Annotated in this window: 177 protein-coding genes, 5 pseudogenes and 6 other annotated features; of the genes and pseudogenes, 49 read left to right on the top strand and 133 right to left on the bottom strand. The window is 36.3% G+C overall.

All coding sequences use genetic code 11. The annotated features are described in order from the left end of the window. Positions 1 to 108 precede the first annotated feature (108 nt). Together motB and motA are read right to left on the bottom strand one after the other, a co-directional pair. Positions 109 to 894 (bottom strand): flagellar motor protein MotB, encoded by a 786-nt coding sequence (gene motB, locus DPQ31_RS23285; RefSeq protein WP_001256738.1) that lies wholly within the window; start codon positions 892 to 894, stop codon positions 109 to 111. After that, a complete protein-coding gene (gene motA / locus DPQ31_RS23280; RefSeq protein ID WP_000344856.1) occupies positions 884 to 1,678 on the bottom strand; it encodes a flagellar motor stator protein MotA in 795 nt (264 codons plus the stop codon). Before motA ends, motB begins: the two co-directional genes overlap by 11 nt. Positions 1,679 to 1,942: 264 nt before the next feature. Between motA and DPQ31_RS23275 the strand changes: the two genes are divergently transcribed. Further along, positions 1,943 to 2,722, top strand: a complete 780-nt coding sequence (locus tag DPQ31_RS23275) for a M15 family metallopeptidase (protein WP_208731069.1) — start codon at positions 1,943 to 1,945, stop codon at positions 2,720 to 2,722. Positions 2,723 to 2,760: 38 nt separating this feature from the next. On the opposite strand, the gene DPQ31_RS23270 is transcribed toward DPQ31_RS23275, so the two are convergent. From DPQ31_RS23270 to sdhC, 4 genes are all read right to left on the bottom strand, one after another. Next, a complete protein-coding gene (locus DPQ31_RS23270; RefSeq protein WP_000822754.1) occupies positions 2,761 to 3,207 on the bottom strand; it encodes an acyl-CoA thioesterase in 447 nt (148 codons plus the stop codon). Positions 3,208 to 3,297: 90 nt separating this feature from the next. Then, positions 3,298 to 4,059: a succinate dehydrogenase iron-sulfur subunit gene (sdhB, locus tag DPQ31_RS23265; protein ID WP_001291830.1), complete on the bottom strand. Its 762-nt coding sequence runs from the start codon at positions 4,057 to 4,059 to the stop codon at positions 3,298 to 3,300. Continuing rightward, positions 4,052 to 5,845 (bottom strand): succinate dehydrogenase flavoprotein subunit, encoded by a 1,794-nt coding sequence (gene sdhA / locus DPQ31_RS23260; RefSeq protein ID WP_000676745.1) that lies wholly within the window; start codon positions 5,843 to 5,845, stop codon positions 4,052 to 4,054. Before sdhA ends, sdhB begins: the two co-directional genes overlap by 8 nt. Before the next feature lie 13 nt (positions 5,846 to 5,858). Continuing rightward, positions 5,859 to 6,485: a succinate dehydrogenase cytochrome B558 gene (sdhC, locus tag DPQ31_RS23255; protein ID WP_000678354.1), complete on the bottom strand. Its 627-nt coding sequence runs from the start codon at positions 6,483 to 6,485 to the stop codon at positions 5,859 to 5,861. A 299-nt stretch (positions 6,486 to 6,784) separates the two neighbouring features. On the opposite strand from sdhC, the gene DPQ31_RS23250 reads away from it, so the two are divergent. After that, entirely contained in the window at positions 6,785 to 7,234 is a 450-nt protein-coding gene (locus DPQ31_RS23250) for a YslB family protein (protein ID WP_000042215.1), read from the top strand. A gap of 114 nt (positions 7,235 to 7,348) precedes the next feature. Here the strand turns inward: DPQ31_RS23250 and uvrC are convergent, their stop codons facing one another. From uvrC to DPQ31_RS23210, 8 genes are all read right to left on the bottom strand, one after another. Then, positions 7,349 to 9,133, bottom strand: a complete 1,785-nt coding sequence (gene uvrC, locus DPQ31_RS23245) for an excinuclease ABC subunit C (protein WP_000544286.1) — start codon at positions 9,131 to 9,133, stop codon at positions 7,349 to 7,351. Between the two features lie 148 nt (positions 9,134 to 9,281). Next, positions 9,282 to 9,596 (bottom strand): thioredoxin, encoded by a 315-nt coding sequence (gene trxA, locus DPQ31_RS23240; RefSeq protein ID WP_000974757.1) that lies wholly within the window; start codon positions 9,594 to 9,596, stop codon positions 9,282 to 9,284. 211 nt (positions 9,597 to 9,807) lie between these two features. Then, positions 9,808 to 10,785, bottom strand: a complete 978-nt coding sequence (gene etfA, locus DPQ31_RS23235; protein WP_000101960.1) for an electron transfer flavoprotein subunit alpha — start codon at positions 10,783 to 10,785, stop codon at positions 9,808 to 9,810. Between the two features lie 36 nt (positions 10,786 to 10,821). Next, the gene (etfB, locus tag DPQ31_RS23230; RefSeq protein WP_001029031.1) at positions 10,822 to 11,595 is read right to left on the bottom strand and encodes an electron transfer flavoprotein subunit beta; all 774 of its coding nucleotides are present in this window, start codon (positions 11,593 to 11,595) and stop codon (positions 10,822 to 10,824) included. Between the two features lie 79 nt (positions 11,596 to 11,674). Continuing rightward, complete coding sequence (locus DPQ31_RS23225; RefSeq protein WP_000911298.1) at positions 11,675 to 12,451, bottom strand: enoyl-CoA hydratase; 777 nt, start codon at positions 12,449 to 12,451, stop codon at positions 11,675 to 11,677. Between the two features lie 11 nt (positions 12,452 to 12,462). Continuing rightward, complete coding sequence (locus DPQ31_RS23220) at positions 12,463 to 13,095, bottom strand: fatty acid metabolism transcriptional regulator FadR (RefSeq protein WP_002039688.1); 633 nt, start codon at positions 13,093 to 13,095, stop codon at positions 12,463 to 12,465. Positions 13,096 to 13,156: 61 nt separating this feature from the next. Further along, positions 13,157 to 14,842: a long-chain-fatty-acid--CoA ligase gene (locus DPQ31_RS23215; protein WP_208731067.1), complete on the bottom strand. Its 1,686-nt coding sequence runs from the start codon at positions 14,840 to 14,842 to the stop codon at positions 13,157 to 13,159. 189 nt (positions 14,843 to 15,031) lie between these two features. Further along, positions 15,032 to 16,168: a collagen-like protein gene (locus DPQ31_RS23210; protein WP_208731065.1), complete on the bottom strand. Its 1,137-nt coding sequence runs from the start codon at positions 16,166 to 16,168 to the stop codon at positions 15,032 to 15,034. 356 nt (positions 16,169 to 16,524) lie between these two features. On the opposite strand from DPQ31_RS23210, the gene DPQ31_RS23205 reads away from it, so the two are divergent. Both DPQ31_RS23205 and fhuB read left to right on the top strand, forming a co-directional pair. Beyond that, a complete protein-coding gene (locus DPQ31_RS23205) occupies positions 16,525 to 17,499 on the top strand; it encodes an ABC transporter substrate-binding protein (RefSeq protein ID WP_000722817.1) in 975 nt (324 codons plus the stop codon). A 7-nt stretch (positions 17,500 to 17,506) separates the two neighbouring features. Next, positions 17,507 to 19,543 carry a Fe(3+)-hydroxamate ABC transporter permease FhuB gene (gene fhuB / locus DPQ31_RS23200; RefSeq protein ID WP_001087100.1) on the top strand — a complete coding sequence of 679 codons (2,037 nt, stop codon included), beginning with the start codon at positions 17,507 to 17,509 and terminating at the stop codon, positions 19,541 to 19,543. A gap of 36 nt (positions 19,544 to 19,579) precedes the next feature. Here the strand turns inward: fhuB and DPQ31_RS23195 are convergent. Continuing rightward, positions 19,580 to 20,240, bottom strand: a pseudogene (locus DPQ31_RS23195) (septation ring formation regulator EzrA). Then, entirely contained in the window at positions 20,233 to 20,787 is a 555-nt protein-coding gene (locus DPQ31_RS23190) for a sigma-70 family RNA polymerase sigma factor (protein WP_097959273.1), read from the bottom strand. Before DPQ31_RS23190 ends, DPQ31_RS23195 begins: the two are co-directional and overlap by 8 nt. A gap of 185 nt (positions 20,788 to 20,972) precedes the next feature. Between DPQ31_RS23190 and DPQ31_RS23185 the strand changes: the two genes are divergently transcribed. Both DPQ31_RS23185 and DPQ31_RS23180 read left to right on the top strand, forming a co-directional pair. Then, positions 20,973 to 21,476, top strand: a complete 504-nt coding sequence (locus DPQ31_RS23185; protein ID WP_208731064.1) for a DinB family protein — start codon at positions 20,973 to 20,975, stop codon at positions 21,474 to 21,476. Positions 21,477 to 21,613: 137 nt separating this feature from the next. Beyond that, positions 21,614 to 21,946, top strand: a complete 333-nt coding sequence (locus tag DPQ31_RS23180) for a YfjL-like protein (protein WP_208731063.1) — start codon at positions 21,614 to 21,616, stop codon at positions 21,944 to 21,946. 63 nt (positions 21,947 to 22,009) lie between these two features. Here DPQ31_RS23180 and DPQ31_RS23175 read toward each other — a convergent pair whose 3' ends face one another. The 7 genes from DPQ31_RS23175 to DPQ31_RS23145 form a co-directional block, all read right to left on the bottom strand. After that, positions 22,010 to 22,708: an ABC transporter permease gene (locus DPQ31_RS23175; RefSeq protein ID WP_000902927.1), complete on the bottom strand. Its 699-nt coding sequence runs from the start codon at positions 22,706 to 22,708 to the stop codon at positions 22,010 to 22,012. A gap of 26 nt (positions 22,709 to 22,734) precedes the next feature. Further along, entirely contained in the window at positions 22,735 to 23,604 is an 870-nt protein-coding gene (locus DPQ31_RS23170; protein ID WP_052943418.1) for a DUF4097 family beta strand repeat-containing protein, read from the bottom strand. Between the two features lie 37 nt (positions 23,605 to 23,641). Beyond that, positions 23,642 to 24,346, bottom strand: a complete 705-nt coding sequence (locus DPQ31_RS23165; RefSeq protein WP_208731062.1) for an ABC transporter permease — start codon at positions 24,344 to 24,346, stop codon at positions 23,642 to 23,644. A gap of 34 nt (positions 24,347 to 24,380) precedes the next feature. After that, positions 24,381 to 24,542 (bottom strand): hypothetical protein, encoded by a 162-nt coding sequence (locus DPQ31_RS23160; protein ID WP_000931273.1) that lies wholly within the window; start codon positions 24,540 to 24,542, stop codon positions 24,381 to 24,383. Further along, positions 24,535 to 25,458: an ABC transporter ATP-binding protein gene (locus tag DPQ31_RS23155; protein ID WP_000221101.1), complete on the bottom strand. Its 924-nt coding sequence runs from the start codon at positions 25,456 to 25,458 to the stop codon at positions 24,535 to 24,537. The genes DPQ31_RS23160 and DPQ31_RS23155 overlap by 8 nt, the downstream gene beginning before the upstream one ends. A gap of 126 nt (positions 25,459 to 25,584) precedes the next feature. Beyond that, positions 25,585 to 26,520, bottom strand: a complete 936-nt coding sequence (locus DPQ31_RS23150; RefSeq protein ID WP_052943419.1) for a HAMP domain-containing histidine kinase — start codon at positions 26,518 to 26,520, stop codon at positions 25,585 to 25,587. A gap of 1 nt (position 26,521) precedes the next feature. Then, the gene (locus DPQ31_RS23145; RefSeq protein ID WP_000018031.1) at positions 26,522 to 27,214 is read right to left on the bottom strand and encodes a response regulator transcription factor; all 693 of its coding nucleotides are present in this window, start codon (positions 27,212 to 27,214) and stop codon (positions 26,522 to 26,524) included. A 168-nt stretch (positions 27,215 to 27,382) separates the two neighbouring features. Between DPQ31_RS23145 and DPQ31_RS23140 the strand changes: the two genes are divergently transcribed. Continuing rightward, positions 27,383 to 27,556 carry a hypothetical protein gene (locus DPQ31_RS23140; RefSeq protein ID WP_001293579.1) on the top strand — a complete coding sequence of 58 codons (174 nt, stop codon included), beginning with the start codon at positions 27,383 to 27,385 and terminating at the stop codon, positions 27,554 to 27,556. Beyond that, positions 27,557 to 27,751 (top strand): YwbE family protein, encoded by a 195-nt coding sequence (locus tag DPQ31_RS23135; RefSeq protein WP_075396087.1) that lies wholly within the window; start codon positions 27,557 to 27,559, stop codon positions 27,749 to 27,751. It abuts the gene before it with no gap. Positions 27,752 to 27,791: 40 nt separating this feature from the next. On the opposite strand, the gene DPQ31_RS23130 is transcribed toward DPQ31_RS23135, so the two are convergent. Further along, positions 27,792 to 28,991, bottom strand: a complete 1,200-nt coding sequence (locus DPQ31_RS23130; protein ID WP_001255942.1) for a class I SAM-dependent rRNA methyltransferase — start codon at positions 28,989 to 28,991, stop codon at positions 27,792 to 27,794. Positions 28,992 to 29,277: 286 nt separating this feature from the next. Between DPQ31_RS23130 and isdG the strand changes: the two genes are divergently transcribed. Next, positions 29,278 to 29,601 carry a heme oxygenase gene (gene isdG / locus DPQ31_RS23125; protein WP_000587821.1) on the top strand — a complete coding sequence of 108 codons (324 nt, stop codon included), beginning with the start codon at positions 29,278 to 29,280 and terminating at the stop codon, positions 29,599 to 29,601. Positions 29,602 to 29,667: 66 nt separating this feature from the next. Here isdG and srtB read toward each other — a convergent pair whose 3' ends face one another. The 13 genes from srtB to zapA form a co-directional block, all read right to left on the bottom strand. Next, positions 29,668 to 30,432, bottom strand: a complete 765-nt coding sequence (srtB, locus tag DPQ31_RS23120; protein WP_052943420.1) for a class B sortase — start codon at positions 30,430 to 30,432, stop codon at positions 29,668 to 29,670. Between the two features lie 32 nt (positions 30,433 to 30,464). After that, on the bottom strand, positions 30,465 to 31,235 hold the full coding sequence (locus DPQ31_RS23115; RefSeq protein ID WP_052943421.1) for an ABC transporter ATP-binding protein: 771 nt from the start codon (positions 31,233 to 31,235) through the stop codon (positions 30,465 to 30,467). Further along, positions 31,225 to 32,208: a FecCD family ABC transporter permease gene (locus DPQ31_RS23110; RefSeq protein ID WP_052943422.1), complete on the bottom strand. Its 984-nt coding sequence runs from the start codon at positions 32,206 to 32,208 to the stop codon at positions 31,225 to 31,227. The genes DPQ31_RS23115 and DPQ31_RS23110 overlap by 11 nt, the downstream gene beginning before the upstream one ends. 27 nt (positions 32,209 to 32,235) lie before the next feature. After that, entirely contained in the window at positions 32,236 to 33,117 is an 882-nt protein-coding gene (gene isdE / locus DPQ31_RS23105) for a heme ABC transporter substrate-binding protein IsdE (protein WP_002156521.1), read from the bottom strand. Between the two features lie 69 nt (positions 33,118 to 33,186). Continuing rightward, positions 33,187 to 35,940, bottom strand: a complete 2,754-nt coding sequence (locus DPQ31_RS23100) for an NEAT domain-containing protein (RefSeq protein WP_208731061.1) — start codon at positions 35,938 to 35,940, stop codon at positions 33,187 to 33,189. Between the two features lie 29 nt (positions 35,941 to 35,969). Then, positions 35,970 to 36,428, bottom strand: coding sequence for an NEAT domain-containing protein (locus tag DPQ31_RS23095; RefSeq protein ID WP_052943359.1), 459 nt, complete (start codon positions 36,426 to 36,428; stop codon positions 35,970 to 35,972). A 23-nt stretch (positions 36,429 to 36,451) separates the two neighbouring features. Next, positions 36,452 to 37,150: a heme uptake protein IsdC gene (gene isdC, locus DPQ31_RS23090; protein ID WP_000714740.1), complete on the bottom strand. Its 699-nt coding sequence runs from the start codon at positions 37,148 to 37,150 to the stop codon at positions 36,452 to 36,454. 487 nt (positions 37,151 to 37,637) lie between these two features. Further along, positions 37,638 to 38,963 carry a branched-chain amino acid transport system II carrier protein BrnQ6 gene (gene brnQ6, locus DPQ31_RS23085; protein WP_000842655.1) on the bottom strand — a complete coding sequence of 442 codons (1,326 nt, stop codon included), beginning with the start codon at positions 38,961 to 38,963 and terminating at the stop codon, positions 37,638 to 37,640. 114 nt (positions 38,964 to 39,077) lie between these two features. After that, positions 39,078 to 39,333: a binding site (T-box leader), on the bottom strand. A 108-nt stretch (positions 39,334 to 39,441) separates the two neighbouring features. Next, positions 39,442 to 40,131: a 23S rRNA pseudouridine(2604) synthase RluF gene (locus DPQ31_RS23080; RefSeq protein ID WP_000700727.1), complete on the bottom strand. Its 690-nt coding sequence runs from the start codon at positions 40,129 to 40,131 to the stop codon at positions 39,442 to 39,444. Between the two features lie 193 nt (positions 40,132 to 40,324). Continuing rightward, complete coding sequence (locus tag DPQ31_RS23075; RefSeq protein ID WP_000893740.1) at positions 40,325 to 42,685, bottom strand: endonuclease MutS2; 2,361 nt, start codon at positions 42,683 to 42,685, stop codon at positions 40,325 to 40,327. A 19-nt stretch (positions 42,686 to 42,704) separates the two neighbouring features. Next, complete coding sequence (gene polX / locus DPQ31_RS23070; RefSeq protein ID WP_098911619.1) at positions 42,705 to 44,423, bottom strand: DNA polymerase/3'-5' exonuclease PolX; 1,719 nt, start codon at positions 44,421 to 44,423, stop codon at positions 42,705 to 42,707. Positions 44,424 to 44,478: 55 nt separating this feature from the next. Then, positions 44,479 to 45,018 carry a CvpA family protein gene (locus tag DPQ31_RS23065; protein ID WP_000565405.1) on the bottom strand — a complete coding sequence of 180 codons (540 nt, stop codon included), beginning with the start codon at positions 45,016 to 45,018 and terminating at the stop codon, positions 44,479 to 44,481. 2 nt (positions 45,019 to 45,020) lie between these two features. Then, positions 45,021 to 45,290 carry a cell division protein ZapA gene (gene zapA / locus DPQ31_RS23060; RefSeq protein ID WP_000082703.1) on the bottom strand — a complete coding sequence of 90 codons (270 nt, stop codon included), beginning with the start codon at positions 45,288 to 45,290 and terminating at the stop codon, positions 45,021 to 45,023. Positions 45,291 to 45,413: 123 nt separating this feature from the next. On the opposite strand from zapA, the gene rnhC reads away from it, so the two are divergent. Further along, positions 45,414 to 46,349: a ribonuclease HIII gene (rnhC, locus tag DPQ31_RS23055; protein ID WP_208731060.1), complete on the top strand. Its 936-nt coding sequence runs from the start codon at positions 45,414 to 45,416 to the stop codon at positions 46,347 to 46,349. A gap of 168 nt (positions 46,350 to 46,517) precedes the next feature. On the opposite strand, the gene DPQ31_RS23050 is transcribed toward rnhC, so the two are convergent. The 6 genes from DPQ31_RS23050 to DPQ31_RS23025 form a co-directional block, all read right to left on the bottom strand. Continuing rightward, positions 46,518 to 46,652, bottom strand: coding sequence for a YuzL family protein (locus DPQ31_RS23050; protein WP_000039591.1), 135 nt, complete (start codon positions 46,650 to 46,652; stop codon positions 46,518 to 46,520). An 82-nt stretch (positions 46,653 to 46,734) separates the two neighbouring features. Further along, entirely contained in the window at positions 46,735 to 47,637 is a 903-nt protein-coding gene (locus DPQ31_RS23045; protein WP_098911620.1) for an SDR family NAD(P)-dependent oxidoreductase, read from the bottom strand. Between the two features lie 176 nt (positions 47,638 to 47,813). Then, positions 47,814 to 49,205, bottom strand: a complete 1,392-nt coding sequence (gene asnS, locus DPQ31_RS23040; RefSeq protein ID WP_000432185.1) for an asparagine--tRNA ligase — start codon at positions 49,203 to 49,205, stop codon at positions 47,814 to 47,816. A 52-nt stretch (positions 49,206 to 49,257) separates the two neighbouring features. Then, positions 49,258 to 49,509 (bottom strand) — a binding site (T-box leader). Positions 49,510 to 49,685: 176 nt separating this feature from the next. After that, positions 49,686 to 52,106 (bottom strand): phenylalanine--tRNA ligase subunit beta, encoded by a 2,421-nt coding sequence (pheT, locus tag DPQ31_RS23035; protein ID WP_052943357.1) that lies wholly within the window; start codon positions 52,104 to 52,106, stop codon positions 49,686 to 49,688. Between the two features lie 18 nt (positions 52,107 to 52,124). Then, positions 52,125 to 53,159, bottom strand: coding sequence for a phenylalanine--tRNA ligase subunit alpha (pheS, locus tag DPQ31_RS23030; protein ID WP_000388217.1), 1,035 nt, complete (start codon positions 53,157 to 53,159; stop codon positions 52,125 to 52,127). Positions 53,160 to 53,202: 43 nt separating this feature from the next. After that, positions 53,203 to 53,431: a binding site (T-box leader), on the bottom strand. A gap of 48 nt (positions 53,432 to 53,479) precedes the next feature. Continuing rightward, a complete protein-coding gene (locus DPQ31_RS23025; protein WP_141555941.1) occupies positions 53,480 to 54,277 on the bottom strand; it encodes a TrmH family RNA methyltransferase in 798 nt (265 codons plus the stop codon). Between the two features lie 82 nt (positions 54,278 to 54,359). Between DPQ31_RS23025 and sspI the strand changes: the two genes are divergently transcribed. The 3 genes from sspI to DPQ31_RS23010 all read left to right on the top strand — a co-directional run bounded on the left by sspI (position 54,360) and on the right by DPQ31_RS23010 (position 56,154). After that, positions 54,360 to 54,569 carry a small acid-soluble spore protein SspI gene (gene sspI, locus DPQ31_RS23020; RefSeq protein ID WP_000009509.1) on the top strand — a complete coding sequence of 70 codons (210 nt, stop codon included), beginning with the start codon at positions 54,360 to 54,362 and terminating at the stop codon, positions 54,567 to 54,569. A gap of 176 nt (positions 54,570 to 54,745) precedes the next feature. Next, positions 54,746 to 55,303 carry an HD domain-containing protein gene (locus DPQ31_RS23015; protein WP_001189003.1) on the top strand — a complete coding sequence of 186 codons (558 nt, stop codon included), beginning with the start codon at positions 54,746 to 54,748 and terminating at the stop codon, positions 55,301 to 55,303. A 137-nt stretch (positions 55,304 to 55,440) separates the two neighbouring features. Further along, complete coding sequence (locus DPQ31_RS23010) at positions 55,441 to 56,154, top strand: CPBP family intramembrane glutamic endopeptidase (RefSeq protein ID WP_016109172.1); 714 nt, start codon at positions 55,441 to 55,443, stop codon at positions 56,152 to 56,154. Positions 56,155 to 56,180: 26 nt separating this feature from the next. Here the strand turns inward: DPQ31_RS23010 and DPQ31_RS29735 are convergent. Continuing rightward, positions 56,181 to 56,345: pseudogene (locus tag DPQ31_RS29735) on the bottom strand (DUF4179 domain-containing protein); the annotation flags it as partial. 62 nt (positions 56,346 to 56,407) lie between these two features. On the opposite strand from DPQ31_RS29735, the pseudogene DPQ31_RS23005 reads away from it, so the two are divergent. Together DPQ31_RS23005 and DPQ31_RS23000 are read left to right on the top strand one after the other, a co-directional pair. Next, positions 56,408 to 56,768: pseudogene (locus DPQ31_RS23005) on the top strand (ammonia permease). Between the two features lie 13 nt (positions 56,769 to 56,781). After that, complete coding sequence (locus tag DPQ31_RS23000) at positions 56,782 to 57,144, top strand: hypothetical protein (RefSeq protein ID WP_052943355.1); 363 nt, start codon at positions 56,782 to 56,784, stop codon at positions 57,142 to 57,144. 22 nt (positions 57,145 to 57,166) lie between these two features. Here DPQ31_RS23000 and DPQ31_RS22995 read toward each other — a convergent pair whose 3' ends face one another. Both DPQ31_RS22995 and DPQ31_RS22990 read right to left on the bottom strand, forming a co-directional pair. Beyond that, positions 57,167 to 58,966 (bottom strand): DHA2 family efflux MFS transporter permease subunit, encoded by a 1,800-nt coding sequence (locus tag DPQ31_RS22995; RefSeq protein WP_208731058.1) that lies wholly within the window; start codon positions 58,964 to 58,966, stop codon positions 57,167 to 57,169. A gap of 12 nt (positions 58,967 to 58,978) precedes the next feature. After that, positions 58,979 to 59,632: an HlyD family secretion protein gene (locus DPQ31_RS22990; protein ID WP_208731056.1), complete on the bottom strand. Its 654-nt coding sequence runs from the start codon at positions 59,630 to 59,632 to the stop codon at positions 58,979 to 58,981. Positions 59,633 to 59,928: 296 nt separating this feature from the next. On the opposite strand from DPQ31_RS22990, the gene DPQ31_RS22985 reads away from it, so the two are divergent. Then, positions 59,929 to 60,546, top strand: a complete 618-nt coding sequence (locus tag DPQ31_RS22985; RefSeq protein ID WP_000023657.1) for a TetR/AcrR family transcriptional regulator — start codon at positions 59,929 to 59,931, stop codon at positions 60,544 to 60,546. Positions 60,547 to 60,587: 41 nt separating this feature from the next. Here the strand turns inward: DPQ31_RS22985 and DPQ31_RS22980 are convergent, their stop codons facing one another. The 19 genes from DPQ31_RS22980 to DPQ31_RS22890 all read right to left on the bottom strand — a co-directional run bounded on the left by DPQ31_RS22980 (position 60,588) and on the right by DPQ31_RS22890 (position 80,911). Then, on the bottom strand, positions 60,588 to 61,673 hold the full coding sequence (locus tag DPQ31_RS22980) for a M42 family metallopeptidase (protein ID WP_000163548.1): 1,086 nt from the start codon (positions 61,671 to 61,673) through the stop codon (positions 60,588 to 60,590). A 69-nt stretch (positions 61,674 to 61,742) separates the two neighbouring features. After that, complete coding sequence (locus DPQ31_RS22975) at positions 61,743 to 62,234, bottom strand: dUTP diphosphatase (protein ID WP_000365050.1); 492 nt, start codon at positions 62,232 to 62,234, stop codon at positions 61,743 to 61,745. Between the two features lie 441 nt (positions 62,235 to 62,675). Next, complete coding sequence (gene rplT / locus DPQ31_RS22970) at positions 62,676 to 63,032, bottom strand: 50S ribosomal protein L20 (protein WP_001138362.1); 357 nt, start codon at positions 63,030 to 63,032, stop codon at positions 62,676 to 62,678. Between the two features lie 37 nt (positions 63,033 to 63,069). Further along, on the bottom strand, positions 63,070 to 63,270 hold the full coding sequence (gene rpmI / locus DPQ31_RS22965; protein ID WP_001125945.1) for a 50S ribosomal protein L35: 201 nt from the start codon (positions 63,268 to 63,270) through the stop codon (positions 63,070 to 63,072). 21 nt (positions 63,271 to 63,291) lie between these two features. Beyond that, complete coding sequence (infC, locus tag DPQ31_RS22960; RefSeq protein WP_000973214.1) at positions 63,292 to 63,795, bottom strand: translation initiation factor IF-3; 504 nt, start codon at positions 63,793 to 63,795, stop codon at positions 63,292 to 63,294. 62 nt (positions 63,796 to 63,857) lie between these two features. Continuing rightward, positions 63,858 to 63,978 (bottom strand) — a sequence feature (ribosomal protein L20 leader region). 210 nt (positions 63,979 to 64,188) lie between these two features. Further along, a complete protein-coding gene (gene thrS / locus DPQ31_RS22955) occupies positions 64,189 to 66,126 on the bottom strand; it encodes a threonine--tRNA ligase (RefSeq protein WP_000786073.1) in 1,938 nt (645 codons plus the stop codon). A gap of 47 nt (positions 66,127 to 66,173) precedes the next feature. Continuing rightward, positions 66,174 to 66,402: a binding site (T-box leader), on the bottom strand. 31 nt (positions 66,403 to 66,433) lie between these two features. Then, entirely contained in the window at positions 66,434 to 67,315 is an 882-nt protein-coding gene (gene ytxC / locus DPQ31_RS22950; RefSeq protein ID WP_000569632.1) for a putative sporulation protein YtxC, read from the bottom strand. A gap of 277 nt (positions 67,316 to 67,592) precedes the next feature. Beyond that, complete coding sequence (gene dnaI / locus DPQ31_RS22945; RefSeq protein ID WP_000400118.1) at positions 67,593 to 68,531, bottom strand: primosomal protein DnaI; 939 nt, start codon at positions 68,529 to 68,531, stop codon at positions 67,593 to 67,595. A gap of 33 nt (positions 68,532 to 68,564) precedes the next feature. Continuing rightward, positions 68,565 to 69,965: a replication initiation and membrane attachment family protein gene (locus DPQ31_RS22940; RefSeq protein WP_001171837.1), complete on the bottom strand. Its 1,401-nt coding sequence runs from the start codon at positions 69,963 to 69,965 to the stop codon at positions 68,565 to 68,567. 292 nt (positions 69,966 to 70,257) lie between these two features. After that, positions 70,258 to 70,719, bottom strand: a complete 462-nt coding sequence (gene nrdR, locus DPQ31_RS22935; protein WP_001203687.1) for a transcriptional regulator NrdR — start codon at positions 70,717 to 70,719, stop codon at positions 70,258 to 70,260. 287 nt (positions 70,720 to 71,006) lie between these two features. Further along, on the bottom strand, positions 71,007 to 71,390 hold the full coding sequence (gene speD, locus DPQ31_RS22930; protein ID WP_002003660.1) for an adenosylmethionine decarboxylase: 384 nt from the start codon (positions 71,388 to 71,390) through the stop codon (positions 71,007 to 71,009). A 388-nt stretch (positions 71,391 to 71,778) separates the two neighbouring features. Beyond that, entirely contained in the window at positions 71,779 to 72,807 is a 1,029-nt protein-coding gene (locus tag DPQ31_RS22925) for a glyceraldehyde-3-phosphate dehydrogenase (protein WP_000198973.1), read from the bottom strand. A gap of 109 nt (positions 72,808 to 72,916) precedes the next feature. Continuing rightward, positions 72,917 to 73,519 (bottom strand): dephospho-CoA kinase, encoded by a 603-nt coding sequence (gene coaE, locus DPQ31_RS22920; protein WP_098911622.1) that lies wholly within the window; start codon positions 73,517 to 73,519, stop codon positions 72,917 to 72,919. A gap of 54 nt (positions 73,520 to 73,573) precedes the next feature. After that, positions 73,574 to 74,206: a sporulation membrane protein YtaF gene (ytaF, locus tag DPQ31_RS22915; protein WP_000281731.1), complete on the bottom strand. Its 633-nt coding sequence runs from the start codon at positions 74,204 to 74,206 to the stop codon at positions 73,574 to 73,576. 72 nt (positions 74,207 to 74,278) lie between these two features. After that, positions 74,279 to 75,109 carry a DNA-formamidopyrimidine glycosylase gene (gene mutM / locus DPQ31_RS22910; RefSeq protein WP_001114492.1) on the bottom strand — a complete coding sequence of 277 codons (831 nt, stop codon included), beginning with the start codon at positions 75,107 to 75,109 and terminating at the stop codon, positions 74,279 to 74,281. 12 nt (positions 75,110 to 75,121) lie between these two features. After that, the gene (gene polA, locus DPQ31_RS22905) at positions 75,122 to 77,755 is read right to left on the bottom strand and encodes a DNA polymerase I (RefSeq protein WP_208731054.1); all 2,634 of its coding nucleotides are present in this window, start codon (positions 77,753 to 77,755) and stop codon (positions 75,122 to 75,124) included. Between the two features lie 284 nt (positions 77,756 to 78,039). Further along, positions 78,040 to 79,803 carry a sensory box histidine kinase PhoR gene (gene phoR, locus DPQ31_RS22900; protein ID WP_001032136.1) on the bottom strand — a complete coding sequence of 588 codons (1,764 nt, stop codon included), beginning with the start codon at positions 79,801 to 79,803 and terminating at the stop codon, positions 78,040 to 78,042. Further along, positions 79,796 to 80,515, bottom strand: a complete 720-nt coding sequence (gene phoP / locus DPQ31_RS22895) for a two-component system response regulator PhoP (protein ID WP_001065218.1) — start codon at positions 80,513 to 80,515, stop codon at positions 79,796 to 79,798. The genes phoR and phoP overlap by 8 nt, the downstream gene beginning before the upstream one ends. Positions 80,516 to 80,674: 159 nt before the next feature. After that, positions 80,675 to 80,911 carry a hypothetical protein gene (locus tag DPQ31_RS22890; protein WP_001267376.1) on the bottom strand — a complete coding sequence of 79 codons (237 nt, stop codon included), beginning with the start codon at positions 80,909 to 80,911 and terminating at the stop codon, positions 80,675 to 80,677. Positions 80,912 to 81,011: 100 nt separating this feature from the next. On the opposite strand from DPQ31_RS22890, the gene DPQ31_RS29425 reads away from it, so the two are divergent. Beyond that, on the top strand, positions 81,012 to 81,143 hold the full coding sequence (locus tag DPQ31_RS29425; protein ID WP_001241585.1) for a hypothetical protein: 132 nt from the start codon (positions 81,012 to 81,014) through the stop codon (positions 81,141 to 81,143). A 56-nt stretch (positions 81,144 to 81,199) separates the two neighbouring features. Here DPQ31_RS29425 and DPQ31_RS22885 read toward each other — a convergent pair whose 3' ends face one another. From DPQ31_RS22885 to DPQ31_RS22865, 5 genes are all read right to left on the bottom strand, one after another. Then, positions 81,200 to 81,673 carry a MaoC family dehydratase gene (locus DPQ31_RS22885; protein ID WP_000914174.1) on the bottom strand — a complete coding sequence of 158 codons (474 nt, stop codon included), beginning with the start codon at positions 81,671 to 81,673 and terminating at the stop codon, positions 81,200 to 81,202. A gap of 216 nt (positions 81,674 to 81,889) precedes the next feature. After that, positions 81,890 to 82,828 carry a malate dehydrogenase gene (gene mdh / locus DPQ31_RS22880; protein WP_000153235.1) on the bottom strand — a complete coding sequence of 313 codons (939 nt, stop codon included), beginning with the start codon at positions 82,826 to 82,828 and terminating at the stop codon, positions 81,890 to 81,892. Between the two features lie 19 nt (positions 82,829 to 82,847). Further along, positions 82,848 to 84,140, bottom strand: a complete 1,293-nt coding sequence (icd, locus tag DPQ31_RS22875) for an NADP-dependent isocitrate dehydrogenase (protein ID WP_000206907.1) — start codon at positions 84,138 to 84,140, stop codon at positions 82,848 to 82,850. A 160-nt stretch (positions 84,141 to 84,300) separates the two neighbouring features. Continuing rightward, positions 84,301 to 85,416, bottom strand: a complete 1,116-nt coding sequence (citZ, locus tag DPQ31_RS22870) for a citrate synthase (RefSeq protein WP_000216095.1) — start codon at positions 85,414 to 85,416, stop codon at positions 84,301 to 84,303. A gap of 421 nt (positions 85,417 to 85,837) precedes the next feature. Beyond that, the gene (locus DPQ31_RS22865; protein ID WP_208731052.1) at positions 85,838 to 86,299 is read right to left on the bottom strand and encodes a DUF441 domain-containing protein; all 462 of its coding nucleotides are present in this window, start codon (positions 86,297 to 86,299) and stop codon (positions 85,838 to 85,840) included. A 433-nt stretch (positions 86,300 to 86,732) separates the two neighbouring features. Between DPQ31_RS22865 and ytvI the strand changes: the two genes are divergently transcribed. Continuing rightward, entirely contained in the window at positions 86,733 to 87,857 is a 1,125-nt protein-coding gene (gene ytvI / locus DPQ31_RS22860) for a sporulation integral membrane protein YtvI (RefSeq protein WP_001081386.1), read from the top strand. Positions 87,858 to 88,390: 533 nt separating this feature from the next. Here the strand turns inward: ytvI and DPQ31_RS22855 are convergent. The 8 genes from DPQ31_RS22855 to dnaE form a co-directional block, all read right to left on the bottom strand. Further along, complete coding sequence (locus tag DPQ31_RS22855; protein WP_000871649.1) at positions 88,391 to 88,780, bottom strand: FxsA family protein; 390 nt, start codon at positions 88,778 to 88,780, stop codon at positions 88,391 to 88,393. A 198-nt stretch (positions 88,781 to 88,978) separates the two neighbouring features. Further along, on the bottom strand, positions 88,979 to 90,736 hold the full coding sequence (gene pyk, locus DPQ31_RS22850; RefSeq protein WP_001232682.1) for a pyruvate kinase: 1,758 nt from the start codon (positions 90,734 to 90,736) through the stop codon (positions 88,979 to 88,981). Between the two features lie 53 nt (positions 90,737 to 90,789). Next, on the bottom strand, positions 90,790 to 91,749 hold the full coding sequence (gene pfkA / locus DPQ31_RS22845) for a 6-phosphofructokinase (protein WP_000821156.1): 960 nt from the start codon (positions 91,747 to 91,749) through the stop codon (positions 90,790 to 90,792). A 128-nt stretch (positions 91,750 to 91,877) separates the two neighbouring features. Continuing rightward, on the bottom strand, positions 91,878 to 92,852 hold the full coding sequence (gene accA, locus DPQ31_RS22840; protein WP_000818790.1) for an acetyl-CoA carboxylase carboxyl transferase subunit alpha: 975 nt from the start codon (positions 92,850 to 92,852) through the stop codon (positions 91,878 to 91,880). Next, a complete protein-coding gene (gene accD, locus DPQ31_RS22835) occupies positions 92,840 to 93,709 on the bottom strand; it encodes an acetyl-CoA carboxylase, carboxyltransferase subunit beta (protein ID WP_000942864.1) in 870 nt (289 codons plus the stop codon). The genes accA and accD overlap by 13 nt, the downstream gene beginning before the upstream one ends. Before the next feature lie 185 nt (positions 93,710 to 93,894). Then, positions 93,895 to 94,539: a FadR/GntR family transcriptional regulator gene (locus DPQ31_RS22830; RefSeq protein ID WP_000204451.1), complete on the bottom strand. Its 645-nt coding sequence runs from the start codon at positions 94,537 to 94,539 to the stop codon at positions 93,895 to 93,897. A gap of 14 nt (positions 94,540 to 94,553) precedes the next feature. After that, positions 94,554 to 95,762, bottom strand: coding sequence for an NADP-dependent malic enzyme (locus tag DPQ31_RS22825; RefSeq protein WP_162148121.1), 1,209 nt, complete (start codon positions 95,760 to 95,762; stop codon positions 94,554 to 94,556). Between the two features lie 133 nt (positions 95,763 to 95,895). Further along, positions 95,896 to 99,222 carry a DNA polymerase III subunit alpha gene (dnaE, locus tag DPQ31_RS22820; protein ID WP_208731050.1) on the bottom strand — a complete coding sequence of 1,109 codons (3,327 nt, stop codon included), beginning with the start codon at positions 99,220 to 99,222 and terminating at the stop codon, positions 95,896 to 95,898. A 42-nt stretch (positions 99,223 to 99,264) separates the two neighbouring features. Here dnaE and DPQ31_RS22815 point away from each other — a divergent pair, with 42 nt between their 5' ends. Both DPQ31_RS22815 and ytrI read left to right on the top strand, forming a co-directional pair. Then, positions 99,265 to 99,678 (top strand): YtrH family sporulation protein, encoded by a 414-nt coding sequence (locus DPQ31_RS22815; RefSeq protein WP_002034291.1) that lies wholly within the window; start codon positions 99,265 to 99,267, stop codon positions 99,676 to 99,678. Continuing rightward, complete coding sequence (gene ytrI, locus DPQ31_RS22810; protein WP_001265738.1) at positions 99,675 to 100,178, top strand: sporulation membrane protein YtrI; 504 nt, start codon at positions 99,675 to 99,677, stop codon at positions 100,176 to 100,178. Before DPQ31_RS22815 ends, ytrI begins: the two co-directional genes overlap by 4 nt. Before the next feature lie 51 nt (positions 100,179 to 100,229). Here ytrI and DPQ31_RS22805 read toward each other — a convergent pair whose 3' ends face one another. After that, the gene (locus tag DPQ31_RS22805) at positions 100,230 to 101,162 is read right to left on the bottom strand and encodes a DHH family phosphoesterase (RefSeq protein WP_000545153.1); all 933 of its coding nucleotides are present in this window, start codon (positions 101,160 to 101,162) and stop codon (positions 100,230 to 100,232) included. Between the two features lie 159 nt (positions 101,163 to 101,321). Between DPQ31_RS22805 and DPQ31_RS22800 the strand changes: the two genes are divergently transcribed. Next, positions 101,322 to 101,627 (top strand): YtpI family protein, encoded by a 306-nt coding sequence (locus DPQ31_RS22800; protein WP_001144779.1) that lies wholly within the window; start codon positions 101,322 to 101,324, stop codon positions 101,625 to 101,627. Positions 101,628 to 101,637: 10 nt separating this feature from the next. On the opposite strand, the gene DPQ31_RS22795 is transcribed toward DPQ31_RS22800, so the two are convergent. Both DPQ31_RS22795 and DPQ31_RS22790 read right to left on the bottom strand, forming a co-directional pair. Next, positions 101,638 to 101,898: a DUF3949 domain-containing protein gene (locus tag DPQ31_RS22795; protein ID WP_087970571.1), complete on the bottom strand. Its 261-nt coding sequence runs from the start codon at positions 101,896 to 101,898 to the stop codon at positions 101,638 to 101,640. A 154-nt stretch (positions 101,899 to 102,052) separates the two neighbouring features. Then, complete coding sequence (locus DPQ31_RS22790; RefSeq protein ID WP_000201581.1) at positions 102,053 to 103,366, bottom strand: DRTGG domain-containing protein; 1,314 nt, start codon at positions 103,364 to 103,366, stop codon at positions 102,053 to 102,055. 244 nt (positions 103,367 to 103,610) lie between these two features. On the opposite strand from DPQ31_RS22790, the gene DPQ31_RS22785 reads away from it, so the two are divergent. Then, entirely contained in the window at positions 103,611 to 103,772 is a 162-nt protein-coding gene (locus tag DPQ31_RS22785) for a hypothetical protein (RefSeq protein WP_000976100.1), read from the top strand. A gap of 40 nt (positions 103,773 to 103,812) precedes the next feature. Here DPQ31_RS22785 and DPQ31_RS22780 read toward each other — a convergent pair whose 3' ends face one another. Then, positions 103,813 to 104,496 carry a metal-dependent hydrolase gene (locus DPQ31_RS22780; protein ID WP_208731048.1) on the bottom strand — a complete coding sequence of 228 codons (684 nt, stop codon included), beginning with the start codon at positions 104,494 to 104,496 and terminating at the stop codon, positions 103,813 to 103,815. Between the two features lie 149 nt (positions 104,497 to 104,645). On the opposite strand from DPQ31_RS22780, the gene pepQ reads away from it, so the two are divergent. After that, the gene (pepQ, locus tag DPQ31_RS22775) at positions 104,646 to 105,743 is read left to right on the top strand and encodes a Xaa-Pro dipeptidase (protein ID WP_000994035.1); all 1,098 of its coding nucleotides are present in this window, start codon (positions 104,646 to 104,648) and stop codon (positions 105,741 to 105,743) included. A 29-nt stretch (positions 105,744 to 105,772) separates the two neighbouring features. Here pepQ and DPQ31_RS22770 read toward each other — a convergent pair whose 3' ends face one another. Further along, entirely contained in the window at positions 105,773 to 106,135 is a 363-nt protein-coding gene (locus tag DPQ31_RS22770) for a DUF3221 domain-containing protein (protein ID WP_016109182.1), read from the bottom strand. A 23-nt stretch (positions 106,136 to 106,158) separates the two neighbouring features. Next, a complete protein-coding gene (locus DPQ31_RS22765) occupies positions 106,159 to 106,533 on the bottom strand; it encodes a hypothetical protein (protein ID WP_208731046.1) in 375 nt (124 codons plus the stop codon). 191 nt (positions 106,534 to 106,724) lie between these two features. Here DPQ31_RS22765 and DPQ31_RS22760 point away from each other — a divergent pair, with 191 nt between their 5' ends. Then, positions 106,725 to 107,552 (top strand): DUF2785 domain-containing protein, encoded by an 828-nt coding sequence (locus tag DPQ31_RS22760; RefSeq protein WP_000941467.1) that lies wholly within the window; start codon positions 106,725 to 106,727, stop codon positions 107,550 to 107,552. Between the two features lie 13 nt (positions 107,553 to 107,565). Here DPQ31_RS22760 and DPQ31_RS22755 read toward each other — a convergent pair whose 3' ends face one another. From DPQ31_RS22755 to DPQ31_RS22720, 7 genes are all read right to left on the bottom strand, one after another. Continuing rightward, the gene (locus tag DPQ31_RS22755; protein WP_001248905.1) at positions 107,566 to 107,772 is read right to left on the bottom strand and encodes a hypothetical protein; all 207 of its coding nucleotides are present in this window, start codon (positions 107,770 to 107,772) and stop codon (positions 107,566 to 107,568) included. Positions 107,773 to 108,095: 323 nt separating this feature from the next. Beyond that, positions 108,096 to 108,440 (bottom strand): DUF6176 family protein, encoded by a 345-nt coding sequence (locus tag DPQ31_RS22745; RefSeq protein WP_052943344.1) that lies wholly within the window; start codon positions 108,438 to 108,440, stop codon positions 108,096 to 108,098. After that, on the bottom strand, positions 108,415 to 109,227 hold the full coding sequence (locus tag DPQ31_RS22740) for a GNAT family N-acetyltransferase (RefSeq protein ID WP_208731044.1): 813 nt from the start codon (positions 109,225 to 109,227) through the stop codon (positions 108,415 to 108,417). The genes DPQ31_RS22745 and DPQ31_RS22740 overlap by 26 nt, the downstream gene beginning before the upstream one ends. Further along, the gene (locus DPQ31_RS22735; protein WP_052943342.1) at positions 109,224 to 109,556 is read right to left on the bottom strand and encodes a cupin domain-containing protein; all 333 of its coding nucleotides are present in this window, start codon (positions 109,554 to 109,556) and stop codon (positions 109,224 to 109,226) included. The genes DPQ31_RS22740 and DPQ31_RS22735 overlap by 4 nt, the downstream gene beginning before the upstream one ends. 44 nt (positions 109,557 to 109,600) lie before the next feature. Further along, positions 109,601 to 110,023, bottom strand: coding sequence for a hypothetical protein (locus DPQ31_RS22730; protein ID WP_052943341.1), 423 nt, complete (start codon positions 110,021 to 110,023; stop codon positions 109,601 to 109,603). 137 nt (positions 110,024 to 110,160) lie between these two features. Further along, the gene (ald, locus tag DPQ31_RS22725; RefSeq protein WP_001219395.1) at positions 110,161 to 111,294 is read right to left on the bottom strand and encodes an alanine dehydrogenase; all 1,134 of its coding nucleotides are present in this window, start codon (positions 111,292 to 111,294) and stop codon (positions 110,161 to 110,163) included. A gap of 214 nt (positions 111,295 to 111,508) precedes the next feature. After that, positions 111,509 to 112,300 (bottom strand): SDR family oxidoreductase, encoded by a 792-nt coding sequence (locus DPQ31_RS22720; protein ID WP_016109188.1) that lies wholly within the window; start codon positions 112,298 to 112,300, stop codon positions 111,509 to 111,511. 147 nt (positions 112,301 to 112,447) lie between these two features. Between DPQ31_RS22720 and DPQ31_RS22715 the strand changes: the two genes are divergently transcribed. Continuing rightward, the gene (locus DPQ31_RS22715; protein ID WP_001066672.1) at positions 112,448 to 112,906 is read left to right on the top strand and encodes a universal stress protein; all 459 of its coding nucleotides are present in this window, start codon (positions 112,448 to 112,450) and stop codon (positions 112,904 to 112,906) included. Positions 112,907 to 112,947: 41 nt separating this feature from the next. Here the strand turns inward: DPQ31_RS22715 and DPQ31_RS22710 are convergent, their stop codons facing one another. Continuing rightward, positions 112,948 to 113,643 carry a hypothetical protein gene (locus tag DPQ31_RS22710; RefSeq protein WP_199632135.1) on the bottom strand — a complete coding sequence of 232 codons (696 nt, stop codon included), beginning with the start codon at positions 113,641 to 113,643 and terminating at the stop codon, positions 112,948 to 112,950. 95 nt (positions 113,644 to 113,738) lie between these two features. On the opposite strand from DPQ31_RS22710, the gene DPQ31_RS22705 reads away from it, so the two are divergent. Then, the gene (locus tag DPQ31_RS22705) at positions 113,739 to 113,918 is read left to right on the top strand and encodes a hypothetical protein (protein ID WP_052943339.1); all 180 of its coding nucleotides are present in this window, start codon (positions 113,739 to 113,741) and stop codon (positions 113,916 to 113,918) included. 95 nt (positions 113,919 to 114,013) lie between these two features. Next, the gene (locus DPQ31_RS22700) at positions 114,014 to 114,544 is read left to right on the top strand and encodes a DinB family protein (protein ID WP_208731042.1); all 531 of its coding nucleotides are present in this window, start codon (positions 114,014 to 114,016) and stop codon (positions 114,542 to 114,544) included. A 78-nt stretch (positions 114,545 to 114,622) separates the two neighbouring features. On the opposite strand, the gene argH is transcribed toward DPQ31_RS22700, so the two are convergent. Together argH and DPQ31_RS22690 are read right to left on the bottom strand one after the other, a co-directional pair. Beyond that, positions 114,623 to 116,014 carry an argininosuccinate lyase gene (gene argH / locus DPQ31_RS22695; RefSeq protein ID WP_208731040.1) on the bottom strand — a complete coding sequence of 464 codons (1,392 nt, stop codon included), beginning with the start codon at positions 116,012 to 116,014 and terminating at the stop codon, positions 114,623 to 114,625. Further along, entirely contained in the window at positions 116,011 to 117,216 is a 1,206-nt protein-coding gene (locus DPQ31_RS22690; RefSeq protein WP_087970565.1) for an argininosuccinate synthase, read from the bottom strand. The genes argH and DPQ31_RS22690 overlap by 4 nt, the downstream gene beginning before the upstream one ends. Positions 117,217 to 117,383: 167 nt before the next feature. On the opposite strand from DPQ31_RS22690, the gene DPQ31_RS22685 reads away from it, so the two are divergent. Beyond that, positions 117,384 to 117,701 carry a radical SAM protein gene (locus DPQ31_RS22685; protein WP_208731039.1) on the top strand — a complete coding sequence of 106 codons (318 nt, stop codon included), beginning with the start codon at positions 117,384 to 117,386 and terminating at the stop codon, positions 117,699 to 117,701. A gap of 28 nt (positions 117,702 to 117,729) precedes the next feature. Here DPQ31_RS22685 and DPQ31_RS22680 read toward each other — a convergent pair whose 3' ends face one another. Next, positions 117,730 to 117,924 (bottom strand): hypothetical protein, encoded by a 195-nt coding sequence (locus tag DPQ31_RS22680; protein ID WP_208731038.1) that lies wholly within the window; start codon positions 117,922 to 117,924, stop codon positions 117,730 to 117,732. An 843-nt stretch (positions 117,925 to 118,767) separates the two neighbouring features. Here DPQ31_RS22680 and DPQ31_RS22675 point away from each other — a divergent pair. Further along, on the top strand, positions 118,768 to 119,430 hold the full coding sequence (locus DPQ31_RS22675; protein WP_001244520.1) for a YitT family protein: 663 nt from the start codon (positions 118,768 to 118,770) through the stop codon (positions 119,428 to 119,430). Between the two features lie 31 nt (positions 119,431 to 119,461). Here the strand turns inward: DPQ31_RS22675 and DPQ31_RS22670 are convergent, their stop codons facing one another. Then, positions 119,462 to 120,295: an EcsC family protein gene (locus DPQ31_RS22670; protein WP_208731037.1), complete on the bottom strand. Its 834-nt coding sequence runs from the start codon at positions 120,293 to 120,295 to the stop codon at positions 119,462 to 119,464. A 137-nt stretch (positions 120,296 to 120,432) separates the two neighbouring features. Between DPQ31_RS22670 and DPQ31_RS22665 the strand changes: the two genes are divergently transcribed. Both DPQ31_RS22665 and DPQ31_RS22660 read left to right on the top strand, forming a co-directional pair. Further along, on the top strand, positions 120,433 to 121,068 hold the full coding sequence (locus tag DPQ31_RS22665; protein WP_098911631.1) for a DUF1796 family putative cysteine peptidase: 636 nt from the start codon (positions 120,433 to 120,435) through the stop codon (positions 121,066 to 121,068). A gap of 73 nt (positions 121,069 to 121,141) precedes the next feature. Then, positions 121,142 to 121,576 carry an NUDIX hydrolase gene (locus DPQ31_RS22660; RefSeq protein ID WP_000283516.1) on the top strand — a complete coding sequence of 145 codons (435 nt, stop codon included), beginning with the start codon at positions 121,142 to 121,144 and terminating at the stop codon, positions 121,574 to 121,576. 23 nt (positions 121,577 to 121,599) lie between these two features. Here DPQ31_RS22660 and ackA read toward each other — a convergent pair whose 3' ends face one another. From ackA to DPQ31_RS22635, 5 genes are all read right to left on the bottom strand, one after another. After that, on the bottom strand, positions 121,600 to 122,793 hold the full coding sequence (gene ackA, locus DPQ31_RS22655; RefSeq protein WP_000034585.1) for an acetate kinase: 1,194 nt from the start codon (positions 122,791 to 122,793) through the stop codon (positions 121,600 to 121,602). A 299-nt stretch (positions 122,794 to 123,092) separates the two neighbouring features. Beyond that, positions 123,093 to 124,079 (bottom strand): class I SAM-dependent methyltransferase, encoded by a 987-nt coding sequence (locus tag DPQ31_RS22650; RefSeq protein WP_141555940.1) that lies wholly within the window; start codon positions 124,077 to 124,079, stop codon positions 123,093 to 123,095. A 198-nt stretch (positions 124,080 to 124,277) separates the two neighbouring features. Continuing rightward, positions 124,278 to 124,778: a thiol peroxidase gene (gene tpx, locus DPQ31_RS22645; RefSeq protein ID WP_097959240.1), complete on the bottom strand. Its 501-nt coding sequence runs from the start codon at positions 124,776 to 124,778 to the stop codon at positions 124,278 to 124,280. A gap of 135 nt (positions 124,779 to 124,913) precedes the next feature. Then, positions 124,914 to 125,309: a GerW family sporulation protein gene (ytfJ, locus tag DPQ31_RS22640; protein ID WP_000350003.1), complete on the bottom strand. Its 396-nt coding sequence runs from the start codon at positions 125,307 to 125,309 to the stop codon at positions 124,914 to 124,916. A gap of 12 nt (positions 125,310 to 125,321) precedes the next feature. Next, a complete protein-coding gene (locus DPQ31_RS22635) occupies positions 125,322 to 125,960 on the bottom strand; it encodes a DUF2953 domain-containing protein (RefSeq protein WP_087951022.1) in 639 nt (212 codons plus the stop codon). Positions 125,961 to 126,165: 205 nt separating this feature from the next. Here DPQ31_RS22635 and DPQ31_RS22630 point away from each other — a divergent pair, with 205 nt between their 5' ends. Further along, positions 126,166 to 126,969 carry an NAD kinase gene (locus tag DPQ31_RS22630; RefSeq protein WP_208731036.1) on the top strand — a complete coding sequence of 268 codons (804 nt, stop codon included), beginning with the start codon at positions 126,166 to 126,168 and terminating at the stop codon, positions 126,967 to 126,969. Positions 126,970 to 127,203: 234 nt separating this feature from the next. Here the strand turns inward: DPQ31_RS22630 and DPQ31_RS22625 are convergent, their stop codons facing one another. From DPQ31_RS22625 to DPQ31_RS22590, 8 genes are all read right to left on the bottom strand, one after another. Continuing rightward, complete coding sequence (locus tag DPQ31_RS22625; protein ID WP_208731035.1) at positions 127,204 to 128,775, bottom strand: amidohydrolase; 1,572 nt, start codon at positions 128,773 to 128,775, stop codon at positions 127,204 to 127,206. Positions 128,776 to 128,862: 87 nt separating this feature from the next. Then, on the bottom strand, positions 128,863 to 129,294 hold the full coding sequence (locus tag DPQ31_RS22620; protein WP_000600354.1) for a VOC family protein: 432 nt from the start codon (positions 129,292 to 129,294) through the stop codon (positions 128,863 to 128,865). 102 nt (positions 129,295 to 129,396) lie between these two features. Then, positions 129,397 to 130,983, bottom strand: coding sequence for an acyl-CoA synthetase MbcS (mbcS, locus tag DPQ31_RS22615; protein ID WP_208731034.1), 1,587 nt, complete (start codon positions 130,981 to 130,983; stop codon positions 129,397 to 129,399). 176 nt (positions 130,984 to 131,159) lie between these two features. After that, complete coding sequence (locus tag DPQ31_RS22610; protein ID WP_000124490.1) at positions 131,160 to 131,357, bottom strand: alpha/beta-type small acid-soluble spore protein; 198 nt, start codon at positions 131,355 to 131,357, stop codon at positions 131,160 to 131,162. An 80-nt stretch (positions 131,358 to 131,437) separates the two neighbouring features. Next, positions 131,438 to 132,652, bottom strand: a complete 1,215-nt coding sequence (gene thiI / locus DPQ31_RS22605; RefSeq protein ID WP_000989269.1) for a tRNA uracil 4-sulfurtransferase ThiI — start codon at positions 132,650 to 132,652, stop codon at positions 131,438 to 131,440. Between the two features lie 6 nt (positions 132,653 to 132,658). Continuing rightward, positions 132,659 to 133,801: a cysteine desulfurase family protein gene (locus DPQ31_RS22600; RefSeq protein ID WP_208731032.1), complete on the bottom strand. Its 1,143-nt coding sequence runs from the start codon at positions 133,799 to 133,801 to the stop codon at positions 132,659 to 132,661. Between the two features lie 228 nt (positions 133,802 to 134,029). Continuing rightward, positions 134,030 to 135,742 carry a septation ring formation regulator EzrA gene (gene ezrA / locus DPQ31_RS22595; protein WP_000377321.1) on the bottom strand — a complete coding sequence of 571 codons (1,713 nt, stop codon included), beginning with the start codon at positions 135,740 to 135,742 and terminating at the stop codon, positions 134,030 to 134,032. Positions 135,743 to 135,952: 210 nt separating this feature from the next. After that, positions 135,953 to 136,792, bottom strand: coding sequence for a LysR family transcriptional regulator (locus DPQ31_RS22590; protein WP_199632454.1), 840 nt, complete (start codon positions 136,790 to 136,792; stop codon positions 135,953 to 135,955). Positions 136,793 to 136,916: 124 nt separating this feature from the next. On the opposite strand from DPQ31_RS22590, the gene DPQ31_RS22585 reads away from it, so the two are divergent. Continuing rightward, positions 136,917 to 137,861: a DMT family transporter gene (locus DPQ31_RS22585; RefSeq protein ID WP_208731030.1), complete on the top strand. Its 945-nt coding sequence runs from the start codon at positions 136,917 to 136,919 to the stop codon at positions 137,859 to 137,861. 11 nt (positions 137,862 to 137,872) lie between these two features. On the opposite strand, the gene refZ is transcribed toward DPQ31_RS22585, so the two are convergent. Continuing rightward, positions 137,873 to 138,511: a forespore capture DNA-binding protein RefZ gene (refZ, locus tag DPQ31_RS22580; protein ID WP_000814925.1), complete on the bottom strand. Its 639-nt coding sequence runs from the start codon at positions 138,509 to 138,511 to the stop codon at positions 137,873 to 137,875. A gap of 147 nt (positions 138,512 to 138,658) precedes the next feature. Between refZ and DPQ31_RS22575 the strand changes: the two genes are divergently transcribed. Continuing rightward, entirely contained in the window at positions 138,659 to 139,138 is a 480-nt protein-coding gene (locus DPQ31_RS22575) for a GAF domain-containing protein (RefSeq protein ID WP_000494323.1), read from the top strand. A gap of 59 nt (positions 139,139 to 139,197) precedes the next feature. Here the strand turns inward: DPQ31_RS22575 and megL are convergent, their stop codons facing one another. Further along, entirely contained in the window at positions 139,198 to 140,376 is a 1,179-nt protein-coding gene (megL, locus tag DPQ31_RS22570; RefSeq protein WP_000726604.1) for a methionine gamma-lyase, read from the bottom strand. A gap of 399 nt (positions 140,377 to 140,775) precedes the next feature. Between megL and rpsD the strand changes: the two genes are divergently transcribed. The 4 genes and pseudogenes from rpsD to DPQ31_RS22560 all read left to right on the top strand — a co-directional run bounded on the left by rpsD (position 140,776) and on the right by DPQ31_RS22560 (position 142,770). Next, positions 140,776 to 141,378, top strand: coding sequence for a 30S ribosomal protein S4 (gene rpsD / locus DPQ31_RS22565; RefSeq protein ID WP_000135316.1), 603 nt, complete (start codon positions 140,776 to 140,778; stop codon positions 141,376 to 141,378). A gap of 243 nt (positions 141,379 to 141,621) precedes the next feature. Next, positions 141,622 to 141,780: a hypothetical protein gene (locus tag DPQ31_RS29730; protein WP_315969873.1), complete on the top strand. Its 159-nt coding sequence runs from the start codon at positions 141,622 to 141,624 to the stop codon at positions 141,778 to 141,780. Next, a pseudogene (locus tag DPQ31_RS29725) lies at positions 141,781 to 141,939 on the top strand (type I restriction endonuclease); the annotation flags it as partial. 63 nt (positions 141,940 to 142,002) lie between these two features. Continuing rightward, the gene (locus DPQ31_RS22560) at positions 142,003 to 142,770 is read left to right on the top strand and encodes a hypothetical protein (protein ID WP_000343665.1); all 768 of its coding nucleotides are present in this window, start codon (positions 142,003 to 142,005) and stop codon (positions 142,768 to 142,770) included. Positions 142,771 to 142,858: 88 nt separating this feature from the next. Here the strand turns inward: DPQ31_RS22560 and DPQ31_RS22555 are convergent, their stop codons facing one another. Then, a complete protein-coding gene (locus DPQ31_RS22555; protein WP_000050940.1) occupies positions 142,859 to 142,987 on the bottom strand; it encodes a hypothetical protein in 129 nt (42 codons plus the stop codon). Positions 142,988 to 143,137: 150 nt separating this feature from the next. Here DPQ31_RS22555 and DPQ31_RS22550 point away from each other — a divergent pair, with 150 nt between their 5' ends. After that, complete coding sequence (locus tag DPQ31_RS22550; RefSeq protein WP_098911637.1) at positions 143,138 to 143,440, top strand: YjdJ family protein; 303 nt, start codon at positions 143,138 to 143,140, stop codon at positions 143,438 to 143,440. 78 nt (positions 143,441 to 143,518) lie between these two features. Here the strand turns inward: DPQ31_RS22550 and tyrS are convergent, their stop codons facing one another. The 3 genes from tyrS to acsA all read right to left on the bottom strand — a co-directional run bounded on the left by tyrS (position 143,519) and on the right by acsA (position 147,614). Then, entirely contained in the window at positions 143,519 to 144,775 is a 1,257-nt protein-coding gene (gene tyrS / locus DPQ31_RS22545) for a tyrosine--tRNA ligase (protein ID WP_000512094.1), read from the bottom strand. 70 nt (positions 144,776 to 144,845) lie between these two features. After that, positions 144,846 to 145,074, bottom strand: a binding site (T-box leader). A 176-nt stretch (positions 145,075 to 145,250) separates the two neighbouring features. Then, on the bottom strand, positions 145,251 to 145,811 hold the full coding sequence (locus DPQ31_RS22540) for a maltose acetyltransferase domain-containing protein (RefSeq protein WP_315969872.1): 561 nt from the start codon (positions 145,809 to 145,811) through the stop codon (positions 145,251 to 145,253). An 84-nt stretch (positions 145,812 to 145,895) separates the two neighbouring features. Continuing rightward, a complete protein-coding gene (gene acsA / locus DPQ31_RS22535) occupies positions 145,896 to 147,614 on the bottom strand; it encodes an acetate--CoA ligase (protein WP_000862062.1) in 1,719 nt (572 codons plus the stop codon). A 176-nt stretch (positions 147,615 to 147,790) separates the two neighbouring features. Here acsA and acuA point away from each other — a divergent pair, with 176 nt between their 5' ends. From acuA to DPQ31_RS22515, 4 genes are all read left to right on the top strand, one after another. Further along, positions 147,791 to 148,423 carry an acetoin utilization protein acetyltransferase AcuA gene (gene acuA / locus DPQ31_RS22530; RefSeq protein ID WP_208731026.1) on the top strand — a complete coding sequence of 211 codons (633 nt, stop codon included), beginning with the start codon at positions 147,791 to 147,793 and terminating at the stop codon, positions 148,421 to 148,423. Between the two features lie 17 nt (positions 148,424 to 148,440). Beyond that, positions 148,441 to 149,085, top strand: a complete 645-nt coding sequence (locus DPQ31_RS22525) for an acetoin utilization AcuB family protein (protein ID WP_002123078.1) — start codon at positions 148,441 to 148,443, stop codon at positions 149,083 to 149,085. Next, the gene (gene acuC, locus DPQ31_RS22520; RefSeq protein WP_208731024.1) at positions 149,082 to 150,248 is read left to right on the top strand and encodes an acetoin utilization protein AcuC; all 1,167 of its coding nucleotides are present in this window, start codon (positions 149,082 to 149,084) and stop codon (positions 150,246 to 150,248) included. The genes DPQ31_RS22525 and acuC overlap by 4 nt, the downstream gene beginning before the upstream one ends. Positions 150,249 to 150,450: 202 nt before the next feature. Then, complete coding sequence (locus DPQ31_RS22515) at positions 150,451 to 151,308, top strand: alpha/beta fold hydrolase (RefSeq protein WP_208731022.1); 858 nt, start codon at positions 150,451 to 150,453, stop codon at positions 151,306 to 151,308. A gap of 122 nt (positions 151,309 to 151,430) precedes the next feature. On the opposite strand, the gene DPQ31_RS22510 is transcribed toward DPQ31_RS22515, so the two are convergent. The 3 genes from DPQ31_RS22510 to DPQ31_RS22500 all read right to left on the bottom strand — a co-directional run bounded on the left by DPQ31_RS22510 (position 151,431) and on the right by DPQ31_RS22500 (position 154,011). Further along, complete coding sequence (locus DPQ31_RS22510; RefSeq protein ID WP_033665756.1) at positions 151,431 to 151,697, bottom strand: hypothetical protein; 267 nt, start codon at positions 151,695 to 151,697, stop codon at positions 151,431 to 151,433. 168 nt (positions 151,698 to 151,865) lie between these two features. Beyond that, entirely contained in the window at positions 151,866 to 152,555 is a 690-nt protein-coding gene (locus DPQ31_RS22505) for a response regulator transcription factor (protein WP_002039721.1), read from the bottom strand. 1 nt (position 152,556) lies between these two features. Then, positions 152,557 to 154,011: a sensor histidine kinase gene (locus DPQ31_RS22500; protein WP_033665776.1), complete on the bottom strand. Its 1,455-nt coding sequence runs from the start codon at positions 154,009 to 154,011 to the stop codon at positions 152,557 to 152,559. A 243-nt stretch (positions 154,012 to 154,254) separates the two neighbouring features. On the opposite strand from DPQ31_RS22500, the gene DPQ31_RS22495 reads away from it, so the two are divergent. From DPQ31_RS22495 to mscL, 3 genes are all read left to right on the top strand, one after another. Further along, positions 154,255 to 154,935: an ankyrin repeat domain-containing protein gene (locus tag DPQ31_RS22495; RefSeq protein ID WP_087951003.1), complete on the top strand. Its 681-nt coding sequence runs from the start codon at positions 154,255 to 154,257 to the stop codon at positions 154,933 to 154,935. 79 nt (positions 154,936 to 155,014) lie between these two features. Continuing rightward, positions 155,015 to 155,941, top strand: coding sequence for a Gfo/Idh/MocA family protein (locus tag DPQ31_RS22490; RefSeq protein ID WP_098711739.1), 927 nt, complete (start codon positions 155,015 to 155,017; stop codon positions 155,939 to 155,941). 128 nt (positions 155,942 to 156,069) lie between these two features. After that, complete coding sequence (gene mscL, locus DPQ31_RS22485; protein WP_199632449.1) at positions 156,070 to 156,468, top strand: large-conductance mechanosensitive channel protein MscL; 399 nt, start codon at positions 156,070 to 156,072, stop codon at positions 156,466 to 156,468. Between the two features lie 50 nt (positions 156,469 to 156,518). Here mscL and DPQ31_RS22480 read toward each other — a convergent pair whose 3' ends face one another. Beyond that, the gene (locus DPQ31_RS22480) at positions 156,519 to 156,791 is read right to left on the bottom strand and encodes a DUF3917 domain-containing protein (protein WP_000585028.1); all 273 of its coding nucleotides are present in this window, start codon (positions 156,789 to 156,791) and stop codon (positions 156,519 to 156,521) included. A gap of 224 nt (positions 156,792 to 157,015) precedes the next feature. On the opposite strand from DPQ31_RS22480, the gene DPQ31_RS22475 reads away from it, so the two are divergent. Together DPQ31_RS22475 and DPQ31_RS22470 are read left to right on the top strand one after the other, a co-directional pair. After that, complete coding sequence (locus DPQ31_RS22475) at positions 157,016 to 157,252, top strand: DUF3949 domain-containing protein (protein WP_098055571.1); 237 nt, start codon at positions 157,016 to 157,018, stop codon at positions 157,250 to 157,252. Between the two features lie 13 nt (positions 157,253 to 157,265). Beyond that, positions 157,266 to 157,628, top strand: coding sequence for a DUF4288 domain-containing protein (locus DPQ31_RS22470; RefSeq protein WP_000271414.1), 363 nt, complete (start codon positions 157,266 to 157,268; stop codon positions 157,626 to 157,628). Between the two features lie 34 nt (positions 157,629 to 157,662). Here the strand turns inward: DPQ31_RS22470 and ccpA are convergent, their stop codons facing one another. From ccpA to DPQ31_RS22445, 5 genes and pseudogenes are all read right to left on the bottom strand, one after another. Continuing rightward, complete coding sequence (gene ccpA, locus DPQ31_RS22465) at positions 157,663 to 158,661, bottom strand: catabolite control protein A (protein WP_001103299.1); 999 nt, start codon at positions 158,659 to 158,661, stop codon at positions 157,663 to 157,665. Between the two features lie 553 nt (positions 158,662 to 159,214). After that, positions 159,215 to 159,409, bottom strand: a pseudogene (locus DPQ31_RS22460) (chorismate mutase); the annotation flags it as partial. Between the two features lie 121 nt (positions 159,410 to 159,530). Continuing rightward, positions 159,531 to 160,547: a CamS family sex pheromone protein gene (locus tag DPQ31_RS22455; RefSeq protein ID WP_000738035.1), complete on the bottom strand. Its 1,017-nt coding sequence runs from the start codon at positions 160,545 to 160,547 to the stop codon at positions 159,531 to 159,533. Between the two features lie 117 nt (positions 160,548 to 160,664). Next, the gene (ytxJ, locus tag DPQ31_RS22450) at positions 160,665 to 160,991 is read right to left on the bottom strand and encodes a bacillithiol system redox-active protein YtxJ (RefSeq protein ID WP_001057464.1); all 327 of its coding nucleotides are present in this window, start codon (positions 160,989 to 160,991) and stop codon (positions 160,665 to 160,667) included. Further along, positions 160,991 to 161,503, bottom strand: coding sequence for a DUF948 domain-containing protein (locus DPQ31_RS22445; protein ID WP_033657337.1), 513 nt, complete (start codon positions 161,501 to 161,503; stop codon positions 160,991 to 160,993). The genes ytxJ and DPQ31_RS22445 overlap by 1 nt, the downstream gene beginning before the upstream one ends. 188 nt (positions 161,504 to 161,691) lie before the next feature. On the opposite strand from DPQ31_RS22445, the gene DPQ31_RS22440 reads away from it, so the two are divergent. Next, positions 161,692 to 162,807, top strand: coding sequence for an aminopeptidase (locus tag DPQ31_RS22440; RefSeq protein ID WP_000654730.1), 1,116 nt, complete (start codon positions 161,692 to 161,694; stop codon positions 162,805 to 162,807). A 47-nt stretch (positions 162,808 to 162,854) separates the two neighbouring features. On the opposite strand, the gene DPQ31_RS22435 is transcribed toward DPQ31_RS22440, so the two are convergent. The 9 genes from DPQ31_RS22435 to DPQ31_RS29420 all read right to left on the bottom strand — a co-directional run. Beyond that, positions 162,855 to 163,037, bottom strand: a complete 183-nt coding sequence (locus tag DPQ31_RS22435) for a hypothetical protein (RefSeq protein ID WP_081339638.1) — start codon at positions 163,035 to 163,037, stop codon at positions 162,855 to 162,857. Then, positions 163,034 to 163,438 carry a PH domain-containing protein gene (locus DPQ31_RS22430; protein WP_001025038.1) on the bottom strand — a complete coding sequence of 135 codons (405 nt, stop codon included), beginning with the start codon at positions 163,436 to 163,438 and terminating at the stop codon, positions 163,034 to 163,036. Before DPQ31_RS22430 ends, DPQ31_RS22435 begins: the two co-directional genes overlap by 4 nt. Before the next feature lie 65 nt (positions 163,439 to 163,503). Then, entirely contained in the window at positions 163,504 to 164,007 is a 504-nt protein-coding gene (locus DPQ31_RS22425; RefSeq protein ID WP_098911640.1) for a GNAT family N-acetyltransferase, read from the bottom strand. Next, positions 164,004 to 164,552 carry a GNAT family N-acetyltransferase gene (locus DPQ31_RS22420; RefSeq protein ID WP_000494651.1) on the bottom strand — a complete coding sequence of 183 codons (549 nt, stop codon included), beginning with the start codon at positions 164,550 to 164,552 and terminating at the stop codon, positions 164,004 to 164,006. The genes DPQ31_RS22425 and DPQ31_RS22420 overlap by 4 nt, the downstream gene beginning before the upstream one ends. A gap of 58 nt (positions 164,553 to 164,610) precedes the next feature. Then, positions 164,611 to 165,516, bottom strand: a complete 906-nt coding sequence (locus tag DPQ31_RS22415) for a DMT family transporter (protein WP_097959323.1) — start codon at positions 165,514 to 165,516, stop codon at positions 164,611 to 164,613. Then, complete coding sequence (locus DPQ31_RS22410) at positions 165,506 to 165,919, bottom strand: MerR family transcriptional regulator (RefSeq protein WP_000276596.1); 414 nt, start codon at positions 165,917 to 165,919, stop codon at positions 165,506 to 165,508. The genes DPQ31_RS22415 and DPQ31_RS22410 overlap by 11 nt, the downstream gene beginning before the upstream one ends. A gap of 170 nt (positions 165,920 to 166,089) precedes the next feature. Further along, on the bottom strand, positions 166,090 to 167,400 hold the full coding sequence (gene murC, locus DPQ31_RS22405; protein ID WP_000219460.1) for a UDP-N-acetylmuramate--L-alanine ligase: 1,311 nt from the start codon (positions 167,398 to 167,400) through the stop codon (positions 166,090 to 166,092). Between the two features lie 251 nt (positions 167,401 to 167,651). After that, complete coding sequence (locus tag DPQ31_RS22400; protein ID WP_000658377.1) at positions 167,652 to 168,770, bottom strand: nicotinate phosphoribosyltransferase; 1,119 nt, start codon at positions 168,768 to 168,770, stop codon at positions 167,652 to 167,654. Between the two features lie 61 nt (positions 168,771 to 168,831). Next, positions 168,832 to 171,037: DNA translocase FtsK (locus DPQ31_RS29420; RefSeq protein ID WP_261797464.1), on the bottom strand; the 2,206-nt coding region annotated here is incomplete at its 5' end.

The raw sequence follows: 171,037 nt of genomic DNA, 5'->3' as shown, positions 1-171,037 counted from the left end.
TTTATATTGTTTTCATTTACTAAAATTAAAAAGGATTGCAGAATGTTGGGAACCCTAAAGGGTTTCCCAACACTCTGAAAAGAGGATGGCATTTGCCATCCTCTTTCTTTATTGCATATTTCTCGTTAAAGGTAAAATAAACACTTCTACACGTCTATTTTTTGCTTTTCCTTCCGGTGTATCATTTGGTGCAATCGAACGGTATTCTCCGTAACCAATTGCACTAAATTTTCCTGGTTGCAAATCTTTATTTTGAAGTAATACCTGCATAAAATTAACGGCACGCTGTGTACTTAACTCCCAGTTTGATGCAAACTGAGCATTTGCGATAGGAACAGTATCTGTATGACCAGATACTGTAATCTCACGAGGTGATGCGGAAACAAGCAGGTTAGACATCTCTTTTGCAATCCCTAACGATTCTAATTTCACATCTGCTTTCCCCGAGTCGAATAGTACATTTTCTAATATTGTTACCATTAATCCTTTTTCAGTTAAATCGGTTTTAAAAGAAGACGATAATTGCTTTTCCTCAATATATTTATCAATACCTTTTTGTACCGCTTTTAATTCATTCATTTCTTGCTGCTTTACTTCAGCCTCAGCATTCTTTTTAATCTGCTCAGATTCTAAACTATTTGCTGACAACTCTTTCTCTTCATTCGGCTTCTGGTCACTTAAAAACTCTTTATTTCCTGTTCCACCTGCTAGTTCACTCCGAAAAGCTACTGCCATCTGTTTAAACTTCGCAGCATCTATACTACTCATTGCGAATAATACGATGAATAATGCAAATAACAACGTTAACATATCAGAATACGGAATTAACCACGTTTCATCGATATGTTCATCATGTTTTTTCTTTTTACCTCTTCTATTTTTTTTACTCCGCATTTTTTTCTGCTCCTATTTCTAGCTTTTTACGCTCAGTTGCAGAAAGTGCACCTAAAATACGGTTCTTCATAATAAACGGATATGTACCTTCTTGTAACATTAATAAACAATCAATAATTAAACGTTTTTTCTCGATTTCAGCTGCAGATTTTTGCTTTAACTTATTTGCAAATGGATGCCATAGTACATAACCTGAAAAAATACCAAAAATCGTTGCAATAAACGCACCTGAAATAGCATGTCCTAACTTGTCAATATCAGTTAAATTACCAAGCGCAGCTACAAGACCAATAACAGCACCTAAAACCCCTAATGTCGGTGCATACGTACCAGCTTGTGAAAAAATCGCCGCTCCTTTTGCATGCCTTTCTTCAATTGCTTCTAATTCAGCTTCTAAAATCTGCTCTAAATCTTCTGCGGATACGCCATCAATCACAAATTTCATACCACGTAAAAGAAATTCATCTTGAATTTTGTCTAATTGTTGCTCTAAAGACAAAATACCGTATTTTCTACTTTCAGATGTCCAATGAACAAATAATTCTAGCAACTGTTCGTAACTTAAATCCTTTTTATTTGAACCAAAAAGAACTTTAAATAATTTTGGAACCCTTTTTAGTTGATTCATCGGAAATGCAATACAAACTGCGGCAAATGTACCGATGAAAATAATTAATGCTGCGGCAGGATTCAATAAGGCTGTTACGTCAGCGCCCTTGACGACCATCCCTACTACTACCGCTACAAATCCTAAAATGAGTCCAATAATTGTTGCAAAATCCATTCCCATTCACTCCTAGTCTATACAAGAAGTTCTTTATTCTCGATAATCGCTACATCTTCTTATGTATATATATTACATAAAAAATTCAATTCATGAAAGATAAGAAATGAATTATATGAAAAAATACTACAATTTCACACATTTTCTGACATTTTCTTTGCATTTTCATTACGTTACGGCTCTTATATTTCTTTTTCAACAAACTAAACTTATAATAAAAACAATACATATTTTATTAAGAAAGGACTGTGATTACAAGGCATCATGAAAAAAATAATAATTATTTCTGCCGCTACTATTGTAATCGGTATCACATCTTTCGCTTATTTCAGTTCTGAATCACCATTACAAAATGGGGCGAAAGCTGTCGAAAGTCAAAAACATAGTAATCATCCAAAAGAAGAGATTCCTGCTTTTCCAAAAGCTAATCATAATGAAAAAAAACTAGATGATAATTTTTCCGTTGTAACAAATCCAGATTCTGCTCTTGTATTAGTCAATAAACATCGTAAATTACCAGATGGGTATATTCCAGAAGATTTAAAGAAACCGAACGTACCATTTACTAGTCCAAAAGATAAAGAGAAAACATTACTTCGTAAAGATGCTGCAGATGCGCTTGAGAAAATGTTCCAAGCAGCGAAAAACGAGGGGATAGAACTTACAGCAGTTTCAGGTTACCGTTCTTACAAACGTCAACAGTCATTACATAATACCTATATTAAGCGCCAAGGAAAAACTGAGGCTAATTCGGTAAGTGCAATTCCAGGAACAAGTGAGCATCAAACTGGTCTAGCAATGGATATTAGCTCAAAATCTGCTAAATTCCAATTAGAACCAATCTTTGGCGAGACAACAGAAGGGAAATGGGTTGCAAAACACGCCCATGAGTTTGGATTTGTCATTCGTTATTTAGAAGATAAAACAGAAACAACAGAGTACGCATACGAACCATGGCACTTACGCTACGTTGGTAATCCATATGCCACATACATATATAAACACCATCTAACATTAGAAGAGGCAATGAAGGATAAAAAATAAGAGAGCGATTCGCTCTCTTATTTTTGTATTCTCTTCTATTATTTTAGTAATTTCATCTTCCATTCTTCAGGCCACGGCTCGCCTCTTCCTGTTTTTTTCGATGCTTGTACCATCATACCGCGTCCAACTAAACAAACTTCCCCTTCTGCATTTTTGACCATATAGTGCAAATCTAAAGAAGAATTCCCAACTGTTCCTGCCTTTACATATACTTTCAACTGCTCATCAAAATATATTTGTTTGATGAAATTACATTGTAAATCTGCAACAACGATCATCGTTTCTGATGATTCATTTGTCCATTCTTGCATAAATCCAAGTTCTTTAAACAATGCGATACGTGCTTCTTCAAAATATGTAAAAGCAATGACATTATTTACATGTCCAAACATATCTACTTCACCGAAACGAACTTTTACAGGATTGTAAAACGAAAAACCACTTTCCCATTGCTTAAAGTCTTCAATATAAGAAATTCTCTTCATCGTTTTCTCTCCTTTTCAACTACCAATATACAGAATAAACTGAAAAATAACCTTATAAATATTGCCCCTTCAAATGAAGAGGCATATTTATTAATAGTTATTATCGCTACCAAAGAAATCTTTGAACGATTGAATTGTTGTATCACGATTTAATGCTGCGATTGAAGTTGTTAATGGAATACCTTTCGGACATGATTGCACACAGTTTTGAGAGTTACCACAGTTTGCAAGCCCTCCATCTCCCATAATTGCACGTAAGCGATCTGCTTTGTGCATTTCACCTGTTGGATGCGAGTTGAATAAACGAGCTTGTGATAACGGTGCTGGTCCAATAAAGTCAGATTTACTGTTTACGTTTGGACATGATTCTAAGCAAACACCACATGTCATACATTTTGAAAGCTCATAAGCCCATTGACGTTTCTTCTCCGGCATTCTTGGTCCTGGACCTAGGTCATACGTACCATCGATTGGAATCCAAGCCTTAACGCGTTTTAATGCGTTAAACATACGACTACGGTCAACTTGTAAATCACGTACAACCGGGAATGTCTTCATCGGTTTTAAGCGAATTGGCTGTTCTAATTGATCAATAAGCGCTGTACATGATTGACGTGGTTTTCCGTTAATAACCATCGAGCAAGCGCCACATACTTCCTCTAAACAGTTCATATCCCATGCAATCGGAGTTGTTTGGTTCCCTTTTGAATCAACAGGATTACGGCGAATTTCCATAAGTGCCGAAATAATATTCATATTTGGACGATATGGAATTTCAAACTCTTGGTCAAACTCTTGTGCATCTGGTCCATCTTGTCTCGTAATGATGAGGCGGATTGTTTTCTCAGACATGTTGCTTATCCCCCTTCTCTTCACCCTTAGCAGCTACATCATGTTTTGAAGAATAGTCACGTTTACGTGGTTTAATTAATGAAACATCCACTTCTTCGTAATGGAATGCTGGTGCATTTCCTTCTCCCTCAAATTTTGCCATTGTAGTTTTTAAGAAGTTTGCATCATCACGATTTGGGAATTCCGGTTTGTAATGCGCTCCACGGCTTTCATTACGGTTATATGCCCCAATTGTAATAACACGAGCTAGCTCAAACATATTTGCAAGTTGACGTGTAAATGAAGCACCCTGGTTACTCCATCTCGCTGTATCGTTAATGTTAATGCGTTTGTAACGCGCCATTAACTCTTCAATTTTTGCATCTGTTTCTAATAACTTTTTATTTTCACGAACTACTGTAACGTTATCTGTCATCCATTCTCCCAGCTCTTTGTGAAGAACATATGCATTTTCGTTACCATCAAGCGTTAAAATATTGTTAAATTTCTCTGTTTCGATTAATTCATTTTGCTCATATACACTAGATGAAACAGCATCAGATGATTTAGAAAGACCTTTCATATACTCAATTGCGTTCGGTCCTGCTACCATACCACCGTAAATTGCTGATAATAGTGAGTTCGCACCAAGGCGGTTACCACCGTGCATAGAATAATCGCACTCACCTGCTGCAAATAAACCTGGAATGCTTGTCATTTGCTTATAATCAACCCATAGCCCGCCCATTGAATAGTGAACCGCTGGGAAGATTTTCATTGGTAGTTTACGAGGATCATCTCCTGTAAACTTCTCATAGATTTCAATAATTCCACCAAGTTTAATATCTAGTTCTTTCGGATCTTTATGAGAAAGATCTAGGTACACCATGTTTTCACCGTTAATACCTAGTTTTTGCTCTACGCAAACATCAAAGATTTCACGCGTTGCAATATCACGAGGTACAAGGTTTCCGTAAGCAGGATATTTCTCTTCTAAGAAGTACCATGGCTTACCATCTTTATATGTCCAAACACGCCCACCTTCACCACGTGCAGATTCACTCATAAGACGTAACTTATCGTCTCCAGGAATTGCCGTTGGATGGATTTGAATAAACTCACCGTTCGCATAATATGCACCTTGTTGATATACAGCAGACGCTGCTGTACCTGTATTGATAATAGAGTTAGTTGATTTTCCAAAGATGATACCAGGGCCCCCTGTTGCCATAATCACGGCATCAGCTTGGAAACTTTTAATCTCCATAGTTTGTAAGTCTTGTGCAACGATTCCTCGGCACACACCTTCATCATCAACAACAGCTCGTAAGAAATCCCAACCTTCATATTTCGTTACAAGTCCTGCTACTTCGTGACGACGTACTTGCTCATCTAATGCGTATAGTAATTGCTGTCCAGTTGTTGCACCAGCAAATGCTGTACGGTGATGTTGTGTTCCACCAAAACGACGGAAATCAAGAAGTCCTTCTTCCGTACGGTTGAACATAACACCCATACGGTCCATTAAATGAATAATACCAGGTGCTGCTTCACACATTGCTTTAACTGGTGGTTGGTTCGCTAAGAAATCCCCACCATAAATTGTATCGTCAAAGTGGATCCATGGAGAATCCCCTTCACCTTTCGTATTTACGGCACCGTTAATTCCGCCCTGAGCACATACAGAATGTGAACGTTTTACTGGTACTAATGAAAACAGTTCAACATTTACTCCTGCTTCTGCCGCTTTAATCGTTGCCATTAAGCCAGCCAAGCCACCGCCGACTACTATAAGTTTCCCTTTCATGCTCTCCCACTCCTTACTGGTTTGCTAGCTGTGGATCGATGAACGCTAATAATGCACTCACACCTACATAAGATAGACCTAAGAAAATAGCTAATGTTACATAAGTAGAGATTCTTTGTGAACGTGGAGACACTGTAATTCCCCAGCTAATGCAGAATGTCCATAGTCCATTTGCAAAGTGGAAAATTGTTGAAACAACACCAACTAAATAGAATGCAAACATAGCTGGATTGTTTAAAATATCTGCCATCATATCGTAGTTTACCTCTTTACCTAACATTGCTTGAATACGAGTTTCCCAGACATGCCAAGAAATGAAGATCAGCGTAACGATACCTGAAATTCGTTGGAAGACGAACATCCAGTTACGGAAATAACCGTAAGATACCGCATTGTTCTTAGCTGTAAATGCAATATATAAGCCATATATAGCATGGTACAGTATAGGTAAAAAGATGATGAAAATTTCTAGCGCATACCGGAATGGAAGGAGCTCCATAAAGCCTGCAGCTTTGTTAAAAGCCTCTGCTCCTCTTGTTGCAAAGTTGTTTACAATTAGATGTTGCGTCAAAAAGACACCAACCGGGATGACCCCCATTAATGAGTGCCACTTACGAAACGTATACTCGCGGCCTTTCATGTCCCCATTACCCCCTTGAATGTTTGACTGCTGTTTTCAGATTAATTTACAACAATAATGTTTTTTCACTATTGGCATAAGAAAAACTGAAAAAATTATTCGAAATATTTCAGCATAATTTGATACCAAGTTCATTTTACTCCTATTTTTGTCGAAGCGTCAAGAAAACGTATACATAATTTGCATATAATTTGCCAATTCTTTTTTTCTTCTTATATATTCAGATTTTCCTAAAGAAAAATCTGTTTTTATAAATGAGAAATGTTATATAATAAGCCCTATAGAAAGAGGGGAATATTGTGAGCAAAAATACAATCGATATAACATCTTTAGAAGATGTTTCATTGAACGCCTTCGCTTATGAATTGCTACGTGAAGAATTACTACCTGATTTAATTGGTAACGATTTAGATGGTATTTTATACTGGTCCGGTAGAAACCTTGCAAGAAAATATCCGCTAGAAACAATTGAAGAAGTCATTCAGTTCTTTGAAAAAGCTGGTTGGGGCACTTTAAGTATTATTGAGCATAAACGTCGTGAAATGCAGTTCCAACTTAAAGGCACTCTCATTGCTGAACGTCAAAAACAAAACAGACATTCTTCTTATCAATTAGAAGCTGGATTCATTGCTGAGCAAATTCAGAAGCAACGAAACGTCGTAGCAGAGTCATACGAAGAAAAGAAAAAACGTTCAGACTCTATTACATTTCTTGTGAAATGGGATATAAAAGATCTCATTGAAGTGTAGCCTTACCTACAGTCAACTAGACATATAAGTTTAGTTGACTTTTTTGTATTTTCATTCAGATGCGTTTATTTTAAATCTTCAGAAATTATACCAAAAAACAGAAGACGTTGTAAACTACAACGTCTTCTTATCTGTTAAATACGTATAAATTGTTTCTGCGACATTTTTCGGCATACCCGCTTCGACAAATTCTGCTACAGAAGCTTCTTTCATCTTCTTTAACGAACCAAAATGTTTTAACAATACCTTTTTCCGTTTATCACCGATTCCTGGAATATCGTCCAGTGCTGATTGAATGACAGATTTCCCGTGTAATTGACGATGGAATGTAATCGCAAATCGATGCACTTCATCTTGAATGCGCTGCAATAAATAAAATTCTTGGCTATTCCTCTCAAGTATCACCGGTTCAGGTGGATCCCCAATAATTAAATGGGATGTTTTATGTTTGTCATCTTTTACAAGGCCTGCCATCGGAATATATAACCCAAGCTCATTTTCTAGAACATCACTTACAGCTGCCAGATGACCTTTTCCCCCGTCAATAATGATTAAATCTGGTAATGGTAAATTCTCTTTAAGCGCCCTTGTATAACGGCGCCTCACAACTTCTCTCATAGACTCATAATCATCTGGTCCTTGAACCGTTTTAATTTTATATTTCCTGTACTCTTTCTTCGCTGGTTTCCCATCGATAAAAGCAATCATTGCAGAAACGGGATTTGTTCCTTGAATATTTGAGTTATCAAACGCTTCAATACGATACGGTGTTTCAATCCCGAGCTGCTTTCCTAACTGATCTACAGCTTTAATCGTTCGCTCTTCATCACGTTCAATTAAGTAGAATTTCTCTTCAAGTGCAATTTTCGCATTTTTATTTGCTAATTCTACAAGATCTTTTTTCTTACCACGTTTCGGCTGCGTCGCTTCAACTTCTAAAAAGCGCTCTACTAATTCTGAGTCTATACTTCCTGGAACAACAATTTCTTTCGGTTTAAAATGACTGCTGTTTTCATAAAATTGACCGATAAACGTTAAAAATCCCTCTTCTGGTTCATCATAGATTGGAAACATAGAAACATCACGTTCAATTAGCTTTCCTTTTCGAACGAAGAAAACTTGAACGCACATCCATCCTTTATCAACTGCATATCCAAATACATCACGGTCCACTAAGTCACTCATAATCATCTTTTGTTTTTCCATAATTGCATCTATATGAGCAATTTGATCTCGTAATTCTTTCGCACGTTCAAATTCTAGTTTCTCTGAAGCCTCATACATCTTTGTTTCTAATTCTGAACGAATTTCTTTATGTCCACCATTTAAAAACTTAATAATTTCATCCACAATTTCTTTATTTTGTTCTTCCGTCACTTCTTTCACACAAGGTGCTAAACATTGGCCCATATGATAATATAAACACACTTTATCGGGCATGTTTGAGCATTTGCGAAGCGGATACATGCGATCTAATAGTTTTTTCGTTTCATGAGCTGATTGTGCATTCGGATAAGGGCCAAAATACTTTCCTTTATCCTTTTTTACGTTACGCGTAATGAGTAAGCGCGGCTGTTTTTCAGCGGTAATTTTAATAAAAGGATATGTTTTATCATCTTTTAATTGAATATTATATTTTGGATCATACTTTTTTATTAAATTTAACTCTAAAATAAGAGCCTCCAAATTTGAAGAGGTTACGATATATTCAAAATCTACAATTTCTCCTACAAGCCGAAGTGTTTTCCCATCATGCGAACCAGTAAAGTACGAGCGCACACGATTTTTTAACACTTTTGCCTTCCCGACATATATAACCGTTCCTTGCTTATCTTTCATTAAATAACAACCAGGTTGATCTGGTAAAATAGCCAATTTCTCTTTCAAATGTTCGTGCACTCGCCTACCTCCATTTCTACATGCTTATCATTGCAAATTCAAAATAAAAACATACAATGACAAAACACCCAACATACGTTCTTTTATTGTAACGGAAAGGTTTAAAAAAGGAAAATAAAAAAAGCTACCAAATGGTAGCTTCTTTCTTTTAGAAGTGTTTAGAAACTAATTCTACTAACGCTTCTTTCGGTTTGTAACCTAACGCTTGATCAACTACTTTACCGTCTTTTAATACGAAAAGAGCTGGAATGCTCATTACTTCAAATTGACGAGCAGTTTCTTGGTTTTCATCAACGTCTACTTTTACTACTTTTACTTTTTCACCTAGTTCTGAATCGATTTCCTCTAATACAGGAGCGATCATTTTACAAGGTCCACACCAAGGTGCCCAGAAATCTAATAATACAACACCTTCGCTAGTTTCAGCTGCGAAGCTTTGGTCATTTGCGTTTATAATTGCCATTTTATTTCCTCCTTCAAGTATATTCTACCAAGAGTATATCATTAACTTATATACGTGGCGAATAATATGTATCGTTATGTATTGTAACAAAAAAATGTTCCTTTATACTATATAAAAATATGGATGAAACACTAAAAAGGTGAGGGACAGGGGATCCCTCACCTTTTTCTATATATAGGGGTACTTCACTTGGAACTCAAGGGTACTCAAATCATGAATGTACTTTTAACTTTTTAAACTCTTCTGTTAAAAGAGGTAAAACTTCGAATAAGTCACCAACAATACCATAGTCAGCTACTTTGAAAATACTTGCTTCTGGATCTTTATTAATTGCAACGATTATTTTTGAGTTAGACATACCAGCTAAATGCTGAATCGCACCTGAAATACCGCATGCAATGTATAGATCTGGCGTAACGACTTTACCCGTTTGACCAATTTGTAATGAGTAATCGCAATACTCAGCGTCACAAGCACCACGAGATGCTCCAACAGCGCCGCCTAGTACATCAGCTAACTCTTTTAATGGCTTAAATCCATCTTCACTCTTCACACCACGTCCGCCAGCGATAATAACTTTCGCTTCTGAAAGATCAACGCCTTCTGCAGTTTTACGGACAACATCTTGAATAATTGTACGTAAATCTTTCACATCTACTGTAATAGAAGACACGTCACCTGTGCGAGACTCGTCTTTTTCAAGAGTTGCAATGTTATTTGGACGCACTGTCGCAAATAAGATACCATCTGTTACAATCTTCTTCTCAAACGCTTTACCAGAGTAAATCGGACGAGTGAAGATAACATTTCCACCTTCAACTTCTAAAGCAGTTACATCAGAAATTAGACCAGCTTCAAGTTTCGCTGCTAATTTTGGTGATAAATCTTTACCAAGTGCTGTATGTCCAAATACGATACCTTCTGGCTTTTCTTCAGCATATACAGCTAAAAACGCTTGTGCGTAACCATCAGATGTATATGATTTTAATTTATCATTTTCAACTGTCACAACGCGATCTGCACCGTAATGAATCAATTCATTTGCAAAAGAGGCAACGCTGTCTCCAACTAGAAGACCTACCACTTCACCGCCTTCTGCAATTGTTTTTGCTGCTGCTACCGCTTCAAACGAAACGTTACGTAGCGATCCGTCACGAACTTCACCCATTACTAATACTTTACGAGCCATAGATTTTCCCTCCTGCATATATAATTTCGTATTTTATTAGATTACTTTCGCTTCTGTATGGAGCAACGATACAAGTTCTTTTACTTGATCTTGCAGCTCGCCTTGTAACACTTTTCCTGCATCTTTCTTAGGAGGCAAATAGATTTCAATTGTTTTTGTCTTTGCTTCCACATCATCTTCTTCTAAATCTAAATCATCTAATTCTACTTCTTCCAGTGGCTTTTTCTTCGCTTTCATAATACCTGGAAGCGATGGATAACGCGGTTCGTTTAAACCTTGTTGTGCTGTTACTAAAACTGGTAATGACGTTTCAATAACTTCTGTATCACCTTCAACGTCACGCTCAATCTTCACGTTTGTACCATCAATCTCAAGTTTTGTAATTGTCGTTACGTACGGAATATTTAGCGCTTCAGCTACGCGTGGACCAACTTGTCCAGATGCACCGTCAATCGCAACGTTTCCGCCTAAAATTAAATCTGCATCTTTATCTTTTAAATATTCAGCAAGTACTTTTGCTGTTGTAAACTGATCGCCATTTTCAACATCATCTTCAATATTAATTAATACCGCTTTATCACAGCCCATCGCTAATGCTGTACGAAGTTCTTTCTCACTATCTTCGCCACCAACTGTTACGACAGTAACTTCTCCACCTTGTGCGTCTCTTACTTGAATTGCTTCTTCAATCGCATATTCATCGTAAGGGTTGATGATGAATTCCGCTTCGCCATCGTAAATTGCACCGTTTTTAATTACGATTTTTTCTTCTGTATCAAATGTTCGTTTCATGAGTACGTAGATGTTCATTCCATTTACCCCCTTATTTTTTCAGAAAGATTCTATCAATTTTAAAATTCTGTTAATTTATATTAAAAAAATAATTGAACTACCTACCACTAAACGAAGGCTTACGTTTTTCTAAAAACGCTGCTACACCTTCTCTTCCATCTTCACTCGTAAATACTTCACCGAAGATTTGAGCTTCGCGCTGTACACCTTCGTAATAATGAGACGATTTTGTCGTTTGCAATAACTCTAACACAGCACGAGTTGTTGCTAGACTTTTTCCAGCAATTTGTTTTGCAACTTTAAGTGTATCGTCTAAAAGTGTTTCTTCAGAAAACACTCCGTTAACAAGTCCCCATTTTAATGCTTCTGCACCAGTAATTGGTGTACTCGTTAACATCATTTCACAAGCTTTCGCTTTCCCAACATAACGTGGTAAGCGCTGTGTACCTGCAAAACCAGGAATTAATCCAAGTGTTAATTCAGGTAAACCAAGTTTTGCACTTTCAGTTACAAAGCGCATGTGGCAAGACATAGCAAACTCAAGGCCGCCGCCAAGTGCCGCTCCATGAATTGCCGCGATAACTGGTTTTGAACATTTTTCAACACGCTCAAATGTAACTTGTCCAAGCTGTGCTAATTCTGTCGCTTGCTTCGCTTCAGTAACAGATGTAAATTCTTTAATATCTGCTCCAGCTGAGAAGAAGCGCCCTTCACCGTGAATAACAACAACACGAATGTTATCATCCTTCTCCACTTGATCAATTAACTCAGTAACGTCATGCATAACTTGTGAAGACATCGCATTCGCTGGCCCGTGATTTAACGTCGCCACCGCAATATGGTCTTCAACTCTTACAGATAGGAATTTCAACATGATCCCTCCCATTATTGACGATAACCACAAGCCGCAATAAGTAGCCCATGTACCGTTTTTGAAAGTGCGACCAGATCATACTTATGATCGCTCATTACCCAATTGGTCACAACTTCATCTACTGTTCCAAAGATCATTTGTCTTGCCACACGAACATTTAAGTCCGCCTGAAACTCACCTTGCTTTATACCTGTCTCTAAAATTTCATCCATAACTTGTAAGTAGCCTTTTAATACTTCATTTATTTTAAGGCGCAAGTCTTGATTGGACTGTCTTAGCTCTAATTGCGTAACGATAGCAAGAGGATCATTTTGTGATAACAGCAAGAAGTGCGTTTCTACCAACATGAATAACTTCGCTACAGCGCTTTCAATTCCTGCTGTTTTTTGACGAATTGTTTCAACAAATTCTCCCATCTTCTCTTGGAATAAGGATATTAATATATCTTCTTTATTTTTAAAATATAAATAAATCGTGCCATCAGCTACCCCAGCTTGCTTTGCAATTTTAGAAACTTGCGCTTGATGGTATCCATTCTCTGCAATCACAATGACTGCCGCATCAATAATTTGATTGTATTTCGGTCTATTTTTCTTCACTTTACTGTCCCCTTCAAGAAGATGACTGAATGAATAGTCATTCATATTCTTATAATACTGACTATTTAGAAAAGTGTCAATCCTATTTTTTCAAAAAGAAAGGGCCTTAGCCCGTTTGCTCATCCTCATTCTTCCTCTTCTCTTCATCTATTAGGACGCGGCGCAAAATTTTCCCTACTGTCGTTTTCGGCAATTCATTTCTAAACTCGTATACTTTCGGTACTTTATAAGCCGCTAAATATTTACGTGCAAACTGATCTAATTCCTCTTCAGAACATTCAGCGCCTTCTTTCAAAACAACAAATGCTTTTACAGTTTCCCCTCTGTACGGATCAGGAACACCGATCGTCACTACTTCTTGCACCTTTTCGTGTTCATATAACACTTCTTCTACTTCACGAGGATATACGTTAAAACCGCTAGCAACAATCATATCTTTCTTACGATCTTTCACATAGAAAAAGCCATCCTCATCCATGTATCCTACATCACCTGTATGAAGCCAGCCATCTTGCAATACAGCCGCCGTTTCTTCTGGCTTATTCCAATACCCTTTCATAATTTGTGGGCCTTTAACAACTATTTCACCGATTTCACCTGGAGGTAATGCCTCTCCTGTTTCAAGTGACATGATGATTGACTCCGTATCTGGCCACGGTACCCCAATACTTCCTGGCACACGTTTTTCCCACAAGAAATTCCCATGTGTAACGGGTGATGACTCCGTTAATCCGTAACCTTCTACCAGTTTACCACCTGTAACGCTCTCAAACTCCTCCTGTACTTCTACAGGAAGCGGTGCAGAGCCACTAATACAAGCCTGAATAGAAGAAATATCATATTCTTTTAAAAGAGGGCTATTTAATAGAGCAATATAAATGGTCGGCGCTCCTGGAAATAGTGTAACTTTATGTTTTTTAATTGCTTCAAAAACCATTTTCATATCAAACTTCGGAATAAGCACCATTTTATACCCTTGCATAATACTTAAATTCATTACAGCTGTCATTCCGTATACATGAAAAAACGGAAGGACACCAAGGATCACTTCTTCTCCCTCTTTACAATTATATAACCAATGTGCTCCCATTAAAGTGTTCGAAACGAGGTTTTTATGCGTCAGCATAACCCCTTTTGGAAATCCTGTCGTTCCCCCCGTATACTGCAAAAGAGCTAGATCATTTTCAGGATCACAGGGAACCTCAACATCAGCAGTACTTTCCCTTTCTACTGATTTCCATAGATGAATCGTTTCGCTTTCCGACACATTCACAACAAGATTCGCCTGCTTTTTTTGTACAAATGGATAAAGTAAATTTTTAGGGAATGGTAAGAAATCTGCAATACGAGTTACGATAATGTGCTCCAGCTTTGTGGCATTTTGAACATTAGTAACTCTCGGAAACACTAAATCAAGGCAAAGAATGACTTTTGCCCCAGAGTCATGAAGTTGGTACTCAAGCTCTCTTTCTGTATAAAGAGGATTCGTTTGTACGACAATCCCCCCCGCAAGCAAAGTACCATAATAACCGATTACAGATTGCGGACAATTCGGCAACATAATCGCAACTCTATCTCCCTTTTCAACACCAAGCCTTTGCAGATAATTCGCAAACTTCTTTACCTTGTCATGGAAATCTGAAAATGTAACGTCTTTACCTAAAAAATGAAGCGCTTTCTTTTCTGGATAACGAGAAGCTATTTTCTCTAAATATCCATGAAGTGGCTGAATATCATAAGAAATAGTACTAGGAATTTCCTCTGGATAACTTTTCAACCAAGGTTTTTCCACCTTCATTCCCCCTTCAAATACATAAAAAATAAATGAATGTTCATTCATGATGGTTGTTTTCATTATATTATAGTCATAACAACGTTACAATCATAATATTCTGACTTTTATATAACTATGCTTTACCTCATTAACTTCTTATTATATGTACAAACTCTCTTACTCTTAAAAGAGTAAGAGAGTTATTATTTAACTTAGTCTTATAATTGTTAACACCGCTCCTGGAGTAGTCGTTGATAACGTCGCAACAGCTAACAAGCCAAATAATTGCAAACTAATTGCACTCCCCGCCGCAAGAGTCGTAATAATTGTTGCACTAAACGATGTGGTTGCTACTGCAGGGGAATTGATCGTCCCAGCAAGCGGTGCCCCATTAATTGTAATTCGCGAACTGACTAATAATGAAGCCGTTATATTAATCGAATATGAAATATAATAATTCCCTGCATTTGCAGCCGTAAATACTGTGTTCCCCCCAGACACTGTAATACCTGGACCGATATTCTGATTGTTTGGAAGCGGGACATTTGTTCCACCAAGTAATACCGATATTGCTGTACCCGACGTATTATTTGCAAATGCGTATGTTGCCGTTATACTTGTGCCGGTTGCTCCTGTTGGGCCTGTATCACCGGTTGCCCCCGTTGGACCTGTTGCTCCTGTTATCCCTGTCGCTCCCGTTGCTCCTGTTGAGCCTGTATCACCGGTTGCTCCCGTCGGACCCGTTGCTCCTGTATCACCGGTTGCTCCCGTCGCTCCTGTTATTCCTGTCGCTCCTGTTGAACCTGTTGAACCTGTTACTCCCGTCGGACCCGTTGCTCCTGTTGAACCTGTTACCCCCGTCGCTCCCGTTGCTCCTGTTGGGCCTGTATCACCGGTTGCCCCCGTTGGACCTGTTGCTCCTGTTATTCCTGTCGCTCCTGTTGAACCTGTTACTCCCGTCGGACCCGTTGCTCCTGTTGCTCCTGTTATTCCTGTCGCTCCTGTTGAACCTGTTACTCCCGTCGCTCCCGTTGCTCCTGTTGAACCTGTTACTCCCGTCGCTCCCGTTGCTCCTGTTGCTCCTGTTGGGCCTGTATCACCGGTTGCCCCCGTTGGACCTGTTGCTCCTGTTATTCCTGTCGCTCCTGTTGGACCTGTTGCTCCCGTTGCTCCTGTTATTCCTGTTGCTCCCGTTGGGCCTGTATCACCGGTTGCCCCCGTTGGACCTGTTGGACCAAGCTTAGGTACTGTCCCATCGCAACTAAAACAACATGAATCAACATGTACACCATTTTGATTATTACACCCACAATATCCATTTGTATTATTGAGCCATGAAGACATGTTGATCCCTTCCTTCAAATTCAATCTTTTCAGTACAAACAACGAATTATAAAACAACTATCCAATAATAAAGAAATACTTTATTCTGTACATTCTAATAATTATTACATGCGACACCCTTCCCTTTTGCTTGTACATTCGCCTTCCTGCTTAAACGAAATTCCTTTTCTGCATTTTCATATACATATAGATTTCAACCTCATATATTGAAATCTGTATAATTCGTTATTTTTCGTCAAAATTTTAAAAATATATTGACACTTAAAATATCATCATAGTATGATTTGGATGTTGTAATTGATAACGATTTTCAATATCGTACATTGCAAATTAAATAATTTATTTGGGGGCAGAAGATGAAGAAAATTCTCAGTATTTTCATAGTAATTCTTCTATTCGCTGTTGGATGCGGACAGCAAAAAGAGGAGAAAAAGGAAACAAAAGCGGACAATAAAAATCAAACTATAACAATTAAACACGCTGAAGGGGAAACGAAGTTAGATAAACCAGCGAAAAAAGTTGTTGTACTTGAGTGGGTATATTCAGAAGACTTATTAGCACTTGGTGTTCAGCCAGTAGGGATGGCAGACATTAAGAATTATAATAAATGGGTAAATACAAAAACAAAACCGAGTAAAGATGTTGTAGATGTAGGGACACGTCAACAACCAAACTTAGAAGAAATTAGCCGTCTAAAACCAGATTTAATTATCACAGCATCATTCCGTGGTAAAGCAATTAAAAACGAATTAGAGCAAATTGCTCCTACAGTTATGTTTGATCCATCAACTAGCAACAACGATCACTTTGCTGAAATGACAGAAACATTTAAACAAATTGCAAAAGCTGTTGGAAAAGAAGAACAAGGTAAAAAAGTATTAGCTGATATGGATAAAACATTTGCTGATGCAAAAGCAAAAATTGACAAAGCAGGCTTAAAAGATAAAAACATTGCAATGGCACAAGCATTTACTGCTAAAAACGTGCCAACATTCCGCATCTTAACTGACAATTCTACAGCTTTACAAGTTACAAAAAAATTAGGTTTAACAAACACTTTTGAAGCGGGTAAATCAGAGGCAGATGGTTTCAAACAAACAACTGTAGAATCATTACAAAGTGTACAAGATTCAAACTTCATTTACATTGTAGCGGATGAAGATAACATTTTTGACACTCAACTAAAAGGCAATCCTGCTTGGGAAGAATTAAAGTTCAAAAAAGAAAACAAAATGTATAAATTAAAAGGCGACACTTGGATTTTCGGTGGTCCTGAGTCTGCAAAATCTTTAGCAACACAAGTAGCAGATGTAATGACAGCGAAGAAGTGATTACACGATGAATAGCTTACAACATACACTTCGAGCAAGTCTTGTATTCGGAGGAGGAGCAGCTCTCTTGCTCCTCCTTTTCTTTATTCATATCGGACAAGGGCAAGCAAATATTTCCTATAGTATGATTATCGATGCTCTTATCTCACCGAACCAATCACTAGAGCACCAAACTTTAATCATGCTTCGATTACCTAGAGCCGTAATTGCTATTTTAGCTGGAGGTGCTCTTGCTGCATCTGGGGTCATTTTGCAAACATTAACAAAAAACCCACTTGCTGAATCAAGTACAATGGGAATTCACTCTGGCGCATATTTCTTTCTAGTAGCGGCTACAATTTTCTTACCGAAAGGTCTGCAAATTAACTCACTTCTTTTCACATTTATCGGTGGTGCTATTACTGCTTTATTTGTATACCGTATTTCTGGTGGGAAAAAGGGAACCCCACTTAGAATGGCACTAGCTGGGATGGTCGTTACATTAATGCTTTCTGCTTTTACTGGAACGATGCAGCTTTTCTATGAAAATGAAACGGCTGGTTTATTTTTATGGGGAGCTGGCTCTCTTATCCAAAATAACTGGGATGGCGTTCAATTTGCTTTTCCATTTATCATTATTTCTTTCCTAGTTTTACTATTTATGTCTCGTAAACTCAACATCCTCTTACTTGGTGACGATGTTGCTGTTTCTCTTGGTGAAAAAACAGCAGTAACACGTCTTATCGCCTTCATTGCTGCAATCTTTTTAACAGCAGTAATTGTCACTGTCGTTGGACCGATTGGGTTTGTTGGCTTAGTTGCACCACACTTAATGCGCCTTATTGGTTACCGGCAACACTTTACTCTTCTTCTTTCCTCATTCTTATGGGGAGCAGTATTATTACTTGGGGCAGATGTCGTCGGTAGATTAATAGATCCAACTGGTGCAGAACTTCCTGTTGGAGCAGTCACAGCAATGATTGGTTCACCTTGGCTTATTTATTTAGTGTATCGTATGATGAAGTCGAAACAATATATGAATGATAACGGTGCGAATGCAGCTGGAGCTAGTTCCCGCTATTACTCTTATAAAAAGGTAATCATCATATCTATCACGCTTTGTATTGTGACGATTGCTCTTGGTGTTACAATCGGTAGTAATGCTTATATCGAAAGCATTACAAATGTTATAACAGGGCAATTAACGCAATTTGATAAAAATATGATGATGAACCTTCGTTTACCAAGAATGCTCGTTGCCGCTATTGCTGGCGCATGCCTTGCAATAAGTGGGCTTGTCTTCCAAGGAATATTACGAAACCCACTTGCCGACCCTTCGATTATTGGTATTTCGTCTGGAGCAGGTGTCGGTGCTTTAACTATTATGTATGTTTTCCCTGCACTTCCAGGTTTCTTCCTACCAATTGGTGCATTTATCGGCGGACTACTTGCAGTTGGAATTGTCCTCTTCTTCTCATGGAAAGCAGGATTTAGTCCAACAGCTCTTGCTTTAATAGGGATTGGTATTTCGGCTCTCGGCTCAGCAATTATTCAAATCTTTATCGTTAGAGCGAATTTGAATGTTGCTGCTGCTTTAACATGGCTATCAGGCAGTACGTATGCAAGAGGATGGAATCACTTAGAAAATATCATTCTATATCCATCACTTATTCTTATACCAATTATCTTTTTCTTAATGAAACAACTTGATGTCCTTGTACTTGGAGACGATTTAGCAACTGGACTCGGACAGCCTGTAAATAAAACGCGTCTTGCTCTAATTGTACTAGCGACACTTCTTGCATCTATAAATATCGCAGCTGTCGGTACAATCGCCTTTTTAGGCCTTGTCGCTCCTCACTTAGCAAGAATTGTTGTTGGTATGAATCATCAAAGATTATTCGTTTGTTCCGCTCTGTTTGGAGCAATCCTTCTTTCTGTTGCTGACTTACTTGGACGTACAATCGCATATCCGAAAGAAATTCCCTCTGGCCTTGTCGTTGCTGTACTTGGGGCACCTTATTTCTTATGGTTGATGAGGAAGAGTGGGAAGAAAGTTAATTAAAAGACGGCTTCATATATATGAAGCCGTCTTTTCCTATTATGGCATAAAATTAATATAAGCTTTGTACAGAATATATATAACAAGTGCATACATGATTATATTGAATACACTTCGTTTTAAAGTTAACTTTCTCTTTAATTTCTTATCCTGTAATTTTAGTTCTATTCCATTTGCTACTTTCAGTCTACCTACCATTTTAAATAACTCTCTGTAATCATCAGCATTTCCCAATAATACGTACTCCTTATCATTTTTATACTTTATATGTAGAAATTCACTCCCACCTTTACGGTCTAATATTGTTCTCATAGAAGCTATTTCATTTAATACACATACTTTTATATCAACTTCATTATAATAACGATCCACAAAAAATACATACAACCGTTTATTTGTAACGATTAGCACATTATTAATACCGAAGTTCATCGCAAGAACGCCTACCCCTAATGTCATGGCTGTGCCTGTCTGCCAATTTTTCACACGAGGATTTTCGACAAGCATACTATATAAAATCTCTTCGCTTCCCTGTAACTCTTCTTGTACAACCTCATAACAACGTTTCATTAAAATTGTTTTTGTTACAACTTCTTTTGTACGATTTATTTTCTTTTTTCTCATCATTTCTATAATCATCTACAAAATTATCGCTATACTGCAAGTTATTTAATTCCTGAAGTAACTTTTCTTTATTCATTTCTTTCCCCCCCCAACAGCTTCTTCAATTTCTTTCTCCCTCTTGAAAGCCTGCTATATACCGTATCTCGTGTCATACCGAATTCAAGCGCTATTTCTTGTACGCTATATTCATCTAAATACCTTTTTATAAAAATTTTCTTATCTTCTTCATTCAATTCTTTAATTAAAACGTAAAAATTATAATCTCGCTCTTCTTTTGTTAAATTGACATTTTTTCTATCTTCATATATTTCTTGCTGAAGCTCTTGTAATTGATAAGCCTTATTACTTTTTCGTTTATAATCAATAGCTTTAAACTTAGCGACAAATATGAGCCAGTTTCTAAACTTCCCACGATTTTCATCATAACTACTAATGTTGTACCAAACGATTAATAAAATATCGTCAACACATTCGTCCACTAATACCTTGCTCTGTGCCGTATCTAAAACACTATGAACCACCTTATAAATTAAATCCCCATATCGATCAATTGCTGTATGTAATGCTAACATGTCTTGTTTTCGAAGACCTTCTACTATTTCTATATCCTTCACCCTTATCACCACTCTTTATCCCCTTCTTTATTCATTATATATACGAATGAACACATTCGTTTCCTGACACTTTTACAAATATTTTCTAATTGTTTTCATATTGTAGCAAATACTTAATTAATTATTTCTTGTGGAACAGGGATTATATTATCTCTCACGAATTTAATCTATGAACAAAAATAGGAGGGATAACAATGTACCAAACAATTGAAGGCTTCTTTCAATCATGGACTTACGAAGCAGAGTCTACTCAGAAAATGCTTAATTCATTAACCGATGCATCTTTATCACAAGAAATTGCGCCTGGGCATTGGACATTAGGAAGAGTTGCTTGGCATATCGTAACGGCAATTCCTGTTATACTATCTGGCACAGGCCTAAAGTTTGAAGGAGAAACGAAAGATTATCCTGTTCAAACTTCTGCAAAAAAAATTGCAGATGAATACCATAAAGTGAATGCAGCTTTCGTTGAAGCACTTCAAAGCGAATGGACTGATAAAGATTTAGCAACTATTAATGACTTCTTTGGTCGTCCTATGCCGAATTCTATATTTTTAATGACACTTATTAATCATCAAAATCACCATCGCGGACAAATGACAGTTTTAATGCGACAAGCTGGCTTAACAGTCCCTGGCGTATATGGTCCTGCAAAAGAAGAATGGGCTGCGACTGGAATGGAAGTTCCTAAAATGTAACAACAAAAAAAGACAAGGTGTTTACACATCTTGTCTTTTTCTGTAACTTGTTTCATGTGAAACTATTTTTACTAAATGGTTGTTTTATGGAAAAGATAGGTTAAAATGAATACATATTATGAAGAGGAGTAACCAAGTTGAATACAAAAAATAAAAAAATAGTTATGGGAACTATTTTACTAACTTCTATTATTGGAGTTATTAGCGTATCTCTATATTTCACAAGTTATGGTACCCCTTGGGGAAAACAAGCAGCAATTGCGGAATCAAAGAATTATATTACAAAATACTTTAATTTAGATGCAGAAGTCAAAAATACTTCTTACAATGCTAAAACGAATAGCTATGCCATCTCCTTTGAAACAAGTACCGACGGAGAGTTTACTATCGAATATAAAAGTCCTAATAACTTTAACATTTCTTCAGGAGTTCAGGAATATTTGAGCAAACACTCCAAATTTACAGAGTAGTAACGAAGCATACATACGTAAAAAAGAGTTGGTGTAATGCCAACTCTTTTTTACGTATTCTTGTCATACTGTTATATCTTCCTTCTCTATATTTTTAATTCCGTAATATGCAATTACAACTCCAATTGCTGCAAGTGCTAGTTGAAGAGGAAGAAAAGTTGCTGTAGAAAACGCTGGGTTGCCATTATTCATTGCAATTGTGACAACGATAAGAGATGAAACAATTGTAGTTGGCACGGAACGTTTACGCATTCCAAAATATAATGGGATTAAACTCATTCCCGCAGTTGCAATGGCTAAAGGAACTAGTTTTATTCCTTCTTGCATCAATTGATCTACTGTGAATGAATTAGGAAGAATTGAAAAATAACTATCTATCCCAAAGAAAATTCCTACTACTAAAATGTTAGATACAATAACTGTTATAAATGTTACTGTCGCTGTAATAGCCAACTTACTAGCCATCATCTTCTTTCGGTTAATGGGATAAGAAAACATGAGTAGTATTGTTTTATTTTTATATTCACCAATTATTAGCCTTGCGATTAATACACTACCAAAAACAATAAACGTTGCTCTTACTATTGTGCTAGCCATTAACAATATCGTCTCTGGATTCCTTATTTCTGCATCACCTTCTACTTGAGCGATGATGCTCACAAAGATCATTAATGCCAGTATAACAATATTTGCAATAATTGCTCTCTTCACGTACCAACCAAGCTTAAACTTTTTCAATTCTAGCTTCATTAAATGTAGCATGATAGTGTCCTCCTTCCTCCTAAGATTTAATCAATATAAATGACTCCTGTTTCACTTAAAATCTTCGCTTCATTTTTTGCATCACCAATCGTTCCTACTTTTATTTTTTCTGTATTTTTATCTTTCTTAAGTCCTTTTAAATCCACTATTACGTCAGCTGAATTACTTTTAGCCATAAGCTTCAATGATGCTGGGACACCTTTATACCGTACGCCAATATCCCCTGATTTTGTTTCTACAAATAATGATTTTCCTTCTGTCATATCTTTCAGTAATACTTCCCCAGATGTTGAAGTGATGTTCACATTTTCGTTTTTTACATTTTTCACATAATTATCGCCAGTAGTAGAAGTTATATTTACTTCTTGTAATGAACTATCTTTTAACATCAAATCCCCACTTTCGGATATGAACTCACCCTTCTCTGCCAATAGTCCTGTAATCATTCCATCTCCAGATTTTCCTTTCGTCACGATACTTTTTACTACTATATCTCTTATTTTCACATCACCCGATTTATTATTTACTACAATTTTGTCTATTTCTTTCCTCGGAATAGCTATACATATACTATTTTTCTTCCTAAACGTAAAACCATTAAAAAATTTGGTCACCTTTTGTTTTTGCTTAATCACAATTTTATTTTCGTCATTTTCTATTTTGACGGGATCTATTTCTTTATCTACTTGTTGACCTTGAGCAGAAATTACTATTTTATTAGCGTCTGTACTTTTAAATTCAATATTCCAGTTTTCATTGTCTACTTCTATTTCTTTTATATTATTTATCTCAAAAGACTTTTCTTGCTTAAAATCTTTCACCTGAAATATCTTAAAACCAAAAACCACACTAGCAATTGTAATGAATAATATTGCAATTACTATTATTTTTTTCACCAGTCATACCCCAGTTCGTTTTTGTTTTAAGCTTGCTTCACGCCACATCAATCTTGTCGATTTTTCGATACGATAGATAACTAATGAAAATTCCTAATAAACAGAGCACGATTGGGATAGCTATAAACTCAAACATACTTACTTGACCGTTTCCAGGACCAACGTTACCATTAATCAGCATACCAATTATTACTGCTGAAGTAATCGTTGTCGGTGTCGATTTCTTTCTCATTCCAAAAAATAAAGGAATTAAGCTTATACCAGATATCATAAATGCACTTATAATAGTAGTTGGAACGGTAGCTATTATTTCCCCCATCGTAACAGGCGTTTCAAGTATTCCTATTATTGGATTCATACAGAGTATGAGCAAACTAATAATAAATGTTGCGATTATCGTGCTCACAAAGCAAAAACTAAAAACAATTGCTAATTTCGCTTTCATTAGCATTTTCCTTTGCAGTGGGTACATAAATAGTAGCTGTATTGTTTTGTTCTTGTATTCATCAATCACTAAACGTGATAAAATAACCGATGCAAAAATAATAAATGTAATTCTAATAAAAATATTTGCTAAAGACATGTATTCCATATAGTTAGAGAACATCAACTCATCCTCTACTTTAGATGCCCATGCCATAAGACTTACCGCAGCAAAAATTGCTATAATACCAATCGCTGCTCCTTTAAAATAACTAGATAATTTATGTTTTTTCCATTCGAGTTTCATTAATTTAAACATATAAACCACGCCTCCATTCTTTATATACCTGTCTCTACACTGCTAACATTCTAATTCCAGCAGTAACTACGCTTAACATTCCTATCACTAGTAGAATTAACAACCATTTCCGCTCTGGTTTCCTATAATATAAAATTCCACTTATAAACATTACGATTAATCCACTTACCAGGTTCAGCCACAATTCATTAAGCATGAATGCCCTCTCCATCCATTACATTTAAGAAATATTCCTCTAAGGAACTATGTTTCTTATTAATACTTTCAATTTCCACATCATTCATAATAAGTGCTTTTGAAATGGCTTGCTGAGACACTGCCGTATCATACACACGAATCATATTTCCGCTCATTATTTTATAATTTTTTATACCAAGTTTATCTTCTAAAACATAAGCTGCACGCTTCACATCAGGAACAGTAATTTCAATGTACTCTGTTTGTTTTCCGTTAATACTCTTCATTGAAACTTCTTTTATTAGTTTTCCATTTTGAATTACACCAATTGTATCCGCCATTAATTCCATCTCACCTAAAATATGACTAGAAACTAATAATGTAATGCCATATTCTTTGCAGAGCATTTTAAATAAGTCTCGTAACTCTTTAATACCAATTGGATCTAAACCGTTTATGGGTTCGTCTAAAATGAGCAATTCTGGCTTTGTCACGATTGCCCTTGCAATACCAAGTCGTTGTTTCATTCCCAATGAAAAATCTTTTACTTTTTTATTATCTATCCCTTGCAGTTTCACTAAATGTAATGCATGGTCAATTGCGTTTTTATCGTAATAGCCCATATATTCACAATGTAATTCTAAATTTTCTTTCGCCGTTAATTTATCATAAAAGATTGGGTATTCAATAATTGTCCCCATTCTTTTTAATACTTCATAAGATGTGTCTGTTAACTTCTCACCTAAAATTTCAATCTCACCGCTCGTCGGTTTTATTAAATTTGTAATCATTTTCATAATCGTTGTTTTACCAGCACCATTCGGTCCTAAGAAACCGTATATCTCTCCTTTTTTCACATGCATGTTAACGCTAGAAATAACTTCTTTCCCTTTAAACACTTTCGTTAACTGATTCGTTTTTAATATATAGGTCATGTCACTTTCCCCTTTCGCACTACTTTATATTTTTATAATAGACAACGGAAATCTCTTTTTTCTTACCCGTTTCTTACAAATTCCTTACGCTGAAAAAAAAGCTTGTAGAATCTACTTCTCTACAAGCTAAAACTGCATCTTTTTTAATGCAACTGTAAAAATTGTTTTTTCATACGGCTTACTAGAAAGATGAATTTTTCCATCCATCGCTTCCACCAGTCTTTTCGTAATCGTTAACCCTAAACCGCTTCCTTGGTACAATCTATTTCTCGAATCTTCAAGTGTGTACATACGCTCAAACACTTTATCAATATGAGATTCATCAATCCCTTTTCCTTTATCCCATACGTCTATATACACATTCGTTTCATCATCTCTTAACGTCATACCCAGTATCTTTCCATCGTCTCCATATGTAATTGCATTTGATATTAAATTGTTCAATACCCTACCTAATACTTCTACATTTCCAAGTGCATATATATTTCTTTCTGGTATATCAATATGAACATGAAAACCTTTCGACGTCACTAAATCATAAAAAGATAAAATCTTCTCACGACAAACTTCATTCATATTCACTTTTGTCATCTCGATTGCTTTGTCACCAGATTCTAATTTTGCTAAGTCAAAAAACTTATGAATTAGTTCCATTACTTCTAGTGTTTTCACATGCACCTTTTCAAGTAATATTTGTTGTTCTTCTTTATTCATTGTTTTATCCTTATTTAACATTTCTGTATATCCAAGAATAACTGTTAGCGGTGTTTTCAAGTCATGTGAAATATTTGAAAGCATTTTTCTCATCGAAATTTCTACTTTCGCATGATCTGCATTTGTTTTCTGTTTTGCATCTAATAATTGATTAATTGCCACTAATAATTTTTGCAATTCTCGATCATCTGTCATAACGAGTAACTTCTCGCCTGTTTGTACATTTACAATACTTTCTAACTTTTCATATGTGTATCGCAAATTTTTACTACTATTTTTTCTCATTTTATATTGTATGTAAATGACACATAACAATATAAAAATAATACCTATTAACAAATTGACCATATTACATCACTTCCAACTTATAGCCGATGCCCCATAACGTTTTAATATATTCTGGATTAGATGGATCACTTTCGATTTTCTCACGCAATCTCCTCATATGAACATTAATAACGTTATCATCTCCATAATACTCTTCGTTCCAAACTAACGTATATATTTGCGCTTTTGTAAATACACGATTTTGATTCTTTACGAACAGTTTTAGAATCTCAAATTCTTTTAAAGTAAGTTTGAGAGGCTTCCCGTCTTTTTCCACAGTAAAATTAATGGGATCAATCGTTAAATCACCAATTTGAATCATCTTTTCTGGTGTTTCTGTAGCCGAATATTTCGTAGATCTCCGAATACCGGCTTTTACACGTGCAGCCAATTCAATCATAGAAAATGGCTTACAAATGTAATCATCTGCTCCAAGTCCTAATCCAACAGCTTTATCAACATCTGTATCTTTTGCTGACATCATTAAAATCGGAACGGCACTTTTTTCACGAATAATACGCACAACCTCTAAGCCATCTAGCTTTGGCATCATAATGTCGAGGATAATCAAATCAAATGAACCTTTTAAATATGTGTTCACGCCTTCTTCTCCATCAGATGCGATTGTAACTTGAAAGCCCTCTTTTATTAAATACTTTTCCACCATCTCTTGAATTGAAATATCGTCTTCAACTAATAAAATATGATGTGACATATGTCTATCCCCTTTTTACAAACGTTAACAACTCAATTGTATCGTAACTACTACAGGCTGGAAACAATTATATGAATTTTCAAACCAACTTCCCTTCCTCCCCTAACAATGATATGATAAAATTCACTACGATTGTTCATAATTAACTTTATATAAAGGAGACTTATCATGTCAGAAAACAAAAAAGTAAGCTTAGCTGATTTAATGCGCGAACAACTTGCTAAGAAAAAGCAAGGAAATGGAAATGGCCAAAATGCAAAAAGTCAAAGCCAAGAAACGAAAAAATTACAAAACCAACAAACGAAAAAAACAAACAACCAACGTAGACGTACAGGTGTATAAATGAACGGACAAAAACGTTCTAATATCGCACCCGGTCTTGAAGTTGATATTATATTAAAACAAGATCAACGAACAGGCAAATTAACACGTGGAATTGTAAAAGATATTTTAACAAACTCTCCTTCCCATCCGCATGGCATTAAAGTGCGATTGCAGGACGGGCAAGTCGGTAGAGTACAAAATATCGTTCAATAAGAAAAGGAGCTCAAGTAAACCCGAGCTCCTTTTTTCTTTATTAGCCTTTAATTTTTTCGATGAAAACTACTTTTAAGTAGTCTCCCTCTTTAAATTGATCAATTGTACGAAAATCTTCTGGTAAAGAATGTTCTTCTAATATTTTGTATTTACCGTTCATTTCTTTAAATGCAGTATCGATAAAGCCTTTAAACTTTTTCATATCAAATGCGCTACAATTTGTAGAAGCAACGATAATACCGTTATTTTCTGTAATTGCGATCGTTTCTTTTAATAAGTTTTTATAATCTTTCGCTGCGCTAAATGTATACTTTTTAGAACGCGCAAAGCTTGGAGGATCTAATACAACCATATCGAACTTCATTTTTTTCTTCGCAGCATATTTAAAGTAAAGGAATACATCTTCTACAATAATATCTTGTGCTTCGTAATCAATTTCGTTGACACTAAATTGTTCAATCGTTTTACTTAAACTACGATTTGCAAGGTCCACACTCGTTGTTTTAGTCGCTCCACCAAGTGCTGCAAATACAGAGAAAGCACCTGTATAAGAGAACATATTTAACACAGTTCTTCCTTGTGCATATGTATCACGAATTTGTTTTCGAACGTTACGCTGATCTAAAAATACACCAACCATTGCTCCGTCATTTAAATAAACCGCAAAGTTCACACCATTCTCTTTTACGATAAGTGGGAACTCACCGCGCTCTCCTGCTACGAAATCATCGCCTTCAATGTATTTCCCTTTCGTATCAAAACGCTTTTTCTCATAAATACCTTTAAAGTTTGCTACTTTTTGAAGCGCCGCTATGATTTCATCTCTAAAAGTATAAATCCCTTCACTATACCAGCTCACTACGTAATAACCGTCATAATAATCGATGATTAAGCCGCCAAGACCATCACCTTCACCATTTAGGACACGGAATGCTGTCGTATCATTTGATTTGTAAAACTGTTTTCGTTTATGTAAGGCAGATTTGATTTTACTTTCAAAGAAAGATTGATTAATTTGTTCACTCTCTTTTCTCGTTAAAATCCAGCCGTATCCTTTATTTTGTTTTCCATAATAGCCTTTTCCGATAAATTGGTTCTTCTCATCTACTACTTTGATGATTGTCCCTTCTTCACGAATATCGTTTAAATTTTGAATCGCATCTTTTAAAATAAGCGGATATCCACTTTTAATTTCTTTTATAAATTTCGGTTTTATTTTTATAGTTACTTCAGATCGCATGTAATGTCTTCCTTTCCATTTGAATGCTTTCTATTAGTAGGAAGCATGTAAAAAACGAGGCCGAAAAACAGCCTCGTTTCACTATACCATATTATCGCTTTGCTAGTACAACCCGCTCAGCCTTACACCTAATCGCAATATATTTACTAACTTATGAAATAAACATCATACTTTCAAAAAAAATTTATATATTTCATTATTGTCATTGACAATGATAATGATTTTCATTATCATTTAATGTATATGAGTTCTTGAAAATATATATACATTTATAGGAGGAATACACATGATTATTGTTACAAATACAGCTAAAATTACAAAGGGAAATGGACATAAATTAATTGAGCGTTTTAATAAAGTAGGTAAAGTTGAAACGATGCCAGGATTTTTAGGATTAGAAGTTCTTTTAACGCAAAATACAGTTGATTATGATGAAGTAACAATTAGCACTCGCTGGAATGCAAAAGAAGATTTCCAAGGTTGGACAAAGAGCTCAGCATTTAAAGATGCTCACTCACATCAAGGCGGAATGCCAGAATATATTCTTGATAATAAAATTGCTTACTATGATGTAAAAGTTGTACGTATGCCAATGGCTGCAGCACAGTAAAAACAGTTATTTTTTAAGTATAGAATATGAGGAGTGCTATCACTTCTCATATTCTATACTTTTTCTTTAATTTCTTTTCACTAATTTTGCATGTACAACTAGCCTTCCAGCCTCTGGATCAAGCGCATAGTCACATGTAGAAAGTGTTACAATTTGATTATTAGCCGTCAATTCCGTATCCGTTTTGTACAGTGATTTTTCTTGAATTTTCTTTAAGAACGATGTATATGCTGCATCATTTTCAAAATCCGTTTCAATGTAATAAAAGTCCGTTGTTGTCGTATATACTGAAAAAACTTCAACATCGTATCCTTCAAATAATGTATCGTAATATAATTTACGATGGGACATGAAGAATTCTTCATCCAACATTTTTTTTAAACTCCCAAACATAGAACCGTCCTTCATACGATGACCATATAAAATAGTATTTCGGTTTTGAGATTTCACATCATTACGGTGGTCCATAAAAATACTTCCTGCTCTCATATCTTCACCTTTGTAATTACGAAATAAATAGTAATCATTATCCTTCGCTTGAACGATTGGATAATTAATTTGTGTATCATCCATCGTAATCCATCCAACTATCTCTGGATTAATTTTTTGGAGAGCTTGAAACTGCTTACGTACTTCCCCATCCTCTGATTTTTCTTCCATTGGACTTCTCTTATAAATATGTTGCGCTTCAGCCATTACTTTACGATTTTCATAATAATCCATGAAAATCCCACCCAATTCATACATTGAATAGAAAAAGATTCCTAAAAACACAATGGTAAGTATGCGTTGAAAAAATGAATTCTTTTTCCGTTCTTTCTTACTATTCAAATTATCACCTCAAAACGGATTATGCTCAGCCTTTAGATTCCCATTGGTACCATGTATAGTCCTGTATCTTCATCCTGCTTTACAACGACATCTACACCATATATTGCTTTAACCATTTCTTCTGTTATTACATCATTAGGATTACCTTTCGTAACAATCTCTCCATCTTTCATAACGATAATATGATCACTGTAACGAATGGCTTGATTAATATCATGTAATACCATTACAATCGTTAGTCCATACACTTCATTTAACTCTTTCACTAACTCTAATATTTCTATCTGATAATAAATATCTAAATATGTTGTCGGCTCATCTAAGAAAAGCATTGGTGTATTTTGAGCTAATGTCATTGCAATCCAAACTCGCTGTCTCTCTCCGCCTGATAAAGCATAAATTGGCTTATCACGCTTACTTTGTAAATTCGTACATACTAGTGCACGCTCAATCGCTTCTCTATCTTCATCTGTTTGCGGAGAAAAAATTTTTTTATATGGCATACGCCCAAAGCTTATTAGCTTTTCCACTGTAATATCTGCTGGAGCCTCATTTTGTTGATGGACAACCGCTAGCTTTCTAGCAAACTCTTTCGGTTTATATTCACTAATCGCTTTCCCATCAAGTATTACTTCTCCACTGCTAGGAGCGTGATTTCTAGACATGACACTAAGTAATGTTGATTTCCCACATCCATTCGGGCCAATAATTGTTGTAATTTTCCCAATTTCTATTTCACTACTAACAGACTTTAAACGATTTGTTACGTTATCGTATGAAAAGGTTACATTTTTAATTTCCATGAACTTTATCACTCTTTCTAAGCAAGAATATTAAGAATGGACCACCAATAACTGCCATAATTGTTGCTGCTGGAATTTCATTAGGTGGCACAATTAACCTTCCAATTGTATCTGCCGTCAAAATTAATAACGCCCCTGCAAGAGCAGAAAATGGAATTAATACTTTATGGTCTGAACCGACTAATTGTCTTGAAATATGCGGAACGAGTAATCCTACAAAAGCAATAACACCTGCAATCGCTGTTGATACTGCCGCTAAGAGTACTGCAATGGCAGAAATAACAAGACGAACTCTCGTCACGTGCAAGCCTAAGTTTTTCGCAGTCTTATCTTGTAGCGATAATAAGTTACACCAAGCTCCTACGAACAGAGCAAGAATAAGACCAATCGTTCCATAAGTCACCATTATTTCTACATCGCCCCACGTCTTCATTGTTATGTTAGAAGTCGTCGTTTGCTTAATACTCTTAATAAAATATCCACAAATCGTAACGAATGATTCATTTAATCCAGTAAACATTGCATTAATAGCAATACCAATTAAAATAATGCGGAGTGGACTTAATCCAGACTTCCATGAAAAAGAGTAAACGAGATAACACGCAAGCGCACCGCCTAAAAATGCGAATACTGGTGTCCAGAAAAAGAATTGCGGAAACAACGTAATAATAACGAGTGTCATAAAACTTGCTCCAGAAGATATCCCGATTACACCAGCATCAGCAAGTGGATTTTTCATAACAGCTTGAAAAAGCACACCTGAAACAGCCAGAGCTGCTCCAGTAAATAGTGCAATAATAATACGTGGGAAACGTAAATCTTTAATCACTTCAACATCTTCATTTCCCCCTGTAAATATCCCTTGTACAAGCTCAACAATACCTACTTCTAAACTCCCTTTCATCGCTGACAATGATGTCATAACAATAAGCAATGCAGTAACAATGAGGAAACTCCAAGTTTTTTTATTCATTCCACTCTTCCTTTATATTAAAATGCATCACGGATACATCATTTTTTTCAATTCATCTAACGCTTCAATTGCTGCTAAATTGCCTGTCGTTCCAAATAAACGCTCTTCTAAATCGTAAACACGGTTATTTTTAACTGCAGCGAAGTGCTTCCAAATGTCATTCGTTTTAAATTCTTTATCGAACATTTTTACAACTTCATCAGGCATACCATGAGCTGCTCGTAAAATAATATCTGGATCAGCTTTCTTTAAGTACTCTGTATTAGAAGCTAAATACTCTACTCGTTCACCTTGTACAATGTTTTTACCACCTAGTTGTTTCACTAAATCTCCAATATAAGAATGCTCTGTTGCTACTAAATAACTTCCTGGCACACCTAACAAAATAAGTACTGTCGGTTCTTTCTTTCCTTTTACTTCTTTTTGAATGCTAGCAACCTTTTTATCTAACTTAGTTACAACTTCTTCAGCCTGCTTTTCACGTCCATATTTCTTACCTAAATCGCTAATAGAATTTTGCATATTTTTCAAGCTTGTTAAATCTAAAAAGTTTGCTTTCATACCCACACCATCAAAAACTGGCTTTAATTCATATTCAAGTGTTGTCACAGATAATACTTCTGACGGCTTTAATGATTTTACCTTTTCCATATCTGGACTCATTGGATTCCCAACTTCAGGTAAACCTTTATATCGCTTTGGTAAAGTTTTAGAACTTGTTGGAACGCCGACTAAATCTACTTCTAACGCATCCATAATTTCAGTAACAGCCACTGTTGTTGCAACAATGCGCTCTTTACTCTCACTCTTTACCTGCTTTGCTGTTTCTTTTTTGGGTGATGAGCACCCGGCTATACTCATTAACAAAATGATAGCCATTAGTACACTTGTAATTTTCTTCACTCTCAATCACCACTCCTTTCCATACAATATGAAACAAGTCTTGATGCACGCGAACATGCATCAAGACTCCAAAAATTACAATCTACCCGCTCTATATTTACGAACTAGTAAAGCAAGTGAACCTAGCAGTAACACCATGTATAAACCAAGTTGTGCTGTATCTGCAGTTTTTGAGTTTTTCTCTTTTTTTGCATCATTATCTGTAGCATTGTTTTTCTTCTTATCATCTGCATTTCGATTAAAATCAGGATTACCTACTGTTTTTACATTATCTACTTTCGGTGTAGTCACTGGATTTTTTGGTTCATTTTTTGGATCCTCTTTAATAGTTCCTAACGCACCGATATTATTTGTATCAAATTGAATTTGTACATCGTAGAAATGATGGTAGTTCATCTCATCGATGTCTACCTTTACTTTTGCGTTTAATTTTTTAAATATATCTTCTACTTCAAACTGTACTACTCGCGTATTTGCATTTTTATCTTCGCTTATTACTTTCGCATCAGCGAATAGCTCATTGTTTTCCGTTTGGAATTTCGTAATCCACACGCTATTTTTCAGCGTCATCTCAATGTATTTTTTACCATCTTTTACGATTAATTTCGCTGGATTTACAACATAGTCATGCATCTTTGAAATCTCATCTGTTTTATCTTTTAATACTTTAAATGTAATATCATATTGACCGTCTACTAAATTTTTCGGATCAACTATTACTTTCGGTTTATTATTTCCACCTTGGTTATCATTTCCACCTTGGTTATCATTTCCACCTTGGTTATTGTTTCCGCCTTGGTTGTCGTTTCCACCTTGATTGTTGTTTCCGCCTTGGTTGTCGTTTCCACCTTGATTCCCTAAAGCTTTAATACTATCTTGATCAAATACAAATTGAACATCGTAGACATGGTGATAATTCATTGAATCAATATCTACTTTTACTTTTGCATTTAATTTTTTAGACAAATCGTTTACTTCTACTTCTACTACTCTTGTATTTTGTTCTTTATTTTCACTTAACACTTTTGTATTAACGAAAGAACCATTCTTCTCAAATTCAAATTTCGTAATCCATGTACTATTTGTTAATGTAAACGATACATATTTCTTACCATCTTTTACTTTTAATACACCTGGACTTTTTGTGTATGTGTTCATCATTGAGATTTCATCTGTTTGATTTTTTAACACTTTAAAGCCAATGCTGTATTCACCATCTTTAAGAGCTTTTGGATCAATTGTTGTGTTATTATCTTGGTTGTTGTTTCCGCCTTGGTTGTCGTTTCCACCTTGGTTATTGTTTCCGCCTTGCTTGTCGTTTCCGCCTTGCTTGTCGTTTCCGCCTTGCTTGTCGTTTCCGCCTTGGTTATTTAACGGCTTAATGCTACCTTTATCAAATGCAAATTGAATATCGTAAAAATGGTGATAATTCATTGAATCGATATCTACTTTTACTTTTGCATTTAACTTTTCCGATAAATCCGGTACTTCTACTTCCACTACGCGTGTATCAGCTTTTTTATCTTCACTTATTACATTTGCATCAACAAACGAACTATTTTTCTCAAATTCAAACTTTGTAATCCAAGCACTATTCGTTAACGTAAAGGATACATACTTCTTACCATCTTTTACTTTTAACACACCTGGACTTTTTGTATATGTGTTCATCATTGAAATTTCTTCTGTTTGATCTTTTAATGTTTTAAAATTGATGCTGTATTCACCATCTTTAATTGTTTCAGCATCTGGATTTTTATTATCGTCTGGTTTTTCTACTTCTGGTTTTTCTACTTCTGGTTTTTCTACTTCTGGTTTTCCTACTTCTGGTTTTTCTACTTCCGGTTTTTCTACTTCTGGTTTTTTCTCTTCATTTTTAATTTTTTCAAGTTTATCTTGTTCAAATAAAAGTTGTACATCATGCGTTTGCTTATAATTTCTTGATGCCATTTCGATAAATACTTTTGTATTTAGTCTTTTAGATAAATCGTTTACTTCAAACTCTACTACTCTTGTATCTTTTTCCTTATCCTCACTCACTACTTTTGCATCAACAAATGCACCATCTTTTTCCGTTTGGAAATTTTTAATTAATGAGCTACTTTTTAGTGTTATAACGGCTTTTTTCTTACCATTTTCTACTTTTAATACTCCTGGATTTACCATGTAACTATTCATCTTGGATTCTTCATCTGTTTGATCTTTGAACACTTTAAATGGAATGCTGTACTCACCATCTGTAATTGTGTTAGAATTTGGTTGTTGATCTAGGTCAGGCTTTTGGTCGGGCTTCTGACTCGGATCAGGTTTTTCATTTGGATCTGGCTGATTAGCTGGGTCCTCTTTTTCATTTGGCTTTTCTACATGAACGGGTTTAATACTATTTTGATCAAAGACAATGCGCACATCATAGTCATGATGATAATTTAAAAAATCAATATCTACTTTTACTTTTGCATTTAATACCTTCTCTTCATCTTCCACATCAAATTCTACTACTCTTGTATCTTTTTCTTTATCTTCACTAATTACATTTGTCTCAACAAGTTGGCCTGCTTTTTCTGTTTCAAACTTCGTAATCCATGAACTATTCGTTAATGTAAAGGATACTTTCTTTTTCCCATCCTTCACTTTTAAAGTTCCCGGGCTTACTGAATATTGATTCATCATCGATTCTTCATCTGATGTATCTTTTAAAACTTTGAAGCCAATTGAATATTCACCGTCAGCTAACTTGGTAGCTGCTTGAACTGCAAGTGGTTGTAATGTTGATACGAATGTAAATATCATTAAACACATTGCAACAACAATCTTAAGATACTTGTTCAATGAAATAACGCTCCTTTATAAAAAATTAATTATTTAACACCGTTCCCATCAAATACAAAGCGAATATCATATGAAGTATTGTATTTAATAATTGGGATATTAATTTTCACCTTGCCGTTTAGTTTTTTTGACAAGTCAGCAACTTCAAACTCTACAACTCTAGTATTATCTGTTTTGTTTTCACTTAACACGGTTGTTTCTATAAATTGACCATCTTTTTCTACTTGGAAACTTTTAATAGAAGAACTATCTTTCACTTTAAATGAAACATATTGTTTTCCATTTTTAACTGTTAATGTTGCTGGGCTTTCAAAATAACTATTCATTCTAGATGATTCATCTTTATCGCCTTTCCATACAGTAAAAGCAATATTATATTTCCCATCAGCTAGTTTTGTAGCAGCCTTTGCATCTTGTGAACCTAGTGTTGCGATAAACGTAAATAAAACAGCAAATACGGCAATAATCATTTTAAATTGTTTAAACATATATTCATCACCCTTTGAAATATTTATTTGTTTAGCTTCACTTTACGAATTAAGAAAACACCTGAAACAAGAAGTAACGCTGCAAATAATCCGATACGTGCTTCGTCTCCTGTTTTTGGATTATCTGTTTTCTCAGCTTTTCCACTCTCATTTGTTTCTTTATTCGCTTCTTTATTCTCTACTTTCGTTTTTTCTTCTTTTACTTGTGTGTCTGTTTTCGCTTGATCATTATTTTTTGTTGCAGCAACTACACCGTTATCGCCACCTACAGCTTTTACATTTGCATCAAACGCAAAACGAATTGTATAGTGGTGGTCATAGTTTGCACTTGGTACAACAACATGAATTTTTACTCCCAACGGCTTTGATAGATCATCAACTTTAAATTCAACCGTTCTTTTATCAGCCGCTTCGTCCTTACTCACTACTTTTGCATCAACAAAATTTCCATTCTCCGGTGCTTTAAATTCTGTAATCCAAGCACTATGGTTCATTGGAACTTGAACTTTCATCTCACCATTTTTTACAACTAACTTAGCTGGCTTTTCAAAATAATCATTTGCCATTGAAGCTGACTCGTTTTCCGCTTTTTGTATTACGTAGTTAATATCATACGTACCGTCAGCTAATTTTGCTGAAGCTTGTCCGAACGGCACTACAAGAAAAGCTAGCATACATACAAATGTCATAATAAAAGCGGGTAATACAGAAAACTTTTTCATTTTTCTTGTTTCCTCCTTGTTTATCTTGCATTTCATTTTTCGAAAATGATAATTATTCTCAATTTATAAGAAAAAAATAACCTTTTCCACCTATATTTAATTAGCATTCTTTTATGTAACATAAGTATTATTGATTATCATTCTCATTGAATATTAAAAATAATATCTCACCCTATTCCTTATACGAAGGCATAGAAACTGAGAAAAAATTATAAAACTTATTAATTGATTATCATTCTCAATATAAATCAAAAAAAATAAACTATCCCTTTTCCTCTTCTTTCACCTCTTCCCATAACAACACTATAGTTATAGAAACCCCTTTCCTTCACTTCCCTTCCAATATTTCCACAACTAAGTCAATCTTAGCCTACTCATAAATTTTTTGTCAACTATATTACGTATAAATTTTTTAATATCTAAATTTCCCTATGTACAACTTTTTCTATAAAAAAAGAGACTTTCTATTATAGAAAGCCTCTTTTCTTTATTTTTCTACAGCAATTTCCTGCTTTTGAAACTTAGAAACTATATAACCAAATCCTATACCGATTATGCCTGGAACTAACCAACCAATTCCTACACTATATAATGGAATCTTATTTAGAATAGGTGCTAATGCTGCAATTTGAAGATTTGCATTGTGTAATCCATCAAAGAAACTAATTGCGAACGCTCCTACAATACCACCCACATACATCGCTAATGGAAGACGAGCATAGTTTTCAACAAGTGATAATACGATAAGAACGATTCCAATTGGATAAATGGCGATTAAGATTGGTAATGCTAATGCGTTTAACTGCGTTAAACCAAGATTGGCTACCATAAATGCTAGTACACAGAAAATGAAAACGACTTTTTGATATGAAAGCTTTGGTAATAAGGAAGAGAAATATTCTCCACAAGCTGCAACAATACCTACAGAAGTTGTTAAACATGCTGCTGTAATTGCGATACCTAGTAATAATGTTCCGTAACTACCAAATAAATGATTTACAACGTTTGTTAAAATAATGCCTCCGTTTGCGCCCATTCCAAGCGATACACTAGAAGCTCCAAGATACGCAAGCGCTAAATACACAAGTAGTAAACCAAGTGCTGCAATAAATCCTGCAAAGATTGTTACTTTCGCAATGCTATTCTTATTTGTAACACCTTTTGCTTTTAAAGCATTAATGACAACATTTCCGAAAACAAGTGCTGCCAGTCCATCTAAAGTTAAATATCCGTCAATAAAACCTTTGAAAAGAGGAGCACTATACGCTTCTGTCGGTGAACCAAATTCTCCAATTGGTGTAATAAGTGCTTTACCTACAATAATTGCAATAACAGCTAATAAAATTGGAGTTAACACTTTACCGATGCGTCCCACTAATTTTGAAGGATTTAAAGCTAAATAGAAAGTTACCGCAAAGAAAATAAATGTAAAGATAACAAGTGGATAGGATTGGCTAGCTATCTCACTTGGTAAAAATGGTGCAACACTCATTTCATAAGCAACTGTCCCTGTACGCGGAACGCTTACGAATACGCCTAAGCATAAATAAATTGCAGTGATAAAAACAAGTGCGAAGATAGGATGCACACGTCCTGCTAGCTCATTAATATCTCCCTTTAGAGCTATAACGATTACCCCTAATAAAGGCAATCCAACACCTGTTACGATAAAACCAAATAACGCGATCCATACATCTGTTCCAGCACCTTGTCCTAACGCTGGTGGAAAAATCATATTACCTGCACCGAAAAATAGTGCAAATAACATTAAACTTATTGCAAACATCTCAGAAAATTTTAAAGATGATTTCATTTCTACTAACCTCCTAAATAATTAATTGACAAAATATTCTGAATTAAAATCCGTCACATCTCCTCTTTCAAGCATACTTCCCCGTAAAAGAACGCAAAAAACACCCGTCCCTAACAAAGGGACGAGTGTTGAAATCGTGGTTCCACCCTTATTCTAATAAAATGAATTTATAACGAAATAAGCTCATTTTATAGCTCGTGTAAATTGATAACGGTTTTATCCGCCAAGAATTACAATGCATCATGCATGCAGTTCACTCTTGAAGTTTAGAGGTGGTAAGATTGTCTTTTCGTATTAGGAAGCTCACAGCCTAAGGCTTCCCTCTCTGAGAATCGTAGAAAACAACTCATGTCCTCATCATTACTTTTATAAAATATCTTGTCGAAACTTGTTGTTTTTTATTATATGGGCTATTTTTTAAAAAATCAATAGTTTTATTTTTTCTGACAAAAAAATATAGGGAGAAAATTTTTCCTCCCTATAACTGCCCTATTAAAATTTCTAACTCTTCAGCTGTAACGCTCCGCCACTTTCCCACTTCAAGCTCATGTAATTCTATATTCATAATGCGCACTCGCTTTAGCTTTGTTACAGTAAACCCGAAAGCACGGCTCATTCTACGAATTTGCCTGTTCATTCCTTGTGTTAAAACGATGCGAAATGTAGATTGGCCAACTCTCGTCACTTTGCATGGCTTCGTCATTCCATCTTTAATCTTTACACCGCTGGACATCTCATCAATAAACCAATCTGTAAAAGGTTTATCTACCGTCACAACGTATTCTTTCTCATGCTCGTGATCTCCGTGTAAAATTTGATTCGCAATCGCGCCATCATTCGTTAATAAAATAAGTCCTTCCGATGCTTTATCTAATCGTCCAACGGGAAAGATTCGCTCTGGGTAATTGATATAATCAATAATATTATCTTCAATATGATCGGCCGCTGTACAAGTAATTCCAACTGGTTTATGAAAAGCGATATACACCTTTTCTTTCTCTTCTTTTGCAATAACCTGCCCATCAATCGTTACAACATCATCATCGCTCACGAGAGCACCGTGCGTACAAATTTCGCCGTTAATAGCCACGCGTCCAGCTTTAATAAGACGATCTGTTTCGCGTCTTGAGCAGGATTTTGCTTCGCTTATGTATTGGTTGATTTTCATATTTTGTTCCTTTTCGTATATTAAAAGCGTCAATCTATGGCAATATCATTATGCCACGATTGACGCTCCTTCACTTCGCAAAAACAACTAAATAAATAACCCCAATCACCAAAAATATTCCACAACAAGCTAACAATGCTTTTGCAAGTTTGTCCATAAACATATAATGGTTTCCCCTTTGTTTCGTTGTGTGCTATTTTAATTCGACAACTGTTACGCCTAGGCCTCCCTCGCCCATGTCACCGTAACGGTAGTTTTTCACGCCGCGATGTTTTTTCAAGTAATCTTGTACACCTTGGCGAAGCGCTCCTGTTCCTTTACCGTGAATGATTGACACACGAGGATAGCTTGCAAGCTGTGCATCGTCTAAATATTTTTCAACGCGCATCATTGCATCTTCATAACGCTCACCGCGAAGGTCAAGCTCTAACGACACATGATAATCTCTACCCTTCACACTTGCGACTGCTTTTTTCTCTGTTTGCTTCGGTGTATTAATGTATTCCATATTGGATTCTTTCACTTTCATCTTCAAAATACCAATTTGTACGCTCCACTCTGTATCACTTACTTTTTCAAGTAATTGACCTTTTTGACCGAACGTTAATACTTTTACTTCATCGCCTGCACGTAATTGTTGTTTTGGCGCTGTGTTTTTCACATTCACTTTTTGTTTCTTCACAAGCTCTGGCGCTGCACCTTCTAGACGGCTCTTCGCTTCAATAAGCTCGTGATCTTTCACGTTTACAAGCTGCGCTTTGCGCAATTGACGAAGTTCGTGAATAATGCCCTCTGCTTCTTTCTTCGCAGCTTCGACTTTTTCTTCCCCTTCTTTTTGCGCTTTTAACAATTTTTCATCACGCTCTTCGTTAAATTCAATAATTTGACGCTGTAATTCGCGATGAAGTTTTTCAGATTGCTTACGAAGCGCTTCTGCTTCGTTCCAGTCACGCTCTGCGTTCTTTTGACTTTCTTCTAACTTCGCAATCATATTTTCAATTTTATTTGTATCCGTACTAATATGGTTACGCGCTTGATCAATAACGCGATCAGATAATCCAAGGCGCTTCGAAATTTCAAAGGCGTTACTACGTCCTGGTACACCGATTAATAATTTATACGTTGGGCTTAATGTGTTCACATCGAACTCAACACTCGCATTAATAACTTGCTCACGGTTATATCCGTATGCTTTTAATTCCGGGTAATGCGTCGTTGCAACAACGCGAGCACCACGATTACATACTTCATCTAAAATTGAAATTGCTAGTGCAGCCCCTTCTTGCGGGTCTGTTCCAGCACCTAATTCATCGAATAAAACTAAGCTTTCAAAATCAGCTTTTTCTAAAATATCTACAATGTTCACCATATGTGAGGAGAACGTACTTAAACTTTGTTCAATCGATTGCTCATCACCGATATCAGCGAAAATATTTTTAAATACACAAATCTCTGACTCATCCATTACTGGAATATGAAGACCAGATTGCGCCATTAATACACAAATACCAACCGTTTTCAGCGTAACTGTTTTACCACCTGTATTCGGTCCTGTAATTACAATTGTTGTGAAATCTTTACCGAGCATAATGTTATTTGGCACAATAATTTCCGGATCAATAAGCGGATGACGCGCTTGTCTTAAATCCATGTAGCGCTCGTTATTTACGATTGGCTTCGTTGCTTTAATTCGCTTCGCATAAAAAGCTTTTGCAAAAATGAAGTCAAGATTTGCAACTACTTCTACGTTAGACAAAACAATGTCAGCTTCTACTGCTACTTCTTCTGTTAACATTAATAAGATGCGTTCGATTTCTTGTTTTTCTTTCACACGTGCTTCTTGAAGTGCGTTATTTAATTCTACAATTACTTGTGGTTCAATAAATAACGTTTGTCCAGAAGCAGATTGATCGTGAACAATACCACCATATACACCGCGGTATTCTTGTTTTACCGGGATTACGTAACGTTCGTTACGGATCGTTACAATCGCATCAGATAACATCTTTTGTGCGTTTGAAGAACGCGTCATATTCTCTAACTTTTCACGAATACGGCTTTCCGCAGTACGAATTTGGTTACGAATACCACGTAGTTTATCACTTGCGCTATCGACTACTTCACCGCCATCACCGATACAATTTGTAATTTTCTTTTCTAAGTCATATAAAGATACAATTTGAGCGACGTGAGTTTCTAAAATCGGAAGCTCGACACCATTATCAACCATATCTTCGATAAAACGTTTCATATTGCGACTACCATACATCGTATTTGCAATATCAAGTAGTTCATTTGGGCTTAACATACTTCCGATTTTTGCACGCTTCACATTTGAGCGAACATCAGTAATACCACCTAATGGCGCACTCCCTTTTAAACGAATGACTTTCGCCGCTTCATCCGTCGTATCTTGTAGTTCTACAATTTCTTCAAAATCAGTGCTCGGTACTAAATTCTTCACTTTGTCACGACCAAGTGAAGAGGCTGTATGTTCAAGTAATTGTTCTTTTACTTTATTGTATTCTAATACACGCAACGTTCTTTCTAACATGTTGCAGGTCCCCCTTGTGTTACTTATTACGTTTAATATAGTCTAATAAACGTTCAATATCCCACGTGTTAATCACGTTATCTTTTTGAACCCAACCTTTACGTGCTGCTGCTACACCTGTTTCCATGTCTTCTAACATTTCAAGTGTATGAGCATCCGTATTAATCGCTACTTTTACACCAGCATCTTGTGCTTGTTTTAATAATTTCGCGCTTAAATCTAGACGGTTTGGATTTGCATTTAATTCTAAAACTGTATTTGTTTCTTTTGCGAGTTCAATTAATAAATCTGTGTCTACATCGTAACCCTCGCGACGTCCAAGAAGGCGTCCTGTCGGGTGAGCAATCATTGTAACATGTTTATTCTCAAGTGCAGCGCGAAGACGCTTCATAATCGTTTCACGGTCTTGTGAGAAGCTAGAGTGGATAGCTCCAATAACATAATCTAATTCTGCTAATACTTCATCATCAAAATCAAGTGATGCATCCGGTAAAATGTCCATTTCAATTCCGCGTAAAATTGTAATGTCTGGATACTTTTCATTCATACGTTCAATTTCTTTCGCTTGTTCACGAAGACGCTCTTTCGTTAAACCGTTCGCTACTTTCAAGTATTGTGAGTGATCAGTAATCGCCATAAACTTATATCCACGGGCACGACATGCCTGTACCATTTCTTCAATAGAAAAAGCACCGTCACTCCACGTTGTATGCATATGTAAATCACCTTGTATATCAGAAAACTGAATTAAGTTTGGATACTCTTTAATTAATTCAATTTCTTTTCCATCTTCACGCACTTCTGGTGGGATAAATGGAAGACCGAAATGAGCAAAAAATTCTTCTTCAGTCTCGAATGTTTTTACTTCACCTGTTTCCAAGTTCTCTACACCGTACTCACTAATTTTTTCGCCTTTATCTTTTGCAATTTGGCGCATTTTTACGTTATGGTCTTTTGATCCTGTGAAATGGTGAAGCGTTGTAATAAACTCTTCTGGTTTTACTAAACGGAAATCGATTGAAATATCATATTCGTATTGAAGACGAACAGAAACTTTCGTATCTCCACTTGCAATTACTTCAATCATATTATCGAATTGCAATAAATGTTCACGTACTGCTGCTGGTTCTGTCGTTGCAATAATGAAATCTAAATCCTTCACTGTCTCACGAACACGGCGTAAGCTACCAGCGCGAGAAAAACGAATTACTTCAGCAATATTCGACAACTTCTCCTCTATTTCCCCGGCAATAGGTAATACCATCGCAATCGGTAAACGTTCTGGACGAGATCCTACTTGATCAATTGCTTCTAATATCTTCTCTTCTGTTTTCTTACCGAAACCTGCTAAAGCTTGTACTTTATTTTCCTCACAAACAGCTTTTAACGATTCCATATCCACAACACCAAGTTCTTTGTATAACTTAGCTACCTTTTTACCACCAAGGCCTGGAAGTTTTAATAACGGTAACAAACTGCTTGGCACTTCTTTTTCAAGTTCTTGTAATACTTCAGATGTTCCCGATTCTATATATTCTTGAATAACTGCTGCCGTTCCTTTTCCGATACCTGGAATCTTTGTGAAATCTTCAATTTCAGAAAGACTACGATCATCACTTTCTAGTGCTGCTGCTGCTTTACGAAATGCAGATATTTTAAATGGATTCGCACCCTTTAGTTCCATAAAAAGCCCGATTGTCTCTAGTAATTTAATAACTTGTTTTTTATTTACTTTCATCATTGCTCCGCCTTTCTTTCATAGAAAAAAACTTCTCTTTCCGAAAAAAGAGAAGTTATACTCTGCTACCTGTCTGCCATAGCTCCTTCACCTTTTCAGAGAGAATCGGTGTATCGTCTACAATTATTTTGCTAATTGATGATTTTTGTAATGGTGTTTGTATTTGTTCAATCGGAAGAATATTTCCAACAATAATTAAAACAAACAAAATAATATATACTTCTAAAAATCCGAGGATTGCCCCCGCAAACGCATTTACTTGCTTTAACACCGGTATTTCTGCAAACATATTTAACAAATTACCAAGTAATGAAAGTGCGATTTTTGTAATAATAAATAATACGATAAACGCAATTGCTTGATAAAATACTGTCTCAATATTATTTGCATCAATCCATTCTGGAACAGATACATTTTTATCAAATGGATACGGAATAAATTTCGCAAGTGCTGGCGCTAAATCTTTACAGTACCAGTATGCAACAAGGTATGCGATAATAAAGCTTGTTAACTTTACAAGTTGTAAGATAAAACCTCTGCGTAATCCGAGGAAAAATCCCATAACAAGCAGTAAAATGATAATAATATCAATCATGTTTATTCCATTCCTTTTTTTGTCATACTTTCTTTCAACTTCTCATGTTCTTCTTTTAATTTTATGTAATCGTGTATGACGTTTACCGCCGTCAATACCGCTAGTCTACTCGTATCAAGCGAAGGATTCTTGGCATTGAGTTCGCGCATTTTATCATCCACAATCGCTGCTACCATGCGGATATGACTTGTACTTTCATCGCCAACAACTGAATACTGTTGGCCATATATTTCTACATTAATTCGACTTTTATTTCCCTTTTGTTGTGACAACTCACCGGCCTCCAATCACGTACAGAATCCTAAAGTTTATCATACCATGAACCATCATAATATGGAAACAGAAAGAACAATCCGATATGATAAAAATAACAATATAAAAAAGGAGCGACCATTTTGTCAAATTCTATCGTAATACAAACAAGTTCTACAGTAATTGAAGACATGAAACAACAATATAAACAAGCACTTAGCTCAAAAATTCCGCAAGGCGGTATCTTTATGGCAAAGGTGCCATCTTGCACGATTACAGCATATAAATCTGGAAAAGTAATGTTCCAAGGTGGACGTGCTGAAGCAGAAGCTTCTCGTTGGCAAACTGTCTCTCAAACACCGAAAACAACTGTAAAAAAATCGGTCGATTCTCATCGTTTTGCACCGCCTGCTTCCTTCGGTACAATGTCTATAGCAGGATCAGATGAAGTAGGTACTGGTGATTACTTCGGACCGATGACAGTAGTTGCTGTATATGTGGACGCAAAACAAATTCCACTTTTAAAAGAACTTGGTGTAAAAGACTCCAAAAACTTAAACGATGCTCAAATTACCGCTATTGCAAAACAACTACTTCACGTTGTTCCTTACAGCTCTCTCGTTCTTCATAATGAAAAATATAACGAGCTATTTGATAAAGGAAATAATCAAGGTAAGCTAAAAGCTTTACTACACAATAAAGCCATTACAAACTTATTAGCGAAAATTGCTCCTACAACACCAGAAGGCATCTTAATCGACCAATTTACGCAACCTGATACATACTATAAGTATTTAGCAAAACAAAAACAGGTACAGCGTGAAAATGTTTACTTCGCTACGAAAGGTGAAAGTGTTCATTTAGCTGTTGCCGCCGCTTCCATTTTAGCTCGTTACTCATTCGTAAAACAATTTGACGAACTAAGTAAAAAAGCTGGTATGCCACTTCCAAAAGGTGCTGGTAAACAAGTTGATATCGCCGCTGCTAAATTAATTCAAAAAGTAGGTAAAGAAAGATTACCTGAGTTTGTAAAACTGCATTTTGCTAATACAGAGAAAGCGTTTCGCTTATTGAAATAGTATCGACAAAAACAGGGGCTTACAAACTCCTGTTTTTTGTTTCATGTGTTCTCGATTCAATGTAATTGCATTTACTATTTTCCTCTCCTAACTATATCGCTAAATTAACTCATTTTTAGTAATTCCCCTATAAAAAAGGAGAGCCGCCAAGACTCTCCCTTTTTTATATTAGCTTCGTTTCTGCTTCTTATTTGATGAAGATACTTTATGAGAACCAGTTTCATGTGTTGTTGTCCCTTGTCCTTCCACTTCTGGAGAACCTAGGATTGATCTTGAATGGTCTTTTTTCACTTTTTTACTCATTGCACTCACCCCCAAGGTTACTTTTTACTTAAGGGTAAAAAACTATTCAACATAATAATCTGAACATATACTCGCTACTCTTTTACTCTCGTGTTTGGTTTTCGCTTATGTCCCATAGACGCTTTGCTGCATCCTTATCCAAGGCAGCTTCAGACATTTCCCCTACTTGTTTATCGGCATAGTAATAACCACTCTGATTAGTAAATCCAGTTGATTCTGCTAGCCATACTAAAGTTTCAGCACCTTTCTCCGGCGTACGGGAGAAAGGTTTCATTGCTGCCATAGTTAAGCGAGCAGCTAGACCATTATCCTGGTTAAAATTCGTATTCACTAGCCCCGGGTCAAAGCTATAAGCACTAACACCCGTTCCCTCCAACCGCTGTCCCAATTCAGAGGTGAATAAAATGTTAGCTAGTTTTGTTTGTGCATAACGCATTGTAGGACCGCCCATGAACTTCTTAATACCGCGATACAGTTGTTCTGCATCTAGATCATCGAAATCAATTCCCTTTTCAGCCATTTTGTGACCGTGAGATGCAGTGGTAATGACGCGAGCAGGAGCACTTTCTTTTAAACGCTCCAACAACAAATCTGTAAGTAAGAATGGACCTAAATGGTTTACCGCCCAGGTCATCTCCAAACCGTCCTCTGTAATTTGCCTTGTTTGAAATAAAGCACCCGCATTATTTACTAATATATCAATTCTCGGACATCTTTCTAAAATATTGGTAGCTACCTGGCGTATAGATTGTTGGGAAGACATATCAGCGAAAAATATATCTACCACTGCATTCCCATCCGTTATATTTTCAAGTTGAGTCATAACATCATTCGCTTTTGCTTCATTACGTGCAATGATTCCTAGCTTAGCACCGCTTTTTGCAAACACCTTAGCTGCCGCTAATCCAATACCACTTGTTGCACCAGTGATTACTATATACTTGTCACGCAATGTCCACTTTGTATGACTTGGGATTTCCCCCATTGTATAAAAACCCCTTCCCTATATAAATGTCGCATTCGTTTTACTTATATATGAAGTGGGAATTGAACTATGAACAACATCTTTTCTAGTCGTGAAATACTTTATAAAGTTCAGGTTGCAATTACAACCTTTCTCAATAAAAAAAGCGAGAGCAGTTGCTCTCGCTTTTTTATATCTTAAAACTCAGAAGAACCTGGAGTTCTTGGGAATGGAATTACGTCACGGATGTTAGCCATACCAGTGATGTACATTAGGAAGCGCTCGAAACCTAGACCGAATCCAGCGTGTTTTGTACCGCCGTATTTTCTAAGTTCTAAGTACCACCAGTAGTCCTCTTCGTTCATACCTAATTCTTTAATTCTGTCTACTAAAACGTCCATTCTTTCTTCACGTTGACTTCCGCCGATTAATTCGCCGATGCCAGGAACTAGAAGGTCAGTAGCAGCTACTGTTTTACCGTCTTCATTCATACGCATATAGAACGCTTTAATGTCTTTTGGATAGTCTGTTACGAATACAGGGCGTTTGAAGATTTCTTCTGATAAGTATCTTTCATGCTCTGTTTGTAAGTCAATACCCCATTCTACTGGGTATTTAAAGTCAGCACCTGATTCTTGAAGTACTTTAATTGCTTCTGTATAAGTGATACGACCGAAGTCAGAGTTAATCACATTGTTCATGCGCTCTAGAACTGTTTTATCAACGAAGCTGTTGAAGAAGTCCATTTCTTCTGGTGCATGTTCTAATACATATTTCATTGCATATTTCAGCATATCTTCTGTAAGATCCATTACATCGCCTAATTCAGCAAATGCAATCTCAGGCTCAACCATCCAGAACTCAGCTGCATGGCGAGTTGTGTTTGAGTTCTCCGCACGGAATGTAGGTCCGAATGTGTATACATCACGGAATGCTAATGCATAAGCTTCAGCGTTCAGCTGTCCACTTACTGTTAAGTTTGTTTCTTTACCGAAGAAGTCTTTTGATTCATCAACTTGTCCATCTTCACCTTTTGATACGTTGTTTAAATCTTGCGTTGTTACGCGGAACATTTCGCCAGCACCTTCTGTATCACTACCAGTGATGATTGGTGTGTGAACATGTACGAATCCACGCTCTTGGAAGAATTGGTGAATCGCAAATGCTGCGATAGAACGTACGCGGAACGTTGCAGAGAATGCATTTGTTCTTGGGCGTAAGTGAGCGATTGTACGTAAGTATTCAAACGTATGACGCTTCTTTTGAAGTGGGTAATCAGAATCTGATAAGCCCTCGATATCAATTTTTTCTGCTTTAATTTCAAATGGTTGCTTTGCTCCAGGCGTTGCAATTACTTTACCTTCTACTTTAACTGAAGAGCTAAGTGGAAGTTTTGCAATTTCTTTGAAGTTCTCTAATTCAGTATCGAATACGATTTGAACGCTTTTGAAGAAGCTACCGTCGTTTAATTCGATGAAACCAAATGCTTTTGAATCACGTAAGTTACGAATCCACCCTGATACTTGTACTGTTTGATCTGCATACTTTTCTGTATCTCTATACAGACTTTTTACTAATGTGTTTTCCATAGTGAAATTCTCCTTTGCTGATATATTTAAATACAAAAAAACCTTTCATCCATAAAGGGACGAAAGGTTAAACTTCGCGGTACCACCCAATTTGTCATAAAGACCAACTTTAACTCGTATGTAATACATACTTCCCGGTTTGTAACAGGCCGGATTCCCGTCTAAGTCTACTCTTGAATACAAGTTTCAATTTCGGTTAGCAACTCCAAGGTGTTCTTCACATATACCGCCTCATCAGGCTCTCACCGTCCCTGACTCGCTATGGATTATAGTATATACTACTTTTCCTTATCATCGTCTTTCATTTTGTTAAACTAAAATTAATGTACTACATTCGAGGGAAAGATGCAAGACACCAGAAAATATATCAGCGATTTTCGCAATATATCGACCGTAACTTCAAATATATCGGCAATTTTTATAATATATCGACAATCGCATCATAAAAAAAATTGCCGGAATAGATCCGGCAATTTCTTATTACTTACGTAACTCCGCACCAAATTTCTCTTCTACCGTTGTTAATACACGGTTATGTGCTTCTGTTACCTCTTCGTCTGTTAACGTACGTTCTGCATCGAAGTAAGTCATAGAGAATGCAAGTGATTTCTTGCCTTCTTCCATTTTTTCACCTTCGTATAAGTCGAATAGTGTTACGTCTTTCAGAAGTTCTCCACCAGCTTCAGCAATGACTTGCTTCATTTCGCCAGCTTTTGTTTCTTTCGTTACAACAACAGCCATATCACGTGTCATAGATGGGAAACGTGGAATTGCTGCGTAGTAAGTTTCTTCCACGTCTGCACCGAATACTTTTACAAGAGATAGTTCGAATACGAATGTATTTTTCACATCTAATTGTTTTTCTGCTTCAGGGTGCAATTGACCGATGAAACCAATTACTTCCCCATCTAATACGATGTCAGCTGTACGACCTGGGTGCATACCTTCACGTTTTGCTGGTGCGTATGCGATTTGGTTTGCAACGCCAAGTACGTCGAATAATCCTTCTAGCACACCTTTCATAACGAAGAAGTCTACTACTTTCTTCTCACCTTGCCATGCATGGTGAAGAGCAAGGCCTGTCATAACACCTGCAAGATGTTGTTCTTCTTTCGGAAGTTCTCCTTCTTCTGTCGGTAAGAAGATAGAACCTACTTCGTATAAAGCAACGCTGTCGTTTTTACGTGCAACGTTGTATGAAACTGCTTCTAACAATTGTGGCACTAAGCTTAAACGAAGTTGGCTACGCTCTTCACTCATTGGAAGCGCAAGGTTTACAGGAGCTTTTTCGTTCGGCTCAACCATATATTGTTTCGCTTTGTCAGCGCTTGTTAATGAATATGTGATTGCTTCATATAAACCAGCACCTTCTAAGAAGCGACGTACTTTACGACGTTTCGTTTGTGCTGATGTTAATTTACCACGTGTCATCGTTCCAGAAGGTAATGTAACTGGAATGTGATCATACCCATACAGACGGCCCACTTCTTCTACTAGGTCTTCTGAAATTGTAATATCAGGACGACGTGCTGGTACATTTACATGGAATGTTCCTTCTACTTCTGTGAATGGGAATTTCAAGTTTGTGAACATTGTACCCATTTCACTTGCAGAAATATCTGTACCTAATACACGGTTTACTTTTTCAGCCGTAACAGATACTGTACGCTCTTGTACTTGTAAGTTATCAGCTTCTACTACACCTTCAAGTGCTTCTCCGCCAGCATATTTCGCCATTAAAGCAGCTGCGTGTTGAATTGCTTCAAACGTACGTGTTGGATCGATTCCTTTTTCAAAACGTGCACTTGATTCACTGCGAAGACCTAAGTCTTTTGATGTACGGCGCACTGTTTGACCTGCAAAGTATGCAGACTCGATTAAAACGTTTACCGTCTCATTTGTAACTTCAGAATCAGCTCCGCCCATTACACCAGCAACCGCTAAAGCTTTTGTGCCGTTTGTAATTACAAGATGATGTTCTTGTAACGTACGCTCTTGATCATCTAACGTTTCAATTTTTTCGCCTTCTTTTGCAAGACGAACAACGATTTCTTTTGAACCTAATTTATCGTAATCGAATGCATGTAACGGTTGACCGTATTCCATTAAAATGTAGTTTGTAATATCAACTACATTGCTAATTGGACGAATGCCAGCTGCCATAAGGCGCGTTTGCATCCACATTGGTGATGGACCAATCTTTACGTTCTTCACCATTTTTGCAATATATAATGGGTTTTCTTCTTTCGCTTCTACACTTACAGAAATGTAGTCAGAAGTTTTTTCTGCTGTTTCTTGTAAGTCGATAGCTGGAAGTTTTACTTCACGGCCGTAAATAGCAGCTACTTCATATGCAACACCTAACATGTTTAAGCAATCTGCACGGTTTGGTGTTAAACCAAGCTCAAGTACTTCATCATGTAAGTTTAAAATTTCAAGTGCATCTGCACCAACTTCAGCGTCACTTGGGAAGATGAAGATACCATCTGCGTATTCTTTTGAAACTAACTTTCCATCAATGCCAAGCTCTTGAAGAGCACAAACCATACCATGAGAAGCTTCACCGCGTAGTTTTGCTTTTTTAATTTTGAAGTTACCAGGAAGTACAGCGCCAACTTTTGCAACTGGTACTTTTAAACCTTTTGCAATGTTAGCAGCACCACAAATAATTTGAACTGGTTCTTCTTCACCGATATCGATTAAGCATTTGCTTAACTTATCAGCTTCTGGGTGTTTTTCACACTCTAATACGTGACCAACTACAACACCCTTTACACCTTTATTTAATACTTCAACACCTTCTACTTCAATACCACTTTTCGTGATTTTGTCTGCTAGTTCTTGTGCTGTTACATCTTTAATATCTACATACTCTTGTAACCAACGATATGATACGAACATATTTATCCTCTCCTTCCCTTACGCTCGTTTGAATTGTTGTAAGAAACGTACGTCATTTGTATAGAAATGACGAATGTCATCTACGCCGTATTTCAACATTGCGATACGTTCTGCGCCCATACCGAATGCGAAACCTTGATATTCTTTTGAATCATAACCAGCCATTTCAAGTACGTTCGGGTGAACCATACCTGCGCCTAAAATTTCAATCCAGCCAGTTCCTTTACAAGTGCCACAACCTTTACCGTGACACATCATACACGAAATATCCATCTCTACAGATGGCTCTGTGAATGGGAAGAAACTTGGACGAAGACGGATTTCACGGTCTTCACCGAACATCTTTTTCACGAATACTTGCAGTGTACCTTTTAAGTCACTCATACGAATGTTTTTATCAATTACAAGACCTTCAATTTGCATGAATTGGTGTGAATGCGTCGCATCATCGTCATCGCGGCGATACACTTTACCAGGACAAATAATTTTGATTGGGCCTTTTTCTTTGTTATTTTCCATCGTGCGTGCTTGCACAGAAGATGTATGCGTACGTAGTAACGTTTCTTCTGTAATGTAGAATGTATCTTGCATATCACGTGCTGGATGATCTTTCGGTAAGTTTAATGCTTCGAAGTTGTAGTAGTCTTTTTCTACTTCTGTTCCTTCAGCTACTTCATAACCCATACCGATGAATACATCTTCAATTTGTTCAACAACAGCTGTTAACGGATGGTGACAACCTGTTTCAACAGGACGACCTGGCAAGGTAACATCAATTGTTTCAGTAGCTAATTTCGCTTCAATTACTGCTTTTTCTAAGTTACCAATTTTGTCATCTAGACGCGTTTGAATCGCTTCACGTACTTCATTTACTAATGCTCCCATACGTGGACGCTCTTCCGCTGATAATTTTCCCATGCCGCGTAATACTTCTGTAATTGGGCCTTTTTTCCCTAAATACGCTACGCGTACGTCATTTAAGCCCTTTAGCTCTTTCGCTTCTTCAATAAGCTCTAACGCTTTTTGCTTTAGCTCTTTTAAACGTGCTTCCATTTGGAACCCTCCTAATTTTAAAAATAAAAAAACCTCGCTCCCAAAAAGGGACGAGGTAAATTCGCGGTACCACCCTAAATTGACAGAACAAGTCTGCCCACTCATTATTTATAACGATCAATTCTGACCGGAACGCCTTTACATATACATGGTCCTGGCGTCAACTCCAGAGGTGAATTCACTTCCGTCTACCATAAGAATGCTTTCAGTCTAAGGCATTCTCTCCCTATATGGCGATTTTGTAAGTTACTCTTCTCTATCAACGTTTTTCGTTATTTAACTTTTAATATAATATACTTCAACTTATTATAAGAAGTTTTTTATTTGTTCGCAACCAGGCTTTGTAAATAATACGTTAAAATCCCTGCTGCAACCGCAACATTTAATGATTCTGCCCCGCCGTAAATCGGAATATACAAGTTTTGATCCGTTTTTGCAAGAATTTCTTGGCGTACGCCATTTCCTTCATTTCCAACAATTAATGCAAAACTGCCAGCTGGTGTTACTTCCCCATACGGAACTCCATTTTCAAGAGCTGTTCCATATACAGGAACGTTATTTTCTTTTAACTTGTCTACCCATTCTTCTAAGTTCCCTTTTACAATTGGTAAGTGGAAAATAGAACCTTGTGTAGAGCGGAGTACTTTACTATTGTAAACATCAACACAACCTTCTCCAAGCACAACGGCGTGAATACCAGCTGCATCAGCTGTACGAATAATTGTTCCTAAATTACCTGGGTCTTGCAGGCCATCTAATAAAAGGAATTTCCCATCAGTAAGAGCTACTTCTTTCTCATGCTTCTCACAAACAGCAAACACACCTTGCGTCGTTTCTGTTTCACGAAGTATTTTTACGATTGCTTCAGGTACGATATACATTTCCACATCATTAACTGTCCAATCTTTCGGAAGATCTGTCTGATCAGAAACGATAAGTTCTGTTACAACTCCTGCTTTTAAAGCTTCCTCAACTAAGTGGAATCCTTCTACAAAAAATAAACCTTTTTTATCGCGCTCTTTTTTCGTCTGCAGCTTTTTCCACTGCTTCACACGCGGATTTTGTACTGAATCAATGTTTTTCATAATATGTATTTCCCTCTCTTCTTGTCTTATCATTATAGCCTATTTTTCATACATATTTACATAAAAAAGAACAAAAACTAACGTCAGTTTCAATTCTGAAGAAGAGGTGAAAGCAATGAGTTTTAATTTACGCGGTGCTGTATTAGCAAATGTATCTGGAAATTCACAAGATCAATTACAAGAAACGATTGTCGATGCAATTCAAAGCGGTGAAGAAAAAATGCTTCCAGGTCTTGGTGTTTTATTCGAAGTCATTTGGAAAAACGCTGATGAAAATGAAAAGCACGAAATGTTAGAAACACTAGAACAAGGATTAAAAAAATAAACAATAAAAGGTCACCTTAGAAAAAACTAAGGTGACCTTTTATGTCTATAAAATTTTTCTTCTCCTAAACATTTCTACTTTACTAACGCTGATTGATGGAGTACAATGTTCAAAATACATTTAAACCGATCGATTTTTCTTCATATACATCATTAGATAAAAGGAGTGAATGTTTTATGCAACGTATTACGCTTGAACAAGTTTTTAAACACCACATTACCCAAAAATATGTGAACCGTTCTGGAATGGTCCACGCGATTGCTGTCGCTTACCATGCGTTTCACTTAGCCAAAAAGCATCACGCCTCAGTCGATGCTGCGACAAAAGCCGGTTTCCTTCACGATATCGGACATCATACATGGTACACAGGCGGCGAATGGGACTATGACTTATATAAAAAGAATGATATACATGCAATTAAAGGAGCGGAAAGAGCTCACAAGTTGCTTATTAGACTAGGAGAACATCCAAAACTAGCAAAAGAAATTTCTGTTGCAATTCTATTGCATACTGATTCTTTCCTAGTAGAACAATCACTTGAAAGAACACCTCTACAAAACATTATTAAGTGGGCAGATGAAGCCGATGAAGAACCGGGCGGAGCACACCATTACCGAACGATTTCTTATGAAAAGGCACTAAAAGCAATTCAGCAATTAGATCAATTGGTAGAGCGTGAATTGCAAATAGAGCAATCGAAATCAAATAACAAGGCAGAACATAGTTATCAATGAGAAAGAGGCATCACTATAGGGTGATACCTCTTTTATTTTTTCTTAAAATACAATTCTGGATGTAATATTTTAATCTTACATCCAGAATGAAAACACCTTACAATTATATATACAAATATAAAGAGGTGATTCTACATATGCAACCCACTACACAACTTCCTTATGAACAGAAATACTCTATGTCATGGGGACAATTCATTAGCTCCGTTTTATTTGCTTTTTTCGGAACTGGACTCATTACTGTGTTCCTCGCAATGCCCTTAACAATTTATACAGCCGGACTCGAAAATAAAAAACAAATTGCCCTGTATGAATCTATTGCAAATACTGCAAGTATCGGATTACAACTAACCGTGTTGTTATTCTTCATTTTTAAATTCGAACCCGCAAAAAATTTACTATTAAAATCTTTTAATTTTAAAGCACTGAAAGAATGGCGCACATACGTATACTTACTTCTTTTCTTCGCTATAAGCATCGTACTCAATTATATCTTTTTAAAATATGTGTTCCAAGACGCAACAAAGCAACAAGCTTCTGCACTAAACTTAGACGTATTTGAACAATATCAAATATTATTACTTATCGGCTTTGCGATACTCACCCCAATTTTTGAAGAACTTATTTTCCGTGGTTTTTTACTCCACTTTTTCTCTGAACGCTTTCCATTTTGGATTGCAGCAGTCTTAACAAGTTTCTTCTTTGGTATCGCTCATACATACTCACTCGGAGTAATGGTAATTACTTTCTTCACGGGATTATTAATGGCTATTTTATGCAAAAAAACAAAATCCATTATTCCAGCTATGTTATTTCATATTATGAATAATATGTTAGCATTCTTAAGTTAAAAAGAGGTATCATCACGATACCTCTTTCACTCTTTTATAACAACTTCAAACTCCTCTTCTGTTAGCACTTTTCGATAATTCGTTTTCTTTTCTCCCTCTTCACCGGAAGTTAGAACAGGCGTCAGTATAATTTTCGTTACACTATCCTCTAGCTTTTCAAATCGCCAATAACTATTTTTCGATTTTATTAATAATATCCAAAATAAACCTCATGTAGTAAAATATAACTTAATTCACATAAAAGAGTTTACATATGTTCAGTATTATTTGGATGCTTTTTACGCCACTTCTCTTACTATGCGGGATTGCTGGTGGTATTTTTTAATGGTAACAGAAATTAAACATCGGAAATTACTTGTTACCTTAATGGGGATTATTTGCTTTTCATTCGTTATAATGCCTTTTACTTTTTTTAAACAAAGGTATCAATGGAGAGAACGTTCTCCACATTCCACCTGTCCTATATTGGATGCTTTTCTCTCTAGCTGGTTTATTAGCAGGATTGAATGAGGTACATTCAAAAATTAAGAGTATACGCAACATGGGACTCATTATTTTCTCAATAGGACTGTTTGCAGCTATTGTCCATGCCTGATTCATATTTTATTCATTAAGGAGTTATTACATATGGAATCTACCGGTTTATTTATTTGGCTTATCTTAGCCCCTATTTTGTTATTATGTGAAGGCATCGTTGGCATTTATTTAATTGCTGCCGGAATTAAATATCGAAAATCACTTATCGTTATAGCTGGTTTAATTAGCATATCACTTATCGTTGTTCCTATCATTTGTATAGGTTATGGAATAGATTTAGAGGGAATGGTTCCAATTTCGGGAACTTTATATTGGTGCTTCTTCTCATTAGCTGGACTAGTAGCTATTATAAGTGGCAGACAAATATCAAGTATTCGTTCTATGGGGACGATTTTGGTTATAACAGGATTGTGCCCTGTAACTAGTTATCATCTTTTATATCTAACTACATAAAAAACACAAAAAAGCAGGGAAATTAATTCCCTGCTTTTCTATTTGGTTTATTGCCTGATGGTAAGAAGAACGATAACACCCAAGCAATACCCGCAAGTATCGTTGCAATTAAGAATGCATCGTTAATACCGTTAATTGCAGATAGCTTTGAGATTTGTCCAAATAGTAGTTGCGTGCTCATCGCATCTCCCGCTTGAGCTGATCCAGCTAAAGCCGCTAAGCTTTGGCCCATACCATGTACTTTATCGACTAAAATTGGATTTGACGTTGTTAACATGTTGCCATAATCCGCTACGTGAGCAGTCGTTTGTTGCGTCATAAGTGTGATTAAGATCGCTGTTCCAATTGAACCAGCTACTTGTCTTGACGTATTTTGCGTTGCTGTACCGTGAGAAATTAATTTCATCGGCAGCGCGTTCATACCAGCTGTCATAATTGGCATCATAATGAATGACATACCAATTGAACGTATAATATAATCCGTCATAATAACGCTATACGGTGTATCCATCGATAATTTTGTAAATTCATATGTCGCATAAGTTGTAATTGCCAATCCAATTATCGCTAATGGACGAATGCCATATTTATCGAATAATTTACCTGCTACTGGTCCCATGATCCCCATAATTAATGATCCTGGAAGAAGTAGTAAACCAGATTCAATTGGCGTAAAGCCACGAATATTTTGTAGATATACTGGAAGTAATAACATACCTCCGAATAATGCCATCGTTACGATTGCGTTAATTACTAAAGTAAAAGTAAATACTGGATATTTAAACACTTGTAAATCAAGCATTTTATTGTCCGTTGTTAGCTCTCTCCAAATAAATACTGCAATACCTACTACACCAATGATAAGTGATATCACAACCTCTGCACTAGTCCAGCTATTATTTCCCGCTTCACTAAATCCATACAATAAGCTACCTAGTCCAATACTTGAACTAATAACACCGAATACATCTAGCTTTGTGTTAGATACCGGCTGAGCTAGTGTAAAGAATTTTAAAGATAGGAAAGTAATAATTAAACCAATCACAAACATTCCGTAGAACATTAAGTTCCAGCTATAGTTTTCAATTACCCATCCTGTTACAGTTGGTCCGATAGCTGGTGCTAAAATCATCGCTACCCCTAGTAATCCCATAGCTGCTCCTCGCTTATGAGGCGGGAATAATGTCATGAAAATATTCATACCAACCGGCATTAAAATACCCGCTCCAACCGCTTGAATCACTCGGCCCGTCATCATCATTGTAAAGTTTCCTGAAGTAGCACAAATGATAGATCCTACCGTGAAGAATAACATTGCCGCTACGAACAATTTACGATACGTAAATCGTGAAACTAAAAAGGCACTAATCGGTACTAAAATACCATTTACGAGCATGAAGCCTGTAATTAACCATTGTGCTGTTGAAGTTGATACATTAAATTCATTCATTAACGGAGGCAATGCAACGTTAATGATCGTTTGGTTTAAAATAGAAACGAACATCCCGAGAATTAATACTGTTACAACTGCTTTTACGTTCACATTCTCTTTAGGCATAGACGTTTGTTTTTTCGGCATTTCTTTTTCTTGTTTTACTTCTTCTTGCTTACCTGTTTCTAACTCAACTACATTAGAAATTTCTGTTTCTTGCTTTCGTTCAATTTCTTTTTCTTCTGTTTCTACCTTACTTACTTCTATTTTACTTACGGCTGGGACTTGTTCTTCTCCCACGTTCGTTTTTTTCTTTCGTAAAAGACGATTTACAAGGAAGAAGACGATTATACAAAATAGTGCATATCCTGCAATTGCAATTGAGGACATCTCATCTCCCCCTTACTTATGAATACGAACTGTCACATTCATGCCAGGAACAATATTTACTGATTTACTATGATCTAAAGAAATTTTAACTGGTACCACTTGTGTTACTTTCGTATAGTTCGCTGTTGCGTTGCTTGATGGTAACATAGAAAATGTATTCGCTGTTGTTAATCCAACTTGCTCTACTTTTCCTGATAACGTCGTGTCTGGGTATGCATCTACATACACGTCTACATCTTGACCTTTTTGCACATCGTCAACATCTGTTTCTTCAATATTTGCTGTTACCCATAAATTGTTCATATCAAATGCATAAGCAATTGGGCTACCAGCTCCAACGAAAGCATTTGTCGTTGCGTTTGATTGTACAACTGTCGCGTTTTGCGGAATTGTTACGTCTACTGTTTGTTCCCCATTTGCTCCAACTACAGTGACAGCACCTAATTTATCGTTCTCATTGTAGTTTTTTCCTACTTCAGCTTTCCAGTCAGTCAATTTACCTGCTGCTGGTGAAGCAATTGGAATTACCTTTCCATCAATTTTTGCATTTTCTGTTTTTAAATAGTTTTCCGCTTGATTGTAATAGTAATAACCGCCAATGCCGCCGCCAACTAGCACAATTAATGTGATAATGTTGATAATCACCATTCTTCGAAACTGATTCATTGCATTCCTCTCCTTATATCGCATATAATTTTTTTCTAAACTATTTACATCCTTATTGTTTATACTGTTTAATTGTTAATTATATTAACCTTTAAACAAAAAAAGCACACCTTCAGCAGCATAAACCGGATTTCGTCTACCTGCGAGTGGTGCTGATTTCTAAAGGACTATCGTTTATAATTATAAATAATTATTTCGAATCTACAACCGACAATTTAAGTATGAAATGTCGCTTAAACAACAATATAATACCGATTTGTTGTTTAAGTGTATAAAATGAAACGAGGAGAAGTAAAATGTCTATTAAAAATACAAATGATCCACGTGTAAAGCGGACGAGACAACTCATACAGGATGCTTTTGTCGCTTTAGTAGGCGAAAAAGGGTTTGAAAATGTAACTGTTCAACATATCGCAGAACGCGCTCCTGTAAATCGCGCTACATTTTATAGCCATTACCATGATAAATACGACTTATTAGACAAAAGCATTGAAGAAATGTTAGAGAAGCTAGCAGAAGTAATCAAACCGAAAAACAAAAATAAAGAAGATTTTCAACTTACATTCGATTCACCACATCCAACATTTTTGGCTCTGTTCGAACACATCGCAGAAAACGTGAACTTCTATAATGTTATGCTCGGGGATAAAGCTGCAGGAAACTACTCTTATAAAATGATGAAAACAATACAAACGCATTTAACATTAAGCTTATCAATTTCACAACCAGATGATAAAGATCTTATGGTTCCTCGTGATATTCTAATTAGTTATGTGACAGGGGCTCACATCGGGATGATTATGTCATGGTTAAAAAGAGGGATGATATATACCCCGCATTTTATGGCCATGCAATTAACTCGTTTAATTATTTTAGGGGCCCATACTGCCGCAGGATTAGAAAGACCTTTTTAACACATAAAAAAGCGAAGGAGATTCTCCTTCGCTTTTTTCTATTAATTAAATGTAATGTTATGTACAGCCTCTTTATCAAGACGTTTAATAACTTCTACAATTAACTTCACTGCATTTTCATAATCATCACGGTGTAACATTGCCGCATGCGAATGGATGTAGCGTGTCGCAATCGTAATTGCCATAGACGGAATACCATTTACAGAAATGTGAATCGCACCTGCATCTGTTCCCCCGCCAGCTACTGAATCATATTGGTATGGAATTTGTAGTTCGTCAGCAACATCAACTACGAAATCACGTAAACCTGTATGTCCAATAACAGAAGCATCATATAAAATAATCTGCGGTCCATCGCCCATTTTACTTTGCGCTTCTTTTGACGTTACACCCGGTGTATCTCCAGCGATACCAACATCTACTGCGAACGCGATATCTGGTTTGATATAATTCGCAGATGTTTTTGCACCACGAAGACCAACCTCTTCTTGTACAGTTCCAACGCCGTATACAACGTTTGGATGTTTTTCATCTTTTAATTGTTTTAATACGTCAATTGCAATCGCACAACCGATTCGGTTATCCCATGCTTTTGCAAGTAACATTTTTTCATTCTTCATCACTTGGAATTCAAAGTAAGGTACAACTTGATCTCCTGGTCGTACGCCCCACTCCATTGCCTCTTCTTGGCTAGAAGCACCGATATCGATGAACATGTCTTTAATATCAACTGGCTTTTTACGAGCTTCTGGAGGTAAAATGTGTGGTGGTTTTGAACCAATTACACCTGTTACATCTCCTTTACGCGTTACAATTGTCACGCGCTGTGCAAGCATAACTTGTGACCACCAGCCACCAACTGTTTGAAAACGAAGGAAGCCTTTGTCATCAATTTGCGTAATCATAAAGCCAACTTCATCTAAATGACCTGCAACCATAATTTTCGGGCCGTTTTCTTCCCCAACTTTTTTCGCAACTAAACTTCCTAAATTATCAGTAGAAAGTTCGTCCGCAAACGGCTCAATATATTTCTTCATTACTTCACGTGGTTCACGCTCGTTACCAGCAATACCACGTGCATCTGTTAACTCTTTTAGCATTGTCAATGTCGCGTCTAATTTTGTCATTGCCAACACCCTCCTTTTTCTTCAGTCACCTTATTATACAAAAGGAAATTGAAATATTCAAAAATTAAATTAGTATCCTTGTGTTTGACGCTGATGATTTACTTCATTTTTATCTAAATACGCTTTTTCAATTTCTTCTTGTTCAAATTCAAGTGCTTGTCCAAGTCGAAGATAGCTTGTAAATAATTCAATATAGTTCGTGATAGATGGTTGATCTGTAAAACGAATTACTTTCGCATATGTGTCTAAGAAAATTTCCACTTGTGTTTTATTCGTTTGTGCACATTTATAGAATAAGAAGTTTTTATCAATACCTAAATCGATTCCGATTGATAAAATAAAATGCAAACCATCTACGTATTCTTCTAATATTACTTCACGTTCTGATGCTGGTTTATTGCTCCAATATTTAAAACAGCGTGTTTCATTTGCAAGTTCTCCAATTTCTACAAGAAGAGCTAGCATTTTTTCTTTTAACAACTTTTTCGGTTGTAAGTCATGTTCTTTTGCAATACGGTCATCTAATTCTTTTTGTAATTTAAATAGTTGTAGTAAGTCCATTCTATTGTCCTCCTCCAACATCGCATTTTATGCAACAATGTTGTTTCATCTCAAAGTTCATTATTATGTTTCAGTTCTTATGAATAAGTCAGCTATCTACCTCTTTATAAAATAGCTTGTCCTTAATTTACAAATACGTTTCAGTCATCGCTCGTATATTGTTCATCTGATGAAAGTTCCATATCATCTTTCCATTATAGCAGTGTCGTTTCGGCTAGGAAAGATACTCTTCTTTCCAAACGAGCATAATTGAAAAAAGCCAGGAGAATTCTCCTGACTTCATATGTATATTTTTCTATATCACTATAGTTTTTATGTTGATTTTGTCATATCGATAACGATGCTTCCATAAATCTTTAGAGCTTCATTCACTTCAAACTTCTCTTTGAAAACAAACAAAAAACCTTAGAAGAAAATTCTTCTAAGGTTTCAACTAATTAATTAGTTAATGTTGTTTTTTGCAACTGTTGCTAATTCAGCGAAAGCTTTTTCGTCATGAACAGCTAAGTCAGCAAGCATCTTGCGGTTAACTTCGATGCCAGCATTTTTTAAACCGTGCATTAAGCGGCTGTAAGAAAGACCATTCATACGAGCTGCTGCGTTGATACGTGTGATCCATAATTTACGGAAGTCACGTTTCTTTTGACGACGGTCACGGAATGCATACATTAGAGATTTCATAACCTGTTGGTTAGCAACCTTGAATAATGTATTTTTAGAACCGTAGTAACCTTTTGCTAATTTTATAACTTTTTTACGACGTTGACGAGTAACTGTACCACCTTTTACTCTTGGCATAATATTACCTCCTAATTGTTCTATATATCAGCCGAACTTATTTTAAGTTGTCAAGCATTTGACGAATGCGTTTGAAGTCACCAGCGCTTACTACACCAGCTTTACGTAGTTTACGTTTAGCTTTTGTAGATTTGTTAGCGAATAAATGGCTTGTGTAAGCGTGAGAACGTTTCAGTTTACCTGATCCAGTCTTTTTGAAACGCTTTGCAGCGCCGCGATGAGTTTTTTGTTTAGGCATAGGTATTTCCTCCTCTATCTATTACTTATCGTTTTTCGGTGCTAAAACTAAGAACATACTACGTCCTTCCATTTTAGGCTTAGATTCAATTGTACTAACTTCAGCACAAGCTTCTGAGAAGCGATCTAAAACACGTTGACCGATTTCTTTATGAGTAATGGCACGTCCTTTAAAGCGAATTGACGCTTTAACCTTGTCGCCTTTCTCTAAAAACTTGATAGCATTACGAAGTTTTGTGTTAAAGTCGTGTTCATCAATTGTTGGACTTAAACGAACTTCTTTCATGCTAATTACTTTTTGATTTTTGCGCTGTTCTTTTTCTTTCTTCTGTTGCTCAAAGCGGAATTTACCGTAGTCCATAATGCGGCATACTGGCGGTTTCGCATTTGGAGCAACTAATACTAAATCAAGATTAAGATTTGCAGCTAAGTCTAAAGCGTCATTACGAGACTTGATTCCAAGTTGATCGCCATTTGCGCCAACTAAACGTACTTCACGTGCACGAATTTGCTCGTTAATCATCATATCCTTGCTAATAGTAAGCCACCTCCAAGGTTTTCTCAGAACATATTTTGTAGTCATAGAACCCGACAAAAAAAGTGCGGGCATACGACACCCACACTTGTAAAATCTTAAGTAAGAAATACATTTACCTGCTAACTGCGAATGCGTCCATCAGGTGAGAAGCGGGTGCTTCTACTTGTTCCACAAAACAATATTCTATTATCCTTGATGAGTTTATCATAGGACATGACGTCTGTCAAGAAGACGCGATGTGTTTTACTAACAACAAGAAATATTGTAACAAACAACTAGCATACATGCAATACTTTTTTATGATAAGAGTTACATGGTTATTTTTTCTAGTTTTTCTCTTTTATATTAAAAAGAAAAGCCGCGGTATACCGCGGCTCTTTCTTATCTTTTTCCTTCTACTTTAATCATGTCAACAAAAGCATCTAATGCGATTGTTTCTGATTTTTGTTCACCATATTTACGTACGTTTACGCCATTTTCAGTTACTTCATTGTCACCTACTACAAGCATGTACGGAATTTTTTGCATTTGTGCTTCACGGATTTTGTAACCAATTTTCTCTTCGCGAGTATCTAATTCAACACGAATACCAGCACGGCGCAATTCATCTTGTACTTTCTTCGCATAGTCTAAATGCACTTGCGGAGAAACTGGAATTACTTGTGCTTGAACTGGAGCTAACCAAGTTGGGAATGCACCTTTGTATTCTTCAATTAAGAATGCTACGAAACGTTCCATAGTTGATACAACACCACGGTGAATTACAACTGGACGATGTTGTTTTCCATCTTCACCAACGTAAGCTAATTCAAAGCGTTCTGGAAGTAAGAAGTCTAATTGTACAGTTGAAAGTGTTTCGTCTTTTCCAAGAGCAGTACGAACTTGAACGTCAAGTTTTGGACCGTAGAACGCCGCTTCACCTTCAGCTTCGTAGTAATCAAGACCCATTTCATCCATAGCTTCTTTTAACATACCTTGTGCTTTTTCCCACATCTCATCATCAGCATAGTACTTTTTAGTATCTGCTGGGTCACGATAAGATAGACGGAATGAATAGTTCTCTAAACCGAAATCTTTGTACACTTCTAGAGTTAAGTTTACAACACGTTTTAACTCTTCTTTAATTTGATCTGGGCGTACGAAAATGTGCGCATCGTTTAAAGTCATTCCGCGTACACGTTGTAATCCAGATAACGCACCTGACATTTCATAGCGGTGCATTGTTCCAAGTTCCGCAATACGGATTGGTAATTCACGGTAGCTGTGAATATCGTTTTTATAAACCATCATGTGGTGAGGGCAGTTCATTGGACGAAGAACTAACTCTTCATTATCCATTTCCATTGATGGGAACATACCATCACGGTAGTGATTCCAGTGACCAGAAGTTTCATATAGCTCTCTGCTTCCTAGTACTGGAGTGTATACGTGATCATAGCCTAAGCTTGCTTCTTTATCAACGATGTAACGCTCGATAATACGACGGATCGTTGCACCTTTTGGTAACCAAAGTGGTAAACCTTGTCCTACTTTTTGGCTATTAGTAAATAATTTTAATTCTTTACCTAATTTACGGTGATCGCGCTCTTTCGCTTCTTCAAGCATACGTAAATGCTCATCTAATTCTGCTTTCTTAACAAATGCAGTACCGTAAATACGTTGTAGCATTTTATTATTGCTATCGCCGCGCCAGTAAGCACCTGCAACGCTTAATAATTTAAACACTTTAATTTTTCCTGTAGATGGAAGGTGAACACCGCGGCAAAGGTCGAAGAATTCGCCTTGCTCATAGATTGAAATAACTGCATCTTCTGGAAGATCGTTAATTAAATCTAATTTTAACTCATCGCCGATTTCTTCAAAACGACGAAGTGCTTCTGCACGTGGTACTTCATGACGAACGATTTCTAAGTTCTCGTTCACGATTTTTTGCATTTCTTTTTCGATTTTCTTGAAGTCTTCAACTGTAATTGCTTCTTCCATATCAATATCGTAGTAGAAGCCATTTTCAATTACTGGACCAATGCCAAGCTCAAGCTTAGCATCTTTATATAAACGTTTTAACGCTTGTGCTAAAAGGTGGGCTGTTGAATGGCGTAAAATGTATAAGCCATCTTCTGAATCTAATGTAATAATAGAAACTGCACCATCTTCTTCGATTGGTGTAACAAGATCGATCATCTCATCGTTTAATTTTCCAGCTACAGCTTTTTTCTTTAAGCCTGGGCTAATAGAAGCTGCGATTTCTTCAGTTGTTACGCCTTTTGGAAACTCCTTCACAGCTCCATCAGGGAAAGTAATTTTAACTACATCTGCCATCACTGGTCACTCCTCTTTTTCTCAAAATAAAAAACACTCATCCCGTAAAAAGGGACGAGTGTTGAATTCGTGGTTCCACCCTTGTTCCAATTAACATGATTGTTAATTGCTCAAGTTCAACATAACGGTGTTGTCCGTTAGCAATTACTAAAAAAATCGTTCACTGCTAAAGTTTAGAGGTGGTAAGTAATAATCCCGTACTAGGAAGCTCACACCCTAAGGCTTCCCTCTCTGAAAATCGTAGAAAACTACTCATGTCCTCATCATGACATTTCAATATATTTCATTTATGTAGGTAATTATATGCTCAAAAACTTAGAAAATCAAGGGCGTTACCTTTATTTTTTAAATTTTTCACATTGCGTTCAAACTCATGTAATCCGTGTATTTGTATCCGTTCTTGAAATACGTTTCGCAAAGTAATTATCATATTATGGTCTTGTTCTTTCGTATACAAATAGATTTTTTTCGGTGAAATAGAAAGAAGTGGTGCAATTACTTTTGTATCAATATATACATCTTTTTGCTTTAGCAAATCTTCATCTATATATTGGACCAATTTCTCCTGTTTTAAACGTCTACCTTTATCATCATAGAAAATAAAACTTTCATCAAAAATAAGATGCATACAGGACAAACGTGACTTTCGATTACTAACTTGTTGCCGGAGCGTCTCAATGAACATTTGATATTCTTGTTCCATCTTATACTCATCAATTGCCACTTCAGTAAGCTTAGCTACCATTTCCCTATATGTACGAAGACGAAAACGAACATATGATGAAAACGAGAATGAGAGCGGATCACAAAGCCAATTATTTAAAGAAGACTTAATATACGATTCAAATGTGTAACGTGTTAACTCACGAGCAACCCCTTTTCTTCTTCCCTTTAAAACTTCTTGTGCTATATGCAATATTTGATGACACTCTTCTTGTTCTTCATAAAAAAACTTTTCTTTTAAAATTGTATAAATCCACTCATTTTGTTTCACATTCACAATGAAATATACCATGACTGGCAATAAAATCTTTTCAATATAGTGTGATTCACATACTGGTATGTGAATTACAACTTTTTGTTCCTGTAAATACACACTCGTTTCTTTATATAACACTTCCGCCCTTTTCAGTAGTTGTTTATATACGTACATAGCATCATTTTTTTCTTCGAAGCAAATTTCAATCACTTTTGTCCCCCCTTTTATCCCCGCTCTAAAGGATTGTATCTATACGTTACAAATCCTATAAGAGTTTGGCCCGTGGAAGTTCACTCTTAGTAGAATTGCATTTCCTTTCGTTAGAAAATCCACTCGATATGGCTTGCTAATTTTATATATATTAAGGGAGGGAGAAAAAAATGATACAAGCTACTATGAATTTTCAATAAGAACTGTTCGTTTTACAATTCGACTACGCTGAAAAGCATTCAAAACAAAAAAAAGAACAAGCTTCTCAGCTTGCTCTTTACTTATGACGGCGGTTTTTCCCACCGATTGTAATTGGTTTCGCTAAATATTTAATTCGTTCCATAATACGGGCCGCTTTCATTTCTTCTGCTTCACCGCGCTGTGTATACGTTAAGTGATGTTCCAACTGTTTGAAATCAAAATTAGACGTAAAGAACGTTGGTAAGTTTTCTAGCATACGGAATTGTAAGATTGCACCGAGTACATCGTCACGTACGAAACTAGACATCGCTTCCGCTCCGATATCATCTAACATTAAAACTTGTACCCGTTTAACCGCATCAATCTTTTCTCCAATTGAATTATCTTGAATCGAACTTTTAATTTCACGTAAAAATTCTGGGAAGTATACGAGCATGGAACTTATTTTCTTTCGAGCAAGCTCATTCGCAATCGCACCTAAAAGATATGTTTTCCCTACACCAAATTTACCGTAAAGATATAGCCCCTGTACTTTTTTACCCGGTTCATATGTGCTTAAAAATTCATTCGCTGCACCAATTGCATCAATACGTGCATTTAACTCTGAAGGGTCTAAATTTTCCATAGTCGCCTGTAAAATATCCGTTGGCATATATACACTTTGAACGAGTTTTTCATATTTTTTTCTCTCATCATATGCTACTTTTCTAATGCAACGATCGTATTGAATATCAATCATCTTACCTTGGATAACGAGCTTCGGCTCATATCCTTGCAGCATATTTTTACATGTCCCTAGATCCGGACAATCTGAACAACCTACACATTGTCCAATATATTCATATAACTTCACAAGACTGCGCTCAATCATAGAAGTTGTTACTTCGCCTTTATGCTCATCTATAAATTCTTTCACACGCGGATGTGCCATCACTTCCGCCTTTAATACTTCATATCTGTTTTTAAAATTTTCATTTTCCATTAATTTTGTAAATGAATTTTGAATATGCTCCATTTTCTCACCTCAAAGAGCGTTCATTCTCTTCTATTAATCACGCTTATATTTTTTCAACACTTCTTCTAGTCGTTTTCGTTCATCTTCTAACGTACTTGTATCTTTTTCCGCACCTACATCATTTTTCACAGTTTCTTTTTCTTTCGGCTCTTCTTTCAACCAATCTGGTACCATTTCTTTTCGTACTGTTTTCTTCGCTGTACGACCTTTTTTCTTCGTCTCAGCCCATTCTTGGTATTGACGGTTTTCTTCTTTTGCTAGCGCCATTGCTTCAGCTACTGTACCAACCTTTTTACGAGCCCAATGCCCAGCAATCTTCTCCACATACGTTTTCGCAAGCTTCATATCTGAGCGTAGCATAACGTAATAAATAAGTACATTCACAACTCCTGGCGTTAATTTTTGATTGATCATAACATCCTCAACAATTTGCAAGTCCGCTTTCGTCGCCTCTGCACCACCAGAAATCTCTTTCAATAGTTGTTTTGGTGAGATTTCTTCTAATTGTTTTATAAGCATCTCTTCTTGCGATGAAGGCTCTTTCTCTTTCATCGTACGTGCAGCGTGTGGCTGTACTCTTTCACTTAATATTGGTAACGCTTGACCATTTTCGAATTGGTACCAATCGCGCGCTCCTTTTCTAAGCCTTTCCATATCAATTGTTTGCATCTCTGTCACCGCACCAAGAACGATATTTTGCATCGATAACACATCCACACCATACACGTAAGCAAGTGTAATGACACATTCTCGCACTTGATCTGTAATCGCCTTTTTAGGAACAAGAGCGGACAATCCGTCTACAAATAAGGAGAAATCAAAGAAATCGTTCCAAACTTTAGGAGCATCTCCCTTTTCATTATTTGGCATCATTGTCGCTTTTGGAATACGGAGTTCTTCTTGCGCATGCTCAAGCTGTCCTGGATTAAACGAATCAAACACCTCATTAAAAGAACGTGTAATATTTTCATAAGAAGCAAAATCAAATTCTTCTTCTAAGAAATATTGTTTTACTTGATTATATTTTGTCCGACTCAATCGATTGTATAAAAAGATACTTAAAACAATATCATCAAAAAACTGCTTTGGAGATAAAGGTGGTTGCAATTCGTATATAAACATTCGAATATCTTTTTCTTTCTTAATATATACCTTTAAAAGCCCAATTGCCTCTAGCTTTACTCGTTCCTCATATATTTCGGGAAGTTGCATTTGCATGGTCACCATAAGGGAATGATGTGTATTCTCTTTTCCAAATACACGATCTTGCTCTAACGCCCCCCATAGCGTCATGTACAAGCTAAAAGCTCTACTACCTATTAACGGCTGATACAACATCGTTAACACTTTTCGGTCGTAATTATGTAGTAGTCCTTTCGTACTTACTTTATAACGATCAATCGGCAATAGCTCCATCCATGACTGTTTTTGCATTCTTGCTTTTCCTTTCTCTCATCCAATCTATCCTCTAATTCATTCGTTCTATCTTCATTATATATTTTATCCCGCTATTTGCGGGCAGTAAGACTCCCACATCAAAATTCGGCGAATGCACGAAAGTTTGGTAGGAGATACCTTCCCGTAAATGCCCGATTGGTGAAGGCTAATACTCATTTTGGAATGAACAAAATTCCCAATGATTATTAGCGAAAAAGAGCTATTAGCTTACGCTTCTAGCTCTCTTACCTCATTACTTACAGTATGTAAAGAGAATTGAATACAGCTTCTATTCTCTTTCTTTTTGCAGTATATCTTTTAATTCTTCAATAAATACATTTAAATCTTTAAATTGACGATATACAGAAGCAAAGCGTACGTAAGCAACATCATCGATATCACGAAGTTCTTCCATAACAATTTCACCAATCATATCACTTTTCACTTCTGATATACCTAAATTACGAAGTTCACGTTCCACACTTTGTGTTACTTCCTCTAATTGTCTTAAAGATACTGGTCTTTTCTCACATGCTTTAATTAAACCGCGTAAAATCTTTTCTTTATTAAACTCTTCTCGTGTGCCTTCTTTTTTAACAACGATAAGAGGTGACTCTTCTACTCTTTCAAATGTCGTAAAGCGACTTAAACAACTTTCACACTCTCTCCTTCTTCGAATAGAGCGCCCTTCGTCTACCGGACGCGAATCTAACACTCTTGTGCCATTATGAGAACAGGATGGACAACGCAATTCATTCACTCCCTTACAATTTAATTTTTATTTTTCTCTACTTCATTCACGTAAAAATATATATACAATATTATATAACTCATTCTAATGCTCTTACCACTCTAAGTTTAAATACATGATTTCATCATCTATTTTCCCAACAAAATAAGATGGTAGATGTAGCACTAACTTATGTGTGAGCGCTCCATTTAACTAACTAATGAACACGTTATGTTTTTCCTTTTTTATAAACTAAAAAAGAGGTGCATTATACACCTCTTTACATTTTAAATCAATTATGTTCTTTTTTAAAGAGCTTTTGTTTCTCTCTGCTTAATTTCGAAGCTACCAGTGCCTCGAGGAAGCTCGATGCTCTCACGCGTTTTCGCGTTTAAACCTTCTGCAATATATTCTGCAGCAACATTTGGATCAATACGATCCCCACAAGTATAAACATCAATACTTGCGTAACCGTGCTCCGGAAAGCTATGAATTGTTAAATGTGATTCCGAGATAATTACTACTCCACTTACACCTTGTGGTGCAAATTTATGGAAAGCAACCTCACGCACTTCAGCACCAGCTCTTAGTGCTGCATCCACAAATAATTGTTCAATATACGGCATGTCATTAAGCTTGTCGAAATCGCAATCCCAAAGTTCAGCGATCACGTGACGACCCATCGTATCCATAGTATCCATTCTACAGTTCCCCCTTGTAAATTTATTCTAACTGTTCGAATTGAAAACTAATTTGCAATTTGGCTTGCTCCACTACCACGGGGGAAAGTTAGTCCAGAGAGGTCCTAACCCTTTAAGTAGTGACTACGTACCTCAGCTCTTAAGTTTACGAGTGTTAGTATACTTTGTTTATTTTCATTTTGCAACAACAGTTTTTTCGATTTTCTGTCATATTTTCCTCTTTACTTTTCCCTAAAAAAAAGAAATGATTCACAAATACAGTAATAACAACGCTTCGTGGTATGTCCACTTTCCAAAATATACTCATATAATTTTTTTCCTTTTCAGAAAAAAATAAAAAAAGAGAGGGCAATATTCACTTGCCCTCTCCCTTATTCACTTAAATATGTTGCACATTTTTTTGTTTCGCTAATTCGTCAACAACTAACGTTACAAGATCTACAACACGACGAGAGTAGCCCCACTCGTTATCATACCAAGCAAGTACTTTTACTTTACGATCACCCATTACCATTGTAGATAAGCCATCAATAATAGCTGAGTGTGTATTTGTATTAAAGTCAATAGATACTAAAGGCTCTTCGCTAAATTCTACAATACCTTTTAACGCACCGTTTGCAACCGTTTTGAATGCATCGTTAATAGCTTCAACTGTCACATCACGTTTTACATCTACTACTAAGTCAACAAGAGACACGTTTGGTGTTGGTACACGAAGTGCCATACCATGAAGTTTTCCGTTTAAATGCGGAAGAACTTTTGCTAGCGCTTTCGCAGCACCTGTCGTTGTCGGAATGATTGATTGTCCGCAAGCACGTGCTCTTCTTAAATCTTTATGTGGGTTATCAATATTTTTTTGGTCATTTGTATAAGCGTGAACAGTCGTCATTAAACCGTTTTCAATTCCAAACTGCTCATCTAACACCTTCACAACAGGCGCTAAACAGTTTGTTGTACAAGATGCATTTGAAATAACGGTATGTTTTGTAATATCTAATTGGTCTTCGTTCACACCAACTACAATTGTTACATCTTCATTTTTACCAGGCGCTGTTAAAATAACTTTTTTCGCTCCAGCTTCAACGTGAAGAATTGCTTTTTCTTTTGAATTAAATTTACCAGTTGCTTCAATTACAACTTCAACACCTAGATCTGTCCAAGGCAATTCCTTTGGATCGCGGTTGTTTAAAAGGCGAATCATTTTCCCATCAACTAATAAGTGATCTTCAAATGCTTCTACTGTTCCGTCAAACTTGCCGTGAACTGTATCATATTTAATTAAATGTGCTAACGTTTCAGATGGATAGCTTGCATTGATTGCTACAATTTCGAATGCGCTTTCTTTTATTGCCTGACGAAATACCATTCTCCCAATACGTCCAAATCCATTAATTGCCACACGAGTCATAATATGTTATCCCCCTTGAATGCGTTATACTATTTATCTCCAATCCCAATAATAGTATAACACAAAAAGGGGATATGTCACTAAGCATTTTCATTAATTTCACAATTTTTTAGTCAATAATGTTCCATTTTATTAAAATTTCCTGTAATTGTGTTTTCGTTCCTATAATTGTGCCATCATTATTTATTACTTCATCCGCATGCTTCACTTTTTCTTCTAACGGCATTTGCGATTGTATACGTGCTTTTGCTTCTTCTTCCGAAAAATTATTTCGCTCCATTAAACGTTTTAATTGCGTATCAGGCGTGACAGCTACAACTAAAACGCGGTCAACGAGACTTGTTAATTTACTTTCAAACAAAAGAGGGATATCTAACACAACCGCTTGCATACTTTCTTTTATGTACATTTCCTTTTGTGCATTCATTTCCTCACGTACTGCAGGATGAACAATTTTATTTAACTGCAATCGTTTTTCTTCATTATAGAAAACAACATTTCCTAATTTCGGCCGATCCAGTTCTCCATCTTTTTGTAACACTTCCGTTCCAAATACTTCTACTATTTTGTTATATGCTGGTTTTCCTCGTTCTACAACTTCTCTTGCAATAACATCTGCGTCAATAACCGGTATACTTAGCCCACGAAACATTTCTGATACCGTACTTTTTCCGCTTGCAATTCCTCCCGTTAATCCAATTACCACTGTCATAATACTTCTCCTCCTCATAATAAAAGGCGCGAAACTAATGTTCCACGCCCATACTTACATTTTCCAAATTCCAATAATAATGAGTAATACCCCAGGCAGGAATGTAAATTTTTGTAACCATTTCATATTCGATAAAACTGTACCCAGCTTCATTCCAATAAACAAAAATAAAGAACTCATAACTGCAACTAATATTGCCATCATAGCGGGTGCATAACCTAATAAAGATGCACCAATTCCAGCACCAAACGAATCCACGGAAAGTGCGATACCAAGAAGTAGCGCTTCTCCTGCAGAAATAGTTCCCGATTTATCAAAATCTGCAACAGTCGGTTTCCGTAAAATTTGAATTACTAACCCAAGTGAAGCAATTTCTAGTTTCCAAACCTTCTCTTCTTGCTTCGGTTCTTCCTTTTTATCACTTCGAAAAAATTGATATAATACCCAAATCCCTATTCCAATAAGAACAAGCCCACCGATACGCGTTGCGATAACAGGTGAAAATATTTTCGCAATCATATGTCCAATTCCCATTGAAACAAGCATAACAGCCGCTGAACAGATTCCGATAATTATAATTGATCTTAGTGGAATTCTTACACTTCTCAAACCATATGTCAGCCCTACACTACAGCTATCTAAGCTTAATGTAAAAGCTAATAAAATAAGAGATAAATAAAGGTACATCGGTAAGCTCCTCCCTTATACATAGCTCTGCTGTATGTATATGACAAATGCCTATCCGATGTTATCTCTTTTCTATATTCTAGGCTGACAAATTGGGCAATAATGCGTCCCTCTTCCGCCAACAACTGTTTTTTCTAATATCGTGCCACAAGTTACACATGGTTCTCCCTTTTTCCCATATACATTTAAAAGTTCTTGGAATGAACCAATTTGCCCTTGCGAATTCATATACGTTCTAATTGTGCTTCCGCCTCGCTTCACTGCTTCGCCTAGCGTTGTAACAATTGCTTCGTAAATTCTTTCGATTTCTTCTTGCGTTAAAGATGCAGCTTCTCGCTCTGGATGGATATGAGAACGGAATAAAACTTCATCTACATATATATTTCCAAGCCCTACTAAAAGACGCTGATCTAATAATACGACTTTTATTTTACGATTTGTCTTTTGCAATTTTTCTTGTAAATACTGTGGTGTCAATTCAGCATCAAATGGCTCTGGACCTAAGTCAACAAGAGGCATTTGATTTAACTCTTCACCTTTTTTAAAGAGATGCATCGTACCAAACTTTCTCACATCTTTATAATGTAATTCAGTTCCATCTGTAAATAAGAAACGGACGTGCGTATGCTTATCAATTGGCTCATCCTCTTGATGCAGTAAAAACTTTCCTTCCATACGCAAATGTGAAACGATAACATAATTCGTTACATATAAAAGCAAAAACTTACCTCTTCGCTTTATCGTTTCAATTTTCTCGCCTCTGAGCATTTCTTTAAAGATTTCCGCATCATCTGGTCGTTTTACTATTTTTGGATACGTAACAATAACATCTTCAATCGTTTTTCCTGTTACAAGATTTTCGAGTGTCCGTCTGACGTTTTCAACCTCTGGTAATTCAGGCATTTCATCACTTCCTTATTTTGCGTCGTACCAAGTTGGACCGTAAGAATAATCAACTTTCAGTGGAACTGCGAGTTCAATTGCATGCTCCATTACTTCTGGTACAAGCTTCTCTAATTTTTCAATTTCTTCTTTTGGTGCTTCAAAGATTAATTCATCGTGTACTTGCAGAAGAAGACGCGCTTGTAATCCTTCTTCTTCTAAACGATCTGCCATAATAATCATAGCTATCTTTATAATATCTGCAGCACTACCTTGAATTGGTGTATTCATAGCTGTACGCTCAGCAAAGCTACGTAAATTGAAATTACGACTCGTAATTTCCGGAATGTAACGGCGACGATTTAATAAGGTAGCCACATACCCTTTTTGTTTCGCATCTTTTACGATGTCATCCATATATTCTTGTACACCAGGGAAACTTTCTAAATACTTTTCAATAAATTCCGCTGCTGCTTTTCTTGTAATTCCTAAGTTTTGTGAAAGACCGTAATCACTAATACCATACACAATTCCGAAGTTAACAGCTTTCGCTTGTCGTCTCATATTCGAAGTTACTTCATCTTTTCCAACACCGAATACGTCCATAGCTGTTTTCGTATGAATATCCATATCATGTTGGAACGCTTCAACTAGCCCTTTATCATTTGCAATATGAGCTAATACACGAAGTTCAATTTGTGAATAATCGGCCGCATACATAATCCATCCTTCTTCTGATGGAACAAATGCCTGACGAATCTTTCTTCCTTCTTCTAATCGAATCGGTATATTTTGCAAGTTCGGATCTGTTGAACTTAATCGACCTGTTTGTGTTAAAACTTGATTAAAGCGAGTATGAATTTTCGATGAATCATCATGTACAACTTTTAGTAAACCTTCAATGTAAGTTGAATTTAATTTCCCTAACTGACGATAATGTAAAATGTTTGGAATAATTTCATGATGATTCATAAGTTTATCTAGTACATCAGCTGACGTAGAATAACCTGTTTTCGTCTTTTTAATAACTGGTAAGTTTAAATTCTCAAACAGAATAACCCCAAGTTGCTTCGGTGAATTAATATTAAATTCTGTTCCCGCAAGCTTATAAATTTCCTGTTCCATTTCCTTTAATCTACCCGCAAGTTCTTCTCCCATATTACGAAGGCGCTCCGTATCAACTTTTACACCTTTTACTTCCATATCAGCTAGTACACGTGCAAGTGGTAATTCTAACTCTGTAAACAATTCATATTGTTCGTTCTTTTTTAATTCTTCCAAGAACGTTTGCTTTACATCATATAATACATGCACTTTTCGAGCTACATGCTCCGCTACTACTTCTAGCTCTGGAACAGCACGCTTCGCACCTTTTCCATAAAATTCTTCATCCGATTTCACGGCATGCGTTTCTTTCATTTTCGCTACAGTACGGAAATCTTTATCCGTATCAGCTGGATCAAGTAAATAAGCAGCAATTAATAAATCAAAGTCGATTCCTTGAATATCTATACCCTTCCATTTGAGTGCAACGATAGCTCGCTTCGCATCAAATGTATGCTTTCTCATTTCTCCATTTGCAAGCCATGCTTTGAAAGCCTCGGATGCAAGAGCTATGTCCGTCTGAATAAAGTAGCAACCATTTTCATTTTGAATACCAAAACCTTGAATGTCCGCTTTATGATAGTTATCTTCTTGTACTTCTACAATAAGTGCACTATCTTGCTGAAGTATTTCTTCTGTAACTTCTTCCACAATATCAAATGTAATATCATCTAATTCAGCTGGAGCTGTTTCTTCTGGCGTAACACCTAATTTATTCAAAAGAGATGTAAATCCTAAATTCTCGAACATTGGAATCACATCACTTGCTTCATATCCTTTATACTCCATATCATCCACATGCACTGTAATCGGCGCATCTGTAATAATAGTTGCAAGATCTTTACTCATAAGAGCTTGTTCTTTATTCGCTTCTAGTTTTTCTTTTAATTTCTTCCCGCTTACTTGATCGATATTTTCATACACTGCTTCAACCGTTTCAAATTGCGTTAACAATTTAATTGCAGTTTTTTCACCAACTCCTGGTACACCCGGAATATTATCTGACTGGTCCCCCATTAAACCTTTCATATCGATAATTTGCTTTGGTGATAAACTGTATTTCTCAAATAAAGCTTCTTTCGTATATTCATCTACTTCTGTAATCCCTTTTCGAGGTATACATACAAGCGTATTATCAGAAACAAGTTGAAGTAAATCTTTATCTCCTGAAATAACCTTAACATGAAACCCTTGCTCACTCGCTTCTTTCGCTAACGTCCCCATAATGTCATCCGCTTCATAATTTTCTAGTTCATAACGCGGTACATTAAATGCATCAAGCATCTCACGAATAAACGGGAATTGTTCTGATAACTCAGGTGGAGTCTTTTGACGTCCTCCTTTATACTCGCTATACGTTTTATGACGGAATGTCGTTTTTCCTGCATCAAACGCAACAAGCATATGCGTTGGCTTTTCTTCCTCTAATATTCTCATTAACATCATTGTAAAACCGTAAATTGCGTTCGTATGTATACCTTTGTCGTTATTTAAAAGCGGTAGTGCAAAGAAAGCACGATACGCGATATTATTACCATCTACTAATACGACTTTTTTTTCCACAATAGAAACCTCCCCATACAAATTTGAAACGATTTTCACATAGAAAAAAAAACCGTTCCTTTCCTCTCTCTATATTAACATGACTAATAGAGAGAAGAAAAATAACGGTTTTTTTCTTTCATATATATCAAACTTATATTGGCATAAAGGGAAGTGACGAGAACAGCATAACTATTCTCGTCCAAAATTACTCCTTGGATGAAGGGGTTTTCATGTATTATATTAACAGAGCTTTATTAATATTTAATTAAGCCATTGTTAATATATTGTAAATATCCTTCATCCTATTTTTCAGTTGCCGATTTCGGTAAAACAACTGTAAATGTTGTCCCTTCCCCAACTTCACTATCCACAGTAATTGTACCGTGATGTGCCTCAACTAAATGCTTTACAATCGATAATCCAAGACCTGTACCACCAGTATTTCTACTTCTCGCCTTATCCACTCGGTAAAAACGTTCAAAAATACGTGGGATTTCATCTTTACTAATACCAATTCCAGTATCAGATACTTTTATATAAGCATTGTATTTATCTTCTGCTAATTCAACAGAAACAACGCCTCCAGCCGGTGTATATACGATTGCATTATTAATTAAATTAATAAAGATTTGTTTCAAACGACCAGGATCTCCAATGACAGAGACACGTTTTAATACATTCACTTGTAAAGAGATTTCTTTTTCGCCTGCTTTATTGTCAAGCACCATATGAATATCTTCAAGAAGTCCCTTCATATCAACGGTTTCCATATTTAATTTAAACCCTTGTTGCTCAATCTTTGACAAATCTAATAAATCTTCAATTAACCCCTGCATGCGTTCACTTTCTTTTAAAATAATGTGTAAGAAATGTTCGCAGAATTTCTTATTATCCATCGCTCCATCCAAGAGCGTTTCTGAAAAACCTTTAATAGAAGTAATTGGCGTCTTTAGTTCATGAGAAACATTTGCTAAAAAGTCTTTTCTCATTTGTTCTAATCTCTTTAACTCTGTTATGTCATGGAATACGAGAACAATCCCTTTCCATTCATGGTTCGTCCCGATAATCGGCGCTCCATATACTTCGAAATGCTTTCGCTCAATTCCAAGTGGCAATAACATTTGTTTACGCACTTTCACTTCTGTCATAAAGATTTCTTCCACAAGCTCTATAATTTCTGTATGGTGGAACGATTCATAATATAAGCGATCTAAATATTCTTCATCTGTTACGTGGAAAGTCTCTTTATAAGAACGGTTTACAAGGTTTATATAACCGCGGCTATCAATTAAAATCATTCCACTTCCCATATTTTCGATTAACGTATGCAGACGATCTTGTTGCATTTCTTGTTCAAGTGTCATCTCTTGTAAATTACGAGCTAAAATATTAATCGCTTTACTCAGCATTCCTGTTTCATCCGAATGACTTTCATAAGCACGTGCTTTATAATTTCCCTTCGCTAATTCAATCGCCACTTTCGTAACTGATTCAATTGGCCTAATATATTGCCCTGTAATTTTCATACCTAAAAACACGACTACAAGACAAGCGATAACAAATCCAATAATTAATAATCCCCACGTTTTTTGATGAACATCTTTCAGAGGCTCAATTGTACTTTTCACCAAAATGTATCCTTGTTTCCCTGCTACATCTTGAACGAACACCGCATGATAAAATTCATTCTTCTGATCCGTTTCTTTCGTAATGACTTTATTTCTTTGTTTCGCTGTTTCGGCAGAAAGTTCTTTAATCATCTCTTGACTAAATGCAGAGTGTGGTCCTTTGCTATATTGAACTTTCTTTTTTTCATCCACAAATATAATAGAAGCTGGTATTTTTTCTTCTAACTTTTCAAATACATACGGCTTTTTTAAAACATCCTCAAAACCTTGTTCTTCTGCTAATACCGCAACATATCCTGTTTCTTTTACCATTCTCTCTTTCGCATGATCTATATAATAGTTTTCAAACACGGTTTCTAACAGTAAACCTAGTCCAACTAAAATAAACACAATAAGAGAAACAAATGTAAAAAGAAGCCTGGAACGAAATTTATTCATCCCCTTTTGGCTCCTCTAATTTATATCCTAAACCACGTATCGTTTTAATGTACGTCGGTTTTTTCGTATTTTTTTCAATTTTATCGCGCAAGTGGCTAATATGAACATCAACAATTCGTGTATCACCAGCAAAATCATAATTCCATACAGCACTTAATAATTGATCACGCGTCAACACGCGACTTTTATTTTTCGCAAGATAAACAAGTAGTTCAAATTCTTTTGGGGTTAATTCAAGCTTTCTTCCTTGGAAATAAGCCTCATAAAACTCCGGTAAAATTTTAAGGTCTGCAATTAGGATGCTATCTTCATCTGGCGCTTCTGCAACTTGCTCTTCTTGCTGTAATTTCGTACGACGCAAAATCGCCTTCACACGAGCAACAACTTCTCTTGGACTAAATGGCTTCGTCATATAATCATCCGCCCCAAGTTCAAGACCTAGCACCTTATCAAATTCATCATCTTTTGCCGTTAACATTAAAATCGGCGTCATAACACGCTGCAATCGTAATTCTTTACAAACTTCCATACCATCCATTTTTGGAAGCATTAAATCTAATATAATTAAATCCGGACGTTCTGTTGTCGCTTTTTGAAGCGCCATTTCTCCGTCCATCGCTGTTATAACTTCAAAACCAGCTTGTTGTAAATTAAATTCAATTAAAGTTAAGATAAATTCCTCATCATCAACTACTAAAATACGATTGTTCATTCTTTTCCTCCAAGTTATAGACTTGAAACCTTCTTCATCCTAGTATTTTCCCCGTTATTCTCATCATACTAGAAAACAGGTCCCCCCTCAATATAATTGTCTATTCATGGATTCAGATTATGCTCTCGTTATCTCTAAAAACAATTACACTCGGCTCAATTAACGTGTTACTATCCACACTTTATACAATTCTATATTCTCATTACATTCTACTTCCGTATGAACATTGAATTCTCGATTTTGTGCTAAGAAAAAAGATAGAACATACGCTATTTTATAGTCCGGTGTTTCATATCCATCAAATACTCTTCCGTACATTTCATTCGCGATCCCGTCTGCCCACACTTCAGCTTCTCTTATCGTTTCAAAAATAACGTCTTCCCTTTTCCATCTCACTTAAAAAATCCCTCCTTCAATTGACTTCAGTTATTAAAGTATGTGATAATTTAATATAATAATTAATATATATCAATATTAATTATATGGAGGTTCTATTATGCGACTAGTACTACCTATTCTAACTTTAGTAGTAACATGTATTCTTACTTTTAACGCTCCAAGCTGGGATACGATTAAAACGGGTTGTTCAGATTTCGCTGAAGGATTCGCTGAAGGATTCTTCAACTAAAAATAGCGCTAGCTCCCTTATTAAAGGTATGCTAGCGCTATTCATATTTTCATGTTTTAAAAATTATCTAATGCTTTTTCCATAATGGAAACAGATTTAAAAGGTGGCGTTACCGTTAATGAACCTTTAACAACCGTTTCTCCTTTTTCATCATGAGCAGATACAAGCATATCAATTGTATGTGCCTCCTCAGAAACAGCCACAACTTCAAAGTGGATTTGTAACGTTTCATAATGGTGAACATGCTTCACGAACGTAAGGTCCTTCCTAATAATATGACTACCTGGACCTGGTAAATATTTCGTAACCGCCGTTGTAATCATTCCCGTTAGCATAATGCTTGGTACAATCGGCTTTTCATACGGAGTTTGGGATGCGTAATCATGCTGAATATATAATGGATTGGCATCATTCGTTAGCCCTAAATACAATAACAAATCTTTATCCTCAATTTTTTCAGTGATAGATAGTTTCTCTCCTACTGTAATTTCATCCATTTTACGACCAATTTGAACTTTTTTCTTTAACATGTTACAACCCCCTCCGATTTTTTCACCTTATTATCCTACTAAAAGCGATACCTTATCCGAAATTTACTATGATGAGGGCAATGTATAGTATAAATCTACAGTTTCATTATAGGATACTACAAATGATAGCGTTTTCATATTATTTCAAAAAAACATTTCATTAAATAGTAGAAAAAGATTCGGGGCCCCGAATCTTTTTCCGCTTATATTTAATTATTAAACAAGAACTTTCATAACGTTACGTACAGATTCTACAGAGCGATCTAACGCTTCTTTTTCCTCTGCAAGAAGTTCTAATTCAATAATTTTTTCAATTCCGTTACCACCTAGAATTACTGGTACCCCTAAGTAAAGGTCACTATAACCATATTCACCTTCAAGATACGCAATAGCCGGTAATACACGGCGTTGATCTTTTAAGATTGCTTCTGTCATTTCAACTAAAGAAGCCGCTGGTGCGTAATATGCACTACCATTTCCTAATAAGCCTACAATCTCTCCGCCACCTTTACGTGTACGTTCTACAATTGCCTCTAAACGCTCTTTCGGAATTAACGTTTCTAACGGAATGCCACCCGCATAGGAATAACGTACAAGAGGTACCATGTCGTCACCGTGTCCACCAAGAACAAATCCTGTAATGTCTTTCACAGAAAGATTTAATTCTTGTGCAATGAATGTACGGAAACGAGCTGTATCTAATACGCCCGATTGGCCGATAACACGCTCTTTCGGGAATCCCGCTTCTTTAAATACAGAATATGTCATTGCATCAACTGGATTTGTTAACACAACAATAATTGCATTTGGTGAATGTTTTGCAATGTCGCGCGTAATACTTTTCATAATTTTAGAGTTCGTTGCTACTAAGTCATCACGGCTCATACCAGGCTTACGTGCAATACCTGCTGTAATAACGACAACGTCAGAATCAGCAGTATCTGCGTAATCAGATGTTCCAATAATGTTAGCATCAAAACCTTGTACTGGGCTCGCTTCTAACATATCTAACGCTTTCCCTTTTGTTGGATTTTCCAGTTGTGGAATGTCCACTAATACAACATCTGCAAGTTCTTTTTGTGCTAATAAGAATGCTGTTGTTGCTCCTGTAAATCCTGCACCGATGACTGAAACTTTCTTGCGTTTGATTGTCATAATTTACCCCCCACTTTAATTATGCGTTTTTGATTATCGCTACATCCATGTTTTTAATAAGCTCATTAGCAAATTCAGAACATTTCACTTCTGTTGCGCCTTCCATTAGACGAGCGAAGTCGTATGTTACTACTTTTGATGCAATTGTTTTCTCAACTGAATCAGTTACTAATTTCGCAGCTTCATTCCATCCTAAATGTTCTAGTAATAATACACCAGAAAGAAGAACAGAAGATGGGTTTACTTTGTCTAAACCTGCATATTTTGGAGCTGTACCATGTGTAGCTTCAAAGATAGCATGTCCAGTCACATAGTTAATGTTTGCACCAGGTGCAATACCAATTCCACCTACTTGTGCAGCAAGTGCATCAGAGATATAGTCACCATTTAAGTTCATTGTTGCAACAACATCGAACTCACGTGGACGAGTTAAAATTTGTTGTAAGAAGATATCTGCAATAGAATCTTTTACGATGATTTTTCCAGCCACTTCTGCGTCTGCCATCGCTTTATTCGCTGCATCTTTGCCATCTTTTTCAACGATGCGATCATATTCAGCCCAAGTAAATACTTTATCGCCAAATTCTTGTTCCGCAACTTCATAACCCCAGTTTTTGAAAGCACCTTCTGTAAATTTCATAATGTTTCCTTTATGAACTAATGTAACAGAAGAGCGTTTTTCGTTAATTGCATATTGAATTGCAGCACGAACAAGACGCTTTGTCCCTTCTTCTGAAATTGGTTTAATACCAATACCAGATGTTTCTGGGAAGCGGATTTTATTAACACCCATTGCTTCTTTTAAGAAAGCAAGAACTTTTTCTGCTTCTGGAGATCCTTGTGCATATTCAATTCCAGCATAGATGTCTTCTGTATTTTCACGGAAAATAACCATATCAGTATCTTCCGGACGTTTTACAGGTGAAGGAACACCTTCAAAATAACGAACTGGACGTAGACATACGTATAAATCTAATTCTTGACGAAGCGCTACGTTTAGAGAACGAATACCACCGCCAACTGGAGTTGTAAGTGGACCTTTAATTGCAATTAAATATTCACGGATTAAATTTAAAGTCTCTTCTGGTAACCACTCGCCTGTTTGGTTGAATGCTTTTTCCCCTGCAAGCACTTCTTTCCAAACGATTTTCTTCTCACCATCATAAGCTTTTTCTACTGCTGCTTCTAGTACGCGAGATGCAGCTTCCCAAATATCAGGACCAATTCCATCTCCTTCGATAAATGGAATAATCGGATTGTTTGGTACATTCATAACACCATTAGTTACAGTAATTTTTTCACCTGTCGTCAATGTGATAACCCCCATGTTTGAAATTTCATATGTATGAAACTGAGGGAATAACCCCTCAGTTCAAACCGTTAGTCAAATTAAAATATTCTAATCATTACATCTTCCCAAAAAAATCAGACTTTTGAAAGCGTATTTTTACTATCGAAATAGTGTTTTTCGCTTATCGTTGTGCAATTGGAACATATACTTGATGTGTTGGTCCATTATAATCAGCACGCGGACGGATTAAACGGTTGTTTTCATATTGTTCTAGAATATGAGCTAACCAGCCTGACATACGGCTAATTGCAAAAATAGGTGTAAATAAGTCATGGTCAATTCCTAAACAATGGTATACAGAAGCTGAATAGAAATCAACATTTGGTGGAAGACCTTTTTCTTTTGTTACAATGTCTTCAATTTTGATAGACATATTATACCATTTCTCTTCTCCTAAAAGCACGCATAATCTCTTAGACATCTCACGTAAATGTTTTGCACGTGGATCACCTTGCTCATACACACGATGACCAAAGCCCATGATTTTCACTTTATTTTGAAGAGCATTATGAATATATGATTCTACATTTTCTTCTTCGCCAATTTCAGTTAACATCTTCATTACATTTTCATTTGCCCCGCCGTGAAGAGGACCTTTTAACGCACCGATTGCTGCAGTAATACCAGAATATACATCTGAAAGTGTAGCTACGCAAACACGTGCAGTAAATGTAGAAGCGTTTAACTCATGATCTGCATGAAGTACAAGCGCCTTATCAAAAGCTTCAATTTCAACTTCATTTGGCTCACGATCATTTAACATGTACAAGAAGTTTGCAGCTAATGATAAATCTTTTCTCGGTTCAACAATATCTAAACCTTTACGGATTCTTGCATAAGCGGCAATTAAAGTTCCCACTTGAGCTTGTAATTTAACCGCTTTCAAATAATTGGACTTTTCATCCATAATTTCAGCGCTCTCATCGTATAATGATAGCATGGAAATTGCAGTTCGTAAAACAGACATAGGATGTGCGATCTTTAAATCTACTTGTTTCAAATATGTTAAAATTTCACCTGGCACTTTATAGTATTCTGATACAGTTTCATTAAATTCCGCTAGTTCTTGTTCGTTAGGAAGCTTACGGTGCCATAATAAGTACACTACTTCTTCAAATGTAGCATTCTCAGCTAAATCATCAATATTATACCCAACATAAGTTAATGTATCATCAATAATAGAGCTCACAGATGATGTTGTTGCTACTACCCCTTCTAAACCTCGAATAACAGTCATGACATTCTCTCCTTTTCCTGAAAAATTCTCCCAACCTTGCTCCTTATATCTATTTGCTCCCCTTATGAATTATGAACGCCCGTTCACTCTTTAGGCAAGCAAAATGCACGATCATGCACATTTGTTGCGATGTTCCCCTCTTAATGTCCATTGCTTACATGGAAAGCATGAGCGTGAATGTCTCCCCGAATCCTCACGCTCAGAACAACAAGTTAGTGAGGAAAATGAATTCCGAAGAGTTTTATGATAAAAACAACATAAAACAATATCATTATAAAATTGTTTTATGTTGTTTTTATTTTATCTGGTGTAAAGTCTCTGCTGTTATGTAACTTTTCAAAGTTTCTAATTCTATTATAAACAATTATCTGACTTTTGTGAACAGAAAGAATTCAAAAATTTTATATTACTATAAAATTCCTTATTTAAACATTTGTATAATACTCATAACTGCATAGGCAATTCCAGCCCCAATTAACGGGCCTACAGCCACCCCATTAAATAAGGCAACCGCTATAATCGTCCCAAAAACAAGCGCAGTTGTAATATGAGGGTCCGTCGTCAATAATTGTACGCCGCCTTTCGCTAACAAAGCGACCGCCACACCTGAGGCTAAAGCAATCCATGCATAATATGATTTCGCTGCTTCTCCGAGTTGTTTAAAGCCTATTTCCCCTGTCGCAATCGGTACGAGCACTGCTATTGTAATGACTGTTACACCAAGGTTAATCCCTTTCGTTTGTAAATAAGGAAAGACTTTATCTCCTAAAAACGTAAACTTCAATAAGAATAACACTCCAATGGCTACAGTAAGCGATTGGTTTTTAACAATAAGTCCTATAATAAGTAGTATGAATAAAAATAACGTTGACTGACTAATCATGTTTGCACTTCCTTTCTGAAAATAATGAACTCGCTTCCAAACAAAAATACCTTTAAACCTATCGTTATACATGTCATATCGATGTCTATTTGCCAATGAGAATAAGCCAACAATTTCATTTTTGTATGCATTTTTAACTTACAAAACGAGACTGTACCCCAAAAAAATCAAAGCATATATACATTTTTGAAAACGATGGTCTCTCCTTTCTTTTCTAACAAGAAACAGGTAAAATAAAAAGAAGAGAAAATGAAGTTTTTACCATATAGTAGAAGCATCATCAACAAGCTTTTACAGTCGTTCATGTACTGAAAAAGCAGGGAAAATCCATCATTCCACTATAACATAAAAGTGAAACTTTAATCAGTGAATGCTACTCGTTATAAGTTGAACGAATTAGGCTAATACAAATTGGAATGGGAGGTATACATCTTTGAACCGAAACTTACTATATATGATATTGCGACTCATATTTGTCATTGTAGCAACGGTAGCTGGGTTCTATGTATTACTATACATGTCAGGACTTATCTATCCTTTTATTATCGCTTTTGCATTTGCTTATTTGATTAATCCTGTCGTCAATTTCCTTAATCAAAAACTACAATTCCCTCGCGCACTAGCAGTACTCGTTAGCTTAATTCTCGTATTCGGAGCTATCGTCGGGCTTGTTACATACCTTGTAACAGAAGCAATATCTGCCACAACATACTTACTACAACTTGTTACAGTAAAGTTTCCGGATATCGTTAAATTCGCAGAGCAATTTGCACTTAATCATATTATGCCTCTCTATGACGATTTAATTTCTAAATTTAATCATCTTGGAGAACCGCAGCGTTATACAATTACACAAAACATCCAAAACTTAGGAACTGAAGCAACAACACAAATGAAAGAACTTTTAACAGCTATTATAAGTGGATTAACAAATTTCATTAGTGCATTACCAACAACTCTAACTGTTCTTGTATTCATTTTATTAGCCACTTTCTTCATTAGTTACGATTGGCACCGTCTTGCTCAAAAAGCAAGAAAACTTCTACCGAATCGTGTACATGGCTACGGAAAAACTATTTTTGTCGATTTAAGAAAAGCTTTGTTCGGTTTTGTTAAAGCGCAACTTACACTCGTATCTATGACAACCGTTATTGTACTAATCGGACTTTTAATATTACGCGTACCATACGCCATTACTATCGCGATTATTACAGGTGTTGTAGATTTACTCCCATACTTAGGGACAGGAGCCGTCTTCGTCCCTTGGGTTATATACGTATTTTTCACTGGCGACACTGCATTCGCCATCGGTCTTCTCATTCTATACATCGTCGTGATTGTCCAAAGACAAATTATGGAACCTAAAGTGCTTTCATCTAATATTGGTCTTGATCCATTAGCGACACTAGTCGCTCTATTTATCGGCTTTAAGCTCTTCGGTTTCTTAGGATTAATCATCGGTCCAGTCACATTAGTACTACTTAATACATTACACAAAGCTCATGTCTTCCATGACTTGTGGAAATACATTAAAGGTTCACCCTCTTCAAAACAATAATTTCTAATTCACACAAAAAACTTAAGGAATAATGAGTGCAATTTCCCACTCATTATTCCTTGTACTTCTTTTTCATACTAACTACATGCAAAAAGAGAATTGCCCAAAAAAGGATAATTCTCTTGTTTTTTTGCATATAAAAACGGATTTTTCAACCTAAAATACATTTTTATTCTATTTATTTTATAATTATTACTTACATTTATTACTTTTTATGTAAATGAATAAATATACAAATCAGTATAAGATAAGGCTTCAACTAACGATTTCCCTGCTTTTATCAGATTTCATTACGTTCCTCGATCCTTCATACACAAAAATAAAACTTCAATATAGCGGATTTTTTCTACATCCTATTCATTAAGAACAAATAGTATCCAATTTACATGTTCAATCAGAAATATATATCCTACACAATAAAGTGAAACTTTAATCAATCAGGCTTTGTTCATCCCCCACTAATTATTAACCCGTACCAATCAGGCTTTTTGCAGAATAAAAAAAGTAGTGCTTAGATCGCTATAATCTAAGCACTACTTCTGAATAATAATAGTAGATCTCTTTCTAAACTTCCATTCCATCCACTTCATAACAAGCGGCTTCAATAAAGCCCTAGTAAAAGGGACAACAAAAATAAACCCCATTACATCCGTCACATATCCAGGAAGCACTAAAAGAATACCTCCTACAAATACAAAAATACCATCTAGTACTGCCTCGCCTGGCATTTCTCCTCTATTCAACTTAGATTGAATCTCTCTAAGCACTTTAAACCCTTGCCTTTTCGCCAAATATACACCTACAACACCAGTAAATACAATCATAGCGAACGTAGACCATAACCCTATTACATGACTCGACCCAATTAATACCGTAATCTCAACCGCCGGTATTAAAATCAACAAGAATAACAACCATTTCATAGTTCTGCACCCCTTTCACAAATCGCTTTAAAGACCCCTAAAACGCTCATATAGACTAAACAGAAGTAAGACATCCATTCACATTAAACTTCATAACAAGCAGCTTGTAAAAGCAAATTTAGACGTTTTAAAATAGTTCTATCATGTTTTTGTGTAAAAAAAAGAGAAGGACTCCGCTCCTTCTCTCCGTATTACTTCTTATAGCACTTCCGCATGTCCATTATAAACAATTCCGCGTGCCGCATCAACTGTTACTTCTTGGCCATTTTTTAAAGTTGCTGTTACGCCGTTTACACCAACGATAACAGGAATACCGATTGATACGCCTACAACAGCTGCATGGCTAGTTAAGCCACCTTCTTCTACAACTAAAGCAGCAGCTTTTTCGATTGCAGAAATCATATCTTTATCAGTGCTTGTTGTAACAAGGATATCACCTTCGTTTACGTTCGCTACAGCTTCAGCAGCTGTTTTTGCTACAACTACTTTACCTTTTGCAGCTTTACGACCGATTCCTTGTCCTTTAGCAACTTCTTCACCAACAACATGGATTTTCATTAAGTTTGTTGTACCAGTTTCAGCAACTGGAACACCCGCAGTGATTACTACAGTGTCTCCAAGTCCGATTAGACCTGCATCCATACCTGTGTGAATCGCAGTATCTAACATTTCGTCAGTAGACGCTGCACGTTTCCCAGCCATAAATGCTTGTACACCCCAAACAAGTGCAAGACGACGTCCTACTTGCTCGTCAGATGTTACAGCTACGATTGGAGATTTTGGACGGTATTTAGAGATCATTTTCGCAGTATGTCCACTTTCTGTCGGAGCTACGATCGCAGCTACATCAAGAGCAAGTGCTGTATGCGCAACAGATTGGCTAATTGCATCTGTAATTGTTGGAGTGAACTCTTTAATACGTTTTTTGAACATATCTTCGTATTGTAATGATTTTTCAACACGTACTGCAATGTTAGCCATCATTGTTACCGCTTCTACTGGATATTGACCAGCAGCAGTTTCACCTGAAAGCATGATTGCATCCGTACCATCGAAGATTGCGTTAGCTACGTCACTTGCTTCCGCACGAGTTGGACGTGGGTTACGTTGCATAGAATCTAACATTTGCGTTGCAGTAATAACTGGTTTACCTAATACGTTACATTTTTTGATTAAACGTTTTTGCACTAAAGGTACTTCTTCTGGTGGAATTTCCACACCCATATCACCACGAGCTACCATTAAACCGTCAGAAACTTCTAAGATTGAATCGATATTGTCGATACCTTCTTGGTTTTCGATTTTTGGTACGATTTGGATGTATTGAGCATTATGCTCTTCTAGTAATTCACGGATTTCTAATACGTCAGATGCTTTACGAACGAAAGATGCTGCGATGAAATCAACTTTTTGCTCGATACCAAAGATGATATCTTTTACGTCTTTTTCAGTGATACCAGGAAGCTTAATGCTTACGTTTGGTACGTTAACACCTTTTTTATTTTTTACAGTTCCACTGTTTAAAACTTTTGTACGGATATTTCCGTCAGCTTTTTCGATTACTTCTAGCTCGATAAGACCGTCATCGATTAGAATGCGAGAACCTGGGTCTACATCATCATAAAGACCAGCATAAGATACAGAGAACTTCTCTGCAGTACCTAATACTTGCTCAGTAGAAAGAACTACTTCTGCACCTGTTACAAGTTCAGCTTGTCCGTCTACGAAGTCGTGAGTACGGATTTCTGGACCTTTTGTATCAAGTAAGATACCAACTGTTTTACCAGTTTTCTTTGAAGCTTCACGAATGTTTTTAATACGAGCGCCGTGCTCTTCATGGCTACCATGAGAGAAGTTTAAACGAGCAACGTTCATACCCGCTTCCATTAATTGTTCTAATTTCTCAATACTTTCACTAGCAGGACCTATTGTACATACAATTTTAGTTTTACGCATATTGCACCTCCGAAAATTATGAAACCGTTCCCAAATATCCGACATTACGCCGATTAGATGGATAATTCTTTAGATAATTGATACATATCTTTATCGATTGTATGCTTTTGAGCTAACGCCTCGATAATGTCATGATCAACAAGTTTATTATCTTGAATACCTACACAGCGTCCACCTTTACCAGCAATTAACAACTCAACTGCTCTTGCGCCAAGACGACTTGCTAATACACGGTCTTGTGCACTTGGTGATCCACCACGTTGTACGTGACCTAATACAGTTACACGAGTATCAAAGTTTGTTGCTTCTTCAATATGCTTACCGATGTCAATTGCACTTCCAACACCTTCAGCTACAATGATAATACTGTGTTTTTTCCCACGTTCACTACCGCGTTTTAGACGAGCGATTACATCATCCATGTCATACTCTTCTTCTGGAATTAAGATCGTTTCTGCACCATCAGCTAAACCAGCCCATAATGCGATGTCTCCAGCATGACGTCCCATTACTTCGATAACATATGTACGTTCATGAGATGTAGCTGTGTCACGGATTTTATCAATTGCATCAATAACAGTATTTAAAGCTGTATCGAAACCAATTGTGAAGTCTGTTCCAGGAATATCATTGTCGATTGTACCTGGTACACCAACACATGGGAATCCTTGTTCAGTTAATTTTTTAGCACCTTGGTAAGAGCCATCTCCACCAATAACAACAAGTCCTTCGATACCGTGTTTCTTTAATTGCTCGATACCTTTTAGTCGTACTTCTGGGTCTTTAAACTCAGGACATCTTGCTGTATATAATTTCGTACCACCGCGGTGGATAATATCGCCAACAGAACCAAGTTCTAATTTTTCAATGTGACCAGAAATTAATCCAGCGTATCCATGGTAAATACCATATACTTCAATATCATGGAAAATCGCTTTACGAACAACTGCACGAATGGCAGCATTCATACCAGGTGAATCTCCACCACTTGTTAATACACCAATACGTTTCATTTGTACTCACCTCATAAAGATTATTTGCCTTATAATAAAATAACACGAAAAAATATAAAAACACAATGGAGAAGATGTGTCTTTTCATAATAAAAACGTGCATTCGCGAAGAGGAACGCACGCTTTTCTTATTTTATCCCAATGGAAGCGTTTGAAAACGAAACTTGCCCAATTTTCATATATTTTTCATAACGTTTTTCGATTAATTCATCTTTCGAAATTCCGTTTAATTGTTCAAAAGTTTTTCTAATCATTAAGTCTATATTTTCTGACTGTTTTAAAAGATTACGGTGAGCTCCACCTTTTGCCTCTGGAATAATTTCATCAATTACACCTAATTCTTTCAAATCTGCTGCTGTAATTTTCATTGCTTCTGCAGCTTCCTTCGCTTTTCCTGCATCTTTCCAAAGAATTGCCGCTGCACCCTCTGGTGTAATAACAGAATAAGTGGAATTTTCTAGCATATGAATGTAATCTCCTACTCCAAGACCTAGCGCACCACCACTACCGCCTTCACCGATAACGATACAAATAACTGGTACCGTTAAACCTGCCATCTCAAATAGATTGCGGGCAATAGCTTCACTTTGTCCACGTTCTTCAGCTGCTTTACCAGGATAAGCTCCCTTCGTATCGATGAAACAAATAATAGGACGATTAAACTTTTCCGCTTGTTTCATGAGACGCAGTGCTTTTCGATATCCTTCTGGATGAGGCATCCCAAAATTACGACGAATATTTTCTTTCGTATCTTTTCCGCGCTGATGCCCAATTACAGTTACAGGCATCCCCTTATATTTCGCAATGCCGCCGACAATCGCTGCATCATCGCCAAATAGGCGATCTCCATGACATTCAAAAAAATCAGTAAATAAGTGCTCAATATAATCGAGCGTTGTCGGTCGTTCTGCATGACGAGCAATTTGCACACGGTCCCATACTTTCATATTGCCGTATATATCTTCCTCTAAATTTTCTAGCTTGTCTTCCAAAATACGAATCTCCTCACTGAAGTCCATCTGGCTGTTTTTCGTATAGTCTTTCAGTTCACGGATCTTATTTCTTAGCTCAACAACTGGTTTTTCAAATTCTAGCTCTGCCATACAGCCATTTCCCCTCCTTGATGAACTTCTAAAATCTTACGAAGTGATTCTTTCATATCATCACGATGCACAACCGCATCTAATTGACCATGGTCTAGTAAAAATTCTGCCGTTTGGAAATCTTCCGGTAGTTTCTCACGCACTGTTTGTTCAATTACACGTCTACCAGCAAATCCGATAAGTGCACCTGGCTCTGCAAGATTATAATCACCAAGTGAAGCAAAACTCGCTGAAACCCCGCCCGTCGTTGGGTGAGTCATAACAGAAATAAATAACCCTCCTGCATTACTATGCTTTTTCAAAGCTACGCTTGTTTTTGCCATTTGCATTAAACTTAATATACCTTCTTGCATACGGGCACCACCCGAAGCAGTAAAGATAATAAATGGAACTTGTAAGTCGTATGCCTTTTCAACCGCACGGGCAATTTTTTCTCCTACAACAGAGCCCATGCTCCCCATTCGAAAACGAGAATCCATTACTGCAACAACAACAAGCATGTCATCAATTGTTCCTTCACCAGTTACAACCGCTTCATTCAATTCAGTCTTCTTACGATCGTTCTCTAATTTCTCTTCATATCCCGGAAACTCGAGTGGATTTAATGAAACCATTTCTTTGTCATACTCACGGAATGACCCTTCGTCCAATATACTATCAAGGCGCTCCCATGCATTCATAGGATGATGATATCCACAGTTCACACATACTTTTAAATTTTTCAGAAGTTCTTTCGTATACATGATTTTTTTACATTTCGGACATTTTGTCATAACGCCATCTGGTACATCTTTTCGTACTTGTTCTGAAGGTATTGCAGCATACTTTTTCTTTTTCACGAATAAATCTCTTAGCACAATTTGACCCCCTTCGTTGAGAGCTAAGGTTAGCGTAAGAAGAAAATGGGGCTAACACCAATGTTTGATGTTAGCCTTATCTTCTCAATCTGTCTAATAACCTCTCTCTTTACGTTTAACTTTAACCGCTATGCGGTAGAATGTTTGTCATAACGTGTCATGGTCATTTCGACAAATTTTATACATTACGAGTGAAACTGTATATTCTCTACTAATTCATCGTAAATTTTTAGTGCATCATTTTCTTGTTTTTCTTCCAAAGTAGCATAAAGCTTTCTATACATATCGATAGAATCTCCTGAAACTTTACAAGAAAGAGTTGCTACGTAATCATTTACGATCATCCAAATGCGATATAGTAAATAATTATCGACTTGTTCAATTAGTGTTTTAAAGAACGTTTGGTGAAGCATTGGAATCGAACTTTCATTTTCTTCAAGCACTTTCTGTAATCTACTTAGCACTTTAGAAAATGTTTCTTTCGGTAAATTACATACAATTCGAATCATATCTTTCTCAAGCAATCGTTTTGTTTGTAATAAATCACGAATTGTTTTCTCATCTTGCAATAGAAACGGAGCAATTAGTTGTACAAGACCGTTATCGTAAAAGTTTCGAATAAACGTCCCTTCACCACGTCTCGTTTCAATTAACCCTACCAGTTCTAAAGCACGCAATGCTTCTCTTACAGATGAGCGTCCTACGTTTAAGCGTGAACTTAGCTCCCGCTCAGACGGCAAACGATCCCCTGCTACCAATCCATCCTCTTCCATAATGGAACGGATTTTTTTTACAATTTCGAGATATACTTTTGTATTTGATGATGTCAATGGAAATTCCTCGCTTATTCTTTACCAATCAGCGCTAATTGTTTTGTTTTCTCAGCAACTTCATTTGGATCTACTTGACGACGAGCTACTCCTGTCTCCATTGCTGCTTTCGCAACGTAAGCTGCCACTCGAGGCGCTACACGCGCGTCAAACGGTGCCGGAATGATATAGTCTGCATTCAACTCATCTTCTGCTACAAGCTCAGCAATAGCCTGTACAGCTGCCATCTTCATTTCTTCGTTAATTTGTGTCGCATGTACGTCAAGTGCACCGCGGAAAATACCAGGGAACGCTAGTACATTATTTACTTGGTTCGGGAAGTCAGAACGACCTGTTCCAACAACAGCTGCGCCCGCTGCTTTTGCCAATTCTGGCATAATTTCCGGAACCGGATTCGCCATTGCAAAAATAATCGCATTGTCATTCATAGTACGAACCATCTCTTCTGTTAATGCACCTTCTGCAGATACACCAATGAATACGTCCGCACCTTGTACAACATCAGCTAAAGAACCTTCTATACGATTCTTATTTGTATATTTTGCAACTTCATCTTTCACTGGATTCATACCAGTAGGACGACCATCATAGATTGCACCTTTACGGTCACACATAATAATGTCGCGTACTCCATAGCGATATAAAAGTTTAATAATTGCAATACCTGCTGCACCTGCGCCATTTGCGACAACTTTAATGTCAGACATTTTCTTTCCAACTAATTTCAGCGCATTCACAAGGCCCGCTACTGTTACGATAGCTGTTCCGTGTTGATCATCATGGAAGATAGGAATATTTGTTTCTTTCTTCAAACGTTCTTCAATAATGAAGCAGTTTGGTGCTGCGATATCTTCTAAGTTAACGCCGCCAAAAGTTGGCTCCATTAATTTTACAGTTTCAACAATTTTATCTACATCGTTTGTATTTAAGGCGATTGGGAATGCATCTACACCAGCAAAGCTCTTGAATAATACAGCTTTACCTTCCATTACTGGAAGAGATGCTTCAGGTCCAATGTTACCAAGACCGAGTACAGCCGTTCCATCCGTCACAACTGCTACCATATTTCCCTTCATCGTATATTCATATACCTTACTTTTATCGTCATAAATTTCTTTACAAGGCTCTGCAACCCCTGGAGAATATGCAAGACTTAAATCTTTTGCATTTTCTACTTTTACTTTTGATACAGTTTCTAATTTTCCTTGATGCACTTTATGCATGTGAAGTGCTTCTTCACGAAGTGTTGACAAACTATCCACTCTCCTCAAATTATTCTAGCTGGTATCAATTTCTCCAAGTGGTCTGACCACGAACACTACTACTATAATAATCGAAGTGTAGGGAAATTGTCCATTATATTTTCACAACTACATTCTCTTCCCCGACAATTTCACGAAGTGTTCCTAAGCATTTTTCACTTGGATGAATCGATAAACTTCGAGATAATTGTACCATTTTATGTTCCTTTTCATAATAAATTAGTACTTTCGCAAAACCCGAATAGTCAAACAATATTTTTGTAACCTGATTCAAAAGCTTTTTTTCATACTGAGACGGCAATTTCACGTAAACAGATGCATCTTTCTTTTCTTCATAAACATCCATTTCTTCTAACGGATATAGTCCGTTTACAATCCATTGCAGCTTATGATTTCTTAGCTCAATCGTACCGTCAACTAAAACAATTGCCCCTTCTTGTAACTTGTCTGAGAAATGTATATACGTGTCCGGGAAAACAACCGCTTCCATTTCATCATTTTGATCACAGAATGTAATAAACGCCATCTTTTGCAATTTTTTCGTACGAATGACTCTCACACTTGTTATATACACGATAGCCCTTTGTACTTTTTTCTTATTTCGCATCGCCTGAGCGAGAGATGGAATTTCTAATTCTTTTGCTAACTTCACATACTGCGCTGTCGGATAGCTTGATAAATAAAAGCCAAGTGCTTCCTTCTCTTTATTTAACTGTTCAATAAAAGAGAGCTCTTCTCCTTGTACATATTTTGATTTTGGAACAGCATCCCCTAAATCACGGGCAAGATTTGCGTACTCTAACGCTCCTTTAAGGCTTTTCCATAAATTCGTTCTCGAAATACCAAAATCGTCAAAACATCCCGACCAGACGAACGCCTCTAAATTTCGTTCTGTTACAAACTTCGCTGGCATACGAAGACAAAATTCAAATAAATCCTCAAACATTTTGCTCTCTCGTTCTTCTAACAATGCCGTCACTGTAGCCATTCCGATATTTCGAATTGAAAGTAAGCTGTAACGTATCGCATTCCCTTCTATTTGGAAGTTGTAACCACTCTTCTGAAGTGACGGTGGCAAAATGTGGAAACCTTTCCGCTTCGTTTCTCGTATATACTGCACAATCTTATCTTCATTTCCAATTGCACTTGATAATAATGCTGTCATAAATTCCAACGTATAATTCGCTTTTAAGTAGGCAAGCTGATATCCGATCATACTGTAAGCTACAGCGTGACTTCGGTTAAAACCGTAATTCGCAAATCTTACAATTAAATCGTAAATTTTATCTGCTGATTTCTCATCGTATCCGTTTCGCAAACAACCTTGCACGAAATGCTGACGTTCCTGATCTAAAATATCACGATTTTTTTTACTCACTGCTCGGCGTAATAAATCCGCTTCTCCGAGCGAAAATCCTGCTAACTTCGATGCAATTTGCATAATTTGTTCTTGGTATACAATTACACCGTATGTTCTTTCTAAAATCGGCTTTAAATCCGGATGTAAATATTCAATTTTTCTTTTTCCGTGCTTCGATTCAATAAAGGTTGGGATTTGCTCCATCGGTCCTGGTCTGTATAACGAGTTAACAGCGACAATGTCTTCAAACTCATTCGGTTTTAATCCGCGAAGTACATTTCGCATACCACCTGATTCAAGCTGGAATACCCCCGTTGTATCCCCTCTCCCTAGCAATTGGAACGTCTTTTCATCTTGGAGAGGTAAATTCCTTATATCAATTTCTTTCCCCGTTTTTTTCACAATAAACTTTATAATATTTTCAAGTAACGTTAAATTACGTAAGCCTAAAAAGTCCATCTTGAGCAATCCGAGTTCTTCTAATGCATCAGCAGGATATTGCGTAACATAAACATCGTTATGTCCTTCTTGAATTGCTACACTACCCGTTAACGGTTCTTGACTCATAATAACGCCAGCGGCATGAATAGACGTATGACGAGGTAAGCCTTCTACACGTTTTGCAATTTCAAACACACGCTCATGAAGAAGATTCCCTTGTATAAACTCACGGAGTGATTGTGATTCTTCATATGCATCTTTTAACGTTATACCAAGCTTTGATGGAATAAGTTTTGAAAATATGTCAATGTCTCGCGGCGGAAGCCCCATTACACGAGCAATATCTCTAATTGCTGCTTTCGCTGCAAGCGTCCCAAACGTTACAATTTGCGCCACGCGGAGCTGACCATACTTATCTTTCACATATCGGATCATCTCATCACGTCTTATATCTGGAAAATCGATATCAATGTCCGGAAGGGTCACACGTTCGGGATTTAAAAATCTTTCAAATAACAAATCGTATTCAATCGGATCAATATCTGTAATTTCTAATACGTACGAAACGAGTGAGCCAGCTGCTGATCCACGGCCTGGTCCTGTTAAAATATGATTTTCATGTGCATACTTCATAAAGTCCCATACGATGAGAAAGTAATCACTAAATCCCATACTAGAAATGACGTTTAGTTCATGATTCAAACGCTTTATATGCACTTCTTTTGGCGTACCATAACGTTTATGCAAGCCTTCTTCACAAACACGGCGTAAGTAAGTATCATTCGTCTCGTTAGATGGAACAGGAAATTTCGGTAATTGATTTACATGAAACGGTATTTCTACTTTACAACGTTCTGCAATTTTTACAGTGTTGTAAATCGCCTCTTCCGTGTGAGAAAATAGTGCTTCCATTTCATCCGATGACTTTAAATAATATTGATCCGTTTTGAGCCTCGGCCTGTCTGGATCAGTCATTTTCGTTCCACTTTCAACTGATAGTAAACATTCGTGAACGAGCGCGTCACTTTGATTGATATAGCGCACATCATTTGTTGCAACGACTGGGACATTTACCTTACTAATAAATTCAGGTAATTTTTCTTGCAGGAGCAGTTCATCTTGAATCGCATGATGCTGCAAACTCATATAAAAATTATCGAACATATTTTGATATGTACAAGCTACTTCTTCCGCCTGATTCTCTTTGTCTTCTAATAATAATTGTTCAATTTCCCCATCTTTACCTGGTGAAATAGCAATTAATCCTTTCGCATAATGCGCAAGCCACTTCTTCGGAATACCCTCTTTTGACTTCGTCATAATACTGCTAGAAATCTTTAATAAATTTTGGTAGCCTATTTCATTCTCAGCAAGTAATACAAGCGGATAAGACCTTTCTTCTTCTTCACTAAAAATAGAAGCTGTTAAGCCGATAATAGGCTGTATACCATGTTTCTTACATGCTTTATAAAACGGAATAACGCCATACATAACATTTTCATCCGTAATAGCCAACGATGAAAAACCAAGCTCTTTCGCCCTGATTACAAGCTCATCAATTTTACAAGCACTTTTTAATAAACTAAAAACGGTTTGACATTGTAAATGCACAAACTTCACTGTTGTACCCTCTCTTTACCTATTTGACTACTTTCATTATAGGTGATGAGGAAAGCGGAAATCAAAACATACTTCTCATACTTTGTCCATATATATGAAGAAGAAAGGGGAATGACGATGGATGTAAGAGAACATACTTTTTTCTCTCTGCTTATTATTAGTTATTTTATTGCCTTTGGGGTTATACTTGGCGGTTCATTAATTGGTGGATTTGGTGCGTTTCTTATCGGAAAACCAGCTCTAACTTACATTAATCAATTCGCCCAAAATTTAAGAATTTGGGCACTCGTTGCAGCAATCGGCGGAACATTTGATACCTTTTATAGCTTTGAAAGAAGCTTCTTTGGCGGAGATATGAAAGATATCGTAAAACAAATTCTCCTTATTTTTTTCGCAACTGGCGGTATGCAAACAGGTCTTATTATTATTAAATGGCTAACGCAGGAACATGTATGAGAGTGCCAAGTGCCAATACAGCAAAAAGATGGTACTTAGTTTTAGCTGGTGCTGCTGTTGGAGGCGTGTTGAGCTGGTTTATTTTTTTGTACATATACGGTGTTTTTCAAGAAGAACAATCTAGTAAAATAGCAGAGCAACGAGAAATTATAGAAAAACAAGAAGCAAAGCTCCACGTCCTTCTCGAAGATCAAGAAAAGTTGAACACAGAAAATAAACGTCTCTTAACAATTCAAGAGATTAAAATAAAAATAATAAATCGAGAAAAATATGATTTAGACAATCTAACACTCGAAAATATGACCACTTCTATCCATAATGACCTCCAGCATCTTTTAACGAAAAACATTCAAAGTATCGCAAAAAATAAAGACCTACTCAAAAAAGCAATCGAAAACAAAACGTATAAACATTACGATCGTATATACCGCTTTAAAGTCGATACAATTTCTTTTGATACTGTACTTGAAATTAGTATTGATATAGAGAAAGAAAAATAAAGAAGGAGGGCTTAAGTGCCGCTCCTTCTTTTCGTTTTAACATATACTCTCTTATTTACAAATATCACGTAAATCAGCAAACAGACGATCCGCTTCTTCCCAAGAAGATGCTTTTGCACCAGAAGCCATCGGATGTCCTCCGCCGTTATATTGCATTGCTAATTTATTTATAACTGGCCCTTTTGAACGAAGGCGAACACGAATTACATCGTCTTCCTCTAAAAATAGAACCCATGCCTTTAGTCCGTCAATATTACCAAGCGCTCCAACAACACCAGATGCTTCAGAAGGAAGTACATCAAATTCTTCTAATACTTCTTTCGTTAATTTAATGTAAGCTGCTCCTTCTTCTACCATCGTAAAGTTTTGTAAAATATAACCGTTTAAACGAGCGATTTTTTCTTTTGTCTTATACATTTCATTGTATAAATCTGTGAATTTCACACCCATATCAACAAGCTCACTTACGTAAAGGAGTGTTTTTGCTGTTGTATTCGGGAATAAGAAACGACCTGTATCTCCAACAATCCCTGCTAAAATAAGGCGAGCTGCTTCTTTTGTTATTTTTAATCCTTTATCTTTTCCATAGTTATAAAACTCATAAATCATTTCACTTGTAGAACTTGCTGTCGTATCTACCCACGTAATATCTCCGTACGGATCTTCATTTGGATGATGATCAATTTTGATTAACATCTTCCCTTTTGTATAGCGTTGATCGTCAACACGTTCTTGGTTCGCAGTATCACAAACGATAACAAGTGCATTTTCGTATACGCTATCTTCAATATTATCCATTACTCGTAAGTATGCTAGTGACGGTTCATTGTACCCAACCGTATAAATATTTTTCTCTGGAAACGATTCTTGCAAAATCGTACCAAGACCGCCTTGTGAACCTAACGCATCTGGATCCGGACGCACATGACGATGAATAATAATTGTCTCAAATTCTTTAATTGCTCCTAAAATTTGCTCATGCATATGTATAATCTCCTTTTTATTCAACTTCTTCACTTTATCCTCCATTATAACGGAAAGTATTTCATACATGCGAACAATTGCTTTATAATAAAAATTAGAAAGTTTAGATATTTCTTTTTTTTCACTATAATTTTTCACAAAGCGATGGGAGTGTGCATTATGCCAGTATTAGTCTTCTGTATTATCGTCTCATTTATGTTGTACCTCTTCTACAAAACAAAATACTTTCGTACAAACCGCCCAATGGAAAAAGGTTGGCTCTCAGGAAAATCCGCAATGGCACTCGGTTCATTCGTCTTATTCTTCGGGATAAACCAATTCTTTTTAGAACTTTCAACCGCTCGTATGATCGTCGGTGTTTTATTCGTTCTATTTGGTAGTGCGAGTGCATTTAATGGATTTCGCCAATATAAACATTTCTTTCCATTAGCAGTTAAAGAAGCAGAAGCTTATGAAGCAACGTAAAAAAGCATCATCATTGTGATGCTTTTTTACGTCCTCTACTTTTTAAAATCATATATGCAACAAACGCAGAAGGTATATTAAATAGGTTGCCTTGCACATGAAAATGTAATTGTTCCTCTTCAAAAGACATTTTTTCATATAGTTCTCGCTGAGATAATCCTGTACGTTTCCTTTTTTCATGTAAACCTTGTAAATATAAATATTGGATCGGTATCATTACAAGAAAGTAAAATAGTGCGATACCACCAAAGAAGATTATTTCTGATGACATATTGCATACCGCCTCCTCAAAATCCATTTTCTTACAATATAATTGTAACATAGTCTACCATCTAAATAAATTAATATTCTGTCATTTAACATTATATAAATCACTCTCTACATAAAAAAAGATGGAACAAATCAAAACGATTTGTTCCATCTTTTTATTTATCAATCAATTGCACCATAAGTAATGCTTTTCCAACAACATTACCTTCATGGTGTACTTCTACATCAACCTTACCAAATTTACGCCCAATCTCTAATACTTTCGGATGAACCGATACAACATTATCAATCTGAACCGGCTTTACAAAATAAATTGTTAAGTTCTCAACAATTGAATCACTCTTCTTCTGAGCACGAATGACACGGTTTGTTGCTTCTGTCACAATTGTTGTAAATACACCGTAAGATAACGTTCCGATTGAATTCGTCATTTGTGGTGTCACTGAAAATTGATACAAATGCTCATTTTTTGCTTCTTTCGGCGTCATAAATTGATTCGTTACAATATCATCAATCGTTTCACCAACTTGTGGTTGACGCTGAATCATCTGTAATGCCTGAAGTACATCTTGACGACTAATGATACCTTGCAATTTATTTCCATCTTCCACAACAGGAAGTAATTCAATACCTTCCCATACCATCATACGCGCTGCAGCTGCGACAGACATCTTTCCATTTACCGTAATAGGGTGTTTCGTCATCACTTTATCAATTGGTGTATCTTTCGCAACACCAATCATATCTTTCGAAGTTACGATACCTAACACCTTTTTATTTTCATCCACAATTGGATAACGTCCATGCATCGTCTCTTCATTGTACTCATGCCATTTCTGCACGATATCACTAGGCTTTAAATATAGTGTTTCTTCAATCGGTGTTAAAATATCTTCAACGAGTACAATTTCTTTCTTAATAAGTTGATCATAAATTGCGCGGTTAATTAACGTTGCGACCGTAAATGTATCATAGCTACTCGAAATAATTGGCAACTTCAATTCATCTGCTAACTTTTTCACATGCTCTTCTGTATCAAATCCACCTGTAATTAATACAGCGGCCCCTGTTTCTAATGCTAATTGATGTGCATTCGTACGGTTCCCGATGATAAGCAAGTTCCCCGCTTCTGTATAGCGCATCATCGCTTCTAATTTCATAGCCCCGATTACGAATTTATTTAATGTTTTATGTAGTCCTTCTCTGCCTCCAAGTACTTGACCATCGACAATGTTAACGACTTCTGCATATGTTAGTTTTTCGATATTCTCTTTCTTCTTTTGCTCAATTCGAATTGTTCCGACACGTTCAATTGTACTAACATATCCTTTATTTTCTGCATCTTTAATCGCACGGTAAGCCGTCCCTTCACTTACACTCAAATCTTTCGCAATTTGCCTTACAGAAATTTTATGCCCTACCGGTAGGCTATTAATATGTTCTAAAATTTGATTATGTTTGGTAGCCAAATGGTTTCACCATACTTTCTTTTCCCTAAATTCTTCATGTGTTGTATTCCCAGTATACTATATTTTCAAAACTGTTACACTCTCTCTTTGTATATCTGTACTATTTTTTTTATAACAAAATGACCCTTACATTCCACTAGTCATTCCATTACAACAATGTAATGCTATTGTCATCTCGTTCGATAGTTCGTCCACACACTTCCATATACAATTAAGACAAGAAATGAAACAAAGGAGCGAATACATGATGAAAAAAATTTTAGAGGTTATAGGCGCAGTATTTTTAGCTTGTGTAGATGGGAAAAAAGTTGCAATGGATTTGAATGAAACTCCTGAACAGCCACGTTCAAAAAGAGAAGAGTCAACTAAACAAATACAGACTTTAAAAGCTGTACTACACGCATAAAAAGCCCTTCACTTGTCTTTTCAAATGAAGGGTATCTGTTTTATAGCGTAATACTTTCTCCAGCTTCTAATACTTTCCCTGTACAATTTTGTAGTTTTTCTACAAATTGATATGGATCCTGTTCAATAACTGGGAACGTATTGTAATGCATCGGTACAACAGTTTTCGCATGAATCCATTTTGCTGCTAAAACAGCATCTTTTGGTCCCATTGTGAAATTATCACCAATTGGTAAAAACGCTATATCTATATCATTCAGTTCCCCAATTAACTTCATATCAGAGAATAGAGCCGTATCCCCTGCATGGTAAACCGTTTTCTCTTCTGCTGTAAATAAAATACCCGCTGGCATACCTGTATATGTAATCGTCTTATTTTCTTCATCAATATAACTAGAGCCGTGGAATGCTTGTGTAAACTTCACTTTTCCGAAGTCAAATTCATGTGAACCACCAATATGCATCGGATGTGTTTCTACACCTTGCCAACTTAAAAATGTCGCTAGTTCAAATGGCGCCACAACAACTGCATTATTTTTCTTCGCAAGCTCTACTGTATCTCCAACATGATCACCATGACCGTGCGATAAAAGAATTGCATCTACTTTTACATCTTCAGCCTTTAAATCTGTTTTCGGATTTCCCGTTAAAAATGGATCAATTAAAATCACTTTTCCATTCGTTTCAATCTTTACAACTGAATGCCCATGATAAGATACTTTCATTATTACATTCCTCCCCTATTCACATTCTCACTTTTTATTCTACATGATTTTTCAATTCCCTGTCTTTTCTAACATCTATTTACTTGTCATAACGCTTTCTTCCGAGGTAAAGTTATATTTGTAATTAAATATCTCGGGGGTGCCAATCGATGAATGCTAGATTAGAAAATTTAATGCAATGGCTAAAAGAAAAAAACGTAGAAGCCGCGTTCTTAACTTCTACACCAAACGTTTTCTACATGACAAACTTCCACTGTGAACCACACGAAAGACTACTTGGTATGTTTGTATTCCAAGAAAAAGAGCCTATTTTAATTTGCCCTAAAATGGAAGAAGGCCAAGCACGTAACGCTGGATGGGCACATGAAATTATCGGATTTACTGATACTGACAGACCATGGGATATGATTGCAAAAGCAATTAAAGACCGTGGCATCAATGCAAATGCAGTTGCAATTGAAAAAGAACATTTAAACGTAGAACGTTACGAAGAATTAACAAAATTATTCCCAAATGCAGCTTTCAAATCAGCAGAGGAAAAAGTTCGCGAGCTTCGTTTAATTAAGGATGAAAAAGAACTTTCTATTTTACGTGAAGCAGCTAAAATGGCAGACTATGCTGTTGAAGTTGGGGTAAATGCAATTAAAGAAAACCGCAGCGAACTAGAAGTATTAGCAATTATTGAACACGAATTAAAAACAAAAGGCATACATAAAATGTCATTTGATACGATGGTATTAGCAGGTGCTAACTCTGCTCTTCCACACGGTATTCCAGGTGCTAACAAAATGAAGCGCGGCGATTTCGTACTATTTGATTTAGGCGTAATTATTGACGGTTATTGCTCTGATATTACACGTACAGTAGCATTCGGTGAACTTTCTGAAGAACAAACTCGCATTTACAACACTGTACTTGCTGGACAACTACAAGCAGTTGAAGCATGTAAACCAGGCGTTACACTTGGCGCAATTGATAATGCTGCTCGTTCTGTTATCGCGGATGCAGGTTACGGAGACTTCTTCCCACACCGACTTGGTCACGGACTTGGAATTAGCGTTCACGAATATCCAGATGTAAAAGAAGGCAACGATTCTCTATTAAAAGAAGGTATGGTCTTCACAATCGAACCAGGTATTTACGTACCAAACGTAGGTGGCGTTCGTATTGAAGATGATATTTACATCACAAAAGACGGATCAGAAATTTTAACGAAATTCCCGAAAGAATTACAATTTGTAAAATAAGAAAAAGGCAGCTTAATTGCTGCCTTTTTCTATTTTTCTACTACTTTAAATTTCTCTACAATCATTTGTCCTGGGTAACTTTCAAGTATGTGAGAAGACCATACTTTTATTTTATCTCCTGTTTTTAATTGATTAGATGCGTTTTTCTCCTTAAAGCTCAACACTATATCTGATGGATGTTCTTTATTCATTTGTTGTTCTATATAATGTTGCAACTCTACTTTTGTATTAAACGTTTTATCACCGACAAAAAATACCGCATCATTTCTTACTATGACATACCCTTCTTCAGGTACTTTTTTTACCTCTACTTGTTTTGTAGTACACGCTGATAATATGATTAGAAATACACTAAAAAATATATACATAGAAACTCTCATATTCCTACTCATTTTTATCCCTCACTCTATGTTTGCTATTTCCGCTTTAAAACCATCTTCTCTTCATACTTATCATCCCATTTAATCACAATCTCTATCGGTTCATCTTTAGATAGAGGCGCACAACTTACACAAGAAGATTTCATTTCAATCCTTGCTCCTTTATGAACTTCTGACGTTTCTTTCATTGTACTAAAGGTCCCATGAATAGAAATCTCCAAATTTTTAAATTCTGTATTTCCATCTCCGCCCTTATACTGAAACGTAAATATTCCATCTTCACTGTCATCCTTAATATGCCCTTTATATTGCCCCGTCCAACTTTTGCTCTCGCTAGAAAAAGTAACATACGAAATCGAACAACTTCCTAAAAAGAAAATACTTATAAAAAAGAATAATGCTCTCTTCATAATGCCCTCCATTCAAAAGCACTTATTTATCCCGCAGTAACGGGCAGTAAGACCCCAACCTCAAAATTCGGTGAAAGCAAAGAAGTTAGTTGGGGGATGAACCCCCCACTGATTAAAGCTTCACTTTATTGTCTATTTCTTCCTTTTATTATATTATTAAAATGCAGAATTTTCTAAAATAGGAGGTTTATATGTTACAACAACAGTTAGAAGAAATTCGTAATAATAATTACATACTGGACAACACAATTCATATCAATTCTTTAAGTTCCAATATGCTTGAACATATCGGTGTTACTGATAGTTATTTAAGGGATAAACTTATTTACTCTACTTTTTATCATCTCATCAAGAAGGGCTATATTTCACACTCACACTTGCAGAAACTATTATTAGAAAGCATCAGTGATAAATATTTATTGTATAAGATTCATTCGGATGACGAAGATGCGGTATTTACCCGTGCATTTACGACATTATTAATTGCGCTCATTATTGATGCGGATACAAATCATAATTTCTTATCACAGACTGATATATTAAATGTAAAAGATCAATTAATTTTATATATGAACAAAGAGCACGACTTACGAGGCTATGTCCAAGAACGTGGCTGGGCGCATAGTGTCGCTCATGCTTCCGATACATTTGAAGCGCTTGTGAATAGTCCTAAACTGGAAAATTTATATTACGAAGAAATATTACAAACTTTATTAAACAAAGTTTGTGTTCATTCCATCTATTACAAATACGAAGAAGATGAGCGTCTCGTTTATCCAATTGTCGCAATGCTGCAAAATGGCCTAAAGGAAGAAGTACTCATATTAGCCCTTCGTGATTTAGCAACTCAATTACAAGTTCAAAAATCAACGCTACATATTGAATCATACGAATTTCTATACGGAAATATAAAAGCTTTCTTACGTAGCTTATTTTTCAGATTACGTACAATATCTATATGTAAGGAAACTGAATACGAAATTGAAAAATTACTACAAGGACTTCGCCAATATTACTAAAAAAGAAGGCCCTTTAAAAAGTGCCTTCTTCTATTTCACTAATATTTAATTGAAATTTTACGATCCAAACTGAGAAAAGGTGGACAAGAAGCGCAAACGCCATACATGCTCCGCTTAAAAAAGTTAGTATAGGATGCGAATACACGTGCCCCAATCCATAGGATATCGCCACGAAAAACATTGTTATGTAAATATAAATTGCTCCATGTATTTGCCTCATATAAACCTCCTTTTCCCATATTATAACATAAATTTTCTGATTATTCACATTAATTACTTGTAATCGATATTTCTCAACTGTTACACCTCTAACAGCAACCTTAATATACGGTAACCCTTGTAAACTTTGTAAATCCTCTATTTTTCCTGTTACGACTACACCGTATATTGGTAGGTCTTTTCATTATAGTTTGTCCTAAAATGCTCTTGAAATCCCCCTTTATTTTCACTGAAAAATATCTAAATACAGCTTTTCTTTTTTAAAATTTTGCATAATAAAAAGCACATCTATTTTAATGTGCTTCTCCAAAAAACACTATTCTATTATTTCATCGCTTCCTTCACAACATCTTGAATCATAACAACTTCTGTTTTCATATCAACAGACGGTGCTTCTTCATCAATACACTCATACCAAAACGCTACATGCTTTTTATCAATTTCATGATGAGAATTTTCGACAAGAGCCCCGCCTTCTCCTTGCACAGAATACCAATATAAGTACTCTTCTCCATCTCTTATTTCCCGGAAAATTGTCTCAACATACATCTTTTCGTCGTTTAATGTCAAAAGGACTTCTTTCATATTGTCATTAAGAAGCTGCATCCATTCATCTACTCGATGACTCTTACCAGGCTTAACTTTAAATCTCGTTAATTCTACATTCATTTTTATTCCCCCGTTTTCTTACGTACAAACTATATTCTATTGGATGATAAAAACTTAATTTACTAGCTAATTTTCGTGAAGGAATATTGTCTACATAACAATCCCAGCTCGGTATAATATCATTTTGCATGCAATGTTCAATGAACCGTTTTGCAACAGCTTGAGCTAATCCTTTCCCTTGATGCGCTTCATGTGTTGCAATATCTATTTCAGCAAAACCATTCCCGCTAAATATTGAGACGCATTCAGCTACAATTATCCCACCTTGTTCTATACAAAATCCAAAACCACTATTCAAAAACGTTTCTTTTGATCCCCAATATTCTTTGTAGTACTCCTCTTTAAATTCACTGCTTCGCTCTATATCTCTTCTATCAATCCGCTTCACTTCATATGTATTTTTGTTAAGATCTCGTTTTCTCTCCTCAAAGGTTACTCTTTGAAATTTCATTCGCGGGATTTTCCGAAGCACATTACTAAAACGCTCTTCTAACATCATTTCCCACTCTTCACTCGAAGTGAAGAGTGTAAATCTCTTCTCTGTTTTTTCAATAGCTATTTTTAAATATGAAAATAACTCTTCGTTATAATTTTGATCATCAGTATCACCAAATAAATAATAGATACCGTTAGCTGTACGAATTAGTCCTGCTGTTAACTTCTCGTTCACAAAAACCTCACCATCTATTATTTGATCACATACCGCATAAGCAAACGTCGTTGTTCTTGTATTACCTTCTAAAACCGGAAGAACTTTTCTATACTCGGCTACAGATAATTTTTTCATAATTGCTCCACTATAATCGTATCAGCCTCTATATTTTCAAAACAAAGATTTACCGTTCTCTTTAATGCTCTCGTTCTATGAATCGTACATGCTGGAATTAAAATAGAATCATTTGGCTTTAAAACCGCTGTTTCTCCATCTTCAAAATCAATAAGTAATTCTCCCTCTAGCACAATAAATAATTCATCCGAATTAGAATGATAGTGCCAATCATATTCACCAGTAAATACAGCGATTCGTAAGCAATGATTATTTACATTTGAAACGACGAAATTTTTATGTTGATGTTTAATATCCTTTGTTAATTCTATTAAGTTCACAGTTTCCATCTTTCGTCCCATCCTTTCATTAGTCGTTCTTCTAAAAAACTAACTTAATCTCCTCCACCTCCGCAATCTCCTCCACCATCACTTGAGCTACTACAATCACTGCTACTGTAGTCACCGAATCCACTTGATGAGCTTGAAGCGTATGAAGATTTTTTGCTTCTTTTTCTATCTTTTTTACTTTCATGACTAGGCCATACTGTAGCAAAGAGTATAACGAATAAGGCTAATTCTATTGCAACAAGTATAAATTCTAGAATGCTCTCAATAATATTGGGAGTTATCTCAAAACTGTAAAACACTCCAAATGAATACATACACAAAATCACATACAGAACCATACAAACATACCGAAACGTTTTTTCTATCATAATGACTATTTTTTTTGAAGTTGGAATGTTCTGTTCCTGTTTTTTCTTTATATATTTTTGTCTCTTAGCTTGCTTTTTCTTCTTATTTTTTCTCCCCATTGAATCCCCTCTTTTTATTTTATAATTCTAAATTATCACAACTAATATCTATTAACATCAATAAGTAACAATTTTTTACATATTATTCCCTAAAAAAAGACCCTCCTCATAAGAGGAAGGTCTCTAATGTATCTCTATTATGATAAAGCAGGAGCTTTTTCAAGAAGCTCTTTTGCATCAGCGTATTGTAAGCCGTGTGCTTCTGCAACTGCTTCGAATGTTACATATCCATCTAATGTGTTAATACCTTTTAGTAATGCAGAATTGCCTAAGCAAGCGTCTTTATAGCCTTTGTTAGCAATTTGTACTGCATATGGTACTGTTACGTTTGTTAATGCAAGAGTTGATGTACGTGGAACCGCACCTGGCATATTTGCAACTGCATAATGAACAACGCCATGTTTTTCGTAAGTTGGGTTGTCATGAGTTGTAATACGGTCAGTTGTTTCGAAAATACCACCTTGGTCAATCGCAATATCTACAACGACAGAACCTGGTTCCATTGATTGAATCATTTCTTCTGTTACAAGTTTTGGCGCTTTTGCACCTGGAATTAATACCGCACCAATAACAAGATCAGATTCTCTTACTGCTTCTGCAATGTTGTAAGGATTAGACATTAACGTTTTTACTTGGTTACCGAAAATGTCATCTAATTGACGAAGACGTTCTGCACTTAAGTCGATGATTGTTACATCTGCACCTAAACCTACTGCAATCTTCGCTGCGTTTGTACCAGCTTGACCACCACCGATAACTGTTACTTTGCCGCGTTTCACCCCTGGAACGCCTGCAAGTAAAATACCTTTACCACCTTTGTTTTTCTCAAGGAACTGTGCACCGATTTGTGCAGACATACGACCAGCTACTTCACTCATAGGTGCAAGTAATGGTAAAGAACGATTGTCTAATTGTACTGTTTCGTATGCAATTGATACCACTTTGTTATCAATTAATGCTTTCGTTAATTCTGGTTCTGGAGCTAAGTGTAAGTATGTGAATAAAATTAAACCTTCGCGGAAATTACCGTATTCACTTGCAACTGGCTCTTTTACCTTCATAACCATATCTTGGTTCCATGCTTCTTCAGCAGTTTCAACAAGTTTCGCACCAGCTTGTACGTATTCTTCATCTGTAAAGCCAGATCCTAAACCTGCTCCTTTTTGAACAAAAACTTCATGACCATTTTGTACTAAATGTACTGCTCCCGCTGGCGTCATTGCCACACGGTTTTCATTGTTTTTAATTTCTGTTGGAATACCGATACGCATTATTAGTTCCCCCTTGAGTTATGAAATGACCCCTGAATCATTTTTTAAAGCGCTTTCTACGCCCTTATATTCTAACATAATATCTCAATATTTGACAAAAAAATAACACAAGTTTTCCGATAGATTTAATATTACATGAAAGGACAGTATTATCCGCATCTCTTAGTATGAAGGATAAACTGTCCAATTATTTAAAACTCCATTTTATTTTGTTCTATCGATGTCTATGAATAACATCCACTGCACCAGTCACTTCAATAATTGTACCGGTAATCATATCGGAATCGTCCTCACATAAAAACGAAATCGTTCTTGCGATATCTTCACCTGTTCCAGATCTACCAATTGGTGTGTTATGACTTTTCAGCTGGCGTGCTTCTTGAATTGTCGCCTCTTTCATTTCACCAATAATATCACCAGGACATACCATGTTCGCAGTAATACCGTATTCCGCTTCTTCGTAGGCAACTGTTTTCGTTAATGAAACAAGTCCTACTTTTGCTGCCGCGAAAGCTGAGCGATAAATCCATCCCGGTGCACTATCTGCCCCTTGAAATCCGTAATTAATAATACGGCCAAAGTTCTGTTTTCTCATGACCGGAACGACAAGTTTTAATAAATGAAATACCGCTGTTAAATTGCCGTGAATCATTTCATTCCATTCTTCTTCTTCATAATCGACTAACTTTTTCCGTTCAAATACATATGGACCAGCATTATTAATTAAAAAGTCAATTTTGCCAAAACGGCTCATCGCTTCTTCTACTATTTTATGTAAATCTTCCTTTTTCGTGACATCCGCTTGCACGAATTGTAGACGCTCTTCCATATTTTTATATGTTTCTTTCATCGTTTCCATAGCCGTTATATCGCTATGATATGTTACTGTTACTGAATAGCCTTTAGCCAATAATTTTTCTGTTACTTGCTTTCCTAAACCTTTCGTACCGGCTGTAATGAGCGCATGTCTCACAAAACTGCCCCCTTTTAAATTGCTATAGTTCATATGTAACAAGTTCTCGCACCAATTACAACTAAAATGAATTAAAACAAAGTTTTCAAAATTCTGTAACGTTTCCGACAAGCACATTACCAAAATTTGTTTTATAATAAAGTTGTAAAAGGTAATAAAAATGATTGGGAGGAATTTACTATGAATAATACATATACAAATATTTTAATCGCGGTGGACGGTTCTAAAGAAGCAGAAAAAGCCTTTAAAAAAGCAATTCAAGTCGCAAAACGAAACAATGCAACATTAACAATTGCTCATATCGTTGATGTAAAAGCATACTCAGCAGTAGAAGCTTATAGCCGCGCAATTGCTGAACGTGCAAATCTATTTGCAGAAGACTTATTAGAAGACTACAAAAAAACTGCGCTTGAAGCTGGCCTTGAAAAAATTGAAACTGTATTAGAATTTGGTAATCCTAAATCTAAAATTTCAAAAGAAATCGCTCCAAACCATAAAGTAGATTTAATTATGTGTGGTGCGACTGGTTTAAATGCTGTTGAGCGTTTCTTAATCGGTAGCGTCTCTGAACATATTATTCGCTATGCGAAATGCGATGTCCTTGTTGTTCGTGGTGATGAGGAGCAAGGTGATCTTTAATGTATAAATAAAACACCAAGTCCAGATGGGCTTGGTGTTTTTCATTTCATATATTTTACTATAAATACAAGACAAGCCACAATAACAACAGTAATTGCTAATACATAAGGCGGAAGAAATTTTAAGGACCACAGCGCCATCATGATCGTAGCTACCGTTAAATAAGATTGCTTTGCATCTTCTGTCATTTTTTTACGAAGAAAGAAAACATACAAATAACCGATTGGCGGCGTAATGAAACAAAAAACATATATGATTTTTGATTTCAAATACCATTTTTGTTCTCCGAGTTTTTGTATATCTTCTTCTATTCTCTTATACTCGCGTTCTCTCGCTTCTTCTACAAGAGGATCTTCCTCTCCTCCTCGCTTCTCTTTCATATAAGGAAGAAAATGCATGAAAAAATAGTATGCAAATACGAACGCTCCAAAACCAATATTTAATCTTTCTAATGGAATATACTCACTAAAAAAGGCAGCAGTAAATACTAAAGACAAACAGTACGTCATCATCCAAAATGAACGTTTTCTCTTTTTCCGTTCCATTTCTTTTTTATCTTGTACATGTTTTCTTTTCGAAAGCCATATAGAAATAAAGCAATCTACTACAAATAGAGCAAAAATAAATATCGCAACGTGTACTGTTTCTACATCCTCAAATGAAAAGATATTTGGGAATGCAACATGTAATACAATTAATGTGTACAAAATTAGCCCTATAAAATAAATACGTCTCATTTTTCATCCCTTTCTTATTTCCTAACTTTAGGTTAACATACATTTTTTAGAAATAGACGGACAAAATATATATGTGTAAAAAAGGAGGATGCTACATGGATGATTCTGAACGTATTATTTTAGATGTGAATGGAAAAGAAATTGAAATGTTAGAGACGATTCGTGCACATTTTAAAGAGACACACGGAATTGAACTAAGTAATGGTGCATTACTACGAGATTTAATGGATATTGAGTATATTCGAATTACGGAAGATCGACATAAGTATGATTAATCGATACATTGTAGGCCTAGAGCAAATTGCTCTAGGCCTACTTACATCCACACGAAAAATGCTATAATTAGGAAAAATGTGGAGGGTGTCAAAATATGAAATCTGAAAATATCTCAAAACATTTTCATACATTACATGTACAAAGGAACGAATTCCTTCCTCATCTCCATTCACTATCTCAAGAACAACTGTGGTATCAGCAAAAGAATGGAAAATGGTCTATTGGAGAGCATTTTTATCACCTATATTTAATTGCAAAAATGCTAAAAGTAGCGATTAAATTCTCTTTCACTCTTATCCCTTATGCCAAGCTCAGAAGAAACACCCCATTTGCAACTGACATACATGACATTTATGCCGAATATAAAGAAAAGCATGGCAAAGGAATGAAAGCACCTTGGATTTTAATCCCTTCAAAAAAAGTCTATCAATCTATGAATGTAACTCAATTAGAAGAATTACTTACACGTGAAACAAATGAAATAAAAAAACTCATTCAAAATATAGAAGAAAATATTGCAGAGCATATCGTATTTTTAGATCCAATTGCTCACTATCCTAATTTGATTCAATCTATTCAACTATTAGCCATACATGAGAAACATCATTTTATGATTATGGAATGATAAATACTCCTGTAAAAATCTAAATACAAAAAGGTAAGGTACTTTCTATAAAAAGCACCTTACCTTCTATCTCATACATCATTTAATTCCTACAAACTCTCCAACTAACCCTTTCGCCTTCTCCAAAGCTTTTTCAATTTGCTCAAACCCTGTCCCGCCAGCACTGTTACGACGCTTTACAGCGGCATATGGCGAAAGAACTTCATACAAATCTTCTTCAAACAACGAGCTCATTTCTTTATACGTTGCAAGTGGTACATCTACTAAATAAATTCCTTTTTGTGTGCAGTGTAGCACTAGCTTTCCAACAATTTCATGAGCTTGACGAAATGGTAATCCTTTGTTCGCTAAGTAGTCAGCAATTTCTGTTGCATTAGAGAAATCTTGCGTTACAGCTTGCCCCATTTTTTCTTTGTTTACAGTCATCGTTTCCAGCATGCCTGCCATAATGTGAAGGCAGCCTTCTACTGTTTTTACTGTATCAAACATTCCTTCTTTATCTTCTTGTAAATCTTTATTGTAAGCGAGCGGTAATCCTTTCATTACTGTAAGTAAACTGAATAAATTACCGTATACTCTGCCCGTTTTACCGCGGATTAGTTCCGCCATATCCGGATTTTTCTTTTGCGGCATAATACTGCTTCCCGTTGCGTATTGATCGCTCATTTCAATAAATTGAAACTCTTGGCTACTCCATAAAATAAGTTCTTCGCAAAAGCGTGATAAGTGCATCATGAGCATAGATGAGTTACTTAAAAACTCCAGTATGAAATCACGATCGCTTACCGCATCTAAACTATTTTCATAGATTCCATTAAATCTGAGAAGCTCCGCACTATATTCTCGGTCAATCGGGAATGTCGTCCCAGCTAACGCTCCTGCTCCGAGTGGTGAAATGTTAATGCGTTTTAACGAATCTTCATAACGATTCACATCGCGCTCTAACATCCAAAAGTAAGCAAGAATATGATGTGCAAATGATATAGGCTGCGCACGTTGCAAGTGCGTATAGCCAGGCATAATTGTTTCAATATTATTTTCTGCTTGATGAACAAGAACAGTTTGCAATTGTTTTGTAGCTTTTATAATATCTTCTACCTTTTCTTTTATATACAAATGCATATCTGTTGCTACTTGGTCGTTACGGCTTCGGCCTGTATGAAGTTTCCCTCCCACTTCACCGATTTTTTCAATTAACATCTTTTCAATGTTTAAATGAATGTCCTCAGCTTCAACTGAGAAATGTAACTTATTTTGTTTCGCTTCTTCTAATAAATATTGAAGACCTAGCTTTATTTTCTCGGCTTCTTCTTTCGTAACGATCCCTTGCTTTGCTAGCATCGTTACGTGTGCAATACTCCCATTTATATCTTGATTGACTAATTGTTGATCAAAGGAGATGGACGCTCCAAACTCTTCAACCCACGCTTCCGCTTCTTCTGTAAAACGTCCGCCCCAAAGTTTGCTCACGCTTCCACCTTCTTTTGATTCACTTGACTGTATACTTTCGTCGGTAAACCGAATAATGAAATGAATCCAACTGCTGCATCATGATTAAATTCATCCTGGGCAGTATACGTAGCTAATTTCTCATCATATAACGAGTATTCAGATTTACGCCCTTCTACAATCGCATGACCTTTAAATAATTTCACACGCACTGTACCTGTTACATTCTTTTGCGTTTCTTGTAAGAAAGCATGAAGCGCTTGTTTTAAAGGAGAGAACCATAAACCGTTATAAATAAGTTCTGTTATTTTCTGCTCAATCACCGGTTTAAAATGAGCTACTTCTTTTACGTGCGTTAAATCTTCCAGCTCTTTATGCGCCGTGATTAACGTCATTGCTGCTGGACATTCGTATACTTCACGCGATTTAATACCAACAAGGCGATTTTCTACGTGATCGATACGTCCAACGCCATGTTTTCCAGCAAGCGCATTTAACGCTTTAATTAATTCTGAAAGTGAATATGCAGTACCATTTAAAGTCGTCGGTACGCCTGCTTCAAAGCCAATTTCTACAAACTCTGGTTTATTCGGTGTATCTTCTAATGCTAATGTCATTTCGTATGCATCTTCTGGCGGCGCTGCCCATGGATCTTCTAAAATTCCACATTCGTTGCTGCGTCCCCATAAGTTTTGATCGATTGAGAATGGGCTATCTAAATTAATTGGAATTGGTACATCGTTTTCTTTTGCATATGCAATTTCTTCTTCACGTGACCACTTCCATTCACGTACAGGCGCAATCACTTCTAAATATGGATTCAATGCTTGAATAGAAACTTCAAAACGAACTTGGTCATTCCCTTTCCCTGTACATCCGTGTGCAACTGCAGTTGCGCCTTCTTGTTCTGCGATTTCTACTAATTTTTTCGCAATAAGTGGACGAGATAATGCAGAGACAAGAGGATATTTCCCTTCGTATAACGTGTGTGCTTGCATCGCCATCAATGCATATTCATTCGCGAATTCTTCTTGAACATCAATCATATACGATTTAATTGCACCTACTGAAAGTGCTTTTTCTTTTACAAACGCTAAGTCTTTTCCTTCCCCTAAATCTAAACAAAGCGCGATAATATCATAATTCTTCTCTTGTAACCATTTAATTGCAACGGAAGTATCAAGACCTCCGGAATATGCTAATACAACTTTTTTCTTCTCCATTTTACATCCCCCTAAAGAATAAATATTCATTATTTCTTATAATAATTCAAACTTTAACACCTTTCATAAAATGAATCAAGGGGAATTCATAATTTTTTTTCAAACAATTTCGTCGAATTTCTTTCTTTTTTTATGTAAAATAGAGGCAGGAAATTGGAGGTGTATCTATGGAAAAGTATTTTATATACAATGAACATCTAGGAATTGCAGTGCCAAACATACAAGAAGAATGGGAAGACATCTCTGAAAAAACACAGCATGGTATTTTATTAAAATGGGAGCAAATTCGCGGAAAAATACCTGATCGTATAAAAGAGCTTGAACATTACATTAATCAAAAACAACATCGTTTAAATAACGAAGATAATTTTGAAATTTCCTGTAGGCTTAATTCTGAAATAGCTGATTTAGCCTCTATTATTAACGACCTTTGGCTTTGGTATCGCCTCACTCAAAATGTATCTAAGGGAAAAGCACACCAATGAAAAAAGCATGCCCCTCATTCACTTTGGGTCATGCTTTTTTGTCGTAACAAGCTTTGCAATATATTTCTTGCGCCGTTTTTGCTAAACATACATCAAACGGACCTACTAATATACTTCTTTCTTTCGGCAACTTCACAAAAGCAACTAGCTCTTCTTCATATTCAATCTTTTTCTGACATGAAACGCATTTTAATTCTCTTCTTTTAAACATGCCTTTTAGCATATCTCCACTCTCCCTTTCATCTATCTATATTAATATAATATGTAAAAAAATGACACATTACAAAGTAAGATATTCATATACTATGTACAAAAGGAGGCCTCAAAATGATGCGAGCTTTCATTATTATCGCTTTAACATTTTTAAGTGTGATTAGCTGGGATGCATTTTTTAAAGATAAAGGTGACGAAAACAATACAACTGAATAAAAAACCATCTTTGCTTACTTATTGGACAAACTTCTAAAAACTGTCCAATCCTACAAAATAACTTAGGCTTTTCTACAAAAATATTTAAACATAACAATTTTTGTAGATTCCCTCCGTTTATTGTCGGTTTCCATCCGCATACATTTTTTGAAAGTATGATATAATAATATAAATCTTGAAGGAAGGGATTTTGATATCATGATCGCTCGAAGGAGCATGTGGCATCGTATTGACGAATCATACACGTAGCGTATTTTTCAGCTCAGATACTTTAGTCTAGCGAAAAAAATACGAGAGTGGGGAAATTATGATTGCCCGAAGGATAATTTGGCAAAAAAAAGACTCTTCTTACACGTAGCGTTTTGTTTAGGACTTAATTGTTATTAGCTAAACAAAACAAAACAAAGAAGAGCAGGATTGCTAAATGACGAATCCTACTCCACGTTTTGTTTAGTCGTTTTAAGACTTAAACTAAAACGAAGGTAGGGAGAATTGATGGACGAGAGGATTATTCGTTATTTCTTCAGCGACATATAGCGTAGTTAGTTTTTTCGTAAACTAACTGAAAGCTACATGTGAGCTCGTAGTTAGTTTACAACACAAAAAGGACTACTAACTACGGAAAGAAGGAATAACGATGAGGAACATCCAAAGTCGACAAATTATTAAAGAAGTTTTTATGGTTTTAATCGGTTCATTTATTTTAGCGGCAGCGCTATATCACATTCACTTCCAAAACCACTTAACAGAAGGTGGATTTGTAGGTATTGCACTATTCATCCAAAATTTTTATGATATTTCACCATCTATTTCAACTGTAATAATGGATATCCCAATTATTTTACTGTGCGCTTCATTTTTAGGTAAAAAAATGGTTGGCTATTCATTTTTAGGTTCAATTTCATTCGGAGTATTTTATTCCCTTATGGAAAATTATTCTCCATTTACGGTAGATTTATCAAACAATTTATTTATAGCTGCAATAGTTGGCGGTGCTTTAGCTGGTATTGGACTCGGTTTTATATTGCGATTTGGCGGTGCAACCGGTGGAGACGATATTTTAACAATTGTATTAAGTAAACGAACTCGTTTTACAATTGGGCAAATTTTCTTCGTCTTTGACGCGATTGTTCTTGCGCTTTCATTATATTATTTAAATTGGACAGAAATTGCTTTTACTATTCTTTCAATTGCCGTACAGGCAAAAACATTGGATTTAATTTATTATCCAAAAGCAGAAAAAGCAGCAGAAAAGCAACCAGTATCTATTCCAATGACCAAAAAACATGCAACAAATTAAAAAAGCGAAAGGCTTCGGCCTCTCGCTTTTTTTATGATTTTTTTTCTTTCTCCATTATGTGGCGCACTTGATAAAATCGATTGGCAAATTCAGTAACATTTCTTGTTAAACGATAATTTACTGTAGATCCGATTGCCATTCCGATGACTGGGATACCTTGGAATAATTTACGACGAAGAGCATAAATTGAAAATGTTTTCAAAATTTGCTTTAACAAAACTTCGGTAGAGGCTGTTTGTAACACTGCTTCGTCTCCTTCATAAAAGAACGAATCTTCTTGCTCCAGCTCTCGTAGCAAGTTGTACCAAGCGTATTGCTGAAGTCTTCCTGGCAATAATGACGCATGAAACACCTTTAACGCCAGCATCATTTCATAAGGCTTGTTCACATCATGCCCAAACGATGTTGCAATAAGTTGGACAGCATTCACATTTAACGCAATCATAACCGGAAAATCAGCTGTCAATAATAATAATCCTCCAGCACCCGTTGCTCCGCCTTGCACGAATGAATATAGACGATGACGTGCTGTTTGTTGCTCTGCTATGTATGTTAACTGATCAATAGATAATGCTTTCAAATCTTCAAGTTGTTCAATTGATTCATTAAATAATCTTGATGTTCCTAAAATACGATTACGTGCATCTAATTGTGATTGTGAACTTTGAATCAGTGCATGCAAATGAAAAAGCCATCCATCTGCTTTCGTAAAGAATTCTTTTCGTTTTTTCTCAGGTAATTTCGCAACTGTAGTATGTAACCATTTATCAAACACTTTTTGAAAATCGGTCGCTTCTTGCTCAACTAATTGCGCTTCCCATTCCTTTATATTGTCTAAAATGGCTTGTTCTCGCTTCGATCGCATCGTAACAACCACCTCGTTCGATTTTTTTCTATTGTAACATATTTCTGCTTATTCTTTGCAAATATGCTTGTCTATCTCCATTCACATACCATTTTTTAATGACATAAAATATTAGCAAAAAGGATGAGATGAATCACATGAATCTATCCAATATAAAACAAAAGTATAGTGCTGTATTTAGCTTAGGACAAAACTGCTGGCCTGCTTGGGCTTTATATCAACTAGGATTATCCCCATTTTTTGGCGTTATTGATTTTATGCTAAGTCCTTCATTAGAGAAAGTAAATTTATTATTACAAAATCGCTTTCACCGTTTTTTAGAATTAGAAAATTTGTCCTTCATCTCATTTTGGGATGATGATGCGAAATTAAGACTACGAGACAACATTTATGAAATTGACTCCTGCCATGACTTTAAAACAGATGTAAATACACCAACTTCTTGGCCTTCTTATACAGATATTAAATTAAATTATGAGCATCGGATTAATCGTTTTCTAACTACAGTAGAAATGGAAGAATCCATATTGTTTATTCGAACCGGGGGAACATATGAAGAAGCACTTTTTCTTGAACAAATTTTATCTCAAATGGTCAAGTATAACTTCTCCGTCCTTTTATTACTTCCTGCCGATGTACCAACTATCACTGAAGAAGATTGGGGATTACAAAACATTTGCGTTATAAAATGCCCAGTGATGGATATATACCAGTACAATGAAGCATTTTGGAAAGAACTATTAGACGGTATTACAATTAGCTCAACAACGTGAATAAAAAGGTGATTTTCTCTATATTTCAACTTATAATTATCCACATATAAATGAATAAGGAGCGATCATATTCATGTACCCACGTGCAAAATCCTTTGGTATTGTTATACATCACAATCGACTTCTACTACAAGAATATAATATAGACAATGAAACCTATTACCGTCCTCTTGGTGGATCAATTGAACTCGGAGAAAAATCAGATGAAACAGTTATTCGAGAGTTTAATGAAGAGCTTCATACAGAAGTAGAAATTATCGATTATTTAGGTTGCTTAGAAAACATCTTTCATCTAGATGAGGAAATTGGTCATGAGATTATTCAACTATATTCTTTGCGTTTATTAGACAGATCACTATATGAAATGGAAATAGTGAATATACAAGATGAGCAAACAGCGTCATATGCAAAATGGGTTCCCATTACTGCATTCATTCAGAAGGAAAAATTATTATATCCAGATGGAATTTTAAAATATATTAAAAAGAAAAAAGACGAAATCCTATAGGATCTCGTCTTTCTTTTCATATATTAACCAATATCTCCAAGACGTAGTACGTCACGAGCAATCATAACTTCTTCGTCAGTTGGAATTACGATAATTTTTACTGGAGAGTGAGGGAAGCTGATGAATGCTTCTTCACCGAATACGTTATTGCGTTTTGCGTCGAAGTATACGCCCATGTACTCAAGGCCTTCTAATACGCGCTCACGAATAATTGCACTGTTTTCACCTACACCAGCTGTAAAGATGATAGCGTCAACGCCTTTCATACGAGCTGTGTAAGAACCAATGTATTTATGGATACGGCTTACGAACACGTCAAGTGCTACTTTCGCACGGTGGTCGCCTTCTTCTTCTTTCGCAATGATGTCACGTAGGTCACTAGAGTAACCAGTAAGACCTAACATACCACTCTTCTTGTTTAATACGTTAACTACTTCTTCTACAGTTTGGCCTGTTTTTTCCATGATGTATGGAATTAACGCAGGGTCAATGTTACCAGAACGTGTACCCATTGTTACACCAGCAAGTGGAGTGAAGCCCATAGAAGTATCGATAGACTTACCGCCTTCTACTGCTGCGATACTTGCACCGTTACCTAAGTGACAAGAAAGTAGGCTTAAGCTTTCAATTGGACGACCTAATAATTCAGCCGCACGCTCAGTTACGTATTTATGAGAAGTTCCGTGGAAACCGTATTTACGGATACCAAATTTCTCATAGTACTCATACGGTAAGCTGTATAGGAATGCAGATTCCGGCATTGTTTGGTGGAATGCTGTATCGAATACTGCTACTGCTGGTACGTTTGGTAATACTTCTTGGAATGCTTTAATACCAACAAGGTTTGCTGGGTTGTGAAGTGGTGCTAAATCGCTTAATTCTTCGATTTCCGCTAATACTTCATCAGTAATTAAAACAGAATCCGCAAATTTTTCGCCGCCGTGTACAACACGGTGACCGATACCGCCAATCTCATCAAGAGATTTTACGATTCCATTTTCAGTTAATTTGCTAAGAAGCATGTTAACTGCTACTGCGTGATCTGGGATGTTTGTAATTTCTTTTTGTTTTTCGCCATCTACAGTAATAGTGAAGATACTATCTTCTAAACCGATACGTTCTACTAAACCTTTTGTTAATACTGTTTCACTTGGCATTTCAAATAATTGGAATTTTAAGGAAGAGCTTCCTGCGTTAATCGCGATGATTTTTGACATCTAGTCTTTCGCCCCTTTTTCTCTTGGTAGTTGTGTGGATCATTCCACAAACCGCTCGATTTTATCTAATTAAATTCACTCACTATGAAAACGTTTCATCATCAGTAAATTTTATACTCACGATTTTAATTTAAACATCGTCCGACATATATTTCAAGTGAAAAAATTGTAACACCAAGAAAAAAAATATATTACAGATTTCAAAAAAATTCAGTTAAATCTTGTATATATTAAAAAATATGACATATTCTATACAACTGTACTACATTAATCACTAACCCTGTTACATATATATCGTGTTACTTTTGTGTTGCAAACCAAGTATTTAATTGATCCATAATGTTCTCCATAGCCTTCATATTAGAGAATTTAGGTAATTCCACTAGTAGTGCCTGTTTCGGCATTGTTACACCTTGGCCTTTCTTTTGGAGAACAAATATACTTTTTGCATTTTTCTCGTTTTTAAACATGGAAACAGGTAGCTGTAACAAACCTTGAATAAAGCATGTTTCTTTAATAAATGCATGTAGTTTCGGCGCTTGATCACTTTCAAAAATAAAGTTTGGTACTAAGAAGAATAAATACCCGCCTTCTTTCGTATGTTTCACACTTTGTTCAATAAATAAGTGATGCGCATATGACATTCCTTCATCTGCTTTTAACTTATATTCACTCGCACTGATTTCGTTTGGATAATAACCAATTGGTAAATCTGAAACGACTGCATCAACTGGATCAATATAAAGTGGTGCTAGTCCATCTTGATGGAAGAATTCGATTCCATGCTTTTGTAAATTTGCATTTACTAAAGCAAGTTTAATTAGCACTTCATCCACTTCTACACCAAATCCACTCATTGCTAGCTCTTCTTTAGCGCTATTAAATACTGTAGTCATTAAATTACCTGTTCCAATTGCAGGATCTAAAACAGTAATTTCTGTTTTGCCTTGCATAAATTTATGGAATAAGTAGCTCATGAACATTCCAACTGCATCTGGCGTCATTTCGTGATTTGCTTGTACGCCCTCTTTCATTCCTTTTAAAATGGCTAGCTGAAATGCTTTACGAATTTCTTCACCTTTATATGTTTCTTCATTAAACGTACTATATTCACGATTCAACCTTTCAATTGTTGATTCGGATAATTCCTCTTGTAAAATCGCACCTTCAAACAAGTTATCACCTGTTTCTACAAGCGCCTCTAAATATGTTACATCTAATTCTTTACGTAAAACTACCGTAGAAGAATCAAAAATAGAAAATAATGTTTCCACTGTCTGACTCACGTACATTCCTCCTTCTCTCTTTTACACATAACTTATATCATACCACAAAGTGATTTTTTCCAAAAAGAAAAAGCGACCTCCTGTAAAGAGCTCCCTTTCAAGTTATGTATGATATAACATTTTTTCTCATCTATCGTTACCATTCGCAGCAATAGATGAGAAAAAACGACCTCTTTATAAGAGGTCATTTCCTTCCTATTACTTTGCAGATTTAGCTGCTTCTAATGCTGCTTCATAGTTTGGATGGCTTGTACCTTCGCTTACGTATTCTGCGTAAACTACTTTGTCATTGCTATCTACTACGAATACTGCACGAGCAAGTAAACGAAGTTCTTTCATTACTAAGCCGTAAGCTTCACCGAATGAAAGGTCACGGTGATCAGAAAGTGTTACAACATTTTCTAAACCGTTTGCTGCACACCAGCGTTTTTGAGCGAATGGTAAGTCAGCGCTAATTGTTAATACTTTCGCGTTTTCAATACCTGCTGCATCTTGGTTAAAACGACGTGTTTGTGCATCACATACACCTGTGTCGATTGAAGGTACAACACTAATTAATTTTACTTCGCCTTTGTATGTTTCTAAACTTACTGAAGATAAGTCGTTTGCTAATACTTGGAAGTTTGGCGCTTGATCGCCAACTTTAACTTCTGTTCCAACTAAAGTCATTGGATTACCTTTAAAAGTTACGTTTGCCACTTGAAAATCCTCCCTTATTTAAAACAAAATATGTACAATGTAAATGATAGTTTGTCCCCATCGATAATGCAAATAAAATCGCTTTATTTACAAAAAAATTAAAGAAGCTAATCCATTGATTAGCTTCTTTATTCGTTAAATTTGAAATTCAGGATCATCTTCTTTTCGTTTATCCATCATTTCTTTCACTTTATCAACAGCTTGTGGTGCTAATTCAATTATTTTATCAATGACGTGTGTCTGCTTATCTAAGTGTAATACTTTCACACCATCTCCATTTATAACAAGAAAGGCAACAGGATTAATAGAAACTCCTCCACCACTTCCCCCGCCAAATGGATGACGACCTGAATGTTCTACTTTACCAAATTCACTTCCACCAGCAGCAAAACCAAAGCTTACTTTCGAAACAGTAAGAATTACACTTCCATCTGCTGCTTTAATTGGATCACCAACAATTGTATTTACATCAGTCATTTGTTTTAAATGCTGCATTGCGGTTGTCATTAAACCTTGAATTGGATGGTCCACTCTATATCCCCCCTATGCTTGAACAGATTTTTCTGTCATACCAGATTTTTGCCTTCTCATAAACATGAGTAATTTGAATCCTGTTTTTATAGCACGAAATATACGAAAAGATGCTGTTAACTCGCACCTTGATGCAAATCCCTTCCCTTGAAAAACAGGGATAATTTCAAATTCTGGTACATCGACAATATGCATATATTGTCCTATAACTCCAGCAGCCATTCCTTTTGTCCCCCATGCATATCCAGTGACAATTCCAGTACTAGCTGCGTCGCCTGCTCCAATTTGCGTATGCCATTTCCAACCATTGATTTTCACTCGTTTGAGAAAATCTTTAACGATAGTATGAACTTTTTGAAGCCTTTTTATCAGTTCCCCGATGCTGTCAAGTTGCGCCATAATTTTATTATCTATTCCGCCGTCCTTTTCAGCTTTTTCGATTTTCTGTCCTGTCTTTTTCTGCTGTTTTTCAATTCTTTCCAACACATCAAATGTATATCGAATCATCCATATTTTCACTTGAAACAAACATTGCTTTTCCATTTCTGAATATAAAAATGTCACTTTAAGCTTTATTTTCGACAATAGTATAAGCAAAATAAAAAGGAGAAGAATTATTATTCCAATTACGAGCCACTTCATACGTATCATCCTTTCACTCCGTACCCATTATCGACAAGTTTATTCATCATTAAACAGAGTTCCGTAAGATTGAATATAAAAATTTTTCTAAAAATAAAAAGGTATTTTGACAATTTATATCGAAATATATTATTTGAACATATCATCAGGGAACGGACTCTAATGATATGTAGCACGAAAAACAGAAAATTTAACTGCAGTGGAGGGATACATAATGACAGATCGTCGCAATTTATTTTTCTTTTATGGTGATGACAAAGCAACGCTCGTTGAAAAGATGAAACCAATCTATCGCATTTTAGAAGAGAATGGATTTACCATATTAGATCAACCAAAAAATGCAAACGCTATCGTCAGTGTTGGAGATGATGCAACTTTCTTACAAGCCGTTCGTAAAACTGGTTTTAGAGAAGATTGCTTATACGCAGGGATTTCTACGAAAGATGAAATTTCTTTCTACTGTGATTTCCACATTGATCACGTTGATACAGCCCTTCAAGAAATTACAAAAAATGAAATTGAAGTGCGAAAATATCCAACAATTCAGGTAGATGTAGATCACGGTACATCTTTCCATTGTTTAAATGAATTCTCATTACGTTCTAGCATTATTAAAACATTCGTTGTAGATGTTCACGTTGATGATTTATATTTCGAAACATTTAGAGGTGACGGTTTAGTTGTTTCTACCCCAACAGGAAGTACAGCTTACAACAAATCATTACATGGTGCCGTTGTCGATCCGCTTATCCCATGTTTCCAAGTAAGCGAACTAGCATCTTTAAATAACAACACATACCGTACGCTCGGTTCACCGTTCATCTTAAACCACGAACGTACACTAACTTTAAAACTTAAACCAGACGGTAACGATTATCCTGTTATCGGCATGGATAACGAAGCGCTTAGCATTAAACAAGTTGAAAAAGCTGTTGTACGCTTAAGCGATAAACAAATTAAAACAGTAAAATTAAAAAACAATTCCTTCTGGGAAAAAGTACAGAGAACATTTTTATAGTATTAAAATAACCGCAAAATTATGGGGATCCCATAATTCTGCGGTTATTTATTTATCCCGATTGGCGCGGCCAACAATCTCTCGCTATCCGGTCGCTATTCTTGTCAGTTTTTGTCGGTAAGTCGATATATTTTAATAATCGCTGATATATTTCGAGTTACGGTCGATATATTTCAATAATCGCTGATATATTTCGAGTTACAGTCGATATATTCCGAAAATCGCTGATATATTTTACGCATCTTTTCTATAAACAACCTGGCCATCAATGACGGTCATTTCCGCTTGTACTTCTTTTATTTCTTCTGCCTCTATTTCAAATATGTTTCGATCTAATATCGTAAAGTCTGCTTCATATCCTTTTATAATTTGTCCTCGCTTCGCTTCTTTTCCTATTGCATAAGCACTTCCTGTCGTAAATAAAGAAACAGCCTCATATGCCGTTAATCTTTCCTCAGGCATATAGCATACACCGTCAATAAAACTTCTACGTGTAACAGCGCTATATATGCCTAAAAACGGATTCACTTGTTCAATAGGAGCATCTGAACCACCGTTGCAATGTAAGCCTGCGTCCAGTAACGTCTTCCAAGCATACGCGTAACGAAGACGACGCTCGCCTAGCTTTTCAATGACTGATGGAAAATCTGATGAAACAAAGACCGGTTGAATATCAATAATAGCTGGCAAGTGTTTCATTCTTTCAATCAACTCTTCACGAGCTAGCTGGCAATGAATAATACGGTCACGTACCCCTTCTGCTGGTGGATGTAATTCAAGCGCATCAATGACATATTCAAGCGACAAGTCACCGATAGTATGAATGGCAACTGGCATATGTAAATCACGTGCTTTTTTCACTAAACTTGCAAGCTCTTCACGTGAGAAAATCGCAACTCCATTTGTTTCCTTCGCATCTTCATACGGTTCACTTAATAAAGCAGTTCTTCCGCCAAAAGAACCGTCAGAAAAAATTTTCATCGCACCAAATTCAATATAGTGCTCATTTTCATATTCTTTTCTTTCATTTGCTACTTCATGATGAACGAGTAAATGCGCTTTAAATGGCATTTCTTTTATAACGTAAGAAAACGCATTATACGTTTTTCTAAAACCACCGTAATAATTTAAATCTTCCGTATGCCCACCAACGATTCCATATTGCCAGCAGTCTTTAATCGCTGTTTGCAAAGCTCTTTGTAAATAAGCTTCATCAATTTCAGGCTGAACGTGTTTCATTAATTCTTGTCCTTGTTCATATAAAAGCCCTGTTAACTTATTTGATGCATCCCGGCCAATTTTCCCGCCTTTCGGATCTTGCGTCTCTTCTGTTATGTTCGCTTCTTGCAGTATGTATGAATTCACCCATGTAACGTGACGACAAACTCGTTTTAATAAAATGGGATGTTCTTTCGAAATTGCATCTAAATCACGTGCGTGAACATCTTTCGTATCTGTAAAGTTATTTTCATTCCAGCCTTCTCCGATAATCCAACAACCTTTTGGCGCGTCTTCTACTTGCTTCTGAACAAGAGTAAGTACTTCGCCATAAGATGTACAATTTGATAAATCTAGACGGAGTAACCTCTCTCCATGCCCAATAAGATGCATATGACTATCAACGAGACCTGGAATCATCGTTTTGCCTTCTAAATCGTGCAATTTAACCGTAGTAGCATATCGGTCTTCTAACTCTTCTTTACTCCCAACATCAACAATCACACCGTTTTCAACATAAACAGCGTCTACTTTTTCATTCACTTCTCGCATCGTGTAAATGGTGCCGCCATACCAAATTTCTCCCATATACTCATCCCCTTTTTCCTTTTAGTCTACGAGATTAATCCGTATAAAAAAAGCACCATTTGAATTAAAAATGGTGCTTTCCCAAAATTATTTTTGTTCAGTAGTAGACGTTGTAATTTGCCATTCAATGCTAAATTTATCTTTTAGTTGTCCGTATGCTGGGCTCCAGAACGTTTCTTGAAGTGGCATAATAACTTCTCCACCCTCTTGTAACTTTTCGAATACTTCTTTTGCTTTTTCTGCATTACTAATTTGAATTGCGATTGTTACTTGAGATCCGATTGCATGCCCTTGACCTGGGAATGTATCAGAAATCATAAGGTCCGTATTACCAACTTTTAAAGTAGCATGTAAAACGCGCTCTTTCGCTTCAGCTGGAATCGGGTATTCTGGATTTTCAGGCATGTCACCAAAAGTTTGCATTACTTCTACTTTTGCGTCTAATGCCTCTTTGTAAAACTGTACAGCTTCTTGCCCACTACCATCTAAAACTAAGTACGGATTAATACCTAAAATCATACGGACACCTCTTTTTTTAGTTTATAAAATCGAACTTGTGTTCGTTTTTATAATATCATCCTTTTACATTTCATTCAACTATTTACTTCTCTATTTTCAAAATTATTTGGAAGGGAGCTCCATCTCTTGTTTTCTAAGTTCAATACGACGAATTTTTCCGGAAATCGTTTTTGGTAGTTCATCTACAAATTCAATTTTGCGAGGATATTTATATGGTGCAGTGAGTTCTTTCACGTGTTGTTGTAGCACTGGAATTAATGTTTCTTCGTTCTTTTCTATATTCTCTCTTAATACGATAAATGCCTTCACGACACTCCCTCGAATTTCATCCGGACTTGCGACAACCGCACATTCTCTTACGTAAGGATGTTTTACAAGCGCATCTTCAACTTCGAACGGCCCGATTGTGTAACCAGAGCTAATGATAATATCATCTCCACGCCCTTCAAACCAGAAATAGCCGTCTTCATCTTTTTTCGCTTTATCACCTGTAATATAATAATCACCACGGAATTGTATCGCTGTGCGTTCATCATCTTTATAATATTGCTTAAAGAGGGCTGGTGTTTCAATATGAACTGCAATATCGCCAACTTCTCCTACCTGCACTGGGGTTCCTTCTTCATTAACGATATCAACATGGTTTCCTGGCGTTGGTTTCCCCATTGATCCCGGTCTAATATCCATCCCTTTCATTACGCCAACAAGTAATGTATTTTCCGTTTGCCCATAGCCATCTCTTACTGTAATATCAAAGTGCTTTTGGAACGTTTCAATGACTTCTCTATTTAACGGCTCACCTGCGGATACAGCGCTATGTAACGCTTCTAAATTGTACTCAGTCAAGTCTTCTACCTTTGCCATTAATCTATACTCAGTCGGTGTACAACAAAGCACATTCACCTTATTATCGTCTAATAAATTTAAATACGTTTTCGGTTCAAACTTACCGTTGTATACAAATCCTGTTGCTCCTGAACCGAGAGTTGCTAAAAACGGGCTCCAAATCCACTTTTGCCACCCTGGACTAGCCGTTGCCCATACAACATCATTCTCTTCAATTCCGAGCCAATTTGGGGCGCTCGTACGTAAATGAGCGTATGCCCACGCATGCGTATGAACAACACCTTTCGGGTTTCCTGTCGTCCCTGACGTATAAGATAAAAAGACCATATCTTCTTTATCTGTTTTCGCCATTTCTAACATGTCACTTTCTGTTTCTAATGCTGTTTTTAAATTGATCCATCCGTCTACTGACTGCTCGCTCAGAACGAACTTTTGAAGAGATTCCATCGCCCCTATGTTATCAAACTGTCCGATATATGGTTCATAACTTACAATCGCTTTTACTTCTCCATGTCCAATGCGGTATTCAATATCTTTTTTACGCAACATTTCCGAACTCGGAATTACGACAAACCCTGCTTTAATCGCAGCGATATACGTCATGTAAGCTTCAATTAAACGCGGCATCATAATAAGGAGCTTGTCCCCTTTTTGTAAGCCACTTTTTATAAAAGCGTTTCCAATTTTATTTGCACCTTGCATTAATTCAAAATATGTAACTTCTCGTCTATTCCCTTTATCATCTTGCCAAATTAAAGCAAGCTTCTCTTTATCGTCTGTATATTTCTCTATTTCTGAAACTAAATTATAAGATGGTGGTGCCAACAATTCCTCTCTCTTCATAAACATCCTCCTTTTTCTTTATGCCTCCCTTATATAATAAAGAATTTTCAGTAAATTTTGAACCCTCTTCTTTTGACAATTTTTTTATGCTTTTGTCGAAATGAATTTATACTAATACGAACAACAAAAAGAAAGAGCGGGGAGAACCCGCTCTTTCTAAGCCATTGTATATGGAATTATTTTTGGAAACCGCCTAATTGTTGCTCAGCTAGTGAAACTAGACGTTTCGTAATTTCGCCACCAACAGAACCGTTAGCGCGAGATGTTGCATCCGCTCCAAGTTGAACACCAAACTCTTGAGCGATTTCGTATTTCATTTGGTCTAATGCTGATTCAGCACCAGGAACCGCTAATTTATTTGTGCTACGTGCCATGTTATATCACCTCCTTGTGAGTATAGAGTGTGATAAATAACATGACTTCATACACATTTTAGATATGGTAATTTATGGTTTTAGAAAAGTTCTTCGAATTTTTCTTCTTCCGCTACTACTTCTACCGTTTGTAATACCATTGTTTCTTTGTTTGCTACAGCTTCTTCGATTAATGGTGTGAAATCATATTTCGCTTCAAAACGATTCGCTTTTTCACGCTTCGGCTTCGTCGCTGGGCTTGCTGGTGTGAATACTGTACAGCAATCTTCGTATGGACGAATTGAGATATCATATGTGCCGATTTCTTCAGCGATTTTAATAATTTCTAATTTATCCATCGTAATAAGCGGACGAATAACAGGATAGTTTGTCACTTCATTAATCGTATGCATACTATCTAACGTTTGGCTCGCTACTTGTCCAAGACTTTCACCAGTCGTAATTGCAAGTGCATTACGCTCCTCTGCAATCTGCTCTGTAATACGCATCATCATACGACGCATTACTGTCATAGAATAACTAGATGGAATTTCTTTATTAATCGTTTTTTGCACTTCAGTAAATGGAACAAGGTGAAGTGTTACACGTTTACAGTATTTCGTTAACTCTTGTGCTAAATCGATTACTTTTTGTTTCGCACGCTCACTTGTGAAAGGTGGACTATGGAAGTGAACTGCCTCCACAGATACGCCGCGTTTCATCGTTAAGTACGCTGCTACTGGGCTATCAATACCACCAGAAAGAAGTACCATTACTTTTCCGCCAACGCCAACTGGTAAACCGCCAGCTCCCATGTGCTCACCACACATAATATAGCTGTAACCACTGCGAATTTCTACACGTACATTCACATCTGGATTATGGACGTCTACTGTGATATCCTCTGTATTTTCTAAAATGTGCCCGCCAATTTCTGGAAGTAACTCCATCGTCTTCATTGGGAAACGTTTATCAGAACGGTGCACTGTAATTTTAAATGTTTTCACATCATCTTTTACTTGTAAGAAAGCTGCTAATGCACCTTTTTTAATATCTTCTAATTCTGATGGTACTTTCATCGCTAAATTAAACTTATGAATACCAAATACATCTTTCAATCTTTCAGCAATCGCTTCATGGTCTTCGCCATTTAACTGAATGTACATACGGTCATGTGTTGCATCGATTTTAATGTTTGGGAATTTTTTCAGTTTGAACTTAACGTTATCTTTTAATGTGCTTACAAATTTAGAACGGTTCTTACCTTTTGTCGTCATTTCTCCGTAACGTACTAAAATATATTCATATGTCATCATATTTCTTTACCTCATCACTTCATATAATTTTGGCATTGTCTCTTTTACAATACCTTCAAATTGTTTTACTTCTTCCATCGTGTTGTCTGGTGCTAGACTAATACGAATAGCGCTTGCAGCAGCTGCATGCGGTACTCCCATTGACACTAACACTCTGCTCACTTCATTGGCTTTTGAAGAACAAGCAGACTTCGTTGATACATATACACCGTGTTCTTCTAAAGCATGAACGACCACTTCCGGTTTTAAACCGACAAACGACACATTTACAATGTGTGGTGCTGCATATGCAAGCGACGTATTAATTGTTACATCTTCCATTTCTTTAAAGAAACGTACAAGCTCTGTTTGTAAACTTTGCAAATGAGCTATCTTTTCTTTCACTTGTTCCATTGTCATGCGAAGTGCTTTCACCATCGCTACAATGCCAGGTAAGTTCTCTGTACCAGAGCGATACTTAAGCTCTTGTTGACCACCTGATAAAATCGGATCTAATCTTACGCCATCACGCACGTAAAGAAGACCTGTTCCTTTTACACTATGGAATTTATGTCCAGATATTGAGCAAAGGTCAATATGAGAAGCATATAAATTAAGCGGTACTTTTCCTATCCCTTGTACATGGTCCACATGGAATCTTATTTTCGGATAATTCGATAATAACGTTCCAATTTCAGCAACAGGCTGAATTGCTCCAGTTTCGTTGTTCACATGAATAATTGAAACAAGAATTGTATCTTCACGAAGCACTCGCTTCACATCCTCTACCGATACAACACCATGCTCGTTAACCGGTAAATATGTTACATCAAACCCGAGTTCTTCTAATTGCTTATATGCCTCAAACACAGACGCGTGTTCAATATTTGTTGTAATGATATGTTTGCCGCGCGAACGATTCCTCATCGCTATCCCTTTAATCGCAAGGTTATTCCCTTCCGTTCCACCCGATGTGAAAATAATTTCAGAAGGTTTTACGTGAAGAAGCTGCGCTGCAATCGTTCTTGATTGTGTTAATAGACGCTCTGCCTCTCCTCCAAGCGAATGAATAGAAGAAGGATTTCCAAAATATTTCCCAGCAACCGTTACGTACGATTGAAGAGCTTCTGGATATGGCTTCGTCGTCGCACTATTATCAAAATAGATCATCGTTCTTCCCCTTTCAGCGCTATCACATCATATAATCATATCATAAATACGTGTAATTACGCTAAGACTACACAAAGGTTCCATTTTATCCCGATTGGTGAAGGCTAATAAGTAGTGGAAATGCCCACTGATTACAGTTTCACTTTATTTTGAAACGAATAACCTTACTGTATTCCGCTATTCATTATAGCAACATCGCCTTCAAAATTACACAAAAAAACAAACCCTTTATGAAAGGGTTTGTTCATTGTCTACATATTCAGCTATTTTTTGAACAACGCCAGGTTCAAGTTGCTCTAGTACAGAAGCCGCTTGTTCTAAAGCTGCATCGTATTGATATTCACGGAATAATTTCTCTGCATAATTTAAGCTTTCTGCAAGATTTTCATCATGACTGCGGTAACGGTTTCCGTATTGAATTAATTTTTCAACTAAATACGCTTGTCCAATTAACTCTTCTGTCATTTCAGCTACACCGTTAACAGTTGTGTATGCTTCTTCTAAACTGCTATTTACAGCATGCATATTTAGCGGTTTTATTTCTAATTGCTCATATACAGCTTGCATTGCCATTTGCCCTCTTTGTAAATCTTCCATAATACTCTCTGGAAGACCTGGCAAATTCGACTTTTGCATAAAGCGTTTCGTTTCAAAAATTGTATTGCGCATTTCCTGCAACTTCTCACGCGCTTCAAATTCTTCTTTACGCATCGTTTGTAGCATTTCTTTATATTCTGCATGAAGTACTTTTAAAGTTTCACATTGCTCATAAACCTCTTCTAGTTCCTCACGAATTATAGAGAATGCAATATCTTGTTCAGCAACGCGTAATTGCATCACTTCAAAACGTTTCATTAAAATGTGCATTTGCTTTTCAATTACTTTTTGAGACTCAATATCCTTATCTTGTAACTGATAGCTTTGTTTCACAAGTTGCGTTTCTGCTTTCGTTTCAATTGTTTCTTCACGAAGTTCTTCTAAATCTTCATAAACAGAAAGTGTTTTTTGCTCTACATAATGTCTCGCATGCACTTCTTGTTCTAGTTGATCATAAAAACCGTCTAAACGAGTTTTTAATTTTTCTACTTTTTCAGCCGCTTCCGTTATATGAAGCTCCTGTATATCCATTAAACATGTTTGTAGTTGTGTCGTCATATCGCGGACTTCTTTAGGGATTTCCAAGTAATCTAATACATAACCTTGTCTTACCATATCATTATGTCCGTGTAATAAATCTTCCAGTTGAACTGGTAACGTTGCTTGACACTCTACCAATAAATCTGGAATTTGGTGAATAATGATTTCTAAATTAGCTAAACCTTCTTCCAAACTAATAACAATTTCTCTCGCTTTTAAATAGTCGCCATTATTTGTTGCTTCTTCAAAACTATTAAATTTATTAGATTCGGCATCTAGCATCTCTTCAATTCTCTGCTCAGCTGCTCCATACATGTGTCGATGAGCAAGAACACTCTTTTTCATACTACGATATGTATCACGTAGCCCTTCAATTTCCGAACTATTTTTTTCATGGCTTTCTAACAGTTGCTGTAATTCATTTAAAATGTCTGTAATACGATTATCAGCGTCATCTAAACCACTTATGGATTCGTTCATCGCATGCTTTGCTTTGCGGAAGGAGAATTGCGAGGCGAATTTTCGCGCTTGCCCTAAATCTTTTTCAGCTTTTGGAAGAGTTGTTGATACGATTTCATCCCACTCTTCACGCCATTTACCAAACAGTTCTTCTGTTTGACCTGTCATGTTCAAATCTTTTACTCGCTTTAGTTCATCTGCTACAGGTTTATCTTTTATTTCTTGTTTCCACTGCTCCAGTGCTTCAATATCTTTATATGAACGATTTCTTATCACAAGCTCTATCATGAGCAGCACTAGAATAGAGCTTACTACAATGATAACGATCGTCAGGATAGAATCCATGCAAAAAAGCCTCCTAGTTATATCTCTTTTTTTGTCCGTTCCGTTTATGAAATGGAAGGCATTATGTATAAAAAGGGAATTCCCCTATATTTAACAACTAACAATGTACTAATCATACCATGTAATGACGTGTTTTTGACCTAGTTTTTTTTAAAATTTCATGTTTCTTTAAATGCAATTGTAATCTTTCTTAATCTTCCGCCCGCTTCACTACCTATCCTCAAATGATTGCCATAACGGGCACTCTTTCATATGAGATACGAAATAGATTTTGCGCATGAGTGGGGGTTCAACAGAAATCACATGCACATTCCCCTGCTTTACCGCTTGCTCCACTGACATTTCTGGAAGTAAAGTGATGCCAAGTCCAGCTCCGACCATCGCAAGCATCGGTTCTGCATAAGAAGTTTCAAACGCAATGATTGGTTTCGCACCTATACCTTGAAACATGTTCATAATCATTTTCCTTACATCACATATTTCTGGGTACACAATTAATTTCTCATGTTCCAAACCTTCCATTCGGATTATTGTTTTCTCTTTATAAGGATGATCATTTGAAACTACACAAACAATTTTTTCCTCCCGCATTTCTTTTATATATGTAGCGCCTTCTACTACTGAATCAATGAACATCGCTTCAACCTTCCGCTCTTTAAACAATTCCATTAATACTTTCGTATGCTCAATTTTCCATTCTATTTCGAATCCATCACCTAATATATCTTTGCATTTCGATATGTAATGCGCTGCTAAACTTGGCAATATACCTATCGAAATTCTCCGTTTCTCTTGATACTTCTTCATCTCCGTTTTCACTTCATGTATTTGTTCCAAAATCGGTAACATTCTTGCTATAAATATCTCACCAGCCTCTGTTAACTCCACTCCTTGAGCCGAACGCTTGAGTAAAGTAACCTCTAAATCCGCTTCTAATCTTTGAATTTGTTTACTAAGCGCTGGTTGTGAAATATGTAAAAGCTTACTTGCCTTTGATAAACTGCGCGTATGCTTTACTTCCATAAACGATCGTACTGCCTCTAAATCCATCATATACACCTCTAACAAAAAGTTATAACTGTTATAAAAAATCGATATTTCCTTCTATAAATCATTACTCTTTATACTTATTTCATCAACTTACTATAACGAAATGTAAAGGAGAATGGTACTCTTGAACAAAAAACAAATGCTCTTCGGATCCCTCCTATGCTTACTTGCCGTAACTGCCTGGGGATTTATGTTTCCTGTAATGGCAAATGCCTTACAATTTATCGATCCGTTCTTTTTCACAACTATTCGCTACGGATCTGCAGCTATTATTTTTCTTATTTTGCTATTAATCACTGAAGGGACACATTCGCTCCGCTTAGAAAAACGAACACTTTCTTTATTTTTTTACGGAACAGTCGGTTTCGCTGGATATGGTTTTCTCGTTTTCTACGGACAACAACTTGCCGGACCTTCTGGAGCAATCCATGCAGCGATGATTCAGTCTCTCATGCCACTAATTGCCTTATCATTACAATGGATAACAAAAAATAAGCGTCCACAAAACTACACTTTTCTTTGTATGTTCGTTGCATTACTCGGTGTTATGCTTGTCATTTCAAAAGGAAATATTCACTTATTATTTGGAGCTGCAAGTCACTTATCTACGAATATATTGATGTTATGCGGCGTTACTTGCTGGGTCATTTATACAAATGGCGGTGCTCGTTTTCAATCTTGGTCACCACTTCGATATACAACGTTAACTTGTTTGTTCGGTTCAATGTCACTCATCGTTATTGTCACTTTATTAACTTACACAAACGTCATTACTGTACCATCATTACGCACAATTGTGAGCGTTCGTTTTGAACTCTTTTATATGTCGATTATTGCAGGTGTTATCGCTGTGTTTTGCTGGAATATGGGGAATCGCTATATTTCATCTATTAACGGCATATTATTTATGAATTTAGTTCCTGTCCTTGCACTTATCGGTTCCATATTTCGAGGTTATACGGTCGACAAAATCGAAATTGCCGGAGCCTCATTAACAATTATTGCGCTATTATGTAACAATTTATGCCAAAGAAAAGAAACTACAAGAATCCCCACCTCGGTTCGTTAGGTGGGGATTTTTCACATATGAACAGCTCTTGGCCATTCCTGATACATATTCGTTTTACATAATGCTTGTTCCATCCATTGCTCAATTTCCTTCGTATACATTTCTAAGAAAAATGTTTCGGATGGAAAAGAATGTAATACTTCTGATATATACTGTGGATATAAAAACGGCATATTTATCATGCCTTTTAATTGCGTCATAAACATTGTAAAAGATACCTTTCGAAACTCTTTCTTCATTTGTCCTTCTCTAATGATTTGCTCGATATAATATCTTTCTTTAGAAAAATAAACGGTCATCACTTCACGAATTAATGTCGTATCAAGCGAAAGCTCTCTATAAAAAAAACGTGTCAGTTCCCTATTTTCAAATTGATATCGTAAAATCCCGCGCACCATTTGCACCATCACATCTTTAGCCGACAAATACTCTCTCTGTTCAAAGGACGTTTCAATCACATGAATATATCCTTCTAAAAAATCAGTAATAAGCTGCTCTAATAGGCCTTGCTTTCCAGCAAAATAGTATGAAATATTCGCTACATTCACATCCGCTCGCTTTGCAATGTCTCGCACTGATGTCCCGTCATAACCTTTCGTATTAAACAACGATATTGCCGCATCAATTACTTTTTGTTTCGTCTGCTTCATGCGCTCACTTCCTCTCACTGAACAGCTATAGTTTAAATTTCTTGACTTTTAAGACAAATTCCTTTAATTTTCTATCGACAAAGTCATGTGAAATACATCGTATTTTGCTAATATTTTACACATCTCGATAAAAAGGGAGTTGTTTCCATGTTTACAAAAGAAAGTTATGCAGGTTCTCGTGAAAAGCAGTATGAGACAGTAATTAAACAACTGGATGCATTATTAACTGGCGAATTAAACGTAGTCGCAAACTTATCAAATGCGTCCGCATTATTAAACCAATTTTTAGATCGCGTTAATTGGGTTGGCTTTTATGTAACAGAAGGAAATCAGCTCGTTCTCGGGCCATTCCAAGGGATGCCAGCATGCGTACGTATTCCATTTGGGCGCGGCGTTTGCGGCGTAGCAGCTGAAACGAAAACAACGCAACTTGTAGCGGACGTTCACCAATTCCCAGGACATATCGCTTGCGATAGTGCCTCTAATTCGGAAATCGTTGTACCGATTATAAAAGACGGAAATGTCATTGGTGTACTGGATATTGATAGTCCTGAAAAAAATCGTTTCGATGAAGTAGATCAGCACTATTTAGAAAAGTTTGTGGAAACACTGTTAAAACATATATAAGAAAAAGAGTGAGTTATCGATTAAGTACGTAATGTACGAAACCGATAGCTCACTCTTTTTTATTGATTACTAACAGTAGATATTTTCTTTAACGCTTGCTCCAAATCAGAAACGATATCCTCCCACGATTCTAAACCGACAGATAAACGTATTAAATTATCGAAAATACCCATTTCTTTTCTTAGTTCCGCTGGAATCGCAGCATGCGTCATCGTTGCTGGATGCTGAATTAACGTTTCTGTATCACCTAAACTTACCGCGATCGTAATAAAGTGAAGGTCATTGATAAACGCTTGCGTTTCCTCTTTCCCGCCTTTGACAGAAAAAGAAATAACGCCACCGCCCCGTTTCATTTGGCGAGATGCTAACTCCCCTTCTGGGTACCAAACCCCTTCTACTACATCATGATTTTTTAGGAACGATACAATTTTTTCTGCATTATCACAATGACGATCCATTCTTACTGCTAACGTCTTTAATCCGCGTAATAATAACCACGCATCAAACGGCGCCATAATACCGCCGATATCTTTTCGCATCGGACGAATTTTTTCAGCTAACACTTTCGTTTTACAAATCGTTACACCCGCCACAACATCACCATGGCCACCAATATATTTTGTCGCACTATGCACAACAGCATCACAACCAAGCTCAAGCGGTCTTTGTAAATAAGGTGAACAAAACGTATTATCAACAATGACGAGTAGGCCATTTCGCTTCGCAACTCGAATCACTTGTTTTAAATCGATTAATTTCATCGTTGGATTAATCGGTGTTTCAACGAAAATGAGCTTTGTATTTGGGCGAATCTTATTTTCAATATCAGTCTCTGTCTCCATATCACAAAACGAATGTGTAATCATAAATTTCTCTTCTAACACTTCTAAAAATCCGTACGTGCACCCATATAATCCGTTTGAACAAATAATATGATCTCCAGCTTTTAGAAAGCCAATTAACGTTGCTGAAATAGCTGCCATTCCGGATCCGAAAGCAAGTGCTTCTTCTCCCCCTTCTAACACAGCCATGCGCTCTTCAAATAATTTTACAGTTGGATTTCCAAGTCTTGAGTAAATATAAGACGGATCTACTCCCGCAAAACTCGCCTCTCCTTGCTGCGCAGTCTCAAATGTAAATGTAGACGTTTGAAATAACGGTGGTGTTAAACTTCCTTTATGTTCCTCAGATGTATAACCGTGATGAATTAACGCTGTCTCCATATGCTTCTTTTTCATAAAAACATCCCCTTTATGTTTTTATCCCGCATATTCACCATTAAAAAACTGATGAATGTTTTTACTACATTTTATGTAAGCGTTTTATTTGTGTTTCTATCTCTTCTTTTATATTGTTTTAAATTCCTTCTTATATTAATTTCCAAAATTTATATGCATAAAACAAAAACGTACTCGCTTGACGAAACTCTGGGTAAAAGATATAATAGCGTTTGTGTAAAATAAAAAGGCAGCCTTGTAATGTGAGTTTATCGTTTGTATTTTGTTCCTCTACGGAGGTGTATCTCGTAACTCCCTGCTGCTGGAGCGAAGGTACATGAAAACAAAATGCCCGTAAATATCGATTACGTCTGTTTTTATTTTACGTAAATAAAAACATTTTTAAAGGAGGAGTCAACTATGGCTCGTTATACAGGTCCAGCTTGGAAACTGTCTCGTCGTCTTGGAATCTCTCTAAGCGGCACAGGAAAAGAATTAGAAAAACGCCCTTACGCACCAGGTCCTCACGGTCCTAACCAACGTAAGAAACTTTCAGAATACGGTTTACAATTACAAGAGAAACAAAAACTTCGTCACATGTACGGCATGACTGAGCGTCAATTCCGTCGCACATTTGACCAAGCAGGTAAAATGCCTGGTAAGCACGGCGAAAACTTCATGATCCTTCTTGAAGCTCGTCTTGACAACTTAGTTTACCGTATGGGCTTAGCTCGCACTCGTCGTGCAGCTCGCCAATTAGTAAACCACGGTCACATCATGGTTGATGGCGCTCGCGTAGATATCCCATCTTACCGCGTTAAACCTGGTCAAACTATCAGCGTTCGCGAAAAATCTAACAGCCTTGTTGTTGTTAAAGAAGCGATCGAAGTTAACAACTTCGTACCAGAATACTTAACTTTCGATGCTGATAAATTAGAAGCTACTTACACTCGTCACGCTGAGCGTTCTGAGTTAGCAGCTGAAATCAACGAAGCATTAATCGTAGAGTTCTACTCTCGTTAATGACAAAAAGCCAATCCTGTGGATTGGCTTTTTTCAATTCTCACCATAATTTTTTATATCCCACGTAACATAAAAATCCCAATACTCTATACCCCCACCTAAAACAAATATGTTTTATCTAATCTAATTCAAATAAAAAAATAACCTTCCTATTTCCATACATAACTTATGTTATATTATGAATTTTTAAATAATAGTATTAATATTAATGATTTTTAAACTTTATAACGAGGAGACGTTGATATGGAATTCAGAAATGACATAAACAAAATAGCTAACCAAATTTTAGAACGAAAAGAGTACATAACTAATGAAGAAATGACCAAGCAATCCTTAATTATTCCTTTTCTTCAAAAGCTAGGTTATGACGTTTTTAGCCCTTTAGAAGTTAGACCTGAGTAAATTGCAGACTTTGGAACTAAAAAGGGGGAAAAAGTCGATTATGCGGTTTTCAAAAATGGAGTTCCAATTATTTTAATTGAGGCAAAACCTGTAACAGAAAACCTCCTTAAACACGATGCGCAACTATCTAGGTATTTCAATGCCTTACCTGATGTGAAAGTAGGGGTACTAACTAATGGTATAGAATACAAATTTTATACTGATTTAACAAATGACAATGTAATGGATGAAAAACCTTTCTTCACATTCAGTATGGATAATTTAAGTAATTTAGATATTGAAACGATTGAAACTTTTACAAAAGAGAATTTTGAAGCTGAAGAGATCGTAAAATATGCCGAAGAACTTATTTATATGACCAATTTAAACTCCACAATTAAAGAGTTATTTAAAAATCCTTCAGATGACTTCCTTCGTTTTCTAATTAAAGACTTTAGCTCAACTAGAATTACAAATAACGTTTTAGAGCGGTTCCGACCAATTGTTAAAAAAGCAATTAATCGAACACTATTAGAAATAATCAGTGATGGTTTAACACCAAAAGAAACAAAAATAACGGAGAAAATAGAAACAAGCCTAGTTGCAGCCGCTTCTGCCGAAATAATGGAAGACATTAGCAAAGAAGACAAAACAGATAGAGTTTTCACTACCGAAGATGAACTGACTGCCTTTAACATTGTTAAAGAAATATTAACTGAAAATCAAAGAGACATCAGTGACCTCAAATATAAAGATACTATTAGTTATTTTTGCATCATGAATCGTGTAATCACAAAATGGTTTATACGTCTCTTCCTTGATGGAGATGCAAAATCCTTAGTTGTAAGACTAGATCTAGAAGCTACTAAACAGCTATGCCCTAATTTCGTTGTTGAGCAAGCCCCAAAATCACAGGGAGTAAGTAGAATTTTCATTGATAATGTTAATGATTTAAAAGATTTGGAACCACTTATTATTTCATGCTATGATCAGATTTTAGCTAATGTTTAAAAAGAGGGATTTCCCCCTCTTTTTCCAACACAATGACAAAAAGCCAATCCTCTGGATTGGCTTTTTGTCATTTATATATAAAATAAAATTATTTATTTTCCTCTTTTTGAACATATACATAAGCATCTTTTTGCTCTTTATGTATATCAACCTTCGAATTCTCTGCAAGCTGACCCGCATTTAGCAAAGAAAAAATAATGAGCGCTTCTAGTGACATTTCGTTTTACCACTCCTTTCTATTTGTTATACGTTTATCATACCGCTTACATGTGATTTCCGTATGAACTCGAAAAGGAGATTAGAACAAAAAGGTTACAGGCATACGAATGCACGCTATAATAACCATAAAATAGGAGGTTGATTCTTTTTGACAATAAACCAAATGGTTCAATTTGGCAGTTCATGTATGTTGTTTATTACTTCAGCACTTATGAGTTGGTATCAGGGGAGTAATTTAATAGATTATCCTGATGAATGGAAATATAGCGCTAAGTTCACGAATTACTTTAAAGGCGCCGTTTCAAATTACCAAGATATTTATCAAATCGATTTCTTTATATATGCAGCAAAATTTTATCCAACAGCATTTATTGTTATGCTCATTAGCTTACTTTATATGCTCGTATTAATTCTTCATATTCTATTTACAAGAACTCGTAAGGTAATCTAAATTCATACATAAAAACCCCGAATCATAAACCTTTCAGCCTACAATCCGGGGTACTATTTGTTTTATATTCGTTTCTGATTAGTAACGAATTAAGAAATATTTCTTCTTACCGCGGCGAATGATTGTGAATTTACCTTCGATGCGGTCGTTTTCTGTTACAACATAGTCTAATGCTTGTGTACGCTCACCGTTTACGTAGATTGCACCGTTCGTTACATCTTCACGTGCTTGACGTTTAGATGGAGAAATTTTGCTTTCTACAAGTAAGTCGATTAATACTGTATCTTCTGCAGTACGTTCTACAGATGGTACGTCTTTGAATCCTTGTTCGATTTCGCTTGCAGTCAGTTCTGCTACAGAACCGCTGAATAGTGCAGCTGAAATTTTAATTGCTTGCTCTAATGCTTCTTCACCGTGAACAAGTTTTGTCATTTCAGAACCTAACGCTTTTTGTGCTGCACGTTTTTCTGGCGCTTCAGCTACTTGCTTCTCAAGATCAAGAATTTCTTCATGAGATAAGAATGTGAAGTATTTTAAGTATTTAACAACGTCGCGATCATCTGTGTTAATCCAGAATTGGTAGAACTCGTAAGGAGTTGTTTTTTCTGGATCTAACCAAATTGCGCCGCCTTCTGTTTTACCAAACTTCGTACCGTCAGATTTTGTAACTAGTGGAATTGTTAAACCGAACGCTTTCGCATCTTCTTCTGATTTACGTATTAATTCAAGACCAGCTGTAATGTTACCCCATTGGTCACTACCACCGATTTGTAAGCGGCAATTATGGTTTTGGTATAAGTTTAAGAAGTCGTATGATTGTAAAATCATGTAACTAAACTCAGTGAATGAAATACCAGTATCTAAACGAGATGCTACTGTATCTTTTGCTAACATATAGTTTAAACCGAAGTTTTTACCGATATCGCGTAAGAATGAAATTACATCTAAGTTACCAAGCCAATCATAGTTATTAGCCATTGTTGCTGGGTTTTCCACGTTTTCGAACTCTAAGAAGTTTGAAAGTTGGTTTTTAATGCTTTCTGTGTAGTAAGCAACTGTATCTTTCGTATTTAATGTACGCTCTGCTTTTTTACCACTTGGGTCACCGATCATACCAGTACCACCGCCAACAAGTGCGATTGGTTGATGACCAGCTAATTGGAAACGACGTAACATTAATACTGGTAACATATGACCGATGTGTAAGCTATCCGCTGTCGGGTCGAAACCACAGTATAATTTAACGCTTTCTTTTTCTAATAATTGCTCAAGGCCCTCAGCATCTGTTTGCTGATTAATTAGACCGCGAAATTCAAGATCTTGTAAAATACCCATATCCTACATACTCTCCTTTAAGTTCATTACTGGCGTGAAGGTTGAAAACATAAAAAAATCGCCCCTTCAAATAAGGGACGATTTTGATTATCGCGTTACCACCCTAGTTGCAGGCAAAAAAAGCCTACCACCTTATTTACATAACGGCTTAGCACCGTCTTTTCCCTTTTGAATACAATTCAATCGAAAAAAGATGCTCTAGGGGCGTAATTCGCGATCATCTATGTGCTGATTTCCACCGACCATCAGCTCTCTAAAACAGGGAAATGATCACTACTTCTCCCTTTCCACGCTCAATTATTCATATACTTTTCTTTATACCATCATTTATATAGGCGTGTCAAATAAGGGCCAGATTTCTCTCTTTGCCAATCCTTTATAACGTCACAAAGAATAATTTATTAGACATAAAGAAGCCTCCCTCATCTATTCTTTCATAAATGTATACAGACGAGGAAGGCGCTTCGTTCAAATATTATTTTATTTTTTTAATAATCTTCGCAGGATTTCCGCCAACTACTACATTGTCTGGTACATCTTTCGTTACAACAGCACCAGATGCAATCACCGCATTATCTCCAATCGTTACACCTGGATTAATAATTGCTCTTCCGCCAATCCATACGTTATCGCCAATTGTAACTGGTTTTCCGTATTCTGATCCGCTTATACGCTCAATTGGATCGAGTGGATGCGTTGCTGTATAAATGTGAACACCTGGAGCTAACATACAGTTCACTCCGATTGTTACCGGGCATACGTCTAAAATCGTACAGTCAAAGTTCGCGTAAAAATTTTCACCGACATGAATGTTATAGCCGTAATCACATCTAAAAGAAGATTCAAGATGAATATTATCTCCTGTCGTTCCGAATAATTCTTTTACGATTTCGCTACGCTCTTTCAATTGCTCTTCTGGCGTATCATTTAATTTTCTCGTTAATATACGTGCTTGCTCTCTTTCTTGTACTAAAACTGGATCAGCCGGTATGTACATTTCTCCTAGTATCATCTTTTCTTTTTCTGTTTTCATCATACTATCCCCTTCAACTTATATATATAAGTTCATGATATCATAAAAAAGAAAGGCCTGAACATTTTTCGTTCAGACCTTTCTCTCTTAATCTTCCATCGTTGATAAGTCACCTGTTGGTAAGTTTAACTCCCACGCTTTTAATACGCGGCGCATAATTTTACCACTTCTCGTTTTCGGTAATTTATCTCTAAATTCAATTTGTCTTGGCGCTGCATGAGCTGCTAGGCCTTTTTTTACAAATTGACGAATTTCTTCTTTTAATTCATCAGATGGTTCGTATCCTGCTCGAAGTGCGATAAACGCTTTAATAATTTCGCCACGCACCGGATCAGGAATACCAATTACACCAGCTTCTGCAACAGCAGCATGCTCGATTAGTTTACTTTCTACTTCAAACGGTCCAACTCGCTCACCTGACGTCATAATTACATCGTCAATACGTCCTTGGAACCAGAAGTATCCGTCTTCATCCATATAAGCTGAATCACCTGATACATACCAGTCTCCCGGCATAAAGTATGACTCATATTTTTGCTGGTTATTCCAGATTCCACGCATCATAGCTGGCCAACCTTTACCAATTGCTAAGTTACCCATTGTGTATGGAGGCACTTCATTTCCTTCATTATCAACAATCGCTGCTTTCACACCTGGAATTGGTTTACCCATTGAACCTGGACGGATTTCCATACACGGATAGTTACAAATAACTTGTCCACCTGTTTCTGTCATCCACCACGTATCATGAATACGAAGTCCAAATGCATTCATACCCCAGCGAATTACTTCTGGATTTAAAGGCTCACCTACGCTTAATACGTGGCGTACTTGTGATAAGTCGTATTTTTTAATTGCATCTTGTCCAGCTCCCATTAACATACGGAACGCTGTCGGTGCACTATACCAAACTGTTACACCGTAATCTTGCAGTGCTTCATACCATGCATCTGGACTAAATCGTCCACCTAAAATAACATTTGATGCTCCGACTAACCACGGTGCAAAAATGCCGTAAGCAGTTCCCGTTACCCAGCCCGGGTCAGCAGTACACCAATATACGTCATCTTCTTTTAAATCTAATACCCATTTCGCCGTTTGATAGTGCTGAACCATTGCATTTTGCGCATGGAGAACACCTTTCGGCTTACCAGTAGAACCAGACGTATAGTGAAGAATTAAACCGTCTTCGCGGCCTAACCATTCGATATGTAATTCTTTTGAAGCTTGTTCAAATAAAGGATTGAACGCTACTGTTTTACCGCCTTCTTCTACATTATCTCCAACAAGAAAGACTGTTTTTAAAGCTGGTAAATCATTTAATGGTATACGCTCTAACAATTCAGGAGTTGTAATTAACACCTTTGCTTCGCTATCTTCTAAACGATCACGAACTGCGCCTTCCATAAATGCTTCAAATAGCGGTCCAACAATTGCTCCTAATTTCACTGCACCTAAAAGCGCGAAATATAATTCTGGAGAACGTGGCATAAAAATAAAAACGCGATCGCCTTTTTCAACATCGCCATAATTTTTTAGGACGTTTCCTGCTTTATTAGAAAAATCCTTCATTTCCTTAAATGTATATTTCTCTTTTCGCGATCCATCTTGATAATAAAGGGCTACTTTATTTTTTCGATCAGATTTCGCATGCTTATCAATTGCTTCATACGCCATATTTACTCGGCCTGTCTCATTCCAAGTAAAATTTTTATTAACCTCTTCCCAGTTAAAATTCGCGTATGCCTCTTCATAATTCGGCAAATTATTTTCTCCTTTAATGACAGGAAGCGTTTCTACTTTCATACTTTACATCCCCCTCCTATGTATTCTATTATCTATTATAAAGACATTATTTAAAATTTTCAGTATATTTGTTGATTTTTAGACAAATTTTTAATGACAAAATTCGATTCACATCGCATATATTATAAAGTACGATATTAATAGATTCACAAACCCTCAAGGTGGTGAGCAATACATTGATTCATAAAAAAATATATAATGCTAGAAACTTGAAAACAGCGAAAGGCACTTTAATTATTGAAGGTCCTGTCTCTACCCATAATCTTGAAATGTATGAATTCCATCCAGATTTAATTGCGTTTCGTCCTGCCGAGCAGCAATATAAAGCAATTGTCGAAATTTCTAAATTACCAGAAGCACGTCTCATTATTGCTAGACATGACCAAATGATTGTTGGATATGTTACATATTTATATCCTGATCCACTTGAACGATGGTCAGAAGGAAAAATGGAAAACTTAATTGAGCTTGGGGCAATTGAAGTAGTCCCAGCCTTCCGAGGGTCCTCTGTCGGAAAGAACTTATTAGAAGTGTCTATGATGGACGATTATATGGAAGATTACATTATATTGACGACTGAATATTATTGGCACTGGGATTTGAAACAAACAGGATTGAATGTGTGGGAATACCGAAAAGTAATGGAAAAGATGATGAATGCTGGTGGTTTACAATGGATGGCTACAGATGATCCTGAAATTTGTTCACATCCTGCCAACTGTTTAATGGTCCGCATCGGTAATCGCGTCGATACGGATTCTATTCAAGCATTTGACCGTCTACGTTTTCACAATCGTTTTATGTATTAATAAAGGGGGCAACTGGAATGATTGTAGAAGAAATTATGAATCAAAATGTAGTTACGCTACATCCAAACGATACAATCGAAACAGCAATCCGAACGATTCGCACGAAAGGAATTCGGCACATTCCAATTGTCGATCAAAATAATCACGTCGTAGGCATTATTTCTGATCGGGATGTAAGAGATGCAAGTCCGTCTATTCTAGATGAACAAGTTTCACTCGATATGCTGAAGCAACCGCTCGAACTTATTATGAAACATCCTGTTATGACTTGCCACCCTCTCGATTTCGTTGAGGAAATTGCTACTTTATTTTTTGAAAATAAAATTGGCTGCCTTCCTGTTACAAAGGCTGGTAAGTTAGTTGGTATCATCTCAGAATCTACAGTACTGCACACGTTAGTAAAATTAACAGGAGCACATCAACCAAGTTCACAAATTGAAATTCAAGTAAAAAATGAACCTGGTATTCTTGGAAAAGTCGTTGCTATTTTTAGTGATTTACAAATAAATATCGTGAGCGTTCTCGTTTATCCAGCAAAAGATGAGAATGATAAAGTACTTGTTTTCCGCATTCAAACGATGAATCCTCTAAAAGTGATTGATGCACTTGAAGCAGAAGGCTATCGCGTATTATGGCCAAACATCATGGGGATGCAAGCATGAGTAGCGCGTTTATTTATTCGGATGACTTTCGGGGCTATTCATTTAGCCCTGATCATCCTTTTAACCAACTGCGCGTCACACTTACGTATGATTTATTACAAAAGGGCGGTTTCATCTCTCCTTCCCAAATCATCTCACCACGGATGGCTACAGATGAAGAGATTGCTTACGTTCATACAGAGGAGTACATACATGCGGTAAAACGTGCTGGAGAAGGAAAGTTAGAAAAATCAATTGCGATGACATATGGACTTGGAACAGAAGACACACCGATGTTCTCAAATATGCACGAAGCAAGTGCATTGCTCGTTGGTGGTACGTTAACAGCTGTCGATGCTGTTCTTTCTGGAAAAGTAAAACACGCGCTTAACTTAGGAGGCGGCTTACATCACGGCTTCCGTGGCAAGGCATCTGGTTTTTGTATTTATAACGATAGTTCCATCGCAATGAAATACATTCAAAAGAAATACGGTTTACGTGTTTTATATATTGATACAGATGCTCATCACGGTGATGGTGTACAGTGGTCATTTTACGATGATCCTAACGTATGCACCATTTCATTACACGAAACCGGACGTTATTTATTCCCTGGAACTGGCGCTGTAAATGAACGTGGACAAGGTAATGGCTATAGTTATTCTTTTAACGTTCCACTCGATGCTTTTACAGAAGATGAATCGTTTCTAGAATCATATCGAACTGTCGTAAAAGAAGTTGCCGCATACTTTAAACCGGATATTATTTTAACGCAAAACGGTGCAGATGCGCATTATTACGATCCACTTACACACCTTTGTGCAACGATGAATATTTACCGTGAAATACCGAAGCTCGCTCGCGAAATCGCTAATGAATATTGCGACGGTCGCTGGATCGCTGTCGGCGGCGGTGGCTATGACCACTGGCGCGTCGTCCCAAGAGCGTGGGCACTCATTTGGCTCGAAATGAACAACATCCAAAACATCTCAGGTTATCTTCCTCCAGAATGGATTGACGCTTGGAAAGGACAAGCAGAAACAGAACTTCCCCTCACATGGGAAGATCCAGACAACATGTATAAACCTATCCCCCGTAAACCAGAAATTGAAGAAAAGAATGCATTAACTGTAGCGAAATCCCTTGAAATTATTCGGAATAATATGACAAAATCTTTGTACTAAACGAAAAGGAGGCTCGTTTTTTAATAGCCTCCTTTTATTTATTGTCGGTTTCTGTCGGTAAGTCGATATATTTTAATAATCGCTGATATATTTCGAGTTGCGCCGATATATTCTGATAATCGCTGATATATTTCGAGTTGCGCCGATATATTCTAATAATCGCTGATATATTTTCATTTCATAACAGCCTGGCCCAACTTTTATGAGAAAAGGTCGTGATATTATGTGGAAACGACAAATGCTCCGCACGAAACGTGGTACATTTGAACTCTTTACAAAAGGGAATGGTGAACCGCTTTGTATTACACACCATTATTCACAATTTAATGAAACTGGTGATTACTTCGCGGATGTTTTTACTGCTACGCATCGTGTATTTCTCATTAATTTACGAGATGCCGGTAGCTCTGTAACCGCCCAGTCAGAAAACGAATTAAGCATGATTGAAACAATCCACGACTTAGAAGCAATACGAGAAGCATTACAACTTCCAACATGGCATTTCGCCGGTCATTCAACAGGTGGTATGCTTGGACTTTTGTATGCGATTACATATCCGAATTCCTTACAATCATTAGTCGTAGCAGGAGCTGCAGCAAGTAACTATGCCGAAACACCATTTTGCATTTATCATCCAGAACATCCACAGTTTCATTATATGCAAGAGCTCATCGAAAACTTAAAAAGCCCTTACCTTACAAGGGAAGAACGGAAAGAACTATCTACTAAGAGAACAAAATTATCATTGTATAAACCAGAAAACTATAACTTTTATTTTTGTAGACCGATCAAAAAAACAATGTCCACCAGCCGGATGAACGCTTTCGCTCATGAATATTCTTCATTTGATTTAAGAGAGTCTTTATCTTCTATTAAAACAAAGACACTTATTATGTGCGGACGACACGATGTGCAGTGCCCAATTCAATATTCTATCGAGATGCATGAGGGTATACGTAATTCTATCTTTATTCCATTTGAGGACAGTAACCATTATCCTTTTTTAGAAGAGGCTACCCACTTTATTTCTATCACACAAGAATTTTACAAAACGTTATAACAGGGAAAATCCAGTTTTGAGTTCAGTTACTATTAAAAAAATCTAAATAAATAACATATGAATTCACAGACTAATGTACTAATAAAAGCTCAAAGTCTCTATATGACTTTGAGCTTTATTTTTTAGAAGAAAAACTTCATACTATAATAAAATAAAAGATAAAAAGAAAAAAGGACTAAACCTAAATCAATAAATACTGACTTTTTATCTCCTTCTTTTACGCTGATCGTAATACCAAACATACTTCTAACCATCCAAAAAGCCACCAAAAATAATCCACCTAAATGGTCATTTGTATAATCTTTATCATAAAACATTTGTATTGCACCAATAATTAATAAAATAAGTATGATATTAGTCCCAATCTTTAAAGCCTTGTTTGATTTAATATTCTTTCATACATCCACCAAAACCTAACACTTCCTCTCAAACCATCTTGCGTTTTATTTCTCTTTATATTTTAACACGAATTACCTAATATTCCCTTTCAAATTCAAATCATAATTGTAATACACTATTACGCATATAAAAAACCTGTCAACACTTTGACAGGTTTACTACACATTAAAACGATAACCAGCTCCCCATACCGTTTCAATATATTGCGGATGGGCAGGATCTCTTTCAATTTTTTCACGTAACTTTCTAATGTGAACGACAACAGTAGCTAAATCGCCAGCAGAATCTAATCCCCAAATACGTTCAAATAACTGTTCTTTATTTAATACTTGGTTTGGGTGCGTTACAAAGAATGTTAATAAATCAAATTCCTTCGTTGTAAACGCGATTTCTTCATTGTTTATAAAAACTTTCCTCGCTCGTTGATCGATAGAGATTCCATGAATATATAACGTATCACGTTGCTTACTTACATTTCCTGATAATCTTTCATAACGAGAAATATGTGCCTTTACCCTTGCGACTAATTCACTTGGGCTAAACGGTTTCGTTATATAATCATCCGCTCCTAATCCGAGTCCGCGAATTTTATCTATATCTTCTTTTTTAGCTGAAACAAGTAAAATCGGAATATCTTTTATAGCACGTATTTGTTTACAAATTTCGAATCCATTCATTTTCGGAAGCATAATATCTAAAATAATTAAATCATAGTCTTCTTGCAGAGCCATTTGTAAGCCTATTTCTCCAGAATGCTCTACATCAACTTGAAAATCACTAATTTCTAAATAATCTCGCTGTAATTCTGCAATACTTACTTCATCTTCTATTAGTAAGATTCTTTTCAATTTACTCACCACATTTCTCTACTTTTTCCAATGAGAAGAAAATGCTTGTGCCTTCTCTAGGCTCGCTTTCCGCCCAAATTTCTCCGCCATGTTCTTCCACAATTTGCTTCGCAATCGCTAAACCAAGTCCACTTCCACCTGTGCTAGAGTTTCGAGATTGCTCTGCACGATAAAACCGTTCAAAAATATAAGGAAGTGTATCAGATTCTATACCTGATCCATTGTCCATCACTTTCACAATAACTTTATCGTTATCACTCGATACTGTTACAGCAATTTTTTGCTCTTCTTTATCCATGTATTTCACACTATTATGAATTAAATTTGATATCACTCTATTTATCTTTTCGCAATCAGCCGTTACATATAGTGGTGATGGATGTAATTGTAAGTACACTTCTATACCTTCTTCACTTAAATCCATCTGCATCTCTTCTATTAATTCCTGCATAAACATATTTAATTCAACTGTTTCAAACTGGAATGGGACTCGATTTAAATCGAGCTTCGAAAATAAAAATAGTTCATCAATGAGTGTATCCATATGTTTTGCTTTCGTATGAATCGTTGTTAAATACTTATCCATTTTCTCCGGGGTATTTGCTACCCCGTCCTTTATTCCTTCCACATATCCGATAATAGATGTAATCGGTGTTTTCAAATCATGGGAGATGTTTGAAATGAGCTCTTTTCGATTTTCTTCATACTGCGTTTGTACTTCAATCGACTCTTTTAACTTCTTCCTCATTTCCTCAAACCCTTGATTCAATTGACCTATTTCATCATGCGATGTAACTGGAATTTGAAATTCTAAATTCCCTTCTTTAATTCTCTCCGTCGCATCTTTCAATACAAAGATTGGTTTTATCACACTTTTTGAGACGAAATAACTTACTAACCCAATGAGCAAAATGGCTAACAATAAAAGTGCTACGAACAAAATCGGAAATAATTTTTGTGTAAGATCTACAAACGAACTTTGCTTTTTTAGTACAAATATACTCCCTTCTTCATTATTTTGAAAAGAAAAATCAAATTTTACATATCGATAAAATGTATCGCCTAGTTCCGTTGTACCACGACTATTAATATTTGCTGCTTCAAATTTCGGAAGGGCTTCTGTTACGGTCGAACTTTCAAAACCCTTTGTAGCATAAGAAATGGTTTCTCCCTTTCTTACAACTATTTTCACACCTTCTTTTTCAAGTGATGCAACGAACGATTCATCTAATAGTTGATATTGATGTTGCTTTGCCGCTCCTTTCAATTCAAGATACGCATTCTCTTCTTCTGGAGTCAGCGGCTTTTGAATATAAGAACTTTTATAAAAATTTTTCACTGCTTCCAAGTCACCTGTTATGGAAAATACAATTAAAAATCCCGCAACTAAAATAAGCGTAATGGAGACGAGAATAACAGCGATATAAGAAAATAAAAACCTTGTTTTAATAGACATCATTTACAGCCTCACTTTATCACTCTATTTGTGGACAGTAAGACTTCCACCTCAAAATTCAGTTGAAACAAAAAGTTAGGTGCAAGTCGGGCTACCCGTAAACGCCCGATTGATTCAAACTTCATATTCATAAGCATAAAAATATATGTTCAATTACTCAAGCGATTTTATAGTAATTTTAGCGTCAGTTTATAAAAATTTAATGTTCTTATTTTACAGTTGAAATTAGGAGGTTGAAATTCCATGTTCAAAAAAACATTAAGCATGATATGTTGTGTAATTTTTTTACAAGGATGCTCGCAAGAACAAGAAGTAAAAAAGGAGATGACAAACATGGAGACTGCACTACTAGCAGCTACTGACAAAAACGAAACGAACACTGTTATATCTTTATTAAAACAAGGAGCAAATATAAATGCAACGGATAGTCAAGGACGCACCCCGCTTATGATTGCCACATACAAAAATGATATAAAGACCGCGAAAGCTCTTATCGATGCTGGCGCCGATGTAAATATCCAAGATAATATAAAAAACAATCCATTTCTATACGCCGGTGCGGAAGGTTACTTAGACATTTTAAAACTAACAATTGATGCTGGTGCGGATCCAGCACTTACGAATCGTTACGGTGGAACAGCTCTTATCCCAGCCTCAGAACATGGCTATATTACTGTTATAAAAGAACTCCTCACGCGAACAAATATCGATGTAAACCATGTCAATAATCTCGGATGGACAGCTTTAATGGAAGCTATCGTACTAAGTGACGGCGATGAAACACAACAACAAGTCATTCGCCTACTCATTGAACACGGCGCAGATGTAAACATTCCCGATAATGATGGTGTCACCCCACTAGAGCATGCTCGTGCTCATAATTTTGAAGAGATAGAGAAGATTCTAGTAGAAGGACGTAAGTAAAAAGCTAACCTTTGCCTTCCTCCCCCGCCCTATGCTACATTTAACCCGTTACATCAATATTGATAGGGTGGGAATACAAATGAATAAACCTAAAATTGGGATGATTGGACTTGGAAGTATTGCACAAAAGGCATATCTTCCAACACTTACAAAAGAATTAGATTGGCACTTTGTTGGGGCGTTTACACCTAACGCGGAAAAAAGAAAACAAATTTGTCAGCAATATCGGATTCAAGACTTTCATTCTATTGAAACGTTAGCTTCAGAATGTGATGCAGTTTTCGTTCATAGTTCCACTGCTACACATTATGAAATCGTTTCTACACTTCTTGAAAAAGGAATCGATGTTTATGTAGATAAGCCGTTAGCAGCTACAGTAGAACAAGCTGAAAAACTAGTCGAATTGAGCGAAAAGTACAATCGAAAGTTAATGGTCGGATTTAACCGCCGCTTCGTTCCTATGTACGTTGCTGCAAAAGAACAAGCTAATACTATTTCATGGATTCGAATTGAAAAACACCGTACAAATAAAGTTGGGCCAAATACGTACGACTTTACTATGTTAGATGATTACTTACATATTGTAGATACTGCTCGTTGGTTAGCTAATGATGACCTTAACGTCGTTCATAATATGATGCAAATAAATGAAAAAAATGAACTTCTTTACGGCCATCATACATATACAACAACAAACGGACTATTACTTTCAACAGCGATGCACCGCCACGCTGGTACAAATTTAGAACAAATTGAACTTGTAACAGCAGGAAAAATCATTCGCGTAAAAAATATGAATACATTTGAAATTGAAGAGGAAAATTCCGTTTCACAAAGCGGTTCTCCCTCATGGGAAACGACGTTAAAGCAGCGTGGTTTTGAAGATGCTGTTCATCATTTTATTGAATGTGTACACGGAGATACGAAGCCTGTTGTAGATGGATTGGAAGGATTAAAAACGCAACAAATGCTACAAACTCTACTTGACGATGTAAATAAAAATTAAAACGGATACATTTTTCAGAATTTACTTTCATTCCCATTTCCCCTTTATTTCTCTCGTAAATTTCTATAGAATATGTTGATAGGAATTATAAATTTCATAATGAAACGTGGAAAGGATGGGATTAACACATGTGGAACGAGTTTAAAAAGTTCGCTTTCAAAGGGAATGTAATTGATTTAGCTGTCGGGGTTGTAATCGGTGCTGCATTCGGTAAAATCGTTAGTTCTTTAGTAAAAGATATCATCACACCATTACTTGGTATGGTATTAGGTGGCGTTGACTTTACAGATTTAAAAATCACATTTGGTAAGTCATCTATTATGTATGGTAACTTCATACAAACAATTTTTGACTTCTTAATTATTGCAGCTGCTATCTTTATGTTTGTTAAAGTATTCAACAAACTAACTTCTAAAAGAGAAGAAGAAAAAGAGGAAGAAATTCCAGAACCAACAAAAGAAGAAGTTCTTCTTAGCGAAATTCGCGACTTATTAAAACAACAAAACTCTTCTAAAGATAGAGCATAATTGAACGGATAAAAAGGCATGCCCCTCTCGGGACATGCCTTTTTTATATGTTATAACGTTTCCGAATTCATATGAATAAATAAAATAATACCAGCAACCATAAGTACCATAATACTACCTGCAAATAGTGTAATACCGATGAACATTAAACTTGTGCTCATGTCCACTGATACACTTTCAGTAAAAATAGAAATTACATACGTGATAAGGGCAATTCCTGCAAGAATACTTCCTGGAACAAATCGCTTTAAGCCATTTTGTTTTAACGTCATATATGCAAAAAAAGCAGTCGTGCAAAGCGTAATTATCCAAAGAATGATCATCTTTTCTCCCCCCTCACAAACCTTTTCTTTCTATTATACATGACATTGCCCTATAATAGTTGAATTTGCACTTATGTGACATATAACAAGGGATCCTATTCTATATTATAGCCTAGAATAACATTGCAGAAAGAAAATCGATTTCGTTACAAATAAATGGTTGTTTTTCCCTTTTGTTGATATAATTGTTATATAGAAATATTCTTTGTAAGGGAGTGTTCATAATGATATGGATTTCACTAATCGTATTAGCCTATTTTATCATTCTCGTCCCAATACAGTATAACTACATTAAGATGTTCAAAGAAAAACAGCAAAAAATGAATGTCGCACAAAATGAACTATACGACAAAATATCTTATGAAGAATCCCAAGTACATTACCATTATCAAAGTAACGTATTTACAATACCAGCTTCACTTGTAGCAAGTATTGTTTATAAAGTGAAACATTCGGCATGAGGAGATTTCCCAAATGTACGCTGTAAAATTATTGTTTGAATCTGTTCATTCAGGTGAGCCTAATCCTAGTAAGATAGATGAGCATTATGAAGAGAATCACGATACGCTTTTTGAAGAAAGTATCATTCTCGTTAAAGCGAACAGTTTAGAGGAAGCTCATGATCTAGGGAAAAAGATCGCTATACAATCAGAAGATACGTACGATAATGTATACGATCAACAAGTAACATGGAAGTTTCAAAAAGTACTTCATGTTTTTGAGTTAGATGAAACGCCATTTGAGACAGGAAAAGAATTGTACGCAAGATTTTTACACGTTAAGAAAAATGAAACTGTAGATACAGTAGTTAAAAAATACTATCCTGAATACGAATAAAAGCTCACAGCAATTGCTGTGAGCTTTTTTATACTTACTTCGTTGAATCTCTAAATTGGATACGGTGAGGTAAGATAACAGTGTGATCTTCCACTTTTTCTTTGTTCATATACTTTGTTAATAAACGCATTGCTACTGCACCGATATCATACATTGGCTGTACAACTGTTGAAAGCTGCGGGCGTACCATTAGTGCAAGGCGTGTATTATCGAAACCAAGTACTTCTATATCAGTTGGTACGTTTAATCCAGCATCTTGAGCTGCGTGGATTACACCTAGTGCCATTTCATCAGAAGATACGAAGATAGCTGTTGGCTTTTCATCCATACTCCAAAGCTTTTCGAATGCTTCGATACCTGAATCATATGTGTAATCTCCATCGATTACAAGATTTTCATCATATGAAATACTTGCTTCTTCTAAAGCTTTTTTATAACCTTGTAACTTTTTAGCGCTTCCCGCTTTATCAATGAAAGGACCAGAGACGAAACCAATACGTTTATGTCCTTGCTCAATAAAGTGCTTCATTGCATCGTAAGCTGCTTGTGTATAATCAATATTTACTGATGGCGTTTCATTTTGCTCATCAAATGATGCTGCTAATACAATCGGTACTGGAGACTTTTTAAATTCTTCAATGTGAATGTCTGTAATATCTTCACCCATGAAAACAATTCCGTCTACTTGTTTTCCAAGCATCGTATTTAATAAATGGAACTCTTTCTCTTTGTTTTGGTCAGAGTTACTTAAAATGATGTTATATTTGTACATTGTTGCGATATCTTCAATTCCACGAGCAAGTTCTGCATAAAACGTATTTGAGATATCAGGAATAATAACACCCACTGTAGTTGTCTTCTTACTTGCTAGTCCACGTGCTACCGCATTTGGGCGGTATCCTAAACGATCAATTGCTTCTAATACTTTCTTTCTTGTTGTAGGCTTTACATTTGGGTTACCGTTCACAACACGAGATACGGTAGCCATTGAAACGTTCGCTTCGCGCGCTACATCATAGATTGTTACGTTCATCTCATCGCACACTCCTTCTATTTTTGTTATCTATTTTTATGTATCGGTTACTTGAATGAAAAAAAGACATCAACTCTATTTGCAGATGCCACCAATCGTCCCGAGTTCTTCCTTTTACTAATGATACGATAAAAACGCAGGCTCATACAATATTTTCCCGCAAAAGTTTCGAAAAAATTCGCTTCTTTTCTCGTATTTTCGTATTTTTTATGAAAAAAAGGGTATTTTTTGTAAAAATATAGATGTTTCATAAGTAGAAACCTTATTTTAAACCGTACGATAGTAAATGAAATTGATATGAGCGATTTTTCAAATATATTGACCACAACTCAAATTATATGAGCGATTTTTCGCATATATCGATTGCAACTCAAATTATATGAACAATTTTTTAAACATATCGATTTACCAACAAAAATCGAACACAACAGGCACTATATAATAGAGAGGAAACTGTTCCAAAATGTTTTTTGGAATGCTTATTTCTTTTTTGTGATTTACTTCCAAATACTTTTAATTCTTTCATAAAGTCATTGAACTGTGAGATATTCATTCACTGCGCTGCATCTGCACAAATTGCCATCGCTGCTTTTGCAGCTGGTGGCAGAAGGTCACGTTGCCCTGTAGAATGCGTAACATCGACAACGATAGGTAAATGTGTTTCTTTCTTTAAAATCGATACAGCGGAGATATTAAGCGTATTACACGTCGCTCTTTCATACGTGCGAATACCTTGTTCACATAAAGGCAATTTATTATAGCTGGTACACATTCAATTATCACACGATATACCGCAATGAATTACTATAAAAAAACATCGAACATTTTCACTCACAATAAAAAAAGACAGTTTAAAACTGTCTTTTTTTTTACAAGAAGGAAACAAACGGTTTATCGCTGTTTTTCTCTTTTACAATAACTGCCTCGATTTTACTCTCGGACTTTATTTGTAATTGTACTTTCGCATCTTTAGGCAATTTCTCTAACATACCTTGAGCGGCCATTTGAGTAAGAGCCATTAATTCTGTTTTACCATTATATTTAATAACAATATTCATATTTAATGTATCCATTTGATTTTTCTTATAAGTAACTTTAGCATTAACTGGGATAAAATCTCCAGGAGAAAACTCTTTTATTGCCTTACCAAATTCACTTATTTTTGTATTATCTTCCCCATGTGCTTGTGTAAATTCATCAGAAGGATATGAATACGCTTTTTCATCGATTGTATTCCAACTTCCAAGGTTCGTATCATTTTTTTGAACGGTAGCACTAGCAATATACGTACCATTTTTTAACGAACTTGTACTTTCTTGTTTAAAAATAGCAAACGTAATTGGAGATTTGTTATATTTATCATTTTTATTAATAGCTTCTATAAGTTGTTTAGCAACTTCTGTACCTTTAGAAATGGCTTCTTCATTTGATACACTTGTAGACATAGATAAACCAATCATGACACCAGATAAACTTAATTCATTTGAATTCTGTTTCCCGAAATAGTCTTGTTCTATAATATTCGTTAAAACTGGTGCTTCTACTTTCGCGACTAGTTCATCAATTAACTTCTCTGGAATATACTGATTTAATTGTAATACGTGATTTTCTGTATCAAATTGTTGCATTGCAATATTCATTAAACCATTTTCATACTCTGCTAAATCTAATTTAGAATTTGTTTTTATATTAGCTGTATTAATAACCTTTTGTTCTTTTAAAGGAATAACAGTTCTATAATAATCCTTAGAAACAGCAGTTCTCGGAATCATACTTTTTTCTTTTGTATCTTTTTGTATAACTTCATCCTTCTTGCTAATCGTATTATTACTACAAGCTCCCAGTAATAAGCTTACGACTGCGAAGGATAATGCCATTTTCTTCATTACTTAAAACCCACTTTCAACAATCTAATTATTTAGTTTGAACTATTCATAGTGTACCATTAAATATATTTCAACAAAAACAAAAAAAAGAAGCAAGCACCTTTAGCTTGCTTCTTTTTACTTTATATTCTCTTCTAAAGCATCTTTTTTAATATTCCAATGAGAAGTATTCCATACTACTAGCCCATCTTTTATGTATAACACTTGTGGTGATTCGTGCTTAATACTGTACTGTTCTGCAACACGATTCGAAACATCTCTCGCATCTTGCACGTATAAGTAATACGCTGGTACTTCTCTTTCTTCATTGCAGTACGCTTGAAACTCTGTGTATGCACCATGACTAATCGGGCATGTCGTACTATGTTTAAAAAGAACATAAGGCTCGTTCTTTTCTACTAAGACTTCAAGCTCTTCAATTGTTTCAAGTTTTGTCATATTCATCAAGATTCACCTCTCATACGAAATCTAGAGCGCTTCTCGTTCTTTTCAGCTTTTTTCTCAATTTTTTCTAATTTACGCTCTTCTTTTTCAACCTTCTTCTCTTGTCTCGATGCACGGTAATGATTGTATACTTCAATCGCTGCACTACTCCACTGTACAACTTGCGCTACTTTATCTGCATTATTTTCAATTTCGTCCGTAACAGACTCTGATACATTACGAAGTTTCGTATTTAAAGAATGGATTGTTGTTCCAATTCCATCTACACCTGCTACCACTTTATTTAATGATTGCGACTTCTGTTGAATATCATCAGCTAACGCATTTGTTTTATGTAATAATTGCTCCGTCTCTACGCTAATTCCTTGCATTTGCTTTTCTAAACCTTCTAACGTGCTCGCAACGTTTTCTAACGTCTTCTGAACCGATAACAACGTTCTACATACATACACTACTAATACGGCAAAAGCAACCGCGATAATAGCCGCACTTACATATAAAAGAACTTGCATTTCATCACTTCCTTTATCTTTTTTCATACTTTATCCTATTATACAATCATTTTCCGTTTCATTCTAATCCCTATCTTTTCATTAGAATTTTCATACTTATTCGTTAACTTTAACATAAATGATTCAACAAATTCCACTAAGTAGGTTACAATAAGAAAGGATACATAATTAGTAGGGAGGCTTTACATATGAAAGATCCACGCATTGAAAAGTTAGCATACAATTTAATTAACTACTCTATTCGCTTACAAAAAGGCGAGAAAGTATTAATTGAAAACTTTGGCTTACAAAAAGAACTTGTAACTGCACTTGTAAAAGAAGCATATGCAGCTGGTGGTTTCCCATTCGTTTCTTTAAAAGATCATCAAGTAGATCGCTCTTTATTAATGGGTGCTACTGAAGAACATTTTGAACAAATCGCCGCATATGAAGCGAGCGTAATGAAAGATATGGACGCTTATATCGGGCTTCGCTCTGGCGACAACATTAACGAACAAGCTGACGTTCCAAGTGAGCGCATGAAAGTTCACGGTCAAACAGTTGGTAAAAAAGTTCATAGAGACATCCGTGTTCCGAAAACACGCTGGGTTGTTCTTCGCTACCCAAATGCTTCTATGGCACAGCTTGCTAAAATGAGCACAGAAGCTTTCGAAGACTTCTACTTCGAAGTATGTAACTTAGACTACGGTAAAATGGATAAGGCGATGGATAGCCTTGTTACATTAATGAATAAAACAGATAAAGTTCGCCTAACTGGTCCTGGAACTGACTTAACATTCTCTATTAAAGACATTCCAGCTATTAAATGCTCAGGTCATTTAAACATTCCAGACGGTGAAGTATACTCTGCACCAGTTCGTGATTCTGTTAACGGTACAGTTTCTTACAACACACCATCTCCTTACAACGGTTATACATTTGAAAATGTACAACTTAAGTTTGAGAACGGCCAAATCGTTGAAGCAACTGCAAACGATTCAGAGCGCATTAACAAAATCTTTGATACAGACGAAGGTGCACGCTACGTTGGTGAATTCGCAATTGGCGTAAACCCATACATCTTACATCCAATGGGAGACATCCTATTCGATGAAAAAATCGATGGCAGCTTCCATTTCACTCCTGGACAGGCTTACGACGATGCATGGAACGGCAACAACTCTAACATCCACTGGGATTTAGTATGCATCCAGCGCCCTGAATATGGCGGCGGCGAAATTTACTTCGACGACGTACTAATCCGTAAAGACGGACGCTTCGTTGTATCTGAACTAGAAGCTTTAAACCCAGAGAACTTAAAATAATAACAAAAACGCTCGGGATTTTATCCGAGCGTTTTTTTATCTTCACTCTATATTGAGCTACTTTTCTCGCTTTTTGTTTGCTGGAAGTGAAAATAATACAAAAGCGCCACTGCAATAGTACCAATCAATATCGGAACATATAAAGGCAGATCCCATTTCATATATACTCTAGTGCAGCCAACAATCACGAACAAAATTTCCAAGCAAAACAAAGGTTTTACATATTTCATTTCTTCCCTACCATTTCTATTTTCACATTCGGATTTTCTTTTTCTACAAGTGATACAAACTGCGTCATATCTTGCGGCATCGCAATCATATGTACTTTGTATGCATTCGTCGTAATTTCAAGGGACTTTCCAACTTGACGAATTATTCTTATCTCTTTCAATACGATATCATCATTTAAAATACCGTACTTTAGCACGCCATTTTCTACTTTATGTTTTTTAATAAATACTTCCCAAACGAGTGGTACATTTACAATAAAGCATAAACCCATCCCAATTAATGCTGACATCCACTGCTCTTTATTTGCGAAAAGCATGACAAGTGGATATACGAACATAAAAACTAACGTGAGACAAACGAAAATTACTACCGACTTACTTCTTTGAATCGGAATATTCATACACGCACCCCCTAACTTAAATTATAACATTTTTTTCCATTTTAGTTCATAAAAAAAGGCCATTTCTACATGACCTTTTTCACAATGTACCTATAAAATTTCTTATCTACCTGTAACACTGGAAAGTTTTTCGGCAACTCGTCTATACTCACACTTTGAAAACCATTCTTTTCATAAAAACGATGTGCAGCTAAAAATTTCACTGTTGTTCCTAAGTAAATATCCTTCAATTTTTTATCCTCAGCCCATGAAATTGCTTTTTGAAGCAACATATGTGAGGCGCCCCATTCTTTTCCACGAAACTCTTTTTGTACGAACATTTTTCTTAGCGCTACTTGATGATTCTCAATATCTAATAAAGCTACTGTTCCAACTACTTTACCATCATAAATTGCTATCCAAAAGTTTCCGTGATCCTTTTGATAGAATGTTTCTATTTCAAGTAAATCAGGTTGCTCTTCTTTCGTAATGGGAACATTATACTCTTTTTGCTGAATATGAACGATAAGATCTACTACTTCCTCTTGAAACGTACTTTCATACGGAATAATACGAATCTTCTCGTTCATCGAATATCCTTCCATTCTGAAGCTAGTAAACTATATACAGCGATATCATGAAAATGATCATATATCCATTCATCATCTCTTAAAATACCATCTAATGTAAACCCTAAACGTTCTGGAATCGCGCGGCTTTTCACATTTTCAACACCGCACCTGATTTCAACTTTATTCAGCTTTAAATTTTCAAATGCATAATGAAGTACAGCCTTTACGCTACGCGTCATAATGCCTTTCCCACCAGCATCTTCTGTAAGATAATATCCAAGACTCGTCGCTTTCTTCCCCCAGCTTACCGGATGAATTCCTACCATTCCAACGAGCTTTCCTTTGTAACGTATACCACTTTCAAAACCGTTTCCCTCTGCAAATTTCTTTAACCACATCGGAAAAATCTCATCATAAGCATCAGCAGATTTCGTTCCATCTACCCAAGGGAGCCATCTTCTTAAATGGTTACGATTTTGATCTAATAATTCATATAATTCCTCTTTATGATGTTTTTCTAGTAATTGTAGTTCGATTTCGTCATCTACTCGGAGTGTGAACATGTTTTTTAGTCCCCTTTTTATTTTTTCTTATTATTCTAACATCTCAAAATAAATAATGTTAAATATTCACACTTTCTTTTGATTTTATTTGTATAAAACCGGAAGAATACAATACTCCCGTAACAACTAATATCATCCCTATACATTGTGCGGGTGTTATATTTACTCCTTCTATAAAAGAAATAAGCATTGTAACAACAGGCACTAAATTAAAAAATAAAGATGTTCTCGCTGCACCAATTTGAGCGATTCCATTATTCCACCATAAGTAACCGAGCACACTCATTCCCATTGCCATGAAGAGAATCGCTCCCCAAGCTAATAAAGGAACCTCCGAAACGGGTACTATACTTTTTTGCGTGGAAGATATCATAATAAAGGCAAGCGCACCAATCGTCATCGTATATGTCGTCGTTTGTATTGGGCTACCAGCTTTAATAAATCTTCTACCTAGTACACCGTATAACGCCCAACAAATATTCCCTAGTATAATATAAAAATCCCCTTTAGAAAATGATAAATGTTGTAGTGCGGTAAACGAGCCTTGTGTAAGCACAAAAACAACACCAAGTAGCGCAAGTAACATTCCAATTACTTGGCTCTTCACTATTTTCTCTCGTAAAATGACACTTGCTAATAACGTCGTAACGAGCGGATTTGTCGACATAATAAGTGCACCATTCATAGCTTCTGTATATTTCATTCCTAAAAAGAAAAAGAAGTTAAAGCCGAATACACCAACTATACCAAGCAAAAGGTAATAAGCCCTATTCTGTCTCCATACTTCCCACTCAAAATCTTTTCGTATTTTTAATAGACATAACATCACAAGTGCAGCAATTCCAAAGCGCCATGCCGCTATATGAATCGCTTCGAAATACTGCACCGCATATTTCGAAGCGTTAAATGTCCCACCAGTAAATATCGCAAATCCTAACAGCTGCGCATATACTTTATTCTTCATTGTCAGCCTCCGAGTTTTTCTCTTCTAAAAAACCGTAATAAATTTCTAATTTCTCTTCTGTTAGTTGAACTACTTTTTGCAATTGTTCCTGTTGTTCTTTTAACCGCTCTAAGTGAGTTGTTAAAATTAAAATTCTCTTTTTTACTTTCGTAGGTACTTCCTCTTTCCGCTGCTTGATTTCCTCTATAATACATCCATCACTTGCAAACTCAGCGATTTCTTCTAATGACATTCCAGTTTGCTTTAATGAATATAAGAATTTTAATAGACGCACATCACCTTCTGTATACTGACGAATGCCGCTATTTCGCGTTGGTGGTGGTAATAAACCTAACTTCTCATAATAGCGCAAAGTATGAATCCCCATCCCTGTTAACTCTGCTACTTCACCGATTTTATACATGTTCTCTCCCCCTTGTTTTTACATATTTATCTTACAACCTAGAGTTAACTCTAGGTCAATACGCAAATAAAATGAAACTTTAATCAGTGGGAGTTTTACTGCCCACAAATAGCGGGATAAAATATGAACACAACAAAAAAGACGCACAGCCAAGCTATGCGTCTTTTCTATTACTTCTCTGCAACTTGAACTTCTTTTACGTAAGCTGCTTCGAATTTTTGGATGTCTCCTGCGCCCATGAAAATTAGAACGCCGTTTTTATGTTTCTTTAATACATCCGTTGTTGTATCTGTAATTAGTTCTGCACCGTCAATACGCTTTTGCAGATCTTCGATTGTTAAGTCACCTTTGTTTTCACGTGCTGATCCGAAAATATCACATAAGTATACTTGGTCAGCTTTGCTTAGGCTTTCTGCGAACTCATCTAAGAACTTTTCTGTACGTGAGAATGTATGTGGCTGGAATACAGCGACAACTTCACGCTCTGGGTGTTTTTGACGAGCAGCTTCAATCGTTGCGTTAATTTCTGTCGGATGGTGTGCGTAGTCATCGATGATAACTTGCTCTCCCATCGGCTTTTCATTAAAGCGACGTTTTACGCCTTCAAAAGTTGTTAATTGATGTTTAACTGCTTCTACATCAACATTTTCGTAATGGCAAAGCGCAATTACTGCTAATGCATTTAATACACTGTGGTTGCCGTATCCTGTAATTTTGAACGTGTCATAGTACGTATTACGAACGAATACATCGAATATTGTACCATCTGTTCTCTTTTGAATGTTACGTGCTTGGAAATCATTATCTTCTCCAAATCCATAGAAAATAACAGGTACTTTCGCTTGAATTTTTTGAAGTTCTTCATCATCACCACATGCAATAATACCCTTTTTCACTTGCAATGCCATCTCTTGGAATGCACCAAATACATCATTGATGTCTGCAAAATAATCTGGATGATCAAAATCAATATTTGTCATAATTGCATAGTCTGGATTGTAAGACAAGAAATGACGACGATACTCACAAGCTTCAAATACAAAATACTTACTATTTTCTACCCCATGCCCAGTTCCATCGCCAATAAGGTAAGATGTCGGGTGTGCACCTTGCATTACATGGGCTAACAAACCTGTTGTTGATGTTTTTCCATGTGCACCAGTTACAGCAACACTTGTGTATTGGTTCATAAGGTCACCTAAAAAGTGGTGGTAACGATGTACTGGGATGTTTAATTCTTTCGCTGCTACGATTTCTTCATGCGTATCAGGGAATGCATTTCCTGCAATAATCACTTGTCCTTCTTTAACATTATTTTTATCAAAAGGAAGGATTGAGATATTACGCTTTTCCAACGCTGTTTGTGTAAAGAAACGCTTTTCATAATCAGACCCTTGAACAGTATGCTTCATGTCATGAAGAATTTGTGCTAATGAACTCATTCCTGTTCCTTTAATTCCTACAAAATGGTAAACTGTCATCTTAAAGAACCTCCAACATTTCGAACTAATACAACGGCCTATCTATAAGACAGTATATGAATCTTTTCTTATTTTGGTAATCATCATACATTTTGATGTAGTGAAGTTATTCTTTCTCTTCACTTATCAGGATAAACTCGTACGTACTTCTTTGTATGCCCATATCAAGTCCATTATAGCAAAAAAGAAGCCGCTATACTATGATAACAGAAAAACTGATAGGGTCAATCACCTATCAGTTTTCCTCTCTTTTACATATCTTCTCTTGTTTCTAATTGAACACGCTCTAGACGTGGGTTTGGACGATATTTACGGCCAGCTTTCGCTTCTGGTTTTCCATTTAATTCTACGTTATCACCAGTAAAGCCAATATTCATTTTTAATAAGCTACTTCCTACCCCGTATATATCCACAGGCACGTTTTGAGCTTCAAATTCACGAATACGCTTCTCATCAAATCCACCAGTTACAACGATGTCTACATGCTGGAATCCTTCCTCATCAAGTGCTTTACGAAGTGCAAATACAAGCGATGGGTTTACACCACGTGGATCGAATGTTCCAAGTACTTCTGGGTGACGAATGAAGTATTGATCAATCATTGTACGAGACGTATCGACACGCACACCTTTTAATGTTGATCCAAATTCACGCGCTACGCGAAGTGCATCTGTAATGACATCATTATTGTAATCAATTAATACAACTAATTCATCTTCTGGGAATTTCTTATGATATGCTTTTGCGGCTTCCACAACATCACCATTAAACATTTGAATTAATGCGTGAGGCATCGTCCCCATACCACTTCTGCCCCACCATTCATTCATCGCATGCGTCGCTTGTGCGCTCATACCTCCGATGTATGCTGCATAACCGTCACCAGCTTGTTGTGTATAATGATCGTCACGGTCTCCCATGAAAATAACTGGTTTTTCTTTATCTACACTACGTGCAGCTTGGACAACGTTATATACGTTTGTCGCAACCGATGTACGACGAGCTAAAATCCCATCAATGACACCTTCTAAAAATCCGAAATTTTCATAAGGACCATGAATTGTTAACACTGTTTCAAATGGACTAATATTATCGCCATCTTTTAAAGAGTTAATTTCAAGTTCCTCAGGATTTTTAGCGAATGTTTGCAGCAATGCAATTACTTCATCTGTTCCGCAAAGAACTGCATTTTCCTTTTGGAAAAATTGCATCGTTACAATACTTTTCGGGCGAAATTCTTCAATGATTTCTCTAGTCTTTAAAAAGTAAACGGCAGAGAACCAACCTTCTCCAACACGTTCGTCAAATTTAAATGTTCTATTTGTTAGTCTATTTATTTCACCTTTTAATTTTAATTCAATTTCTTTCATGTCGCTTTACTCCCTACTTTACTATCCAACATTTTCTCTTAGTATACAGCAAAACCGTTTACTATATATTTGTTTCCTGCATAGCAGCGAATTCATCCTCAGAAATAAGGACATCTCTCGGTTTCGTTCCTCTTCCTTCAGAAATAATCCCTTGCGATTCCATCTCTTCAATGAGACGTGCCGCGCGATTATAACCGATGCGGAATTTTCGCTGTACAGAAGATGTGGACGCTCCCCCTTGTTCTACAACAAATTGACATGCATCTAAAAATAGTTCATCTTCCGACTCACTCTGTTCTGATTTTGCTAATAAATCCTCTTGCTTAAATAAGTAATTCGGCTTCATTTGCTTTTTCACATGATCAACTGTTTTTTCAATCTCATCATCCGATACATATACACCTTGTACACGAACTGGCTTAGATGTACCGTTCCCTAAGAATAACATATCACCACGGCCAAGTAATTTTTCCGCGCCACCAATATCGATAATCGTACGCGAATCAACTTGAGATGATACAGTAAACGCAATACGCGTTGGAATATTTGATTTAATTAAACCTGTAATAACATCTACCGATGGACGCTGCGTCGCAACTAATAAGTGAATACCACAAGCACGAGCTTTTTGGGCAATACGACAAATCGCCTCCTCAACATCACCAGGTGCCACCATCATTAAATCAGCTAACTCGTCAATGACGATAACAATGTAAGGCAATGTCTCACCCGGAATTTCTCGCTCGCTTACAATCGTATTATAACGCGTTAAATCACGAGCACCAGCATGCGCGAACAATTCATAACGGCGTTCCATCTCTTCAACTGCCCACTTTAATGCAGCAGTAGCTGCTTTTACATCCGTAATAACAGGTGCTACAAGATGCGGAACAGAATTATATGGTGCAAGCTCAACCATCTTCGGATCAATTAGTATTAACTTCACTTCATGTGGCTTCGCTTTATATAAAATACTCGTTAAAATTGCGTTAATACACACACTTTTACCAGAACCCGTTGCACCCGCAATAAGTCCGTGTGGCATTTTTCGAATATCCGTTACAATTGGATCACCAGAAATATCAAGTCCAAGCGCAACAGTAAGTGGTGATTCACTCTTTGTAAACACAGGACTTCTTAAAATTTCACGAAGAAATACTGGCTTACTTTCTTTATTTGGAACTTCAATTCCAATCGCACTCTTCCCTGGAATTGGTGCTTCAATACGAATATCTTTCGCAGCTAAACTCAGCTTAATATCATCACTTAAGTTTGTAATTTTATTTACTTTCACACCTGGATCTGGCTGTACTTCAAAACGAGTTACTGCCGGCCCTTGCGATACATTAATAACATGTGCTCCAACATGGAAATTATTAAACGTTGTATCTAACAATTCTTTTTGCTCTTCCAACCATTCCGTATTATCTAACGCTGACTGTTGCGGGATTGACAATAATGCTAATGGCGGAACGGTATATGTTGGTGGTGTTTGTAATACATTTCGCATATCGTTCTCTCTTTGATTTACAACATATGCTTTCTCTTGTGGTTCTGTACTTGAACTTGGCTTTTGTACTTGCCCTGCAACCATTTGTTGTACTGGTCTTTCTTCCACTCGTGATTCTACTACCATTTGTTGCACTGGTTGTTCTTCCATTCGTGATTCTACTACCATTTGTTGCGCTGGTTGTTCTTCCACTTGTGGTTCTACTACCACTTGCTGCATTGGCTTTTCTTCCACTTGTGGCTCTACTACCACTTGCTGCATTGGCTTTTCTTCCACTTGTGGTTCTACTACCACTTGCTGCATTGGTTTCTCTTCCACTTGTGGTTCTACTACCATTTGTTGCGTTGGTTGTTCTTCTAATTGGTGTACAGGCTTATTCTCTACTCGCTCACTCATAGAAGATTGCATTGCACTCGTTCTAGCCGCATGTCTTTCCATTAATCGCGTTCTGTCTTGTTTCAACATAACAACATTAAATGGTACATGACGCTTTTTCTCACGTTTTGGCTCTTCTTTTTGCACAATTGGTTGTTCTTTAGCGACTGGCCCTTCTTCTACAACTGGTTGTTCTTCAGCGACTGGCCCTTCTTCTACAACTGGTTGTTCTTCAGCGGCTGGCCCTTCTTCTGCAACTGGTTGTTCTTCAGCGACTGGCCCTTCTTCTACAACTGGTTGTTCTTCAGCGACTGGCCCTTCTTCTACAACTGGTTGTTCTTCAGCGACTGGCCCTTCTTCTACAACTGGTTGTTCTTCAGCG

The sequence above is a fragment of the Bacillus sp. COPE52 genome (assembly GCF_003355115.1).
GTDB lineage: Bacteria > Bacillota > Bacilli > Bacillales > Bacillaceae_G > Bacillus_A > Bacillus_A toyonensis.
This window is presented reverse-complemented; position numbering and strand designations above follow the sequence as displayed.

Bases quoted from the DNA above. Each gene is read 5' to 3' on its own strand.
- DPQ31_RS22745 (WP_052943344.1), bottom strand. From the start codon at position 108,440: ATGAATGTAGAATTAACGAGATTTAAAGTTAAGCCTGGTAAGAGTCAT.
- mdh (WP_000153235.1), bottom strand. From the start codon at position 82,828: ATGACAATCAAACGCAAGAAAGTTTCAGTCATCGGTGCAGGATTTACA.
- DPQ31_RS22445 (WP_033657337.1), bottom strand. From the start codon at position 161,503: ATGCAAGTTCTTTTATATGTAAGTGCGGCTATTATCGCGGTTGCTTTT.
- phoR (WP_001032136.1), bottom strand. From the start codon at position 79,803: ATGAATAAATTTCGTTCCAGGCTTCTTTTTACATTTGTTTCTCTTATT.
- DPQ31_RS23160 (WP_000931273.1), bottom strand. From the start codon at position 24,542: ATGCTTAATGAATTGTGGCTGAACCTGGTAAGTGGATTAATCGTAATG.
- rpsD (WP_000135316.1), top strand. From the start codon at position 140,776: ATGGCTCGTTATACAGGTCCAGCTTGGAAACTGTCTCGTCGTCTTGGA.
- ackA (WP_000034585.1), bottom strand. From the start codon at position 122,793: ATGTCAAAAATCATCGCGATTAACGCAGGAAGCTCTTCCTTAAAATTC.
- isdG (WP_000587821.1), top strand. From the start codon at position 29,278: ATGATTATTGTTACAAATACAGCTAAAATTACAAAGGGAAATGGACAT.
- isdC (WP_000714740.1), bottom strand. From the start codon at position 37,150: ATGAAAAAGTTTTCTGTATTACCCGCTTTTATTATGACATTTGTATGT.
- DPQ31_RS22670 (WP_208731037.1), bottom strand. From the start codon at position 120,295: ATGCGATCGAAGCGAGAACAAGCCATTTTAGACAATATAAAGGAATGG.
- DPQ31_RS22690 (WP_087970565.1), bottom strand. From the start codon at position 117,216: ATGGAGAAGAAAAAAGTTGTATTAGCATATTCCGGAGGTCTTGATACT.
- pepQ (WP_000994035.1), top strand. From the start codon at position 104,646: ATGAATGCTAGATTAGAAAATTTAATGCAATGGCTAAAAGAAAAAAAC.
- DPQ31_RS22610 (WP_000124490.1), bottom strand. From the start codon at position 131,357: ATGGCACGTAGCACAAATAAATTAGCGGTTCCTGGTGCTGAATCAGCA.
- DPQ31_RS23050 (WP_000039591.1), bottom strand. From the start codon at position 46,652: ATGAGTAAAAAAGTGAAAAAAGACCATTCAAGATCAATCCTAGGTTCT.
- DPQ31_RS22560 (WP_000343665.1), top strand. From the start codon at position 142,003: ATGGATGAAAAACCTTTCTTCACATTCAGTATGGATAATTTAAGTAAT.
- citZ (WP_000216095.1), bottom strand. From the start codon at position 85,416: ATGACTGTTATTCGAGGTTTAGAAGGGGTAGTAGCAACAACATCATCT.
- DPQ31_RS22685 (WP_208731039.1), top strand. From the start codon at position 117,384: ATGGAAAAGTATTTTATATACAATGAACATCTAGGAATTGCAGTGCCA.
- rpmI (WP_001125945.1), bottom strand. From the start codon at position 63,270: ATGCCTAAACAAAAAACTCATCGCGGCGCTGCAAAGCGTTTCAAAAAG.
- DPQ31_RS22575 (WP_000494323.1), top strand. From the start codon at position 138,659: ATGTTTACAAAAGAAAGTTATGCAGGTTCTCGTGAAAAGCAGTATGAG.
- thrS (WP_000786073.1), bottom strand. From the start codon at position 66,126: ATGGCAGATGTAGTTAAAATTACTTTCCCTGATGGAGCTGTGAAGGAG.
- fhuB (WP_001087100.1), top strand. From the start codon at position 17,507: ATGAATAGCTTACAACATACACTTCGAGCAAGTCTTGTATTCGGAGGA.
- DPQ31_RS22710 (WP_199632135.1), bottom strand. From the start codon at position 113,643: ATGAGACGTATTTATTTTATAGGGCTAATTTTGTACACATTAATTGTA.
- DPQ31_RS23000 (WP_052943355.1), top strand. From the start codon at position 56,782: ATGGAATCTACCGGTTTATTTATTTGGCTTATCTTAGCCCCTATTTTG.
- DPQ31_RS22730 (WP_052943341.1), bottom strand. From the start codon at position 110,023: ATGGGGAGAAAAAATAAGAAGAAAAAGCAAGCTAAGAGACAAAAATAT.
- DPQ31_RS22705 (WP_052943339.1), top strand. From the start codon at position 113,739: ATGGATGATTCTGAACGTATTATTTTAGATGTGAATGGAAAAGAAATT.
- infC (WP_000973214.1), bottom strand. From the start codon at position 63,795: ATGATGATTAACGAGCAAATTCGTGCACGTGAAGTACGTTTAGTTGGC.
- DPQ31_RS22400 (WP_000658377.1), bottom strand. From the start codon at position 168,770: ATGAAAGAAATTGAATTAAAATTAAAAGGTGAAATAAATAGACTAACA.
- DPQ31_RS22805 (WP_000545153.1), bottom strand. From the start codon at position 101,162: ATGCATGAGCAAATTTTAGGAGCAATTAAAGAATTTGAGACAATTATT.
- DPQ31_RS22430 (WP_001025038.1), bottom strand. From the start codon at position 163,438: ATGAATATTCCGATTCAAAGAAGTAAGTCGGTAGTAATTTTCGTTTGT.
- etfB (WP_001029031.1), bottom strand. From the start codon at position 11,595: ATGAACATCTACGTACTCATGAAACGAACATTTGATACAGAAGAAAAA.
- DPQ31_RS22500 (WP_033665776.1), bottom strand. From the start codon at position 154,011: ATGTCTATTAAAACAAGGTTTTTATTTTCTTATATCGCTGTTATTCTC.
- DPQ31_RS22760 (WP_000941467.1), top strand. From the start codon at position 106,725: ATGTTACAACAACAGTTAGAAGAAATTCGTAATAATAATTACATACTG.
- DPQ31_RS23270 (WP_000822754.1), bottom strand. From the start codon at position 3,207: ATGAAGAGAATTTCTTATATTGAAGACTTTAAGCAATGGGAAAGTGGT.
- ytaF (WP_000281731.1), bottom strand. From the start codon at position 74,206: ATGTACCTTTATTTATCTCTTATTTTATTAGCTTTTACATTAAGCTTA.
- DPQ31_RS23015 (WP_001189003.1), top strand. From the start codon at position 54,746: ATGCAACGTATTACGCTTGAACAAGTTTTTAAACACCACATTACCCAA.
- sdhC (WP_000678354.1), bottom strand. From the start codon at position 6,485: ATGAAAGGCCGCGAGTATACGTTTCGTAAGTGGCACTCATTAATGGGG.
- DPQ31_RS23155 (WP_000221101.1), bottom strand. From the start codon at position 25,458: ATGACCTATATATTAAAAACGAATCAGTTAACGAAAGTGTTTAAAGGG.
- DPQ31_RS22780 (WP_208731048.1), bottom strand. From the start codon at position 104,496: ATGAAAGTATCTTATCATGGGCATTCAGTTGTAAAGATTGAAACGAAT.
- DPQ31_RS22985 (WP_000023657.1), top strand. From the start codon at position 59,929: ATGTCTATTAAAAATACAAATGATCCACGTGTAAAGCGGACGAGACAA.
- DPQ31_RS23025 (WP_141555941.1), bottom strand. From the start codon at position 54,277: ATGATAAGACAAGAAGAGAGGGAAATACATATTATGAAAAACATTGAT.
- speD (WP_002003660.1), bottom strand. From the start codon at position 71,390: ATGGATACGATGGGTCGTCACGTGATCGCTGAACTTTGGGATTGCGAT.
- DPQ31_RS23095 (WP_052943359.1), bottom strand. From the start codon at position 36,428: ATGTTTAAACAATTTAAAATGATTATTGCCGTATTTGCTGTTTTATTT.
- DPQ31_RS22440 (WP_000654730.1), top strand. From the start codon at position 161,692: ATGAAAGATCCACGCATTGAAAAGTTAGCATACAATTTAATTAACTAC.
- DPQ31_RS22770 (WP_016109182.1), bottom strand. From the start codon at position 106,135: ATGAGTAGGAATATGAGAGTTTCTATGTATATATTTTTTAGTGTATTT.
- ezrA (WP_000377321.1), bottom strand. From the start codon at position 135,742: ATGGATTCTATCCTGACGATCGTTATCATTGTAGTAAGCTCTATTCTA.
- DPQ31_RS22940 (WP_001171837.1), bottom strand. From the start codon at position 69,965: ATGCAAAAACAGTCATGGATGGAGCTATTGCCGATTGATCGTTATAAA.
- sspI (WP_000009509.1), top strand. From the start codon at position 54,360: ATGAGTTTTAATTTACGCGGTGCTGTATTAGCAAATGTATCTGGAAAT.
- DPQ31_RS22630 (WP_208731036.1), top strand. From the start codon at position 126,166: ATGACAGATCGTCGCAATTTATTTTTCTTTTATGGTGATGACAAAGCA.
- rplT (WP_001138362.1), bottom strand. From the start codon at position 63,032: ATGCCAAGAGTAAAAGGTGGTACAGTTACTCGTCAACGTCGTAAAAAA.
- DPQ31_RS22435 (WP_081339638.1), bottom strand. From the start codon at position 163,037: ATGAAATATGTAAAACCTTTGTTTTGCTTGGAAATTTTGTTCGTGATT.
- motB (WP_001256738.1), bottom strand. From the start codon at position 894: ATGCGGAGTAAAAAAAATAGAAGAGGTAAAAAGAAAAAACATGATGAA.
- asnS (WP_000432185.1), bottom strand. From the start codon at position 49,205: ATGGAAAACACATTAGTAAAAAGTCTGTATAGAGATACAGAAAAGTAT.
- motA (WP_000344856.1), bottom strand. From the start codon at position 1,678: ATGGATTTTGCAACAATTATTGGACTCATTTTAGGATTTGTAGCGGTA.
- ald (WP_001219395.1), bottom strand. From the start codon at position 111,294: ATGCGTATCGGTATTCCAACAGAAATTAAAAACAATGAAAACCGTGTG.
- DPQ31_RS23205 (WP_000722817.1), top strand. From the start codon at position 16,525: ATGAAGAAAATTCTCAGTATTTTCATAGTAATTCTTCTATTCGCTGTT.
- megL (WP_000726604.1), bottom strand. From the start codon at position 140,376: ATGAAAAAGAAGCATATGGAGACAGCGTTAATTCATCACGGTTATACA.
- DPQ31_RS22555 (WP_000050940.1), bottom strand. From the start codon at position 142,987: ATGTCACTAGAAGCGCTCATTATTTTTTCTTTGCTAAATGCGGGTCAG.
- mbcS (WP_208731034.1), bottom strand. From the start codon at position 130,983: ATGAAGAGAGAGGAATTGTTGGCACCACCATCTTATAATTTAGTTTCA.
- DPQ31_RS22995 (WP_208731058.1), bottom strand. From the start codon at position 58,966: ATGTCCTCAATTGCAATTGCAGGATATGCACTATTTTGTATAATCGTC.
- DPQ31_RS22720 (WP_016109188.1), bottom strand. From the start codon at position 112,300: ATGAACTATAGCAATTTAAAAGGGGGCAGTTTTGTGAGACATGCGCTC.
- DPQ31_RS22470 (WP_000271414.1), top strand. From the start codon at position 157,266: ATGTACGCTGTAAAATTATTGTTTGAATCTGTTCATTCAGGTGAGCCT.
- DPQ31_RS22635 (WP_087951022.1), bottom strand. From the start codon at position 125,960: ATGATACGTATGAAGTGGCTCGTAATTGGAATAATAATTCTTCTCCTT.
- DPQ31_RS22480 (WP_000585028.1), bottom strand. From the start codon at position 156,791: ATGATCATTCTTTGGATAATTACGCTTTGCACGACTGCTTTTTTTGCA.
- DPQ31_RS22755 (WP_001248905.1), bottom strand. From the start codon at position 107,772: ATGAGGCAAATACATGGAGCAATTTATATTTACATAACAATGTTTTTC.
- DPQ31_RS22515 (WP_208731022.1), top strand. From the start codon at position 150,451: ATGAGAAAAGGTCGTGATATTATGTGGAAACGACAAATGCTCCGCACG.
- DPQ31_RS23140 (WP_001293579.1), top strand. From the start codon at position 27,383: ATGTCAGAAAACAAAAAAGTAAGCTTAGCTGATTTAATGCGCGAACAA.
- DPQ31_RS22865 (WP_208731052.1), bottom strand. From the start codon at position 86,299: ATGATTAGTCAGTCAACGTTATTTTTATTCATACTACTTATTATAGGA.
- acuC (WP_208731024.1), top strand. From the start codon at position 149,082: ATGAGTAGCGCGTTTATTTATTCGGATGACTTTCGGGGCTATTCATTT.
- polX (WP_098911619.1), bottom strand. From the start codon at position 44,423: ATGAAAGTAAATAAAAAACAAGTTATTAAATTACTAGAGACAATCGGG.
- DPQ31_RS23225 (WP_000911298.1), bottom strand. From the start codon at position 12,451: ATGTTGAAATTCCTATCTGTAAGAGTTGAAGACCATATTGCGGTGGCG.
- DPQ31_RS29425 (WP_001241585.1), top strand. From the start codon at position 81,012: ATGCGACTAGTACTACCTATTCTAACTTTAGTAGTAACATGTATTCTT.
- pheT (WP_052943357.1), bottom strand. From the start codon at position 52,106: ATGTTCGTATCATATCGTTGGTTACAAGAGTATGTAGATATTAAAGAT.
- mutM (WP_001114492.1), bottom strand. From the start codon at position 75,109: ATGCCTGAATTACCAGAGGTTGAAAACGTCAGACGGACACTCGAAAAT.
- DPQ31_RS22765 (WP_208731046.1), bottom strand. From the start codon at position 106,533: ATGAAGAGAGCATTATTCTTTTTTATAAGTATTTTCTTTTTAGGAAGT.
- DPQ31_RS22855 (WP_000871649.1), bottom strand. From the start codon at position 88,780: ATGAAATGGTTGTTATTCTTGTTGATTTTAATACCGGCGGTTGAGATT.
- DPQ31_RS23135 (WP_075396087.1), top strand. From the start codon at position 27,557: ATGAACGGACAAAAACGTTCTAATATCGCACCCGGTCTTGAAGTTGAT.
- pheS (WP_000388217.1), bottom strand. From the start codon at position 53,159: ATGGAAGCACGTTTAAAAGAGCTAAAGCAAAAAGCGTTAGAGCTTATT.
- DPQ31_RS22590 (WP_199632454.1), bottom strand. From the start codon at position 136,792: ATGGATTTAGAGGCAGTACGATCGTTTATGGAAGTAAAGCATACGCGC.
- DPQ31_RS23175 (WP_000902927.1), bottom strand. From the start codon at position 22,708: ATGCTACATTTAATGAAGCTAGAATTGAAAAAGTTTAAGCTTGGTTGG.
- DPQ31_RS22525 (WP_002123078.1), top strand. From the start codon at position 148,441: ATGATTGTAGAAGAAATTATGAATCAAAATGTAGTTACGCTACATCCA.
- trxA (WP_000974757.1), bottom strand. From the start codon at position 9,596: ATGGCAATTATAAACGCAAATGACCAAAGCTTCGCAGCTGAAACTAGC.
- DPQ31_RS22495 (WP_087951003.1), top strand. From the start codon at position 154,255: ATGTTCAAAAAAACATTAAGCATGATATGTTGTGTAATTTTTTTACAA.
- sdhA (WP_000676745.1), bottom strand. From the start codon at position 5,845: ATGAAAGGGAAACTTATAGTAGTCGGCGGTGGCTTGGCTGGCTTAATG.
- DPQ31_RS22735 (WP_052943342.1), bottom strand. From the start codon at position 109,556: ATGGAAACTGTGAACTTAATAGAATTAACAAAGGATATTAAACATCAA.
- mscL (WP_199632449.1), top strand. From the start codon at position 156,070: ATGTGGAACGAGTTTAAAAAGTTCGCTTTCAAAGGGAATGTAATTGAT.
- DPQ31_RS22410 (WP_000276596.1), bottom strand. From the start codon at position 165,919: ATGTATAAAATCGGTGAAGTAGCAGAGTTAACAGGGATGGGGATTCAT.
- brnQ6 (WP_000842655.1), bottom strand. From the start codon at position 38,963: ATGAAATCATCTTTAAAATTTTCTGAGATGTTTGCAATAAGTTTAATG.
- DPQ31_RS23110 (WP_052943422.1), bottom strand. From the start codon at position 32,208: ATGAATAAAAAAACTTGGAGTTTCCTCATTGTTACTGCATTGCTTATT.
- pyk (WP_001232682.1), bottom strand. From the start codon at position 90,736: ATGCGTAAAACTAAAATTGTATGTACAATAGGTCCTGCTAGTGAAAGT.
- DPQ31_RS23115 (WP_052943421.1), bottom strand. From the start codon at position 31,235: ATGGAAATTAAAAATGTAACCTTTTCATACGATAACGTAACAAATCGT.
- DPQ31_RS22715 (WP_001066672.1), top strand. From the start codon at position 112,448: ATGAATAATACATATACAAATATTTTAATCGCGGTGGACGGTTCTAAA.
- DPQ31_RS23065 (WP_000565405.1), bottom strand. From the start codon at position 45,018: ATGATTGATATTATTATCATTTTACTGCTTGTTATGGGATTTTTCCTC.
- DPQ31_RS22600 (WP_208731032.1), bottom strand. From the start codon at position 133,801: ATGATCTATTTTGATAATAGTGCGACGACGAAGCCATATCCAGAAGCT.
- DPQ31_RS22990 (WP_208731056.1), bottom strand. From the start codon at position 59,632: ATGAATCAGTTTCGAAGAATGGTGATTATCAACATTATCACATTAATT.
- DPQ31_RS23075 (WP_000893740.1), bottom strand. From the start codon at position 42,685: ATGTTAGAAAGAACGTTGCGTGTATTAGAATACAATAAAGTAAAAGAA.
- DPQ31_RS23080 (WP_000700727.1), bottom strand. From the start codon at position 40,131: ATGAAAATCAACCAATACATAAGCGAAGCAAAATCCTGCTCAAGACGC.
- phoP (WP_001065218.1), bottom strand. From the start codon at position 80,515: ATGAACAATCGTATTTTAGTAGTTGATGATGAGGAATTTATCTTAACT.
- DPQ31_RS22975 (WP_000365050.1), bottom strand. From the start codon at position 62,234: ATGGACTTACTACAACTATTTAAATTACAAAAAGAATTAGATGACCGT.
- accA (WP_000818790.1), bottom strand. From the start codon at position 92,852: ATGGCAGAGCTAGAATTTGAAAAACCAGTTGTTGAGCTAAGAAATAAG.
- DPQ31_RS29730 (WP_315969873.1), top strand. From the start codon at position 141,622: ATGGAATTCAGAAATGACATAAACAAAATAGCTAACCAAATTTTAGAA.
- DPQ31_RS22885 (WP_000914174.1), bottom strand. From the start codon at position 81,673: ATGTTAAAGAAAAAAGTTCAAATTGGTCGTAAAATGGATGAAATTACA.
- murC (WP_000219460.1), bottom strand. From the start codon at position 167,400: ATGACAGTTTACCATTTTGTAGGAATTAAAGGAACAGGAATGAGTTCA.
- DPQ31_RS22490 (WP_098711739.1), top strand. From the start codon at position 155,015: ATGAATAAACCTAAAATTGGGATGATTGGACTTGGAAGTATTGCACAA.
- DPQ31_RS23150 (WP_052943419.1), bottom strand. From the start codon at position 26,520: ATGGTCAATTTGTTAATAGGTATTATTTTTATATTGTTATGTGTCATT.
- dnaI (WP_000400118.1), bottom strand. From the start codon at position 68,531: ATGGAGCATATTCAAAATTCATTTACAAAATTAATGGAAAATGAAAAT.
- DPQ31_RS22800 (WP_001144779.1), top strand. From the start codon at position 101,322: ATGCCAGTATTAGTCTTCTGTATTATCGTCTCATTTATGTTGTACCTC.
- DPQ31_RS22665 (WP_098911631.1), top strand. From the start codon at position 120,433: ATGAATCTATCCAATATAAAACAAAAGTATAGTGCTGTATTTAGCTTA.
- DPQ31_RS22540 (WP_315969872.1), bottom strand. From the start codon at position 145,811: ATGATGAAAACAGAAAAAGAAAAGATGATACTAGGAGAAATGTACATA.
- DPQ31_RS22425 (WP_098911640.1), bottom strand. From the start codon at position 164,007: ATGAACGAGAAGATTCGTATTATTCCGTATGAAAGTACGTTTCAAGAG.
- DPQ31_RS23275 (WP_208731069.1), top strand. From the start codon at position 1,943: ATGAAAAAAATAATAATTATTTCTGCCGCTACTATTGTAATCGGTATC.
- coaE (WP_098911622.1), bottom strand. From the start codon at position 73,519: ATGACAGTGGTAATTGGATTAACGGGAGGAATTGCAAGCGGAAAAAGT.
- DPQ31_RS22475 (WP_098055571.1), top strand. From the start codon at position 157,016: ATGATATGGATTTCACTAATCGTATTAGCCTATTTTATCATTCTCGTC.
- tyrS (WP_000512094.1), bottom strand. From the start codon at position 144,775: ATGGGTATTTTACAAGATCTTGAATTTCGCGGTCTAATTAATCAGCAA.
- DPQ31_RS22825 (WP_162148121.1), bottom strand. From the start codon at position 95,762: ATGCATAAAGTGCATCAAGGAAAATTAGAAACTGTATCAAAAGTAAAA.
- sdhB (WP_001291830.1), bottom strand. From the start codon at position 4,059: ATGTCTGAGAAAACAATCCGCCTCATCATTACGAGACAAGATGGACCA.
- ytrI (WP_001265738.1), top strand. From the start codon at position 99,675: ATGAGAGTGCCAAGTGCCAATACAGCAAAAAGATGGTACTTAGTTTTA.
- DPQ31_RS22785 (WP_000976100.1), top strand. From the start codon at position 103,611: ATGATGAAAAAAATTTTAGAGGTTATAGGCGCAGTATTTTTAGCTTGT.
- DPQ31_RS22675 (WP_001244520.1), top strand. From the start codon at position 118,768: ATGAGGAACATCCAAAGTCGACAAATTATTAAAGAAGTTTTTATGGTT.
- DPQ31_RS22680 (WP_208731038.1), bottom strand. From the start codon at position 117,924: ATGCTAAAAGGCATGTTTAAAAGAAGAGAATTAAAATGCGTTTCATGT.
- DPQ31_RS22795 (WP_087970571.1), bottom strand. From the start codon at position 101,898: ATGTCATCAGAAATAATCTTCTTTGGTGGTATCGCACTATTTTACTTT.
- DPQ31_RS22415 (WP_097959323.1), bottom strand. From the start codon at position 165,516: ATGAAGAATAAAGTATATGCGCAGCTGTTAGGATTTGCGATATTTACT.
- ytxJ (WP_001057464.1), bottom strand. From the start codon at position 160,991: ATGAATATGACAAAACTTGAAACAATTGAAGAGCTTGAAGTCTTAGTA.
- DPQ31_RS22700 (WP_208731042.1), top strand. From the start codon at position 114,014: ATGAAATCTGAAAATATCTCAAAACATTTTCATACATTACATGTACAA.
- DPQ31_RS22980 (WP_000163548.1), bottom strand. From the start codon at position 61,673: ATGACAAAATTAGACGCGACATTGACAATGCTAAAAGAGTTAACAGAT.
- DPQ31_RS23165 (WP_208731062.1), bottom strand. From the start codon at position 24,346: ATGTTTAAATTAATGAAACTCGAATGGAAAAAACATAAATTATCTAGT.
- DPQ31_RS23220 (WP_002039688.1), bottom strand. From the start codon at position 13,095: ATGAATGACTATTCATTCAGTCATCTTCTTGAAGGGGACAGTAAAGTG.
- DPQ31_RS22925 (WP_000198973.1), bottom strand. From the start codon at position 72,807: ATGACTCGTGTGGCAATTAATGGATTTGGACGTATTGGGAGAATGGTA.
- DPQ31_RS23045 (WP_098911620.1), bottom strand. From the start codon at position 47,637: ATGGGGGAAATCCCAAGTCATACAAAGTGGACATTGCGTGACAAGTAT.
- pfkA (WP_000821156.1), bottom strand. From the start codon at position 91,749: ATGAAACGTATTGGTGTATTAACAAGTGGTGGAGATTCACCTGGTATG.
- DPQ31_RS22740 (WP_208731044.1), bottom strand. From the start codon at position 109,227: ATGAAAAAATTATCTGTAGCCGAGTATAGAAAAGTTCTTCCGGTTTTA.
- etfA (WP_000101960.1), bottom strand. From the start codon at position 10,785: ATGGCTCGTAAAGTATTAGTAATGGGTGAAGTTCGTGACGGATCGCTA.
- acsA (WP_000862062.1), bottom strand. From the start codon at position 147,614: ATGAAAGTAGAAACGCTTCCTGTCATTAAAGGAGAAAATAATTTGCCG.
- DPQ31_RS23145 (WP_000018031.1), bottom strand. From the start codon at position 27,214: ATGTCACATCATATTTTATTAGTTGAAGACGATATTTCAATTCAAGAG.
- DPQ31_RS22620 (WP_000600354.1), bottom strand. From the start codon at position 129,294: ATGATTTTAGGTATTAATCCGTACTTAGTTTTAGATGGTAGTGGGCAA.
- refZ (WP_000814925.1), bottom strand. From the start codon at position 138,511: ATGAAGCAGACGAAACAAAAAGTAATTGATGCGGCAATATCGTTGTTT.
- ccpA (WP_001103299.1), bottom strand. From the start codon at position 158,661: ATGAACGTAACAATCTATGATGTAGCGCGCGAAGCGAACGTTTCAATG.
- DPQ31_RS22625 (WP_208731035.1), bottom strand. From the start codon at position 128,775: ATGGGAGAAATTTGGTATGGCGGCACCATTTACACGATGCGAGAAGTG.
- thiI (WP_000989269.1), bottom strand. From the start codon at position 132,652: ATGATGACATATGAATATATTTTAGTACGTTACGGAGAAATGACGACA.
- DPQ31_RS22455 (WP_000738035.1), bottom strand. From the start codon at position 160,547: ATGAAGAAAATGGCATTATCCTTCGCAGTCGTAAGCTTATTACTGGGA.
- DPQ31_RS23210 (WP_208731065.1), bottom strand. From the start codon at position 16,168: ATGTCTTCATGGCTCAATAATACAAATGGATATTGTGGGTGTAATAAT.
- DPQ31_RS23010 (WP_016109172.1), top strand. From the start codon at position 55,441: ATGCAACCCACTACACAACTTCCTTATGAACAGAAATACTCTATGTCA.
- DPQ31_RS23130 (WP_001255942.1), bottom strand. From the start codon at position 28,991: ATGCGATCTGAAGTAACTATAAAAATAAAACCGAAATTTATAAAAGAA.
- DPQ31_RS22660 (WP_000283516.1), top strand. From the start codon at position 121,142: ATGTACCCACGTGCAAAATCCTTTGGTATTGTTATACATCACAATCGA.
- DPQ31_RS22420 (WP_000494651.1), bottom strand. From the start codon at position 164,552: ATGTTCACACTCCGAGTAGATGACGAAATCGAACTACAATTACTAGAA.
- DPQ31_RS23185 (WP_208731064.1), top strand. From the start codon at position 20,973: ATGTACCAAACAATTGAAGGCTTCTTTCAATCATGGACTTACGAAGCA.